Annotated in this window: 218 protein-coding genes, 1 tRNA gene and 4 pseudogenes (2 of these 223 cut by a window edge); 113 read left to right on the plus strand and 110 right to left on the minus strand. The window is 43.0% G+C overall.

The genetic code is table 11. The annotated features are described in order from the left end of the window. A protein-coding gene (locus NEJAP_RS09745) for a DUF4197 domain-containing protein (RefSeq protein WP_201347062.1) crosses the window boundary here: on the minus strand, positions 1-380 show its start. It extends 382 nt beyond the left edge of the window; only the first 380 of its 762 coding nucleotides appear in the window; the start codon lies at positions 378-380; its stop codon lies beyond the left edge, outside the window. Between the two features lie 239 nt (positions 381-619). Here NEJAP_RS09745 and NEJAP_RS09750 point away from each other — a divergent pair, with 239 nt between their 5' ends. Beyond that, positions 620-1,600 carry a TAXI family TRAP transporter solute-binding subunit gene (locus NEJAP_RS09750; protein ID WP_201347063.1) on the plus strand — a complete coding sequence of 327 codons (981 nt, stop codon included), beginning with the start codon at positions 620-622 and terminating at the stop codon, positions 1,598-1,600. On the opposite strand, the gene NEJAP_RS09755 is transcribed toward NEJAP_RS09750, so the two are convergent. After that, complete coding sequence (locus NEJAP_RS09755; RefSeq protein ID WP_201347064.1) at positions 1,551-3,188, minus strand: ATP-binding protein; 1,638 nt, start codon at positions 3,186-3,188, stop codon at positions 1,551-1,553. The genes NEJAP_RS09750 and NEJAP_RS09755 overlap by 50 nt on opposite strands. 321 nt (positions 3,189-3,509) lie before the next feature. Between NEJAP_RS09755 and NEJAP_RS09760 the strand changes: the two genes are divergently transcribed. The 3 genes from NEJAP_RS09760 (at position 3,510) to NEJAP_RS09770 (ending at position 7,116) form a co-directional block, all read left to right on the plus strand. Beyond that, a complete protein-coding gene (locus NEJAP_RS09760; RefSeq protein ID WP_201347065.1) occupies positions 3,510-5,687 on the plus strand; it encodes an adenosylcobalamin-dependent ribonucleoside-diphosphate reductase in 2,178 nt (725 codons plus the stop codon). Between the two features lie 122 nt (positions 5,688-5,809). Continuing rightward, complete coding sequence (locus NEJAP_RS09765; protein ID WP_201347066.1) at positions 5,810-6,580, plus strand: NrdJb; 771 nt, start codon at positions 5,810-5,812, stop codon at positions 6,578-6,580. A gap of 113 nt (positions 6,581-6,693) precedes the next feature. Then, positions 6,694-7,116 (plus strand): group II truncated hemoglobin, encoded by a 423-nt coding sequence (locus NEJAP_RS09770; RefSeq protein WP_201347067.1) that lies wholly within the window; start codon positions 6,694-6,696, stop codon positions 7,114-7,116. Between the two features lie 106 nt (positions 7,117-7,222). On the opposite strand, the gene NEJAP_RS09775 is transcribed toward NEJAP_RS09770, so the two are convergent. Next, positions 7,223-8,116: a LysR family transcriptional regulator gene (locus NEJAP_RS09775; protein ID WP_201347068.1), complete on the minus strand. Its 894-nt coding sequence runs from the start codon at positions 8,114-8,116 to the stop codon at positions 7,223-7,225. A 95-nt stretch (positions 8,117-8,211) separates the two neighbouring features. Here NEJAP_RS09775 and NEJAP_RS09780 point away from each other — a divergent pair, with 95 nt between their 5' ends. Together NEJAP_RS09780 and NEJAP_RS09785 are read left to right on the plus strand one after the other, a co-directional pair. Then, the gene (locus tag NEJAP_RS09780) at positions 8,212-8,931 is read left to right on the plus strand and encodes an NAD(P)-dependent oxidoreductase (RefSeq protein WP_201347069.1); all 720 of its coding nucleotides are present in this window, start codon (positions 8,212-8,214) and stop codon (positions 8,929-8,931) included. 32 nt (positions 8,932-8,963) lie between these two features. Then, positions 8,964-9,320, plus strand: coding sequence for a VOC family protein (locus NEJAP_RS09785; protein ID WP_201347070.1), 357 nt, complete (start codon positions 8,964-8,966; stop codon positions 9,318-9,320). Between the two features lie 75 nt (positions 9,321-9,395). Here the strand turns inward: NEJAP_RS09785 and NEJAP_RS09790 are convergent, their stop codons facing one another. Then, positions 9,396-10,277, minus strand: a complete 882-nt coding sequence (locus NEJAP_RS09790; protein WP_201347071.1) for a LysR family transcriptional regulator — start codon at positions 10,275-10,277, stop codon at positions 9,396-9,398. 147 nt (positions 10,278-10,424) lie between these two features. Here NEJAP_RS09790 and NEJAP_RS09795 point away from each other — a divergent pair, with 147 nt between their 5' ends. The 6 genes from NEJAP_RS09795 to NEJAP_RS09820 all read left to right on the plus strand — a co-directional run bounded on the left by NEJAP_RS09795 (position 10,425) and on the right by NEJAP_RS09820 (position 15,014). After that, a complete protein-coding gene (locus NEJAP_RS09795) occupies positions 10,425-10,751 on the plus strand; it encodes a monooxygenase (RefSeq protein WP_236590886.1) in 327 nt (108 codons plus the stop codon). A gap of 36 nt (positions 10,752-10,787) precedes the next feature. Then, the gene (locus NEJAP_RS09800) at positions 10,788-11,159 is read left to right on the plus strand and encodes a hypothetical protein (protein WP_201347073.1); all 372 of its coding nucleotides are present in this window, start codon (positions 10,788-10,790) and stop codon (positions 11,157-11,159) included. Between the two features lie 127 nt (positions 11,160-11,286). Next, the gene (locus NEJAP_RS09805) at positions 11,287-11,577 is read left to right on the plus strand and encodes a hypothetical protein (protein ID WP_201347074.1); all 291 of its coding nucleotides are present in this window, start codon (positions 11,287-11,289) and stop codon (positions 11,575-11,577) included. Between the two features lie 228 nt (positions 11,578-11,805). Then, the gene (locus tag NEJAP_RS09810; RefSeq protein ID WP_201347075.1) at positions 11,806-14,055 is read left to right on the plus strand and encodes a peptidase U32 family protein; all 2,250 of its coding nucleotides are present in this window, start codon (positions 11,806-11,808) and stop codon (positions 14,053-14,055) included. Between the two features lie 7 nt (positions 14,056-14,062). Continuing rightward, on the plus strand, positions 14,063-14,746 hold the full coding sequence (locus NEJAP_RS09815) for a glutathione S-transferase (protein WP_201347076.1): 684 nt from the start codon (positions 14,063-14,065) through the stop codon (positions 14,744-14,746). 1 nt (position 14,747) lies between these two features. Continuing rightward, positions 14,748-15,014: a hypothetical protein gene (locus NEJAP_RS09820; RefSeq protein WP_201347077.1), complete on the plus strand. Its 267-nt coding sequence runs from the start codon at positions 14,748-14,750 to the stop codon at positions 15,012-15,014. A gap of 126 nt (positions 15,015-15,140) precedes the next feature. On the opposite strand, the gene NEJAP_RS09825 is transcribed toward NEJAP_RS09820, so the two are convergent. Beyond that, positions 15,141-16,070: an NADP-dependent oxidoreductase gene (locus NEJAP_RS09825; protein WP_201347078.1), complete on the minus strand. Its 930-nt coding sequence runs from the start codon at positions 16,068-16,070 to the stop codon at positions 15,141-15,143. A gap of 144 nt (positions 16,071-16,214) precedes the next feature. On the opposite strand from NEJAP_RS09825, the gene NEJAP_RS09830 reads away from it, so the two are divergent. Next, the gene (locus NEJAP_RS09830; protein WP_201347079.1) at positions 16,215-17,135 is read left to right on the plus strand and encodes a LysR family transcriptional regulator; all 921 of its coding nucleotides are present in this window, start codon (positions 16,215-16,217) and stop codon (positions 17,133-17,135) included. Positions 17,136-17,227: 92 nt separating this feature from the next. Here NEJAP_RS09830 and NEJAP_RS09835 read toward each other — a convergent pair whose 3' ends face one another. Continuing rightward, complete coding sequence (locus NEJAP_RS09835; RefSeq protein WP_201347080.1) at positions 17,228-17,722, minus strand: MarR family winged helix-turn-helix transcriptional regulator; 495 nt, start codon at positions 17,720-17,722, stop codon at positions 17,228-17,230. Between the two features lie 216 nt (positions 17,723-17,938). Here NEJAP_RS09835 and ectA point away from each other — a divergent pair, with 216 nt between their 5' ends. The 5 genes from ectA (at position 17,939) to NEJAP_RS09860 (ending at position 22,268) form a co-directional block, all read left to right on the plus strand. Then, positions 17,939-18,433 (plus strand): diaminobutyrate acetyltransferase, encoded by a 495-nt coding sequence (gene ectA, locus NEJAP_RS09840; RefSeq protein ID WP_201347081.1) that lies wholly within the window; start codon positions 17,939-17,941, stop codon positions 18,431-18,433. 58 nt (positions 18,434-18,491) lie between these two features. Beyond that, positions 18,492-19,799, plus strand: a complete 1,308-nt coding sequence (ectB, locus tag NEJAP_RS09845) for a diaminobutyrate--2-oxoglutarate transaminase (RefSeq protein WP_201347082.1) — start codon at positions 18,492-18,494, stop codon at positions 19,797-19,799. 47 nt (positions 19,800-19,846) lie between these two features. Further along, positions 19,847-20,251 (plus strand): ectoine synthase, encoded by a 405-nt coding sequence (locus NEJAP_RS09850; protein ID WP_201347083.1) that lies wholly within the window; start codon positions 19,847-19,849, stop codon positions 20,249-20,251. 74 nt (positions 20,252-20,325) lie between these two features. Next, positions 20,326-21,165, plus strand: coding sequence for an ectoine hydroxylase (gene thpD, locus NEJAP_RS09855; protein WP_236591138.1), 840 nt, complete (start codon positions 20,326-20,328; stop codon positions 21,163-21,165). Positions 21,166-21,500: 335 nt separating this feature from the next. Next, positions 21,501-22,268, plus strand: a complete 768-nt coding sequence (locus NEJAP_RS09860) for a hypothetical protein (protein WP_201347084.1) — start codon at positions 21,501-21,503, stop codon at positions 22,266-22,268. A gap of 198 nt (positions 22,269-22,466) precedes the next feature. Here NEJAP_RS09860 and fghA read toward each other — a convergent pair whose 3' ends face one another. Together fghA and NEJAP_RS09870 are read right to left on the minus strand one after the other, a co-directional pair. Then, positions 22,467-23,309, minus strand: a complete 843-nt coding sequence (gene fghA, locus NEJAP_RS09865) for an S-formylglutathione hydrolase (protein WP_329610898.1) — start codon at positions 23,307-23,309, stop codon at positions 22,467-22,469. A gap of 64 nt (positions 23,310-23,373) precedes the next feature. Then, on the minus strand, positions 23,374-24,492 hold the full coding sequence (locus NEJAP_RS09870; RefSeq protein WP_236591139.1) for an S-(hydroxymethyl)glutathione dehydrogenase/class III alcohol dehydrogenase: 1,119 nt from the start codon (positions 24,490-24,492) through the stop codon (positions 23,374-23,376). Between the two features lie 123 nt (positions 24,493-24,615). On the opposite strand from NEJAP_RS09870, the gene NEJAP_RS09875 reads away from it, so the two are divergent. From NEJAP_RS09875 to NEJAP_RS09910, 8 genes are all read left to right on the plus strand, one after another. Then, a complete protein-coding gene (locus NEJAP_RS09875) occupies positions 24,616-25,485 on the plus strand; it encodes a LysR substrate-binding domain-containing protein (protein WP_201347085.1) in 870 nt (289 codons plus the stop codon). A 73-nt stretch (positions 25,486-25,558) separates the two neighbouring features. Continuing rightward, positions 25,559-25,909: a hypothetical protein gene (locus NEJAP_RS09880; protein WP_201347086.1), complete on the plus strand. Its 351-nt coding sequence runs from the start codon at positions 25,559-25,561 to the stop codon at positions 25,907-25,909. Next, positions 25,910-26,272 (plus strand): MmcQ/YjbR family DNA-binding protein, encoded by a 363-nt coding sequence (locus NEJAP_RS09885; RefSeq protein ID WP_201347087.1) that lies wholly within the window; start codon positions 25,910-25,912, stop codon positions 26,270-26,272. It begins immediately after the preceding gene. Beyond that, positions 26,269-26,871 (plus strand): transglutaminase-like domain-containing protein, encoded by a 603-nt coding sequence (locus NEJAP_RS09890; RefSeq protein ID WP_201347088.1) that lies wholly within the window; start codon positions 26,269-26,271, stop codon positions 26,869-26,871. Before NEJAP_RS09885 ends, NEJAP_RS09890 begins: the two co-directional genes overlap by 4 nt. Before the next feature lie 502 nt (positions 26,872-27,373). Next, positions 27,374-28,357, plus strand: a complete 984-nt coding sequence (locus NEJAP_RS09895) for a TAXI family TRAP transporter solute-binding subunit (RefSeq protein ID WP_201347089.1) — start codon at positions 27,374-27,376, stop codon at positions 28,355-28,357. Positions 28,358-28,432: 75 nt separating this feature from the next. After that, a complete protein-coding gene (locus NEJAP_RS09900) occupies positions 28,433-31,057 on the plus strand; it encodes a TRAP transporter permease (protein WP_201347090.1) in 2,625 nt (874 codons plus the stop codon). Between the two features lie 66 nt (positions 31,058-31,123). Further along, positions 31,124-31,555, plus strand: coding sequence for a universal stress protein (locus tag NEJAP_RS09905; protein WP_201347091.1), 432 nt, complete (start codon positions 31,124-31,126; stop codon positions 31,553-31,555). An 81-nt stretch (positions 31,556-31,636) separates the two neighbouring features. Continuing rightward, entirely contained in the window at positions 31,637-36,445 is a 4,809-nt protein-coding gene (locus NEJAP_RS09910) for an NAD-glutamate dehydrogenase (protein ID WP_201347092.1), read from the plus strand. A gap of 108 nt (positions 36,446-36,553) precedes the next feature. On the opposite strand, the gene NEJAP_RS09915 is transcribed toward NEJAP_RS09910, so the two are convergent. Then, positions 36,554-37,519, minus strand: a complete 966-nt coding sequence (locus NEJAP_RS09915; protein ID WP_201347093.1) for a LysR family transcriptional regulator — start codon at positions 37,517-37,519, stop codon at positions 36,554-36,556. A 144-nt stretch (positions 37,520-37,663) separates the two neighbouring features. Between NEJAP_RS09915 and NEJAP_RS09920 the strand changes: the two genes are divergently transcribed. After that, entirely contained in the window at positions 37,664-38,536 is an 873-nt protein-coding gene (locus tag NEJAP_RS09920; RefSeq protein WP_201347094.1) for an enoyl-CoA hydratase/isomerase family protein, read from the plus strand. Between the two features lie 141 nt (positions 38,537-38,677). Continuing rightward, on the plus strand, positions 38,678-39,136 hold the full coding sequence (locus tag NEJAP_RS09925; protein WP_201347095.1) for a hypothetical protein: 459 nt from the start codon (positions 38,678-38,680) through the stop codon (positions 39,134-39,136). A 29-nt stretch (positions 39,137-39,165) separates the two neighbouring features. Here NEJAP_RS09925 and NEJAP_RS09930 read toward each other — a convergent pair whose 3' ends face one another. Further along, the gene (locus NEJAP_RS09930) at positions 39,166-40,215 is read right to left on the minus strand and encodes a response regulator (RefSeq protein ID WP_201347096.1); all 1,050 of its coding nucleotides are present in this window, start codon (positions 40,213-40,215) and stop codon (positions 39,166-39,168) included. A 53-nt stretch (positions 40,216-40,268) separates the two neighbouring features. Next, positions 40,269-43,421, minus strand: a complete 3,153-nt coding sequence (locus NEJAP_RS09935; RefSeq protein WP_201347097.1) for an AraC family transcriptional regulator — start codon at positions 43,419-43,421, stop codon at positions 40,269-40,271. 87 nt (positions 43,422-43,508) lie between these two features. Between NEJAP_RS09935 and NEJAP_RS09940 the strand changes: the two genes are divergently transcribed. From NEJAP_RS09940 to NEJAP_RS09950, 3 genes are all read left to right on the plus strand, one after another. Continuing rightward, positions 43,509-44,312 carry a substrate-binding periplasmic protein gene (locus tag NEJAP_RS09940; RefSeq protein WP_201347098.1) on the plus strand — a complete coding sequence of 268 codons (804 nt, stop codon included), beginning with the start codon at positions 43,509-43,511 and terminating at the stop codon, positions 44,310-44,312. Positions 44,313-44,422: 110 nt separating this feature from the next. Next, positions 44,423-44,611: a (2Fe-2S)-binding protein gene (locus NEJAP_RS09945; protein ID WP_201347099.1), complete on the plus strand. Its 189-nt coding sequence runs from the start codon at positions 44,423-44,425 to the stop codon at positions 44,609-44,611. A 104-nt stretch (positions 44,612-44,715) separates the two neighbouring features. After that, on the plus strand, positions 44,716-46,014 hold the full coding sequence (locus tag NEJAP_RS09950) for a tyrosine-type recombinase/integrase (RefSeq protein WP_201347100.1): 1,299 nt from the start codon (positions 44,716-44,718) through the stop codon (positions 46,012-46,014). 293 nt (positions 46,015-46,307) lie between these two features. Here NEJAP_RS09950 and NEJAP_RS19545 read toward each other — a convergent pair whose 3' ends face one another. Then, the gene (locus tag NEJAP_RS19545; RefSeq protein WP_201347101.1) at positions 46,308-46,586 is read right to left on the minus strand and encodes a winged helix-turn-helix domain-containing protein; all 279 of its coding nucleotides are present in this window, start codon (positions 46,584-46,586) and stop codon (positions 46,308-46,310) included. Positions 46,587-46,682: 96 nt separating this feature from the next. On the opposite strand from NEJAP_RS19545, the gene NEJAP_RS09960 reads away from it, so the two are divergent. The 6 genes from NEJAP_RS09960 to NEJAP_RS09985 are packed head-to-tail and all read left to right on the plus strand — an operon-like array spanning position 46,683 to position 49,309. After that, positions 46,683-47,276: a hypothetical protein gene (locus tag NEJAP_RS09960; protein ID WP_201347102.1), complete on the plus strand. Its 594-nt coding sequence runs from the start codon at positions 46,683-46,685 to the stop codon at positions 47,274-47,276. Positions 47,277-47,294: 18 nt separating this feature from the next. After that, the gene (locus NEJAP_RS09965; RefSeq protein ID WP_201347103.1) at positions 47,295-47,627 is read left to right on the plus strand and encodes a hypothetical protein; all 333 of its coding nucleotides are present in this window, start codon (positions 47,295-47,297) and stop codon (positions 47,625-47,627) included. Then, positions 47,617-48,297, plus strand: coding sequence for a hypothetical protein (locus NEJAP_RS09970; RefSeq protein ID WP_201347104.1), 681 nt, complete (start codon positions 47,617-47,619; stop codon positions 48,295-48,297). The genes NEJAP_RS09965 and NEJAP_RS09970 overlap by 11 nt, the downstream gene beginning before the upstream one ends. A gap of 60 nt (positions 48,298-48,357) precedes the next feature. After that, positions 48,358-48,627, plus strand: a complete 270-nt coding sequence (locus NEJAP_RS09975) for a hypothetical protein (protein ID WP_201347105.1) — start codon at positions 48,358-48,360, stop codon at positions 48,625-48,627. 41 nt (positions 48,628-48,668) lie between these two features. Further along, positions 48,669-49,154 (plus strand): glycine-rich domain-containing protein, encoded by a 486-nt coding sequence (locus tag NEJAP_RS09980; protein WP_201347106.1) that lies wholly within the window; start codon positions 48,669-48,671, stop codon positions 49,152-49,154. A gap of 14 nt (positions 49,155-49,168) precedes the next feature. Further along, positions 49,169-49,309, plus strand: coding sequence for an alpha-amylase (locus NEJAP_RS09985; protein WP_236590887.1), 141 nt, complete (start codon positions 49,169-49,171; stop codon positions 49,307-49,309). Positions 49,310-49,857: 548 nt separating this feature from the next. On the opposite strand, the gene NEJAP_RS09990 is transcribed toward NEJAP_RS09985, so the two are convergent. From NEJAP_RS09990 to NEJAP_RS10020, 7 genes are all read right to left on the minus strand, one after another. Further along, positions 49,858-50,991, minus strand: coding sequence for an NYN domain-containing protein (locus NEJAP_RS09990; protein WP_201347108.1), 1,134 nt, complete (start codon positions 50,989-50,991; stop codon positions 49,858-49,860). Between the two features lie 52 nt (positions 50,992-51,043). Continuing rightward, on the minus strand, positions 51,044-54,316 hold the full coding sequence (locus tag NEJAP_RS09995) for a type I restriction endonuclease subunit R (RefSeq protein WP_201347109.1): 3,273 nt from the start codon (positions 54,314-54,316) through the stop codon (positions 51,044-51,046). A gap of 19 nt (positions 54,317-54,335) precedes the next feature. Beyond that, the gene (locus tag NEJAP_RS10000; protein WP_201347110.1) at positions 54,336-55,211 is read right to left on the minus strand and encodes a DUF4145 domain-containing protein; all 876 of its coding nucleotides are present in this window, start codon (positions 55,209-55,211) and stop codon (positions 54,336-54,338) included. A gap of 8 nt (positions 55,212-55,219) precedes the next feature. Next, entirely contained in the window at positions 55,220-56,167 is a 948-nt protein-coding gene (locus tag NEJAP_RS10005) for a DUF5655 domain-containing protein (RefSeq protein WP_201347111.1), read from the minus strand. Beyond that, the gene (locus NEJAP_RS10010) at positions 56,164-57,525 is read right to left on the minus strand and encodes a restriction endonuclease subunit S (RefSeq protein ID WP_201347112.1); all 1,362 of its coding nucleotides are present in this window, start codon (positions 57,523-57,525) and stop codon (positions 56,164-56,166) included. Before NEJAP_RS10010 ends, NEJAP_RS10005 begins: the two co-directional genes overlap by 4 nt. A 115-nt stretch (positions 57,526-57,640) precedes the next feature. Further along, positions 57,641-60,016, minus strand: coding sequence for a type I restriction-modification system subunit M (locus NEJAP_RS10015; RefSeq protein WP_201347113.1), 2,376 nt, complete (start codon positions 60,014-60,016; stop codon positions 57,641-57,643). Positions 60,017-60,330: 314 nt separating this feature from the next. Next, entirely contained in the window at positions 60,331-61,272 is a 942-nt protein-coding gene (locus NEJAP_RS10020) for an MBL fold metallo-hydrolase (RefSeq protein WP_201347114.1), read from the minus strand. Between the two features lie 467 nt (positions 61,273-61,739). Between NEJAP_RS10020 and rnr the strand changes: the two genes are divergently transcribed. Next, positions 61,740-64,010 (plus strand): ribonuclease R, encoded by a 2,271-nt coding sequence (gene rnr, locus NEJAP_RS10025; RefSeq protein ID WP_201347115.1) that lies wholly within the window; start codon positions 61,740-61,742, stop codon positions 64,008-64,010. 71 nt (positions 64,011-64,081) lie between these two features. Here the strand turns inward: rnr and NEJAP_RS10030 are convergent, their stop codons facing one another. Next, entirely contained in the window at positions 64,082-66,748 is a 2,667-nt protein-coding gene (locus NEJAP_RS10030; RefSeq protein WP_201347116.1) for a UvrD-helicase domain-containing protein, read from the minus strand. Positions 66,749-67,197: 449 nt separating this feature from the next. Here NEJAP_RS10030 and NEJAP_RS10035 point away from each other — a divergent pair, with 449 nt between their 5' ends. Continuing rightward, positions 67,198-68,532, plus strand: a complete 1,335-nt coding sequence (locus NEJAP_RS10035; RefSeq protein ID WP_201347117.1) for a dihydroorotase — start codon at positions 67,198-67,200, stop codon at positions 68,530-68,532. 13 nt (positions 68,533-68,545) lie between these two features. Here NEJAP_RS10035 and NEJAP_RS10040 read toward each other — a convergent pair whose 3' ends face one another. Genes NEJAP_RS10040 through NEJAP_RS10050 form a run of 3 tightly spaced genes read right to left on the minus strand, consistent with a single transcriptional unit; the run spans position 68,546 to position 72,245 of the window. Continuing rightward, complete coding sequence (locus NEJAP_RS10040) at positions 68,546-68,797, minus strand: hypothetical protein (RefSeq protein ID WP_201347118.1); 252 nt, start codon at positions 68,795-68,797, stop codon at positions 68,546-68,548. Beyond that, positions 68,787-70,616: a Na/Pi cotransporter family protein gene (locus tag NEJAP_RS10045; RefSeq protein ID WP_236590888.1), complete on the minus strand. Its 1,830-nt coding sequence runs from the start codon at positions 70,614-70,616 to the stop codon at positions 68,787-68,789. The genes NEJAP_RS10040 and NEJAP_RS10045 overlap by 11 nt, the downstream gene beginning before the upstream one ends. 60 nt (positions 70,617-70,676) lie before the next feature. Beyond that, positions 70,677-72,245, minus strand: coding sequence for an inorganic phosphate transporter (locus NEJAP_RS10050; protein WP_201347119.1), 1,569 nt, complete (start codon positions 72,243-72,245; stop codon positions 70,677-70,679). A 316-nt stretch (positions 72,246-72,561) separates the two neighbouring features. Between NEJAP_RS10050 and NEJAP_RS10055 the strand changes: the two genes are divergently transcribed. Further along, a complete protein-coding gene (locus NEJAP_RS10055; RefSeq protein WP_201347120.1) occupies positions 72,562-72,810 on the plus strand; it encodes a hypothetical protein in 249 nt (82 codons plus the stop codon). 77 nt (positions 72,811-72,887) lie between these two features. Here NEJAP_RS10055 and NEJAP_RS10060 read toward each other — a convergent pair whose 3' ends face one another. After that, complete coding sequence (locus NEJAP_RS10060; protein ID WP_201347121.1) at positions 72,888-73,283, minus strand: DUF1761 domain-containing protein; 396 nt, start codon at positions 73,281-73,283, stop codon at positions 72,888-72,890. A 277-nt stretch (positions 73,284-73,560) separates the two neighbouring features. Between NEJAP_RS10060 and NEJAP_RS10065 the strand changes: the two genes are divergently transcribed. From NEJAP_RS10065 to NEJAP_RS10085, 5 genes are all read left to right on the plus strand, one after another. Next, a complete protein-coding gene (locus NEJAP_RS10065) occupies positions 73,561-73,908 on the plus strand; it encodes a DUF2750 domain-containing protein (protein WP_201347122.1) in 348 nt (115 codons plus the stop codon). Positions 73,909-74,185: 277 nt separating this feature from the next. Continuing rightward, complete coding sequence (locus NEJAP_RS10070; protein ID WP_201347123.1) at positions 74,186-74,743, plus strand: hypothetical protein; 558 nt, start codon at positions 74,186-74,188, stop codon at positions 74,741-74,743. 438 nt (positions 74,744-75,181) lie between these two features. Continuing rightward, entirely contained in the window at positions 75,182-75,604 is a 423-nt protein-coding gene (gene hpaR / locus NEJAP_RS10075) for a homoprotocatechuate degradation operon regulator HpaR (RefSeq protein WP_201347124.1), read from the plus strand. A 255-nt stretch (positions 75,605-75,859) separates the two neighbouring features. Further along, complete coding sequence (hpaD, locus tag NEJAP_RS10080) at positions 75,860-76,711, plus strand: 3,4-dihydroxyphenylacetate 2,3-dioxygenase (RefSeq protein ID WP_201347125.1); 852 nt, start codon at positions 75,860-75,862, stop codon at positions 76,709-76,711. Positions 76,712-76,753: 42 nt separating this feature from the next. After that, positions 76,754-77,956, plus strand: coding sequence for a multidrug effflux MFS transporter (locus tag NEJAP_RS10085; RefSeq protein WP_201347126.1), 1,203 nt, complete (start codon positions 76,754-76,756; stop codon positions 77,954-77,956). Between the two features lie 10 nt (positions 77,957-77,966). Here the strand turns inward: NEJAP_RS10085 and NEJAP_RS10090 are convergent, their stop codons facing one another. Beyond that, the gene (locus NEJAP_RS10090; protein WP_201347127.1) at positions 77,967-78,872 is read right to left on the minus strand and encodes a LysR family transcriptional regulator; all 906 of its coding nucleotides are present in this window, start codon (positions 78,870-78,872) and stop codon (positions 77,967-77,969) included. Positions 78,873-78,982: 110 nt separating this feature from the next. Between NEJAP_RS10090 and NEJAP_RS10095 the strand changes: the two genes are divergently transcribed. After that, positions 78,983-79,825, plus strand: coding sequence for a pirin family protein (locus tag NEJAP_RS10095; protein ID WP_201347128.1), 843 nt, complete (start codon positions 78,983-78,985; stop codon positions 79,823-79,825). 53 nt (positions 79,826-79,878) lie between these two features. Next, positions 79,879-80,472, plus strand: a complete 594-nt coding sequence (locus NEJAP_RS10100; RefSeq protein WP_201347129.1) for an isochorismatase family protein — start codon at positions 79,879-79,881, stop codon at positions 80,470-80,472. Between the two features lie 228 nt (positions 80,473-80,700). On the opposite strand, the gene NEJAP_RS10105 is transcribed toward NEJAP_RS10100, so the two are convergent. Then, the gene (locus tag NEJAP_RS10105) at positions 80,701-81,294 is read right to left on the minus strand and encodes a hypothetical protein (protein WP_201347130.1); all 594 of its coding nucleotides are present in this window, start codon (positions 81,292-81,294) and stop codon (positions 80,701-80,703) included. A 549-nt stretch (positions 81,295-81,843) separates the two neighbouring features. On the opposite strand from NEJAP_RS10105, the gene NEJAP_RS10110 reads away from it, so the two are divergent. Beyond that, a complete protein-coding gene (locus tag NEJAP_RS10110; protein ID WP_236590889.1) occupies positions 81,844-82,179 on the plus strand; it encodes a hypothetical protein in 336 nt (111 codons plus the stop codon). 78 nt (positions 82,180-82,257) lie between these two features. Here the strand turns inward: NEJAP_RS10110 and NEJAP_RS10115 are convergent, their stop codons facing one another. From NEJAP_RS10115 to NEJAP_RS10130, 4 genes are all read right to left on the minus strand, one after another. After that, positions 82,258-82,428, minus strand: coding sequence for a hypothetical protein (locus tag NEJAP_RS10115; RefSeq protein WP_201347132.1), 171 nt, complete (start codon positions 82,426-82,428; stop codon positions 82,258-82,260). Positions 82,429-82,512: 84 nt separating this feature from the next. Continuing rightward, on the minus strand, positions 82,513-83,079 hold the full coding sequence (gene tehB / locus NEJAP_RS10120; RefSeq protein ID WP_201347133.1) for a tellurite resistance methyltransferase TehB: 567 nt from the start codon (positions 83,077-83,079) through the stop codon (positions 82,513-82,515). 49 nt (positions 83,080-83,128) lie between these two features. Continuing rightward, on the minus strand, positions 83,129-83,518 hold the full coding sequence (locus NEJAP_RS10125; protein WP_201347134.1) for a 5-carboxymethyl-2-hydroxymuconate Delta-isomerase: 390 nt from the start codon (positions 83,516-83,518) through the stop codon (positions 83,129-83,131). A gap of 110 nt (positions 83,519-83,628) precedes the next feature. After that, on the minus strand, positions 83,629-85,092 hold the full coding sequence (locus NEJAP_RS10130; protein ID WP_201347135.1) for an NAD-dependent succinate-semialdehyde dehydrogenase: 1,464 nt from the start codon (positions 85,090-85,092) through the stop codon (positions 83,629-83,631). Between the two features lie 624 nt (positions 85,093-85,716). On the opposite strand from NEJAP_RS10130, the gene NEJAP_RS10135 reads away from it, so the two are divergent. The 5 genes from NEJAP_RS10135 to NEJAP_RS10155 are packed head-to-tail and all read left to right on the plus strand — an operon-like array spanning position 85,717 to position 90,319. Next, positions 85,717-86,718: a ComEC/Rec2 family competence protein gene (locus NEJAP_RS10135; protein WP_201347136.1), complete on the plus strand. Its 1,002-nt coding sequence runs from the start codon at positions 85,717-85,719 to the stop codon at positions 86,716-86,718. Next, positions 86,715-87,482: a hypothetical protein gene (locus NEJAP_RS10140; protein WP_201347137.1), complete on the plus strand. Its 768-nt coding sequence runs from the start codon at positions 86,715-86,717 to the stop codon at positions 87,480-87,482. Before NEJAP_RS10135 ends, NEJAP_RS10140 begins: the two co-directional genes overlap by 4 nt. An 8-nt stretch (positions 87,483-87,490) precedes the next feature. After that, positions 87,491-87,829 (plus strand): hypothetical protein, encoded by a 339-nt coding sequence (locus NEJAP_RS10145; protein ID WP_201347138.1) that lies wholly within the window; start codon positions 87,491-87,493, stop codon positions 87,827-87,829. Then, entirely contained in the window at positions 87,826-88,260 is a 435-nt protein-coding gene (locus tag NEJAP_RS10150) for a hypothetical protein (RefSeq protein ID WP_201347139.1), read from the plus strand. Before NEJAP_RS10145 ends, NEJAP_RS10150 begins: the two co-directional genes overlap by 4 nt. A gap of 4 nt (positions 88,261-88,264) precedes the next feature. Further along, positions 88,265-90,319 carry an AAA family ATPase gene (locus tag NEJAP_RS10155; RefSeq protein WP_201347140.1) on the plus strand — a complete coding sequence of 685 codons (2,055 nt, stop codon included), beginning with the start codon at positions 88,265-88,267 and terminating at the stop codon, positions 90,317-90,319. A gap of 432 nt (positions 90,320-90,751) precedes the next feature. Here NEJAP_RS10155 and hpaE read toward each other — a convergent pair whose 3' ends face one another. The 12 genes from hpaE to NEJAP_RS10215 form a co-directional block, all read right to left on the minus strand. Beyond that, positions 90,752-92,275: a 5-carboxymethyl-2-hydroxymuconate semialdehyde dehydrogenase gene (hpaE, locus tag NEJAP_RS10160; protein WP_201347141.1), complete on the minus strand. Its 1,524-nt coding sequence runs from the start codon at positions 92,273-92,275 to the stop codon at positions 90,752-90,754. A 20-nt stretch (positions 92,276-92,295) separates the two neighbouring features. Further along, complete coding sequence (locus NEJAP_RS10165; protein ID WP_201347142.1) at positions 92,296-93,099, minus strand: fumarylacetoacetate hydrolase family protein; 804 nt, start codon at positions 93,097-93,099, stop codon at positions 92,296-92,298. Positions 93,100-93,111: 12 nt separating this feature from the next. Next, positions 93,112-93,777, minus strand: a complete 666-nt coding sequence (locus NEJAP_RS10170) for a fumarylacetoacetate hydrolase family protein (protein WP_201347143.1) — start codon at positions 93,775-93,777, stop codon at positions 93,112-93,114. Between the two features lie 37 nt (positions 93,778-93,814). Then, on the minus strand, positions 93,815-94,621 hold the full coding sequence (gene hpaI, locus NEJAP_RS10175) for a 4-hydroxy-2-oxoheptanedioate aldolase (RefSeq protein ID WP_201347144.1): 807 nt from the start codon (positions 94,619-94,621) through the stop codon (positions 93,815-93,817). A gap of 44 nt (positions 94,622-94,665) precedes the next feature. Further along, the gene (hpaH, locus tag NEJAP_RS10180) at positions 94,666-95,469 is read right to left on the minus strand and encodes a 2-oxo-hept-4-ene-1,7-dioate hydratase (protein WP_201347145.1); all 804 of its coding nucleotides are present in this window, start codon (positions 95,467-95,469) and stop codon (positions 94,666-94,668) included. A 367-nt stretch (positions 95,470-95,836) separates the two neighbouring features. Beyond that, entirely contained in the window at positions 95,837-97,117 is a 1,281-nt protein-coding gene (locus tag NEJAP_RS10185; RefSeq protein WP_201347146.1) for a response regulator, read from the minus strand. Between the two features lie 219 nt (positions 97,118-97,336). Further along, positions 97,337-97,948 carry a glutathione S-transferase family protein gene (locus tag NEJAP_RS10190; RefSeq protein WP_201347147.1) on the minus strand — a complete coding sequence of 204 codons (612 nt, stop codon included), beginning with the start codon at positions 97,946-97,948 and terminating at the stop codon, positions 97,337-97,339. A gap of 18 nt (positions 97,949-97,966) precedes the next feature. Then, positions 97,967-98,248: a hypothetical protein gene (locus tag NEJAP_RS10195; protein WP_201347148.1), complete on the minus strand. Its 282-nt coding sequence runs from the start codon at positions 98,246-98,248 to the stop codon at positions 97,967-97,969. Further along, on the minus strand, positions 98,245-98,910 hold the full coding sequence (locus tag NEJAP_RS10200) for a response regulator transcription factor (protein WP_201347149.1): 666 nt from the start codon (positions 98,908-98,910) through the stop codon (positions 98,245-98,247). The genes NEJAP_RS10195 and NEJAP_RS10200 overlap by 4 nt, the downstream gene beginning before the upstream one ends. A 77-nt stretch (positions 98,911-98,987) precedes the next feature. Continuing rightward, positions 98,988-99,434 carry a hypothetical protein gene (locus NEJAP_RS10205; RefSeq protein WP_028468980.1) on the minus strand — a complete coding sequence of 149 codons (447 nt, stop codon included), beginning with the start codon at positions 99,432-99,434 and terminating at the stop codon, positions 98,988-98,990. A gap of 53 nt (positions 99,435-99,487) precedes the next feature. Continuing rightward, the gene (locus tag NEJAP_RS10210) at positions 99,488-100,309 is read right to left on the minus strand and encodes a DNA-binding protein (RefSeq protein WP_201347150.1); all 822 of its coding nucleotides are present in this window, start codon (positions 100,307-100,309) and stop codon (positions 99,488-99,490) included. 80 nt (positions 100,310-100,389) lie between these two features. Then, positions 100,390-101,013 carry a 3'-5' exonuclease gene (locus NEJAP_RS10215; RefSeq protein WP_201347151.1) on the minus strand — a complete coding sequence of 208 codons (624 nt, stop codon included), beginning with the start codon at positions 101,011-101,013 and terminating at the stop codon, positions 100,390-100,392. A 163-nt stretch (positions 101,014-101,176) separates the two neighbouring features. On the opposite strand from NEJAP_RS10215, the gene gap reads away from it, so the two are divergent. Further along, positions 101,177-102,181, plus strand: a complete 1,005-nt coding sequence (gene gap / locus NEJAP_RS10220) for a type I glyceraldehyde-3-phosphate dehydrogenase (RefSeq protein ID WP_201347152.1) — start codon at positions 101,177-101,179, stop codon at positions 102,179-102,181. A gap of 20 nt (positions 102,182-102,201) precedes the next feature. Here gap and NEJAP_RS10225 read toward each other — a convergent pair whose 3' ends face one another. Genes NEJAP_RS10225 through NEJAP_RS10235 form a run of 3 tightly spaced genes read right to left on the minus strand, consistent with a single transcriptional unit; the run spans position 102,202 to position 107,339 of the window. After that, positions 102,202-105,276 carry an AAA family ATPase gene (locus tag NEJAP_RS10225; protein WP_201347153.1) on the minus strand — a complete coding sequence of 1,025 codons (3,075 nt, stop codon included), beginning with the start codon at positions 105,274-105,276 and terminating at the stop codon, positions 102,202-102,204. A gap of 3 nt (positions 105,277-105,279) precedes the next feature. Further along, positions 105,280-106,431, minus strand: coding sequence for an exonuclease SbcCD subunit D (locus NEJAP_RS10230; RefSeq protein WP_201347154.1), 1,152 nt, complete (start codon positions 106,429-106,431; stop codon positions 105,280-105,282). A 44-nt stretch (positions 106,432-106,475) separates the two neighbouring features. Next, positions 106,476-107,339 (minus strand): hypothetical protein, encoded by an 864-nt coding sequence (locus NEJAP_RS10235; RefSeq protein ID WP_201347155.1) that lies wholly within the window; start codon positions 107,337-107,339, stop codon positions 106,476-106,478. A gap of 172 nt (positions 107,340-107,511) precedes the next feature. Here NEJAP_RS10235 and NEJAP_RS10240 point away from each other — a divergent pair, with 172 nt between their 5' ends. Beyond that, on the plus strand, positions 107,512-108,363 hold the full coding sequence (locus NEJAP_RS10240; RefSeq protein WP_201347156.1) for an SDR family oxidoreductase: 852 nt from the start codon (positions 107,512-107,514) through the stop codon (positions 108,361-108,363). Between the two features lie 189 nt (positions 108,364-108,552). Here NEJAP_RS10240 and NEJAP_RS10245 read toward each other — a convergent pair whose 3' ends face one another. Beyond that, positions 108,553-109,245 carry a DUF3047 domain-containing protein gene (locus NEJAP_RS10245; protein WP_201347157.1) on the minus strand — a complete coding sequence of 231 codons (693 nt, stop codon included), beginning with the start codon at positions 109,243-109,245 and terminating at the stop codon, positions 108,553-108,555. 17 nt (positions 109,246-109,262) lie between these two features. Beyond that, positions 109,263-110,000, minus strand: a complete 738-nt coding sequence (locus NEJAP_RS10250) for a spermidine synthase (RefSeq protein WP_201347158.1) — start codon at positions 109,998-110,000, stop codon at positions 109,263-109,265. Positions 110,001-110,282: 282 nt separating this feature from the next. On the opposite strand from NEJAP_RS10250, the gene NEJAP_RS10255 reads away from it, so the two are divergent. Next, complete coding sequence (locus NEJAP_RS10255) at positions 110,283-110,720, plus strand: DUF3010 family protein (RefSeq protein WP_201347159.1); 438 nt, start codon at positions 110,283-110,285, stop codon at positions 110,718-110,720. 86 nt (positions 110,721-110,806) lie between these two features. On the opposite strand, the gene fahA is transcribed toward NEJAP_RS10255, so the two are convergent. Both fahA and NEJAP_RS10265 read right to left on the minus strand, forming a co-directional pair. Further along, a complete protein-coding gene (fahA, locus tag NEJAP_RS10260; protein WP_201347160.1) occupies positions 110,807-112,129 on the minus strand; it encodes a fumarylacetoacetase in 1,323 nt (440 codons plus the stop codon). A 100-nt stretch (positions 112,130-112,229) separates the two neighbouring features. Beyond that, positions 112,230-112,772 (minus strand): VOC family protein, encoded by a 543-nt coding sequence (locus NEJAP_RS10265; RefSeq protein WP_201347161.1) that lies wholly within the window; start codon positions 112,770-112,772, stop codon positions 112,230-112,232. Between the two features lie 208 nt (positions 112,773-112,980). Between NEJAP_RS10265 and NEJAP_RS10270 the strand changes: the two genes are divergently transcribed. Both NEJAP_RS10270 and NEJAP_RS10275 read left to right on the plus strand, forming a co-directional pair. Next, entirely contained in the window at positions 112,981-113,460 is a 480-nt protein-coding gene (locus tag NEJAP_RS10270) for a MarR family winged helix-turn-helix transcriptional regulator (protein ID WP_201347162.1), read from the plus strand. Between the two features lie 96 nt (positions 113,461-113,556). Beyond that, positions 113,557-113,925: a hypothetical protein gene (locus tag NEJAP_RS10275; RefSeq protein WP_201347163.1), complete on the plus strand. Its 369-nt coding sequence runs from the start codon at positions 113,557-113,559 to the stop codon at positions 113,923-113,925. A gap of 76 nt (positions 113,926-114,001) precedes the next feature. Here NEJAP_RS10275 and NEJAP_RS10280 read toward each other — a convergent pair whose 3' ends face one another. Further along, positions 114,002-114,925: a DMT family transporter gene (locus tag NEJAP_RS10280; RefSeq protein ID WP_201347164.1), complete on the minus strand. Its 924-nt coding sequence runs from the start codon at positions 114,923-114,925 to the stop codon at positions 114,002-114,004. A gap of 134 nt (positions 114,926-115,059) precedes the next feature. Between NEJAP_RS10280 and NEJAP_RS10285 the strand changes: the two genes are divergently transcribed. After that, positions 115,060-115,515, plus strand: coding sequence for an Lrp/AsnC family transcriptional regulator (locus tag NEJAP_RS10285; RefSeq protein WP_201347165.1), 456 nt, complete (start codon positions 115,060-115,062; stop codon positions 115,513-115,515). Here NEJAP_RS10285 and NEJAP_RS10290 read toward each other — a convergent pair. Then, positions 115,512-117,200 (minus strand): GGDEF domain-containing protein, encoded by a 1,689-nt coding sequence (locus tag NEJAP_RS10290; RefSeq protein WP_201347166.1) that lies wholly within the window; start codon positions 117,198-117,200, stop codon positions 115,512-115,514. The genes NEJAP_RS10285 and NEJAP_RS10290 overlap by 4 nt on opposite strands. Before the next feature lie 155 nt (positions 117,201-117,355). Between NEJAP_RS10290 and NEJAP_RS10295 the strand changes: the two genes are divergently transcribed. The 3 genes from NEJAP_RS10295 (at position 117,356) to umuC (ending at position 119,559) form a co-directional block, all read left to right on the plus strand. Further along, positions 117,356-117,637, plus strand: a complete 282-nt coding sequence (locus tag NEJAP_RS10295) for an HlyU family transcriptional regulator (protein WP_201347167.1) — start codon at positions 117,356-117,358, stop codon at positions 117,635-117,637. 215 nt (positions 117,638-117,852) lie between these two features. Continuing rightward, complete coding sequence (umuD, locus tag NEJAP_RS10300; protein ID WP_201347168.1) at positions 117,853-118,284, plus strand: translesion error-prone DNA polymerase V autoproteolytic subunit; 432 nt, start codon at positions 117,853-117,855, stop codon at positions 118,282-118,284. A gap of 3 nt (positions 118,285-118,287) precedes the next feature. Further along, positions 118,288-119,559 (plus strand): translesion error-prone DNA polymerase V subunit UmuC, encoded by a 1,272-nt coding sequence (gene umuC / locus NEJAP_RS10305; RefSeq protein ID WP_201347169.1) that lies wholly within the window; start codon positions 118,288-118,290, stop codon positions 119,557-119,559. A 27-nt stretch (positions 119,560-119,586) separates the two neighbouring features. Here umuC and NEJAP_RS10310 read toward each other — a convergent pair whose 3' ends face one another. Beyond that, positions 119,587-121,059, minus strand: a complete 1,473-nt coding sequence (locus NEJAP_RS10310; RefSeq protein WP_201347170.1) for a two-component system sensor histidine kinase NtrB — start codon at positions 121,057-121,059, stop codon at positions 119,587-119,589. 329 nt (positions 121,060-121,388) lie between these two features. Between NEJAP_RS10310 and NEJAP_RS10315 the strand changes: the two genes are divergently transcribed. Next, positions 121,389-123,104 carry a proline--tRNA ligase gene (locus NEJAP_RS10315; RefSeq protein ID WP_201347171.1) on the plus strand — a complete coding sequence of 572 codons (1,716 nt, stop codon included), beginning with the start codon at positions 121,389-121,391 and terminating at the stop codon, positions 123,102-123,104. Positions 123,105-123,179: 75 nt separating this feature from the next. On the opposite strand, the gene NEJAP_RS10320 is transcribed toward NEJAP_RS10315, so the two are convergent. Next, on the minus strand, positions 123,180-123,473 hold the full coding sequence (locus NEJAP_RS10320) for an acylphosphatase (RefSeq protein WP_201347172.1): 294 nt from the start codon (positions 123,471-123,473) through the stop codon (positions 123,180-123,182). Positions 123,474-123,505: 32 nt separating this feature from the next. Beyond that, positions 123,506-124,774 carry a virulence factor BrkB family protein gene (locus NEJAP_RS10325; RefSeq protein WP_201347173.1) on the minus strand — a complete coding sequence of 423 codons (1,269 nt, stop codon included), beginning with the start codon at positions 124,772-124,774 and terminating at the stop codon, positions 123,506-123,508. A gap of 120 nt (positions 124,775-124,894) precedes the next feature. Between NEJAP_RS10325 and arsC the strand changes: the two genes are divergently transcribed. The 9 genes from arsC (at position 124,895) to phaC (ending at position 133,175) form a co-directional block, all read left to right on the plus strand. Continuing rightward, entirely contained in the window at positions 124,895-125,245 is a 351-nt protein-coding gene (gene arsC / locus NEJAP_RS10330) for an arsenate reductase (glutaredoxin) (protein ID WP_201347174.1), read from the plus strand. After that, complete coding sequence (wrbA, locus tag NEJAP_RS10335; RefSeq protein WP_201347175.1) at positions 125,246-125,854, plus strand: NAD(P)H:quinone oxidoreductase; 609 nt, start codon at positions 125,246-125,248, stop codon at positions 125,852-125,854. Positions 125,855-125,868: 14 nt separating this feature from the next. Then, positions 125,869-126,264: a DUF2069 domain-containing protein gene (locus NEJAP_RS10340; RefSeq protein WP_201347176.1), complete on the plus strand. Its 396-nt coding sequence runs from the start codon at positions 125,869-125,871 to the stop codon at positions 126,262-126,264. Between the two features lies 1 nt (position 126,265). Beyond that, a complete protein-coding gene (locus tag NEJAP_RS10345; RefSeq protein ID WP_201347177.1) occupies positions 126,266-127,942 on the plus strand; it encodes a SufS family cysteine desulfurase in 1,677 nt (558 codons plus the stop codon). Between the two features lie 186 nt (positions 127,943-128,128). Then, positions 128,129-129,052, plus strand: coding sequence for a LysR family transcriptional regulator (locus tag NEJAP_RS10350; RefSeq protein ID WP_201347178.1), 924 nt, complete (start codon positions 128,129-128,131; stop codon positions 129,050-129,052). A gap of 113 nt (positions 129,053-129,165) precedes the next feature. Beyond that, complete coding sequence (locus NEJAP_RS10355; protein ID WP_201347179.1) at positions 129,166-129,888, plus strand: PEP-CTERM sorting domain-containing protein; 723 nt, start codon at positions 129,166-129,168, stop codon at positions 129,886-129,888. A 289-nt stretch (positions 129,889-130,177) separates the two neighbouring features. After that, entirely contained in the window at positions 130,178-131,038 is an 861-nt protein-coding gene (locus tag NEJAP_RS10360) for a LysR family transcriptional regulator (protein WP_201347180.1), read from the plus strand. A gap of 72 nt (positions 131,039-131,110) precedes the next feature. Then, positions 131,111-132,118 (plus strand): poly(R)-hydroxyalkanoic acid synthase subunit PhaE, encoded by a 1,008-nt coding sequence (locus NEJAP_RS10365; protein WP_201347181.1) that lies wholly within the window; start codon positions 131,111-131,113, stop codon positions 132,116-132,118. Beyond that, the gene (gene phaC / locus NEJAP_RS10370) at positions 132,105-133,175 is read left to right on the plus strand and encodes a class III poly(R)-hydroxyalkanoic acid synthase subunit PhaC (RefSeq protein WP_201347182.1); all 1,071 of its coding nucleotides are present in this window, start codon (positions 132,105-132,107) and stop codon (positions 133,173-133,175) included. Before NEJAP_RS10365 ends, phaC begins: the two co-directional genes overlap by 14 nt. Positions 133,176-133,219: 44 nt before the next feature. Here the strand turns inward: phaC and phaR are convergent, their stop codons facing one another. The 11 genes and pseudogenes from phaR to NEJAP_RS19555 form a co-directional block, all read right to left on the minus strand. Then, complete coding sequence (gene phaR / locus NEJAP_RS10375) at positions 133,220-133,714, minus strand: polyhydroxyalkanoate synthesis repressor PhaR (protein WP_201347183.1); 495 nt, start codon at positions 133,712-133,714, stop codon at positions 133,220-133,222. A 47-nt stretch (positions 133,715-133,761) separates the two neighbouring features. Then, complete coding sequence (locus tag NEJAP_RS10380; protein WP_201347184.1) at positions 133,762-134,016, minus strand: DUF6489 family protein; 255 nt, start codon at positions 134,014-134,016, stop codon at positions 133,762-133,764. Between the two features lie 82 nt (positions 134,017-134,098). Beyond that, entirely contained in the window at positions 134,099-135,274 is a 1,176-nt protein-coding gene (locus NEJAP_RS10385; RefSeq protein ID WP_268927810.1) for an MFS transporter, read from the minus strand. Further along, positions 135,271-137,604, minus strand: a complete 2,334-nt coding sequence (locus NEJAP_RS10390) for a putative bifunctional diguanylate cyclase/phosphodiesterase (protein ID WP_201347185.1) — start codon at positions 137,602-137,604, stop codon at positions 135,271-135,273. The genes NEJAP_RS10385 and NEJAP_RS10390 overlap by 4 nt, the downstream gene beginning before the upstream one ends. Beyond that, positions 137,573-138,607, minus strand: a complete 1,035-nt coding sequence (locus NEJAP_RS10395; RefSeq protein WP_201347186.1) for a polyamine ABC transporter substrate-binding protein — start codon at positions 138,605-138,607, stop codon at positions 137,573-137,575. Before NEJAP_RS10395 ends, NEJAP_RS10390 begins: the two co-directional genes overlap by 32 nt. A gap of 140 nt (positions 138,608-138,747) precedes the next feature. Then, positions 138,748-140,022, minus strand: a complete 1,275-nt coding sequence (serS, locus tag NEJAP_RS10400; protein ID WP_201347187.1) for a serine--tRNA ligase — start codon at positions 140,020-140,022, stop codon at positions 138,748-138,750. Between the two features lie 20 nt (positions 140,023-140,042). Continuing rightward, on the minus strand, positions 140,043-140,414 hold the full coding sequence (gene crcB, locus NEJAP_RS10405; RefSeq protein WP_201347188.1) for a fluoride efflux transporter CrcB: 372 nt from the start codon (positions 140,412-140,414) through the stop codon (positions 140,043-140,045). A 3-nt stretch (positions 140,415-140,417) separates the two neighbouring features. Continuing rightward, a complete protein-coding gene (locus NEJAP_RS10410; RefSeq protein WP_201347189.1) occupies positions 140,418-141,767 on the minus strand; it encodes a replication-associated recombination protein A in 1,350 nt (449 codons plus the stop codon). Beyond that, the gene (lolA, locus tag NEJAP_RS10415) at positions 141,767-142,408 is read right to left on the minus strand and encodes an outer membrane lipoprotein chaperone LolA (RefSeq protein WP_201347190.1); all 642 of its coding nucleotides are present in this window, start codon (positions 142,406-142,408) and stop codon (positions 141,767-141,769) included. Before lolA ends, NEJAP_RS10410 begins: the two co-directional genes overlap by 1 nt. Before the next feature lie 34 nt (positions 142,409-142,442). Further along, positions 142,443-143,933, minus strand: a pseudogene (locus NEJAP_RS19550) (DNA translocase FtsK); the annotation flags it as partial. 615 nt (positions 143,934-144,548) lie between these two features. Beyond that, positions 144,549-145,112 (minus strand): annotated as a pseudogene (locus tag NEJAP_RS19555) (DNA translocase FtsK 4TM domain-containing protein); the annotation flags it as partial. A gap of 202 nt (positions 145,113-145,314) precedes the next feature. On the opposite strand from NEJAP_RS19555, the gene NEJAP_RS10425 reads away from it, so the two are divergent. From NEJAP_RS10425 to infA, 5 genes are all read left to right on the plus strand, one after another. Then, positions 145,315-146,160 carry a CZB domain-containing protein gene (locus tag NEJAP_RS10425; protein WP_201347191.1) on the plus strand — a complete coding sequence of 282 codons (846 nt, stop codon included), beginning with the start codon at positions 145,315-145,317 and terminating at the stop codon, positions 146,158-146,160. Between the two features lie 59 nt (positions 146,161-146,219). Next, positions 146,220-147,176 carry a thioredoxin-disulfide reductase gene (trxB, locus tag NEJAP_RS10430; RefSeq protein WP_201347192.1) on the plus strand — a complete coding sequence of 319 codons (957 nt, stop codon included), beginning with the start codon at positions 146,220-146,222 and terminating at the stop codon, positions 147,174-147,176. A gap of 73 nt (positions 147,177-147,249) precedes the next feature. After that, entirely contained in the window at positions 147,250-147,963 is a 714-nt protein-coding gene (gene aat, locus NEJAP_RS10435) for a leucyl/phenylalanyl-tRNA--protein transferase (RefSeq protein ID WP_201347193.1), read from the plus strand. Further along, complete coding sequence (locus tag NEJAP_RS10440) at positions 147,963-148,676, plus strand: arginyltransferase (protein WP_201347194.1); 714 nt, start codon at positions 147,963-147,965, stop codon at positions 148,674-148,676. Before aat ends, NEJAP_RS10440 begins: the two co-directional genes overlap by 1 nt. A 108-nt stretch (positions 148,677-148,784) precedes the next feature. Beyond that, positions 148,785-149,003 carry a translation initiation factor IF-1 gene (infA, locus tag NEJAP_RS10445; protein ID WP_028468938.1) on the plus strand — a complete coding sequence of 73 codons (219 nt, stop codon included), beginning with the start codon at positions 148,785-148,787 and terminating at the stop codon, positions 149,001-149,003. A gap of 61 nt (positions 149,004-149,064) precedes the next feature. Here the strand turns inward: infA and clpA are convergent, their stop codons facing one another. Next, positions 149,065-151,320: an ATP-dependent Clp protease ATP-binding subunit ClpA gene (gene clpA / locus NEJAP_RS10450; RefSeq protein ID WP_201347195.1), complete on the minus strand. Its 2,256-nt coding sequence runs from the start codon at positions 151,318-151,320 to the stop codon at positions 149,065-149,067. A gap of 13 nt (positions 151,321-151,333) precedes the next feature. Continuing rightward, a complete protein-coding gene (gene clpS / locus NEJAP_RS10455) occupies positions 151,334-151,702 on the minus strand; it encodes an ATP-dependent Clp protease adapter ClpS (RefSeq protein WP_201347196.1) in 369 nt (122 codons plus the stop codon). A 223-nt stretch (positions 151,703-151,925) separates the two neighbouring features. On the opposite strand from clpS, the gene NEJAP_RS10460 reads away from it, so the two are divergent. Beyond that, positions 151,926-152,174, plus strand: coding sequence for a cold shock domain-containing protein (locus tag NEJAP_RS10460; RefSeq protein WP_201347197.1), 249 nt, complete (start codon positions 151,926-151,928; stop codon positions 152,172-152,174). 67 nt (positions 152,175-152,241) lie between these two features. Here the strand turns inward: NEJAP_RS10460 and icd are convergent, their stop codons facing one another. Continuing rightward, positions 152,242-153,498, minus strand: a complete 1,257-nt coding sequence (icd, locus tag NEJAP_RS10465) for an NADP-dependent isocitrate dehydrogenase (protein ID WP_201347198.1) — start codon at positions 153,496-153,498, stop codon at positions 152,242-152,244. A 122-nt stretch (positions 153,499-153,620) separates the two neighbouring features. Here icd and NEJAP_RS10470 point away from each other — a divergent pair, with 122 nt between their 5' ends. The 4 genes from NEJAP_RS10470 (at position 153,621) to hppD (ending at position 156,652) form a co-directional block, all read left to right on the plus strand. Further along, positions 153,621-154,262 carry an rRNA large subunit pseudouridine synthase E gene (locus NEJAP_RS10470; RefSeq protein WP_201347199.1) on the plus strand — a complete coding sequence of 214 codons (642 nt, stop codon included), beginning with the start codon at positions 153,621-153,623 and terminating at the stop codon, positions 154,260-154,262. A gap of 168 nt (positions 154,263-154,430) precedes the next feature. Further along, positions 154,431-154,553 carry a LysR family transcriptional regulator gene (locus tag NEJAP_RS10475; RefSeq protein WP_201347200.1) on the plus strand — a complete coding sequence of 41 codons (123 nt, stop codon included), beginning with the start codon at positions 154,431-154,433 and terminating at the stop codon, positions 154,551-154,553. Positions 154,554-154,753: 200 nt separating this feature from the next. Continuing rightward, on the plus strand, positions 154,754-155,323 hold the full coding sequence (locus NEJAP_RS10480) for a substrate-binding domain-containing protein (RefSeq protein ID WP_201347201.1): 570 nt from the start codon (positions 154,754-154,756) through the stop codon (positions 155,321-155,323). A 288-nt stretch (positions 155,324-155,611) separates the two neighbouring features. Then, on the plus strand, positions 155,612-156,652 hold the full coding sequence (gene hppD, locus NEJAP_RS10485; RefSeq protein WP_201347202.1) for a 4-hydroxyphenylpyruvate dioxygenase: 1,041 nt from the start codon (positions 155,612-155,614) through the stop codon (positions 156,650-156,652). A 92-nt stretch (positions 156,653-156,744) separates the two neighbouring features. Here hppD and NEJAP_RS10490 read toward each other — a convergent pair whose 3' ends face one another. The 5 genes from NEJAP_RS10490 to moaE all read right to left on the minus strand — a co-directional run bounded on the left by NEJAP_RS10490 (position 156,745) and on the right by moaE (position 160,985). Then, on the minus strand, positions 156,745-157,632 hold the full coding sequence (locus tag NEJAP_RS10490; RefSeq protein WP_201347203.1) for a DMT family transporter: 888 nt from the start codon (positions 157,630-157,632) through the stop codon (positions 156,745-156,747). A gap of 67 nt (positions 157,633-157,699) precedes the next feature. Further along, complete coding sequence (locus tag NEJAP_RS10495) at positions 157,700-158,017, minus strand: DUF4144 family protein (protein WP_201347204.1); 318 nt, start codon at positions 158,015-158,017, stop codon at positions 157,700-157,702. A gap of 145 nt (positions 158,018-158,162) precedes the next feature. Further along, positions 158,163-158,843, minus strand: a complete 681-nt coding sequence (locus NEJAP_RS10500) for a DUF1826 domain-containing protein (RefSeq protein ID WP_201347205.1) — start codon at positions 158,841-158,843, stop codon at positions 158,163-158,165. 186 nt (positions 158,844-159,029) lie between these two features. Next, a complete protein-coding gene (gene moaA, locus NEJAP_RS10505) occupies positions 159,030-160,025 on the minus strand; it encodes a GTP 3',8-cyclase MoaA (RefSeq protein WP_201347206.1) in 996 nt (331 codons plus the stop codon). 495 nt (positions 160,026-160,520) lie between these two features. Further along, positions 160,521-160,985, minus strand: a complete 465-nt coding sequence (moaE, locus tag NEJAP_RS10510; protein WP_201347207.1) for a molybdopterin synthase catalytic subunit MoaE — start codon at positions 160,983-160,985, stop codon at positions 160,521-160,523. A 106-nt stretch (positions 160,986-161,091) separates the two neighbouring features. On the opposite strand from moaE, the gene NEJAP_RS10515 reads away from it, so the two are divergent. The 5 genes from NEJAP_RS10515 (at position 161,092) to NEJAP_RS10535 (ending at position 165,892) form a co-directional block, all read left to right on the plus strand. Further along, positions 161,092-161,535 (plus strand): NUDIX hydrolase, encoded by a 444-nt coding sequence (locus tag NEJAP_RS10515; protein ID WP_201347208.1) that lies wholly within the window; start codon positions 161,092-161,094, stop codon positions 161,533-161,535. Between the two features lie 33 nt (positions 161,536-161,568). Beyond that, a complete protein-coding gene (gene mnmA / locus NEJAP_RS10520; protein WP_201347209.1) occupies positions 161,569-162,675 on the plus strand; it encodes a tRNA 2-thiouridine(34) synthase MnmA in 1,107 nt (368 codons plus the stop codon). Positions 162,676-162,681: 6 nt separating this feature from the next. Continuing rightward, the gene (hflD, locus tag NEJAP_RS10525; protein WP_201347210.1) at positions 162,682-163,347 is read left to right on the plus strand and encodes a high frequency lysogenization protein HflD; all 666 of its coding nucleotides are present in this window, start codon (positions 162,682-162,684) and stop codon (positions 163,345-163,347) included. A 90-nt stretch (positions 163,348-163,437) separates the two neighbouring features. Beyond that, positions 163,438-164,802, plus strand: coding sequence for an adenylosuccinate lyase (gene purB, locus NEJAP_RS10530; protein WP_201347211.1), 1,365 nt, complete (start codon positions 163,438-163,440; stop codon positions 164,800-164,802). A 286-nt stretch (positions 164,803-165,088) separates the two neighbouring features. Further along, the gene (locus tag NEJAP_RS10535) at positions 165,089-165,892 is read left to right on the plus strand and encodes a 2OG-Fe(II) oxygenase family protein (protein ID WP_201347212.1); all 804 of its coding nucleotides are present in this window, start codon (positions 165,089-165,091) and stop codon (positions 165,890-165,892) included. Positions 165,893-165,926: 34 nt separating this feature from the next. On the opposite strand, the gene NEJAP_RS10540 is transcribed toward NEJAP_RS10535, so the two are convergent. Beyond that, positions 165,927-166,259, minus strand: a complete 333-nt coding sequence (locus NEJAP_RS10540) for a YnfA family protein (RefSeq protein WP_201347213.1) — start codon at positions 166,257-166,259, stop codon at positions 165,927-165,929. Between the two features lie 24 nt (positions 166,260-166,283). After that, positions 166,284-166,595: a DUF6172 family protein gene (locus NEJAP_RS10545; protein WP_201347214.1), complete on the minus strand. Its 312-nt coding sequence runs from the start codon at positions 166,593-166,595 to the stop codon at positions 166,284-166,286. A gap of 514 nt (positions 166,596-167,109) precedes the next feature. Here NEJAP_RS10545 and NEJAP_RS10550 point away from each other — a divergent pair. The 4 genes from NEJAP_RS10550 to NEJAP_RS10565 are packed head-to-tail and all read left to right on the plus strand — an operon-like array spanning position 167,110 to position 170,166. Beyond that, entirely contained in the window at positions 167,110-167,946 is an 837-nt protein-coding gene (locus NEJAP_RS10550) for an alpha/beta fold hydrolase (protein ID WP_201347215.1), read from the plus strand. Between the two features lie 51 nt (positions 167,947-167,997). Continuing rightward, positions 167,998-168,750, plus strand: coding sequence for a tRNA (cytosine(32)/uridine(32)-2'-O)-methyltransferase TrmJ (gene trmJ, locus NEJAP_RS10555; protein WP_201347216.1), 753 nt, complete (start codon positions 167,998-168,000; stop codon positions 168,748-168,750). 4 nt (positions 168,751-168,754) lie between these two features. Next, positions 168,755-169,006 (plus strand): hypothetical protein, encoded by a 252-nt coding sequence (locus tag NEJAP_RS10560; protein ID WP_028468873.1) that lies wholly within the window; start codon positions 168,755-168,757, stop codon positions 169,004-169,006. Beyond that, positions 169,003-170,166: a cupin domain-containing protein gene (locus tag NEJAP_RS10565; protein WP_201347217.1), complete on the plus strand. Its 1,164-nt coding sequence runs from the start codon at positions 169,003-169,005 to the stop codon at positions 170,164-170,166. The genes NEJAP_RS10560 and NEJAP_RS10565 overlap by 4 nt, the downstream gene beginning before the upstream one ends. Positions 170,167-170,193: 27 nt before the next feature. On the opposite strand, the gene NEJAP_RS10570 is transcribed toward NEJAP_RS10565, so the two are convergent. Next, positions 170,194-171,138 (minus strand): LysR family transcriptional regulator, encoded by a 945-nt coding sequence (locus NEJAP_RS10570; RefSeq protein ID WP_201347218.1) that lies wholly within the window; start codon positions 171,136-171,138, stop codon positions 170,194-170,196. Between the two features lie 165 nt (positions 171,139-171,303). Between NEJAP_RS10570 and NEJAP_RS10575 the strand changes: the two genes are divergently transcribed. The 3 genes from NEJAP_RS10575 (at position 171,304) to NEJAP_RS10585 (ending at position 174,704) form a co-directional block, all read left to right on the plus strand. Continuing rightward, a complete protein-coding gene (locus tag NEJAP_RS10575) occupies positions 171,304-172,902 on the plus strand; it encodes an isocitrate lyase (protein ID WP_201347219.1) in 1,599 nt (532 codons plus the stop codon). A gap of 224 nt (positions 172,903-173,126) precedes the next feature. Continuing rightward, complete coding sequence (locus NEJAP_RS10580; RefSeq protein WP_201347220.1) at positions 173,127-173,690, plus strand: hypothetical protein; 564 nt, start codon at positions 173,127-173,129, stop codon at positions 173,688-173,690. A gap of 321 nt (positions 173,691-174,011) precedes the next feature. Further along, positions 174,012-174,704 carry a hypothetical protein gene (locus tag NEJAP_RS10585; protein ID WP_201347221.1) on the plus strand — a complete coding sequence of 231 codons (693 nt, stop codon included), beginning with the start codon at positions 174,012-174,014 and terminating at the stop codon, positions 174,702-174,704. Between the two features lie 88 nt (positions 174,705-174,792). Here the strand turns inward: NEJAP_RS10585 and NEJAP_RS10590 are convergent, their stop codons facing one another. Further along, positions 174,793-175,662 (minus strand): AraC family transcriptional regulator, encoded by an 870-nt coding sequence (locus tag NEJAP_RS10590; RefSeq protein ID WP_201347222.1) that lies wholly within the window; start codon positions 175,660-175,662, stop codon positions 174,793-174,795. A gap of 371 nt (positions 175,663-176,033) precedes the next feature. On the opposite strand from NEJAP_RS10590, the gene NEJAP_RS10595 reads away from it, so the two are divergent. Both NEJAP_RS10595 and NEJAP_RS10600 read left to right on the plus strand, forming a co-directional pair. Further along, positions 176,034-177,659 carry a methyl-accepting chemotaxis protein gene (locus NEJAP_RS10595; RefSeq protein ID WP_201347223.1) on the plus strand — a complete coding sequence of 542 codons (1,626 nt, stop codon included), beginning with the start codon at positions 176,034-176,036 and terminating at the stop codon, positions 177,657-177,659. 254 nt (positions 177,660-177,913) lie between these two features. Further along, a complete protein-coding gene (locus tag NEJAP_RS10600; protein ID WP_201347224.1) occupies positions 177,914-178,153 on the plus strand; it encodes a hypothetical protein in 240 nt (79 codons plus the stop codon). 118 nt (positions 178,154-178,271) lie between these two features. Here the strand turns inward: NEJAP_RS10600 and NEJAP_RS10605 are convergent, their stop codons facing one another. The 5 genes from NEJAP_RS10605 to NEJAP_RS10625 all read right to left on the minus strand — a co-directional run bounded on the left by NEJAP_RS10605 (position 178,272) and on the right by NEJAP_RS10625 (position 180,765). Then, positions 178,272-178,730, minus strand: coding sequence for a DMT family transporter (locus NEJAP_RS10605; protein ID WP_201347225.1), 459 nt, complete (start codon positions 178,728-178,730; stop codon positions 178,272-178,274). Positions 178,731-178,822: 92 nt separating this feature from the next. Then, positions 178,823-179,029, minus strand: a complete 207-nt coding sequence (locus NEJAP_RS10610) for a tautomerase family protein (RefSeq protein WP_201347226.1) — start codon at positions 179,027-179,029, stop codon at positions 178,823-178,825. Positions 179,030-179,056: 27 nt separating this feature from the next. Next, complete coding sequence (locus NEJAP_RS10615) at positions 179,057-179,713, minus strand: DsbA family oxidoreductase (protein ID WP_201347227.1); 657 nt, start codon at positions 179,711-179,713, stop codon at positions 179,057-179,059. Continuing rightward, positions 179,713-180,105 carry a nuclear transport factor 2 family protein gene (locus tag NEJAP_RS10620; RefSeq protein ID WP_201347228.1) on the minus strand — a complete coding sequence of 131 codons (393 nt, stop codon included), beginning with the start codon at positions 180,103-180,105 and terminating at the stop codon, positions 179,713-179,715. The genes NEJAP_RS10615 and NEJAP_RS10620 overlap by 1 nt, the downstream gene beginning before the upstream one ends. A gap of 51 nt (positions 180,106-180,156) precedes the next feature. After that, positions 180,157-180,765, minus strand: coding sequence for a glutathione S-transferase family protein (locus NEJAP_RS10625; protein WP_201347229.1), 609 nt, complete (start codon positions 180,763-180,765; stop codon positions 180,157-180,159). Between the two features lie 186 nt (positions 180,766-180,951). Here NEJAP_RS10625 and NEJAP_RS10630 point away from each other — a divergent pair, with 186 nt between their 5' ends. Then, complete coding sequence (locus NEJAP_RS10630; protein ID WP_201347230.1) at positions 180,952-181,827, plus strand: LysR family transcriptional regulator; 876 nt, start codon at positions 180,952-180,954, stop codon at positions 181,825-181,827. 193 nt (positions 181,828-182,020) lie between these two features. Then, on the plus strand, positions 182,021-182,944 hold the full coding sequence (locus tag NEJAP_RS10635) for a DMT family transporter (RefSeq protein WP_201347231.1): 924 nt from the start codon (positions 182,021-182,023) through the stop codon (positions 182,942-182,944). 113 nt (positions 182,945-183,057) lie between these two features. Here NEJAP_RS10635 and NEJAP_RS10640 read toward each other — a convergent pair whose 3' ends face one another. The 4 genes from NEJAP_RS10640 to NEJAP_RS10655 form a co-directional block, all read right to left on the minus strand. Next, entirely contained in the window at positions 183,058-183,444 is a 387-nt protein-coding gene (locus tag NEJAP_RS10640) for a 3D domain-containing protein (RefSeq protein WP_236590893.1), read from the minus strand. A 27-nt stretch (positions 183,445-183,471) separates the two neighbouring features. Next, positions 183,472-184,893 (minus strand): hypothetical protein, encoded by a 1,422-nt coding sequence (locus NEJAP_RS10645; protein WP_201347232.1) that lies wholly within the window; start codon positions 184,891-184,893, stop codon positions 183,472-183,474. A 92-nt stretch (positions 184,894-184,985) separates the two neighbouring features. Next, a complete protein-coding gene (locus NEJAP_RS10650) occupies positions 184,986-185,150 on the minus strand; it encodes a hypothetical protein (protein WP_201347233.1) in 165 nt (54 codons plus the stop codon). A gap of 1,549 nt (positions 185,151-186,699) precedes the next feature. Then, on the minus strand, positions 186,700-187,191 hold the full coding sequence (locus NEJAP_RS10655) for a hypothetical protein (protein WP_201347234.1): 492 nt from the start codon (positions 187,189-187,191) through the stop codon (positions 186,700-186,702). 156 nt (positions 187,192-187,347) lie between these two features. Between NEJAP_RS10655 and NEJAP_RS10660 the strand changes: the two genes are divergently transcribed. Beyond that, positions 187,348-188,181: an enoyl-CoA hydratase-related protein gene (locus NEJAP_RS10660; protein WP_201347235.1), complete on the plus strand. Its 834-nt coding sequence runs from the start codon at positions 187,348-187,350 to the stop codon at positions 188,179-188,181. A gap of 89 nt (positions 188,182-188,270) precedes the next feature. On the opposite strand, the gene xdp1 is transcribed toward NEJAP_RS10660, so the two are convergent. The 5 genes and pseudogenes from xdp1 to NEJAP_RS10685 all read right to left on the minus strand — a co-directional run bounded on the left by xdp1 (position 188,271) and on the right by NEJAP_RS10685 (position 196,138). Further along, the gene (xdp1, locus tag NEJAP_RS10665) at positions 188,271-189,098 is read right to left on the minus strand and encodes an exosortase-dependent surface protein XDP1 (protein ID WP_201347236.1); all 828 of its coding nucleotides are present in this window, start codon (positions 189,096-189,098) and stop codon (positions 188,271-188,273) included. 159 nt (positions 189,099-189,257) lie between these two features. Further along, positions 189,258-192,065, minus strand: coding sequence for an XrtA/PEP-CTERM system TPR-repeat protein PrsT (gene prsT / locus NEJAP_RS10670; RefSeq protein WP_201347237.1), 2,808 nt, complete (start codon positions 192,063-192,065; stop codon positions 189,258-189,260). 196 nt (positions 192,066-192,261) lie between these two features. Further along, positions 192,262-193,041, minus strand: coding sequence for a sulfite exporter TauE/SafE family protein (locus tag NEJAP_RS10675; protein ID WP_201347238.1), 780 nt, complete (start codon positions 193,039-193,041; stop codon positions 192,262-192,264). A 59-nt stretch (positions 193,042-193,100) separates the two neighbouring features. Continuing rightward, positions 193,101-195,433 (minus strand): annotated as a pseudogene (ppsA, locus tag NEJAP_RS10680) (phosphoenolpyruvate synthase). 138 nt (positions 195,434-195,571) lie between these two features. Beyond that, positions 195,572-196,138, minus strand: a complete 567-nt coding sequence (locus tag NEJAP_RS10685; RefSeq protein ID WP_201347239.1) for a tRNA-uridine aminocarboxypropyltransferase — start codon at positions 196,136-196,138, stop codon at positions 195,572-195,574. 186 nt (positions 196,139-196,324) lie between these two features. Here NEJAP_RS10685 and NEJAP_RS10690 point away from each other — a divergent pair, with 186 nt between their 5' ends. The 5 genes from NEJAP_RS10690 to NEJAP_RS10710 all read left to right on the plus strand — a co-directional run bounded on the left by NEJAP_RS10690 (position 196,325) and on the right by NEJAP_RS10710 (position 202,374). Beyond that, positions 196,325-197,146 (plus strand): pyruvate, water dikinase regulatory protein, encoded by an 822-nt coding sequence (locus NEJAP_RS10690; protein ID WP_201347240.1) that lies wholly within the window; start codon positions 196,325-196,327, stop codon positions 197,144-197,146. A 62-nt stretch (positions 197,147-197,208) separates the two neighbouring features. Beyond that, positions 197,209-197,961, plus strand: a complete 753-nt coding sequence (locus NEJAP_RS10695) for a TetR/AcrR family transcriptional regulator (RefSeq protein ID WP_201347241.1) — start codon at positions 197,209-197,211, stop codon at positions 197,959-197,961. Between the two features lie 67 nt (positions 197,962-198,028). Further along, positions 198,029-200,374 carry an efflux RND transporter permease subunit gene (locus tag NEJAP_RS10700; RefSeq protein ID WP_201347242.1) on the plus strand — a complete coding sequence of 782 codons (2,346 nt, stop codon included), beginning with the start codon at positions 198,029-198,031 and terminating at the stop codon, positions 200,372-200,374. Further along, on the plus strand, positions 200,349-201,146 hold the full coding sequence (locus tag NEJAP_RS10705) for an outer membrane lipoprotein-sorting protein (RefSeq protein WP_201347243.1): 798 nt from the start codon (positions 200,349-200,351) through the stop codon (positions 201,144-201,146). The genes NEJAP_RS10700 and NEJAP_RS10705 overlap by 26 nt, the downstream gene beginning before the upstream one ends. A 1-nt stretch (position 201,147) precedes the next feature. Beyond that, positions 201,148-202,374 (plus strand): hypothetical protein, encoded by a 1,227-nt coding sequence (locus NEJAP_RS10710; protein ID WP_201347244.1) that lies wholly within the window; start codon positions 201,148-201,150, stop codon positions 202,372-202,374. Positions 202,375-202,428: 54 nt separating this feature from the next. Here the strand turns inward: NEJAP_RS10710 and NEJAP_RS10715 are convergent, their stop codons facing one another. The 7 genes from NEJAP_RS10715 to gcvA form a co-directional block, all read right to left on the minus strand. Then, the gene (locus NEJAP_RS10715; protein WP_201347245.1) at positions 202,429-202,962 is read right to left on the minus strand and encodes a cupin domain-containing protein; all 534 of its coding nucleotides are present in this window, start codon (positions 202,960-202,962) and stop codon (positions 202,429-202,431) included. A gap of 113 nt (positions 202,963-203,075) precedes the next feature. Next, a complete protein-coding gene (gene gabT, locus NEJAP_RS10720) occupies positions 203,076-204,347 on the minus strand; it encodes a 4-aminobutyrate--2-oxoglutarate transaminase (protein ID WP_201347246.1) in 1,272 nt (423 codons plus the stop codon). A gap of 14 nt (positions 204,348-204,361) precedes the next feature. Next, the gene (locus NEJAP_RS10725) at positions 204,362-205,822 is read right to left on the minus strand and encodes an NAD-dependent succinate-semialdehyde dehydrogenase (RefSeq protein ID WP_201347247.1); all 1,461 of its coding nucleotides are present in this window, start codon (positions 205,820-205,822) and stop codon (positions 204,362-204,364) included. Between the two features lie 3 nt (positions 205,823-205,825). Next, positions 205,826-207,043, minus strand: coding sequence for a CaiB/BaiF CoA transferase family protein (locus NEJAP_RS10730; protein WP_201347248.1), 1,218 nt, complete (start codon positions 207,041-207,043; stop codon positions 205,826-205,828). Further along, positions 207,043-208,218: an acyl-CoA dehydrogenase gene (locus NEJAP_RS10735; RefSeq protein WP_201347249.1), complete on the minus strand. Its 1,176-nt coding sequence runs from the start codon at positions 208,216-208,218 to the stop codon at positions 207,043-207,045. Before NEJAP_RS10735 ends, NEJAP_RS10730 begins: the two co-directional genes overlap by 1 nt. 416 nt (positions 208,219-208,634) lie before the next feature. Continuing rightward, positions 208,635-209,333 carry an aspartate/glutamate racemase family protein gene (locus tag NEJAP_RS10740; RefSeq protein ID WP_201347250.1) on the minus strand — a complete coding sequence of 233 codons (699 nt, stop codon included), beginning with the start codon at positions 209,331-209,333 and terminating at the stop codon, positions 208,635-208,637. 49 nt (positions 209,334-209,382) lie between these two features. Next, positions 209,383-210,282 carry a transcriptional regulator GcvA gene (gcvA, locus tag NEJAP_RS10745; RefSeq protein ID WP_329610899.1) on the minus strand — a complete coding sequence of 300 codons (900 nt, stop codon included), beginning with the start codon at positions 210,280-210,282 and terminating at the stop codon, positions 209,383-209,385. 116 nt (positions 210,283-210,398) lie between these two features. On the opposite strand from gcvA, the gene NEJAP_RS10750 reads away from it, so the two are divergent. Together NEJAP_RS10750 and NEJAP_RS10755 are read left to right on the plus strand one after the other, a co-directional pair. Then, complete coding sequence (locus tag NEJAP_RS10750) at positions 210,399-210,587, plus strand: RSP_7527 family protein (RefSeq protein ID WP_201347251.1); 189 nt, start codon at positions 210,399-210,401, stop codon at positions 210,585-210,587. 121 nt (positions 210,588-210,708) lie between these two features. Next, positions 210,709-211,830, plus strand: a complete 1,122-nt coding sequence (locus NEJAP_RS10755; RefSeq protein ID WP_201347252.1) for a beta-ketoacyl-ACP synthase III — start codon at positions 210,709-210,711, stop codon at positions 211,828-211,830. A gap of 58 nt (positions 211,831-211,888) precedes the next feature. On the opposite strand, the gene NEJAP_RS10760 is transcribed toward NEJAP_RS10755, so the two are convergent. The 5 genes from NEJAP_RS10760 to nfuA form a co-directional block, all read right to left on the minus strand. Next, positions 211,889-213,772 carry a SurA N-terminal domain-containing protein gene (locus NEJAP_RS10760; protein ID WP_201347253.1) on the minus strand — a complete coding sequence of 628 codons (1,884 nt, stop codon included), beginning with the start codon at positions 213,770-213,772 and terminating at the stop codon, positions 211,889-211,891. Between the two features lie 65 nt (positions 213,773-213,837). After that, a tRNA-Asp gene (locus NEJAP_RS10765) sits at positions 213,838-213,914 on the minus strand. A 34-nt stretch (positions 213,915-213,948) separates the two neighbouring features. Beyond that, the gene (locus NEJAP_RS10770) at positions 213,949-214,224 is read right to left on the minus strand and encodes an HU family DNA-binding protein (RefSeq protein WP_028468835.1); all 276 of its coding nucleotides are present in this window, start codon (positions 214,222-214,224) and stop codon (positions 213,949-213,951) included. Between the two features lie 133 nt (positions 214,225-214,357). Continuing rightward, positions 214,358-216,781, minus strand: coding sequence for an endopeptidase La (lon, locus tag NEJAP_RS10775; RefSeq protein ID WP_201347254.1), 2,424 nt, complete (start codon positions 216,779-216,781; stop codon positions 214,358-214,360). A gap of 252 nt (positions 216,782-217,033) precedes the next feature. After that, positions 217,034-217,627, minus strand: a complete 594-nt coding sequence (gene nfuA, locus NEJAP_RS10780) for a Fe-S biogenesis protein NfuA (protein WP_201347255.1) — start codon at positions 217,625-217,627, stop codon at positions 217,034-217,036. A gap of 217 nt (positions 217,628-217,844) precedes the next feature. Here nfuA and NEJAP_RS10785 point away from each other — a divergent pair, with 217 nt between their 5' ends. Beyond that, complete coding sequence (locus NEJAP_RS10785) at positions 217,845-219,014, plus strand: cation:proton antiporter (RefSeq protein WP_201347256.1); 1,170 nt, start codon at positions 217,845-217,847, stop codon at positions 219,012-219,014. Positions 219,015-219,049: 35 nt separating this feature from the next. Here the strand turns inward: NEJAP_RS10785 and NEJAP_RS10790 are convergent, their stop codons facing one another. Continuing rightward, complete coding sequence (locus NEJAP_RS10790) at positions 219,050-220,033, minus strand: glycosyl transferase family protein (RefSeq protein WP_236590894.1); 984 nt, start codon at positions 220,031-220,033, stop codon at positions 219,050-219,052. 117 nt (positions 220,034-220,150) lie between these two features. On the opposite strand from NEJAP_RS10790, the gene rlmD reads away from it, so the two are divergent. After that, positions 220,151-221,545: a 23S rRNA (uracil(1939)-C(5))-methyltransferase RlmD gene (rlmD, locus tag NEJAP_RS10795; protein WP_201347257.1), complete on the plus strand. Its 1,395-nt coding sequence runs from the start codon at positions 220,151-220,153 to the stop codon at positions 221,543-221,545. Beyond that, positions 221,542-222,165, plus strand: a complete 624-nt coding sequence (locus tag NEJAP_RS10800; RefSeq protein WP_201347258.1) for an RluA family pseudouridine synthase — start codon at positions 221,542-221,544, stop codon at positions 222,163-222,165. The genes rlmD and NEJAP_RS10800 overlap by 4 nt, the downstream gene beginning before the upstream one ends. 17 nt (positions 222,166-222,182) lie before the next feature. Here the strand turns inward: NEJAP_RS10800 and NEJAP_RS10805 are convergent, their stop codons facing one another. From NEJAP_RS10805 to dapA, 3 genes are all read right to left on the minus strand, one after another. Next, entirely contained in the window at positions 222,183-223,130 is a 948-nt protein-coding gene (locus NEJAP_RS10805; RefSeq protein WP_201347259.1) for a 2-hydroxyacid dehydrogenase, read from the minus strand. Positions 223,131-223,221: 91 nt separating this feature from the next. Then, positions 223,222-224,604 carry an outer membrane protein assembly factor BamC gene (gene bamC, locus NEJAP_RS10810; RefSeq protein ID WP_201347260.1) on the minus strand — a complete coding sequence of 461 codons (1,383 nt, stop codon included), beginning with the start codon at positions 224,602-224,604 and terminating at the stop codon, positions 223,222-223,224. Between the two features lie 10 nt (positions 224,605-224,614). Next, positions 224,615-225,493, minus strand: a complete 879-nt coding sequence (dapA, locus tag NEJAP_RS10815) for a 4-hydroxy-tetrahydrodipicolinate synthase (RefSeq protein WP_201350578.1) — start codon at positions 225,491-225,493, stop codon at positions 224,615-224,617. A gap of 154 nt (positions 225,494-225,647) precedes the next feature. Here dapA and NEJAP_RS10820 point away from each other — a divergent pair, with 154 nt between their 5' ends. Next, positions 225,648-226,115, plus strand: a complete 468-nt coding sequence (locus tag NEJAP_RS10820; RefSeq protein WP_201347261.1) for a peroxiredoxin — start codon at positions 225,648-225,650, stop codon at positions 226,113-226,115. 68 nt (positions 226,116-226,183) lie between these two features. Here NEJAP_RS10820 and NEJAP_RS10825 read toward each other — a convergent pair. After that, a pseudogene (locus NEJAP_RS10825) lies at positions 226,184-227,262 on the minus strand (AI-2E family transporter). Positions 227,263-227,288: 26 nt separating this feature from the next. Next, complete coding sequence (locus NEJAP_RS10830) at positions 227,289-227,609, minus strand: sulfurtransferase TusA family protein (RefSeq protein WP_329610900.1); 321 nt, start codon at positions 227,607-227,609, stop codon at positions 227,289-227,291. A 37-nt stretch (positions 227,610-227,646) separates the two neighbouring features. Between NEJAP_RS10830 and NEJAP_RS10835 the strand changes: the two genes are divergently transcribed. From NEJAP_RS10835 to NEJAP_RS10845, 3 genes are all read left to right on the plus strand, one after another. Beyond that, a complete protein-coding gene (locus NEJAP_RS10835; protein WP_201347262.1) occupies positions 227,647-229,080 on the plus strand; it encodes a M48 family metalloprotease in 1,434 nt (477 codons plus the stop codon). Positions 229,081-229,190: 110 nt separating this feature from the next. Further along, positions 229,191-229,607, plus strand: a complete 417-nt coding sequence (locus NEJAP_RS10840) for a hemerythrin family protein (RefSeq protein WP_201347263.1) — start codon at positions 229,191-229,193, stop codon at positions 229,605-229,607. A 160-nt stretch (positions 229,608-229,767) separates the two neighbouring features. Then, positions 229,768-230,187, plus strand: coding sequence for a bacteriohemerythrin (locus NEJAP_RS10845; protein ID WP_201347264.1), 420 nt, complete (start codon positions 229,768-229,770; stop codon positions 230,185-230,187). Between the two features lie 25 nt (positions 230,188-230,212). Here the strand turns inward: NEJAP_RS10845 and NEJAP_RS10850 are convergent, their stop codons facing one another. Beyond that, positions 230,213-230,686, minus strand: partial view of a TetR/AcrR family transcriptional regulator gene (locus NEJAP_RS10850; RefSeq protein WP_201347265.1) — the 3' portion only. The gene runs 69 nt beyond the window's last position; only the last 474 of its 543 coding nucleotides appear in the window; the start codon falls outside the window, past its right edge; it ends in the stop codon at positions 230,213-230,215.

A 230,686-nucleotide genomic window follows, 5' to 3' on the forward strand; every position in this document is an offset into this window, starting at 1 on the left:
GCACGTTCAGCAGCACGGTTAATAGATTGCTCAAATTGATCGACTTGTTCACTCATACCAAATTTGCGCAATGGTCCTGCTAATTGATCTAGACCTACAGGCATAGGCACGCGGATTTGCGGATCATTAAGAAATCCGCCTTCGGCAGAAATAAGCTTGATAGCACGCTCGCTACCTATAACCAAGGCTTCTCTTAAGCCATTAATAAGCGTCTCGGATGATAATGATGCGCTACTAACCCCTGAATTACTTGTTGCGGGTTGTTTAATTAACTCACCCCCTGTTTTTTTCACACTTTCAACTAAATCGCTCCAGCCGGCATGGCTGCTAGTTGCGATGGCTGCACTAAGCAGTAGGGTAGTCATTGTTAACTTACGCATGATGAAAGCCTCCATCCTTGTCTATAGATAGCGCTAGTGTAACGGATTATCACTAATCAGTTGCCACAAATTTATGAGAAATTTCACCAATAATCATTCTGTAACAACCACTTCCACCGTAAAATAGCTTATTCTGATATACAGTAAGTAATAAGTAGCTCAATTATGCTTTGAATACTACTAAAGTATTGTGCCTGCTACATTCTTAGATCATAAAACATCAACTCTTGAGAACAATAATGATACATCGGTTGCAGTATATTAAGCGTTGTTTATTACTCTGTTTTATTCTGGGTATTGCACCTGCATATGCTGAAAACCAGGTCATCACACTCGGCACGGGAGGAGTGACAGGCCTCTATTATCCAACAGGTGGTGCGTTGTGCAGACTCATCAACCAAACCCGTCAAACGCATGGCATCCGTTGTGCCGTTCGCAGTACATTAGGCTCTGTTACCAACCTTATTCAAGTAGCAAATCATGAGTTGGATATGGGGATTGCAGAGGCAGGGCAACTGTATAACGCTTATAAAAGCTCTTCTTCCCAGTCTAAAATACCTTTACGGTTACTCACTAGCTTATATCCTGAATACATATCGATACTGGTGAGGTCGGATGCCGGCATTCAGAACTTCGAAGATCTTAAAAATAAACGTATCAATATTGGCAAGCTGGGTACTAGCCAACGTTACACCATTGAGTTGTTAATGAAGGCTCATGGTTTGCAGCTTAGTGACTTTAAAGAGGTCACTGAATTAGCGCCTGCTGAACAAGCGACTGCGCTATGTGACAACCGCATCGATGCAACTCTCTATGTAGTGGGGCATCCTAGTGGTACGATCAAAGAAGCACTGAGAGACTGCCAAAGCCAATTAATTGGTTTATCAAAACAAGACAGAAATACACTCATACAACAAAATCCACACTATAGAGAAATGAGTGTTTCAGGCAATATTTATTCAGAAAATGCCCCTGATGTACTGACAGTGGGTGTTAACGCAACTTTATTTTCTCGTGCCGATCTACCTGACGATGTCGCCTATGCTGTTGTTAAATCATTATTTGAGCAGTTTGAAAATTTTAAAAAACTCCACCCTGCTTTTCGTTTACTCAAGCCAGAAAAAATGATGGCGCCTTCAACAATGCCTCTACCACTTCACCCAGGTGCTGCTAAGTATTTTCGGGAAGTACAGCCACTATCGCAGGCCCAGTTAGAGTAATGGGTGTATCAGAAAGAGGCTTTTGTACTAGCACCATAGGCAACTCCAAACGAAAGTGTGCACCTGATGTATCGGATAAGCAGGAAATATGCCCTTGCAGTAATTGACTGACCAAATTAAACGCGATATGCATACCTAAGCCACTACAGCCTTCATTACGTTTTGTGGTCATGAACGGCTCAAATACCTTGTATTGCCAGTCTTTAGGAATACCCACACCATTATCACGATAATCAATAATCAGGTTATCTTCATCGGCCTTAACATCAATCGTAATAACGCCACCAGGGCGATCTTCAAAGCCATGAATCAATGAATTCAGAATCATGTTAGTGAGCACCTGATAGTAACAACCCGGGTAGCTATCAATCATGAGGTGTTTAGGGCCAGTAATAGCAATATCGGGTTTACACTGTTTAAGGCGTGGATTGAGCGATAATAGAACTTCATCAAGATATTGGATCAAATCAAAGCGGCGGCACTGCTCACTTGATTGGTCTACAGAAACTAGCTTAAAGGCATTAATCAACTGCGCTGCACGCTCTAAATTTTGGCAGATTAAACGGCTACTCTCAACGGCAGTGTTGGCTAAAGGATCATTGGGTGAGTGTTGTTGGTATAAATGAGCTTGATCGGCGAGAAAAGAAGCAGCAGTAAAGCCAATGCCGATAGGCGTATTAATCTCATGGGCAACACCGGCAACCAAGCCCCCTAATGCTGCCAGCTTTTCAGACTCAACCAACTGTTGCTGTGTTGAGCGTAACGTTGCTAGTGTGTCATGCAATTCTTGGTTTCGCTCTTCGAGCTCTTTGGTACGGTCAACCACACGCTGTTCTAGCTCTGTATTGAGCTTGGCCAGCGAGCGCTCGGCATCTTCTCGCTTACTCATATCATGCAGCATAGAGCGGCGCATGCTGTTCATCGCATCAACAACCTGACTTAACTCGTCACCCTGATGCTTGCTATTGCGTTTAAGGTCGAGTGGTGTACCTAGATGCTCTAATTTAAGTCGGCGCGCGTAAGCTGCCATGCTACCTAAATGTTGAGTTATGAGCCGATGAAATAAGGTAAGGATAAAAATCGAGACAAGAAAGGTCTTAATTCCCTGTGATGCTAATATAACGAGTACTTTATCTGCCAAACGACGATAAACCTCATCAAGGCTAAGAATTAGGGTCAGTTCACCAACGGAGATAGCCCCTCTGTCTGCATCATGATGCTCAAGCGCATAGCGACGCTCGACAATAGCGCCAGTTGTTGGCTTACTTCCCGCCACATAAAAATCATTAAAAGAGGAGTTGATCTCTAAATAGCGTACATCGGGCAGCTGTAGCAACCCATCCAGCTGTACTTGGATTTGTGCAGGGCTAATTTCCCACAAGCTATTTGCAAGACTATTTCTTGAGCTGGCTTCGATCTGCAATAAACGCTCATCAATGGCAGATAACTCGTAACGGTAGTCTAGCCACAGCTGTGTACCCGTAGCAATTAACGTAATAGCAGAGCTGTATAACAAGATAGCCGCAAGTAAGCGCATCCCAAGTGGTTTTTGGTGGCGGAGCTGACGGAAGCGTTGCAGCAGTCGCATAGTAATAAATCTTTAAAGACGAATGATCTGCTTATCATAACCGCACAAACGCCAGACGAAACCCTATTCATTCACTTTGTATAGATGATAGCAGTTAGAAACATGACATTTACTTTCCTCATTGACCCGCAGGAACACGAATAATTTCGTCGTGACATTGTTGAAATCATGCTTTCTAGATGAATTGGCTTTTCTTCCTTGATACAAATCAAATACTACATATAGTGTTTTTAATAATATATATATCAATATATAGTTATTTATGTGCACCTATCATCTGCTCTTGTCTATATAGGTGCTTTTATATCAGAGGAAAAACGCATGGCCGCATCGTTAGAAAACACCGTATTCAAAAGCCTGCTAAGTAGCTCAGCACCATCGACAACAGAAATACCTTTGCAAGATACATCGCTTGATATTTGGGATACGAAATATTGTTTAAAATCGAAGCAGGGTGAAATGCTCGACAACTGTATTGATGATTCTTTTACTCGTGTTGCAAAAGCTTTGGCAGCGGTAGAAGCCGATGATAAAAGCCAATCACATTGGTACAAGGAGTTTTTATGGGCATTACGCCATGGTGCTGTTCCTGCTGGTAGGGTGATGTCTAACGCGGGAGCGCAACAACACAAACCTGCCACTTCAACAATCAACTGCACCGTATCAGGAACTATCTACGATTCTATGGATGACATCCTAGGTAAGAACCATGAAGCAGGGCTCACGTTAAAAGCAGGTTGTGGAATTGGTTATGAGTTCTCTACCTTGCGACCTAAAGATGCCTTTGTCTCAGGCGCCGGAGCATACACGTCTGGGCCTTTATCCTTTATGGATATATTTGATCGTATGTGTTTTACCGTATCCTCAGCAGGTGGCCGTCGCGGTGCGCAGATGGCCACTTTTGATGTAGGACACCCTGATGTGCTCGAATTTATTAAAGCTAAACGCGAAGATGCGCGCTTACGACAGTTCAACCTATCATTACTCATTAGCGACCCATTTATGCATGCCGTCAATGCCGATAATGACTGGCCATTAGCGTTTCCAATAACAGAGAAAGAACAACAGCGAGACAACATCAACCTTAATGATACACAGACGGTTTTGTGGCGAGAGTGGCCGATTCAACAAGGTTATATCACGAATAGCGAAGGGTTGGTGGCCTGTAAAATTAGTAAAACAGTAAGAGCAACACATCTATGGAACGCCATTATGAGTTCCACATACGACTTTGCTGAACCCGGTTTTATTCTAATCGATAAGGTCAATGAGCAAAATAATAATTGGTTTTGTGAAAATATCCGCGCAACTAATCCATGTGGAGAACAGCCATTACCACCTTACGGTAGTTGTTTGCTCGGCTCCATTAACCTTACCAAGTTCGTGATAGATCCATTTACCAACCAGGCTCGCTTTGATTGGGACAGTTTTAAAAGTACGGTTACCATTTTTACCCGTATGTTAGATAACGTGGTAGAAATCAATGGGCTACCGTTAGCAGAGCAACGCCATGAAATTAATCATAAGCGCCGCCATGGTATGGGCTATCTTGGGCTCGGTTCTACTATTACCATGCTTAAAATGCAGTACGGTGATGCAGCATCCGTAACCTTTACCGAACAAGTGACCAAAGAATTAGCCATTACGGGCTGGCGTGCAGGCCTTGATTTGGCAAAAGAGAAGGGCGCAGCGCCCATTATGGAAGAGCAGTTCGAAATAACTGGCGAAATGTTACGCAAACGCCCCGAGATGCTCGATGATGGTTATAAAGCAGGAGATTTAGTTGCAGGTAAAGTACTTCACGCCCGTTATAGCCGCTATATGCAAAAGATAGCTAAAAGTGAACCTGAGCTAGTTAAGCAATTAGCAGAGCATGGCTGCCGATTTACCCATCATAGCTCCATAGCACCAACAGGAACCATTGCACTATCAATAGGCAACAACGCCAGTAATGGCATTGAGCCGAGCTTTGCGCATCACTACTCACGCAATATCATTCGCCAAGGGAAAAAATCTAAAGAGAAAGTCGATGTGTTCTCTTATGAGCTTCTCGCGTATCGCCATCTGATTAATGCAGAGGCCATGCCTTACAGCGATAACACAGAGCAACAGCTTCCCGACTATTTCATCTGTGCTGATGATATTCATCCAAAGCAACATGTCGATATACAAGCGGCCGCCCAAAAATGGATAGACTCCTCTATCTCTAAAACCGCCAATGTACCCACCGATTATCCTTATGATGAGTTCAAAGATATTTACCTTTATGCGTATGAGCAGGGTCTAAAAGGTTGTACTACTTTTCGTTTTAATCCTGAGGCTTTCCAAGGTGTACTGGTAAAAGAGCAAGACCTAGAAAACACCCTGTACGAGTTTACGCTGGCAGATGGCAGCACCGTAGAATTAAAAGGGAATGATGAGGTTGAATACGATGGTGAGGTACACACAGCGGCTAATCTATTTGATGCACTAAAAGAAGGTTACTACGGTAAATTTTAAATACATTTTATATATCAAATACTTAAGACAATAAATTAATCCGAAAACTTTACGTTTACACATAAATAACAGTGACTACTTTACGCAAAAATGCCAAAACAAGCAGCCAAAAGGACAGCGAAATGCCATCCATAGAACAAAAAAGAGTTATTAAAATTGACCAAGCTATCGTTAGTTATAAAGTCATTACCGCACAAGACACAGCCGAGGCTGCTATAAAAGCAGTAGAACATAATCAAGAGAAGAGGGCTGAGCCGTGCCTAGAAACCGTACATGAGAACCTAAGCCGCCCAGACTTTCTTATGGGCTCAACCTATAAAATAAAAACGCCAATGTCGGAACATGCGCTGTACATCACAATAAACGATATCGTTCTCAATCAAGATACGCCACACGAGCAGCGTCATCCGTACGAAATATTCATCAACTCCAAGAATATGGATCACTTTATGTGGGTAGTGGCGCTTACACGGGTAATTTCAGCTGTCTTTCGTAAAGGTGGTGATGTCACCTTTATGGTTGAGGAGCTAAAAGCAGTGTTCGACCCTAAAGGTGGTTATTTCAAAAAAGGCGGTAAATTTATGCCCTCATTAGTCGCGGAGATTGGTGAATCAATTGAGAATCACTTAAAAATGATCGGCTTAATTAAAAATCAATCAATAGACTCACACCAACAAAAAATTCTTGATGAAAAGCGTGCAGAGTTTGACCGAAGGAGTGCTACACAGAAAGAACTCGTTAGTAGTAATCCTGTAAATAATAGTGCAGTGAATGATGATAACGGCGGTTTTCCTGCTAACGCTCAGCTGTGTAACAAGTGCCACACAAAAGCCGCTATATTAATGGATGGTTGTTATACCTGCCTGAGTTGTGGTGACAGTAAGTGCTCTTAAATACTCCTTATTTTTGCCTGTTTGCTTATCCAATCAGTAGCGTTGTGTACTGCTGGTGGATATTATGCACCAGCAGAAATTAACTCAGATATTGATAAACCACGGTAATATTTATGAATACGAACAGTAATGAATACGGAGTAAACGATAACTCATATAAAGCGGCAGGTGAGCTACCGGGCCTAACTCAGTTGGTTGATGACTTTTACGATAATATGAGCGAATTTCCAGAATCTAAAACCATTCGCGATATGCATCCAAGTGACTTAACCGAATCCAGAACAAAACTGGCTTACTTTTTATCAGGTTGGCTCGGTGGTCCAAGGCTCTACTCACAACATTTTGGCGGCATGAGTATTCCTGCATCACATAAACATCTACCCGTTGGTGAAGCAGAAAGCGAAGCATGGCTTCACTGCATGCAAAAAGCCATAGACGTACAGCCTTATGAAGAGCCATTTAAAGTGTATTTGATCACGCAGCTACGTGTGCCTGCTGAGCGAATCAAGACAGTATGTGCGAGAAATATTGAATAAAATAATCAGTGACTAGGTTGACGGGGCCTCATTTGGGAGGGGCGCTGGGTAGAGTACAGTAGGCCTGATCAAATCCTATAATTCTGCTTATTTTTATTCTCAGGCTCTATAGTCGACTAAACTCATCGGCTATAAAGTCAAACACTCTGCGAACCCTAAGGCTGGTTCTTAACTCTTGATGGCATACTAACCAAATGGGTAGCCGTATTACCGGCCCCATATGTTCAAATGCACGAATTAAACGTGGGTCTTTATCCCCCAAGTGCTCAGGAAAAAAAATAAGCCCCATTCCTTCTTTGCAAAGCTCAAGTTGTAATAGCTGGAATGAAGTGATGAGCTTGAAATTCTGTTTAGAGAGTTGCCACCCCTGTTGATTGAGCATGTCCAATACTGTGTTGCTTCGATCAAAACCAATAATTTGAATATCGCTAAGCTCAGAAAAGTGGGTGATTTGTGGTAACTGCGCTAAGTAACCCTTTGTCCCATAGAGCCAGCCCACTTCGTCACCGAGTTTTTTTGCGATCAAATCATTTTGCTTCGGGCGAAAATTACGAATAGCAATGTCTGCCTCACGCCGTTTGAGGTCGCTGGCGGCATTGGTCACAATCACCTCTATATCAATACCCGGCTCTTCTCGTCGTAATTTAGCGATGATCTTTGGTAGTCGAAATGTAGCATCTAATTCACCGGCAGAAACAATCACAGATCCTTCAATTTGTTGTGATTGCCCTGTAGCTGATAGTGAAAACTGCAAGGCTGCATCGCGCATTAAACGGGCATGCTCTAACAGTTCCATTCCGCTATCAGTTAAGACGAGCCGTTGCCCAACCCGCTCAAATAACGTTATGCCGAGAGCTGCTTCAAGCGCCGATACTTGGCGACTCAATGTAGGTTGTGTTAAACCTAACGCCTTTGCAGCAGCAGATAAGGTGCCTTCTTCAGCCGTCACCAGAAATGTACGGGTATGATTCCAATCGAAGTTTACAGAGCTCCAGTTCATACGAAAACGCATACCTATTATTCAAAACCTGCAATATATCTTCTATTTTCGTATAGGTATAGTTGCGAATAATGAATAAATGTACGGAGAACAGTATGACTACTCTCGTTGTTGGAGCCAGTGGGGCAACTGGTCGCTTACTGGTCGAGCAGTTATTAGCCCAAGGGCAACAGGTTAAAATTATTGTCCGTTGTGTTGGTGATTTTCCAGATACCTTAAAACAAAATGACAACCTAACGATGACTGAATACAGTCTATTAGATATGACCGATACAGAACTATTGCAGCAAGTAGCAGGGTGTAGCGCCGTTGTTTCGTGCTTGGGTCACAACTTAACTTTTAAAGGAATATTTGCTCACCCAAGGCGCTTAGTGACTGAGGCAGTTCAACGTTTATGCAGTGCCATTGAAAACACCAAGCCAGTTGCTCCCGTAAAATTTATCTTAATGAACACTACCGGCAACCAAAATAAGCATGCGGGTGAAAAGGTAACGCTTGGGCAATCCATTATCGTTGGCTTGATAAGGTTTTTGCTGCCCCCGCACGCCGACAACGAGCTAGCAGCAGAGTATTTGCAACTAAGCTTTAATACTAGCCACAAGATGATTGAGTGGGTTGCTGTTCGCCCCGACAGCCTCATTAACCAAGAGTCAGTCACAGAATATAAAGCTTATGCATCTCCCATTCGTAGCGCTATTTTTGATGCAGGTAAAACAAGCCGAATCAACGTTGCTCACTTCATGTCGGAGTTGGTCACTAATGGCACCACATGGAGCAAATGGAAGCACCAAATGCCGGTTATTTACAATATTTAAATATATTCATGCAAGCATACGGAAACAAAAATATGAAAATGAATTACGTCGTCTTTGGCACTAATAATATGGAACAAGCTGTTCAGTTTTACGATGCTTTATTTGAAGGAAGTGAAATCAATAAAGTACATGCACAAGGGCGTATGACGTTATGGGCAGGACACGATTTTATGTTTGCTGTTGCAGAGCCGTTTGATGGTGAAGAAGCAACCTTTGGAAACGGCATAATGGTTGGGTTCAACCTTGGCTCATCATCCGAGGTGGAACGCTTATACAACAAAGCGCTAGAAATGGGCGGTATCGATGAAGGCAAACCAGGCATACGCTCCGCTAGGTTTTCTGCTTATATAAGAGACTTGGATAAAAACAAAATATGCTTGTTCGAGTAACAGTGGATCTCATATCTAAGAGATGTAAGTGTGTTTGATAAATGTAAGCGAATAACGTGTAATGCGACGAACAAGTTACCTCTCATTAACTGAAGCCAATAATAGCTCGTATAGGCGCTTAGCCGCAGGTCCAGTTTTTGCATTTTTAGGTAACGTTACATGTAGTGGAACTTGATAGTAGCTTGCGTGCTCAACATTAAGAATGAGCATTTCAGGATCATTATGACTTTCAATAACGTGCTTTGGTAAACGACAGTAACCCAGCCCTTGCTTGGCCGCTTGCCAAGCATGGTCAAAATTATCTACAGTTATCCGTTGATTTGATTTTAGCCAACCCACATCTAAGCTGTCTGACTCCCCTAAATCTCTCACTACAATTTGTCTATTCATAGCCAGGTCAGCCAAACAAGGCTCTGGATTGCTCGCTAATGGGTGAGTACTAACCGCCACAGGCAACATAATAACCATACCAAAGGCTTCGCAAGGGTGATCAGTAATCGGAACGTTAATAATCGAAATATCAGCGCTTTCTTCTACTACCATGCGCGTTGTTTTTGAGAGTGAAGTCTCAACAATTTGAATAGATGTCGTGTTGTTTTGCGCAAGGAATGTAGCCAAAGGCTCGTATAGCCACTTTCTGTCACACAAATGATCAACAGCGACAATCAGTTCTGACTCAAACCCTTGGGATAACTGGTTACTGATCTCTTCTAGTGCTTTAGCTTGTTCGATCATCGACTGCGCTCTGCGCAATAACGACTTCCCATCATGAGTCAGCACGGCTCGACGCCCTTCAACTCTTACAAGAGCAACATCAAGCTGATCCTCTAGTTTTTTTACCGCATAAATCAACGTGGTATGGCTCTTACTCATCTGCGCTGCCGCTGCTTGAATACTCCCCGCTTTATCTATTTCAAATAAAGTTAACCATTGCTCTAACGTTGTTTTAAGCTTCATGTGTCTAATTTACTCACACTAATTCACTAAATTATGAACTTTTATGTTTAATTTATCTAGATATTATATTGCTTATACCCAAGAGGAAAGGCAAAGCATACGACTTACTTATTAACTCTTGAATAAACGAAATAGTTGGAGAAGATGATGAGCATATTATTGCAAGTAGATTTTGATTACTCAGGCCCATTTGGCGAAGAAATGGCAGGAATGCTAACTAGCTTAGCAGAATCAATTAACCATGAGCCGGGCATGATTTGGAAAATTTGGACTGAAAGCGAACAGGATAAGTTAGGCGGTGGTATCTATCTTTTTGAAGATAAGGCGTCTGCTAATGCTTATTTAGCCATGCATACCGCACGTTTAAAAGAGATGGGAATAGCAGAGGTCAGAGGGAAAGTCTTTGATGTGAATAGTTCTTTATCCATAATTAATCAAGGGCCGATTGAGAAACTCTCTATTGATAAACCTTAGTCACTTAATAACTAATCAGGATGTAGGAGAAAGACGATGAATAATAGAATATTTCTAACCATACATAGTGCAATTTATGTTGTATTTGCTTTAGCCCTGTTTTTTATGCCGCAAACGGTATGGCCAATGTACGGTGTTGAGTTGAATGACAAGTATGCTTTTTTCTTATCACAACATACCAGTATTTTTCTTGGTGGGATTGGGGTAATAAGTTATCAACTAAGAGATATAGAAGTAGGGCAATTAGCTAAAAAATTATTCTTTGCTCTACTTATCTCAAATATAGTAGGCGTTGTTATTACGTTGTATGCAGGCATAACAGGCATCTTCACTGGCTTTGGTTGGAGCGACCCCGCATTTTTTACTTTGCTTTCAGTTATGAGTTATTTGCAGCTCAAGAAGCAGTAGGTAAATGGTGTGTTACTTATACGAACCCCAATAGGTGAATGATAAAGTTGTCGGTAGGTAGCACATAGTAAATTCTGTAAACTACTGTTATTACTTAATCAAAGCGTGTCATAACTAGGTTTATAAGATGGAAATCGCAATAGATATTCAACACAAATTGACGTTAGATTTTGGATCAGAAATGCCTTTTGCTAAAGATGAAGTTGAAGCTTTATACGCCGCTACAAACTGGCGCATTAGTGACAAAATGATTCGCTCTATTATTTACCTAGCAAAAGGCGATATCACATCACTAAAGAACACGATACAGCGTACAAGACAAGATTATAAAGACGTACTGTGGCAAGCAGAGTACGACCGTGGAGACGAGCAACTAAGAGATTTCAATAAAACTTTTGATGAGTTAGGGCTTCTATAGGTTTAGGTTTTTTAGGTGTAGATAGAGAAAACAAAATAGTTTAAACAATAAAATAATGACTAAATCAAGTTGATGAGATAGCACCACTTATCAACTCTGCTTAACCACACTAAAAACATGACATTTCGTATAAATGGGTTATCAATAGCATTACTGATTCGTTCCCGTTAAAATTCCGCGTTAAACCCGCCTGTACGTAAGTATCTAGATTAAAGTGAGTTCGCAACAATGAGTAGAAAGATTGAATTATTAGCACCCGGTGGGGATGTTGAAGCCATTAAAGCCGCTGTTATTGCTGGCGCCAATGCCGTTTATTGCGGTTTAGATACCTTCAACGCCCGGAACCGTGCCACCAATCTCTCTTTTGAAGACTTAACCGGCATCTTACGTTTAGCACACAAATACGATTGCGAAGTGTTTTTGACCTTAAACGTCGTCATCCTTGAACACGAAATCCCTGGGATGATCAAGCTGCTTAATAAGCTGGTGAATTCCGGTATCGATGGCATCATTGTTCAGGATTTAGGTGTTTTTAACCTCGTTAAGAAACACTTTCCAACACTTGATATCCACGCATCAACGCAGGTAACGACGCATAACGAAGGCCAAATTCTATTCTTAGCAAAGATTGGTGCATCACGCGTTAACTTATCACGCGAGCTAAACCTACCTGAAATCAAATCACTCACGGCGCTAGCACATGAGCACGATGTACTGACAGAAGTGTTCGTACATGGCTCCTTATGTATTGCCTTTTCTGGACAGTGTTATTCCAGCTCGGTAAGCGTAGGTAACTCAGGCAATCGGGGACGTTGTAGCCAGGCGTGTCGTGATGAATATGAGATAACCGCTGCGGGTAATCGTTTCCCATTAAACCTGAAAGATAATTCGGCCTATTTTGATTTACCAGAGTTAGTCGATGCCCAAGTAGATTCATTGAAAATAGAAGGCCGTATCAAAGGCGCTCATTATGTTTATACCGTCGTTGATACGTGGCGTAAGCAAATTAATGAATTTGTTGATACAGGCAAGTTGTTAGCTGATGACTCTAACTTACATCGTGTATTTAACCGCGACTTCACGAACTCATTCTTAAAGGGGAATCTCACTAAGGATATGTTTATCGACAATCCTCGTGATTACAGTGTTCATCATGCGGTTGAAAAAAGTAATGCTATTTCTGTGGTGCAGGTCCAAGAAGCAAGAGAAGAGCTATATGCTCAGAGAAATGATCTTGGGGTAGAGCTTGCCGATAAAATTAAATACCTTAGCATTGCGAAGCAACCTTTGGCACTAGCTTTTTCTGGCAAGTTGGATGAGCCTTTATGCTTAACCATGACCGTTGGCGATAACGATAAGGTCTATACGCTACAAACCACATCATCACTTAGCCCAGCAACAAAGCTAACTATCGACCAAGCAGCTTTAGAAAAGCGCTTTAAAAACTTCGCGATTAGTGATTATACGGTTGAGTCTTTTGATTGTGATGGATTAGGCGAAGCGCTTAGTTTGCCGTTTAAAGAATTAACTGAACTTAAAAACCAAGCTGCGTTATTACTTAATAATTCAGTGAAAATTATTCCGCAGGTTGAAGTAGCACCATTAGAGAAGCACAAAAAAGCACCCGGCAAGCCGACTATGTCGATCTTAATTGCTGATGAAAAAGACCTACACCTGTGTGACTTAACGACTGCTGATGTGTATTTCAAGTTACCAGAAAGCTGGAAAAAAGACTGCAATAAACATATCGATATTTTTAAGCGCAACCCGCAGCTGATTCCGTGGTTCCCTGCAGTGTTAATCGGTAAAGATTACGACGAATCGGTAAGGCTGCTTGAAGAAATTCGCCCGGCGCGTATCGTTAGTAACAATACAGGCGTGGCGTACAAAGCATTTGAGATGGACATCGAGTGGATTGCGGGGCCATTTTTGAATACGACTAACTCCTACGCATTATTAACATTTAAAGAAGAGTTAAACTGCGCGGGAGCATTTATCTCGAATGAAATTAACCGCATGCAAATTAAGAATATTGCGCGTCCGGATAACTTCAAAATGCTCTACAGTATTTATCACCCAATCCTGATGATGACCAGCCGCCAGTGTTTCTTCCAGCAAACCGTGGGCTGTAAAAAACCTAGTATCGAAGATGGCTGTATGCTCAAGTGCGAAAAAGCCACCACCATTACTAATGTAAAAGGCGTGTCTTTCGCTATTGATAAACAGAAGGGCGGCTATCCAAGCATCTACAACGATGAGCAGTTCTTGAACTTCGATGTTGTAAATGATCTGGCTGATCTATTTGATGAGTTCTTTATTGATCTCACCAACATTGGTGCTGGCTCAAAAGCGGAACAAGACAAAGCGCAATTGGTAACGCACTTTGAAAACTTCTTAAAAGGTGATGAGCTAGCCCAGCAACAGTTAAGTAATATGATTACTGTATCGACCAACGCACAATACAGCCAAGGCTTATAAAATAACTATGACACTGCCAATTTTGTACTCATTGCAAAACTGCCCGTATGCGATGCGTGCAAGATTGGCGATATTATTATCCCAGCAGTCTGTTAGGCTACGGCCTATCGTCATGAAGAACAAACCTGAGGAGATGCTAGCAGCCTCACCTAAAGGCACGGTGCCTGTTTTAGTATTCGAAAATAACAAAGAAAATCTAAAATTAAGCTATAATAATCAAAGCATTATAGATGAAAGCTTAGACATTATGTTATGGGCACTTAATAGTAATGACCCACATGATTTACTCTATTCTCAGCATGAATCAGCACTGCCTGAAATGCTAAAAATCATTGAAGAAAACGACAAAAAATTTAAACCAAACTTAGAGCTATACAAGCACGCCAAACGTTTTCACGAAGATACTCAAGAGCAGTACCGCTTAGCATGCGAGCCTTTTGTTCAGACGCTAGAGCTGCGCTTAAGCCGCCATGAATTTTTAATGGGAGATACTCTAAGCTTGCTTGATTATGCGTTACTTCCCTTTGTTCGGCAGTTTTCCAAAGTGAATCGGCAACTCTATTTGCAAGGCCCTTATACGCATTTACAGCGCTGGCTTAACAGTCATCTACAAAGTAGGCTATATGCACAAGCCATGTTCAAGCATCCGCTATGGTTAGATAATCACGAAGAGTCTTTATTTGGCGGATGACATGTTTATGTCAGCACAAGCGGGGCCTAACTTTGGCTTTATACATCTATTTATCCCACAAAATACAAACACCCCATTACTCGGTATGTTATTACTAGGTGGAGTGTTTATGGCATTAACGTTATTGGTCTTTATTGGGTATGGATTGCTAGCAAATAAAGTCAGTCGATATGTTGTTAGTTCACCTAAAGCTATGAAGTATATCCAACGCACTTTTTCAGCCAGTTTTGCCATGCTGGGTACTAAGCTGGCATTTTCAGAACATTAAACAGATGCTTGTATAGAAAGTGGTTACGCTTCTAGCTCGCAATTATTAACTAATAAGAGAAAGAGCAAGCTAAAGAGCGCCACTCTTTCTGGCGTGGGAAATTGTTATATATAAATCAGTAGCCTTTTATTCCATGTTTATAATAATTTTACCGACGGCTCGATTACTCTCGCTTTTGAGTACTGCGTCGTTTGCCTGAGCCAAAGGGTAAACTGAGTCAATTTTCACTATGATTTTTTTGTTATCAATCAATTCGCGAATCTCCTCTAAATGGCTGCTATTAGGGTGGACCCACATACGGCTGAAGTTCACACCAGACGCCTCAGCAACACTGGTATCAATATCATCTAGTGTTGATACTACGTAACCTCCTTTTTTAGTGATCTGTAGCGATCGCGCCACTACATCATTGCCATTGGCTGTGACAAAAACCACATCAATATTTTTTACAACATCATCAAACTCTACGCTTTTGTAGTCGATAACCTCATCAGCACCTAAGCTCTTAACATATTCCTCATTTTTAGCTGAAGCAGTAGTGATTACATGAGCCCCAATGGATTTGGCAATTTGAATCGCAAAACCACCCACACCACCAGAGCCACCTAAAATCAGAACGCTTTGGTCTTTTTTGAGCTGCCCAGCCATAAGCCCTTGCAGTGCTGTCAGCGCTGCCAACGGCACACCAGCGCTTTCAGTCATACTTAACGCCGTTGGTTTTATAGCTACCAAGTTGGCATCAACAGCCAAAAACTCAGCATATGTACCTTGTTGAGCAATAGGAGAAAAGACAAACACTTCGTCACCTACCTTTAGATGATCAACATCGTCACCTACATGAGCAATTATGCCGGCAGCATCCCAACCTAAAATCAATGGAAGAGTATGAGTATTTGAGTCAGCTAGCGTGCCGTTACGAACATGGAAATCAACTGGATTAACACCTGCTGCACTTACTTTGATTAGTACTTGGGTAGATAAGTAGGCAGGAGTCGGAAGGTCGCCTAGCGTAATTTTTGAATCGCTACCGTATTGAGTAATAAATGCTGCTTTCATGGTGTTTATCTCTTAATGAGTCATTTGATGTTGAGATAAAGTTTCACAGAAGCTATTCATTCTTTATAATTTATAGTTAATATAGCACTCATTGATTTTTGTGATGATTTAGATAATTTTAAAAAGAGTGAACGGGGAGCAGTTATGTCTAAAGCCGATTTAAACTTAATTGTGATGTTTGATGCGATCATGACTGAGCAGTCTGTTACTGCAGCCGCTGAGCGTTTATCTATGACTCAGCCTTCGGTGTCGAATGCTATCGCTAGAATGCGCCATTATTGGAAAGACCCGCTCTTTGTTAAGCACGGCCGTGGAGTACGTCCTACCCCTTATGCAGAAAAACTGTGGCAACAGGTATCACCACCACTCGCTGAAATCCAGTACGCCATTACTCCCGCTAATTTTGTTCCTCTTTATGCGAAACGGCAATTTAGAATTGCATTAACGGACGGTATGACAGGCATATTATGGCTTCCTCTACGCAAGCATATCGAAAAACATGCTCCTGGTATCGATATACATGCAGTGCCCTATAAAGCGGATGGAGAGCAGCTCTTGCTCGATGCGGATGTAGACTTAGTATTAGATTACTACCCAGGCTCAAACCCTTTGATTCATAGTAAGTGGATACTTGATAACCACTTTGTTTGTTTAATGCGTCCTGGGCATGAGTTAGCTAGCTCTGCGTTAACGCTCGGGCGATTTATTAGCCACGACCATCTATTTGTATCCTTATCGGGGGATGCAAAAGGTATCGTTGACTCTGAGTTAGAGAAACAAGGTTTGCAGCGGCGTATAGCGATGACCGTTAACAGTTTCTCTGGTGCTGTAGAAATAATACGTGGGTCAAATTTGATTACTGTTTTGCCTTACCCTGTTGTTGCAAATGCAGCCATAAGGGGAGAGGTCATTGTAAAGCCTGTACCGCTAGCAATCCCACCAGCGTCTATATCCATAGCGTGGCACACTCGTAACGATCGAGACGTCGGACTAGAATGGCTAAGGGGCATATTGAGTGAGCTAATATCAGAACTGAGCATTAGTTATGGAGAAGCCAATAGTTAGTCTTCTCCAAAGAATAATAGTATTTTAATATGTCAGCTTTCAATGATTAGCATAAATAATCATATATTTTTACTGCAAATTCAATGAGTTATTTAGACTTCTAAATCTTCATTCTGCTCACGATCGAGCTGGCCAATATCCAATACGGGTGCCGCATTTAAGTGCTGCGCATTTAGCATGAAAGCGACTCGTTCAAGGCTAGCCACGACCATTGATTGCTCCCAGTCTTGGATGTCATCAAAGTGCCGTAAAAAGATATCCTGCTGTGTTGTTGGAGCCCCTTTCATTAAGTCAGCGCCTTCATCGGTAAGACTAACCCACACTTTTCGTTTATCGTTAGTACCGCGCTCACGCGCGATTAATTCCTTTTTTTCAAGACGGTCCAAAATACTTGTGACCGTGGCCTGAGTGAGCACTATCTCTTTAGCAAGTTCTCCTGAGGTGAGTTGGCCACTTTCACGCAATGTTTGCATTACCATAAGTTGCGGTGGGGTAAGCCCTGTTCTGCTACTGATTTCTTTTACCTGCATGTCGGTTGAGCGAATGATCTGGCGTAGCAGTACGAGTGCTTTTTGGCTGTTTTCCATCAATTTCTCAGTGCTTATATTTGTTGGGTAATTCTACGTATACCTTTGTCTTTTATCTATTGTTTAATAGTATTTGTTTGCATTACAAATTAAATAACATGCCTCTTTGCTCAAAATATAACCGCATTCAGGGTTGTATAGCGCGTTTTAGTATGTACATAATATATAAGTAATTCGTAACACTAAATATATCAAATACTAAATATTCGGAATTCAATGGATTTTTCAGGCGTAACTTTACGCAAACCTACTGCTGAAGATGGCACTTCTGTTCATCAATTAATTACTCGCACACCCGAATTGGATAGCAACTCATGCTATTGCAACCTCCTGCAGTGTAGCCATTTCTCAGAGACTTCCATTATTGCTGAAAGCAATGAAGAAACACTTGGGTTTATCAGTGGCTACATTAAGCCGCAGTCTCCAGAGACTCTTTTTATTTGGCAGGTCGCTGTAAGCTCTAAAGCCCGTGGCAATGGGGTTGGTGGAAAAATGCTGCGAAGCTTATTGGAGCGAGAAGAAAACGTGTCAATCACTCATATTGAAACAACAATTACTGAAAGCAATGACGCATCCTGGGCGCTATTTAGCAGCTTAGCTGAGCACTTTAGCGCTCCTGTTGAGCGTTCCGTTATGTTCGACCGAGCTATGCACTTCAACGACGAACATGACTCTGAGCTTCTCGCTCGTATCGGGCCTCTATCGCGTTAATACTTAGCCTTTCTAACGAAATTACACTTATTATCAACCAATTATCAAGAGCACTATTATGAAAATTTTTGAAGAGATTGAATCTGAGGTTCAATCCTATGCCCGTTCGTTTCCTCGCATCTTTAACAAAGCCCAAGGCGAATTCCTTTACGACGAAGACGGCACCCAATATTTAGATTTTCTAGCAGGTGCTGGCACACTAAACTACGGCCATAACAATCCGATATTTAAAGAAAAACTACTGGACTACATCCATAGCGACGGCATCACCCACGGACTTGATTTGCATACCAAAGCAAAAGGCGAGTTTATGGAGGCGTTCAACGAAAAAATTCTTAAGCCTCGTGATCTCAATTATGTGATGCAATTCACGGGTCCTACGGGCACCAATGCGGTTGAAGCGGCCTTAAAATTGGCTCGCAACATTACTGGACGTGAAAATGTAATCAGTTTCACTAACGGATTCCATGGTGTCAGCATGGGAGCGCTAGCGGCTACCGGCAACTCACACCACCGAGGCGCTGCCGGTGTAAGCCTAAGTGGCGTCAGCCGTATGCCCTATGACGGCTATCTAGGTGATGATATTGATACCACCGTCTACCTAGATAAAGTATTGAGTGATTCCAGCAGCGGTATTGACCTTCCAGCAGCTGTCATTGTAGAAACTGTTCAGGGTGAGGGTGGTATCAATGCAGCCGATCTTGAGTGGCTCAAAAGCCTTGACCAAGTATGCAAGAAGCACAAAGTACTGCTAATAGTCGATGACATCCAAGCAGGTTGTGGCCGCACAGGTACTTACTTTAGTTTTGAGCAAGCCGGAATCAAACCAGATATTGTTACGCTGTCTAAATCCTTAGGCGGCTACGGATTACCATTTGCAGTTGTCTTGTTTAAGCCTGAATTAGATCTATGGAAACCCGGTGAGCATAACGGCACTTTTCGTGGTAATAACTTTGCTTTTGTGACAGCAAAAGCCGCAATTGATCACTACTGGTCTGATGATACGTTTGCCAAAGAAGTCCAAACCAAAGGGCGCTATGTAGCTGATCGCTTGGCAGCAATCATTAACAAATACGGTAACGACAATTTCAGTACTCGCGGCCGCGGTATGTTCCAGGGGATTAACTGTGTTAACGGTGAGCTTGCTGGAAAAATCACTAAAAAAGCCTTCCAAAAAGGAATGATGATCGAAACCAGCGGTGCAGACGACCAGGTTGTTAAGCTGCTTTGTCCTCTAACTATTGAAATGAAAAACCTAGTTAAAGGCATTGATATTCTTGAAGAAGCTATTCAAGAAGTGTGCGCTAAAGAAGACTCAATTCCGGAACAGAAGAAGTACTTTGACCCGGTAGATATTGCTAGCTAATCAAGTCACTAGCAGAGATGGAATAGAATAATTTAAAAGGAAAAAAAATGATCGTACGCGACTTAATATCGGCAGAGCAGAGTAATCGTAGAATTGTATCCCCAGACGGTAACTGGGAGAGCACTCGAATGCTGCTCAAAGATGACAATATGGGTTTCTCCTTTCATATCACCACTATTTATAAGGGTGCCGATTTTCAGATGCATTATCAAAATCACCTGGAATCTGTGTACTGCATATCGGGTGAAGGCGAGGTAGAAACCTTGGCTGATGGAAAGAAGTATCCAATTAAGCGGGGTACGCTCTACATACTTGATAAGCATGACAAGCATATTCTGCGTGCTTTTGAAGAGATGAAGATGGCCTGTGTATTTAACCCTCCACTCAGTGGTAAAGAGGTCCATAACGCAGAGGGCGCATACGAATTAGAAGCCGAGGCAATATCAGCTTAAGTGGAGTATTTGTATGAGAAGTCTAGAGAAAACGGCTGATATTTATCCTTCTCGTCAGGGGGGGCGCTCAATTTATTGAGCGCCAAGACCCAACCGTTTATGCCTCGCAAGGTAAAGAAGCCCCGATTCCTGAGCAGCAGATTACACATTATGCTGAGAAGGGTTTCATGCTATTGGAAGGCGTGTTTTCAGAATCTGAAGTACTAGCATTTCAACAGGAATTAGAGCGGTTACGTGGCAGTACAGCCACGGTAGCACCCGGAGAAACGATCACCGAACCAGAAAGCGGTGATGTACGCTCAATTTTTCGTATACATGAAAGCAGCCCAATTTTTAAAGCCTTGGCAGCAGATAAGCGCCTGGCTGATCTAGCGCGCTATATCCTCAATGATGAGGTTTATATTCACCAGTCCAGACTGAACTATAAACCAGGCTTTCGGGGCAAAGAGTTCTATTGGCATTCTGACTTTGAGACTTGGCATGTAGAGGATGGAATGCCTCGAATGCGAGCGCTTAGTATGTCGATTACTCTAACTGAGAACTTTGAATATAACGGCCCATTAATGTTGATCCCAGGCTCTCATCTACAGTATGCCGCTTGCGAAGGGGAGACGCCGGATAACCATTATGAAGCATCTCTCAAGAAGCAAGAGTATGGCGTGCCTTCAGATACGCAACTAGAAGATATGGTTAATAAGGGCGGTATTGTGTCGGCCAAGTGTAAACCAGGCAGCGTCATTATATTTGATTGCAATACTATGCACGGATCCAACGGCAACATCTCACCTGAACCACGCTCAAACGTATTTTTTGTCTATAACGCTGTCAGCAACCAGGTGGCTTCACCTTTTTGTGAGCAGCCACCAAGGCCGGAATACATCTGTAGCCGTGAGCATATAAAACCTCTGCCTTGAATGCATAACTAAATAGGATAATCGGAGCATTGAATCGGCTCCGATACATTCCATTTACAATTAGACTCTCATGCTGCGCCATCATCTAGATTACTTATAAAACATCTTATAGTTATGCTATTGATATTTACTCGCTGTTAACATTTAATAAGCGCAATTAATTGCTATGGATGGCGATTTCTTTTCAGGTATTTCGCCTCATTAGTTACTCCATTCTAAGTACTCCACTTCAAGCTGCCCGCTCAGTATGTAGTGACTACCAATTGATCCTTAAACACAACTAAAACCATGCGGATAATTCTCGTACGGTTTATTTAAGTCGGTCTATAAATATTATGAATGATTTTATTAAGCGCTTTAAATGTCGGAACGTAATTCTATTAGCCTTGCTATCGAGTTTAGCTGGCTGCGCCACACCTCCAACTATTGATGCAACTAAGTTAATAAACGCAAAAAGCGTAGCCCTTGTTAATATTCCACCTATGAGAACTCTAGCCCTAGTAGGCAATTCTTTACCATCACCTGAAGGTCTTTATGCTCCTTTTTTTGATTTACCAAAACGGCCAGCCTCACCCTTAACAAGCAGCGATATGAAAGCCACTATCGATTCAGTAACTGCTAGCCAAGTAGCTATAAGCCAAACCGCTACTGATGCCGCCGCAGCTGGAGCGGTCGCAAGTATTGCGGGTGCACTGCTACAACAACAAGCAGAAAAAACACAAAAGAGAGCTACAAACTTTCATGAAATATTGTCCGAAGCAAACCCTGAATTAAACTTCAGTCGAGATTTTATAGAAGGTATTAAAACTTCATTAGAGAGCAAAGGATTGAATGTTATTATCATTAACGATCAGCTAAATGATGTTCCTAAACTGCGCTGGCCAACCTTAACATCAGGCGGGCCAAATCATATAAATGTTACTGATAAAAATTTAGAAACTGTTGATGCGGACCTTCTTATTCAGGTTATCCCAGTCGCTTTTTACAGAGCACCCGGGCCGCTTAACGCCTTTAATAGACTTGTTGAGGCTACTGTCATTATTTATAATGGTAAAACTATGGAGCCTTACGGTGTTCAAAGGTTCGGATCTGCAGATGGATAGTTTTTTTCTTACCACCGATATGACAGTTTGGTAGAGGATATAGCAGTGAGCGGTCCTGCGCTTCATGACGGATTAATGGCTATCATTCCAGAAATCACTGCTGCGATAACAAGTAAGTAGCAACATTTATATGCCTCTATAACCAAAAACTAGTCAGCACTCTCTGACCTAATAGCTCCTGAGTGCTGACTAAAAAACTTACATCGCTTTCAAATACTCATTATGAAAGCGTAAATGCTCTTCAATAAAACTAGCGATAAAGTAGTAGCTGTGGTCATAGCCTTCATGGTGGCGAAGCTGTAACGGGTAGCCACTTACTTGGCTTGCAGCTATCAAAGCTTCAGGCTTTAGCTGTGTAGCTAAAAAATCATCAGCTTCGCCCTGATCAACCAACGCTGGCAATAACTGTGTTGCTGATTTCATCAGTTCACTAGCATCGTGCTGGCGCCATGTCTCTTTGTCCTTCCCTAGGTAAGCAGAGAATGCTTTCTCACCCCACGGGCAGTTCATCGGATTGTTGATTGGACTAAATGCAGAGACAGAGCTATATCGCTCTGGGTTGCGCATAGCGATAGTTAGTGCGCCGTGTCCCCCCATAGAGTGCCCGGAGATGGCTCGCTGCGAAGTCACCGGGAAAGTCTTTTCAATAAGAGCCGGAAGCTCTGATACGACGTAGTCGTACATTTGGTAGTGGCTCTTCCACGGCTCTTGTGTGGCATTAACATAAAAGCCAGCACCTTTGCCTAGATCGTAGCTATCCTCATCTGCAACATCGTCACCACGAGGGCTAGTATCCGGCGCAACAATGGCAATACCCAGTTCAGCAGCAATACGCTGAGCATTGGCTTTTTGCATAAAGTTTTCATCACTACAGGTGAGACCAGATAACCAATACAACACAGGCACCTTGGCACCCGTTAGGGTTTGAGGCGGCAAGTAAATAGCAAAGCGCATCTGGCAATTCAAGCTTGTTGAGTGGTGGCTATACTGCTTGTTCCAGCCACCAAAGCTTTTATTGCGACTAAGATTTTCTATTGTCATACAGGACTCCGTACGGCCTTTTTATAGGGTTATCCCTTTACAAAAGGCCGCCGCATTAGCTCAGTTATTTATCGAAGTGAATTACAGTACGAATACTTTTACCTTCATGCATCAGATCAAAAGCTTCATTAATACCTTCCAAGCCCATCGTATGAGTGATGAAATGATCCAGTTTGAACTCACCTTTCAAATAACGCTCAACGTATTCAGGTAATTCTGTACGGCCCTTAACACCGCCAAAGGCGGTACCACGCCAGACTCGCCCAGTGACCAACTGGAAAGGGCGAGTAGAAATCTCTTGGCCTGCACCAGCCACACCAATAATGACAGACTCTCCCCAGCCTTTATGGCAGCACTCTAAAGCTGAGCGCATGACATCAACATTACCAATACATTCGAATGAGTAATCAACGCCGCCATCCGTAAGGTCGACGATCACTTCTTGAATAGGTTTGTCATAATCTTTTGGGTTAATGCAATCAGTAGCCCCGAGCTGACGTGCTAAATCGAATTTGCTTTCATTAATATCAACAGCAATGATGCGGCTGGCTTTTGCCATGGTTGCACCGATAACTGCAGATAAACCGATGCCACCAATACCAAAGATGGCAACCGTTGCGCCTTCCTCAACCTTAGCAGTATTCATTACCGCGCCCATGCCCGTCGTTACACCGCAGCCCAACAAGCACACTTCTTCTAGCGGTGCTGTTTTATTGACTTTAGCTAACGATATTTCTGGCAGCACTGTGTACTCAGAAAAAGTAGAGCAGCCCATATAATGGTATATAGGCTGTCCATTTATAGAGAAGCGTGTCGTACCGTCAGGCATCAAACCTTTACCCTGTGTTTCACGAATCTGTTGGCAAAGGTTTGTTTTACCTGATTTACAGAATTTACATTCACCGCACTCTGGCGTGTAAAGAGGGATAACATGATCACCGACAGCAACACTGGTCACACCTTCGCCAATTGATTCAACAATACCACCACCTTCGTGACCCAAAATGGCAGGGAAAATACCTTCTGGGTCTTCACCGGAAAGGGTAAAGGCATCGGTATGGCAGACACCAGATGCAAGTATACGTACGCGTACTTCACCCTTTTGAGGAGGCATAACATCGACTTCCTCAATAGAAAGAGGCTGGCCTGCAGCCCAAGCAACTGCCGCTTTTGATTTAATAATATTTCCGCTCATGACTTACTCTCTTATCTGGTTGTCTTTTAAAAACTGATAAGTAGATTCTAGTTGTTTCCTAATAAATGATAATCTATTGTTTTATCAAATCACTTTTACGAGCTGGTAATAATGTTTAATTGGGAAGGTGTATCAGAGTTTGTTGCTGTAGCCGAAAAAGAGAGCTTCACTGCTGCGGCTAAACAACTTGGAATCTCGACAGCTCAGGTAAGCCGACAGGTGAGTGCTCTAGAAAGCAGATTAGCCACCAAGCTGTTTTACCGGACAACCCGCAAGGTTGCGGTAACAGAAGCAGGGGAGATCTATTACCAACACTGTCGCCAAGTATTAGACGGATTAGAAAACGCTGAACGAGCCTTAAGTAATTTACAAAGCGCCCCGCGAGGTAAATTAAGAATTACTGCACCAACCACCTACGGCGAGAGCAAAATAGCACCCTTGATTAATGATTTTGTGAGCCAGTATTCTGATCTTGCTGTTCATTGTACGTTTACCAATCAAAAAGTTGACCTGATTGAAAGCGGCTTTGACTTGGCAATACGTCTAGGGAAGCTTGAAGACTCTAGCATGATGGCAAAACGACTCTCATCGCGTCGCTTATATGTGTGCGCATCACATGATTACCTTTCTACTCATGGCGAGCCTCATCTCATATCAGAGTTAGAACATCATAACTGCTTACAAGGCACTCTGGAGTACTGGCGTTTTCAGGATAATCGACAAGAGCGAAACGTTAAAATACATGGGCGGCTTAATTACAACAGCGGTGTTGCTCTATTGGATGCCGCTTTAAAAGGTTTAGGTATTGTTCAATTACCTGATTACTACGTGCAAGAGCATATTCAAACGGGTGAATTAATAGCGCTGTTAACAAACCACCAGCCATCAGACGAAGGGGTTTGGGCGCTGTACCCACATAACAGACACCTTTCTCCCAAGGTAAGGGTCTTGGTAGATTATTTGCATGAGCACCTAGATTGATAAATTGGTAGGACTTATTAGTATTCCCTATCATAATTGACTGACTATTTACTATTACCGGAAAACGTTAGAAATGAATGCAGGAATAGAAGAAAAAAAGAAATATCTACTTCACTGGATGTACGACTTCATCGAAGATGACGATGAGCCAGCATATTTAAAGAAAGATGTTGATGAGTGTGATGAAATTCTAACTGCTTTTATTAATACGGTTGATAGCAGCGAGCAAAAATCAGATTTTTCGTGGATATCCACTCAAGTAGAGCGACTAGTAAAAACACTTAATATGATTAATGAAAAACACGAGAAGCAACTACTTGAAGCGCATCAGCAAGAAGACTTTTGCGCATTAGTCAGCTTGGTGATTCAACACGCGGGGCACGACTACGAAGACGACATAACAGAACAGTGGCGCGAGTGGTAGGTGAACACTGCTCAGTTAAAAAGCTACTGCCAATCTTTTGCGGGTGCAACTGAGCAAGAAGGCAAGCACCCCTCCAACATTTTGTCCTTCTCGGTTGGGCAAAAGAAGTACGCCTATTTTAAAACAAGTGAGCCTGAAATATGGCGCTTCAGTGTTAGAGTGACACCCGAAAGATTTCTTGAACTCACTGACCAAGCGGGCATAAAGCCCGCCAGATACATGCACCGTTTTCACTGGGTTACTATCATCAATGCACAAACAATGGATGAAGAATACCTGAAACAACTGGTGTTATGGTCTTATCAAAAAGCAATGAGTGGCTTGCCTAAAAAAATACAAAATCAATGGACTGAAAGCGAATGAATAGATATTTAGAACCCAGCGAATATATTGACTGGCTAGCACCTGAGATTATTGCCAAAGCTAGCCATTTAGCAGAAGGGCTTAGTCATCCAGAGGCAATTACCAGAGCATGTTTTGAGTTTGTTAGGGATGAAATCAAACACAGCTGGGATTATAAAATGGATCCCGTGACCTGCAAGGCCTCTGATGTTCTTACACACGAAACAGGCTATTGCTATGCCAAGAGTCATTTGCTGGCAGCCTTGCTACGTGCTAATAAGATTCCCGCAGGTTTGTGCTACCAGCGCTTGACCATTACTAATGATAAATCACCCTTTTGTTTGCACGGCCTTAATGCCGTGTATCTTGAGAAATTCGGCTGGTACCGTCTTGATGCAAGAGGCAACAAAGAAGGTGTATCTGCACAGTTTTGTCCACCAATAGAAAAGCTCGCGTATCCCATTATTACTCAAGGTGAAGCTGACCTGCCTGAAATATGGGCCCAGCCTCATCCTGCTATTATTAAAGCGCTCTCATTAAAAAGCTATCAAGAAGTAGCAGACAACCTGCCGGATATAGAGACATTACCTACAGACAAGTCACGCAAGAGCATATGCTGACTCTTTATTTGTAGCGCAGCGGGTGCTTTTACCTTCCTGCCTCATTAACTCTTTTTTATTTATGAATTTATCTTTATCAACATGGTGGGATTGGTAGTGGTTCACTTTATTTGGGGCATTCGGGCAATCCTAGCAAGAGATTACACTTAACCAGGCAGCGTATTTTCTTCCAAAGGAAAGGGCACTCATGAACATAAGTGTTAGCGCGTTTGTGAACAATGGTCGCTAACAATGCTTTTACAGAGTGTAAACGCTTGAAACAGCATTAATTACGGGCCAGCAATGCACTAAATAGCGAATATGGCACGCTAGGAGGTTTAATTGGCATGGAAGGGGGTCTTCTAGTCACCTTGTTTCTCGTATGTTGTACTAACTTCCTCAACGTAGGAAACAGGGGTCATGCTGTTAGGCATTTGCTGTACAGCGTTTAGTCCGTATTTCGTACGACTCAGATGACTTCACGCAACTCCCTTATGGGAACATAACGATAAGAAGGATTACCATGTCTCTTAAAAGTAAACTTGCTACTACGCTTCTGTCCTCAGCTGTAGGCCTCTCCGCTTCTTTTGGCGCCGTGGCTGCAGAACAAACCTACGTAACTATCGGTACCGGTGGTCAGACAGGGGTTTATTACGTTGTTGGTCAGTCTATCTGTCGTCTGGTTAACCGTGGAACTGATGAGCACGGCATTAAATGTACTGCACCATCTACTGGCGGCTCTGTTGCTAACATTAATGCTATCCGTCAGGGTCAGCAGGACATGGGAATGGCGCAGTCTGACTGGCAGAACTATGCACTAAAAGGCACAACTCATAAATCATTTGAAGAGCAGGGCGCATTTAAAGATCTACGTGCACTATTCGCGGTTCATAACGAGCCTTTCACCGTTGTAGCTCGTGCAGATGCTGGTGTTGAATCTTTCGATGACCTCGTAGGTAAGCGTGTTAACCTGCAAAACCCAGGTTCTGGTACTCGCGGTACAATGGAAGTTCTGATGGATAAAAAAGGCTGGACGCGTGATTCGTTCAAGCTAGCAGCAGAACTAAAAGCATCAGAGCAGGCTCAGGCACTTTGTGATAACAAAATTGATGTCATGATTTACTCGGTTGGTCACCCATCGGGCGCAATCAAAGAAGCAACGACATCTTGTGACGCTAAAGTGATACCTGTAACTGGCGCTATTATCGACAAGCTTATTTCAGAAAATGCTTACTATGCCCCTGCAACGATTAAAGGCGGCATGTATAAAGGGTCTGAAGCTGACGTACTAACTTTCGGTAATGCTGCCACTATGGTGACATCTGCTAAGGTTGATGCTGATACTGTTTACCTTGTTGTTAAGTCTGTATTTGATAACTTTGCACGCTTTAAAAAGCTACACCCGGCTTTTGCTAACCTAAACCCTAAAGATATGATCGCTAACGGTCTGTCTGCTCCTTTGCATGAAGGTGCGGTTCGTTACTACAAAGAAAAAGGCTGGATGTAATTTATCACTAGCCATATGAAGAGGTGCTTAGCACCTCTTTTTTCTTATTCCTGATTCCAATTCTGGGAGCTGAATATGACGAACTTGAACAGTAAGCAAACTGAACTCAATGAAAAAGAACTGCAGGACATGGTCGCCGCCAGTGATACCGGCGCACGTATTCCGCACGGCTGGCAAGGTAAGCTACTTTTAGGTACCGCATTATTTTGGTCACTTTTTCAGCTATGGATAGCATCTCCACTACCTTTTTATGACTGGCCTATCATTGGCAGTTTTGGCATCTTTAACGACACCGAAGTCCGCGCTATACATTTGGGCTTCGCGATGTTTCTTGCATTTACGGCTTATCCAGCCTTAGCCAACTCTCCACACCATCGTGTACCCATTAACGACATGCTACTCAGCGTTATTGCTGCTTTTTGCGCCTCCTATATTTTCCTATTTTATGAGCAGTTGGTTAGCCGTCCAGGCCTTCCTAACACCCAAGACTTAGTCGTCTCTATTGCTGGTCTATTACTCTTGCTGGAAGCGGCACGCAGAACACTTGGTCCACCCTTAATGATTGTGGCTATTGTGTTTTTAACGTATTCGTTGGCTGGCCCTTATATGCCGGATATCATTGCCCACAAAGGCGTTACACTTAAAGAGCTTGTTAATCACCAGTGGCTAACAACTGAAGGCGTTTTTGGTATTGCGCTTGGGGTGTCATCTGGTTTTGTATTCCTGTTTGTTTTATTTGGTGCCTTGCTCGATAAAGCTGGTGCAGGTAACTACTTCATCCAAGTTGCGTTCTCCCTACTAGGACATATGCGCGGTGGCCCTGCAAAAGCAGCCGTTGTTGCATCAGGCCTTACCGGTCTTATCTCAGGATCATCTATTGCTAACGTAGTCACTACGGGTACATTCACCATTCCAATGATGAAACGTGTTGGCTTTTCATCTGAAAAAGCTGGTGCCGTAGAAGTAGCCTCTTCAGTCAACGGGCAAATTATGCCACCTGTCATGGGCGCCGCCGCGTTCTTAATGGTGGAGTATGTGGGCATCTCTTATGTTCAAGTCATTACGCATGCGTTTTTACCTGCCCTGATCTCTTATATTGCACTTGTTTACATTGTGCATCTTGAAGCACTTAAGCTTGATATGCAGGGCTTACCGCGTCGTGGCGCTATCAAACCTTGGCATCTTCGTATTATCGGACTGCTTACTGGCTTTATCGTGACAGCGGTTATTGCAGCAGTAGTCTATTACGGCATTGGTTGGATTAAACCGACCTTTGGTGCATCTGCTGGCTGGGTTATTGCCGCATTACTCACCGTTGTTTACCTTTACCTCGTACGTTTTGCCTCTTCTGTGCCTGACCTTCAACTGGATGACCCTCAGTCACCGATGATTCAGCTTCCTGAGGTGGGCCCTACGGTAAAATCTGGGCTGCATTTCTTGCTGCCAGTGGTTGTACTCGTGTGGTGCTTGATGATTGAGCGTTTATCGCCAGGACTGTCTGCATTTTGGGCAACGGTATTGATGGTGGTGATCTTAGTGACACAACGCCCACTCATGGCGTTTTTCCGCCAGAAGGACAATGTAGGCACTCAATTACGCAAAGGTGCTAACGAGCTAGTTGACGGTCTTATTGTCGGTGCACGTAACATGATAGGCATCGGTATTGCGACAGCGACTGCCGGTATTATTGTCGGTGCTGTATCGCAAACCGGTGTTGGTTCTGTGCTGGCGGATCTGGTTGAGATTCTCTCGATGGGTAACTTGTTACTCATGCTCATGCTAACAGCCGTACTGAGTCTAATACTGGGTATGGGATTACCAACCACTGCTAACTATATTGTTGTGTCATCATTATTAGCCCCAGTGGTTGTCTCATTAGGACAAGACTCTGGTTTAATCGTCCCATTGATCGCCGTTCACCTGTTTGTGTTTTACTTCGGCATTATGGCTGATGTTACACCTCCTGTTGGCTTAGCATCGTTTGCGGCCGCCGCTGTATCGGGTGGTGATCCTATCCGTACCGGCTTTGTAGCATTTAACTACAGCTTACGTACTGCCGTTCTGCCTTTCTTATTCATTTTCAACACAGATCTATTGTTGATCGATGTCACTTGGCTGCAGGGTATACAAACCTTCATTGTTGCTACCATTGCAATACTGATCTTTACCGCCGCGACGCAAGGTTTCTTTATTGTGCGCAACCGCTGGTATGAATCAGCTCTATTGATCTTGGTTGCTTTCTCGCTGTTTCGTCCGGGTTTTTGGATGGACCAAATGGTGCCGCCTCATCAACAAATTGCGCCGGCTGAGTTGGTGCAAGCCGCCGGTTCAATTGAGTCAGGTACGCCATTACGCCTCTGGGTTGATGGTGAAGATGATGTAGGTAACCAACGATCCTTTATGGCACGCGTATCACTAGGTGAGGGTGATGATGGTGCAGCTCGTTTGGATTCAGCCGGTTTAGCTCTAATAAGTAGTAAAGGTAAAACAGTGATTGATTATGTTGGCTATGACAGCCCAGCAGAAAAAGCAGGGCTGGTTTTTGATCAGGTGATTACTGGAGTAGAAATACCACAGTCACAACCTGCTAAACAGTGGATTTATATACCCGCACTCGTTTTATTTGCACTGATTGTTTTAATGCAGCGTCGCCGTAAAAAACCTACAGCTGAAAACGCCACCCCTGTGCATGCTAACTAAAATTGTAAACACAGAAGTGCCCTCGCTGCAGCAGCGAGGGTCTCTGTCTTGTAAGAGGTATGAGCGATGTTTAAAAAAGTACTCGTCCCCATTGATTTAAATGAACCGGCTTTTGCTGATCAAGCGCTAAAATTGGCGTTACGTGAAGTGCAAGAGGAGGGATCAGAATTACACATGATTACTGTTGTTCCTGGGTTCACTAATGCATTTGTTGCATCTTACTTTAGTGAGAAAGATCACAAGAAAGCAGTAAAAGAAGTAGCGCGTAAGCTACAAGAATATGCACATAAAGTGGTGCCTTCTGAAATACAGCCTACACTACGTGTATATGAAGGTTCGCCGGCAGAAATAATTGTTCATTATATCTCTTCAAAAGAGATTAATTTGGTTATTATGCCCGCTCACCATCGCTCTAAAATTGATGAATTTTTACTGGGTTCAGTATCTGCACGAGTAGCTGAGCGCGCTAAATGTTCTGTATTGTTATTGAAAGATTAATCATGAGCTCTGTGGCAACTACCGTAGGCGTTGCCACAGAGCTAAACCAATCATCCTAACTGGGTTAAAAAATAAATAAACATGTCTGAACTAGCATCCAACAATAATCCTTTGCTGGCTCCACTGATCGACCTCCTGAACTCAAAATTACCTGCTGATAGCATTGATGCTGTTAGTAATTTTGCACAACAATATTATCAAGCGACGACAAAAGAAGAGCTTAGTGAGCGCTCGCTAGATAACTTATACGGTGCAACATTATCTTGTTGGCAGTTCTTACAAAGTTTTAACGCTGAGCAACCGAAAGTACACGTTCACAACCCTGATTTAGAACAACATGGTTGGCGAGCTCAGCACACTGTTATTGAGATTCTACAGTCAGACATGCCGTTCCTTGTCGATTCAGTTCGCATGGAACTTAACCGTCGCGGCCTGGTGATCCACACCATCCATAACGAAATTATTTTCACTCAGCGTGACGGCGATAAGTTAGTAAAATTAAGCAACTCCACAGATAAAACAGCCCATGCTGAAGCATTAATTTATCTTGAAGTAGACCGCACCAGCGATGCCACAGAACTCAAAGCAATCCTCGCTTCGTTGCAACAGGTGCTTGACCAAGTGCATATCGTTGTAGATGACTTCCCTAAAATGCAAACACGTGCTCACGCTTTACTCGATGAGCTATCTTCGCAGAAGGGTGACCAAGAAGAGGATGCTAAAGCGTTTCTAAAATGGATGCTTAATGATCGCTTCACCTTTTTGGGCTATGACGAAATAAGCATTGCAAACGGTACGGTAAGCTGCATTCCAGACAGTGAGCTGGGCATATTGAAAATCAAGCAATCAGGCGAGCCCAATGAGCGAGCTTTTGATGAACTGCGAGCAGCAGAGCAAGCGTTCTTACTAGAACCAAGCATCATCATGTTTGCAAAAGATGCACATTATTCACGTGTGCACCGTCCAGCGTATATGGACCGCGTTATTATTAAACGTTTTGATGAACAAGGTAACGTAATCGGGAAATGCCGTTTCTTTGGCCTTTACACGTCACCTGTTTACTCAGAGTCGATCGCCATTATTCCTGTCATGCATCGCAAAGCTAAAAACGTGCTTAAGCGTTCAGGTTTTGATCGTCGTAGTCATAATGGCAAAGAGTTAATGCAGATCATGAACGATCTTCCGCGTGATGAGTTGATACTCTCAAGTGAAGAAGAGCTTCTTGCGTTATCGATGGGTGTCTTTAGCTTGCATGATCGACGCCGTATTCGCTTACTGTATCGCCAAGATCGTTGTAACCAATTTGCTACATTTTTATACTACGTACCACGTGATATTTTTAATACCGCACTTCGAGTGCAGGTGCAGGAAATCCTTTCTAAAGCCTGCGTATCAAGCGAGGCTGAATTCACCACAACTTTTAGTGAATCCATCCTTGCAAGAGTGCAGTTCGTACTACGCCTAGATCCAGATAAGCCCGTTGAAGTTAACCTAGCTGAGCTTGAAACTGAGATTATTAATGTCTCTCGTGACTGGGGAGACGAACTGCACACAGCACTAATGGATTCTTGCGGTGAAGAGCAGGGTAACTATTTACAAAATAGTTACCGTAACGCTTTTAACAGCGCTTATCGCGAGCACTTCAAAGTGACTAGCGCGGTGTTTGATATCCAGCGTATCGAAGAGCTTAACGAGAGCACGCCTGTCACGATGAGCTTTTATCGTGTACTAGAGCAAAGCCAAGATATTCTGCGCTTTAAACTGTTTAATGCAGGGCAGCCTTTAATACTTTCCGATGTCATTCCTGTACTAGAAAACCTCGGCATGCAGGTCGTAGGCGAGCATCCTTATGCAGTACAAAGAAGTGATGGGGATGTTTTTTGGATCCATGATTTCACCCTCATTTATCAAGGCTCAGAGACCGTCGTACTGGATGAAGTAAAAGATGTTTTTCACAATGCTTTTGCTAACATATGGAGCGGTAACGCAGAGAATGACGAGTTCAACCACCTCGTCATTGGCGCTAACCTTAGCTGGCGTGAAGTATCTATGCTGCGTGCTTATGCGCGTTATAGCAAACAGATACGCTTTGCTTTTTCACAGCCTTATATTGCGGGCACATTAGCACGCCACATTCAGGTCACTAAATTGCTCGTTGCACTCTTTAGAGCAAGATTAGAGCCTGGCCGCCAAGGCAGCGCTAAAGTAAGTGCTTTAGCTGATCGTATTGAAAGCAGCATTATAGATGCACTCGACAAAGTAGCTAATATCAATGAAGACCAGATTCTACGTCGCTTCCTTGAACTAATAAAAGCGACACTTCGTACTAGCTACTTTAAGCAAGATGAAAAGGGTGAATTTAAAGACTACTTTGCCTTTAAACTTAACCCGCATGCCATTAATGACATGCCACTACCACGCCCAATGTTCGAAGTTTTCGTCTACTCGGCAAGAGTTGAAGGTGTGCACTTGCGTGGTGGAAAAGTTGCCCGCGGAGGTTTACGTTGGTCTGATCGTTTAGAGGATTATCGTACCGAAGTACTTGGGCTCGTTAAAGCGCAGCAAGTTAAAAACTCCGTCATTGTACCTGTGGGTGCTAAGGGCGGGTTTGTTGCTAAGAAACTACCCACCAACGGTGACCGTGAAGCATGGATGGCCGAAGGTATTGCTAGCTACCAGATCTTTATCAGCGCCTTACTGGATATTACTGACAATCTAGTAGGCGGCGCCGTTGTTCCTCCTATTGATGTGGTGCGTCACGATGAAGATGACCCGTACTTTGTAGTCGCTGCCGATAAAGGCACAGCAACTTTTTCTGATATTGCCAATGAAATTGCAGAAGAACGTGGCTTTTGGTTGGGAGATGCCTTTGCTTCAGGCGGCTCACAAGGTTACGACCACAAAGGCATGGGCATTACCGCACGTGGTGCATGGGAATCAGTCAAGCTGCACTTTCGTGAGCTCGGACTAGATACGCAAACTGAAGAGTTTAGTGTTGTTGCAGTTGGTGATATGGCAGGAGATGTTTTTGGTAATGGTATGCTGTTATCTGAGACGATCCAGCTTTGTGCAGCCTTCAACCATTTACATATCTTTATCGATCCAACGCCTGATGCAGCCAGCAGCTTTATTGAAAGAGAGCGGCTCTTTGCGTTACCTCGTTCAAGCTGGGAAGACTATAACGCCGATCTCATTTCAAACGGTGGCGGGCTATTCTCTCGTTCATCTAAATGGATTGATATCACACCACAAATGAAAACCCGTTTTGATATCAGCGAAGACCGCTTATCTCCTAATGATTTGTTAACTGCGTTACTAAAAGCACCTGTTGATCTAATTTGGAACGGCGGTATAGGCACCTATGTTAAAGCAACCCATGAAACGCATGCTGAAGTGGGCGACAAAGCCAATGACAGCTTACGTATTAATGGTAACCAACTACGTTGCAAAGTATTGGGCGAAGGCGGAAATCTTGGATTTACACAGCTAGGGCGTATCGAGTTCTGCTTGCATGGCGGTAAATCAAATACTGACTTTATCGACAATGCCGGTGGTGTAGATTGTTCTGACCATGAAGTGAATATCAAAATTCTATTAAATGAAGTCGTCGCTAATGGTGATTTGACTGTTAAGCAGCGTAACGCCTTACTACGCGAAATGACTGACGAAGTGGGTATTCTGGTATTAAAGAACAACTACAAACAAGCACAAGCCATTAGTGTTGCGCATGCTCATGCACGCCGCTCTATGGATGAATACATATTACTTATCAACCGTTTAGAGTCAGAAGGCAAACTAGATCGTGAGCTTGAATTTATCCCATCAGATGAAGTGTTACAAGCACGTAAAGCATCAGGAGAAGGTTTAACACGTCCGGAGCTTTCTGTACTAATCTCATACACTAAGGGTGAGCTAAAAGAGAAGCTCAATGTTTCTTCTATTACTCAAGATGAGTACTTAAGCCGTGCAATTTTAACGGCGTTCCCGCAACGCTTAGTGAACGACTTTGGCCAAGAAATTGAAGATCACCGCCTACGTGGCGAAATTATCGCCACACAAGTAGCCAACAATATGGTCAACAGTATGGGGATTACCTTTACTGAGCGCCTTTGCCAGATCAGTGGTGCGAGCTTAGCTGATGTCGCAGCAGCCTTTGTTATCGCTCGCGATGTATTTGGTATTGATCAGCTGTGGGAAGAAATTGAAGCACTCGATAACCAAGTGTCTTCTGCTTTACAGCAGCAAATGATGGGTGACCTAATACGCTTGATTCGTCGTGCTACTTATTGGTTCTTGCGTCACCAACGACCAAAAATTGATGTAAGTGCAGCCGTATCTCAATTCCGTCCTGGTAGTTTACAGATTAGTAAGCAGTTATCTGACTTATTAAAAGGAGAACCACGAGCACGCTGGCAGCAAAAACATGACGACCTTGTTACTGCCGGTGTTCCATCTTCGTTAGCTGCGGTTGTTGCAGGGGCTGGTAATCTCTACTCATTGCTTAGTATTATTCAAGCGACTGAGCAAACAGGGCAGTCGCTGGAGCGTGTCGCTCAGATCCACTTTGCTTTGGGTGATAACCTAGAACTGCATTGGTTTGATCACCAGATCAAAGAGATCGACACAAATAGCCATTGGGAATCTATGTCCCGTGACGGCTTCCGTGAAGACTTAACAAACCATCAGCAAGCGATTACCGTTAACGTATTGCAAAGTGGTACAGATGAAGAAGAGGGTGATGCTCTGGTCAAACAGTGGTTACAGAACCGCCATCAGCTAATGCAGCGCTGGCAGCATTTGCTAAGCGAAATCCGTAGCTCATCACAACCCAACTCAGCAATCTTCGCTGTTGCTATTCGTGAGCTACAAGAACTAGCGCAAGCACGCTAAGCTTCACTCAAGGTATAACGACAGCAGTGTAATACTGCTGTCGTTTTCTTCCATACCTTATCTTGTGCAATAAAATTCAGCCAATATTTCCTAAAGAAAGCACAAGCCTTATTGATCGCTACGCTTACTTTTATAACCATACATATTATCGAACCCAGGAATTTGATTCTCCCAAATAGGAGGAGAGCTTCCGATAACTTCTTTTAAAGTATCAATAAAATATTTCGTTTTTATTGGAGGGCTTCGATGAGGGTAAACGGCATAAAAAGAACCGTAATCCTTTAAATTAAGATGTGTCATAATTGGAATAAGCTTTCTTTCCAATATTTGATTTTCAATCATTTGTGCCGTTGTTAAAGTGAGCATGTTCCCTGATAATGCGCTGCTTATTAACATTTCCACTTCATTTACTTTGTATGCAGCATTTAGCTGTATAAAAGCTTCAATGCCTTCCGTATTTAAGTATTTCACTTTATCGATGATTAGCCCTGGTGATGAATATACTACTGCCGGCAAATTTTCTAACTCCTCAACAGATTGAGGCTTGCCATATTTTTCAAGAAAACGCGGGGCAGCCACAATAAGTAGTCGGTTTCGAGCAATTTTTTGGGCTACTAAATTAGAGTTATCAGGTTCACCTATACGAAACCCAATGTCATACCCCTCTCCAACCATGTCGACTAGCCTGTCTTCTAACAATAACTCCACTTCAACTTCGGGATACTTTTTCTGAAACCGCAGTACAGCCTGTTGAACATACTGTCTGCCAAAAAGGGTGGAACTTGATATTTTTAACTTTCCTACTGGATCAACATGATAGTGCTGAGCAAGCCTCGTTGTATTGTTCAACAGGGTTCGTAGGCTTTTCGCCTGAATAATCATTTCAGATCCCGCTGCGGTCAACGATAGCGAACGTGTGGTTCTATTCAAAAGGCGAACCCCAAGCTCATTTTCAAGCTTTCCAATTTGCTTGGAGATAACGGAACGATTGATATTTCTATGTTCCGACACCTTAGCAAACGAACCTAACTCAATTACTTCTAGTAATAATAGTAACCGACTAGCTAAATCCATGCCCACCTCATTGTTGCTTTTTTAGCACCAGTTTAATTGTTTTTTGTCTGTTTTTTAACAACTGATGTAAATCTATAGTGCTCATAGTATTCAAAAGGCATCAATTACAAACTAACACTTACCTATGATCATGAGGATAATACTATGAATAAACTAACTATTACCAAAAGCGCCGGTGTAGCCACAGTTGTGATCAAAAATCCTCCCATAAATATCTTAACCATTGATTTAATAAACGAAATAAATGCATTTGTGCTTTCATTAAAAGATGATCGAGATACCAAAGCGATTGTTTTTAAGTCTTTTCATGACTCTTTTTTCATCGCTCATTTAGATCTCAAAATTATTAACGGTAGCCAAGGAGGTCAAGCAGCGTCAATTGAGTTCAGCCATATGATCACAAATATTAAAGCCATGAAACAAATTTCTATAGCCGTTGTTGATGGGGTAGCGCGCGGCGGTGGAAATGAGTTTTTGATGGCTTGTGATTTAGCCTACGGAACTGAAAACTCAGCTTTTGCCCAGCCAGAATTATTTATTAATATTCCAACAGGAGGGCAAGGTGCGGTTCAATTTGCTCGCCGCATGGGTAAAGGTAAGGCGCTACAAGCCTTATTAACGGGCGCAGATTTTACTCCTCAACAAGCTGAAGCTCTAAACATTATCACTCAGTTTGTACCTAAAATAGACATGAATGCATTTATCGAGCAGCTACTATCAACCGTTTCTGCTTGGGAGGTTCGAGATATCATGATGTACAAAGAGATCATTGCAACCTCTATCAAAGACGAAGATGCAGGAGCAGAGCTTGAGTTACGTTATTTTCTTGAACGTGCAAAAGAAGAAAAAACACAGGCGATCATTGCAACGTTCTTAAAACATGGAGGGCAAACTGAACGGGAAGCTAAAGACATTCAGGGGATTTTTGTTGATACAGCAGCAGAACTATCCTCAAAAAATCAGCAATTAACTAATCATGGCAGCAGGGAGGTAGCACTGCACGCTGCCTTTATTTAACATTACATACAGCATATAAAACTAAAGAGTATTTAACGCCTTACACTATTGTAATATTAACGCTAATGAGTATGATTATCATTTATATAATGATATATCCTAAATCACAGTAACGTTAATAGAATATATAAAGAGGCTTTTATGCAGTTTATTTGCCCTAAACATCGAAGCCAGTACGCCAGTGCTACTGAAAACGAACTCATTAATTACTGCTTCCACTGGATGCAAGAGTCAGAAAAACATTACAAAAATAGAGAATGGGCAAAAGTGCTACCCTATGTTGGCAGTGCCTACGATATAGCTAACATGCTAATGGAGAGAGGAAGTCACAACCGGCTACCATCATCGTTAATGATGATATCCGCTATGTACCTATCCAATGTTTTTCATCACATGGGGCGGGAAAAAGATGCTGATATGGTATTAATACTTGCCTATAAACACTTAGCAAAAAACAAACTGGCAAAGCAGATTAAAACTGATAAAGCACTCGATTATGCTAAGCAACTTATGGATGAGCCATCTCACAGGCATATACTGCAAAGCCAGCTGAACATGGAGATGCATCAGCGCTCCTATGATAGCCAGCTATTACATTAATAGCGTTTTTTTGCATACAAAACAGACGCTTAATAAGGGATGGTGCAATGAATAGCGCCGCTCTCATCTCTTTCTAAAAGGTCACCTTGTAGCTCATCACATAAACGCTGTAAGTGCTGCAGCAGCAGGTTGGACCATTGTGTCGCGGCAAAAACAGCTAAGCCGTTACCCTGTTCAATACTCAGTAAAATATGCCCAGCTTGCTTTGCTCGTTTCAGCGTTATTTTTAAATCATTGCCATCGGCTGAAAGAACTGCCAACTCAACAGCACTCACCAAAAGTTGCTTAAGACGAACAGCGTCTGATTTTATTTGGCTAGGCACACCAACTTCTGAGTCACTACTCACTCGATAATCAAGCAGCCAACCCTCACGGCGGCTTTGTGGCAAGAATATCTGCAGCACTTGATTAAGCAAATCAACCGGCTCAAAAAACTCTGGTTGAAAAGGGCGCTTTTGTTGATCAAGTAAGTTAATACTATTATTCAGCCGTTGATGCTGCGCATGTAGATTAGCCGTAATATCCTGTGCAACAGGGTTAAGATCAAACTGCTGTAAACGTTGGCTATGTTTGAGAATAGGTAGCATTTGTTTTTGAAGCTGCTCTGCGGCAACTTGACCACTCGACACCCCGGCGTCATTGATGTCCACCGCTTGTACCCTAGCACTCTTAATATCTCTGAATGAGCGCAGCCCAACTACAACAGATGTTAGCAAGCGAGAAGCCGATAGTTCTGCTTTACTGAGGTAATCATTAATATCGTATTTGACAATGACCTGTGCTTCGGGAGCGTAGCCCGGGTGGCCTGTACGCAAGATAATCCGAATATCACGATTATTAAGCTCATTACGAATATGCTCAACTAGCTGCAAACCTTCACTGTCAGTTTCCATCACAACATCCAGCAACGCCAATGCAATATCCGGATGCTGATTAAGAAGATCACGAGCCTGGGCGCCACTCATCGCGCTGATTAATTCAATAGGGCGTTGCTCAAACTCGTAACCACGAAACACCATGCGGGTAATACCGTGAATACCTTCTTCGTCATCTACAACCAGAACTTTCCATGGAACCATAATCGATTAATCGCTATTTATTTATAAGTATGAGGGCTGCTGCAATATCTGCTCTATATTGCCAGTAAAGCGTGAGTCTGTCTTAGTTGTTTTACTTTTTCGACCGCTCCCCAGCGCTGATATAAGTAACAGGCTTCATTTAGACAAAAGCGGGCCAGCCGTGTTTGCTCTTGTGCATATAAGTAGTCTGCATAACGCTCATAACAAAATGCTTTATGATAACCAAACTCCTGTACTTCTGTTGCTTTAATAGCTTGCTCAAACAAAACAGCAGGAGCCTCCGTTTTGCTATTTTTATCTGAGGGAGACTGCCTAGCAAGACGCGCTATTTCTGCTTGAAGTAATAGCCATTGTCCTTTGAAATTATCAGGGCAACGCCGCGCCCAAAGCTCAACCCTAGATTCAATCTGTTCAATTTCAACTCGTCGTCTACGACCCATAGTATGTTGTTGCTGCGACTGTATTAAGCGCATCATTGCCGTACAAAAGAGCGCCTCTGTTACACAAAAATACCCTGCAAGCTCATTCTCTAACAAGGCTTCCCAGGTATATAAATCAGGCCATACTGATTGTCGATCTAATAATAAAGCACCAATAATTGTGCTTGCTGCCTGCCATCCGTGTTTGTATTTTACGGTAACGGGGAATGGCTTTTCAGAACACAATTGCTCTAGTAATAACTGCGTAGATTCACCTAAATATGTCGCTTTAAATGCCTGCCCCTGGCTAACCATTGCATTGTGACTTTCTTGGCAAATTAAGAGCTGGGAGTTCAATGGCATTGCTGAAAAAAATAATAATTGATGACGCAGTAAGCGACAGTCGCTCTGTATTAGCCATTGGCTATGTGTGGTTGCCAGCTCATCAACACCCTGCAGTTGCGAAATAGCCGTTTCTAAAGGTATAAACCAATGCAGTACTTGGCTGCTATGTAATAACACCGCACTCAGTGAAGCGTTTTTTTGATCAACTTTCTCGGTGTCTTCAAGGCTTATATGACCATATTGATTAGCTAGTTGCATACCTTGAGCTGAGAAAATTTGCGCCAATGCATAATCAGCACAAAACCAACTGGCTACCCAAGCATAACTAACAAAAGCAAATGCCGTGAAAGGGCTGCGACCATATTTAATGCTGAGCAAAGTCATACGGCTAATGGCACAAGCAGCCAGCAACGGCTCACTTTGCTGTCGTGCTAACAGGCTGATCTGTTCTAATAGTTGCAGCCTTAATAATTGTTGTTGATCATATATGTCAGGCATGCTCGCCATAAATACTGCATCAAAGCGCTCACTGATCTCTTGTAATTGAGTTAATAACAAAGACAATTGCTGCACTTCATCAGCCGGAAGTGTTTCCTCAAGTAGCGACATGGTATTTAGCAAGTGCACTAATGACTCTGTATGTAAGCCATTGTGCTGGTATATTTGAGCCTGCATCAAAGCAGCATTTATTGTTTCTTCGAGGTTTATGTTCACAGAAAGTTCTTGTAAGGCTTTTTGAGCGCTTTCAACTTCTCCACCTAACAAAAGTAACCGAGTACGCTGTAAAAACAACTGTGTATTATCGGCGCTTTCTTCATCTGGCAAAAAATGCTGTGCATGCTGCAAAAAACCATCTGCGTCCAAGTAATTTTGTTGAGCTTCGGCAAGTGAAGCTGCCTTAATATTTAATGCAACTAGGTTGCTCGGTATGGCATTACTTCCCATATCGACTTTTATTGCTAAGCGAGACCCTTGGTTAAGGTGAAACAAAGCAGGTGATATCTGCTCGAATAAATAAGGCAGAGATAACGTATTAAGCATCGCCTGACCAATGCACAAATGACGTTTAGCTTGGTATTGCTCTGTCATACGGTTATAAAGCACAGTACGAATATCAGCATGTGAAAAAGCGAAACCCGCTTTATCCTCTAACTCAGCTTCTTTACTCAGAGGAGGTATTGCTACAGAGTGAATAATCCCTAATTGCTCTGCTCTCCATAGGTGTATTGCTACACGTGCTACCGGGTTATTTGTTGCCTCTCCTAACTCAACCAGATCAAACTTATCACCGAGTAAAGCAGCATATTCTAGAAGCTCCACACTAAAATCATTCAGCGCGGTAATACGGTGTTGGATCTCATCATGAATATCGTCAGATTCAAGCCATGTAGTATTAGTAGGTTTAGGCGCAGAGGCCGAGACCGGATTAGAGAAAATAACAGGGTTTATTTGCTGACGGTACGCACTAGGAGAAACACCCATCCATCGCTTGAATGCTTTTTGAAATGCCGATTGATTAGAAAAACCAAGTTGAAACGCAACCTCACCAAAACTGAGTTGCCCACGCTGTATGAGCTGCAAACTAACTTCACGGCGAGTGTGGTCATAAACATCTTGAAAGCTAGTCCCTAAAACACCCAACTTTCGCTGAAGTGTACGCAAGCTAAGACCCACACTAGTAGCGACTTGATCACGGCGAACAGTACCGCCGCCTTCGTGAAGCTGCTGGCGTATTAGATGACGGGTTTGTGCAATTAACGCACTTTGTTGGTTGGATTTACAAAGCAAAGAGTCCGCAAATTCACGATGTAATTGATGCATCTCTTCATTGGCATCTAGACAGTTATGTGCAAGATAATGACTAGGTAACAATATTTGATTAGAAGCTGAATCAAACTCCACTTCGGCCGCAAAAAAACGCTGATAATCTTGAGGGGTTTCTGGCTTTGCAAACGTAAAATGAACAAAGCTTACCGGTATCTGTTGACCCGTTAATGAGCGAGGCCAATTCACTAAACAGGCGAGAAAGTACTCTATGGGTTGCAACTCAGGGGAGTTCATATCAATGGTAAGCAATGTTCCTTCGAGCGTTTGCTCCATGTGTAACACAGCGCCCTCAAACAAAAGAGGAAAGTAATCCACGAGTGTTTGATACGCCTTCTCTAAAGTCGGCGCGGTAGACATAAGAAAACCGATAGAACCAAGTAAACGCGGCTGAGTAGCCTCGCCTAGGGTAAGAGCAATCAACGGGTTATTAGATGTTTTCGCTAGCACTTGTAAAACATCATTAAAGTGACGAGCAGGAAAACGAGATCCTGGCTTGGTAAACTCTTCGGCCGAGAGATGCGCGTAACTAAAAACCTGTAACGGCTCTATTCGATAGTGCTGAGCCAACTGTAATACAGGCTCCAAGAGCTTTGCAGAAGCCGTTATAACCGACATATAAATGATACTGGCATGAAAAGAGTCTTTTAATTAGACAGAGTAAGATATTATTGCTTCAAGATTAACATAGAGTTTTTAATAAATATGTCCTTACGCGCCATTATAAGCATAATAAGTGATTTAGTAATAACGAGCCAACGACAGCGCTATAAGCAGTTGCACAGGGCAGTAGTCAGCTTATGTTTGTTGATTATTGGTAATGTAAGCATTGCAGATACATTGCGTGTGGGTGTACCTACACCCGGACAAATTCCATTTTTTTGGCTAGATGAAGCAGGGCAGTATCAAGGGATTTACCCAGATACACTACGCTTGATAGCTAAAGATTTGGGTCTGACGTTATCATTTGAGCCATTATCGCAAGCACGCTTAAGAAGGCATTTTGAAATAGGCGAGATTGATATCGAAATGGGTGTTTCCGCTAACGTCGACGACAGACGAGAACTTAAAAAAGTTTCACTGTTTACTCGTCCTTTTAGCGTTGTTAATGAGGTGATCATCTACAGGCCTGAGCTTTCATTCCCTGTGTTTATTCTTAAAGACCTGGCAGGGCAGCGGGTAGCAACCGTACGGGGCAATACCGTGCCTGATAACCTAATACGTGAAGACTTCACCAATGAATGGCAAATAGCCCAACGAGTACACCGTGGCTGGAATAACATTGGTTTAATGAAAGAAGCAGTCGCTCTGTATTATCAGCGCGAGGAAAATCTAGATTATGAAACATCGCTGCCTTACGCCAGTAACCCTGTGTCTTTTCGCATAAATACTCGCATTAAAGATAAGCTGCCGGATATGAATTCAAGCATTAATCGATTAGATGAGCAGGGAATCTTAGAGCAACTGGTTTGTAAGTATCTTTGCGGGCCCACGATTAATACACAATGACGATGCAATGTAAGCATCATTAGCTTCATGAATAGTTGCATCAAATTCACTGCAGTTAATATAAAATACTTATAAGATACATTTTTTAACTAGATGTAGTCGGAAGTAGAATGAACAGCGACCGTAAAAAGGCAGACCCAACATTGGTATGTACTTGTAATGATTTATATATAAACGACATTCAAGAATCTATTGATGACGGAGAAATAGAGTATCGTGAGATCTTTGCCGTTCATGGTTTACAACCACGCTGTGGTGAATGTGTTGATCACGTCGACGAAATACTAAATGGCAAATAAACAACCTAATATCGTTACATGATGCCGATAATGCTATTTATCGGCATTCGCATATAAGGTATTGTTTTTGCTATACTAGTTGAAATTATATCAATGTGAAATCAATGCAAAATCTACCACCTGCGTTACCTCTGTTTGACTCCATTATCCATCTCGAAGATGGAAATCCTACTGTTAATCAATTCATTGCAAACATCACAATGCACCGGGTTAACGATGCCGCATTAATATACGAACACACAGTAGATTGGCTGCTAGAACAACGACATAGCGAGAATAACTACAAAACGTATCGAAGCGAATTAACCACGTTTCTATATTGGAGCTTTATAGAGGAAGGCGTATCTATCTCCGATATAACCAGACGTGTACTGTTGCGTTATACAGACTATTGCATAAATCCACCACAGCACCTGATTGCCTATCGAAATGTAGCGCAATTTGTAGTGGATAAAGAGTTAGAAGAACGCGTACCCAACCCTCATTGGCGCCCGTTTTTAGGCAAAAAAAAGGAGGGCATTGAGCAACCTTATAAAATTACAGACAAAGCACTAAAAACTAAATTAGCCATCCTTTCGTCGTTCTTTAGCTACCTTATTAATGAGGAATATACTGAACGTAACCCAGCAATGATGCTGATGAAAAATGGACGATTTAAGTCAAACTCTCAAAACTTAGTGATGAATGAAGATGACGAAGAAGTTCGCTCATTTACCCAGTTACAGTGGTCTTATGTCATATCAACATCCCTGAAACTAGCTAAATCTGAGCCTGAAACACACGAACGCACACTGTTTTTGATGAGTTTAATGTACAGCTGTTATCTACGTATTTCAGAAGCGGCTGCACGTCCAGGGTTTTCACCAATGATGGGCCAATTTAGACGTGACACAAAAACATCAGTATGGGGATTCCATATTCCACGTAGTAAAGGCGGCAAAAAAAGAACCGTTGCCGTATCTAGTCAGCTGCTTAAAGCGCTACAGAGATATCGATGCTTTCTTGGTTTGAGTCCGCTACCAGCGCCTAATGAAAACACGCCGCTATTTATTCGACACCGCGCAGCAGGACGTGGCCGTGACGTTGGTTTATTAAATGCCAACTTGGGTATTCGCCAGCTACGCGAACAGATAAGTTTAGTTTTTGATCTTGCCGCTAATGCAGCACACAAAGAAGGCTTTGAACAAGACGCCGTCGAAATGCGGCAAATGACACCACACAGCATTCGTCATACCGGAATATCACACGATATAAATATAAATAACAGGCCACTGTCACATGTCCAAGCAGATGCTGGCCATGACAGTATCAACACCACATCACAATATCTACACACCACGCGAGTAGAACGACACGAATCTGCAGCTAAAAAACCGATCGATCATTTAGCAGACACGTACTAATTTAGGTGCCGTACGTGCTGCTCGGTGATACTTGGCCCGCACAAAACAAATCTTGGCGACTCTCCGTACGAAAGCATTTTTCCTCGAATCTATAGTGAAGGGCAAAGAAGCTATTTATTTAATTCCTCATTTATAAGTAAGTACTAACAGCATTTAATAGCACCAATTAACGGCCTCCTTTCTTATATATATAACTTCGCATAATGTATATTATGTTAAATTGAATATTATTGGATTCTATAGAGCCCTTCGTTATGTTGTTAATAGAACTTAAGCGTGAGATCCGTGATACTTCAGGGGCGCTCAATATATTTTAGTTTCGTGCAGAGAGCTTCGAAGAATACTTTTTCGTGGGTAAAGTGACGCTGCGTGCAACGTGTATCCAAAAAATCCTTCGCCTTCTCAGTGAGTTTATAAACACCTCTGCGCGGTCTTTCTGTTAGACCGCTATTCGTCAGATAACTGAGCGCCCAGCTAATTCGATCAAGAAATACAGTACCATTACCTGAATCATATTCTTTAGAAATAGTAGTTTTATCAACACAGTCCACATTGATCTTATAAGCATACATACCAATTTTTTTGCAAAAAAGCCCCGTAATTCAAATGATAAGCTATAATTTTTTGCTCGCTTAGATAAGTATCTGAAATTGATATGGAACACCAGAATGGACTCAACAAAAGAGGCAGCACCCTCTCCTCATGCGTGCTCCCTAGCATGCTCTTTAGACTGGGGAGTCAGTAGTATCATCAATACCTTTATACAATCCTTCATCAGGACTGGTTTAACGCTAATTGGCTTAGCAATGCTTATTTTTTCTATTGTAGATAGATATGAGTATGGTGAAGGCTTTGCAGATTTATCCAGATTTGAACTCATATATTCGGTTATGGTTTTCCTACTGATTATGCGGGTTAAAGCCGTTATTAAAAAAAGTACAGTTCCTTGGTGGAAAGCGATTTTTTTACCTCTAATTTTAATAGGTCAGTTCACTGCAATCCTGCTTCTAATTATTGGCTTTTTCGCGTTTGCGGACCTTATAAACAAAACTGACATAATTATGAATGCCCTTTTGTTCGAGGAAACACTCATTGAATTAGTGATGTATGCGACGGTTATATTAGGCCTCTACTGTGGTGTACCACGATTCAGAACCCTGATCCCTGAAGAAGCCAGAAGAGCCAGCCCTGATGAAATGAATAGCACGGATGAACCACGCTCTTCTGATCCGGAAACCTCAGCGGACCAACCCGCCACTTAACACTGTAAGGACACAGTTATGAAGAAATTTAACGCTTGCTGCTCATTGATGCTTATATTGATGTTATCAGTTCCTGTTGCAGCATCAGAGTTATCAATCACTGACAGTTGTGCAGAACTCGTAAATATTTACAAATCACATAAAGAGCAGCGATTCCTAGCCGCTCAGACGACCTCATTATCTGAAGGCCTTCGGGCTGGATATTGTTTAGGCGTATTAGAACAATATTCTAAAAACCATTATCGGTGCCGTAGCAATTGGTTTAAACGCGCAAAGTTTATAGCTCAGCAACAAGGGCTTGATAGCTATTTTAGTGAACAAGAGTTGTTGGAGAAGTCCTGTGAACGATGAAAGACTTCTTCAAATACCTGAAGCTATAAAAAAATTGTTCGGCATTGATCTTGCGCACTATAAGCCATTCAAAGATCTTGTGTATCCCCTTGTCCGCAGCGGATTTATTCAGCATAAGAGAAAGCCAATCCCGTATTCAGTATCAGACCGAAATCACATCTGGATTGCAGAAGGAGAGCTTATAAAACTGCACAATGCTATTTTGATTCAGGGAGTTTTTACTGATACCAAGACAGTTAAGTCGTTCTTTGAAGAGAAAGCGAAACGGGTGGAGAAAGCCAAAACAATACGTTATCTATTACAAGATCGTCAATCTGCGACGGGTATCGGTCTTATCTCTTATGAACTTCAAGAGTTTTTCAAGATTCTTGAATCTGATGAAGACCTCACTTCCAAAAATTTACCTAATCCTTTCATTGAATTACCACAGCTATCCCTTTCAGGTGTGACAAGTTTAATGCAGGCTTTACTGGCCCAAAGCGCAGTCATATCCGATGATGATAGTATGCTTCTACTATATTTAGATGGGCAATTAGAGGCTGCCTGGGGAAAAGCACAGCATCTTGAATCAGCCCACCCTATCCTACTTAAACACAAAGAACTGATAAATCAGGAATACCTGCGCGCAACTGAATTCGATCAGCTGCTTGATGATTTAATCATGGAATAAAAATGTTGTGAGTGCAGTGCACTCGCCGAAACTGGTTCTGAAACTTAGGAGGAACCAGTTATGACTACCGTAAAATATCTTCTCAAATACACTCGCTTAATCATACCAAAATGCCAACAGTCTCGTGCTTTGGGTATCGAACGTTCTCTTTATGAAGGCGCACCATATACATCTATTGGTGGGCAACGTGTCCATAGTCAACCAGAACTCATCCGTTTCAGGCTAGGCACTCACTGGCGCTTGTTGTTTCTATATACAAAAGAAGGCTTTGAAGCTTATCGCTTGATCACCCGTCAAAGCTTTGATGTAGAGCTTCGGCGAAGGCGTTAATTAACGCATTTCATTTGGTAAATAAATAAAAGGAAAACATTATGCTTACATCAATAAGTATTCAGAATCATTCTGATACATTGCATCCGTTGGTCGCTAGCTTAGACTTTTCTCGCCTAAAGCATAAATATACAGCTTCAACAGAAGCTGAGATGACTGCTGTCGAATGGGACCACGCCCAACGTGAATACCAGCGCTTTCTTACATTAAAAACACTCCACCCTCAAGAAGTGCTGGTTCCAACAAAGGAGGTAGATACCATTTGGCATGCCCATATCTTGGATACTCGCTCTTACCGTCATGACTGCGAACGTTTGTTTGGCCGTTTCATTGATCACTATCCGTATTTTGGAATATATGGTGATGATGACTACACCAACTTACAGAATGCATTTGAGCGCACCTGCGAGTTATATGAAAAACATTTTGGTCCAATTCCAGAGCAATCTAATGCTACACGCTGTACTGATCATGCGTGTCATGTGGTAAGTACTTGTGCATGTCGTGTTTCTGGTGCTTGCAATTAATAAGGAGATATATGATGACTAAGAAAATCCGTCCAGCTGATAACTCTAGCAATATTCAAAACTCTAATAAAGGAACACCTGGTACGAATCATCAACATGATCAAAACCAAGGTAATCGCGGTAAACAGAAAAACCCTAACCACCGCCCAAGCTAACTATTGTTAGATAATCAAATGGGCCCATTGCAGGCCCATTTTTTGGAAATCCGTCATCTAGACGTAATCTTCCTACTTACCCAACGGTTTTTATTTTGTTATAAATATATATAACCCTTTGATAAATAAAGTGTTTATAAAAAGATCTCACAACATAGTGGAATATCAGAGGAAAGTCTCATCACAAACTTGTAACCACAATGGTTCTTTCAGCTAAACCCAAATTAGTATTTATCCTGGTTATTAACGGCCATATCTATTGCAACCACTGTTCTCTATTCATGGCGTTAAGTAGTTTTGATATCAATACTTTTAGACAGGCTTTGTTGTATCGTCTGTTTCGTGCGGAGAGCTTCGAAGAATTATTTTTCGTGGGTAAAGTGACGCTGCGTGCAATGTACGTGCATGCTAATTTTGTGTAGATATCAGTCTAAATTATTAGCACTAATTAGAGATCAATAAAATAATATGTATTATGTATCGCTTTAATTGTATTTTTAATACAGATAAACCGATACATAAGCTTCTTAGTAATAAAGCCTTATTATCTAGCTTTTGGGATACAGTAATGGCTGTAGCTGTTTTGAATCAAACGCCACATGTTCTTTTCCGCATGCCGACTGAACTCTCACTATCATCGCCTTGTTTATTTCACTCAGGTAGTTAGCTTTGCCTACGTATTTCCAGTATTTCTCATCCTCCTTGTCAGCTGTCACATCAAATAATTTTGCTTTGAATAAGACTGTTAGTCCTTTCTTTATATCGTTGGCCGTTGTTCCAATCATTAGCTTGCTCTTATGCTTAACAGAAACAAGTTGAAACAAATTTTCCTTTAAGTCAGAAACCTCTATTGGTTGTGTGTTGAGCAATGCATCATGAATGTTAATGATTAAACTACGAGGTACAAAAGGCCAATTCATTGTCCGTAATAGTTGTCTATAGGTTTCTGTATTGGCAGGCTGGAGATCTGAAAGGCTACCCTGCTTCACTGCTTTTCTTTTAAGCTGCCCAAGCCAATGTGTCTTGCCTTTCTCTTGAAACATTTCAACGGATTGAATATCACGAATGAAAGCAGAGAAATTTGTATAACCCCAATTGCGTTCATCAAAGGCGTTATCCATAGAGATAAGTTGATTCTTTAACGTACTTAGCCCCATTGGGTCACCATACTCATTGAGCATGGTTTCAACCATTGCCACTGCTTCACTCAGTTCGTATTGCGCTTCTTGCTCCTCTGCTACATCGGTATAGATATAACGTGTACAGGAGGACTTAACACACTCACTTAATGGCGATCGCGGGCCAACACCGATCACCTCTTTGCCCATTTCGCGCAACCGCCGAAACAAGGGTGAAAAGTCAGAATCCCCAGTGGCTAATACAATATGTTCAATATCGGTTGCGCGGATAGCGCTTTCCAGTACATCCATAGTGAGTTGGATATCTGCAGAGTTTTTACCACTAACAGGGTGAAAGCTATGAACAAGATCGAACCCCAAGCGGTTCAGTGGAGCCTGTAGGTTTGATATGTGGTTGTTACTCCACACGCCATAGGCTTTACGTGTAACGATCCGACCTGAGGTACTGCCCAAATCCGTGACTAGCTTCTCCAGTCCGTCTTCTTTTACCCATTTAGTGAGGTTTTCGACATCTACAAATATTGCTATTTTTGACTTTTCCATACGTCCCTGTCCTGCTTCCATAACTGTATTTATCTAATCCCACGATGGTTATTTATGACTTATTAATCAACATATCAAACACTACCCGTGCAAAGCCTTGGGCTACTTGCGGGCTACTGAGATATTGCATCATCTGGTTTTGATGTGCATCGGAGCTACCCATAACCGCATCATCAACGGCCTGAGGGAAATCGCCCAAAAAGGCTTGTTCAGGTGTATTGTTACTTAGCTGGTGCATCACCCTTTCATTCTCCCCTACTTTATCCGCTACCGTTTGTAGGTAATGCAGCATGTCGCCATCGGTTAGTTCGTCTGTGATAAACAGATCATTCAGGCGTCGCAGGATGATGGAGAGGTATTCTTCTTGCTTATCCTTGGCCTTAGCTGATCCAACATCATTGCTCGGGTCTAAACCGTATTCACCGGCATCATCATTTAGCTTTAGATCCTGTTCACGAATCTTGGATAAACGGTAATGGCTTAACGTCACATTGCCCAGATCTATCTCGTCTTCTTCGGATATTTTCTCGCGCAGCATAGGGCGTAAGTGTCGTGCAAACAACGCCAGTTTTTCCAGCTCCTTGTCATCATAATCAACGATCTGGGACATAAACTCATAGAAACGCACAAAGCTGCCGAGATCCTTTTTAAAGATCTCTAATGCATCTTTTTCCTGCTTACATTCCTTAAAACTGTTCTCTGCATTGGCAATCAACACCGCATCATCGGTGGTCTTGCTGCGTTCGAACATCTCTTTTGCCGTGTTGTAAGCATCGATAGCTAATAGGTAACGCTTTTGCCACCGCTCTACGGCGGGTTTACAAATATTGCTGATAGCTGCACTGCTTTTGTTCTTAATAAAAAATGCAGTACAGAACTGCTCTACTTCATGAGAATAAAAAATACTCTGCGCTTTTAGCTTTTCAGACAGGTCGTAAACGAGGTTTGGGTCAGATACGTCTGTTAGTTCGGCGGTCTGATAGTAAGGTTGAAACGCTTCTAATATCTCTGCTGGATCATTGAAGAAATCCAGCACAAACGTACCGGATACGGCTTTGCCCGGATAAGTACGATTCAAGCGAGAGAGCGTTTGCACACACTCCACGCCACCTAATTTTTTATCGACATACATGGCGCAGAGTTTTGGTTGATCAAACCCTGTTTGGAATTTATTGGCGACCAACATCACTTGATAATCATCTGAATCGAATGCTTTACGCAAATCCCGTTTCTTCAAGTCGGGATTCATATTTGATTCGGTGAATTTTTCACCTAATAACGCTTGAGCATTTGGATCTTTATCTGAGAACTCTACTTCGCCCGAAAACGCGACCATCGCTCGGATATTTTTGTATTTATTCTCGGCTACATATTTATCAAACGCCAGCTTATAACGCACCGCTTCTTTACGGGAGCTGGTCACGACCATCGCTTTGGCTTGGCCGCCGAGCAAGCCCTTAACATTGGCTTTGAAATGCTCAATGATCACCTGCACCTTTTGCGCGATATTGTAATCGTGCAGGCGCACCCACTGATTCAGCTTAATTTTGGCCTTTTTACTGTCGACTTCTTCATCGTTTTGCCGCGCTTTTTCTGCCAGCTGGTACGCTACTTTATAGCTGATGTATTTTTTAAGCACATCAAGAATAAAGCCTTCCTCAATCGCTTGGCGCATGCTGTAAACATGGTAGGCTTCGGGCTTGTTGTCATCTGAGGGGGGTAATGTTGGGTCTGGCAGGCGACCAAACAACTCTAATGTTTTGGCTTTTGGCGTAGCCGTAAACGCAAAGTAACTGAGGTTTTTTGAATCTTTACGCGCGGCAACGGTCGCATCCAAAAAATCTTCGGAGGTGAGTTCTTCAAGCTCATTTTTGCTATCCACCATCAGCACTTCTTTAAGTTGGCGTGCTGTAGAACCCGACTGGGACGAATGCGCTTCATCGGCAATCACCGCATAGTTTCGTTCTTTAAGACTCACGCTGTTTTCAATCGCTTTAAGCACAAAGGGAAACGTCTGAATCGTCACAATAATAATCGGTTGCGAGTTCTCTAATGCTGCCGCCAGCTTATCTGATTTAGAACCCCCGCCTTCTTTGTTATTGATGCGCCCTACCACGCCGTCGGCATGTTCAAATTGGTAGATGGTTTCTTGAAGTTGATCGTCCAGTACGGTGCGGTCGGTAACGACAATCACCGAGTGGAAGCGCTTGTTGCCGTTACCGTCATAAAGCGATGATAACTGATGTGCCGTCCAGGCGATGGAGTTGGATTTGCCGGAGCCTGCGCTGTGCTGAATCAGGTACTTGTGCCCTGGGCCATTGTCGCGGGCATCGGCCACCAGTTTATTAACCACATCCCATTGGTGATAACGCGGGAAGATTAAGGTTTCTTTCTTGTACTTTTTACCCTGCCAGTCCTCTTTATCCTCTATTTGAAGATGCGCAAAACGTGCCAGAATATTCAGCAGATTATCGGGGGTTAGTACCTCGTTCCAGAGATAACCGGTCGCGTATTCATTGGGATCGGCAGGTACATCATTACCTTTGCCGCCTTCTGCTGTACCTTTGTTAAACGGCAGAAAATAGGTATCATCACCCGCTAATTGTGTTGCCATATAGACTTCATACTGGCTCACGGCAAAGTGCACAATCGCCCCGCGCTTAAAGGTGAGCAGCGGTTCGGCTTTGTTGGTGGCTGGGTCTTTGGGGAGGCGTGTTTCTTTATACTGTTTAATAGCATTGTTAACGGCTTGCTTAAATTCCGATTTCAATTCCAGTGTTGCGATGGGTAAACCATTAACGAACAGCACCAGATCAATACGCCATGCTTTGGCTTTTTTACCGGTTTCTTCCAAATGCTCTTGGGTGGCATAAGGGCTATAAACTAGTTCAGGAACAACACACAATCTATTGTTTTGATAGCGTTTTAATGTATCAGGATTTAGATCGTGTTCGGGTTTGAATTGGCATAGAGTAAAGCGTGTGCCGCGATCACGCAGATCATTACGTAACACGCCAAGTGTGCCAAAAGTACGCATTTCTCGGTTGCTGGCGGTTGTGCCATTGGCGTGACCGCCTGAGCTGCCCGCGCCTTTATCGAGCTGATTAGCGACGCGTTCCAGAAAATGCCGCTCTGGGTCTTGCGGATACAGCGTGCAGTATTTTTGCCACTGCGCCTCTTGGGTATCTTTCACAAACCCCAGCAGATCTTCTTCATACAACGCCAGTTTACGATTGTAACCAGCAGGTGAGCCAAGCTGCCAACCCTGAGCAACCATCTGTTGAATGATATCGTTCTGAAAATGAAGCTCTTTTGCACTGCTCATGTGTTTATGCATTCCTTCGCTACAGTTTTAAATTATTGTTTTCAAGCTGTGGTTTCGTTTTATTAAATTTCGAAGTTATTTGCTTAAAGTCTGGCAGTGTTGCTTGATACCTAGCCCTTCTATCGTAAAGTTCCAATACATATTCGAACACTGTATAGGCTTGCAACAGATCCTGCTCATCAACACCATCGGAATGAGTACCCTCATTTCCAACAAGCTTTAACGCTCCGAGATATTCAACTTCTTCGGAGCTGATCGATTTAAGAGAGTTAATTTGGCGTTGTAAATTACTCCCCTCAGCCCCTTCTACCTTACAAAACCCTTCGATTGCTCGTCTTAATTTGGAAGCCGCAGAAGGTGGATCAAAATGAAAGTGCTTAAACGAGTCAAAAAGTTCGCTTTTAATATTACTTGGTACATTTGGAGATACATCCATCATCGGGATCGTTGGAGTAAAATATTCAAACTTAACCTGGGTAGGTTTCTGCTCTTCATTGACAGCTTTACGCTGGTGAATTTTTGCTAAACCTATACCAGAAATCCCTCCTTTGCATTGCTTGCACTCAAAGAAACTAATACATTGGCCGACTGTTCTAATGTCCTCTTTTAACTCTTCACTAATAGCACAAGCACCAAAAATAATTCCCAACAGGGGATGCTCATCAAAAGCAGCTATAACTGACACTCCTTTTATTGCAATGCGATCTGCCTGTACCTTTTTTTGATCTTCGTAGTGTCGACTCGCCATTTCTTTATACTTGTCGGGTAAAGGTCTAGTTTCAAGCGATGCTAGATCAAGCGCAACCTCTCCGCTTTTGCAATAAGGGCATGGTAGGCTTGGGTATTTAGTTGCGTCAATAAAACTGCTGATTGATGTCCATATATCAGTATTCATATTTTTAACTAACTCGATAGATAACTTTTTTTAATCAATAGTTTAGCTGTTTCAAAATCAACCACACTTTTGATAATGATTTCTAAATCTCCCGTTCCCCAGTGCCCTTTATCCCGTACATCACTAATAAACCCAGCTTTCAACTCTACTGAGTCAGGATCTAGTTTCAGGTAAAGTCTTAAAGACGGATCTCGAACGGGAGCCCAAACCTGTACGCTAACAAAGTTCTTAATCCTCTTGAAAGCAGTATAGAATTTTAGTTCTTTGCGTTGAACTTCATCTCCCAGGCTCAGTGCGTAATCACAAATTTCGTTGTATAGACCTATCAATTGAGGAGATGCTTGATTGAACCGATCTTGATGTGTATCGGTTCGAGTGGAGGCTTTTCCCGTGAGCTGGCTATTTGTTGCAATGATTTCTTGTTTTTCTTTTGAAGTAGAAATATTTGAGACTGACTGCGCATTTACCAGTTCCAATAACAGCAAATCATCGCCAAAGTACTTATAACGCATCAGTTCTATATTGCGGTTGATCTGTTGTACGGCGTGTTCGTCATAACGGTTAAAATCAGCAGCGATACAGATCAATCGTGTACCGCTCCATTCAATCGATTCGGTTACCTCCTTATCCAGCTTTTTCATCACTAACAGCTGGAACTCCGCTTGATGATCGTGCAGCCAGTCGAGATAAAACAACCCTTGGTTGATTACGTTCTCGTTGCTGTTGCGTTTGTACTCGATAATCACGGGGCAGTTATTCTCATCTAAACCCAAAGAATCGATACGCCCCTTATGAGTTTTACCCGTGCTGTATTCGCTGGCAAGAAAACGCACACCCAGAAAAGTTTCTAGCTGGCTCTCGATAAGGTTTTGCAGGTCTTTTTCAAGCAATGCGCTGCTGCCTGCTAGTTCGCTGATCTCGCCTGCGCCAATTGAAAAGAGTTTGATATCGCTCATGCCGTAGCTTCCATGCTGGTGTTTGATGATTCTATTTGGAATCCTCGAACGTCTATTTTACCTGTGACAGCGGCGGAGATTAGAGCTGTGCGGCGCTCTTTCATTAATCCAATTGCGGCCTCAGCATTGCTAATTAATGACTTATATTTACCTGACACTGTCGCTACATATTTTAAAATTGCATTTTGTTCTGTGACTGGCGGCACAGGAAGTCGGACTCGCCCTAATGTTTCAGTATTAAGGTTATCCATGGTTGAACCTTTAGACTCAAGAGACAGCTCCGATATAACGCCGTCGGATGTAATTAATAGATAGGAGTATTTTGGAATTAATCGAGCATTGAGTTTTGCTTTTAAACTACCAGTGCCGCAAAGCCAGTCTTCTTCATTTTTGGTTACAATAGCGCATCGCCCTAGCTCACCCCTTCTGGCAAATATAATTTCACCTTGTGATAACTTATGTCGTTTTAGTCTTTCATGAGTTTCATTATCAACAGTCACCCTTTGATCAGGGATAATTTTGCCGTCAATCATATGTGCTGGATTTATCAGAGGAATGCCATCTACCACGTAATCTTCAGCGTGTAGCTGACTTCCAAAAGGCCCCGTTTGCATTTCTAGGGTATTAAACTTCAATTGAGCAACCACCCAATGCTCAGGAACTTCTCCCAGCCACTCAACACCCGAATCTTTTATCGGTGCATCGGGGTTTAGTCCTTTGGTGACGGCATGGCTGATGACTGCCTGACGCTTTTCTTTGAGTAGTTTGATCAATTGTTGCTGCTTTTCGATTAGGGTATCGATTTTAGCGGTTTCGTGGTCGAGGAAGTTGACGATTTGCTGCAACTGCCTATTTTCCGTACATCCGATTTTTATTCCGCCTACTGTGTCGGTATTAAGATTCAATTGCGTGCCAAACTTCCCCAAGCCTTTGTATGCTTGTTCACCAGCAAACACATAAAATAAAAATTTGCTTGGGATTTTCAATTCAGGAAAATACACAAAACCATCGTGAATACATGCCTTTATGCGCGTAATACATGGTTTACCTACACTCCCTGCGATACTAAGAAAAAGTGATCCCGGCTCTAGCTTTACACTTAAGGAGCTGCCGAGCGCTGATAATCGTTGAGGTGCTTTTGTTAGATAAACATCAGAAGCTGTAACATCAGCAATTCTAGTCCATGCATATTCGCCGGAATCATCAAAATACTTAGTATCATCGATTGGTCGAGGTGACGCCCCTCGGCGAACTGTACTCAGGTGCTTTATCTGTATTACATCCCAATTTTTAGGAACCATTCCCAACCACTCCTCTCCCGAATCTTTATATTCAGAATAAGCTTGATATTTGCTCATAAACCCTCCCCCTCATGGCGAGGATTTTTTTGTAAGCAAACGGCGTGTCTGCGGCATAGCGGGCTATGTGACTGAGCGAGCACAACCGAAACGCACTGATCGCGGAAAAAGGCTGTCATGAGTGAACCTCCCGTAACAAGCCCATTATCTCCGCGCTAACCTTATCCAAATCTGCATCAATTTCTGCTAGGTCACGCGGTGGTTGGTATACGTAAAAATGGCGGTTAAACGGGATCTCGTAACCGACAATACCGATCTCGTCATCTTGCGCATCGCGTTTGTTGGCATCTATCCACGCATCGGGTACGTGGGGTGCGACTTCTTTGTGAAAGTACGCTTCGATGCTTTCTGTTGTAGGCCGTGTTGGGTCTAGCGGTACGTTTTCGTTGTCGCGTAGGTCGCCATCGGCTTTGTATTCTACATACTTGCCGTTGAGCGGATAGATGCCGTATTGCGATTCACCTTTTGTTGTGGAGGTGCGGCGGATTACGCGTTCTGCTGCTGAGTTTTTCCAGCTAATGGCATCTAAGAGCTGCTTTTTCTCTTTGGTATCCAGCGCCACGTCTGTTTGTTTAATGGCGAGTTTTAGCTCTACTTCAAACAGATTAAAGTCATCGCAAGGGTTATCAATAATGCTGTTGCCGCCCATTAATGCTGCTAGCCCGCCCTGTAACACGTAGGCTTTATGGCGCAGATTGCGCTGGGTAATCCAGAGCTTGCTGTCGAGCAGGTCTTTAATCTGTTTCTCTTTTAGCTCGCTAACGTTGGCTTTGATGTAAGCGCGTACTTCAGTGGCGACGTTGCTCAGATCACCGTAGTTCTCATTCTTGTTATCGTGGCTCCACTGCTGGCCATATTGCTCATAAGCCCATTTCATCACGGCATTAAACGGTTTGGGTGCGAAGCGTAGTTCGTCTAGGCGTTCATTATTTAGCTGAATCGACAGGCGTAACGGGCGCTCGATGGTGATACGTCGATAGCCAAAATCGGTGGTGTCAAAAATCTTGCTGGCAAAGGTTTTAGTAGCAACCGCTTTTGGCTCCGCTGCTTGGCGTCCACGGCTGCTTTTGGCATCCGCCGGTTTATCCAGCGTGAGGGTGTCCACCGCTTCAAACTGACCAAAACAGCGGGTAATGGTGGCGATATCCTCTTCCGACATAAGATTACGCTTAGAGCCCAGCGACTTGCGCATTTTACCGCACAAGTCAGCGCCGTTAATCAGCTGTACTTTACCCTTACGCTCGGCGGTTTTCTTGTTGGACAGAATCCATACATAGGTGGCAATGCCGGTGTTGTAGAACATGTCATTAGGCAGCGCGACGATCGCTTCGAGTAGGTCGGCTTCCAGAATATAGCGGCGGATCTCGCTCTCGCCGCTGCCTGCGCCTCCGGTAAACAGTGGTGAGCCATTGAGGATAATGCCGATGCGGCCACCGCCTTCCTGAACGCCTTCGGCATTGAAAGACGTACTAATTGAAGTGTCACGTAGCTTGCTCATCAGATGCATCAAAAACAGTAACGAGCCATCCGATACACGCGGTAAACCTGGGCCAAAGCGGCCATCGTACCCCTTGAGGGTGTTTTCATCTTTAATCTCTTGCTCTACTTTTTTCCAATCCACACCAAACGGGGGGTTAGAGAGCATATAGTCGAACTTATCGGCGTAGAGCTGATCATTAGAGAGTGTATTACCCAGCTTAATGCGCGATACATCCTGCCCCTTGATCAGCATATCGGCTTTACAAATGGCGTAAGATTCGGGGTTTAACTCCTGACCAAATGCACGCATCACGGCATTGGGGTTTAGCTCGTGCACGTACTCCATACCACTGGAGAGAAACCCGCCTGTTCCTGCCGTTGGGTCGTAAATAGTGCGAATGATGCCATCTTTGGTGAGAGCGTCATCATCTTCCATAAAGACCAGCGAGGTGGTTAAACGTACGATATCGCGTGGGGTAAAGTGTTCTCCGGCTGTTTCGTTGGAGCTTTCAGCAAAGCGGCGGATCAGTTCTTCAAACACCAGCCCCATCTCATGATTTGAGATCGCTTCAGGGCTGAGGTCTGTATTGGCAAATTTCTGAACCACTTTATAAAGCAAGTTGGCATCGCTTAATAACCCAACAAACTCGTCAAACTTAAAGTGCTCAAAAATCTCACGAGCATCGTTAGAGAAACACTGGACGTAATTTTCGAGATTATCTTTAATACCCGATTCACCCAGCGTAGAAAGCGACATAAGCGAGGTGTTGTAAAAGTTTTGCTCGGTTGCGCGTAACACTAACTTCTCTGCTGCCTCTTCAGGCAAGTTCATTGCTTTAATCTTGTCGTTGGCATCCAGAACGGCTTGCTTGTCTGCTTCTAATACGCACTCAAGACGGCGCAACAACGTAAAAGGCAGGATCACTCGGCCATACTGGCTTTGCTTAAAATCACCGCGAAGAAGATCAGCTACCGACCAGATAAATGCAGCCGTTTGAGAGAAGTTGTCCATTGATGCGTATGCCTTAATGCTGATACGCAGGGGAGTAACCAGATGAAGCGTCCCCTGCTTCAATTTTGTTTGAAAATCAGTGTACTACAGCTCTTACACTCGGAGTAGATGATAGGGTTGAGAAAGGACAATATGTGGGATTCAAATCGATGATTATTTCTGAAAATACATATAGGCAATCACTGTTGCATCCAAGACTACAAAAATTATCGCTACAGTGATTATTAGACCTATTTTCCCCTTTAATTTCATCACTACTCCGTACTATTTTCCACGAAAGATTAACGATCTTATTAGTCGTAACCAAAACTGCATTATTCCCACTCCATCTCTTCGAATACATGCTGTGCGTTTCGGTTTTTTATCTCTTCATACACTTTTAAGTAGCTGAATTGGGATTGGTCGATGGCGCTGGCTGAACTAATGTCTTCATCTTCTTGCAGCAGTTTGCCCACTTCGCTTCGCAGGAACGTAAGGTAGTTATAGGTATCTTGAGTCGCTATGGCTAACGTAGTTGGATGGCCATGCCCCGGCACTATCACCTCTGGCTGCAATGCTGCAATTTTTTCAAACGCTTTAATCCATTCATAATGATGAGATTGCGAGCCAATGCCCAGCATGCGCTCCACATAAACAACATCACCACTAAAAAGTACTTTTTGCTTGGGCAGCCAAACGAGGGTTTCCCCTCCTGTATGGGCAGGCCCTACTGGGATTATTTGCAGCGTGATGCCTGAGATTTCTAATGTTGTGCTATCCGAGAGCGCTTTTTGAGCGGCTTGAGGTTCTGTGCCTAGCCAGTTTTGGCCCGTTAGCCTTGCTGTGTTGTTGGCCTGCAATGATCCACGCTGTTGCTGATCTGCTTGAGTCATTGTAGAGGTGATAGTCACAGCACCTTTATCTGTAAAATAGCGGTTACCAAACCAGCGGTGATCTTGTCCACCGGTATTGATGATATGAGTGATAGGCTTGGGCGTTATTGTGTGAATTACTCTCTCTAATGCTTTAGCGCCCTCAAGGGTTCCGCCACTATCAATCAAGATTACTCCCTCGTCTGAAACGATAAAACCAAACGTCGCATTATTAGCTAGATTTTGTTCGGAGCGTTGTTCTAGCGGGCCAATAATCGAGTAGATGTTGGGTGCTATTAACTCAACGTCTAAGCTACTAGCCCTTGCCATGGATACATACAAACTTAATATAGAGGCCACTAATATGTACGCGCCTTTCAACATAAAGTACTGGCTTTTTCTCATAGGAACTCCTTATAGGTCAGTTTGTAAAAACTACGAGAGAGTATTACATGAGCGCAAACTAATATTCCAGCAGCATGAGCAGAGACCACGTAAATGAGCATAGCAATAACAAAGCGTATGCTCTCCTTCGTGACAAGCTCCAAGTAACTCTATATAGTGATGGGTAGCTTAGAAAAAGCGTATTTTAACCCCTTGTTATCGTTGTATTACTCGTTAGTATCCTCGTTTCACCGTTTTAAATTCCTGTCTCTTTTTTCGCTAACCTGGTCATTAATGATCAAAACCGTATTCTTACAGTGATTTGCTACTACCTTTGGTAGCCCCCCTTCTGAATACTAACCAATTTTTTCACTCACTAAGTGAGTGATAACCGCCGGTGTATTGCCCCGTTATTACTGCGCTCTATCTAGATTAAAGGTCGAGTCACTGTACGAAAGAATACAAGGCTGTCTTTATTTGAGAGATATATGAGCAAAGATTCACAAAAGGCTATTAATGCCGCCGATTATGAAAAATACAGTAGTCCCATCCCTAGCCGAGAATACATTATGGGGCTACTCGATGAACCAGGAAAAACCTTGGATCGAGATCAACTCGGCCAACTATTACAGCTTGTCAGCAGTGATGATAAAGAAGCACTAAGACGGCGCCTTCGAGCGATGGAGCGTGACGGACAATTAACTTTTGACCGTAAAAAGGGTTACAGCTTACTACGCGAAGACGACTTTATTGAAGGGTTAGTTATCGGCCATCCCGACGGTTTTGGATTTCTGGCACAGGAAGGTGCGGGTAACGATATTTTCTTGCATGATAGCCAGATGCTTAAAGTGTTTAACGGTGACAAGGTTCGCATCGTTATGAGCGGAGTTAATCAGCGTGGCCGCCAGCAAGGCCAGATTGTTGGCATTATTGAGAAGAATACCTCACATGTCGTTGGTCGTTTGATCCACGAAGAAGGTGATTATTTTCTACAGCCTGAAAACAGCCGCATTCGTAATGAGATCGATATTGCAGCTGATCAGCTAAACGGTGCCAAAGCAGGCCAATACGTCAATGTAGAGATCACTGAATATCCGTGTAATCGCTTTAACGCTGAAGGGAAAGTTGTTGAAATCCTTGGAGATTCAATGGCACCTGGTATGGAAATTGATGTAGCTATTCGTAGCCATGATATTCCTCATAAGTGGCCGAAAACGGTATTAGATGAAGCCGCGGCGATGCCTGATGAGGTTAAAGACGCCGATAAGCTTCATCGGTCTGACCTAAGACACTTACCTTTTGTCACTATTGACGGTGAAGATGCTCGGGATTTTGACGACGCTGTCTACTGTGAAAAAAGAAAATCCGGTGGCTGGCGTTTATATGTCGCTATCGCCGATGTTTCGCATTACGTTGTACCCGGTAGCGCACTGGATCAGGAAGCAGAAGAACGTGGCACTTCGGTCTACTTCCCAGGTCACGTGGTACCAATGCTGCCAGAAGTACTGTCTAATGGTTTGTGTTCGCTCAACCCCCATGTGGATCGACTGGTCATGGTCTGTGAAATGGCGATTAGTCGTGCAGGAAAAATATCCGCCTATAAATTTTCTGAAGGGTTTATCAACTCACATGCCCGCCTGACCTATAACCAAGTTGGCGCTTTATTAGCCTCTCCTGAAAAGGGATTGGGTAAGCAGGTTGCTAAGAATCATCATGCTGTCGTGCCACATATCCATGCCCTGCACCAATTGTATGCGGCGTTAAGAACGGCCCGCACCAAGCGCGGATCGATTGATTTTGAAAAACAAGAAGTGCAGTTCAAATTCACAAAAGGCAGAAAAATTGATCAGATAGTGCCGGTTATCCGTAATGATGCGCATAAGATGATCGAAGAGTTTATGCTCTGTGCTAACGTGGCTACCGCTCAATTTTTAGAAAAGTTAAACTTGCCAGCACTCTATCGTGTGCATGAAGGTCCTGGTGAAAAGAAGCTCACAAATTTGCGTGAATTTCTCAGTGAGAGAGGCCTTAATCTGGCGGGTGGCGATAAGCCGACACCCGCGCATTATGACCTTCTACTACGCAGCATTAACGAGCGTAATGATGCTCAGATTATCCGCATGATGATGCTTCGCTCACTTAGCCAAGCGGAGTATAGCGCCGATAACCAAGGGCACTTTGGCCTTGCTTATTCTGCTTATGCTCACTTTACCTCACCGATTCGCCGCTACCCTGACTTGTTAGTTCACCGTGCAATCCGTTCGGTCATCCGTCGTAGTGAGAGTGGCAGTAAACTACACCGAGTACTTAAAAAGTTTACCGGCATGGGCTCTGATCCGGTACACAGGATTAAAAATGCTACTCCTCTTGAGGAAGGCAAGAGCTACCCGTACGATCTGGATAAAATGAAGACAATGGCGGATCATTGCTCGCGTGTATCCCGCCGAGCCGACAAAGCAGGCTGGGATGTAGAAGCTTGGCTTAAATGCGAATATATGCAGGATCATGTGGGTGATACTTTCAGCGGCGTAATAAGCAGTGTCACTAACTTCGGCTTGTTTATTGAGCTTGACGACACACTGATTGAAGGTTTAGTACATGTCACTGCTCTAAACAATGATTATTACCAATTTGATGCGGCACAACAACGTTTAGTCGGTGAACGAACCCGAACCAGTTTTGGTATCGGTGATACTATTACTATTCGTGTTGTGCGGGTCGATATGGATCAACGCAAAATTGAATTCGAACTGGCCTAGATACCCTGCTGAGCTAAGCACTGCTTCAGCTCAGCAAATCTTATGTGACCGGATAAGAGTGGGCGGTTAGTTTAGCTAATCGCCTTTTCTTTATGGCTACACAGTGGATAGTTCGTGCAGCCAAAGAAAGCCCCGTACGGCCCTTTCCTTTGTACGAGTGTTCCTGTTTTGCAAGATGGGCATTCATGCTCTGGCGCTGTTAGTTGGGACTCTTCACTATTGAATTCATTAAGTTCAATAGCGTAATTATCGGTTAACAACTCTTTTACAAAATCCGATGTTTTGTTCATGTCTGTTAGTAGATAGCATCGATGCTTGGCACGCGTCATGGCTACATAAAACAATCGCCTTTCTTCAGCATCAGGAAAAGGCTCTGCAGCTGGCAATAAAACCTCTAAAAGCGGATCGGTCAGCTTTCTCGAAGGAAATCCATTCTTAGTGTTATCTAACCCCAAGATGACAACGTAATCAGCTTCTTTACCCTTGGATGCATGGAAGGAATGCTGTTCAATATCAAGCGTTGGCACTGAACGTGTTAGCTGTGCCAGTTGTTTGGGTTCTAACAACCTGAAGTGGTATCTTGCCAGCAGGTAAACACAAGCGCCCTGCTTTGCTATGCCTGCAATCTTCTTGAGTATTTCTAACGTGGCTTTGAATATGTCGTTATCTGAGAGCGATTTCATAACCAGTGAAACAGCAGGCTCTTGCACAACGCTATGTGTTGTAATCTGCTTCTTAACTTGAGATGTATTTCGCATCACAAATTGTGAAGCCACATCATTAATGCTGTTGTTAAACCGGAAGGTTTTATCGAGCGATGTTATTTGTGCAGGGCCAAACAATGACTCAAAGCCTGTGGTGAGGCTGACATCACTGCCCGTGAAACGATAAATTGCCTGCCAATCATCACCTACACAAAACACGGATGTATTCTTTTTAGAGTCTCTTAATGCCTTGATCAATCGCGCGCGGGGTTTGGAAATATCCTGGAACTCATCAACCAGAATATAAGACCATGGCGAGGTAAACGACCCATCTTCAATATATCCAATGGCCTTTGCGATCATATCCTCAAAATCAATTTCCTTATTCGATTTCAATAAAGCTTCGTAACGCTCAATAATGGGCCTAAGCAAATCCATTGCCGCTTTTAGCTGGCCCGTGCTTTCTACGTGATCCGCTAAGCGCTCTAACTCACCGGGTATATAACAATTAGCGCGATAACGCCTTAAAAGACTCGATAACAGCAGGGAAAACTTACTAATAGCGCCAAATTCACGCAATGTATGTAAAACCGAATCCGCCGGCAAAGGCTCAAACAAAACCCCTAGACTCACTAATTTTGATTCCAGATTGGATAACAAGCAACCTTCACGTTGTTCGTAGTGGTATGTTTCAACGAGTTGTGTCGTGTGTTTACTATGCAGCTGTCGTTTCCACTGAATGCCCACGTTATAGCGCGCTGCATCGATATAGGGTGCTGTGTTTCCCTCTCTATCTACACCAAAGTGCTCAATATAGATACCGAACTCGGTAAGATAAAAATCAGGCTGGTACTGCTTGTAATCAGGCGTTCTGGTATTGCTTTCAAGGTACGATAGCTCGTATTTATACTCAATTCCCATAGCGAACAACCAGTTCGCAATAAGGCACTCTTCAAAGCTCTTAACGGCTTCGCCTTTTAGTGTTCTTATTTCATTCGTGCGGATATATTCGAAGTACTCTCCCTGCGTTTTAAAATCAAAAGGGTTAGCTTCTGGAAAAAGGTGCTTTTCAAAATACTTCAAGGTGGCTTCTTTGTAGGACTGGATCTCAAGCAAGTCTGAAAACCATTGGTCTACGTGGTTATTCAGAAGCTTTTCATCACTCGCCAATGGCGAAATAGACGGTTTTTCACCTTCCACACTAGAGATAACCATTTGGCCTAATACATGAAATGTCCATGCACTTACGGAGGTATTTCCCAGTTTTTCAGTGACTCGGTCACGCATCTCTAGAGCAGCTTTTTTACCAAAAGCGAGCATTAATATTTCTTGCCCAACGGCCTGCTTGCTTTCTAATAAGTAGGCCACTCTGCCGATCATAGTGCTGGTTTTACCTGTCCCAGCACCGGCTAAAACAAGGTTATTATCATCATCGATAATACAGGCTTCGCGCTGCTTTTCTGTTAATGGATTAGATTCAATAGAGTCAAAAAGTCTTTGATAACATTGTTTTTGTTCAGAAATATATCGCGTGCGTATTCCGCCAATCGTTGATGCATCGAACTCGGCCAAACATTTAAGTTTGGAGAATGTATCTTTGGTAGCAATGGATAGGTTTATATCATCAGAAGGCAAGGGTATCGTTACTAATGCCTTGCTGATGAAGTCACTAATAGCCTTACAGTGGCTACTTCTTAGATAACCTTTTTTTTGTAGATAAGCCGATATTTTGACGAGCGCTTTTTCAGCAGATACACAGTGATGGCTGTAATATTTTTCTGTAAATAAGCTCGTAAAAGATGATGCGCTACTTTTATAAAGCCATCCAATTGAGACAGTCTTTCCTGCCGACTCAAAGACAACTTTATCAAAAATAATGCCTGGGGTGTGTTTTGCAAGACGACTAACACCCTTCCAAGCCAATTCTGTAGGCTTTTGATCAATGCTAACCAGCACAAGACCTGAATCGTCTAAATGTACTTCTTCAAATCGATTACCAAAATACCTTCCTAAAAAATGGGGCTTATAAGACATTTTTTTTAACACTGATCAACGCCCATAACGTGTATTAACAAGGCAATACTTACCGCAACAATAACCATATTTTCTATTAACAAATAGCGAGAGACTCTTTGGCGTATTTTCCGTTTATTTTTAGAAAATGTAAATCGAGCATGCTGATTAAGTGACTCAAGAGAAATTCAGACTTTACGCTTATAAATGTTATGTTATAACATATATTAATTATGATTTTATCGAGCCCTTTCTCATGACGAAACTAGCTGTCAAAGTGCTCCCAGGATTTCTTGGCGCAGTAAGGCATATTCACAATTACACCGCTAAACGTTTATAGCGCCGTTAATGATGCTCTGCGTGCCTGCGAAGAAACAAAAGCACTAAGCAAGGACATTACCCAATTTAACTGATTAGTTTTCATCCAGAAAATAAGTAACATATTCTGCAGCCGGAGATTGCATTTAGCCATGTCAGCAACACTTATAAAAAATGCCCTCGTCGTGAACGAAGGCCAGATCACAGAAACTGATTTGCTTATAGTGGGTGATAAAATTGAAAAGATAGCCACCGATATACCCGCACGACAAACCGACCGTATCATTGAAGCCAACGGCTGTTACCTGCTTCCCGGCATGATTGATGACCAAGTCCATTTCCGCGAGCCTGGTTTAACCAATAAAGGCACTATTGCGAGTGAGTCTCGCGCAGCTGTAGCAGGAGGAATTACTAGTTATATGGAAATGCCAAACGTCAATCCAGCTACGACTAATATTGAAGCACTCACTAAAAAATATGCCATTGCCGCTGAAAGATCTCATGCTAACTATGCGTTTTATTTGGGGGCAACCGAAGATAATATTGAGCAAATAAAACGACTCGATCCTAAAATACACTGTGGCGTTAAAGTATTTATGGGGGCATCTACCGGTGATTTATTGGTTGAAGCACCTCAAGCACTCGATGCTATTTTCCGCGAATCACCAGTACTCATCGTTACTCATTGCGAAAGTAGCCCTGTAATCCGTGAAAATAGAGAAGCACTCCTTCACTCAAAAGCCGTGCTGAGTATTGAAGACCACCCTAAACTTCGTGATGTCCATGCTTGTTATGCATCCTCTTCATACGCCGTGGACTTGGCGAAGAAATACCAAAGCCAATTGCACGTATTGCACATCACAACAGAAAAAGAACTGAGTTTGTTTGAGGCTGGTCCGATTAAGAATAAGCACATTACCGCCGAAGCCTGTGTTCACCACTTATGGTTTAATGACCGTGACTACGCGTCTTTAGGAAACCTAATTAAGTGCAATCCATCGATAAAGAGCAAGAATGATCGTGATGCATTAATTCATGCGCTACACACCAACCAAATTGACATTGTTGCAACAGACCATGCGCCACATACCTTGGCAGAAAAAATGGTTGATTATGAGCGGGCCCCCGCTGGGCTGCCACTTGTACAACACGCACTATTAAGCTTATTAGAACATGTAAAGCATGGTCGCCTCAGCTTAACGCAGGTCGTCGAGAAAACCGCACATAATCCAGCACTTCGATATGCTATCGCTGAACGAGGGTTTGTTCGTGAGGATTATTATGCAGATTTAGTTCTTGTTGACAGCCAATCATTCACAGCGGTTACGCACGAGAACAGCTTATACCATTGTGCTTGGTCGCCTTTCTCTGGAATTGAGTTTTCTTCAAAAATTAAATCGACTTGGGTGAATGGTCGACAAGTGTTTTGCAGCGATAATTCTGCTACAGATAAACCTTTAGCAATGCCACTCGCATTTGCTCGCTAGCTGTAAAGTCTGTTTACATTTCACTCTTAAGCTCTTTGAGTAATTTTAAGCCTTTTTTACGCTGGGCTTTAATTACTCTTAGCTTCTCTTCTAGTATTTTTTTGAGTTTTTTATTTTCCTCATTCTTAACTTTCTCTTTTAACGTATTTTGTTTTGTCTTAAGTTTTTTCATAAGACGCTTTAGGGAGTCATACCTTGTGATTTGTTCTCGCCTTTCAGTATTGGCGAAATCTTTTATTGCTTTGAATAGATCATTAGTGCTCATTAGACTTTCCCTCGATATATTCATCTACAACTTCTTTAATTTCTGCCTCATCAAGAGCGATGCTATTTTCTGCTTCCTCATCACTCTCATCACAAGAGATAAACAGTATTCCTCCCATATGTATAAGGTTACGACAGATATCCTGATAATAGGTGCTATCATTCATCAAAGAGATTGCCATAGGGGCGCTAATGCGATCCTCACGGATCAGACGATCCAGCCGGCCCGTTTTAATAATATCTTTCTCATTGATCTCTACTTTAAGCTGATCAAGTGACAAAATTGTGGCTGATTCATCCTCACCAGCTCTTATTATTTCCAGTTCTTGCAACACGCGGCATATTTGTATTCGCATGTTGTTATATTCCTGACGAATATCTGAGTTCTCAGAAACCGTATACACGTTCAGGTTTTTTTGTAGATGCTTGATACCTTTAATGGTCTCAACAAGCTCCAAACCCACTGTCCTAAGCAGCAATAGCCTTTCCAAGTAACCTGCCGTCCCCATTGAGCGCTGAGACTGACTGACAAACACAACGATGTCTGCATAAATAGACTTGATGCGCCTCTCATACACATCATCAATGTCCTGCTGAAAATTTATTTTACTAGAATGGTTCACAATAGCGTCGATGTCACAGTCCGGCACGAGCACGTTTTTGCTCAAGCTTAACCCCCGAATAATGGTATCAACCGACAGGTCATATAGACGAACCGTCTCTTTTCTAACCGCCTCTATAGCGGCGGCAGGGATCTCTGCTGATGCAGAAGATAGATAGAGCGTTTTCTCGACCTGAGCATCTTGAGTTGGCATTACACGCACAAGAAAAGAAACTAATTTCCCAGTAAATGGCACCATAAGAAGAACACCGGTCACATTAAAAATGGTGTGAAATAGGGCTAGTTTAAGTGTGTGATCATCATCGGCTATACCAAGCATAGCGGATACCGTATCGACCAACGCGATAACCGGGCTCATCGCCAACATAAAGACAACACCTGCCGTCACCTTAAAGAGGACATCTGTCAACGCGAGTCGTTTGCCGTCAGTATTAGAGGTGAGCGATCCTAAAACAGCAGTAATGGTAGTGCCGACATTCGCCCCAATGACTAAAGCAAGAGCATTACCGTAAGTTACCTGATGAACTGATAGTGCAGTAATCACTAGCACTAATGTGGCATGACTAGACTGCATGATAATTGTCGCAACAATACCTATTAGCGTAAAGACAAGCACTCCAGCAAAACCTTCCATGGCATAATCAGTCAGGCTAATATGATTCTGGAAGGCCTCAAAGCCCTCTTTCATATAGTGAATACCGAGGAAAAGAAAACCAAGCCCGGCTAAGATGTAACCAAAGCCTTTCATAAATTTTGATTTTTGGAAGATAAAAATGACACCAAATACCAACATAGGCATGGCATAAGCTGAAATTTTTACCTTCAAACCAAAGCCGGCAATCAGCCAAGCACCGGTGGTGCTACCCACATTAGCACCAAAGATAATACCCATACCCTCAACCAGCCCAATAAGACCTGCACTGAGAAAAGAGATAGTAATAACTGACACCAATGAGCTGGACTGCATCACGGTTGCTGCGGTAAAGCCAAATGTCAGGCTTTTCCACATTTTGTTGGTGCTTTTACGTAAGGTCCTTTCGAGAGTGCCTCCGGCGAAAGCATTGAAGCCCTGCTCAAGTGCCAACATCCCAAATAGAAAAATAGCGACACCTGCAGTAATGACCTTAAAGTCAGGACTTATCCAAAACCCATAAGTTAATAACAAAAAAATAGTTGGTAAAAATATTTTTTTAATCATACAAACCTATCAAGTAAATTACTGCGTATCAATTTACCTCTATCGCATTTATAAAGCTGACTACGGCAGCATCATACCTCTGATAGTAAAGTAAATTATGGCCGCCATCACACCAGAGGCGGGTACCGTAATGACCCAAGCAGCGGCAATTTTTAGCAATGCTGAGCGCTTAACCAGCTCAGTTTTATAGACTTTACGCAGCTCTTTTCGTTCTTTTTTGGATAAATGCTCTTTATTCGAGCTTTTCTTAAGCTGCTGTAACATCTCCCCTTTTGTCTTAATAGATGCTTGTCCAAACTCTGCTAAATAGGCTTCTACTTCTATAGGGTTATCATTTTCATGGTGGTGCATAATTTCTATGGTCATTTCAGTATAGCTGGCTTTCAAAAACTCCCGTAAAAAACCGACACCAAAAACACCGCCTACAGCGATATGCGTAGAACTAACAGGTAAGCCAAGTTGCGAGGCAATAATCACCGTAATAGCTGCTGCCATCGCAATGCAAAAAGCACGCATCTTATCCAGCTCAGTAATTTCACTTCCCACAGTACGAATGAGTTTTGGCCCATAAAGCGCTAATCCGATAGCAATACCCACAGCACCAATCAACATAACCCACAGAGGAATAGACGCTTTGGTTGCAAGACCACCACTCAACACAGCATCATTGATTGCCGCCAATGGGCCTACTGCGTTGGCAACATCATTTCCACCATGAGCAAAACTAAGGAGCGCCGCTGCAAAGATTAATGGCACCGTAAACAAGCTGTTAATACTCTCTTTATCATTCTTAAGTTGCTCTGCAGCACGGTGAATTATTGGGCGCACAATGACATAAACAATTGCAGCTACCGCTGCACCTATCAATAAAGCGGTTACTAGATCGACCTTCCAGATCTTTTTAAACCCTTTCATCATTAAGTAAGTACTAAATGCCCAAGCCATAAAGAGAACTAACAATGGCACCATGCGCTTAGCTGATGAAATCATATCGTCTTGATAGGTAATCGTGCGCTTAATTAATAAGAGAAATGATGCTGCAATTATGCCGCCAAAAACAGGGGATATAACCCAGCTTGCCGCAATGTTGCCCAACTGTGGCCAATTGGCAATCTCCCATCCACCAGCAGCAATCCCAGCCCCCAATATACCTCCGACGATAGAGTGGGTAGTTGAAACAGGAGCTCCTGCAATGGTTGCTAAGTTCAACCAAATAGCTCCGGCCAACAATGCGGCCATCATTAACCAGATAAATGTTTGGCTGCTGGGTATAAGAGAAGGATCAATTATCCCTTTCTTAATAGTGCTCACCACATCACCACCAGCAATTAAAGCACCACTGGCTTCAAATATAATCGCTATTAAAATGGCACCGGTCATCGTTAATGCTTTTGAGCCTACAGCAGGCCCTACATTGTTCGCCACATCATTGGCGCCAATATTCATTGCCATATATCCGCCAATCATAGCGGCAACCACGAGCATTACATGGTCTGTACTATCCATTCCTACCCGGCTTGTATACAGCATGATGCCCACAATAAAAAGCAACGCCGTCCCACTTCGAAAAAGCTCTTTACGCCCATGGCCAGAGGCGGCTTCTAAATCATGAAGATTGTTAATATCCATAAAACCATTACCTGTTTAAAAGTTACTATTACGACAAATCAATAGTGCCTGATCGACCCAAATCGTATCGATTCAAACACGTTGAATATTCATATTGACGTTGCTTTTTGGGCATAATCGGAAAGGTAACGGCATTCAGAATTTCTATCAATGACTTGTGTCGTTTTTTTGTCATTATTATGTAACATAAAACGTATTAGCAATGATCGGATTGCTAGCAGCAATTTTCACTACCCCCATTCAGCACTAAACTTACTTGAGCAACTTCCGTGGTATGATCAAGGCTCACTCCTCCCTACTTGGCAGCAACATCCTCATGAAGAAAAAAAGCGTCCTACAAAAAATCTCTCTGGTTGCTGGTATTATCAGTGAATTACTCTGTGTACTCTGCCTTGTCATGCTTGTTATTAAGGCGCAAGAGTTAGGTATGGAAGATGTTATTTCTGCCAGCTATATGGCATCTGCTTTTTTCTTTTTCACCACAGGTTTTGTATTAATTATTATCGCTAAAGCGAATGTACCAAGCTTTAGTTTTGATACTCACTCAGACAATAAAGACCACTAGTATATTCAATATTTCCTTGCTTGCAGGTCATTGTGTTTAGTTCTGGCTTGCTCTTCTTTTTTAGTCTTTTATAAGAATTAAACAAGATACATAACCAAAGACATAAGAAACACGCTTACAACCCTATAGCCCGACTGGATAATAAGAAGTTTATTTCCCCAACCGCAAAACAGGTTGTCTGATAGTAATGCGGGAAATATAACCAAGCATCCCAAAATAGCCCCAATACTGACAGCGCTTGAAATATCAGAAATAGTAAGCAGAGAGAACAACAATGAAACACCAACAGCAGTCAGGAAGCTTGAAATAATACTGCCAACTAATGGAACAGTTTGCTTACCTAATGTTTCCGGTGTTTTACCAATGCACTTCATCCATGCCCCACCAAATGCGATAGGTGAATACCATAAAGCCCCCAGCAGCATACCTATAACAGTTGCAGCGATAACTCCTAACAGATTGATATCAAACATACTTCTCCCCTACTCTAAAGATACGTTGAAAAGCATAAAACCAACAAAGACTATACTCCATGGAGATAATGCTGTGTTGTCTATTTCTTGTTCTGCTATATCGTCAATCTCTGGATGCTTTGACGCCAATTCTGAATAGAGCCTGCACCGACAGAAAATCACCCATTCAACCGCTAAATTATCTGTTTGTAATTGACACCCTCTGTACAAGCCGACACTATGCGCACCTAATAACAGTTTACGCCTTTACGCGTAACGATTTTTATAACGGTGCCCTATGAGCGAGCAAGATAACGAAGCAAATTATCAGAAATTTCTGCAACAAATTTGCAGTCAACAGGAGATCTGGATTCTGACCGACGATCATGGTTGCGTTATGCTGAACACAGACGATGAAGATTGCGTTCCAGTTTGGGCGAATGAAGCTGATGCCAGCAACTGGGCCAATGGCGAATGGCAAACGTGTGAAGCACAAGCTATCACGTTAAAAACGTGGCAACATCGCTGGACACCAGGCCTTGTAGAAGATGAATTCAGTGTGGTGATTGCTCCTCAAGAAGATCAGCTAGGTTTTGTCATACACCCAGAAGATTTGGATTTGGATATCCGTAAAACAAAAAATTGATCGGCCCCTCTATTCAGCATTTTTCGTATAGTTTCTATATATAAAAGCGAGCAGAAACACCCTGTGAACCTACTGCGATTACAGGGTTACACCATCCTGGCCTGCTAACCAAATGGCACGCCGTATTAATCTGACCATTTCTTACCCAACTACCCCCTTGCTCGAGCAACACAGGCCATATTACTCAGCAATATACTGCAATCTTTATGACATGATTCTGTCATATTCTGCCGTTAAGGTGCTGTGATTACGATGAAATAATGCTTGTGAGGCAAAAATGAAAAAGCAGTTAGCAGGAATAATAACGGCCGCAGCACTACTAAGCTTGTATGGTTGCCAATCGACTAGCGTGAAAGATAACGTTGCTACAATTCCAGATATGAACAACCAAGACCTTTATGAAGTGTCTCATGAAGGCCGTTACTATGTTTTTGATGACTTTAAGGTCTATCAAGAGTTCCTAACTGTAGGTGAAACATCGTACCGTAAAGTACTGATTGGCGGTGGCCCAAACGGTCAGACGTTAGTGTATGGACTACGCGGCGTTGATAAGAAAAAACTCAGCGGCGTAGCAGCAGAAGAGATGTTTAAAGGCTCATTACAAGCCGCTGACCCATTTTACGGTGAAATTCGTGCTGATGATGGCCGCTTATATGTTTTCGATAGCTTAGACGATATGAAAGCCATGCGTATGGTAGGTGAAGCGCCATACCGTTATACCGATATCGGTACAGGTCCCGACAAGCAAACCGTCGTTTATGTACTTAACAAACAAAATAAAAAATATAAGCCTGAAGCGCTAATGATGAAATTCAAGCAGCACTACAACTTATAACAAGACTACTCTAAAGCTCCCCCGTCATTTAAATTATTAGAAGTGACGGGGAGCTTACGTTACTACTCACTCTTGATACCCCTTATCATCATGGCTAACTCTCTTTTCTAGAATTGAGCCGCTTCCTAGTAACAACTCTTTGAGATAACGATTAAGTGATATATTTTAAATACATAACACTTTAATAAAGAATGATAAGTAATTGATTTTATTATTTAAAAATCAAAAATCATAATTTGCCATCCAATTTATCTCTGTTACACACTTTAAGACGCACTTTCATCTTTAGCTGGTGCCCCGAACTGATTTACCAAAAAACGTCATACCTAACGCCAACGCAAGAAAACCAATTTTTAAGATTACAGCAATCACATGAAGCACTTGCAGAAGAACTCTTTAACCGTAACAATTAGCTATTCTTAATTGAGAAGACTAATAATGCGTAAGTTTGAAGACTCTATCCCGTTACAATTGCTCAAAGCTCGCGAAGCATCCATGCAGTTTTTCCGTCCGCTATTACAGAAAAACAACCTAACCGAGCAGCAATGGCGTGTTCTTCGAGCACTGAAGGCTAACGACGAGCTTGAATCAAAACAACTCGCTGACCTTTGTTGCATTCTTAGCCCAAGTTTAACCGGTATCATTAAGCGGCTTGAGCAACAAGGTTTCATCGAGAGGCGCAAATCAGCGGAAGACCAGCGCCGTACACTTATAAAATTAACAGAGCAGGCTTTACAACTGTTCGAACAAATTAGCCCAGAAGTCGACGCACACTATCAATTATTTGCTGAGCGTTTTGGAGAAGACAAACTGGAGCAGCTTTCAAAGCTGTTACAAGAACTCGCCTCAATCAAGCCCTAATAATGCTTACTTTTACAAACCTGTATATCCACCGGGTTTGTAAAGTAACGCCTTAGCACCTCGCCCATATTACATTTCATATTCAATCAGCACGTTTGATTTTCACCTTCCCTATTGACAATAGATAATATGTTAACTAATCTCTCCATATACTTAATATATTAACTAATAATATTAGTCATCCATAAAACCACTAGGTGTAAAGCACACCATCAGATGGCATATACTGATAACAATACTAAGTGAGGTAACACAATGGGCGAAATTGTACTGGCAGCGAAAATAACTCACGTGCCAACGATGCTGTTATCGGAGCAACCCGGACGCTTGGAAGGCTGTCGCAAGCAAGCCATTGATGGGCATAAAGAGATTGCCCGTCGTGCCCGAGAAGCCGGTGCCGATACAATCGTGGTTATAGACACCCACTGGCTTGTGAACAACGGTTACCATATCAATTCTAATAGCCGTTTTAAAGGCAATTACACCAGCCACGAGTTCCCTCACTTTATTCAGAACATGGAGTACGACTACCAAGGAAACCCTGAACTTGGCGATTTAATAGCAAAAAAAGCAACAGATAAAGGCGTTTACACCCTCTCCCATCAAGTTGATTCGCTTACACTTGAATATGGCACCTTAGTGCCTATGTATTATATGAACGAGGAAGCTGATCTAAAAGTCGTCTCTATTTCTGGCTGGTGTAGCGTCCATAGTCTTGAGTCATCACGTATCCTTGGCGAAGCCATTCGTGAAGCGATTGAAGCCAGTGATAGTAAAGTCATGGTACTGGCTTCAGGCTCATTATCGCACCGGATTTGGGCTAATGACGATTACGAAGCAAACAACGGCACCTTTACTATCTCCAAAGAATTTAACCGCCAGGTAGACCTTCGCGTTTTAGATCTTTGGCAACAAGGTGATACCGCTACCTTCTTAAAGATGCTGCCTGACTATGCAAACCTTTGCTCTGGTGAAGGCGGTATGCACGATACAGCCATGCTATTTGGCGCACTGGGTTGGGATGAGTATCAAGGTAAGGGTGAGATCATTGGTGAATACTTCCCGAGCTCAGGCACAGGACAAGTAAACGTTGTTTTCAGCCTTTAATATTAAGAGGCCTTGCGCGAGCCTCATAAGAAAACTTAAGTAATGAAACCAATCGTTAAGAATACAGCGACTGCTGCAACACCGGTTTCATTACTCGCTGGCATGGCGATCGCAAGCCCTGTTGCACTCAATATATTTGCTCCTGTCATGCCGGAGCTGGCTGTTACATTTAACACCAGCACTTTCACTATCCAGCTAGGCTTTACCCTTTACCTTTTCACACTCGCTATTGGCCAGCTCATCAGTGGCCCTTTGGCTGATCGTTATGGCCGCAGGCCGGTACTGCTATGGGGGTTTATCCTGCATATCGCGGGGTGTTTACTCGGTATTATGGCTGCTGAAGCCTGGCAACTATTACTAGCACGCGTATTGCAAGCCGCCGGAGGCTGTACGGGTATGCTACTGGCACGCAGTATTGTTTTGGACCAACACGGAAAAGATCAAGCCGCAGGTATGCTCGGTTATATCACCTTGGGGATCGCTAGCGCACAAGCAATAGCCCCCACTATGGGGGGTTATCTTAGCCTACTTGCAGGTTGGCAAAGCGTGTTCTGGCTTTCGATGGCTCTGGGGTCAATCATATGGCTGGGAGCACTGCTGTACCTGCCTGAGTCAGATAAAATCGACCAGAATAGCAAAGGTTTCCTGGATAGCTTCAAACGCTACAACTGTGTTTTGTCTTCACCCGGTTACCTCTGGTACGCCCTATCCTGCACCATGATAGCGTGTGGTTTTTTTATCTTTATTACCAGCGCCCCCTTTGTTGTAGCTAAGCATATGCAAGGCAGCCCAGTAGATTATGGAAACTGGTTTATACTGGTCGCTGGTGGCTTCTGGTTAGGTAGCCTGACGGCAGGAAAAGTGTCCGCAAAAGCCGGCACCAACCGAATGATAAAACTGGGAAATTATATTTCGGGTGCTGGCAGCCTGCTAATGCTGGGGCTGTTCATAGTAGACTCACCCAGCTACTTGAGCTTATTCCTACCGATGGCCCTGTTCACTTTTGGCAGAGGCTTAAGTCAACCGAATGCCCAAGCCAGTGCCATATCCGCTACCAGCGGAGCCAAAGCTACTGCTACCGGCATGCTCGGCTTTCTTCAACTGTTGATTGGCTCACTCATGGCTCAGCTAACACCGCTACTCATGAAGATGGGACTGGTTGTACTGCCTCTTGTTCTATTGAGCATGGTTCTACTGGCAGCCTACTGCTATTACCGAGGTGTTAAGGCCTGTACTGCCTGCTAGCGTATGACCATTATTTTACTTCCCAAGGGGGATTGGGAGTCGTTGATTCAATCACATGATCGATAAAGGTTCTGACATTTCGGGCTAAGTATTTGTGAGAAGGATAAATAATATAAATGCTTTGCTTAGGGGGCGAGTAGTCGGCTAAGACCTGAATTAATTTCCCTTCTATTAATGACTCAAGAACCAATGGATGAGGCACTTGGGCAACCCCCATACCGTTATGAGCGGCTTCAACGACTAATTGCATATTATCAGCGGCATAGCGTCCTTTAACGGGAACCGACATTTCTCCTTCTTCAGTCATAAAACGCCAATGTTGATTTTTTAAGCCCCTTCCCATGATGACACAATCATGCTGACTCAAGTCATCAGGAAGAATTGGCGTGCCAGATTTTTCGAGATAATCAGGGCTAGCACAAAATATGCTCTGCTTAGGGCCAATGCGACGGGCAATAAGGCTAGAGTCCTTAAGGTCGCCGCTACGAAACGCAATATCTATGCGCTCCTCTATAAGATCTACATAGCGGTCTGTTACTTCCAATTCTATTTGAACATCTGGGTAGCGCCGTAGAAAGTCATTAATCCAGGGTTGCAAATAGTTCACGGCAAAATCCGTTGGCGAGGTAATCCTTAACAGGCCCGTTGGCATCGATCTGGACTCACTCGCCAGCGTAGTGGCTTCTTCAATACTTGCTAGGCTCTGCTGGCAACTTTCAAAATACTGCTGGCCAATGTCGGTCAAATGCAGTTTTCGCGTGGATCTTTGCAGTAGCCTCACGCCAAGTGCATCTTCAAGCTTTTGTACTTTTCGGCTCACCGTCGTTGAAGGCATGTTCAGTTGCTTGCTAGCGCCGACAAAACTTCCCGCCTCGACAACTTTTATAAAGACATAAACCTCATTGAAATCAACCATTCACCAACCACTCACAATTATGGGATAGATAAAACCAACTATACCATCTAATCAGGTAATCAAATATGAAATACCATGGTCCCATCGTTAGTACTTAGGAGGATCAACACATGAGCCGCTCAATAATAGAAATCAGAAACGGTCATCAGCATGGCCCTATTACCAGCTTTATTAACCAGAAGAATGTTCAGCAACTTAACCCTTTTGTGCTGTGGGATCACTTTCAGACAGAAGGTCTGAAAGGCACCACAGGGTTTGGCTTTCATGGGCACTCAGGGGTAGCCACTATTTCTTACCCCGTAATCGGCGACATCGTCCACGAAGATACCGATGGCAACCAAGGCAAGCTAGAAGCCGGCGGCGTGCAGTTAATGGCGTCTGGTGCCGGTGTTTTACATAAAGAAACTGTTTATCCCAACAAAGGTGTAACCGACGCTTTCCAACTGTGGACTCTATTACCTCAGGATGAGGTCGAGATGGGTCCGGTGTCCTATTCACTCGCACAGAAAAAGCTGGCTCCTGTTGTTACGACGCCTGTTAGCAAGACGAAGATCCTGATAGGACAGCATTCTGGTGCTGTTAGCCCTGCTAAACACAGTGTCGATATTACCTATCTTGAGGTCGAGATTACGCCCAATGGCACATGGCAGCATGCAGTAAAAAAGGGCCAGACCAGCGGTTTTATTTATGTTCGCTCAGGCGAAATATCCCTCAATAATAGTTTGCTTCAAGCAACCCATCTAGGAGTGCTCAACCCATCAGACGCTGATCTTAGCCTAACCGCGGGTGACTCAGGTGCCGTCATTATGGTTGCTTTAGGGCAGCCCCTTGAGCAACCCATTATCAGCTCAGGCTCATCAATGCATTCCAGCCAGGAACGCCTAAACGTAGGCGCTCATAACATTCATCGTTTAACCCAAGCGCTTGATGCAACACCCAAAAGAGCAATTTAAGTCTGAAAAAGCCTAAAAATGGCTGAGTACTTAATCAACTATCGAGGTCTATTATGAAATCACCATTATTCACACCTGAAAATTCCGCCATGTTATTAGTCGACCATCAGGAAGGCACTATGGGCTGGGTCGGATCTGCAAGCCTGAAAGAGATTAAAATGAATACGATTGCGCTAGCACGTGCTGCTGATGCGGTCGGTATGCCATTAATTCTAACCTCCAGTATGGAAGATCAAGCACAAGGCCCTCTGTTTGAGGAGCTGCAACTGGCAGTGCCAGACGCTTACGCGAATCGTGTATTGCGAGGAGGCGTTGTCGACTCAATGAAAGATGAAGGATTTGCCAAAGCAGTCGCAGATACCGAACGTAAAAATTTGATTATCGCCGGTATTACTACCGATGTTTGCGTGGTGTATCCCGCCATCACTGCCGTATCAGAGGGCTACAATGTACAGGTTGTCGTTGATGGTTCAGGCTCACCAACTCAGATCGCCGATGAGACAGCGTTGCGCCGTATGGAAAGCAATGGCGTAACATTAACAACAACTAACCAGTTGATAGCAGAGCTTGCTCAAGACTGGAGTAGTGAAAACGGCCAAAAACTGATGCAGGTATTATTTGAAGAAATTTTGTCGAAACAACACTAATCGTTGTTCAGTATGAAATAACTCCCAAGCACTTTTTCAGTTACGTACATTTGAAAAGGTGTTTGGCCAAGCTCCAGGAAACTTGGCTTTATACGATATACCGTTAAATGTCTCTATAAAGGCATCATAAATCCCTTCTTGTACCAATAGGCTTAGCACACTGCTTTATCAGCAGCTTGCCGACATTGAGCCAGCGAAAGACTATAGCTGATACGAAGGCGCTGGATTTTAGAGCGTGATTTTTTGTTGTTGTGCCTTAATCTGTTTTTCTATCGCCATTACTGTAGGAATCAATTTCTCTTTTTTAATTTTATCAAAAACTTTATCCATCATCCTACTTATGCCATTTTTCCGGTCTTCAACAGGATCATGATAAAGAGATAATGCCGTTTCAACTTCCTCTGTAAACTCAAAAGCTTCAACAATATTGTTCCCTGAAACAATTCTTACTTTGAGAGTATGGTTCTCTGTCAGTACTGCAGGGATAAGTAAAAGGGTTGAAGCAGAAACCATCGTTTTAGCAAAACCTTTCCCCGTATTTATCTCTGGTTGCTCCCATGAATACTTTACTTGGACTGTAACTGGCCACCTTCTAAAACTTGTTTCTACATCCGAAAAAAGACCGGATTGCTCAAAGCTATCGTAAATATGTTCAACAACATTAGCTTCGTGCATAGCTACATATCTACCGGCATCAACATCTAAATTAATAGCAATGTATTTATCTTTTTGATCAACCAAATAGTTCTTTGTAACAGCTTTGGGACTTGCGCAACCAGATACAAAAATGGCCACTAAAAGAGTTAAAATTAGCTTTTTCATCATACGCCTTATGTTGATGTTGTTTACTCATGTATTGATTTTTACCAACCACTAAAGACTACCCAATACACACTATAAGTCTGTAGAGGCTATACCAAGCGGGTGGCGGACTGCATATGCGGCTTACACACAGACTACTTAGAATGCACGGCTTTAAAGATCATTTATAATGCTGGCTGCATCTGTCATTTTCCTCCTTTGAAAATAAGCATGCGCGTTTTGATGATATTAGCTTGCGCAGTATCTTATCTGCACTTTTCCTTATTGAGTGATAATGCATAACTTTCTTCTCAAATACCAGAGCAAACCTCTCGCAGAAGAGAAACCATAAGCACAAAATACGCACGCCATTAACGAAAGTGAAAACAGAGGGTAGGAATGCCCATAAAATCGCTCCTACTTATAGGCAAGAAGGCTAACCCCCGTTGACTAAAAGCAGGCTTGTTATCTATTTAAAGCGGCGCAGCGCAGGTATCGTACTAAACAGGAGTGCTAGCTTTAGCTAGCAAACGTAATGAAGCAACAAGGGTCAGCGTAATGAGACATAACATGAAACCTATTAACGCTTTGCTGGCTGTGCTTATTGCCGCTCTCGTTCTTGTGGGTTGTGACAGTACAGAAGAGCCTAAGCAAGTGTCTTTGGCGATGCTAACAGAAAGTGCTGCTAGTTTTGATAACAGCCAAATCATCACCCGAGGCATAGTTCGCAGCTTCGAGGCACCTTTACACTACTGGATAGAGGACGAAGATTTAAACCGTGTCGAGATTTTCCCTCAAGAGAGAGTGGCTTTGTTTTTGGGCGAAATGGTATTAATTGAAGGCCACTTCCGCTTCTCGGCGACTGAAGGTCGGCGGCTAACACTGACCAAGATCACGCGGGAGTAAAAAATGGCTTAACCCAAATAAGCCACCCATTGAGAATTGGATTGGCCTGCGAACCGTTTGAAAAATTTCCGACAAAACCTAATACTGAGACACTAACACCGCTAGGGCCTGAACCGTCAGCAAAGAGTAGAGTAGGTCTTCGATACAATCATCATCTTCAGGGAATACGGCCACACCAATACTGGCCGAGGTAACCAGTAACTTCCCCACCACTTCTATAGGCTGGTGTAAGCAGGTAGTAGGGCTCACTTTTTTGGAAGGCTTCTCTAGTCACTGTTCGTCTAATGATATAAGAGAATTAGGAGCAAAAAGGCCGATTAGCCCGTTATTTTCTTATTCAGTCTTTTGTGCCAATAGGGTCGCAAACTGTAGTTTCGCACCATTGTGCATAGTGCCCACATCTTCATTGTACTTAATAAGCTCCCACCCTGTATAAGCCTCCCGCAGTTGCTCCGTTTGTAGAGTAAAAGGGAAAGGCACTGGGCATGGGTGTTCTTCTGTGCTCATCGCGCACACAATCAGGTTATAGCCGCCGGTATCTGTATGCTGTTGCATATCGGCAATAACTGCATCCACACGAGATGGGTCGACAAACATTAAGGTGACAGTACAGGCAATAAAACCATAGTCTTTATCAAGGCTAGCACTGTTAATGTCATACACCTGTGCCTTAATATTATTTATACCCTCTTGGGTGATAATGCTTTGCAGCATATCAATGGCGCCAGGGTTGTTATCTATGGCGGTAGTATTGAACCCGAGCTGACTTAGGTATATAGCATTGCGCCCATTCGAGCAGCCCATATCCAAGGTATCACAGGGCTCAATAATTTTACTCGCATCGACTACTTCACTATGGGCAGGATTTAAGCCGTAACGGCTATTTAGATCAGCTATCATGGTAACCACTTTGATTTTGGAATAAGGGGTAATATCTTACTACTGCACGTTATTTCTTGTCCGCTAGTTTCTTATGAATGTTGTTCATCCGATAATTACGCTCTGGGTGTAGCTCGATCATTTCAAAACCGATACTCATCCAGCATTTATCAAATACTGGTTTAAGGTACGCGGTAAAGGTTTCAAACACCTTATCAGATGCGGCCTTAAGCACTTCAGGCTCACGCCCTGCTCCCACTTTTGCTGTTAAATGAACAAAGGTATTTTCTGGGTCACCTTCACCAATACGAAAATGCTCACAACGAACAGCCCGTGTCCGTATACCCCCGATTGGGAATACACCGGTAGATATGGCTGTTTCATTCAGCTTTTCGAATAACCCCGGAATGTCCAAATCATCATCAAGATTAGCTGAGTATTCCATAATAAAATGCGGCATTGTGTCTCCTGCGCACCTAAAAACAGGTGCCAATTATCATCGTATAAAATAAAAAAAACGTACCATTACCTATAGTAGGCAACTGCACGCTTGATAACGAAATAATACGCTTAACGGTTTAAACCACCGATACAGATATATTTTGTCTCAAGGTAGTCATCCAGCCCGTACTTAGAACCCTCACGCCCCTGCCCAGACTCTTTCACGCCGCCGAACGGAATCGCTTCTGAGCTAATGGCTGTTTCGTTCACGCCCACCATACCGTAGTCGATACTTTCTGATACACGCCAGATACGCCCCATGTTTTCAGTATAAACATAGGCGGCCAGACCAAATTCAGTATCATTGGCCATACGGATGGCGTCTTCTTCAGAGGAGAATTTAAACACAGGCGCTACCGGGCCAAATATCTCTTCACGGAACACCCGCATTTGATCATTTACATTGGTCAGAATAGTCGGCTGATAAAAACATGCCCCTTGCGTACCCGGCTGGCCGCCGATAACAACATGAGCACCCTCTTCTACCGCTTGCTGCACTTTGGCATGTATATCATTAGCCGCTTTTTCTGTGATCACAGGCCCGTGTGTTGTCTCGCTATCAACACCGTTACCAATTCGGAAATGGCTAACCGCTGCTGTAAATTTCTCTACAAAGGCATCATAAATCCCTTCTTGTACCAACAAGCGGTTAGCACAGATGCAGGTTTGGCCTGAGTTGCGATATTTAGCAGCCAACGCACCCGCTACCGCTAAATCCAAGTCAGCATCATCAAAGATGATAACCGGCGCATTGCCACCTAATTCCATAGAGGTACGCTTCACGGTGTCTGCACACTGCTTCATCAACAGCTTACCGACAGGCGTTGAGCCCGTAAAAGTGACTTTTTTAACCGTCTTGTTAGAGGTCATCTCCCCACCGATAGCTGGTGCATCCAACCCAGGAAGAACATTCAGCAAGCCTGCGGGCAACCCAGCACGCTTAGCCAACTCAGCCAGTGCCAGCGCAGATAGCGGGGTTTCGGCAGCGGGTTTTAGTACCATAGCGCAACCCACGGCTAGTGCGGGTGCGGCTTTGCGGGTGATCATCGCATTAGGGAAGTTCCACGGCGTAATTGCTGCGACAACTCCGATAGGTTGCTTAATAACAACACCACGACGGTCTGATGGTGACGGGATGATATCGCCATATACGCGCTTACCCTCTTCTGCAAACCACTTTAAATAGGATGCTCCGTAGGCTATTTCTCCACGGGATTCAGCCAGTGTTTTGCCCTGCTCAGCTGTCATTATGATTGCTAGGTCTTCCGTGTTAGCCAGAATCAAGTGATGCCACTCTTCCAACACCTCGCTACGTTGCTTTGGCGCTAACGCCTGCCAACCGGCTAATGCTTTATCTGCCGCGTCTATTGCACGCGTTGTTTCAACAGCACCCACACTCACTACATCGGCTAGTTTCTCACCCGTGGCCGGATTGGTTACAGCAAAAGTCTCGCCCTTATCACCGTTTACCCACTCGCCATTAATAAAAGCCTGTGCTTTTAACAAAGAGGAATCTTTTAGTTCAAATGTCATAGCAATCTCTTCTAACGTTATGGGCAATACCGACCCTGTGAAAGTTATGAGATATACAGTAATTCAATTTACTTAATAAGTTAAGTAGTTTTTGAATTGGACTGATTGAAGATCGCTTTTTGGCACCTCAACAAGCTGTGCTACAAGCTCGATTTTATGAGCGTTTATACCATCTGTTTTCACTTGCTCTGATTACGTACGTGTTTACCACTAATTGCTTGTCTTTTTAGCACGGCTTGCACTGGTATTTTAGAAGGAAGTTGTGCACTATCAGATAGATAAGGAAGAGCGCAGGTAAGATACTGCACAAACTAAGATCATCAAAACGCACACGCTTATTTTCAACGGAGGAAAATGACAGATGCAGTCAAAAAATCTTTATTTATCAATCCCCTCCACAGGTATCCACTTTAAGCATTTTGCCCGTAAATGCTCAGTGCATCACTGTAAGGTATGTTTGGCCGGTAACGATACACTAAGTATCGTCAGTAGAATGAATAATCTACAGCGGTAGTTCCAAAATGGAGAAGGCTACATGACAACGAAGAAAACAAAGGAATGCATTACGTGTAGTCTTGTTCTTAATTGTGAATTCTTTTCATATGATAATAGTAGATTGCTTTCATGATGAAAATTACAAACATACAGGCTAATTGTGGCGATAGCTTCTTAATTGAGGATACAGATGACCCAAGAAAACTGTTGTTGGATTGTGGATTCAAGTTCACCTATCAATATAAAATCAAGCAGCTAACATCGAGTGTTGATTATCTAATTCTGACTCACTCAGATGAAGACCACATTCATGGAGCGATTCCTCTAATTGAAGAAACGCCCCACAAATTTACGGTTGGAAAAGTGTACGTCAATGTACCAAGCTCGTATGAGGTTGGAGCAGAGGGTGGAAACATTTCCATTCATCAAGCAATTACACTTGAAAACCTACTTAACAAAAAAGAGATATCTTACCAAGGTCTTCTGGCAGGTATGACAGTAAATATATCCGAAAATATTAGCTTAGAGATTATTTCGCCATCCAAAGAAGATTTAGAATACTTTATTAACAAATACAAGGAAGTTAAGGAGTCATCTAGTCCAGATCCAATATCAAAAACCAGTATTATCATTCCGCTTGAGGAGCTAGCAGGAAATAAAGATGCGTATAAGTCCAAGAAGTCTGACTTTACCAATGCCGCATCAATAGCATTCATACTCAAGTACAAAGACAGAAACCTTCTATTTCTAGGAGATGCACACCCTACAGTTGTTACTGATTATCTAGAAGCCAGAGGTTTCTCAGAAAGCAAAAGATATGCCTTTGATTACATCAAGCTTTCACATCATGGCAGCGTTACAAGTATATCTGAAAAGTTTATTTCAATGATTAGTTGCTCTAACTATATAGTGAGTACTAATGGTGGTAAAGCTCGAAGTATGCACCCTAGTAGAGAAACCTTAGCAAAATTGGCATTGAATGTTGAACGAAACGGCGGCAACGATATTAATTTTTTCTTCAATTATCCCGTTGAAGAAATCACTGCTAGAAATGGCCTATTAATTAGCTCAGAAGAAATGAATAAGCACAAAATAAAACTAATTGAACAAAGTAGCTTCTATATAAAATGAATGAATTAGACGTACTCCCAAAAACCTGCGTACAGATCTACAAGTCTGAAATATATCATGGATCAGGAGTATTGGTTGAAGCTGGTGGCGTATTTTATGTATTCAGTGCAGCTCATGTTATTAGCCAAGATATTAGCAAACCTTTAACGCTTGAAGGTTTCTATGGTGTATCAGAGAAATATGGAAAAATAGAATTTGATATATTGGTAGGGAAACACAATGCGAATCAGGTAAACGATATTGCTGTTATAGCCATTAATCAGAAACAGAAGTTTCCAAACTTCCCCCCCGTAAGGTTTTGTGAAGATATTAGCTTTCCTGAAAACTCATATGTTTTCAGGGGAACGCAAAAATCTATAGCCTTAAAAGCTCATACAGTAGCTCCATGCTATCTGGATACTTCTACCTGTGATGAGGGCCTGTTCTGCCTAAAAGTTCCTCTCGATGCCTACGCAGATATGAAAGGTAATGTAGGAGCAGATGTGATGGGCGGATATTCAGGAAGCGGAGTATTCATAAAAGGAACTGATAACATTTATTTGGTCGGTATAGCTCAAAATATAGATAAAGACGACTTCATTGGCGTAAATTGTCGTTCTATTAAAGCTATTAAAGATTCATTTCTACCTAGCATGGAGATCTCAGAGTTTCATGGGGGGAACGCTCAATTGAAACTGAACATTGCTGAGATTAAAAGAAACGTTACTCAAGGAATGATAGATGAAAGAAAAAAGCCAATGAGTATGGGGATGTTGAGAATCTAACTCGAAAGATGGATTCATTCATAGAAGATTGGACACCTGAAGACTTAGATGGATTTATAAGCGACATATTAGTATGGGAAGATATTGAACATTCTAAAATAAGAAACCACAGCTCATATCGTGACCTTATTGAAAATGCTAAAGCGATATGGGCATCAGGAAACAAAAAGTACCAAGTGAGCAGTATTCAGCAAGGTAACGTGCGTTTCCATAAAATTTTAGATGAGCTTACTCAATTACTAAAGGAAGAGCTAGATGGCACCTCAATTAAATCGAGCAGTTCAGTTATCGCTGCAGGAGAGGTCGCTCGACTATTAGCAAATTGCACTTTGGATCTTAAGAAATGAGTATAGAAATTCAGCTAAAGCCCCAATTCCTCGATAGTGCTCCTGATAATAGCACGCTAACACATCTAGCGATTATATGTGGCGCTTTAAAACACTGCCTTGGAAACGCCAAGACTATGTCCTTTATAAAGTTAGCTTACATATTTGATAAGGCCATAAATCTAGAAGCTAATGCGTTCGCCTCTAAGATAACGTTATCTCCTTGGAATATTGATAACGACTTTAAAAAGTCGCTCATAATGGCAGAATCCATTGGATTTATAGAGCTACTAACTGATAAATCTAAAGAAATTAGAATATCTCTCATCGACAAGGGTGAAATATACCTTAGTTCAGTTGAGACCCATCAGGCGTTTGTGAACTATTTAGAGTATTTGAAGGAAAGTAAGATTCCTGAAAATAGATTCGATAATCCGATTATTAGAAGTTAAAAAAATGCACATCAATTCAGTATCAGCGACGATTCTTGCAGGAACAGACGATGGGCTAAAACCCTTTGGCTTTGAGTATGACTTTAAGCCAGGTTTAAACATCCTGACTGGTGATAATTCCAGTGGTAAATCTACCATTCTTAGCTGTATGTATTATTGCCTAGGAATGGAGCAGTTAATGGGGAGTAAGGGGATTAATGCCCTAAGTCCAGCCTTACATCAAGTACTTAATTTTGACGACTATCCGTGTAATGTCTACGAATCCAGCTGCTCTCTTAGCTTCACTGCAAATAATGGCAGTAAATATACACTAACACGCCAAATTACTTCTTCTGATGTAACCACAATTAATGAAATACTGATATTCGATGGCACCACAACTACACCTAAGTTTGTCCACTCTGCAAGAGATCATGGTGATCAAGGGTTTTATCAATGGCTTGCAGAGGTTAATGGTTTGGAAATTTTTAATGTCGAATCTTTTAACGGTGAATCGACCAAACCTTTATATATGCAGAATGTATTTTCACTAGCTTTTATTGAGCAGACAAAAGGTTGGTCAGACATTTTCTCAATGATGCCTAGTTTTGGTATTAAAGATCCTAAACAAAAGGTTGTAGAGTATTCATTGGGACTTAAATCTCTCGAATTAAACATGAAACTTGATCAAATTAAAGCCAATAAAAACCAGATAAAAGGTGAATGGAAGCGAATTGATAATGACTTAAACTATCGTGCTCAAGCAACTCAACTCTACTTGTCTATTTTCGATAAGAATAAGCCAATTACAGATAAAAGGATCGAAGGCATATATGCTGCTGAGCTTAACAAAGAAGAAAAAGAAGTCAAAACTAACCAGCTAGCTGAAATTATTCAAAAAGAGATTGATGCCTCCAACAAACGTATTGCACTAACAGATACTCCTAAAGAAGCCTCTAAAGATTTAATTAACACTAGGGAAAAAATAAAAGAGTCTCTATCCACATTTATATCTGAAAGGAATGATGCATCGGAGCTATACGAAGAGGAAAAGGTAAAATTAGCTAGTTTCAAAAGCTCATTGTCTTCTACGATAAACGATGTTCAGGGCTTTCAGGATGTAAAGAAGTTATCTATTAGTCGGAATTGGGTAAGCTTATCAACTGCCAAGTGTCCTGTTTGTGAAAACAGCGTTGAGAATAAAAAGGATGCTGAACTCTCTGAAGAAACCATTGAAAAAAGTATTGCTTTTCTTAAGTCACAAAAATCAACTTATGAAAAATATATTGGAGCGTCGGAGTCTGTTCTTGAGCGATATGTATCGGCTCTTGCTTATTATGACAAAAATATCGCATTAAAACGGATACAGCTCGATAGTATTCATAAAGATTTAAATTCCCCTAGTTCACAATCAATTCGAGGTGAACTTGAGATACAGACAGAATTAAAATACCGACTTAATGATATCAACCAGTTTAATTCTTACCTCGAATCAACGAAGAGCAGGATGAAAAAATTAAGTTCTCAGTATTTCATTCTAGACAAAGAAGAAAAAAGACTTAAAGGCTTAGTTTCTAGTGATGAAGAAACAATTCTTAAGTTCAAAAGATATTTTATTTCGCTTTTAGATTCCTTCGGCTATAAAAGTAATGGTGTTAAAAATATAACTATTAAGGACAATCCTCCACACAGGCTCATGCCAATTGTCTTTATGGAGGGGCAAGAACCACAATATATCCGATATGTTTCTTCTGCCAGTGATTTTGTAAGGTCAATTTGGTCTTACTATCTTTGTCTGTTAGAGATGGGAGACTCACATCCGGGCTTCCTATTAATGGATGAACCTGGGCAGCATCAGATGCGAGTAGATAGTATGAAAGAGTTATTGTCACATAGCTCTAAACTTGGGAAGCAAGTAATTCTTGCGATATCACAAGATAGAGATTATGACAAAAAAGACGTTAATATATCTACATTAATCGAGGGTATTGATTCTAATAAGATTCACATGCATCACATCGATGACAAAACTTATTGTATATCCCCTACTGAGATTGCCACTAACGATGAAAGGCTGTAGGTCTTTCGTAATGCAGGAAAGTAGGAAAGTAGGAAAGTAGGTCAAGGGTCTGTTTATTGACCAGGGCGTAGCCCAGCGGACTGACGGATCAAAAATATGCTGGCACACAGGACTGGAGAGTTGTGGGCTCTAATCTTAGCCCCCACAACACCCTGTACCCTTTGCACACCGGCGTTTCACTGTTTTACCCAAGCATCGCGTAGTGCATAACCCCTGAGACTTTAAATAAGCATTGGATAATGCTTGATTAATCCTCAGAGTTTTAGCGCTGCGCCATGGGGCTTTGCTGGTGATTCCACACGCGACTGCCGCCTGTACGTAAACACCCAATCGAATCAAGCTTCCAAAAACAAAAACCACAGCAGGTTTATAGATACCCGCTGTGGTTATAAAGCTATCATACGATAGCGATTCAGAACTCAGTAACCAGCCTTAGCGACCAAGCACAGGAACGCTGTGCAGATCATGTGCGATGCACACATTTTTGGTTTCCATGTAAAAGTCAAAGCTCCAATCGCCACCATCACGACCAATACCCGACATTTTCACACCACCAAACGGTGATGGCAGGTTACGGTTGTTTTCGGAATTAACCCACAACATACCCGCTTCGACTTTATCAGCCATACGCATTGCGCAGCCTGTATTGCTTGTCCAAATGTAACCCGCAAGGCCATAGATAGTGTCATTTGCTAAGGCAATGGCTTGCTCTTCCGTATCAAACTCAATCGCCGTTAGCACAGGGCCAAAAATCTCTTCTTGCGCAATACGCATGCTATTTTTGGCTTCTACAAACAAGGTTGGCGTCACATAGTTACCTGGGCCCATCTCATCGCGTAAAGACTTACCACCGACAGCAACCGTTGCTCCATCTTGTTTTGCGATATCAAAGTAGCTTGTTACTTTGTCGTAATGGCCGGTATGTACTAGAGGGCCGACTTCCGTTGCTGGGTCTAGTGAGTGGCCTACTTTTAGGTTGGCAACGCGTGCTTTAAGCGCCGTTAAGAACTTGTCTTTAATGCCACTTTGCACCAACAAACGGCTTGAGCTGGTGCAGCGCTGGCCGTTTAGGCTGTAAATCATGAAGACAACAGCATCTAGCGCACGGTCAAAATCTGCATCATCAAATACGATAACGGGGTTTTTACCCCCCAGCTCAAGATGTAAGCGCTTGAGCGTATTAGCCGTTTGTGCTTGGATTTTCTTACCTGTGGCAGAATCACCTACCAACGCCACTGCTTTAATGGCTGGGTGTTCTGTTAGTGCTTTACCTACCACGGTGCCAAAACCATTAACCATGTTCCACACACCTTTTGGCAAGCCTGCCGCTTCTGCACACTCAGCCAAAATAGAGGCTGTTAACGGGCTAAGCTCTGCTGGCTTATGTACCACGGTGCAGCCTGCGGCAAGCGCTGGTGCAATCTTCCATGTCGATAACATGAAGGGTGTGTTCCACGGTGTAATAACCGCCACAGGGCCAATGGGGTTACGCACGGTGTAGTTAGTGTGTTGGTCTTGATGAAGCGATAAACCATTACGCGCTTCTGGTGCTTTATCAGCAAAAAAGCGAAAGTTAGCAGCACCGCGTATAGCCGCTTGGCGCATAAAGCGTATGGGCTGGCCGCAATCCATAGACTCAACCATGGCAATCTCTTCTGCACGTTTTTCCAGCTCATCACCTAATTTGTGCAAGATTTTCTTACGCGCAGCACCCGGCATAGCAGCCCACTCTGCTGCTGCCGCTTCTGCCGCTTCACATGCCGCGTTTACATCGGCTGCACTGCCTTGCACCACTTTACCTAAAAAACTCTGGTCTGTTGGTGTAGTGTTATCAAACGTGTTGCTCTCACTCCCTAACGTCCATTCACCGTTGATGTAATGGCCCAGCGTATTCTCTTTAAAACGAGTTAAGTAGCCTTCAGCTTTAGCGATGTTTTGTTGCAGTTGTTCGCTCATCTCTTCTCTCCTAACTCGTTTTAGTAGTTGTCGCCGTAAAACTCTTGCTCTGAAACAATGTATGTTTCTAGTGCACCAATTTTTTCAATTTCACAAACCACTTTGTCGCCGGGTTGCATATCTTTTAGGCCTTCTGGAGTACCCGTTGCTATCATGTCGCCCGGTTTTAGGGTCATGATCTTGCTGAGGTATTCAACGAGGAATGGCACATCAAAAATAATATCCGCCGTGGTGCCATCCTGAGTAAGCTCGCCATTCACATGGGTCGTTACTCTCAGGTTAGAGATATCACCTACATCCTCTTTATCAATGACCCATGGGCCAATTGGTAACAAGGAGTCACGGCTTTTTACACGTAGGTTAGGACGGTAGTAATTCTCTAGGTAATCTCGGATCGCAAAGTCGTTACATACGGTATAACCGGCGATGTAATCCATCGCCTCTTCACGCGAGATGTTTTTACCTTCTTTGCCGATTACAGCGACCAGTTCGCACTCATAGTGCTGGAATTTAATATTATCGGGACGATAAACATTCTGTTTATGCCCTGTCAGTGTATTAACGCCTTTAAGGAACACTAGCGGCTCTTTTGGTGGCTCAAATGCTAGCTCGCGAGCGTGATCAGCATAGTTAAGCCCTAGCGCAAAAATAGTGCCCGGCTCTTTAATGGGGCTTAACCAGATTACATCTGATTCGTTAATCAACTGGCCATCCGTTTTTAATGTGAGCTGACCTGTTGTTGCAAAAGAATCTTCTACTGTTACATCTAGTTCTTGGCCGTTAAGTGGCCCGGCACCGGTAAATAATACGCGTGCGTGTTTCATTGTTCTTTCCCCTTAAGCTCGGCCAGCGACGTTGTTCAATTCGATGACACCTGCAATAGCAGAGCTGACTTTGTCGCCTTGTTTGATTGGCGCACGCTGGCCCGGAAAACCTACAGCGATCACATCGCCGGGCTGCAACGTCATGATGTAAGAGATCGTAGAGATAAGCTCTGCCACACTGCGCACCATATTAGACACAGGCATTTCGCTTACTGTCTGGCCATTAACTTGGGTGACAACAGTCAGGGTTTGTGGGTCTGCCACATCGGAAGCAGGTACAACAACAGAGCCGATCGGTGCACTGCCATCAAGACACTTACCCTTTATATCGGGGCGGTAGTACGTCAGCTCAGGCAGAGAGAAATCATGAACAAGAGAGTAACCGCCTACATAGCTAAGCGCTTCTTCTTGGCTTACTCGGCAACATTCTTTACCAAAAACAACCGCCAGCGATGCACCTACCACCATGCTTTCAGCGGCCTGCCCTTCGCTCATGGCCCACTCAACAGTCGCGCCTTCAGTGCTCCAGGTGTTGTGCGGTTTAAAGTAAAGCACTGGCTGAGTGGGCGCACTTTTATAAGGCGCTTCATTAAATTCAGCTTGCATCGCTTCGAACTGGCTTGCATCGTTCAGCGCAACACACACCAACTTACCTTTAACGATTGGATTGTTTGTCATGATTTAAAACCTATAAAAATAATCTGTAAAAATATCGTTAGTAACCGCTAGACTGGTTTGAGTCTGCTTTATTAGCGCCCGACTTAACGCTTTCAGCTAACTGCTTAGCAGCATTACCTAGCAATAGAGTGTCTACTCCAATGCCCACAAATTTAGCGCCCTTCTCAACATAGTGATGCGCTTTGGCTGGATTGATACACAACAGACCACCCGCCTTGCCCGCATCCTTGATAATCTGTAAACCATTCTCAATAGCGGCAACCACTTCTGGGTGATCGGGGTTGCCGATGTGCCCCATAGAAGCCGATAGATCAGAAGGCCCGATAAAAACAGCATCAACTCCATCGACCGCAACAATCTCTTTCAAGTTTTTCATCGCAGTGACGGTTTCTACCTGCACAATAAGGCAAATCTCATCATTAGCTTTTTGAAGGTAACCGGGAACACGGTTCCAGTTAGCTGCCCGCGCTAAAGAACTGCCTAAACCACGGATCCCTTGTGGCGGATATTTCACGGCTTTGACCAACTCTTTGGCTTGTTCGGCGGTATCACACATCGGAATAAGTAACGTCTGCGCACCGATATCCAACAAGCGTTTTAGCAAGGCAGTGCGGCCCTCTTCTGGGCGAACAATGGCAGGCACACCATAAGGCGCGATCGCTTGAAGATGACGCATGATGGAGTCCAGCTCAAAAGGGGCATGCTCACTGTCGATCAGCAACCAATCAAAGCCAGAACCGGCCACTATCTCTGCGCATGATGCATCGGGCAGCCCCAACCATAGGCCCCACTGCGTTTCATCGCCCTGTAATGCTTTCTTAAATTTGTTTACGGGAAGTTCCATCACGTTCATCTCTATCTATGTTGGCCAATCAGTACACTGTTTGCTTAAACGAACTTCACTGAGATACCGCCCAATGGGCCGTAATCTGCATGAATCGTATCTCCCGCTTTTACTGGGATCGGGCGCGTAAATGAGCCTGCCAATACAACCTGACCAGGCTCTAGCGCTACACCGTGCGGTGCAAAACGCTTACATACCCAACAGATACCATTCGCAGGGTGGCCCAATACGCCCGCCGCAATACCTGTCTCTTCAATCTGGCCGTTCAAATACAATAAAGCGCCCGCCCAACGCAGATCAATATCCATCGGTTTTACCGGGCGTCCGCCAAGGATAATCCCGGCATTAGCTGCATTGTCAGAGATGGTGTCCAGTACTTTGCGGGTGTAACCCGTATCAGGGTCCGTACGGTGGCAACGCGCTGCAATTAACTCGATAGCAGGAACCACGTAATCAGTGGCATTGAGTACATCAAAAATCGTGACATTATCGCCTTCTAAGCGGTCTTTTAAGACAAAGGCGAGTTCTACTTCGATACGTGGATCTAAAAAGTCAGATGCTTTGATCTGCGCGCCATCGTCAAAGAACATATCATCAAGCAGTACGCCGTAATCAGGCTGGTCGATATTAACGGCCATTTGCATAGCACGTGATGTCAGGCCAATCTTATAGCCTTTAATAGAGGCGCCTTCAGCGATCTTACGATCCACCCATGCTTTTTGAATTTTGTAAGAGTCATCCATTGTCATATCTGGATACTCTAGTGTGAGCGCGGGGATCTGCTTGCGTTGCTTCTCTGCGTCATAAAGACGATCTGCTGCAGTTTGAATCTGTTGGGGAGTTAACATGGCAGCCCTTCCATCATTGCAAAGCTTGAGTGATTGAAGCTTTGTTCTTTTGTTGGTGTCTGTACTTGGCCTACGTTCAGCAGCAAATACATAAGATATTAAGCAATATACTTAATATATTAAGTAACATCCAGTTGTATTTTAATTCAAGTGATAGATTTTCGACTAGGCGCAGGATTAAACGAATATTTAAGCTAACTTAGGGGGCTTTCGTAAAAGAAATATAAAGCAGGAATATGCCTCAAGAGTTTCAGTTTTGATCATCACTGACAGAGCGCTGTATAACGCAGATTAAATGGAATCTATAGGTAGAACAGGGCCTAGATTATGAGATAACCTCTGCCCTATCGTACTGAATATTTTATGTTTAGTTAGTTGAAACATAAATGGAAAATGCTTCATTTAAGTTAAATTCCATTTCCCGAATACGCTCAATTGCCGTCTGATCTAAGGCTTGTTCTACACTTAATAAGAGAATCCCAGATTCACTAATTAAATCCCGGCTGAGCTTCATACCTAATTTCAGGTCAGCACTTTGAATACAGCTATCTGATATAGACTCACCTTTTTTTGCTAATAGCTGAATCAGTTTTTGCAATGTTGCTACAATATCTTGATTGTAACGCTCCGGCGCTTTTGTCTGCAGGTAAGCAATCGCTTCATCGGTACTGTATTGTCGTTCATCATATAGCCCAGTCGTTAATTCTACGTAGTCATTCATTACGCATATAATTTGAGCACTCATATCAATTTGATCTGCAGATATGCCGTTAGGGTAACCGCTTCCATCTAAATACTCTTTGTATTGCAGAATCACTTTCCCCGATGCATACAGCGGTTTAACCATCATACAAGCCGCTTGTGCTAATAAAGGATGCCTTTGGAACTCGCGCTGCTGTGCAGGCGCCATTTGTAAATAAGGTACTTTAAGCAACTCATCGGTGAAACTGAGTTTCCCTATATTTCTTAATTGCCAAGCATAATAAAGTTGCTTTAAATCCGCGCCTTCAATGCCTGAGTACTTAGCAATACCCACCAGCAATTGGTTAAGCTGTAAGTTAAGACTTGAAACCTTAACGCCCATGCGGCGGGCCGTTAATGTAGAAAACATTCGAACAACTGAACGATAACTCCCTTTAAGTTGATCGTTGGTAAGCTTTAGCTGTTGAGTACGCTCCTGCACTTTCGCTTCAAGAGATTCGTTAAGCTTTGCAAGCTCAGCATTCTTTTGAGCCGTTTCTGCTTGCAAACGTTTATTTTCAAACTTCATCGCAGTTAGCTCAAAGCTATCGCTTACCACCTTTTTTACTTGATCATCATCCCATGGCTTGAGCATGAAGCGACTAATTTTACCTTTATTAATCGCATCAATTGTCGATTGAGTATCTGAATAACCAGACATCACAACTCTTTCAATTTCTGGGTGGTTTTCAGATACCTTCGCTAGAAAACATCCACCTTCCATCTCTGGCATACGCATATCGCTAATAACAATATCAACGGGTTGTTGCTTAAGCATTTCTAATGCTTCAATAGGCGAGGTTGTTGAGCGCACCGTGCAACGCAACGGTCTTAGTAAGCGTTTCAGTGCATTTAATACCGCTTGTTCATCATCAACGAGAAGCACACTATTGTCTTTATACTCCATTTTCACCTCTCTTTATTAGCCTATCCGATAAACTCAATATATAAATACAGTCATGAAACGACCGAGTTCAATGCAATCGATTTAGTTTAAAGATCAGTTTAGTTCAGCCGTAGCGTTTATGCGTAATATAAGAGGCGCAATAGCAAAAGAGAAAAATAGCGGGCACATAAAAAAACCCGATATAAATATCAGGTTTATTTAAGAAATAGAGAGGCCAGTTTATTTACACAAAGCCTTATAGCGCTGTAAGCCATCACGCTTAGCTATACGAGCGCGCCACTGATTAATGTTGTTATATGCACTCAAGTCAAACTTGATATCATCACAAATGCCCACAACGAACGATACATTTAGGTCGGCCAGCGTAAACCTGTCTGCCACTAAAAAGTCATTGCCTTGTAACTCAGCATCTAAGCTTGCTAGCATCACAGGGATTTTTTCGAATGCTTTAGCAATCACATCGGCATTGCGGTGTGGTTCTGGTACAAATACCAACTGAATAAAAGCATCAATCATGGGCACCTGTAAATCGGCTACAGACCAAACGCTCCACTGGCTCACTAAACCACGCTCTTGTGCCGTTGTGCCTAGTAGCTCAGGTTTATATGCATCGGCAATGTAGTTATTAATGGCCAGTGATTCCCAAATAGTAAAGTCGCCATCTTGAAGTGCCGGTACTTTACCGTTGCGATTAATCTTCAAAAACTCTTCAGACTTATGCTCACCCGCTTTAAAGTCGATAGTTTTTGTTTCGTAAGATACGCCAGACTCTTCGAGGCACCAGAAACAACGCCCTGCGCTAGATTTTGGACTACCATAAATTGTTATCATCACTTGTTCCTGTCGGTGTTAATTTAGCCGATATTTTACGGGGCTAATCAAGTAGTTACCTACTAAAAATGGATGTACGCTAATAAGCTGATCAGTCACATCAGACTGTACAATAAAGGCAATATCACTGATATCGCGCTCAGTCTTGGCAAGGACTTCATAAGCTAGCCCTTTACGTAAGATCAACTTACCCTCTTCATAATAATCTGCATCTAAAACAATTTGGTCACCTTCAAGAAGGCTGTACCAAAAGAACTCAGAATCAACAAGTGGGTTAACATCTTCTTCTTTGATAATCACGGTAGAACTACGCCATGTCGTATTGCGAGATGCACAATTTCTGAATTATTACCTAGCGATAGCTTGCGCATAATATTAGCTCGGTGTGCATGGACCGTTTTATGACTCAAGAATATAGACTCAGCAATCTGTGTTGCTGTCTGTCCCTCTGCTAACAAGGTAAAAATTTCAAACTCTCGCTTGGTAAGTAATTTAACCGGGCTAACCTCTTCATCATCACCATCATTAATGATCGCTTTGATGCTTTCAGAGAAATGCGTTCCACCTAAGTACACATCCAAAACAGCCTGAACCAGCTCTTCGGGTGCGCAGCGCTTTGTTAAGTAACCTTTTACACCGACCTTCACCAAGCTTTTAGGATAAGGGTTCGATTCCCATACAGTCAGCACGATTACTTTTGCTAAAGCATCATGTGCAATGATTCTTTGGATTGCTTCAATGCCACCTTGGGCACCGGATGCATCCTGAGAGTCGGCATCACTCGGCATAGAGAGATCCATAATAACGACATCAGGAGAGGTCTTCTTATAGGTATTAAAGGCTTCTTCGCTATTATTAGCCTGGGCTACAATTTCAATTTGTGGATGAGAATCAAGTAGCTGCTTAAAGCCCGCACGCACAATATCATGATCATCAACGAGTAGTACTTTTGCTGTTTTCATAACGCCTATTTACATGTACTGATTGATTGTTGATAGAAAATTAATATCGATATAGGGGGAACCCAGTATAGCACTGCTTAAATTTTCATCAATTCTGAATTTGAGTCTGCACCGGTATATGCTTCACTACTATCTATATCTAAAGCATAAACTGATGCCTGATTTGGATCTTTACAACCCGCTGGATAAGCGACCAATTCATCGCTGTATCCAACCAATTTAACACCTTCTTGCTGGCAATGACGTAATACTTTCTCTAACGCTTTTATCACAGCAAGCTGACGGTCATTAAATTCTCCCGCCCCTAGCTCACTTCTGCGCTTACCCGTTACTTGGCGAATAACATAACCATCATCTCCAAGTAACTGAATACTGACACCTGTAATCTTCTCTTTAACCAATAACAACTTTGCTTGTGCAAACACTTCCTCAGATAAACAATTAACCGCGTCGCCCTCAGAACATGACAAAAGAGCCGCTCTAATAGTTTCGTTATCCGCTTCTAACTGTAAATCAGTATCCATGCGTTTTCCTGGAAGTATTTATCCGACAAGATTCGTATATAAGAAATTGATTATTAAGACATACTTTTTGCCAGAGATAGCTCATGTTTGCAATCAGTTAGTGCTTTTAGTGCATCATCATAACGTGCATCTTGCTGAGCTACGACTAGTTCCAAACGATGTTGTTGCTGCATTGCGGCCCTTTCTTTACTCAACAATTGATCCTTAAGATAAGCACACTCTTCTTCTTTACTCTTAAGAGATGATTCTAGGCTCTTGATTTTTATAATATTAACTTTCAGTTCAACTTTTGCATCAAGTAATAAATCACTGCTATCCAAAGACGCTGTAGGCACGAGAGAGGCACTATCACGTTGAATTATTTTTAACTGTTTATTTTCTCGTTTAATCTCATCCCGTTCAGATGTGGCTCGAATCAATAGAGTCTCAGACGCTAACAATTTTTGCTGCGCGTCCCTACACTGCTCATTAAGGGAATCACTTTGAGCACGTAAGGTCATATTTTGCTGCTGTAGCTGATCAACCGTCGCTCTTAACTGTTCTAGCTGCTCTAGGTTCTCAGCTTTACGACTGAGCAGTATATCGGCCACCTCATCTCTCTCATTTTTAAAAGAGTGATGCGCATAAGCTAGCGCTTGATCCCATAACTTATTTGCTGCACTAATAACGGGCTCTGGCAGCTCTGGATGCTGATCTTTTCGATTAATTCTGTCAGATAAGGTCGACCACCACGTATTTAATGCAGAATTGATGGTTGTAATACTGCCGCTGCCAATACGGTCTCGTACATTTTGTTGTGTCGGACGCGTACCTTCTTGTAACAGAAGATCAGCTGCGGCAAAAACTTTTTCTCGGGTATCTGACTTTTTTGGCATAAATAATACACAATTCGTATTGTTTGATACGTATCATATCTGTATCAACTGTGTTTTTCACGCCCAAAAAGCACTTTTCACTATAAATCAGTGATAGGCAATACTGACGCAGGCTTATTCAATGTACTGAGCAGCTTAAGCGCTGTGTAGGCATCATTTGCGGCATATAAAAGCTGATTATCCTTTAGCTCGCGCGCGGACCAATTCGACATAGTTACCGATTTAGATTTTTGAAACTTACGGTTAAACACGATAGCCACGGCTGCCTTCACGCCTAACTCTTTACGATAACCTTGCTGCCTAAAGACTCGATCCATATCCAAAATAGCCCGAGGCGCTATACCCAGCTTACGACGCAAATGGCTTTTGTCTGACTTCAACCCAAAACCTACTTTTATCACTTTAGTAGACTCCATTAATTCAGTTACATGCCGATGACTCTCAACTTTATGCAATTGAAATATATAGGCCGTCTCTAAGGTGGTGAACTGGACAATATGTGGCCCCAGAGAAGCCTCCCCTTTTTGGAACGTTGGCCGCGATTCCGTGTCAAACCCTATAAATTGACAGCGAGCGAGATCGCTAGCGGCAGCAGCAAATTCCTCTTTCGTATGAGGTACTATGATCTGCGCTAACGACAGCCCGACAAAAGGCTCTAAAAGTGCCATTTCAGATTTTGTTGGTGCCTCTATTTCATTTGCCATTTAGCTGTCTCAAAATGATTCTGACTTATGATAATGGGTTTATACAAACAACCATAGTAACTGATTAATACTAGAGGACTTATTCTTTTTAACTTCCTATTTACGCCTCTTTTAAAACTAGCCTATGCTTTAAACAATGTTCACATATTTAAGGAGTATTGATATGACTATTCGAATAGCAATTAACGGCTATGGACGTATCGGCAGAAATATCATGCGTGCCTTATATGAAGGCCACCATAAGGAGCACTTATCCATCGTTGCTATTAATGACTTAGGCGATGCCGATGCAAGCGCTCTTTTAACTGAGTACGACTCTGTACATGGACATTTTGAGCACACCGTTTCCGTTTCAGAAAACAAAATGCTTATCGATAATGATGAAATTAAAATATTAAAAGAAAGCGACCCACATAACTTAAATTGGGGGGACCTGGATATTGATATCGTTTTCGAGTGCACAGGGCGCTTTACCGCCCGAGAAAATGCCGCCATACACTTAAAACAAGGTGCTAAAAAAGTACTCATTTCGGCACCCGGAAAAGATGCCGACGCCACCATTGTTTACGGTGTAAACCATGAAATCTTAACCGCAGAGCACCTCATAGTATCCAACGCTTCTTGTACAACAAACTGCTTAGCACCGATGGCACACGTGCTTAATCAGCATATTGGTATCAAACAAGGAATCATGACCACGATCCACTCTTACACTAATGACCAGCATCTTTCTGACGTTTACAGCAACGATATTTATCGCGCCAGAGCAGCAGCATTATCCATGATTCCGACACGCACCGGGGCCGCCGAAGCCGTCAGTTTGGTATTGCCTGAACTCAAAGGGAAGCTATCGGGCTTAGCGGTACGCGTCCCTACGGCTAATGTCTCTCTAATTGATCTTAGTTTTACTCCGAACAATAAAACCAGTCTGGAAGAGATCAATAACCTGATGCACGATGCCAGCCAAGGACAACTGCAAGGCATCCTTGCTTACAATAAGCTCCCCTTGGTATCGGTAGACTTTAACCACAATCCCGCATCATCTATTTTTGATAGCACCCAAACCATCGTCAGTGATGGACTCATCAAGGTGTTTGCTTGGTACGATAACGAATGGGGGTTCTCAAACCGCATGCTAGATACCGCACGCGCTATGAGTCTCGTTTAACTTGTCCTAACGGGCATCAGCTACCCAGCATCACGCCAAACAATTTTGCTGCCTAACTCTGATGCCTTAATATCAATACGCGCAGGTATTTGTTCTTTAAGCTCTGCTACGTGGGAAATGATACCGATCATCCGGCCACTTTGTTGTAAGTCAGTCAGTGTACGAATGGCCAAATCCAATGACTCAGGATCAAGACTACCAAAGCCTTCATCAATAAAGAGTGTGTCTAAACGGATACCACCTGCATAAGCCTGCACTACATCAGATAAGCCCAGTGCCAATGCTAATGCGGCCATAAAGCTCTCGCCACCAGAAAGCGTTGCGACTGCACGCACTCTCCCACTGTAAGCATCCTCGACCTCCAGATCCAACCCCGATGCCTTATTACCTTTAGCACGCTCCTCTTTACGGAGCAGCCGATAACGCCCCTTGCTCATGAGTGCCAAACGGTGGCTCGCTTCAATCAGTACATCATCCAGCAGCACGCTTAACACAAAGCGCTGCAAACTTACCTTGTTGCCGGTCTGTCCGTTAGCCACATCACTCAAGGTGCCGACTACCGCATACTGCGCTTCAAGTGCAGAACCTTCTTTATTTAATGTCGCTATGCGCTGCTGTGTATTTTGCAGAAGCGTTAGCTGGTCGTGCACCAAACGCCACTGCTGCTCAGCTGCATACAGTGCCTCCTCTGCAGAAGCAATTTTATCTAAATACGGCTGTAAATCAGGACGGGCGGACTCCCCCAATGCCTGCTGCTGGCTTTGCAGTGCACCTAAGTTGTGTTGCAGCGCTTTTTTATATCCATCAATACGCTGCACAAGACTGTCTTTTATTGCAGCATCAAGAAGTGACTCCTTGAACTCTTTTACACCTTCAAATGCACTGCCCAATAAGCTTGCTTGCCATTGAGTTTTGGCTGCATCAAGCGTTTGCTGGCTTTGCCCTACATTCTCTTGAAGAACGCCTAACGCAGCAGCCGCAGAATCATGTTGCTCTTTTGCTGTGTCATAACGCGTTTGTAAGCGGTTCAACTGCTGCTCACAGCTATTCATGGTACCTTGTTGCTGCGTGATGGCAGCCTCTAGCACACCCAGTGAGCGGTATGCTTCTGGGAGTTCTTGTTCTGCTATTTGGTAGGCTTTTAGCTCTTGCGCCATAAGCTGGCTGGCAGCGTTCCAAGCGCTCTGCGTCTCGTCCATTGAGCTTGATAACGGCAGCTGCGATTTTTTAAGCTCATTCAATGCTTGCTCGGATTTTCTCAATATACCTTGCTGATTTTGTAAATTGTCCAATCGCTTTTTAAGCGCAGAAAAGTGCGACTGCATCTCTTGTAACGATGAGTGCGATGCGTCACCTAGCGCTTGATGTAGGTCTTTATCGATATCAGAAATCTCTTGAGACAAGCGGGATATTTCTGTTTTGATTGAGCGATAATTTTCTCGCTCTGTATTGAGTAAATCACTCGCTTCCTGATACTGCTTTCTTACCTGCTCTACCATAGCTTGAGTAGGTGGTGGAACGTCTGAGTGTGCTGGTGAAGGATGGTCCATGCTACCGCAAACAGGACAAGACGCTCCATCATCCAATGTCATCGCCAGAATAGCCGCTTGTGCTAAATGCCAATCTCGCTCGATAGTGTTCGCCGCTTTTTCCTTCTCATCGGCTGCTGCTTTTAATGCTGCGCCTTTTTGCCCCGAAGTAAGAAGGCTTGTTTCAAGCGTATTATTTTGGCGTTGTAGTTGATCAATTTTCTTCTTTTTCTCTAACTGCTGCGAGTAACTTTGCAGCGTCAGCGAAAGCCCATCAGATTCTTGTACAGACAGCCTTAATTGCGCAATGGATTGCTCTGTTTCGTCAATACTCTTTTGATTAGCAGCATGTAGCTGCTTCGAAAGCGCCAGTGCCGCCTCTGTTTTTGACGAAGCATTTACCGCAACAGCATGGTTATCTTTTAAGCTTTGTAGCTTCTGAACCCGAGATTGAAAACCCAATAAAACCTGTAGCTGTGCTTTATGAGCATCCAACTGCTGCCTCAACGCAGGTAACTGTGCATGCTCAATGGATATTGCCTGCAAAGACTGCTCAAACAGCTTGAGCTTTTCTGTTTCTGTTTTTAAGCGTTCGGTATGCTGTACATGTATTGCTGTTGAAGATTCAAAACGCTCAAAATCAGGCACAATATGTTGTGCCTCGCTATGACGCTGCAATTGAATAGACTGTTGATCAATCGCATCTTTCTGCTGTGCCAACACTTGCTGCTCAGCCATCAAATTATCTAACTGTGTAAAACGCGAAATTAACTCGACTGCTTGATCTTGTTCACGTAGCGCTTTTACCCGTTCTTCAAGCTGGTGATCATAAACCTGTTTTAGTTTTTGTGTATCATCTGAAGCATGCTGAAGCTTTTCAGTGAGTGTTTCAAGACTCTCTAATCCGGCTTGCCCCAACAGCGCAATTTTTTGCTTATTGAGCGAATCAACTTCACGTCGCACTTCTGCTGAGCGGTTTTTTAATTCATCTTCCAGACGTTTGTAAATTTGCGTCTGAAACAACTGACTAAAAATATGCTCTCTATCTTTTGAATCCGCCGTTAATAACTGGCGAAACTTACCTTGTGGCAATACCATCACCTGGCGAAACTGATCGGCATTCATGCCGAGTAACTGCTCAACTTCGCGGGTAGCTTCCGTTACTTTATTGCTGACAATCAACTTTTCTGGTGAGCCATCATCTGCCAATAACCAAAGCTGGGCTTCGCCAGACTGCTGAGTAAAGCCATCTCCTCTCGCTTTTGGGCGTGCCTGTTCCGGAATGCGACGGATTCGATAACATTTACCGGTTAACTCAAAGGTAAATGTTACTTCCGTTAGCAGGCTTGGCTGCGCGAGATCTGAGCGCATCTGCACACCTTCGCGCTCATCACCTGTAGTTTTTCCATACAAAGCAAAGCAGATTGCATCGAGTAAGGTGGTTTTTCCTGATCCTGTTGGGCCATTGATCAAAAAAAGCGGCTTATCGCCTAAGCGCGAAAAATCAATATTTTCTTCTGCCGCGAAGGGGCCAAAAGCACACATCTGTAACGTTAATGGATGCATCTGTTACAACACCTTTTGCAGTAGATCTTTATCATGTAGATCGGTGAGTGTTTGCGACACATAAGTTTGCTGCTCTTTAGTCAGCGGCTCTCCATTGACCTGCTCAAAAAAATCACTAAACATAGAGAACTCACCTTTTTTAAGCTGATCACGACGGGCGCTTTGCTGCGGATTAGCCGCCATCAGGCCGGGGCGCTCAATATGCAGTACGTTAGGGTACACATCGCGTAATTTTCCCATCACATCTAGTATCGCTTGTTTATCCGTTAAGCGTATTTGCAAATAATCATCATTTTTAGGGTCATCTTTGGCTTGCGAAAGAATCTCACTTAACTCACCGGTAATGGTGCGCATGTCTCTAATGGGCTGCAAAGGAATTTGTATGACCTCATCAACACCCTGACTACCCATATCAACGAGGGTTACCGACTTTATTTGCTTCTCTTCAGAAAAAGAATATTTAAGGATAGAACCTGAGTAACGAATGGTATCGGCACCTTTATATTGGCGGCCATGCAAATGCCCTAACGCGACATAATCAAACGATGCGAAATGCTTATAAGAAACTCGCTCAGCCCCACCTATCGACAATGGGCGTTCTGATTCAGACTCTTCACCACCATCAATAAAGCAATGGCTCAACAACACAGTGCGAGTATTGGTAGGAATACTCGACTGTAAAGAAGCCACAACCTGTGCCATCGCCTCATCATGCGTACTCGCTTCCACCCCAAGCACATGCCTTACTGAAACAGGATCAGCATAGGGAACCCCAAAAAAAGCAACATCACCATATTTGTCTTGCAGCGTAACGGGGTGAGACATTTGCTCAAGATCCGCCAATATATGCACCCCAGTTTGCGCCAACTGAGAAGAAGCGAAACTCAAACGCGCCGCACCATCATGATTACCACTAATCATAATGACCGGAATTTTTAATTGATTAACTCGATCCAATACATCATCTAGCAAAGCAACCGCTTGTGATGGAGGAACAGAACGGTCATATATATCGCCCGCGACCAGCAATACATCCACTTGTTGTTGCTCGGCAATATCTACTATTTGGTTCAGTACGTGGCGCTGATCGTCAAGCAGAGAAACATTATGAAACTGTCGCCCAATATGCCAATCCGATGTATGCAGTATTTTCACAAGTCATCTCTTTAATATTCTGTTTTTAAAAGAGTTAATATATTTTAATTTGTGCATTCACTGTTAAACAAACGAGAGAACAACTCAAAGTCTTGCATATTAATAGTTTGCGGCGGTTTAACAAAATCAGCGACGAGAGCATCAAAACACTGCTGATAAGGATCCAGTGCTACACGTGTATTCTCTTTAATGAAATGCACCCAGGCGAAACTTTCTTTATCGTTTATTAAATCATAAGTTTTAGTGACCGTGCCGATACATGTGGTTGGTCTATCGTCTAGCTTGCTCTTTGGCTTAAGGCTTAAACTTTGGATAGTCGCACCCTTACTGACCTTTTGTGTAGTCGCTAAATCGAGTGCAGAACCGAGCGTATCTAGTGCCATTAACGTTGCAGGATTGACGTTTATATCCACCTCTAAAATAGCTTCTGAAACTAACCGTGCCGACTGTATGCCACCATTACAACGATCACCACTTTCACCAATACTGGTAATAAAATCACGCGTACCTGCACCTATATGCGGCAAACGCCCAATGACATAAACAGAAGCATCCGTACCTTTTTGATCTTGCCTATCATGTACCAGCAACAGCTCCATTGCTTTATCTAGCGTACCTACGGGCTGGTAAACCACATAACCTTGAGACTGGCCCAACTCATCGACTGGACGTCTTGCATAATAGCCACCATCTGGCGTTTGCTTAACGGTGATGTCTTTATACTTTTCTGAGCATGCATCCATGTCAAACGCACCACCCTCTTCTTCCTGAGCTTTCAGGCCACTCAAACACAATGGATGAAAAATCGGAACAGACTCAGGCCCTTCATATGATGCACCCGCTTGAACTGATGCTGCAAAAGGTAAAGAAAAGACCAACGAGGCTAAAGCCAGGGATGTAAAACGCATTAATGCTCCAGTAATCAGCGGCTAAGATGGAGGTATGCTGCTCCTTAAAACAACATGCAAGCATACCGTACGCTAGGATAGCAAAAACGAGATAAATAATATGCGTTTACAAGGTACTTCGCACACACCGTTATGCTAATGTTGATGGCTTTGTAATATAACGGTTTTTTCTGTGAACAAGTCTATTTTTATTACAGGTTGCTCCACGGGTATTGGCTTAGACGTTGCTTTGGGTTTAAAAGCCCGTGGATACCAGGTTTTTGCTTCTGCGCGTAAGCCTTCCGACGTTCTCCGTTTAAAAGAACTAGGCCTTCAGGCCTGCCAGCTCGACCTTGATGACAGCGAATCAATTCAGCAAGGCGTTGAGTGGCTATTAGAACAAACCGACAACTCGCTGTATGCTTTGTTTAATAATGGAGCGTACGGGCAACCCGGCGCAGTAGAGGACCTATCCCGAGAAGTGCTTCGCCAACAGTTTGAAACTAACCTGTTTGGCTGGTTAGAACTCACCAACCTGCTGATCCCTGTTATGCGACGCCAAGGCCATGGCCGTATCATTCAAAATAGCTCTGTATTAGGGCTCATCACCATGAAGTATCGTGGTGCATACAATGCCAGTAAGTTCGCACTAGAAGGTCTCACCGATACATTAAGACAAGAGCTGCATGGTTCCGGCATACATGTGTCACTGATTGAGCCTGGGCCAATTACCAGTGATTTTAGAAAAAATGCCTACGCAAAATTTAAAGAGAACATCAACACACTAGGTAGTGCTCACCAAGCGACTTATGAAGTAGTCGAAAAACGCTTAGCAGCTCAACCTGACTCAAGAAAAAAGGATCCTTTCACACTAGGGCCAGAGGCAGTCTTAAAGAGAGTCATTCACGCACTCGAAGCCAAAAGACCAAAAGCACGCTATTACGTCACCTTTCCTACATACCTTTTTGCGTATTTAAGAAGGTTGTTATCAGCCAATATGTTAGATGTGGTGCTGCGCAAAGTATCTGAGGGAGAGAATAAATAAGCGATGATGAAGGTTTAACAGCCCAACTCACGGTTGGAAACGAATCTCTATTATGGAGACCACTCATACCTATAGAAAACAACGGGACTGTCTTCATCAAGGTGCGAGGTAAAGCCGTTCGAGAGTCGCCAGCTAAACTAGACGCCAGCTCATCAACCAACAGCCTCTTTATTTCAAAAAGCTTTATAACTACTCTTCCGTCAGTCGAATGTTCGAGTAGTAGCTCGTAGCAGAGCTCTTAGAATTATCAGTGTCTGTCATGATAGCAATGGCATCGATATAGCGGATCTCTTTACCAAAGAGTTTTTGCAGGTCTTCTTTTATATTGCGCTTCTCTGTTACCCAGCCATTACCGTCATCACTGCCTCTTACCGCAAGCATCATAGCACTGCCATTGGTAAACGGATTTGGCCACACATCATTGGTATGCGACTGTTTTGACCAAACATAGCTAATCGCTTTAGTGCTCAAAAATGTCCAACCATCCTGCACAACAATATAGATGCGTGCTGCAAAGTCATCGCCCGCTTTTACTTTTTCATCGGCTACCGATGGAAATTTTTCGACACGCCATGACCAATTTAAAAACGGGGTTTTGTTAAGATCAATCTTCTTTTCGTAAAAAAGCCCCGACGCTGTTTGGCTACTTTTCGCTAGAATCACTTTTTGCTGGATCTTCTCGTCATAAACAATGCTGTAATCGGTATCCCCCGAAAAACTTTTATGCTTCCAGCCGATAATGTCCGTTGCTGGGTAACTAATATCCGCTGCATAAACCGGTGGTAAGGCAATAGCTACGGCTATGGCTAGCGCCCTGCAAGACAGCTTTTTTATAGATAGCTGCGTTACAAACCCAATATTTATAAGCGGATATTTAGTCATCACATAGCCTTTGCCATTTAAGCTTTTCGAGCCAGATACACTGTATTTGTCGAGTCTTCTTGCAAATACGGATTAGGAAAACTGACAACGTGAGATTCAGAAGATTCAAATATACGGTCAAGTAGCGCCATAAAATCTGCTGCGGGTGGCTCATCTGACCATAAACCAAAAATACCACCCGAAACAATTTTATCAGACAGATCACGCAACCCCTGCTCTGTGTAAAAAGCACTGTTACCTGGGTTGAGCCAATAACTAGGCGAATGGTCAATATCGAGCAATACAGCATCTACTTGCGGATGAGGCACGCCTTCAGGGTAAGCTAGACCGTCAAAATCTTTTGTTTTTGATGTAGCCACATCAAAAAAATCTGCATGTATTAACGTACACCGTGGATCTGTAGTTAACTCACTTCCTAAAGGTACCAAGCCACGCTGATGCCAGTCGATCACCGGTGCCATAACATCAACGACTTTGAGAGATCGCACACTGTCATACTCAAGGGCCGCTTTAGCGGTATAACCTAGCCCTAGACCACCAACCACCACATCTAGCTCCTTGCCTTCTAATGCTGCTAGGCAAATTTTAGAGAGCTGAATTTCTGCCTCCGTAAACAAGCTGGACATCAAAAATTCATCATCCAGTTTTATTTCATAGAGAATTTTATTATTGAGCCTTGGCTCGGACCGACGTCTCAGGCTAATCACACCCAGTGGAGTTTCCTGATAGCCCAGCTCTTCAAATACAACGCTCATAGATGTTATCCGATTAAAAACAGAAAAGTCCCATTATTCCCTGCCACGAGTAGCTCCGCAAGCAAAGGACAAAACCATTAGCACCTCCTACACGCAACCTATTTGTAAACCCTGATAAAAAAACAGGTGCATAAAACACAGCCCTGAAACCTTACTGAGACTTAATTTTGCAAATAAGCACTGAAAAGCATTAAAAATTCACTCATATATCGATACCACGCTTAGTGTTATGTAGAGCTTTAACGCTATAATGCGCATCGTCCAAATATGCGGGGGTTTGTCATGAGAGTCTGTGGTGTTGAGTTTAAAAATAATGAAGCTATTGTCTGTCTTTTATCATTATCTGACGGACTGTTTGATATCCCTGATTGCAGGACAAGTCGCATTACTTTACTAGATAGCAATGACCGTCAGAATTTGAAGGATTTTCAGTTTAGCTTCAATAAACTAATGACGGATTATAAGGTAGAAAAAGTAATCATTAATCAGGCGCCGATGAAAGGTAAATTTTCAGGTGGCGGGCTTGCATTTAAAATGGAAGCGACACTACAGCTCAGTGATGAGCTTGACGTTGTTATTATGACAGCGCCAGAGGTTAAAGAAGTATTGAAGCGAAACCCACTTGGCATTCCGTTTAAGGAAACCGGCTTAAAAGAGTTTCAGCAAGCTGCTTTTAATACAGCGTATGCTTATCAGCAACGAGAAATGTTCGCTTCATAGAGCACTAACACTGTTATTTCAGATACAAAAACGCCTCAAGAGAAAAGTTCACTTGAGGCGTTTTTCTTTAAACGCTTACGCGTTATTTAGATTTTTGCAGGCAAAACAGTACTTCTCACTTCACCAAAACCAATACGCGCTGCGCCTTCTTTCTGACACCATCCCTTAAGCACAACAGTATCGCCATCGTTTAGGAAAGTACGGCTTTCACCATTACCTAAATCGATAGACTCCTTACCGCCACGAGACAACTCAAGCAGTGAACCAGATTCTTCATAATCAGGGCCAGATTGTGTGCCGCTTCCCAAGAAGTCACCAGGTTTTAGATTACAACCATTCACAGTATGATGAGCAACCATCTGCGCAACCGTCCAATATGAATACGAGAAGTTAGATAAAGAAACTGATTTATCTTCTTGATTTTCAAGACGCATTTTTTCTGTCTGAATCAAGACTTCTAACTTAATATCAAACCCACCCTGCTCACGATTGGCATCAGACTCAAGATATGGCAGCGGTTGAGGATCAGCAGCATCGCGCGTCCAAGGCGTTCTATATGGCGCCATTGCTTCTAGTGTAACGATCCACGGAGAAACCGTTGATGCAAAGTTTTTCGCGAGGAACGGGCCTAGAGGCTGGTATTCCCATGCTTGGATGTCACGCGCAGACCAGTCATTGAACAGGCAAAAACCAAATACGTGGTCATCACTATCATCCAACTCAATCGCATCACCCATTTCATTACCTTGGCCGATATAAATACCTAGCTCAAGTTCATAGTCCAAACGCTTACACGGGCCTAGCGAAGGTACTTCAGCATCAGGGGCTTTCGTCTGACCTACTGGGCGGTGGAACGTTTGGCCAGAGACGCCTATTGAAGAAGAGCGCCCATGATAGCCAATCGGTACCCATTTGTAGTTTGGCAGTAATGGGTTGTCTGGACGAAACAATTTACCCACGCTGGTGGCATGGTGAACAGAGGTGTAAAAATCAGTGTAATCCCCAATCGTTGCGGGCAAGTCAAACTCGACATCAGACTGCGCAATTAAGCAGCTTTGTAATGCCTTATCCCCGCCTTCTCTTAGCGCACGCGATAGCGCTAAACGTAAAGCAGATGCATACGCTACACCCATACCCATAAAACTATTGAGTGTTGGTTGTGCACACGCTTTCGCTGCTGCTGCTGCTGCTTCACCAGAGAAAAGTTCATTTTCAGCAACGGCTTCCAGGTCAACAACCTGATCACCAATCGCTACACCGCCACGAAATGCTTCGTTTGAACCTGAACGACGAAAAACAGCAAATGGTAAGTTCTGAATAGGGAAGTCACTATTCGTTTGGTTCGCGCTATCGACCCAGCTTTTTAATGCAGGATCATGGGTTTCATTTAACTTGTTAACATTGCTCATAGTATTAATTCTCTACTCTTAATTCTATCTACCCAGAAACAACAAAAACGAAAGCCAATGACTGGCTTTCGTTTACAAATTCAAACACAAGATCATAGATTTATTTTGAAGAAAACTCTTCTTCATGCATCCAAGCAGCATGCTTAGGTGCTTTTTTAGTCCGCGACCATTCTTCCAACATTAGCGGCGCCACTTCTTTCAACTGTTTCATCTGCTCGTCGGTGCCTGTTAGACAGGTAAGCTCAAGACGATGACCATTTGGATCAAAGAAGTAGATAGACTTAATAATGCCGTGATTCGTTGGGCCTAATACATCAAGACCTTTGCCTTCTAGTTCCGCTTTGGCTTCCATCAAAGCTTCTTCGCTTTCTACGCGAAATGCAATGTGCTGAACCCACTCAGGCGTCATGCGATCACGGTCCATTTTTGGCTTAGTTGGCAACTCAAAGAACGCCAAAATATTTCCGTTACCAGCATCCATAAACAGGTGCATGTATGGGTCAGGCTCTTTTGTAGAAGGTACAAGATCTTCTGCAATGGCGACTAAAAACTCCATATTGAGCATATTCTGATAGAACTCAACCGTTTCTTTTGCATCGTTACAGCGGTAAGCGACGTGATGGATCTGTTCAAGTTTAATCATGGATATGCCCTCGGCTAACTATTGTTGTTGGTATGGAGACCATATTAGTAACATTCGTTACCAATGTCAAAAGACAAATGAAACTCGTAACCAATTGTTATTAATCAGTTTAAATTACATTTTATGATTGATTCCTATCAGGAAATTGTATTTTTACTCATTACACAATAAGATATAACTCTGTTTTATCCATTATTGTAGATAACGTATGACTTCCTCGAATACGGTTACAGAACCATCCAGCGCTTTACGACTCAGCGATTTTTTCCCCTACCGGCTCGCCATGCTCAACGCGTCAGTTAGCGAAGTTATTGCCCAGCTCTACTCAGGGCGCTTTAATCTAACGCCACAAGAGTGGCGGGTTGTTGCAGCATTAGGTGAAAAATCGCAGATGTCAGCCAAAGAAATTGCTCAATTTACTAGCATGGAAAAAATGCAGGTCAGTCGCGCCATCTCCAACCTTAAAAAAGCAGCACTCTTAACACAGAATGTCAGCAAGGAGGATCGGCGTTTCTCGAGTGTCTGCTTATCAGAGCAAGGCAAACAGACATATCTACAGATAGTGCCGCTTGTGACAGCCCGAGAAGGTTACTTATTATCAGCCTTGTCTGTCGATGAACAACAGCTTTTTAGCCAGTTCATAGATCGCATAGCTCAACAAGCCGAAACTCTCAAACAGCTTGGCTGACTTTTCGTGAAATTTCATAAAAGTTTAATATTATGGCGAGTGTTTTTTTGTGACAATGCGCTCGTATTTCAACATCCTGACTATGAGTCCTAACAGATGAAGATCAAGAAAAGTGATTTAACCACTGTCATTCAATGGATTGATGTACAGCTGAGCAAGGATGATAAATTTCCTTTCGACCAAGACACGTCTTCAAAAGCATCGAAAAAACACCTTAAAGCGCTTAAAGCATGGCGTAAATGCTCACGTAATATAAAAGAGGTAAGGGAGTGGTGTGATGAGTGGCTCGACAAGGAATATGCAAGCAAACTAACCACGTCTTTGGATAACACTAAAGCACATAAGGCTGATCATACTCTTAAGCTGACATTAGAAGCACATCATCTACTTATATCCCTAGCTGACAAAGAAGACCTATCACCTTCTCAGCTAATAGTAGCGCACTTCTCATCACACAATGATTAACGACTAAGCAGACTTAACCTTAGGTTTCTCTTTCTTGCAGGTTGATTACTCCCACACAACCAATCTGCAAGAAAACTCATACAAGATTACTTCTAAATCGAATTCCGCTTGCTAATAATACACCGCATGTAATAAAACCGAGCCCTACCCAAGCAACTAGCTGTATGGGCTCGCCTAGCAAATACAACCCACCTAGTACAGCCAAAACGGGTGTAAACGCACCGATTGCCGAGGTATTCTCTGCACCCAATTGGCGCACAGCAAAACCATAGCTAAAGCCGGTGATAAGGCCGACACAAAGCACCTGGACAACAATCTGATAAGCCGTTTGCTCTATCGGTGCCTGTAAAAAAGTAATCTCCCAAACACCTAGTAATACACCGACGAGTAGTATGCTAGATGATGAAACACAAAGCCATGCAGCGGCATCCCAAGGACGTAGCTTTGATAACTTTAAGCTCACCGTAAATACTGCCCACGATAAGCTAGCGCATAAGAAAAAGATATCTCCCCGCCAATGCTCTGAGCCTGTATTAATCATTGTCATTACGAGTATGGTCGCTATCCCTATAACAATAGAGGAGAGCCCTAAAGCACGCTGTTGTGTTAATTTTTCACGATAAAAAATAACGGCAGCAAAGGTAACAAACAGTGGAAATGTCCCTGTAATAAGTAAGCCGGCATCAGCGACGGGCGCATAACGCATCCCCAAAGATGATAAGTAAAAAAAGGGTAAGCCCGCGCCTAACATAATACCCAATAGGTAACGTTTTGGCGTTTGTCGAATACTCGGCAAGGCTTTAAAAAAGACGGGCAGTAAAACCAAGCCGGTTATACCAAAACGCAACACAGCTAAATCGACCGTGGAAAGCTGAGACTGACTGCCTACTCTCATAGAAATTAACCAGCTAGCCCAAATGAAAATTGTCACAATGGCAGCGATAATTCCAGCATGAGCGGGCGAAAGCCCTCCTAAACGTTTGAGTACTAATGCAGTCATGACAATCTCTTTTATATAAAGCGCTATTATCAATGCTTTATACGCCGCATGTCCTTGCTATTTACACCTTGAATTAATCAATAATTGGCATAAGATGCCAATTATGATCTAATTAAATAAAGATGATTTCAAAAATGGATAAATCAGATTATAAAATTGCCTCGTTACTGCAACAAGATGGGCGCCTCAGTAATGTTGAGCTATCAGATAAAATCGACTTATCACCCTCACCCTGCTTAAGGCGAGTAAAGAAGCTAGAAGAGGAAGGCGTCATTACGGGTTACTATGCGGCGTTGGATCGCCAGCTCGTAGGCCTCGGGATGACTATCTTTGTTGATGTTAGTCTCGATAATCATCGCGATGAGGCAAGCTTACAATTTGAGGACGCAATTTTATCGATGGAAAATGTAATTAGTTGTTTTGTCGTATCTGGTGCATCGGACTACCGCTTAGAGGTTGTTGTATCAGATCTACTAACTTACGAAGCATGGCTAAAAACATTACAACGCCTCCCTATCGTAAAAGATATACAAAGCAACTTTGCCATCCGTGCAGTGAAAACCACCGCACCTTTACCTCTTAAATATTAACGGCTACTTTTATCGGTGGTATGACTGAGCCTGATACAATCACGCCCTGCATCTTTCGCAGCATAAAGTAGATCATCACTGCGCTTGAATAGGTCATCTACAACGCGGTCTGAATCTAATATTTCTGTTACGCCAATACTGATGGTATAACGAATACTTAACCCATTATAGGCCACACTGTTATGACGATTGGCATATAAAATTCGCTCTGCCAAGCCAATAGTTTCGTCTAATGATGTATTGGGCAACAGCACGACAAACTCCTCTCCTCCATAACGGGCGAATAGATCCGTACTACGTAATAAGTTATCGGTAACACTCGCCAAAGAGCGCAACACTTCATCACCGGCTTGGTGACCGTACTTATCATTAACTTCTTTAAATAGATCAATATCCATAATCATTAAAGAAAATGGCTGATGGTACCTTCGCGCTCTAGCAAACTCTTTTTCTAAACTCTGCTGAAAAACATAGCGGTTACTAATACCTGTCAAACTATCGAGTTCAGCCTGCGTCTTGAGCGTTTTTTCAGCTAAGCGACGCTTACTTATCTCTCGCCTTAGCGCTGCGGTTAATGAAAACAGGTACCAGATAATACCAACAGCAACTAAAAATGGGATGATTAGTAACCGAATCCAGTACTTATATTCAATCCATAAATCTTCTGTTCCTGCCGGAACATAAAGAAAACTATCCAAGTTGTATTGATCAATTAAGCCTAACGATAGGTATATATCGGCAATTTTTTTCCAGCGCTCCCTGTTGATATAACCAATTTCTATCACATCAGAGTTCATAAGTTTTTTTATTTGCCCCGCTTCATACAGAAGAAAATCCTTGTCATAAGCGGCCCGACGAGTTTCATAATTTTGAATAATAATTTCTGCGACTTCTGCCGGATTGTCCATTGCATACTTCCAACCTCTCAAACTAGCCGCGCGAAATTTTTCTACTACCTCAGGCTGCTCATCCAGCATTTTTTGGCGTGTGAAAAGTAAATCCCCATAAAAGTCTATTCCATACGCTCTGGGTTCAATCAATACGGGAGTATGCCCGGCTTTCTTAACAAAATAGGGCTCATCTGTACTATAAGAAGGAATCAGCTGTGTATGACCCGACAGAAGGTCACCTAACTCCCATGTAGGGAAATGGTTATTGAGACTTGTCAGATCTACCCCCGCCACTTTCAGAGCAGCAATTGCTTCAGCATCCATCCGTTCATCACCGTCGTTAGGCAAGTTCAATGAGATAGGGCGATACTGACCGATATCTTCCAAGCGATCAAAATCATACTGATCAGTCGTTAAAAATATATAGGGTGAATGCTGCATAATATTTGCTAGCACAACAAAGGGTAGCCCTTGGCTATGATTGATCAATAAATCAGTACGCGTTGAGCCAAATTGAGCTCGGTTAAACAATACTTCTGCTTCTGGCACAACGGCGTGTCCAGCACTGTCATAGCCTCCATCTTTGATGGTAACGTCTAACCCGACTTCTTTGTAAAAGCCCTTTTCCTTGGCCGCATAATACCCAGCAAACTGGAATTGATGATTCCATTGCAGCTGAATAGCCACAGGAGTGAGTTTGGTTTGTGCTTGCACTGAGAACGCAAAAAGCAATAAAAAAACTGCAACAATGACAACAGCCCGACTATTGATTCGGGAACAGACAAATTGATGCATACCCACTACCCTTAATAGAATATGAACAAAACCCAATTATATACTTAAGCATAGCAGAGAGATGACACAGCTCTACTTTTTTCACTATGTAAGGTTTTCATTTCTGATAAAGTACTTAAAAGTAATTATATTCCGAGACTTTGACAGGAGCATTAATGGGTTTATTAACATCACTTTTGGGTATGTTTACTGCAAAAGATAACGACACCACCTCTTCAACGCCTTTTTCACAAGAGGAATATAAGGGTTACCTTCTTGTCGCTACGCCTGCTGCAGAAAATTCTCAGTTTCGTATTAACGGTTTAATTAGCAAAGGCGAGCGTGAGCACTCGTTTATTCGAGCCGATGTTCTACCGAGCCAAGAAATGTGTGCACAAGAAACATTTCGTAAAGCTAAGCTGATGATCGACCAACAGGGCGACAACCTTTTTAACTAATTCACTTAATTTATTACTATGAACGCAGCTAAGCCTGCTGCATGACAGGTCATCAAGCGTATTTGCTAATGCACTTACGCTAATGATTTTATGTACTTTTTTAAGCTCCTTACGCCCTCCTTTCTAATAAACACATCCCCCCAATACTTTTTATTTCTTCACATATTGTAATTTTGAATCTACTATACTGTATATAAATACAGTTATGGATTATTATGCTAACCACTTTATTAGGACGGTTCTCACAACAACAGAACCATGCCATCCCTCTTTTTCAAGATTCAGTCGCTGCTGGCTTCCCATCACCAGCACAAGATTACATTGAGAAAACACTGGATTTAAACGATCTATGCATCAAACATCCTGCTGCAACCTTCTTTGTACGCGCCGAAGGAAATTCTATGATCGATGCGGGTATCTTTTCAGGAGATATTCTTGTCGTAGACCGCTCTTTAACCGCCCGCTCTAGCGACATTGTCATTGCATGCATTCATGATGAATTTACCGTTAAACAGCTAATTATCAGCTCAACTTCAGTGCAGCTCAGGCCCATGAACAAAGCCTATTCAACGATCACTCTTCATGAAGGTAATGAGCTGGAAGTGTTCGGCGTTGTGACGACAGTCATCCACTCATTAAGGGGTTAAGTAATGACTCCTTGTTTTGCACTGGTCGACTGTAATAACTTTTATGCCAGCTGCGAGCGCCTCTTCAGACCTGATCTGCGAGGCCGGCCCATTGTGGTTTTGTCGAATAATGACGGCTGTATTGTAGCTCGCAGCGCTGAAGCCAAAGCATTAGGTATTCGCATGGCTGTTCCATTATTTGAGGTTCAGGAACAGTTACTTCATGAAAATGTGCAGGTATTTTCCTCTAACTATGCACTTTATGGCGACATTTCGGCCCGTGTCATGAATATTTTGCAGCAGATGGTAGCTGATATAGAAGTTTACTCCATTGATGAAGCCTTTTTAGATCTCAACAGTATCGATAGTGCATCGTCTCTGGAAGTATTTGGTATTCAAATAAAACAACGGATTCAAAGCTGGGTTGGCATCTCAGTATCCGTAGGGATAGCACCCACTAAAACGTTAGCAAAACTCGCCAACAATGCAGCCAAACGCTATCGAAAAACGGCAGGCGTAGTAGATCTTACCTCGCAACAAAGACAAGAAAAGCTCTTAAACATAACACCGGTTAAAGACGTCTGGGGGATTGGTTCACGCCTTGCGAAGCAACTAAACAACGTCGGCATAGACACTGCATTACAATTAGCTCGCAGCCAACCCGGCTGGATTCGACAGCAATTCTCTATCAGTGTTGAACGAACCGTTCGTGAATTGAACGGCTTATCATGCATAGATATGGAATCATCGCCCCCCGCCAAAAAACAGATTTTATGCAGCCGAACCTTTGGTGTGCGTGTCACTGATTACAAGGATATACATGCAGCACTATGCAAACATTGTGAACGAGCAGCGGAAAAACTACGAGAGCAAGGTAAGCAAGCACGTGCTGTTTCAATATTTATCAAAACCAGTCCTTTCAACCCAAACGCAAGCTATTATCGCGAGAGTGCCAGCTGCATTTTAGACACGCCCAGCCATGACACTCGTGACATCACTCAAGCAGCTATTCAGTTATTAAAAACGATATACAAAGAAGATCTTCTCTACATGAAAGCAGGGGTGATGCTCGCTGACTTCTATGAGTCCGGCACATTTCAAACAACACTTTGGGACAAACCTTCATCTTTTAGAAATTCGACCGCGCTCATGCAAGCTATCGATAAAATCAATAAGAGTGGTAAGGGGCACATTTGCTTTGCAGGACAACAACGTTCAAATGACTGGAAAATGAAGCAGGAGAAGCTATCCCCTGCTTACACAACACGATGGAGTGATATTCCGAGTATTCGCTAGTGTGCAAAAACTGGCTAACGCCCGGGTTCAGTGGTTAATAGGTAGCTGTATATGCACCGTTGAGCCAACATTAAGGTCTGACGTTACCGCCATATCACCTTGGTGTTGCTCAGTGACAATGTAATATGAGAAAGATAACCGCTCACCTGCATCAAAGTCAGCTTCGGGCGCCTTATTACTAAAGAAAGGTTCAAATAAATACATCTGCTCCTCATTGGTTAAACCCATGCCGTTATGCTGAATTTTAATCCAGAGACTGTCATAACATTCAGCCAAAATAATCTTAATGGTTGGCGTAAACTCTTCGGCTCGATGAGTCTTCTCCATTTTCATTTCTAGTGCATGGCATGCATGACGAAACAAACCTAAAAAGACTTGTTGAAGCTCAGTTATGTAGCAAGGTGTTAATGGCAAATTCTTCTCATAATTACGCTCAAGCGTTACCTTACTAAAGGGTAAATTAGCTGAGACCGAGATAACATCATTTGCTAAGCCAATTGCATTTTCCATTACATCTACAATATTTGCTAACTGCTTCTTATCATGACGACTACGCGCAAATGACAGTAAGTTATTGATAATAGTAGATACCTGCTCCCCTTTATCTGACATATCATGAAGGATCGTATTTAACTGCCTCGCTTGTTTATCATCAGCTGCCGCCTCAACATTCGCTGTATCGGCAAGCGTATGCTGGAAGCTTTTTAAGTCCATTAAGATAGCTTGCAACGGAACATTAATGTCATGTGCCATCGTTGAAGCTAGCTCTCCCATAAATGACATCTTATCGTTGTGGATCAGCATGTTTTCAGCAGACGTCTGCTTACTCACATCATCCACTAAAATAACAACGCCCTGCTCAGCCTGGCCCTGCAAGGGATAAATGGTAATATCATAATGAGCGACACTTCTCAGGCTTTGTTTAAAGTGAATTGGGGTATTCTTTTCGATCACTTGCTGAATCTGCTCTGGCGCTATAGATACCGTAGGATAAGCTTCCCATAAAGTTTTCCCTAGGGCTTGAGTTGCTGGGATCCCCGAAACCTTCTCGACCTGTTTATTCCATTGTGTCACGCGGCCCTCGTTATCCAACCCCACCAGCATTAATGGCATAGACGTTAAAATATCTTTGATATATGACTCAGAAGAACGCAACCGGTCGCTGGTAACCACATGCTGTGACACTTCATCTTCTAATAACTGATTGCTGTGTTTTAAAAGCTTATTAGATTCATCAAGCGTTGCGGTACGATCTTTTACCCTCAACTCCAGATCTTTTCGTATTTCAGTTAACTCAATGTTCGCTTTATAAGCACGGCGGCGGGCAAAATATAAGCCTACCGCTACAATAGAAAGTAAGATGATCAGCGTACCGCTGCTCCAGTTAGCCAAAATTTGCCAATTAGTTTTACCATTCGCATCTTTAAAGATACTGGTGATTCCTGCATGCACCCATGAAGATTGCATTACCAACAACACTAAAACCAAAATATTTTTCATAAAAACCCAATATAATCAAATAATTACAAAACACTACTAACAAATAAAATCATATTAAAACACTACTTTATCCGCTCAAGACTACCCGCATCATTGCGGATAAACAACTCAGTACAAATAAGGGCACCATGAACTCTTGTACTCGATATTTAAGCATAGCGAAAACGCTAACCGGCACCTGCAAATAACTAGAATTTCACATGAATCTTGATTTTGTCAGGATAATCGCTCAAAAATTCGCTATTAATGGCTCTCTGACTTGTCCCTAACGACACATATCCATAGAATAATGCGATTTTCAAGTGAACTCTGTAAAGGTCAATACTGCCATGCGCGCAAGCAAATTTCTTATCGCAACGCTCAAAGAGACTCCTTCTGACGCTGAAGTCATCAGCCATCAGCTGATGCTACGCGCAGGAATGGTTAGAAGGGAAGCATCAGGACTCTATTCTTGGCTACCTATGGGCTTACGTACGCTTCGCAAAGTTGAGCGTATTGTGAGAGAAGAGATGGATAATGCCGGTGCAATGGAAATACTTATGCCTGCGGTTCAACCAGCAGAGCTTTGGGAAGAATCGGGACGCTGGGAACAGTACGGCCCAGAGTTATTACGCTTAAACGACCGTCACGGCCGCTCTTTCTGTGTAGGCCCTACACATGAAGAAGTGATCACTGATATCGTGCGTAACGAGATCAGAAGCTATAAACAATTACCTGCTAATTTTTATCAGATTCAAACCAAATTTCGCGATGAAATTCGCCCTCGCTTTGGTGTAATGCGTTCTCGTGAGTTCATCATGAAAGATGCCTATTCTTTCCATTCTTCACGTGAGTCTTTGGAAGCAACCTACGAAGTGATGTATCAAGCCTATACCAATATCTTTACACGCTTGGGCCTTGATTTTCGTCCAGTGATTGCAGATAACGGCTCTATTGGCGGTAATGGCTCACATGAATTCCATGTACTAGCGTCCTCTGGTGAAGATGATATCGCTTTCTCTGATAGCAGTGATTACGCCGCTAACGTTGAAATGGCCGAAGCGCTTGCTCTCGGCGAAAGAGCAGCCCCAACAGCTGAAATGACACTCTTTGATACGCCTAATGCAAAAACTATCAATGAGCTAGTCGAGCAGTTTAACCTACCTATTGAAAAAACCGTTAAAACACTCGTTGTTGTCGCATCAGAAGAATGTGAAGCCGGTTTTGTAGCCTTATTGGTCCGTGGTGACCATGACTTGAATGAAATCAAGGCAGAAAAGCAGCCCGATGTAGCGGCACCGCTATGCTTTGCTACTGAAGAAGAAATTCTTAAAGTAATGGGTGCCGGTCCAGGATCACTCGGTCCATTGAACCTGACTATCCCATGCATTATTGATAGCAGCGTTGCCAACATGGCGAACTTTGCTGCTGGCGCCAACATTGAAGATAAACACTACGCTAATATCAACTGGGAACGTGATCTACCTACACCCACTATTGCAGACCTGCGCAATGTTCAAGAAGGTGACCCAAGCCCTTGCGGCCAAGGTACACTGCAGATTAAGCGCGGCATTGAAGTAGGGCATATTTTCCAATTAGGAACGAAGTACTCTGAAGCAATGAGTGCCACAGTCTTAAATGAAAATGGCAAAGCAACCGTATTGGAGATGGGCTGTTACGGCGTGGGAGTAACACGTGTAGTGGCTGCCGCAATCGAGCAAAACCATGATGACAATGGGATTATCTGGCCAGCAAGCCTTGCCCCATTCCAGATTGCTTTAGTTCCATTGAACTATGATAAGTCTGAAAAAGTTCGCAATGTTGCCGATGAAATATACACAGCGCTTCAAGCCACAGGCATTGAAGTATTACTAGACGATCGCAAAGAACGCCCTGGTGTGAAATTTGCCGATATGGAGCTAATGGGGCTACCTCACCGCTTGGTCATCTCTGAGCGCGGTATTGAAGCCGGTGCTTACGAATACAAAGGCCGTCGCGATAGTGAAAAACAAGATGTCTCAGCTGAAGGCATTGTTGAGTTCCTAATGCAAAAAATCACGGGCTAATACCTAGAGCAATATCAAAAAAGGCTGCCCCTTAATGTGAGCAGCCTTTTTTATGCGTTTGATTTACTTAAACCGTTAACATTCCCTTTCATCACCCCGCATCACAAAACCATTGAAGCTCTCATCATAGGGTAGTGACTCAGATATAACTTGCGCAACATTGGCAAGTGCAGGCCCTATTTGCAACCACGCCTCAACTTGGCGAACCGCATTACTTTCTCCACACAGCATGACTTGAACTCGCCCATCAGAAAGGTTTCTAACCCATCCCGTTAAGCCGTACGATAACGCCTCATCCATTGTAGACTTACGAAACCAAACACCTTGAACCTTGCCAGCAACAAAAGCACTAATACATATTTTTGCCACGACTCACTATCCTTATATTCTTAGCTATAAATCTACCGCTTAACAACTGACAAAGCCTCGTTTGTCGCATTACCCACGTCAGTTTTAGTATTGGCAAACAACCGTTCTAGCGTAATACCCAAATCACGTTCTTTCATTTTTTTAACATCATTTAGACAAGCATCTAAATTATTTTCCCAAGCAGTGCCATCATTACCTGTCAACAAAGGGTCCGGTATCGGCCAAGGCAAAAGGCGGCACAACTCATTTAGCGTTATAGTACTCAACCCACGTGATAGCAGATACTCACCTTGATCGGTACGCCGGATCAGGTTTTGTGACATCAGCATCTGAACATATTCATCCCAACTGGATTGATCTAAACCACTCACTTGCTGCAATAGCTGGCCATCACTCAATGCTTGTCCAACTTTCTGCCCTTCCCACAAGCGATGTAATACGCCAACAACCGTATGCAGATGCGACTTCTCTCGCACGCGATCTCTGGATTGATATACCGTCAATGCACGAGTCAGCTCGCACCCCATCAAAATAATAAACCAGGAAATAAAAATCCAAACGAGGAAAAGAGGGATCGCTGCAAACGCTCCGTATATCAATTCATATGAAGGGAATTGTGTCGCATAAAAAGCAAAGCCACGTTTAGCGCTTTCAAACAAAATAGCCACCACAACCGCCCCGATAAAAGCATTTTTAAGAGGAACTTTGCAGTTAGGTACTGCCGCATAAAGTAAGGTAAATGCGGCTGCAGACATAACAATCGGCAGCATCGTAAGTAATCTAGATTTTCCAACAAGATCTGTAGCATCAGATATGAAAGGTAGCGATGCAATATATGACGATACCAATATCCCCAAGCCTATAAGAATCGGACCGAGGCTTAAAATAGCCCAATACAACAAAAAACTAGACATACCTTTACGCTGATCTGAAACCCGCCAAATACGATTAAATGCCACCTCAATATTACGCATCATCATGATCGACGTCACAACAAGAAACCCAACACCTACCGCTGTTAATTTTTGCGCTTGATTCGTAAAGTCTTTAAGGTAATTTTGAATCTCCTCACCCGTGGTTGGCACAAAGTTAGAAAATACCCACCCCTGAACCTGCTCTCCCACCCCCTGAAAAGAAGGTATGGCGGCTAACATAGCAAATGACACTGTCATCAAAGGCACAACCGCAAATAACGTTGTGTATGTCAGCGCCGAGGCATTAATAACACCACCGTTGCCGAGAAATTGACGTAGTAAATAACGTAAAAAACGTACTGCTGGAAAATCCAGTAACCCACTCATTTAACGATTCCTTACAATAAAACTTTTATGATGAGCCTTTGTTGCGCCTTCTTAGACGTATACAATAACGGCTTTATCACTTTAATGGCTGTTTTATAACAGTTTGCACGGGAAATCAGAATGAGCCAAGTGACAATCTACCATAATCCTCGCTGTTCAAAATCACGCCAGACACTAGAGCTGATTAAAGAGCAAGGGATCGATCCAGATATCCGCGAATACCTGAAAGAAGCCCCTTCTGCGGCAGAGCTGAATCAAGTTCTCATCTCGCTTGGCATAAGTGCACGTGAATTATTACGTAAAAACGAGCAAGAATATAAAGATAACAACCTTAGTAACCCAGAACTTAGTGATGCACAGATCATTGAAGTGATGGTCGCTAATCCAAAACTGATTGAACGCCCTATTGTATTCAAAAACGGCCAAGCACGCATCGGACGCCCGCCAGAGTCTGTGCTGGAGATATTATAAGTGGCATCTCCTTATATTCTTGTGCTCTATTACAGCACCCATGGTGCAACACGACAGATGGCTCAACACATTGCGCGTGGTGTTGAAAGAGCGGGAATGGAAGCTCGCTTACGCACCGTGCCAGGCGTTTCGGCCGTGAGCGAAGCTATTGCACCGACCATTCCAGAAGAAGGTGCCCTGTATTGCACAGAAGAAGATTTAAGCCAATGTGCAGGATTAGCATTAGGTAGCCCAACTCGCTTTGGTAATATGGCGAGTGCATTAAAGTACTTTGTGGATTCTACCAGCGGTATTTGGATGTCAGGTGCGCTAATAGGCAAGCCGGCATCTGTTTTTAGTTCGACCTCCAGCCTACACGGGGGACAAGAAACAACGCTTGTGAGTATGATGTTCCCTTTGCTGCACCACGGGATGGTTATTACTGGCATCCCATATAGCCAGACAGAATTGCTAACAACACAGTCCGGCGGAACACCCTATGGTGCAACACATTTGGCTGGGCGTGACAATAAACGGGCTCTCGACCAAGACGAGATATCACTTTGCCAAGCGCAAGGTAAGCACCTCGCAACATTGGCAAAAAAACTTTCTGTCAATATAGACTCATAAGCACAGGACCTTTGATGGAAAACCTACGTAAAAAAGCACGCATCACACGCGTCATCACCATCGCCAGCTATGTGGGATTAATGCTGTTATTCACCCTCTGGTATATGGTGATTCATCCTTTAGAAACGGGAAAACCTTGGGTCATATGGGCGGTTCATGTATTGCCATTAGCCGGTTTTATCCCTGCTATCATATCGGGAAACCCGCGCAGCCATGCATGGCTTTGCTTTGTACTGCTGATCTATTTTATTGAAGCCGTTTTAGCAACAACAATGAGTCTAGAAACTCGTAGTTTTGGCATTGCCTATACGCTACTGGTTAGTACATTGTTTACTGCAGCCATGATGTATATTCGTTGGCAGAGCCGATACACTCGCTCATCTCGCGAGTCTGAGCCAGCACCTAAATAGCATGTTTGATCCTTCAAAAATCAGGCGCGATTTTCCTATATTATCAAGCAGAATCAATGGGCAACCATTGATTTACCTTGATAATGCAGCGACAACCCAAAAGCCACGCGCTGTTATTGATAACCTATCACGCTTTTATAAGTCCGCTAACAGTAATGTCCACAGAGGCTCACATACACTTTCAAACAGAGCAACAAGCGAATTTGAAGCCGCTCGTGAGCAAGTAGCAAGCGTAATTAACGCACCTTACACAGAAGAGGTTATTTGGACACGCGGGGCGACCGAAGCTGCCAATTTAATTGCACAATCCTACGCTGATTCAATATTGCTTCCTGACGATACTATTTTACTCTCTGTCATGGAGCACCACGCCAATATTGTGCCTTGGCAACAAGTCGCTCAAAAGAGGCATGCGCATGTTGCGGTGATACCTTTAACACCAGCAGGCGAACTAGATCTAGCAAAGTACCAACAACTACTGATTAAACATCGTCCTAAAATTGTTACTGTCACTCATGTATCTAATGCTCTAGGTGTTATAAACCCGGTAGAAAAAATCACAGAAATGGCCAAATCAGTCGGCGCGACTGTCGTTATAGATGGCGCACAAGCGATTGCACATGAGCTAGTTGATGTTCAAAGCATTGGGTGCGACTTCTACTTCTTTTCAGGGCATAAATGCTATGGCCCAACAGGTATTGGAGCACTTTGGGGGAAAAAAGCATTACTTGAACAGATGCCTCCTTGGCAATGCGGCGGCGAGATGATTGAGAAAGTCAGCTTTGCTGGTACTACTTTCAACCGCATCCCCTTTAAATTTGAAGCCGGCACTCCTCCCATTGCTGACGCAATAGCACTGGCAGAAGCGTTAAAATACCTAACTAACCTAGACCGCAACGCGGTGGCTGCGCATGAAAAAAATCTCAGAGAGCATGCTATCCAGCACTGCCAACACATTGATGGCATAACACTACTGGCAACAGAGCCTGATAATGTCGGTATTTTATCATTCATGGTTGAAGGTGTGCATAATCAGGACTTAGCAACGTTACTAGACCAGTCTGGAGTTGCTGTTCGAAGTGGACACCACTGCACTATGCCCCTTATGGAATATTTAGGCTGTAGCGGCACAGTGCGCGCCTCATTTGCTTTATATAACAGCCAAGCAGAAGTAATTCGTTTTGCCGAAGTGCTGCAAGACTGTATTACACAACTGAGAGATAAAACTGCAACCGATATCGCTAAACCCTCAGAAAATAGCCTTCTGTCTTATTGTGAAACAGAGAATCATCAACTTCTCGTTGAAAAACTAAACTCCGCAACGGGCTGGCAAGCTCGCTTTGATTTACTTCTGAGCACAGGGAAAAAGCTACCTATACTCCCTAGCCATTACAAAACTGATGAGCACCGCATCGCAGGCTGTGAATCGAATGTATGGCTTATTGCACAACAGCAAGCAGACCTGTCTTGGCAGTTTGCGATCGATTCAGATGCAAAATTAATGCGTGGTATTATTTATCTAATTATGTCTGCCGTTCAACACCAAACAAGCCAATCCATTCAAGCCCTGCAATCCGAAAAACTATTACAGTCATGCAAGTTAACTAGCTACTTAAGCCCTTCACGAACCAATGGCGTGCAAGCAATCATTAACCAGATAAAACATCTAGCCCAATAAATACTTTAACCGCATTGTTTATACTAAGCGTTCCAGCTCTTGATCTTTACGCAGCAATAACAGAAGATTCTGTATAGCGCTCTTAGCACTAATAACAATAAAAGAACTTAAAAAAGAACAACTAAGCCAGCTCTACTCTTTACCAAATACAGCACACTCATTCACTCTCAACAAAGCGATAGCACCATGAATCTTAACGATGTAAGCCTTTTTATTCGCATTGTTGAAACAGGAAGCTTTACCTCTGCTGCAGAAAGCCTAGGCATTCAAAAATCGACTATCAGCCGCCGTATCGCTCAACTTGAAGATGAGCTAGGCGTACGCCTATTACAAAGAACAACGCGTAAATTAAAACTCACGGGCGATGGCGAAGAGTTATTTGCTCGCTGTCAGCCTCTTATTAATGAACTAGATACCGCGAAAGACCATCTATCCGCCACCCAAAACAACCCTCGAGGACGCTTACGCATCACGATGCCATCAGAGCTGGGGGTTTTCATGATGAACGAGGTCGTTGGTACTTTCATGAAACGCTACCCTCAAATTATGCTTGAGGTAGAGCTGAGCACCCGGGTGATTGATCTGATCGAAGAAGGTATAGATTTAGCTATTCGTGTTGGCGAACTTGCAGATTCAAGTCTTATCGCTCGCCGTGTCGCTAGCGTTTCACGAGGCCTATACGCCTCGCCTGCCTACCTTGCCAAGCATGGCACACCCAAAACCCCTGATGACCTTCAAAACCATGAATGCTATGGAATATTAAAAGCCATCGAACACTGGGAGTTTGCCAATTGGGATGAAGCCGTCGAAGTGACGGGGCATTTAAAAGCAAATAGCATCAGCTTTATTCGCGAGCTGCTACTACAAGATATGGGCATTGCAAGGATGCCTCGAGTGTTCTGTTGTAACAACGTGCAACAAGGAAATCTTGTTGAAGTTCTAAGTGAGTACTCCCCCCCTCCCATCGAAGTTAACGCCCTCTACCCTAGCCGCAGGCACTTGAACCCTAAAGTCAGATTATTCATCGATCACATGATGGAGATGATTGGCGACCACCCTTGGGCTAGCGAGCAAATGGTCACCCCCATATCTAACCATAATCATGATTAAAAAAAGAAAAACAGCTAACTTCTAAATATAGACCACTTTGAAACATATGTATGATTAATCGCCATAGTTAATTATAATATCAATCATTATTAAATGGACTTTAGGTGATCACATTGAAAAATAAAATATTAGGTACTCTAAGCCTTTTATCTATTTTGGCAGTACAACCTGCTAATGCAGCCTTTATTACTGATATTTCAAGTTTAACAGGTGCCGTCAACCTGATAGATTTCAGTGAGTTTACCGGAAGCAACCAGCACCATAGAGTAAATGGCCCAATAAATATTGGTACACCGATCGGTGAAAACATTGAAGTTTCAACCGCGCAGGACCCTCTAGACCTCTGGTTAACAAATACAACTTGGGATCTTAGTAATAACCAAGAGTGGAACTCAGGTAGAAACGGATTTTTAGGCATATCTCAGCCTGATAACGTCAATGTTTTTCCTGTGAGAATAGATTTTAACTCAGGCAACATCTCTAGTTTTGGCTTTTTCATGAACTATTTCTCTAGAAGAGATGCCAACAATGGTGTTGTTAGTCTAAGCGCATTCGATTCTGGCTCAACATTATTGGAAGAGTTTGTAATTAACGGATCTGACAGCACCAGCATTAACACGCCTAGCAGCAATAATGACGGAGCATTCAGAGGGATCAAGCGAGACAATGCCGATATTGCTTATATTGAGCTACTCGGGTTCCACGCTGTCTTTGACGATCTGCAATTCACCCGTGCTGGAACTAGCTCTGTTCCAGAACCAGGCAGCATCTTATTGCTAATGCTTGGGCTTGCCGGTATTCGTGCATCAGCACGAAACAGCAAAAAAACGCACTAAATACTCTTTAGGGTAGCGCTTTTTACGGTATAGCTTCTAAGAAGCTATACCGAGACCGTCGTGTATTTTCTACACATTGCCTTCAACCACAATACTACTACCGGCATAACACACTCCCGCCTCCAGCACTTACAATCGATAGGCATGCCATGAAGTAAGTTAGCGTACTTACATACTTTTTCCATCCTCAACGCAGCATCATTAATCGCGCCAACCTGCACGTTAAAGGCTATACTTCATACCCTTCCCGTTCACGACTTTGTATTAGCGATGCGGCCCACAGGATTTTATGGATACCAACACACTATCAGCTTTTATTGCTGTTGCTGAAAGCCATTCTTTTTCACTGGCTGCGCAACAGCTTTTCATCACACAATCCGCTGTTAGCAAACGCATAGCCACATTGGAAGAGCAACTGAATCAAAAGCTATTTGATAGAATTGGTCGAAAAGTCACGCTGACAGAAGCAGGCCGTGAGCTCCTCCCCAAAGCAAAGACTATCGTCAATGCAATTAAAGATGCGGGGCGTGCTATGGGAAATTTGTCCGGTGTTGTAAAGGGCCCTTTATCACTTGCAGCAAGCCATCATATTAGCTTACATAGACTACCTCCCATCTTGCGCCGGTTTACCAAAGAGTACCCAGAAGTACAGTTAAGCTTACGCTTTGATGAATCTGAAATTGCCTACAATAGTGTGCTACATGGAGATCTTGAGTTAGCATTAATTACACTAGCCCCTAAGCCTGATCCAGCGATCCATTCAAAATCGATATGGGTGGACCAACTAAAGTATGTTGTCGCACAAGATCACCCCCTTGCTAGTCAAAAAACGGTGAGTCTTGAAGAACTCACTCACTACTCGGCTATACTTCCTGGCGCATCAACATTTACACAGCAGATTGTGGCTGAGCAATTTCAAAAGAAATCTCTTAACCTAAATGTTGCAATATCAACCAATTACCTTGATACGATCCGTATGATGGTGAGTATAGGGCTAGGCTGGAGTCTGTTACCAGAAACGATGATTGATAAGTCACTCACGGTACTAGAAACAGGTTCAGAGCCGATTAAGCGTCACCTAGGCTATATACATCATCGAGATAGAACACTCTCGAATGCAGCCAGCAAGCTAGTTGATATGCTATCTTAATCTTTATGGCTATTCATAATCTAAGTTAGCTCTATTACACTCCCTATATTAAGTATGATTTGAGGTAGACGCGTGCCTAGTGAGAAAAATGACCCCATGCAGGCGCTACTTGAACAGCAGCAAGCTCTTTTCAAACAGTGGATTGATGAGCAAACAACACGTGCGACTTGTGAAAACACTCCCCCTCCTCATGAGTCACGGGATTTAGCGCGTATCTCAGCAATCCTTGCAACACAAACGACTGAGTTTCTACGCTTTGGTAAAACAATACTTGAGCATACCGATAAAAACGCCTCAAACAGCAGTACATTGAAAGCCACTATTGAAGGCCCACTTAAACAGTTTCGGGATTTTGTGCAACAACAAACTGGAGAAGCCTTGCTCAAGCAGTGGGAACTACCTGAAAATATTGCAGCCCTATTTAGAACCCACAGCTTTAGTGATGACCTTTTATTTGAAAACCCCTATATTAGCGGACTGAAAAGCTTACTTAATACCCCTTCTGTCGGAACAACGCATGAGTTTCAGAAAAACACACGCGACGGGATTAAGCTTCTCCTTGAGTACCAAGACGCATTAGCAGAGTATATTGAGCAATATAGCCAAATAAACCTGCACGCCAGCAATTCACTCATGCAAGTACTCGCACAAGGCCAAAAGCGCGTAGAAACACTTGGAGAACTCCACAACCTTTGGGTAAATTGTTACGAAGCAGCATACTCAAAGTGCCTTTATACTCAACAATACCAGCGAAGTCATGGCAGAGTATCCAATGCACTTATGCATTTACGTAAATATGCACAAGATATGCGTGATATTCAGTTCGAGACAGCCGGGCTAGCCACGCGTCAAGGTTTAGATACAGTCCTACAGCGCCAGCATGCTTTACGCAAAGATATGCGCAAAATGCACAAAGCTCTCGCTGATATAAAAGAAGCGCAAAATCAAACATTAATCTCTGAGTTAAAAAGCACTGTCCAACAACTTTCTTCAGATATAAGTTACCTTAAACAAGAACTATCTGAGCTAAAATCCTCAACATTAATACCAACCCTGGCTGCTACTGATGAAAAATCTTAAACTTGATCCAAACAAGATCCAAGATGAGCTCATCGACTTAGAACAGAAATTACAAAGTAGCTATGAGACGTTAAAAGGGATATCACACATTGATGTTGCACAATCGCAAGCAGTAGAAATTTTTGCTCAGGATAAACTAAAACTTTTATATTTTTCAGGCAATAAGGCTGTAGAAACGCGTTGTAAAACACCATTATTGATCACATACGCGCTCGTGAATCGTTGGTATATGATTGACCTAGAACCTAAGAAATCATTATTGAAAACGCTCAATAGTCTTGGGCTAGATGTTTACGTCATTGATTGGGGTTACCCTGACCCTGCTGACCGCTTTAACGACCTTGATGATTATATTAACGAGTATATTAATAATTGCGTTGATCAAGTTTGCCTACATGCACAAGTGAAAAAAACCAACCTACTAGGCATCTGCCAGGGGGGGACTTTAAGCCTATGCTACACTGCCATTTATGGTGATAAAATCAGTAACCTCATCACCATGGTCACTCCAGTCGATTTTCAAACAGAAACAAATCTACTTAGCTTATTGGCACGCTCGGTTGATGTAGACCTCGCCGTTTCCACTTACGGTAATATCCCTGGCGAGATGCTCAATGATTCATATAATTCATTAATGCCAATGCGCTTAGGTATTCAAAAAAATCTAGGCATGCCTAATCACCTTCATGATGCGGAAAGCGCACTCAGCTTTCTACGCATGGAAAAGTGGATCTACGATAGCCCAGATCAAGCAGGGGAAGCATTTCGAGAGTTTATTAAGTGGTTTTTCCAAGAGAACCGTCTAATAAAAAACCAACTGAGTATTGGAGAATATCCCGTCAGGTTAGCTAACATTACCCAGCCTGTACTCAATATTTTCGGCTCTTACGATCATTTAGTACCGCCAGATGCGTCTATTGCACTAAGACAATATATTGGAAGCAAGGACTATCAAGAAGAGGAAGTAAAAGCGGGACATATAGGCGTGTTCGTTAGCGGGAAATCACAAGCCATAGTACCCAAGAAAATTAATGACTGGCTTTTAGAAAGAGATTAAGGAAAGCAAGAACATACCTCACCTCCCCTAACATTTTTATGTTTTTACTTATCAGAAGGCTTTTCTGAATCTTTCATACTACTTTCTGCTTCAGATGGTGCAACGCCACCTGGACCCTCGCCCGGTTTAAACATGTTCCATACTGCCATATTACGATCAGCAATGCTGTTCATCATAGTGAGAGGGTTTGCGACTCCCATCATGGTTTGCATCTGCTCTTTAATACGGTCTTGATGCTCAAGAAATGACGCGATACTTTGCTCTAAATACTGGCTCATCATTCCTTGCATGCTATCGCCATAAAAACGAATAAGCTGCTGTAGCACTTGATTTGTCAGCAGCGTTCCATGCCCGTCCCCTTCTTGCTCACTAATGATTTGAAGAAGAATATTTCGAGTCAGGTCATTGCCTGTTTTCGAATCGAGTACTTGAAATGCTTCGCTGCTTAAAACCAGTTCTTTGACATCTTCAAGTGTGACATAGCAGCTACGTGAAGTATCATAAAGGCGTCGATTGGTATATTTTCGAAGAATTCGCAACGTGTTCTCTCTCTCTTTTCTACAGCATCTCTAATGATGAGTAGTGATTAGCTTTTATTATTGTCGGATTTTCCATAACCCTGCATCATATTAAATATCAGCTTCTGCAGTGATTCCATCGAGCCAACACTATTAGTAATGTAAGGTTTGAGCAGTGTTAATGGATCGTAACCTTCTGCCCCGGCATCCATTTGCTCTCTGACTTTTGCGATCATTTCATCCTGAAGTGACCCAACATCCGGAAGCCCCATAACTTGACGCAACTCATTCGGCGTCATCTCAATATCTACTTTAAAATTCATGTCATAACCCTTTGTTATGCCGCAGAATAAAAGACTCTTATTCACTATATAGCGATACTTACCGCAGTGCAAAATATTAGCGTCAATTTTGCTGCACTTTTCCCGGATGAACCCATACATATGCCAACACGATAGCCACAAGAGAAACGGCAGCGGCCATACTAAAAGTCACCGCTGAACCATAACTACCCCAGAGCAAACCTGCAGCCACAGCTCCTGCGGTCCCTCCTACACCAAAACCAACACTAGAAAATAATGCCTGCCCACGCCCCTGCATAGCGTCGGGAAAGTAGTGATGCACTAGCGAAATACCAACTGCATGTAAGCTACCAAATGTTGCAGCATGGAGCAGCTGCGCAACAATAACCATAAAAATATTTTCTGGCCAAAAAGCCAATAATACCCATCTCAGCACACATAACATTAAGCTAACAAGCATGATAAGACGCAGCCCTAGGTGAATAATAAGGGTATGCATAACAACGAAGACGAGTATCTCTGCAACCACACCTAAAGACCACAATATGCCAATTTCAGTGCGCGTATACTCTAGCTTTTGCATCATCAAACTAAAGAAAGTGTAGTAAGGCCCGTGTGAAAATTGAATGAGCAATGTGATAATAAAAAAAGCAATGATGTGCGGTTTAAAAACCACATCGAGAAAGCTTGGGCCTTCTAACAGAGTGCTACCTTCAGGTTTCTTAGCCTCTGGAATCAATAGTGAATTCAGCCATATAAACATCATTAAAATAAGCAGTATGAAAGGAATCCAGCTTACCGACACCTTATCTAAGATATAACCCACTAATAAAACCGTGATAATAAAGCCTATTGAGCCCCATAAACGTACCCGGCTATACTTGGATTGTGCGGCACCAAGGTGGTTGAGTGTTACCACTTCAAATTGAGGCAATACAGCATTCCAAAAAAAACTATATCCCAGCATAACAAGCGCAACGCCAATAGCTGTGTCTTGCCAAAACATAGCTATAAAAACCACCCAAGTTAGCAACGCTCCTACGCGTATAATTCGCAATCTCTGCCCGGTTTTATCCGCTATCCATCCCCATAAAGAGGGTGCAAAAATACGCGACACGTGCAGTGTTGCCATCAATAAACCTATTGTCTTAGCATCAAAATCTAACGATTTAAGATATAAAGACCAATAGGGAATCATGGCTCCTAAAAGGGCAAAATAGAAAAAATAAAAACCTGAGAGTCGTATATATGGCAAAGTGCTAACCGGGGAAAGAATCAATATTGAGATAAGATTTTATTAAGGGACATTGGCTCAGCATAATACACCCCCTGTAAACGCCGGCAACCAGCCTGCTTAAGAACTGTTGCTTGCTCATCACTCTCAACACCCTTAGCTGTTACTTCAAAGCCTTGAGCTTTACAAAACTCGATAAGAGAAAGAGCTTTATCCCTACGCGCTTGGATAAACAAGCTTGCAACAAAAGTTTTATCCAACTTGACGACGTCAACTGGATATTCAATTAACTGCATAATTGACGTATATCCAGCACCAAAGTCTACTAGGGCAAGATTAAAACCAAGGTCTTTAAGCAAAAACAATAAGCCTATGTCATCTTTCATTTTATCCATATCAAATATTTCAGTAATTTCTATTTCAAAATACTGTGGGTTAATCTGATACTTCACTATCAACTTGGATATTGTTGCTATAAAAGATTTAGAAACCAATTGAACAGCAGAAACTTTAAAGCTAATTCGCAATGCCCCCCCAAAGTGCTTAATAATGGCTTTGGAGTCTCGAAAAACACGCTCAATCACCCAGGCATCAATTTTCTCATATTGACTACTCCCCTCTGCAATAGATAAAAACTCAGAAGGCAACACTGCACCCAATACAGGAGACTGCCAGCGAATTAGTGCTTCAACGCTGCAGATAGATTCAAACATATCGACATTAAAAGCGGGTATATATACAAGCTCTAACTCAGCCGTATCAAGGTGCTTCAGTTCGAGCTCAACAGCATATTTTCGGCGGGATTTTGCAGCTAATTCTTCAGAGTAAAAAGAGATACGATTTTTACCCGCTTTCTTTGCTTCATACATTGCAGCATCAGCATTATTTACTAGGTCTTCTTTGGTTAAAGCATCATCTGGAAAAACAGCTACGCCAATACTCAACGAAACAGGGAACGTACCTTCATCACACTCAAGACCATTATGGCAGATAGCGAGTATCCTATCTGCTAAACCACTCGCATGAAGCTCGTCACTCAAACCACAAATAACCACTGCAAACTCATCGCCCGCCAGCCTAGCTGAAGATGCATTGTCAATATCATAACGAGGAATAATTTGATCCGTTGCTCTAACGACTAAACTTAATCGCTCTGCAAATACTTTAAGCAGCAAATCTCCCATGGTATGCCCATAGGTATCGTTCACAAACTTAAAGTTATCAATATCTATATAAAAGAGCGCTGTTTTTGTACCACTAAATTCAGACCTTTTTATCATTTTTTCAACGGCATTATGAAACATACGCCGATTATATAACTTGGTAAGTGTGTCTTTTTCTGCCAATTCTTTAGTTAAACGATAAGACTGGTCAAGAGAGTCATACAAGTGACTAAATGTTCGGCTTAGCCCGCCTATCTCATCTTGTGAAACAGAAGCGACAAAACCACTTCCATCTTCAACATTCACACTCGATAGCTCTTTTTCAAGTTGATGGATAGGACCTGTAACGTAACGCTGAATCAGGTAGATAAGCGAAAAATAACTCAAAACAGCTATCAAAACAAAGCTAATAAAAAGGCTTAGTTTAAGCTTGTTAAACTTTTGCGCTAATAACGGCTCAGATACGCCTAGCGATAATGAGCCAAAAGCCACCGGGGCATGCACAACTAAAGACTCTTCAGCATGATGGGCACCAACATGCCCCTGCCCAAACCACTGATAAACAAGGCCTTTAGAAATTTGCTCCTTGATTTTTTTATCAAACAAGGTCGGACTCACCTCTACAACAATAGCGATAGATGAGCTCGTAGAAAAATTGATAGGTGCCTTGAAAGTATTTTGATCAATTATTCGAACAAATAACATATGAGACTCGCCTAAAGGACCATGCATATCGGCCCATTCTGCTTGCTTTGCTTCAAAAGCATCTCTAACCATTTCTACTTGATAACGGCTAATCTCAGAAAAAGGATCTAGGCTGTTTTCGTAATAGTATTCAACTTTTCCTTGGGGCCTGATAAGCGCCACTGAAAAGTAGTCGGATGAAAGCGTATTAAGCTCTTTGATAGAGTTTTCTAACCCCTTTTCAAGAGCCAGCGCTTTAAACAACTTGTCTTGACTAGAAAAATAGTTCTGCAGACTACTATTATATAATAGTGAATCAATAAAACTTTCAGCCACGTTTGTATACTTTTCAAACAGTGCCGTAAGCTCAGTGACTTGCAGATCGAGCGTGCGCTCCTCTAAATCAATAATCGATTGTTTTTGAGTGTTATATACACCGACAACAGCAACCAAGTAACCGATAATTAATACGGGCAAAATCAATAAACTTATACGTTTATTGAGCGTCACGATACTTCTTCGCTGCATTAATAATTCTATGGCGCAGAGTCATATTCGCATCAGAAATAATGCGGTAGCTATGACTATTATCGATAGCTTCTGTTGTAGGGTAGATATTAGTATCGCTCAAAACATCTTCTGGTAATTGTTTCAATGCGCGCTTATTAGGAGTGGCAAGACCTAGCCATTCACTATTCAAAGCAGCGTTCGACGGCTGATTAATAAACTCAACAAATTCAAGGGCTAACTCTTTCTTTGGAGACCACTTCATTATAGAAAAGCAGTCCATCCAAATCGCTGTACCCTCTTCAGGGTAAACAAACGCCCACGCTTCGCTCTGGCTCATTTCATTTAGTGAAAACTGATCTCCAGAATACCCAAGAGCCATATACATTTGCCCTTCTCTTTGCTTTGCATATGTCAGAGAGTACCCATAGCCTAACAACGAAGGCGCTTGGTTTTTCAAATGTATAAATGCTTCTTGAAGTTCATTTTTATCTTCAGTATTAATACTCTTCCCGTCAAGTAGCAGTGGAGCGACGAGAGTGTCTATAGCATCCTCAACCATCACCACGTGCCCTTGATACTCTTGCTTGGGATAAAGTAAGTGTCGCCATGAAGTCGGCGCAGGCACCACTTTTTCTTTATTGTAAATGATACCTAATGAGCCCCATAAATAAGGCAGCCCAAAATTCCCACAACTTTCTTTCCAATGAGGGTCGGTATCTATGAGAGACGGCACATTGCCAGGAGACAAAGCTAATAGCTTATTGTTCTTACCGAATAACTGCGCACTAATACTATCGAAAACAGCTAAATCAAAACCCTTTCCATTACCTGAACCTAGAACTTCATCACGGTCCTCATCACTATCATAAAAAACTAAGTTAACTTTATGTCCTGTCTTTTCTTCCCACTTATCAATCAATTCCTGCGAAATATAATCTTCCCAAATATAGACTTTAAGCTCATCAGAAAAAACAACAGAAGACCAAAAACACAATATGAATAGCGATAGAGTTTTTTTCATAATATATGCAATTATAAATAGGTGACGGTAAAGCTATTAAGGTAAATAGCGTATCAATTAAGCAATGCTGAATTAAGAATAGACTAAAAAATTGGAGTTTGACCAATAGCATCACTGCTATTGGTCAAAAAAACGAAGACTTAGAGCTCTGTAACACCGCCCATGTAAGGAAGAAGCGCATCTGGCACGATAATACGACCATCGGCTGTTTGGTAGTTCTCTAGAACAGCAACCAAGGTACGGCCTATTGCCAAACCTGAACCATTTAGCGTATGTAACAATTCAGGTTTACCTGTTTCAGGATTTCTCCAGCGAGCCTTCAAACGACGCGCTTGAAAATCAGTCATGTTCGATACTGAGGAAATTTCACGGAATTTATCCTGACCGGGCAACCAAACTTCTAAATCATATGTTTTAGCCGCACCAAAACCTAAATCACCACCACACAGAGCAACCACGCGATACGGTAAGTTAAGTTTTTGTAGAATGGCTTCTGCATGCTGCGTCATTGCCTCTAGAGTTTCCCAAGAGGTGGATGGCTCAACAATCTGCACCATTTCTACTTTTTCAAATTGGTGCTGACGAATCATACCGCGAGTATCTTTACCAGACGCTCCTGCTTCTGAGCGAAAACATGGCGTATGTGCCGTAAATTTAACGGGTAACTGAGTTGCATCGACAATTTCATCACGGACAATGTTAGTCACAGGTACTTCTGCTGTCGGTATCAAGTAAAACTGACGATCACCAAAAGGAACCTTGAATAAGTCTTCACCAAACTTAGGCAACTGCCCTGTTCCTTTAAGGCTATCTTCATTAACCATGTAAGGTACGTAAGCCTCAGTGTAACCATGCTCTTCAGTTTGTACATCTAGCATAAACTGAATCAATGCACGGTGCATACGTGCCATTTTACCCGTCATCAGCGCAAAGCGAGACCCCGTTATTTTGGCCGCTGTTTCAAAATCCAAACCTCCATTGCGCTCGCCTAGTGCGACATGATCTAACGGGTCAAAATCTAGCTCGCGTGGTGTACCCCAACGACGCACTTCAACATTATCATCTTCACTGTCGCCAGACGGAACAGACGCATCTGGCAAGTTAGGAACGCCTAGCAAAATATCATCTAAATCAGCGGCAATCTCGCCTAGTTTACGTTTGGCTTCGTCTAACTGATCACCTAACGTTTGAACCTCTGCTAACAGCGGTTGAATATCTTCACCCGATGCTTTCGCTTTACCGATCTGTTTAGAACGAGTATTACGCTCATTCTGTAAGTTTTCGCTCAGAATTTGTGCGTCACGACGCAACGCTTCCAACTCATTAAAACGAGCAACAGGAAATGCATATTTTTTCTTTGCAAGCTGTTCAGCAACAGCTTCAGGGTTCTCTCGAACAATTTTTGAATCTAACATGAGTTTTTAAACTACCTTATCTAAAACAGGCGGGTGATCCATATACCAGCTGACAGAGCAGCAATGCACATCAAAACACTTAATAATACATAAATTAATGCGGACATTATATGTCCTTCCTGCACCAGTGCCACTGTCTCTAAAGAGAAAGATGAAAAAGTTGTGAAGGCTCCCAAAAAACCAACCATCAACAACGGTCGTAATTCTGGAGACAATCGCGTTTTCTCCATAATAAGAACAAACAAAACACCCATGACAAGCGAACCCAATACATTACACGCCAACGTTCCTATAGGTAACTTATCGGCCTTATCATTGAGAACACCGGCTAACCAGAAACGACTAGCCGCCCCTAAAGCTCCACCGACAGCGACTGCTAGGATAGTTTGCATACCTTATCCTTTATCCTGATACCGTTTGATTGGGCTTTGCTCATCTAGCATCCCAAGCTGTTGAAGTTTAGCATTTATTTTCTGTTCAAGACCACGCTCACTTGGCTGGTAATAACGGCGAGACGCTATCTCTTGTGGAAGGTATTTCTCTCCCGCAGCATAGGCATTAGGCTCATTATGCGCATAGCGGTATTCCTCGCCGTAGCCGAGGTCTTTCATTAGCGAGGTAGGTGCATTACGTAAATGTACCGGCACTGGATAGTCAGGATCACTACGTATTTGTGCCCGACACTCGTTAAATGCCATATATACAGCATTACTTTTGGGCGCACTGGCACAATAAATTGCGGCTTGTGCAATCGCACGTTCACCTTCTGCAGGACCGACCCTCTCAAAGGCGTCCCATGCTGATAATGCCACCTGCATAGCACGCGGATCAGCATTACCTATATCTTCAGAGGCAATTGCAACCAATCTACGTGCGATATAGAGAGGATCGCATCCACCTTCTAGCATACGACAATACCAATATAAGGCACCATCAGGAGAAGAGCCACGTACCGACTTATGAAATGCGGAAATCATATCGTAAAAAATATCGCCTTGCTTGTCATAACGGCGCCCGCTACTTTGTAGCACCTCTTTTAAAACAGACTGCGATATTTTTTCAACACCTTTATCAGAAACAGCCAAATCCACGGCTATTTCAAGCAAGTTCAATGCACGCCGAGCATCACCATCAGCAGCACGAGCAAGTTGCTCTAAGACTCCTTCTTCAAATTTAAAAGCCCGCTCCCCCAAGCCTGTAGCTTTATCTGCTAAAGCATGCTGAATAACCTCTAAAGACTCATCATCAGTCAGGTTACGCAGCAAATAAACGCGCGCACGTGATAACAAGGCATTATTTAATTCAAACGAAGGGTTTTCGGTGGTTGCACCAATAAATAAAAAAGTGCCATCTTCAATATAAGGTAAGAAAGCGTCTTGCTGAGACTTGTTAAAGCGATGCACCTCATCCACAAATAAAATCGCTTTGCATTGCCGAGTAGCCCTAACCTGCTTTGCCTCTTCTACTGCAGCCCTGATCTCTTTAACACCGGATAAAACAGCTGAAAGTGTCATAAAATGAGCATCGCAGGTATGCGCAATAATTTTGGCCAGAGTAGTTTTACCCACGCCAGGCGGCCCCCAAAATATCATGGAGTGCAATGCGTTCTGCTCTATGGCTTGGCGAAGTGGTTTTCCTGCTGACAATAGATGAGATTGACCGACGTAACCCTCCAAGCTGTTAGGCCGCATTCTTGCCGCCAACGGCTGATAAGGAGGCGCTATATCATCAAACAGATCACTCATCAGGCCTCATCACTCACAATGACATCGGTACCTTTGGGAGGTGTAAACTTAAACAAAGCATCATCCATGGATTCGTTGATAACAGAATCACGTAATAAAATTGTTGTTTGCTGTCCCAGCACATCTTGCAACATCAGCTCAGACATAACACCACCAATAAAATACAAGCGGATTCGCTGAAAACTGCTTTGATCATCTTTTGGTAATAACTCAAATAGCTGCTCATTTTCTTGATTGATAGGCAAGAATATTTCAAATTTTTCAGCCAGTTCAACAACATTACCATTTAAAATAAGCGCGGCCCCATTGGTTTGCTTAGGGTCAACCGGCTTACGCGTTGCTTGCTCAAGATCCGGATCATAAATCCACATATACTCGCCATCACTCACAATAAGCTGAGGGAACGGGCTTTGCGTTTCCCAGCGAAACTGTCCGGGACGCGCCACTTTCATTGAGCCCTTAGAGACTTCCGCAGCATTACTCTGATCGCTACGAGTTACCTGCTCAAAGTTAGCACTAAAACGCTCATAGCCTTTTAGCACCTGCTTTAACGCCTCTGTCGGTGTTGATGCTTCTGCCAACGCTAGCATTGGCATAACCGCTAAAGAGAGAGTTGCACACAATTTATATAATCTATTCATTATTTACCCTATTAAACTATTTGGCTGACAACGATTAACCTCTTACCGGAGGTGGTGCCAATACTTCTCGCTGCCCATTGGATCCAGCCTCAGTAACAACCCCTGCCGCTTCCATTGTTTCTATCATGCGAGCCGCACGGTTATAACCAATTTTCATTTTACGCTGCACACTAGAGATAGATGCTTTGCGAGTTTCTGTAATAAAAGCGACTGCTTCGTCATATAGAGGGTCTTGCTCATCATCAAACAAACCGCCAGATGCAGCTCCGCCTTCCGATCCAGAATCGTTCAGCACCGCATCAATATACACAGGCGCGCCCACCTGCTTCCACGCCTCTACGACACGATGCACTTCATCATCACCAACAAAAGCACCGTGCACTCGGTTAGGAACACTGGTTCCGGCAGGCAGATACAACATATCGCCGTTACCCAGCAAGTTTTCAGCACCGGATTGGTCTAAAATTGTCCGCGAATCAATTTTCGAAGACACTTGGAATGCAATTCTTGTAGGCACGTTAGCCTTGATCAAACCCGTAATAACATCAACGGAAGGTCTTTGCGTTGCCAAAATCAGATGAATACCTGCCGCACGGGCTTTTTGAGCAATACGTGCAATAAGCTCTTCTACTTTTTTACCAACAATCATCATCATGTCAGCAAACTCATCAATGATGACAACAATATAAGGTAACGTTTCTAAAGCTGGCGCTGGCGTGCCAAATGGCTCGCCATGCTCTTCAGCATTCCAAAGCGGATCAAGCAATGGTTTACCTTGCTGCTCAGCAGCTTTAACTTTGTCATTGAAACCAGCAAGATTACGCACGCCCATTTTCGCCATTAAGCGATAACGGCGTTCCATCTCGCCTACGCACCAACGTAAGCCGCCTGCCGCTTCTTTCATATCAGTGATCACAGGTGTGAGCAGATGCGGAATACCTTCATAAATAGAAAGCTCCAACATTTTGGGGTCGACCATCATCAAACGTACTTCCTCTGGCGTTGCCTTAAACAACAGGCTCAGAATCATTGCGTTAACACCCACAGATTTACCTGATCCGGTGGTACCCGCAACCAATAAATGCGGCATTTTTGCAAGATTAGCCACCACAGGATTACCGGCTATATCATTACCCAGCCCGAGCGTTAACCGAGAAGAAGCCTCGTTATATGGCTTTGAGTTAAGTACTTCGCTCAAGCGCACCATTTGGCGACTTGCATTAGGAATCTCAATACCAACAACCGACTTCCCTGGAATAACTTCGACAACACGCACACTAGATATAGCCAAGGAGCGCGCCAAATCTTTGGCCAAATTGGTGATTTTACTCACCTTAACACCCGGTGCAGGCTGTATCTCAAAACGTGTAATAACAGGGCCGGGATTGACCTCTACCACCTCTGCAATAACGCCAAAATCCTTTAACTTACTTTCAAGTAAGCGTGACATATCTTCCAGCTCTTCTTCCGAATAACCGTGGTCCGTTTGCAGCTCAGGAGGGTCTAGTAAATCGAGTGAGGGTATTTTTCGTAACGAACGAACCGGCCGACGTTCTTTATTTTGAATATTATTATCTTGGTCATCACTTTGAATAGGCTGATGAGCTTCGGCCAATGGAACAATTTTAAGCTCTTTTTTAGGCTCTTTAACAGCAGAAGCTTGCATAACACTGGCATTCTGAGACTGCGCTTTTACCACTTCAGGAGGCATAGACAACTCATTAGCACTAGGTTCTGACATAACATCTCTGATAGGCAAAGAACCCTTAACAGTCTCTTGCCTAACATTATCCGGCTTAACAATATCCGTCACTAAAGGAGGGACTGCCTTTCTCTTATCTTCTCTTGGTAAGACCTGTGACGGTGCTTGCTCATTATGAACCGAAGCAGACTCTTCGTTCACTGCTTTTAATGATGGGCCCGATGATATTGAAAAATGCTCCTCATCCACACTGTTAAAATTGGGCTCAAAACGCTCTCTTATGCGCTCTTTTAATGATTTTGTTGTGCTGTTCTCTGCACTAGCTAAAGCGTTCTCTCTTTCTGAGACGCGTTCTTCAGCGTTATTGCCTTCACTGCTTGAACTCAACAATGCAGAGAGTCCACGATAAGTAGATAACACCCAAGCGCCTAAGCGGTTTTGGATGCTGTCCCACGAAAGCTCCATATAGAAAGTACAACCCATACCGGCAGCTGTTACTAACAAGACAGTACTACCGAGTAAACTAAACCAAGAAACCATCCAGTCGGACAGTGCTTGACCAACAATACCACCGCTCGTAAATGGGAAGCCTAATGATTGATTTGAAAGATGAATAGACGCCAAAGTACATAAAGAGGCCATCAATAAAAGAATGCCGAATGTACGCAACATAACAAAAGGAAGCCCATCTAAAAGCGACACCTCTTTGCGCACCATAAAGCGCACAGTAGGAACAAGGATAATCATGGGCAAAAGCCAAGCGGCTATTCCAAGAAAAGAAAACAGCAAGTCGGTCATCCAAGCCCCAAATATACCCGTCCAGTTACTCACGACAGGGTGGTAACCAAGGTGAGACCAACCAGGGTCTTTTGGATGATAACCAAGCATACCTAAAAGCATATAGGTACAACTCATGATAATTAAAAACAACACGCAAACTTTTACGACACGCGCTAGCAGCTCAGAAAAAGCATAGGGGCTTGTTGGGAGCTTATTTTTCACTCATATTCCTTTTAATCTTAAGTACTTACTACGAACATTTAAAAATAACACAATTCAACTAATGGTATCGAAGGCTCTTGATAGATACACACAGTTAACAATCTGTTAATAAATTAAACTCTCACTATTATCCCACCGATAACACGCTATAGTTATATTTGAAAATAAAAAATCCCATCAAATGCTATAAGAGGTTATAGACATGAGTTTAGCCAATCTGTTTCAAAATAACTCACGTGTATTGACCTTTACGATTGCTAATAGTCATTTTGGCATAGATGCCCGCAATATCCTCTCTTTTTCAGATGAATATAAACACATACAACTAGCCAGTCATGCCCAGCATCCTAGCTTTCTTGGCTATTTAGATTACCGAGATACGCTGATCAATGTTTATGATAGTGCGACCTTACTTAATAGAAAACGAAACTGGGATGATAAAAACCAATTAATTGCTGATATTGACACCTATAAGCAAGCACACATCGACTGGGTTCAGGCACTAGAACGAAGTATTACTTTCGATGAAAGCTTTACACTCGCAAGGGATCCGAAGATGTGTGCGTTTGGGCAATGGTTCTGTAGTTTTAAAACAGAAGATGCCGACCTGCTCACTGCACTTGAGAAGATTGATAAACCTCATCAGCTAATTCATCAGCTAGCTGACACTCTATTGGAGATGAAAAACAATGGAGACGCCGAACGCGCTATACGCTTACTGTCGATAGAGAAAGGAACAACACTTAAAAAGCTTGTGCGCTCATTAGAACAAATCTCCGGTATGCTTAAACGAGAAATGCACCCCGTCATCATCCACCTCACACTTGATGGCAAGACCCCCTCTTTCTCTTTAGCTCTAGATGAAGTCGATGACATAATTGACTACGAAATTGAGGATCTTGACACAGGAACAGCGCAAGCACTGAGTCACGAACCGCTAAAAGGTTACTTGAGACATAAGTCAGGTCAACGCTATATGATGCTGTGTGTCGAAAAATTATCGACTCAAATTAGAAAAATATCTTCTTTTGAGGATTGTATTTCTTAAGCGCTCCCCTCATCATATTTTCATAAAACACAGACACGTATAGTTTAAGGCAAGCATTCATGAGCGAAACTCAACATCACAAACTTCTCATCCTTGGTTCTGGCCCTGCTGGATACACCGCTGCAATCTATGCAGCACGCGCCAACCTTAACCCTGTTGTTATCACAGGAATGGAAGCTGGCGGCCAGCTCACCACAACAACCGATGTCGACAACTGGCCAGGAGATGTTCAAGGTGTTCAAGGCCCTGAACTTATGCAGCGTATGCAGCAACACGCGGAACGCTTCGATACCACTGTATTGTTCGATCACATACATACTGTTGATGTAGAAAACCGTCCATTCACTTTAACAGGTGATATGGGTGTTTATACCTGTGATTCTCTCATCATTTGTACAGGAGCATCAGCACAGTACTTAGGTCTTGAGTCTGAAGAAGCGTTTAAAGGCAAAGGTGTCAGTGCTTGCGCAACATGCGATGGTTTCTTCTATCGCGGACAAAAAGTGGCTGTTATCGGTGGCGGTAATACCGCAGTAGAAGAAGCACTTTACTTATCAAACATTGCTGATGAAGTAACACTTATTCATCGTCGCGACTCTCTTCGCTCAGAAAAGATTCTTCAGGACAAACTGTTTGATCGTGCTGAAAATGGCAATATCAATATCATCTGGAACCATCAACTTGACGAAGTGCTGGGCGATGATTCTGGCGTGACAGGTTTACGCTTGAGTAGTACAGATGGCACTTCTACTCAAGAGCTCGACTTAGCGGGCGTATTCATCGCTATCGGACACAAGCCTAACACCAGTATTTTTGAAGGCCAACTTGAGATGAACAATGGCTACCTTAAAATCCAATCCGGATTAGAAGGCAAAGCTACTCAGACTAGCGTAGAAGGCGTTTTTGCTGCCGGAGATGTATGTGACCACATCTACCGTCAAGCGATCACTTCTGCAGGCTTTGGCTGTATGGCAGCACTAGACGCCGAACGCTATTTAGATGACCTGGCTAAATAGATGCCTGTATAACCCAAAATAACACAACAGACCAAAGGTCTATTTTGCCTTTGGTCTTTTTTGAACATTTCACATGATTCCTTGGTTACACCCTACTAAATTAATCTTTCCTGATACGAGTTCAGCACTAGATGAGCCAGACGGCTTGCTTGCAGCCGGTGGCGATCTTTCTCCAAAGCGGTTGGTTGCTGCTTATAAACACGGTATTTTCCCGTGGTTCAGCCAAGACGACCCCATTCTTTGGTGGAGCCCAAACCCTCGATGCGTATTATTTCCTGAACAAATACATATCTCTCGTAGCATGCGTAAGCACCTCAAAAAGGGCCGCTATCGTGTTTCTTTTGATGAAGCATTTGCTGACGTCATACAAGCCTGCGCAAGCACCCGCCAAGAGTCTACAGGCACTTGGATATCGCCAGAGATACAAGAAGCCTACATCGAACTCCACCAACAAGGTGTTGCCCATTCTGTAGAAGTCTGGGACAACGAGCAATTAATTGGTGGTTTATACGGATTAGGAATAGGCAAACTCTTTTTTGGCGAGTCCATGTTCAGTTTTCAAGTGAATGCATCAAAAGTTGCCTTTATAGCACTATGCAAACAATTAAAAATCTGGGGGTATCCATTAATAGATTGCCAAGTTCATAATGATCATTTAGAAAGTTTAGGGGCTACTAATATTCCCCGCGATGAATTTATACATTACATTAGGCAATATATAGATACAGAAACGCACCACCCATGGAGCTTCAGTGAGCACAGCGCTACGCTAGGTATTGAAAGTTAATGACAGAGCTTAAAGAGTTACATTTTTTTGCAACACCAGAGCATAACTGTAGCTATATTGAAGGCTACAAGGCTAAAACGCTTTTCGTCGACCCGCATTCAAGTATCTCAGTCAATGCCTTTAGCCAGCTATCCAATCTTGGCTTCAGGCGCAGTGGCAAACATACCTACCGCCCTCATTGCGATAATTGCCAAGCCTGTATTTCTGTCAGAGTTCCTGTTGATCTGTTTCAACCGAATAAAACACAACGGCGTATTATTAATAAGAATAAAGACCTGGTTGTAAAAAAATCAACGCCCCACTACAGCGATGAATACTTCAAACTCTACTCTGATTACATAACATATCGCCACGCTGATGGTGACATGTTCCCCCCCAACAAAGAACAGTTCATAAACTTCTTAATTGAAGGCGAGCAACCATGTGATTTTTTAGAGTTTTACTTAGACGATAAGCTCATTGGGGTCGCGGTTACCGATCAACTCGTACAAGGATTGTCTGCCACATACACTTTTTTCACCCCAGACCCTGATTTACAAAAACGAAGTTTAGGATCTTACGCCATTCTTTGGCAAATAGAAGAATGCCGCCGACTAAACCTTGAATACCTATATATGGGCTATTGGGTACAGTCTTGTCGCAAAATGAAGTATAAAATCGCCTATCGTCCTTTAGAGTTTTTAATCGATGGCCAATGGATTCTCATCAGATAACAATAAAAGAGCCAATACTCTTTGATATCCTTAGATAATTCAGGCAGAATACTGCGCTCTGATAATAGGACATTGTTCGAAATCAGCCCTTTCACAGGTAGGTAACGAATGGCTAAAGAAGATAGCATTGAAATGGAAGGTACCGTGGTTGACACGCTACCAAACACCATGTTTCGCGTAGAGCTTGAGAATGGTCACGTAGTTACCGCTCATATCTCAGGCAAAATGCGTAAAAACTACATCCGTATTTTAACGGGTGACAAAGTAAAAGTTGAACTAACACCATACGATTTGACCAAAGGCCGCATCGTATATCGTGCCCGTTAGTACAATCGATCTGGCTTAACTTTATTGTTAAACCAGATCCGAAAGTTCCACAGTGGCAGCCCTAGGCTGCCACTGTTACATTTAGCACTATTTCATTCTGATCATCTACTGACACCTGCACTTCTCCACCCTCTTCTGCAAGATCACCAAATAGAATCATCTCAGCCAATGGCTTTTTAAGCTTCTCTTGAATCAAGCGCTTCATTGGGCGAGCACCCATTTTTTCATCGTAACCGTGCTCACCTAACCAAGTACGCGCATCATCATTAACATGCAAGACCACTTTTTTATCGTCTAACTGAGCCTGCAGTTCTGTTAGGAACTTATCAACTACGCCCATAATGATATCTGGCGACAACGCTTTAAACTGTATAACAGCATCAAGGCGATTACGGAACTCAGGCGAGAACAAGCGTTTAATCGCTTCCATACCATCTGTAGAGTGATCTTGATGAGAGAAACCAATTGAAGGACGACTCATTGCATCGGCACCAGCATTGGTTGTCATAACCAATATCACATTACGAAAATCAGCTTTACGACCATTGTTATCCGTCAATGTACCGTTATCCATCACCTGCAGAAGAATGTTGAATACTTCGGGGTGAGCTTTTTCAATTTCATCCAACAACAAAACACAGTGTGGTGACTTGGTTACGGCTTCTGTTAATAGACCACCTTGGTCATAACCAACGTACCCAGGAGGTGCGCCAATTAAGCGAGATACGGTATGACGCTCCATATACTCAGACATATCAAAGCGAATCAACTCAATCCCCAAAATACGTGCAAGCTGGGTTGTCACCTCTGTTTTACCAACACCTGTAGGGCCTGAGAACAAGAAATTTCCCACGGGCTTATGCGGATCATTCAAACCAGCACGCGACAAACGAATAGCCGAGGATAACGAAGAGATCGCTTCTTCTTGACCCAACACAACCATTTTCAAATTATTATCGAGCTTTTTAAGCTGCTCTTTATCCGATATTGAAACCGTTTTTGGCGGTATACGCGCTATTTTAGCAACGACGGATTCAACTTCATGCACATCAATAATCGGCGTACGGTCTTCTTCACTCAACAATCGCTGATAGGCACCCGCTTCATCGATAACATCAATAGCCTTATCAGGCATGTGCTTGTCATTAATATATCGATCAGCGAGCTCTGCAGCGGCGCGTAGTGCCTCGTCTGTATATTCTATATCGTGGTGCTGTTCAAACTTTTTACGCAGCCCACACAAGATCTCATATGTCTCCTGCACACTAGGCTCAAGCACATCAACTTTTTGAAAACGTCTAGCTAAGGCACGGTCTTTCTCAAAAATACTTCTAAATTCTTGGAAAGTTGTAGAACCAATACAGCGTAAGTCACCCGAGCTTAGTAAGGGTTTTAATAGATTAGAAGCATCCATTGAGCCGCCCGACGCTGCCCCCGCTCCAATGATCGTATGAATTTCATCTATAAAGAGAATCGCATTGTCTTTAACTTTGACTTCATTTAACAATGCTTTAAGGCGTTTTTCAAAATCACCTCGATATTTAGTACCCGCCAGCAATGCGCCCAGATCAAGCGAATAAACGACGCTACCGGTCATTACATCGGGAATCTGCTCTTCAACAATTAACTTAGCCAAGCCTTCTGCAACAGCCGTTTTACCAACGCCTGCCTCGCCCACTAATAATGGATTATTCTTGCGACGCCTAGAAAGAATCTGAATAACACGCTCAACCTCCGCACTACGCCCAATCAATGGATCTATTCGCCCTTCTCCAGCTTCCTGATTAAGATTAACGGCATACTTGCTCAGCGCGCTAGGCTCACTGTTCTTTGTTGCTTCATCAGACTCTAGCAAGCCCTCACCATCATGCTCATCCTGACTTACACGAGAAATACCATGTGAAAGATAGTTAACAACATCAATACGCTCGACGCCTTGCTGCTGCAAAACGAACACCGCGTGACTCTCTTGTTCACTAAAGATGGCAACAACGACATTTGCCCCCGTCACTTCGTTTTTGCCCGAAGACTGCACATGAAATACAGCACGCTGTAAAACACGCTGAAAGCCCAACGTAGGCTGAGTTTCCATCGCAGGGATGTTTTCGGGTAATAGCGGTGTTGTTTCTTCAATAAACAAACTCAACGCTGTTCGAATTGTATCGACATCAGCACCACAGGCCGCCAGCACTCTATGTGCATCTCTGTTATCGAGTAGAGCTAACAGCAGATGCTCAACCGTCATAAATTCATGGCGGCTTTCACGTGCACCTTTGAAAGCAGCACTTAATGTATCTTCAAGTTCACGATTTAACATAGCTATGTCTCCGCTAAACAGCCTCTACTTCAGATAACAAAGGATGCTTATTATCTTTAGAGTATTGATTCACTTGAGCCGCTTTAGTTTCAGCAACATCACGAGAAAAAGCACCACAAACACCTTTACCTTCATTATGAACAGCCAACATGACCTGTGTCGCTTGCTCTTGCGTCATGCTGAAAAAAATCATTAACACCTCAACAACAAACTCCATGGGGGTGTAATCGTCATTTAACAATAGCACACGATACATAGGTGGCTTTTTTAGCTTAGGCTTTGCTTCTTCTGTTGCCAAACTTCCGTCATCTGAAAAAGGCTCATCCCCTTGCTCTCCCTCTGATGCACCACGAATCACATTTCTATATCTTTCGGCCTTCATGAACAATCTCTAATAAAAAATGATGGATAAACTTAAGAACAATTAGCGTCATCGAGTCACAATGTTATACTTAATTTACACAGGAGTGGTAAATCTACTACCAGAAGTCCCTGCATTCATGAGTCGCGCCTCTCAATAAAATCATTGTAGCAGGTGTGAGCTTTGCAGTTCAGGCATACTCTCTGCTAGTAGTCCTGTAAATTAGTCAAAATTGGAGTTTGAAATGCAGACAGGGAAAGTAAAGTGGTTCAATAATGCCAAAGGCTTCGGATTTATCATCGCTGATGAAAATCCAGATGAAGATCTATTTGCCCACTATTCAGCTATACAAGTCGAAGGGTACAAAAGCCTTAAAGCCGGACAACCCGTCAGTTTCGAAACAACTCCTGGCCCCAAAGGCCTTCATGCCGTCAATATAACTCCATTGCCACAGCAACAGCCGGTAGAAGTAGAGGCCGAGGCACAAGTATAAATTGACACTACAAAAACCAGCTAAATCTAGCTGGTTTTTATCATCATCGTCAGTGACACTGTATTCTTTACATGCCTTGAATGATAGCCTCACCAAACTCAGAAGATGTCAGTAACGTTGCACCATCCATTAAGCGCTCAAAATCATAAGTAACAGTTTTCTCACCAATAGCAGCATTAACCCCTTTAAGAATTAAATCTGCCGCTTCAGTCCAGCCCATATGCCGCAGCATCATCTCTGCTGACAAAATTAAAGATCCTGGGTTTACCTTATCTTGCCCTGCATATTTTGGTGCTGTTCCATGCGTCGCTTCAAAAATAGCAATGCTATCTGATAAATTTGCCCCTGGTGCAATACCAATTCCACCTACTTCCGCTGCTAATGCATCAGACAAGTAATCCCCATTAAGGTTTAATGTAGCAATAACATCATACTCTGCCGGGCGCAGCAGTATTTGCTGCAACATGGCATCGGCAATAACATCTTTTACTACGATATCCTTACCTGTTTCTGGATGTTTAAAAACCATCCACGGACCACCATTTAATAACTCAGCACCAAACTCTTGAACCGCCAGCTCATAACCCCACTCTTTAAAAGCACCTTCGGTAAATTTCATGATATTACCTTTGTGTACCAGTGTTAACGACTCGCGATTATTATCAATACAATACTGTAATGCTTTACGCACTAAACGCTGCGTACCCTCTTTTGATACAGGTTTAACCCCTATACCACAGTTATCTTCAAAGCGAATTTGTGTGACGCCCATTTCCTCGGTTAGAAACTTAATAACTTTTTTAGCTTCTACAGACCCTGCTTTCCACTCGATTCCTGCATAGATATCTTCAGAGTTCTCCCTAAAAATAACCATATCTACATCGCCAGGCTGAACAACAGGACTAGGCACCCCTTTAAACCACATCACAGGCCGCTGGCAGACGTAAAGATCTAACTCTTGTCGCAACGCTACATTTAAGGAGCGAATACCACCGCCTACTGGCGTAGTCAAAGGCCCTTTAATACCCACAACAAATTCTTTAAATGCTTCCAACGTCTCTTCAGGCATCCATGTGTCTTGGTCATATAACTGCGTTGCTTTTTCACCTGCATACACCTCCATCCATGAGATTTCACGTTTTCCGCCATACGCTTTTTCGATAGCGGCGTTCACCACATGCATCATCGGCGGCGTGACATCTACACCTATTCCGTCACCAGTAATAAAGGGAATGATAGGATTAAGAGGCACATTCAGTGAATAGTCTGCATTAACGGTAATCTTCTCACCTTGAGCCGGTATTTGAATATTGCTGTATGTCATCGCTCTACTCCATTAATAGCTATTAAATAGATTCGTAGAAATATGTGTCAGCAGGCATAATTAACAAAAACATCCAAACAATTACGCCGCCCTACTTTACTCATACTACAGAAACAGGACCTATGTCTAATATCTTGATTATCAACAAGCCCTTTCAAGTACTCACTCAGTTCACTGATCAAGACGGCCGAAAAACATTAGCTGACTTCATCAAAAAGCCGGGGTTTTACGCAGCAGGAAGGCTTGATTACGACTCAGAAGGATTACTTATTCTGACAAATGACGGGACCCTACAACACACGCTTGCACACCCTAAATTCAAAATGGAAAAGACGTATTGGGCACAAGTAGAAGGCGATATTACTGATAGCGCCTTAGAGCAGCTACGTAACGGTGTAGAACTTAAAGACGGTAAAACACGACCAGCAAAAGCCAAGCTAATACCAGAACCCACTGTATGGAACAGAACCCCACCCATCCGCGACCGCAAAGAGATACCGACTAGCTGGATAGAATTAAAAATAACCGAAGGTAAAAATCGCCAAGTTAGACGTATGACAGCGGCCGTTGGCTTTCCTACATTACGCCTAATCCGCTACGCTATTGGTAACTGGTGCTTAGAAAATCTACAACCCGGAGAGTTTAGAGAAGAAACGGTTAACATAGCGCCTATGCCTAAAAGCCAGAAAACACCTTCAAGAAAAGCACACTCAACACAAAACCGCTCCTCGAAAACCAACGCACGAAAACCCCGCAATCGCTAATACGGCAGAGTATTAGTACATATAGATTTTTCGTGAAGTAATGCTACTAATAGCAAATAGTTTAAAAAGTATATCTACCTATTATCACCTCCATCGATTTAACTGATAGGGTAGTGCGAAAAATCACCGTCTAATATGATCAAATATTCAGCCATGAGGTAACGTTTTATGCGTCTTGATATCGAAGCTCTACGTGTTCTTGATGTCGTTATCCAAGAAGGCAGCTTTGCCAAAGCGGCCGCTAAACTGCATAAAGCTCAATCAGCAGTTAGCTACCAAATAAAAAACTAGAACAGCAGTTTGATGTTCCTATCTTCGACCGAAGCAGCTATCGAGCGGAGCTAACACCCCAAGGACGAGTATTATGGCAAGAGGGACGGCAACTTCTACAGCAAGCTATACGCATCGAAAATCTAGCTGATCACTACTCAAAGGGCTGGGAACCCACATTTGAGCTTGTCATCGATGGCGCTCTACCGTTGGAGCCTGTCATGCGGGCCATGAAAGCGCTGGCTGAGAAAGAGATCCCAACCAAAATCCAGATTAAGGTAGAAGCATTAGGTGGCGTTCAGATGCGTTTTGATCAGGATGAAGCCAATATGATGCTCGTTGTGGATTACACTCCCAGCCCCAAACTAAATGCCATCCCGTTACCAGAAGTGCCTATGATATTAGTCACATCAAAAGATCACTGCCTCGCCCAACAAAAGGAAGTCGATCTTAACCAGCTACTAAACTATGTCGAGCTGACTATTCATGACACCAGCGAACTTCCTACTAGCAAGCGGGACTCCCTTCAATTTGGCGGCGACAAAGTGTTTTACTTACACGGCTTTGATAGCAAAAAAACCTGCCTACTGATGGGCTTAGGTTATGGCTGGATGCCATTATCACTGATTGAAACAGAACTCGCCTGTGGCGAACTAGTAGAAGTGGATTACACAAACTCCCGCCATGCATTCACCCCTAAACTAGTCTATTCAGCAGAGCTACCACTAGGCAAGGCCGGCGAACTGATCTTGAACGAAGTCATTTCAGAATTTGAAGCCTTCTCCCATTAGAAACACCATGCCCTACAAGCACATCTAAAAACTGGCTTAGTGGCAACGAGCCCCCTGCCAAGCAAAAAAAGACGCCTTTCGCTATTACAGCAATGCAACAGCACCCAACAACATCAAATTAACTGATCATCTTTAGCAAAATATTATTCTTTTTTTATCATCATTCAAACGAAAATGATTTTAATCAAGTTTGTAGGCCGAGCCATCTCAGATGACTTCAAAGCTTATGAAGCATCGAGCCATAAGCCTCATTACTCACTAACACCAGAATAAAAAAGGAATAAACAAATGACCGATCAAAGCAATCCTCTAAGACTACAAGGCATTGAGTTTACCGAGTTTGCCAGCACCAACTCTAGCTTCATGCACGATGTCTTTATCGCATTTGGTTTTTCCAAGTTAAAGCAGCACAGCAGCAAAGACATCACCTACTACAACCAGAACGATATCCACTTTTTACTCAACAATGAAAAAGCCGGATTCTCAGCCGAGTTCGCTAAGAGTCATGGCCCTGCCATCTGCTCTATGGGTTGGCGCGTGGAAGATGCTGACTATGCTTTCAAAACAGCGATTCAACGTGGCGCTAAAGCCGCTGATGACGGCAATAAAGACCTGCCGTACCCTGCAATTTATGGCATTGGCAACAGCCTGATCTATTTTATTGATAAGTTCGGTGCAAAAGGCACTATCTATGAAACTGACTTTAACCATCTAGATCAGCCCGTCATAGTTGAAGATAAAGGATTTATGAATATCGACCACCTGACCAACAACGTTTATAAAGGCACCATGCATAAATGGGCAGACTTTTATAAGAACGTGTTTGGTTTTACCGAAGTACGCTACTTCGATATCAAAGGAGAGAAAACCGCATTGATCTCTTATGCGTTGCAGTCGCCCGATGGCAGCTTCTGCATTCCTATTAATGAAGGTAAAGACGATAACAACAACCAGATTGATGAATACTTGGACATGTATAACGGCCCAGGTGTACAGCATATCGCTTTTCGCTCTAACGACCTGCTAACCTCATTAGACAAGCTGGACCGTGATGTAATCGACACGCTAGATATCAGCGACGATTATTACGAAGAAGTCTTCAACCGAGTACCCGGTGTATCTGAAGACCCTGCCCGCGTTAAGCACCACCAAGTGCTTTTGGATGGCGATGAGTCAGGCTACCTGCTTCAAATTTTTACCAAGAACCTGTTCGGTCCGATCTTTATTGAGCTAATCCAACGCAAAAACAATAATGGCTTTGGCGAAGGTAACTTCCAAGCATTATTCGACTCAATTGAGCGTGATCAAGAACGTCGCGGTGTGATCTAAAAAGCCGACCAAGGATCGTGAACAGCTTTAGGGTCTCTTACTTATCAAACCCTTTGAATTAAGAGACCTTAAGCTGAATAGCCCGACCTAACTCAAGCAGCAACTCGCTTGCGCGTTAGCGCTATCCCTAAAATTATTAATAACAACGCCGCTAAGCTGTGCCACTCAATTACTTCGCCCAAAATAAGCGCGCCAGTAAAGTACGCCACTACAGGAATCACGTAATTAATGTTCGAAAGAAACGTAGGACCTGCCGTAGCGATAACTGCAAACAAAGTAATGGTAGCAAACGCAGTCGGTCCGATACCTAACCACAACACGGATAACGTAGCCTTTAAAGAGTAGCTTTGTTGCCACGGTAGATCTTGCCACAACCACAATGGCACTATAGCGATGCTGGAAACAATCATCACACCAGCCGCCGTTACAACAGGGTTATAGGAGGGTAATCGCCTCACCAAAATGGCATTTATCGCATAACTAAAAGTGGCGAGCAAAATCAATAGACCACTCAGTAAGTTGCTGTGAGCCCCTACTAACGACGGCCAAAGCACAATCGCCACACCAGTAATACCCAACACAAAACCGAGTATTTTAAAGCGATTGAGGCTTTCCCCTAACACAAAATAATGTGCCAAAATCATTGTCGCCAACGGCATAAATGCCATCAACAATCCCGCAATGCCCGAACTAACATCCTTCTGACCGGTGGAAATCAGAAGAAATGGCAACAGGTTACCCATAATACCCAGCAGCAAAAACACAGTCCAAGCCAACGGATCGCCAGGTAAACGAAAACCCTTGGCACACATAAAAATAGTTAGGATAATCGCTGCAATCAACACCCTAAGAGCGACGATACCCACAGGGCTAAAGCTATGCAGTGAGACAGCGGTAAACATAAATGACGTACCCCACAGCAGAATGAGTAGCAGCAGAGAAAGCCAGTCTTTAACAGTAGGTATGTAGTTGTGAGTCATGTTTTTGAGTCGCTAAGCATTATTACAGGGGGAATTTAAACGACAACCTATCACTTTTTTGATGCTTTTAAAGTTTAAATGCTTTTGTAATGAGCTGCGAAGCAGCGAATTTAGAAACCCAACACGCACCAATAAATGAAAAGCGCTCTTTGATCATTTCGAAGATTTCGTCTTTATCAAAACGCCGACCAGTAACCATAGGCTTGATACTATTCTCTACTCTTTCATCTAGGGCATATATCTCCCCTACAGAATCTATCAGTAAATCACCTTCTTCATACGAGAAGAAGTGAAGATCGACATCACACTCCCATTCTGATGCACTAGAAATGTATGTGAGTTCACTTCCACCTTCGTATTTAATGATCGCTGGCCATAAAACCAAAATGCTTCCTTATGATAAATAGCATATATATCACCTGCTCATAAATGCACTTTAAACTTGAACAGAAATGACACGATCGTTTCGCTAGATTTCAGAGCCCCATTAATAACTGTATTCGGATAAATATACACAGGTCTGTCGCTACTCAGGCAAAATCCATCGTAACAACAACGCGCTTCTCACCTGAGGTTAAGGCTGGAGATCGATGCACCGCACCCAACCCATCATTGCCATGCCAGCCATCGCCCTTTAACAGTACAACATCACCCTTGCTCGCTTGCTGAATACTAGCAGCATGAGGGTATAAACCCGACTCATCATCGCTTAGCCCCATGTTACCTGCACCGAGTTTACTACGATCCACACCGCAATTTCCGAGCCATTCCGTACCCTGCCCATAATAGGTGCTGACCAGACGACAACCCAATTTATCGGTATGAAAGCGAGGGCACATAGCACGATCTAACACTTGTAACCTGAGGCCAACTTCACCAAGGTCAAACAAGCAGCTATACATGTCCAATAACAAAGCCAGATCTTCTATAAATGCGGATTGTCCCACCAAATTTGGTAATAGTGATGTAAGCGACTGTGTTGGCGTCTGATTATTGAGGACTGAACGTAGATTAAAGTTTGGATTATTATCTACTAGTTTTTGACAGTAGCTGGTGACTTCGTCAGGCAACGACCGTTGCAAAATCACCAGATTTATCGGTTCTTCATAAATAGTTGTCAGCACTTCAGGGGAATCCCCTGTTATATGGTTATCCTCACTCTGGTGACTTTTCACATAAACATTACTTCCTACTAGCTCCGCAGCAGCCACACAATCACCTATTTCATAAAATAAAAAACATAATCGTTACACTATAACATAACAACTAATAGGGTCAGTAATGAAAAGAAAAGTGATGGATTCGACTATGCTAGAAGCCAAATGCTGTTAATGCTCTTGAGGTCGAAGACAATTCTTGATGCCTCATGCTATATGCACAAGGCAGCAACCAGACAATTACCCCCCCGTCATATTCATAAAACGGACTATTTGCACATCACCATCTGAGGTAAAACGGTGTTCTTCAGGTTTATGCGCAATAGCATTACGAATCGCCTCTTTTAAGCGTTCGGTATCTCCCGGGTAGCGGCGTAGAATTGCTTTTAAGTCGAGTGAGTGCTCATTACCCAAGCATAAGAGCAACAATCCTTCAGCCGTTACGCGTACACGGTTACAGTCGCCACAAAAGTTATTGCTGTGCGGGGATATAAAACCAATACGGCTATCGCTATCACCCATGCGCCAGTATTTGGCGGGGCCACCACTGTTCTCGGTCGTCGGCATCAGAGGGAATTCCTCTGTGATAAGTTCTTTTACTTGTTCACTGCTAAAATAGGTTTCTGCTCTGTCGTGCTCTGCAATCACACCTAATGGCATCTCTTCGATAAAGCTAAGATCTATCTGCTTATCTCTCGCAAACTTAACGAGATCAACGACTTCATCATCATTGCGGCCTTGCAGCACCACCGCATTCAGCTTAACGCCTTTAAAACCAACGCCACAAGCCGCGTCTATACCCGCGATCACCTGATGTAAATCACCGATACGTGTTAATGCTTTAAAGCGTGCCTCTTGCAAGCTATCCAAACTGATATTAATGCGTGTTAGCCCTGCATCTTTGAGCTGTTGCGCATAACGGGGCAGTTGCGATCCATTCGTGGTTAAACAAAAGTCTTTCAAACCCGGGAGTGCGCCAACGCCTTTAAACAGTTTAATAACATCTCTGCGCACCAATGGCTCACCACCGGTAAAGCGGATTTTACTAATGCCCAGTTCGGTAAACGCTTTCGCAATCGTGTGTATCTCTTCCAGTGACAACACCTGTTCACGTGGCAAGAAGGTCATGTTTTCACTCATGCAGTAGACACAACGAAAATCACAACGATCTGTTACCGACATCCGAAGATAGGTGATTTGTCGTCCAAATGAGTCTACCAATTGTTCACTTGCCATGCTTCACCTCTACACTAGGTCACTAAAAGGCTGGATCAACACACGATCACCCGCCTCAATCTGGCTATATTGTTCTTGTATCTCTATCAAGCAGTTTGCTTGACCATAAGGCTTGTTAGTCTAAAAACAACACGACACCCCATACGCTGCAATAAACCGATTAGTATCATAGATGCAGTTTTCTGGTAATGGCTGCCCTTAAGCGACAACTTCTTCAATAGCTAACTGAGCTACTTAAAAATGCCAAAATGATGATAACCCTGCCAAATGCTCGACTTACACTTGGAGGCAACACAAGTACAAACGTTTCGTTGATAGCTATGCGCATTTAACTAGCTAACTAGGTTCCTAAAATCAAATTAAGGACAATCGAGGCTCACCTATCTGCCCTTTTCTTCCTCCATACTTATGAGTATGGAGAAAGATTTTTGAGACAGCTTATAACTAAAAACTAACGATTGAATGTTTCTTATACCAGTGTCATTGCCGATTGCATTACCACTGGTTTGCCGCATCCAGGTCTGAAGACTTTTGCTCTACCCAAGCTTCGGATTGTGCGTTTATCTCTTTCTTCCAAAATGGCGCATCTTTCTTTAAATAATCCATGATGAACTGCGCGGCGGCAAAAGCATTAACGCGATGGCCGCTGGCAACGCCAACAAATACAATATTATCATTCAGGGACAGCCGCCCTATTCGATGGATAACAACAACATTTCCCAGCTGCCAACGCTGGCGAGCTTGCTCTACTATTTGTTCTAGTGCACGTTCTGTCATACCTGGGTAATGCTCAAGAAACATCTCTTGCATCTGGGTTTCAACATGTTCGCGTACTATGCCGGTAAATGTCACCACGGCACCACTACTGGCATCATTTGATTTAAGCCTATCGTAGAGCTCGCCTATCGAAAAATCTTCTGCTTGTACTTTGATTAAATTTTTAGCTGCTTGGTCTGACATCACAACACCTCGTTATCGTGAGAAAAATCATAACATTAATGCTATGGTGTGCGCCTTAGTTATACCGATAGTTATGCTGACAGTTACACCGATTTGGGAGAGTAAAATGAGTTGGACACCTCACGCTACCGTTGCCACGATTATTGAGAAAGACGGCCGCTTCTTAATGGTTGAAGAGTTCTCAGACGGATCACGTGTTTTTAACCAACCAGCAGGCCATGTCGAACAGGGTGAAACCTTTGAAGCCGCCGCTATTCGCGAAACCCTCGAAGAAACCGGACGCCATGTGCATCTTACTGGTTTATTAGGCTTGTATACCATCAAGGGTAAAACCAATGATGTGACATATCATCGGCTCTGTTATATCGCTGAAATCGTCTCACATGATGCCGACTACGTGCTAGACAGTGATATCATTAGCACTCACTGGTTTAGTCGTGATGAGCTATTGGCACAAAAAGAATCGCTACGCAGTGAGATGGTACTGGCTTGCATCGATGATTATCTGGATAATCGACGTTTTCCTTTAAATTTTGTTCGTCAGCTGTAGTCTGATGTTTTTGTTTTATGTGTTGAGTGAGTAATGAGTAATACAACCCCACAAAAAGTAATTGTCGGCATGTCCGGCGGCGTAGACTCTTCTGTTTCTGCTGTTCTACTGATCCAACAAGGCTATCAGGTAGAAGGGCTTTTCATGAAAAACTGGGAAGAGGATGATGGCTCTGAGTATTGCACGGCGATGGATGATCTTGCCGATGCACAAGCCGTGTGCGATAAACTCAATATCGTGCTGCACAAAGCCAACTTCGCTGCAGAATACTGGGATAATGTATTTGAATACTTTCTTGCTGAATACAAAGCAGGACGCACACCAAACCCAGATATTTTGTGTAACCGGGAGATCAAGTTTAAAGCCTTTTTAGAATATGCGATTGAGTTAGGTGCTGATTATATTGCTACCGGCCATTACGTGCGCCGTGGTGAACGTGACGGCCACACTAGCCTACTCAAAGGGCTTGATAACAACAAAGACCAAAGCTATTTCTTGCACCAAGTAGGCTCACAAGAGATTCAAAAGACGCTCTTCCCTGTGGGCGAACTAGAAAAACCAGAAGTACGCAAAATAGCTGAAGAACATGACCTCATTACACATAACAAAAAAGACAGCACCGGTATCTGCTTTATCGGCGAACGTCGCTTTAAAGACTTCTTACAACAGTACTTGCCTGCCCAACCCGGTAAAATCGAAACCGATACGGGTGATGTTATTGGTGAGCATACCGGCTTAATGTATTACACCATCGGCCAACGCCAAGGGTTACATATTGGTGGTTTGAAAAACTACCCAGAAGAGCCGTGGTTTGTAGCGGGTAAGGACCTAGAGCGTAATGTTTTAATCGCTGTTCAAGGCATACAAAACGACCTGCTATTTACCGACTGGCTCACCAGTAGTGATATTTTCTGGATCAATGGTACACCACCAAAAACGCCTTATCGTTGCAAAGCAAAGGTACGTTATCGCCAAGCTGATCAGGCCTGTACGCTTGAAAAACACGGCGACGGGACATATATCGTACATTTCGATGATGCACAACGCGCCGTAACGCCGGGGCAATCTGTCGTATTCTATGATAATGATATTTGTTTAGGTGGTGGCCCCATCGACTCAACGGGTAAAAAAGAGGCGTAATTTAAGATGTCCAGAGCGAATGATGAACAAACCGTCGCATTAGCTGCCATGTTTCAAGCAGCATCTCTCGTTGATCAAATTGCTAACCGCGGCATGGTTCCGCAAAATAGCCTTGAAACCAGTATTTATAGCTTGTTTGTAACCGACCCAAAAATTTCTGAAGATATTTTTGGTGGTATTCATGACTTGCCTTTCAACCTCAGCATGGGCTTAAAAGCACTTAATGATGTGGTCGAAAAGAAAAAGAGCACTAAAGATAACAACATTACTAATTATGTTCTTAGTATGATTATGCTGGAACAGAAGCTATCTAAAAACAAAGATATGCTTAATACCATGGGCTCACGAATAGAGAGCATTAAAGAAAAAGCACGCTATTTTAATCCTGAAGAAGAAAACCCTTTAGATAACCCATCGTCTTTTACCCATTCGAATGTGGTTGCCAATGTTGCAAGCTTGTACCAAGACACCATCAGCTCATTTAGCTTTCGCATTCAAGTGGCCGGTGATCCGCGCCACTTACAAAATGCTGAAAACGCAGCGCGTATCCGTGCCTTATTATTGGCAGGTATTCGCGCCGCTATGCTGTGGCGCCAAGTTGGCGGGAAACGCTGGCACTTGCTATTTTTCCGCTCTCGCTTGCGCCCTTCCCTGCGTAAAATCATGAAGTAGGCGTTCTAACCGGCTAATTACAGATTTTTTGTCTTTTATCCGCTATAATCGCGCCTCATTTTTAACCCTTTAGCTACAGCGAGACGATACATGGAGCTTTCTGCCCTCACTGCCGTATCTCCGGTAGATGGACGCTATGGCAGCAAAACTGCTGACCTGCGCCCTATCTTCAGTGAATTTGGACTTATTCGTAACCGTGTTCTGGTTGAGATCCGTTGGTTACAACAACTGGCTGCTCATCCTCAGATTCCTGAAGTCCCTACACTGAGTGAGACAGCAAATACCTTACTCAACAGCATTGTTGACGACTTTAATGAAGTTGACGCTGAGCGTGTTAAAGAGATCGAGCGTACGACCAACCACGATGTTAAAGCGGTTGAGTACTTGATCAAAGAAAAATTCAAAGATAACGCTGAACTGGCTGCTATCAACGAATTCGTACATTTTGCTTGCACCTCAGAAGACATCAACAACCTTTCACATGCGTTAATGCTGAAAGATGGTTTGAGCACTGTTTTACCGATGATGCAGCAAACTGCTGATGCAATCGCTAAAATGGGACGTGACTTTGCAAGCCAGCCTATGCTGTCTCGTACTCACGGCCAAACAGCTTCACCAACGACTGTTGGTAAAGAGATGGCTAACGTTGCTCACCGCTTACAGCGTCAAATCAAGCAACTCGGCCAAATTGAGTTTTTAGGCAAGATTAACGGGGCTGTAGGTAACTACAATGCTCACATATCAGCCTACCCAGATATCGATTGGGAAGAACATGCTCAAACCATGATCAACACACTTGGCTTGACGTGGAACCCGTACACGACTCAAATCGAGCCGCATGACTATATTGCTGAGCTATTTGATGCGGTGTGTCGCTTCAATACTATCCTGATCGATTTCGATCGTGATATTTGGGGCTATGTATCACAGGGTTACTTCAAGCAGCGCACTATCGCTGGCGAAGTGGGCTCATCAACTATGCCGCATAAAGTTAACCCTATCGACTTTGAAAACTCAGAAGGCAACTTGGGTATTGCTAACGCTATCATGCAACACTTGGCCGCTAAACTGCCAATCTCTCGCTGGCAGCGTGACCTAACTGATTCAACTGTATTGCGTAATATGGGTGTTGGTTTTGGTTACAGCATGATTGCTTATCAATCTACACTTAAAGGCATCAGCAAGCTGGAGCTAAACGCAGTGCGTTTAGACCTTGATCTTGAAAATGCTTGGGAAGTTCTTGCTGAGCCAATTCAAACAGTCATGCGTCGCTACGCTATCGAAGAGCCGTACGAAAAGCTTAAAGCGCTTACACGCGGCCAAGCAATGAACAAAGACACTATTCAGGCATTTATCGATACACTCGAGCTGCCAGAAGACGTTAAGGACTCACTCAAGCAGCTAACACCACATAACTATATCGGTAACGCTGTAGAGCAAGCTAAAAAGATTTAATAATTTTTTTGCTTACATACATGTGACATATGTACAAAACGGGGCCATGTTAATGCATGCGCCCCGTTTTTTATTTACGACATCTTATCCCTTTACCCGCATAACTCATTTGGTGCTTTAGCTAAATTAATAAAGCTCTTAAGCATCAGTTTGAAGATAATACCTAACAAAGGAAAATCGGCTCTAATCCATTGGTGCAAGCATAGTGCGCTTATTACAAAATGCAGGCATTATGCTTACAGGGATTTACACTGATTTGAGCAGATATTGGCAAGGAATACCCTCCATGAGCAGTCTAAAAGAGATAGTTAATACTAAGCAATACAACCTCAACGAGAACAGTTTTAGAGAATACTGTAAAAGCACACTTGATCAGCAAGGTGTATTAGTACTGGATAACTTCCTAAACCCAAGCGCCATCCAACAAATCATACAAGAAGGTGAAGCAAGCCAGCACCTAGCTTATTTCTGCCAACAGTCACATAGTGCCTACCTAACACCACCAGATGATAGCTTCCCTGCACAACACCCACAGAACCAACAAGTGATTTCAAGCAAAGGCTGTATTACTGACGACCAAATAGGACAAAACTCGCCACTGCGCTGCGTTTATGATGCAGAAGACTTTCGCCAGTTTCTTTGTTACGTGCTAGGCGAAGAGTCTTTATACGAATATGCAGACCCGCTCTCCTCTATTAACTTACATTATGCTCGCGCTAATGAAGAACTTGGCTGGCATTTTGATAACTCGTCATTTGCCATCACTTTGCTGGTGCAAAAACCTGAAGGAGGAGGAGCTTTTGAGTATGTTAAGGATGCTAGAAATTCAAGCCAAGGGGATATGAATTACCCGCTGGTAAAATCAATATTAGACGCAAAGACTCAAGGAACCACACTAACGATGGAGCCTGGTGCTCTTGTGTTATTTCGCGGCAGAGATTCTTTACATCGCGTGACACCAGTGAAAGGAGACACAACACGTATGCTTGTAGTGTTGGCTTACAACTCACAACCTGGCATCGCATTATCAAAGTTTGCCCAAGAAACCTTTTATGGCAGATCAGCAAAGCCAGCTGAACTCAATCACTGATTTTATGCTTAACCATTAAAGTAGCTATTTAATGTTAACTGTGGCGCGGGGCAAACATAATAATAGCCATACCAGCTAAAGCAACTATAGAGCCCACGACATCCCATGTTGTGGGCCTAATACCATCAACTAGCCACAGCCATACAATAGCAACAAAGATATAAACACCACCATAAGCGGCGTACACACGCCCTGCGGCCACAGGATGTAACGACAAGAGCCAAGCAAAAAACGCAAGACTAGCCGCTGCAGGCACCAGCAACCAAATACTTTTATCTTCTTTTAGCCAAAGATAAGGTAAGTAGCAACCGAGAATTTCTGCAACAGCCGTTAGTAAAAAGAGAAATAAGGTTTTTAATTCAAGCACTTTGTTTCTCTCGTAATAAGGACCTTACATATCCCAATCAGAATCAGAATCTTCGCTTCTTTCACGCGTAGCGGCTTTCGCTAGAATTTCCAAATAGAATGATTCTAATTGCAGCTTTTCTGCTTCATCAATGCACTTGTTGATTTCAGACAGGTGAATGACTCTTGCTTCCTGCTCTGTATTGCCATATTTGCAATCAAAGTCCCAATAATCAGCACCACTTGGTAACTGTTTATTTCTCTCTCTTCTTACGTACTTTTTTGCATCACTCTTAGCTGATTCGATCAAACGAGCGTATTTAATTTTTGGGTGCGACAGTACAAATGTTTTTTTCATGTTTATCCTAAAAATGGGTTGCCGAACCAGCAGCCCCGACATTACATAACGTTGCCGGCATTTTACGTTATTTTTACTTCAGTAGCGATTCACTAACCGATATTTAACATCTCTTATCTACCCATTGCAGCACTTCAAAGATCACAACAAACAATAGAACACACCTAACGCTTGTGTAGAGGAGTCGAATTAGTATTATTCACAAAATGGTCTATCTCTTTTCAACTAAAAGTAGTGTTCACCCGCTTTGTTGAAACAGAATAATGCGTAAGACTTACACCCTTTCTTCGCCCAATGACAGTCCGCACAGACCTTGATACGAAAGTTGTAACATTTCTCATCCGCTCAAATAGCCAAACCATCATTACTGAGACAAAACTCATCGGCATTAAATGACTCGATAAAAGCATTAAACTTGTGATTAATAGGAAAATATATCACTTTATTACAATAGCCAAGGCCACCTTCAGCAGGTAGGGTAGATATTCGTTTTTTCTCTACGGTTACAGGTAAAATGGAAACACTGCAAACTTCTGATAATACTAACATTCACTACATCTCCCTAGGTTCTGGAGATATTACTTTAGTATTTTTACATGGCTGGACTGCCAGTGTGCGTGAATGGTTGCCGTTTGCATCTGAACTGGCAGAAAATCATCGCGTTATCTGCTGGGATGCACGAGGTCATGGTGACCACCCTCATGACGAAAAAACCAATATGACACTCCCCCGCATGGCAGATGATCTGGACGAACTCCTCGAGCAACTCGACGTACATAATGCAATACTCATTGGTCACTCAATGGGCGCACTTACCGCTTGGGAGTACATTCGCCGTCATGGCCAAAGCCGTCTAAATGGCCTGTGTATTGTTGACCAGTCACCAAAGCTGGTAACTGACGAAGAATGGCAGCACGGTGTTTACGGATCGTTAAACGAAACAAAAAATAATCATTTAATAGAAAGGTTCAAGACAGACTTTGCAGAAGGTGTTTTAGAGCTTATTGCTTTTGGTAATAATCGTCGCTCTCGTGAAAACTACGATAATAATTCACGTGGTTTTCAGCACATGCGAGAGCATCTACAAAAATTACCCGCTCACCTCTTAACACAATGCTGGATCAGCATTACCCAGCAGGATTATCGCGAAGTACTTTCTAAAATCAACTGCCCTACTTTGCTCATCTATGGCGATGAAAGCCAGTTCTACAGCCGAGATTTACAAAAGTGGGTTACCAATACAATTTTAGACTCTGAGCTGCTGATATACCCTGAATCGGACCATTCGCCGCACCTTTGGCATAAAGAACGATTTATTTATGATCTGAATCGCTTTATTGACGCTTTGTGACAGCAGGTCTGTCCTCTATAATAGCGACCAAATTTTAATGGTTTGGCTTCTATGACTCCCAATACCCAGCTTAACAATGTGCGCATTGTACTGATTAATACATTTCACCCTGGCAATATTGGTGCGGCTGCACGCGCCATGAAAAACATGGGGCTTTCGCAGCTATGGCTAGTAGACCCGCGTGAATACCCCAGCGAAGAAGCAGACTCCAGAGCCGCAGGCGCTAAAGATGTTTTGGATAATGCAACAGTCGTCGGCACATTAAAAGAAGCTATCGCCGATTGCCAATTAGTCATCGGGACTAGCGCTCGCAACCGCACCTTTGACCTGCCCATTTTAGATGCCAGGAACTGTGCAGAAAAAATCACTTCAGAAGCGGTACAAGGTGAAGTAGCACTCGTTTTTGGTCGTGAAACTATGGGCTTATTGAACGAAGAACTGCAGTTGTGTAACTTCCATGTTTATATTCCGGCAAACCCAGAATACCCAGTTCTAAACGTCGCTCAGGCAATTCAACTATTGAGCTACGAAATCTGGATGGCAGCTCAGACGCCTATAAAAGAAAGATCAGAGTCTGAATACCCTCGCCAAAACGAGATGGAACTGTTCTATACCCATTTAGAAACGGTGATTAGAGCCACCAACTTTATTATCCCTCAGCACGAAGGACGCGCTATGACCAAACTAAAGCGCTACTTCAACCGGACACGCCCGGAAAAAGCTGAACTTGGCATGTTACGAGGTATCCTAGCTTCGGTTCAGGAAACCATTGAAAACCTATCGTCTACAGAAAAAAAGGATTAGCGTAATGCACACAGATCTAACGAACCTTCAAGAAGATGCACGTCGCTTACAAGCTGGCATCGAAGCCGTCGCTGCTGAAATGAGCGCTTATGAAACTAACTTGGGCGGCATACAAGCTTGCGCATTAAAAATCCAAAAGTGCGCAAAAGTGATCGGCAACAACCGTATTGCAGCTGTAGCAGCCAAAGATAAACGCAAAATTATGGATGAGCTTGAAGGCGCCGCAATCGAGCTAGTTGAGTTACTAAAAAGATGATTCCTAACTTCCCTCTAGGCGACATGTCAGTAGACACATTTTTACGTGACTATTGGCAAAAAAAACCTCTACTGATTCGTAATGCTTTTCCTGAGTTTGAGCCGCCCGTTAGCGCGGATGAACTTGCAGGACTGGCATGCGAAGAAGAAGTTGAATCACGGCTGGTTATTCAAAACGCCACGGGGGAACAATGGGAACTAGAAAATGGGCCATTCTCCGGTGAGCGCTTTGCTAACTTACAAGATAGCCATTGGACGTTGCTGGTCCAAGCAGTCGATCACTGGGCACCAGAAGCCAACGCACTACTAGAACAGTTTCGTTTTATTCCTAGCTGGCGCATTGATGACTTAATGGTTAGCTATGCCACCAAAGGTGGCGGCGTAGGCCCTCATTATGACAACTACGACGTCTTTCTCATCCAAGCATCTGGGCAACGACGCTGGGAAGTCGGCGGAATTTATGGTGAAGATTCACCACGTCGAGATGACACACCGGTAATGATTTTACCGGAATGGGACGCCGAACAAACCTACCTCCTAAACCCTGGAGATATGCTCTATATCCCGCCACGTATCGGGCATAACGGTACAGCAGAATCAGATGATTGCATGACCTATTCCGTTGGTTTTCGCGCACCATCACATGCTGATATATTAAGACAATTCACCGATTTTGTAGGCGAGCAGCTTAAAAGCGAAACGCGCTATAGCGATCCTGAGTTAACGCTACAAAAAAGCCCTGGACTGATTCGCCAATCAGATATGGAAAAAGTCAGGTCTATTATGACTGACTATTTGAATGAACCTGAGCTATTGGAGAACTGGTTCGGCCAATACATGACTGAACAAAAGTATGCGGATCAAGCAGGTACGCCCGAAGAGAACGAAAACTACTCAGTAGAAGAACTCACTGAGTATCTACACGATGGCGGATTGATATATCGTGCTGAAGGAAGCCGCTTTGCATACCGAGAAAGAACCGATGGGTCAGTGGTTCTGTTCGTTAATGGTGAGGCCTGTGACATCAGCCAAGAATCTGCAAGTTTTGCTCGCAACCTTTGCGACCTCCCCGCCATCAGCGCCGAACATGCTAATAATGCTGAAGCGCAGGAAGTACTCACTGAGTTATATAATATGGAAGCAGTCTATACAGAGGAATAACCTTACCAACAACAGCTAACTACATGATTATTTAAGTGTTACGACCCTCGCTGCTTCAATAATTAATCGCCGCAACCATTGATGTGCCTGATTGTGCTGTAATAATGGACTCCATGCCATTTTTAACTCAAAAGACGGAACATCAAAGGGGGGGGATTGTAGCACTAACCTTGGGTTATCTTTTTGTGCCATTGCTGCACGCGTTGGTATGGTTACAATCAGCTCTTTTTGTTCAGCCAATAAAGTGGCTGATTGGTAATGACGTGTAAAAACAGATATATGCCGCTTATGACCAATACGTAATAACGCCTCATCCACCCAGCCTAATCGAGTGGTATCTTTTGGCGTTATTCCCATCCCGGCTCCCATACCCGTTTTACTCACCCAAACATGGTTCGATTCAAGATAACTTTGTAACGTAAAATTTTGGGCCACAGGATTGTCGATACTAAACAGACAAGAAAAAGTATCGTGCCATAAGGTCACCTGATGAAAAGTTTGCGGCATACTATCAAAGCGGTTAATAACTAGGTCCACTTGCCCCTGCTCTACTTCCAAAAAGCTCATATCACTGGGTGTCAGAATATCCAAAATAACCCCCGGAGCTTGAACAGCTAACCCCTCCAAAACACGAGGTATTAATGTCGACTCACCATAATCACTGGTCATAATACGAAACACGCGGTCACTAGACGCTGCATCAAATTCAATACTCGGCTCAATCACCTTCTCTACACTGGCAAGTATCCCTCGTATTTCAGGCTGCATAGCCAATGCCCTTTCAGTAGGCATCATTCCATCACTGGTTCTCACCAATAACGGATCACCAAAGGCTTCTCGTAAACGTCGCAAACTGTTACTCATCGCCGGTTGCGTAATTCCCAGCAAGCTAGCGGAGCGCGTCACATTACGTTCGCGCAACAGCACGTCAAGATAAACCAACAAATTAAGGTCAATATGGTCAATATTCATCTTTATTACCTATATTTTCATGCTTAAATTAACCAAGATCAATATTCATACCATGAATGATAGAAATAACTGACATTTATTTCAATTATATTAAATCCTTCTATATAATTATTTCAAAGTTAACCAAGGCAGTTTGTGACTACCTAAAACTAAGCAGGACTAACCATGTCAAATTACACAAAAGATATCGATGCAGTTGCTACGCTTTGTGAAGCGAACGGCTCTTCTTGGAACACGATCAACCCTGAATCTGTTGCTCGTATGCGTGCTCAGAACAAATTCAAAACTGGTTTGGATATAGCTAAATACACTGCTGACTTAATGCGCTCTGACATGGCGGCGTTCGATGCTGACAAGACTAAGTACACTCAGTCTCTAGGTTGCTGGCACGGTTTCATTGGTCAACAGAAGATGATTTCTATTAAGAAACATTTCAACGGCCAAACTGATCGTCGTTACTTGTACCTATCTGGCTGGATGGTTGCAGCTCTTCGCTCTGACTTTGGTCCTCTACCTGACCAGTCTATGCATGAAAAAACAACTGTTGCTAGCTTGGTTGAAGAGCTGTACACATTCCTACGTCAAGCTGATGCACGTGAACTAGGCGGTTTATTCCGTGAACTAGATGCAGCTCGTGAAGCTGGCGATACTGCTGCACAAGCGACTATCCAAGACAAAATTGATAACCACGTAACTCACGTAGTGCCAATTATTGCTGATATCGATGCTGGTTTCGGTAACGCTGAAGCCACTTACATCATGGCTAAGCAGATGATCGAAGCAGGTGCTTGTGCACTACAGATCGAAAACCAAGTTGCTGATGAAAAGCAATGTGGTCACCAAGACGGTAAAGTAACTGTTCCTCATGCTGACTTCCATTCTAAGATTCGTGCATTGCGTTACGCTTTCCTTGAGCTAGGTATCGATAACGGTATTATCGTTTCACGTACTGATTCTGAAGGTGCTGGCTTAACTAAAGAAATCGCTGTTGTTAAAGAGCCTGGCGATCAAGGCGATCGTTATAACTCTTTCCTAGACGTTGAAGAGATCGACGTAGCTGACATGGCTGAAGGCGACGTATGCTTCAACCGTGACGGCAAGCTGGTTCGTCCTAAGCGTTTACCTTCTGGTTTGTACCAATTCCGTCAGGGTACTGGTGAAGAGCGTTGCGTATTTGACAGCATCGAAGCTATCAAAGCAGGTGCTGATCTACTTTGGATCGAAACTGCAACACCAAACGTTCAAGACATCGCTGACATGATGAATGAAGTACGTAAAGAGATTCCTGATGCGAAGCTGGTTTACAACAACTCACCTTCTTTCAACTGGACTCTTAACTTCCGTCAACAGGCGTTTGATGCAATGGTTGCTGCAGGTGAAGACGTTTCTGCTTACGATCGTGCTGCTCTAATGAGCGCTGAATACGACGAGACTGAACTGTCTGCACGTGCTGATGATAAGATCCGTACATTCCAGGCTGATACTGCTCGTGAAGCAAACATCTTCCACCACTTGATCACTCTACCGACTTACCACACTGCTGCATTGTCTACTGACAACTTGGCTAAAGAGTACTTCGGTGAAGCAGGTATGCTGGGTTATGTTGCTGGCGTACAGCGTAAAGAGATCCGTCAAGGTATTGCATGTGTTAAGCACCAAAACATGTCTGGTTCTGACATGGGCGACGACCACAAAGAATACTTTGCTGGTGAAAACGCTCTGAAAGCTGGCGGCGCGAAAAACACTTCTAACCAGTTCAACTAAGTTGAATTAGTTTTGAATGAAGTACTCTGGTAATTGCTTTTGCATTATCAGAGTACAGTCCATTGCTGGACATAAAAGCGACCCCTTAATAAGGCGTCGCTTTTTTTATGGGCAAGGCTGTTTCCAGTAAGATTGTTTCTAACTCTCTACGCAAGAACCAAATGAGTTTTTACGTTAGAATCCTAACCTGCTCCCTACCACAAACTGATTAAGTGATTTTGAATATGGCTAACATACCTGCTTTTCTTAAAGATGCAAAAGACTTGTTAACCGAGCAAGGGTTTACTACGAGCGATACTTGGTATCACGGCACTTCATCGGCACTAGTCGACTCAATCCAAGAGCAAGGTTTGATACGCTCTGGAGATAAAGCATTGAAGGATGCCGCCAAAAAAACCATGGCAACCATCGGGAACAACTACACAGAATCAATTGAGCCAGTATTTTTAACGCAAAGTAAAGAACTCGCTTTTTACTGGGCGGAGCAAGCCGTAAGAGACCGTAGTGTCCGTGTTGAAGGTGATGAGCACCCCGTCGTTTTTGCAGTGACACTCCCAGAAGCACAAAACGCCCAAGTAAAGCCTGATGTAGGCGCGGCTAGCTTATTACTCGTTAAAGAGGGTGAGAATTTCATGGCTTACCTAGCCGGTATTTATCAGGAGAATGGTTTCGGCGCACCGGAAATAGATCTGATGAAGGCAGATCGTATGGAATACCTAAGCACACTAGGCATGGCATATTTTAATGAAAACATTAGTGCTTCTTGCCTCAATGTAATAGCTGACTAACAGTATTTCAGAAGATAAATGACATACTGTTCAGAGCTAAAAAACAAAAAAGGCGCCTAGACGCACGCTATTACGCTTTCATGTTGCTAATCAGATAGCGTTAATTCTAAAAAGCCCCTACAACACATGATAAATCAACAGCATTGTAGGGGTTTTTGTGGGGCAAAAACCTCTTCAAGCAATGCAACCCAGGGCTACTAAAGACATCAACACTAACTGTTGTAATCGCCCTTCCTGCCTCAATTTCAATGTACCTGTCATAGACCTATCCAAAAGAACAGGTACACTATTGCCAACAGGATTCTTTATCATGGAAACGATATGAAAAAATTAATAATGTTGACATCTGTCTTCTTTCTAACCGCATGTAACAGTGCATCCTTGGCTGTTAAGCCGACTACTGATATCAATATGTCTAGCTTAAGCTATGAAGCTGACAGCCAGAAAATACAGATTTTTGATAACCGAGATAACCTTGAAAAGAAGCAAGGTTATGTATCTAAGTATTTCAAAGGCTATCGATTTGGGGATGCTCAACTGAATTTTGATCGAAGATTATTACTGGAGCAGTATCTAAATAAGAACTTGAGCACCACTGCAAATACAAAGATCTCTCTTGAAGAATTTACTCTCTATCATGTTGAGCCTGAAACAGTACTTGTTAGCACTAGGAAAGCAGGCGATCCTGATTTTGCATCAGGTGTTGAAATCGCTTTAGGCGGAGTCATTGGAGGCCTACTGGGCGAGGCTATTAGAGCAGGTGAATCGGAGTCCTATTCCAATGGGAATCCATATTTCTTGTGTACGATTAAAGTTAAAACACAAGGCAAAAAAGTTAGCATTCGATATTATCTGAATCAGAACTATATAAATGAGCTTAACCCTGAAAGCCCATTTTCTTCCGAGAAATATCGAGAAGGTTTAAAAGAAACGGTTGATGTTTGTTTATCAAGGACAGCTGAAAAACTTGCAAGCAGCTCACGCTTTAGTGGCTTTAGCATAGTTAGCAGGTAAAGTGTCAGCTGTCTCTAATGCTCAGATCGTTACAATGAAAAGCAAAAAAAGAGTGTCTCTAGCACTCTTTTTTATTAGCTGATTACATTCAAACCAATTTAAGAGGCAAATAAATATCAGTAATTAGCTCGCTCGGCGCCACTGCTCTAGGATCATTTACATACTCTTCAAATACAGGAGCATTTGCAGACTCTCTGCCTGAATTAGGTAACCACTCGCCAAATAGCCATTGATAAGCAGCATGCATATTTGCATAAGGGCCAACATACCTCAGCACCGCACACTCACAACGGTCTATCGTATGCTCAGTAACAGGGTCAGAATTCTCCACTTCATAGCCTTGCAAAGTAGCACATGCCGCCGAGCGCAGCTCCTCTTCTGGTGTAGCATCTGGGTCATCAAAGTAAATCCCAAACGACCGTGTTTGCTCAGAAACAAGCTGCTTCATACCTAACCAAGCAAACAGTTTTTCAAACGAGCCACCAATATCCATATAAGAACCTGTGTGCTCAATACCGACCAAATGTAATTCCTCAACCTCTTTTATTTCGACTTGTAACATTTCAGTACCTTTAATAGAGACAGACTCTCTATCTTTAGAAAGTTTAAATACTTGATGGTTTCCCTCTATGCGATAACGAGCAGGAGGCAAGCCGAGACTATCACTGAATGCTCGATTGAAAGACTGAACACTGCTATAACCAGAAGATTGAGCAATATCTTGTACGCTGTTTTGAGTATTGACCAACCACCCTGCCGCTTTGTGTAACCGTAACCTTTTTACTGTCCCAGCTAGCGTTTCTCCATACATCGCTTTATAGACTCGATGCCAGTGATAAGGCGATAAACAAGCAATGTCAGCCAATACATAAAGATCTAGCGGTTTATCCAAATTTTCATAGATATAGTCAATTACACGTTCAAAACGTTGATGATAAAACCGTTCTTCATTTGTCATAGTTGCATCTCTTTCAACGATATTAATGTGATAAAAGTAACTTTAGCACTTGGGCATTTAGCAAATCTTGCTGATTTTTCTGCAACACGTAGACAGAGCAGCATATGAAGTTCTTATAAACAGCCTATCTATCTGTATCTTTTTATTTACAAATTAATCATGGAGTCTTAGTTAGAAAATCTTTCCGTCTTATATTTAAGACAAAAACCCAATTGATACAATTGGATACAATTAAAAGCAGCATTTGAAAACATATTAAATAAAGCTTTGCTACACTTCTTCAAAACACACTGTAAATTAAAAATTACAATAAAATTATTGGTTACGTTATTACTCATATAGCAACAACTTTCAGCGTGGAGTCGACTTAAATGTTTGTACGCAAAATGACTGTTAAATCAAAGCTCATATTTATAATTTTGGTTTTTTCTTCTTTATGCATATCAATTAAAGCCTACGATTTATGGCAGCTAAAGCTAGGCCTCATTGCAGAAAGAAAATTACAATCAAGCAATGCCGTAGACATGGCATTCAATATTATTTCTCACTATCAGAAGCAACAACAAGAAGGCTTATTAAACCAAGATGAGGCTCAAAGCAGCGCCTTAGCGCTGGTAAAACAAATGCGCTATGACAATGATAATTATATGTGGGTTAACGACCTACAACCGCGCATGCTTATGCACCCCACTAACTCCAAGCTAGATGGAAAAGATCTATCTACCTTCACGGATAGTGATAAAAAGCCATTATTTATCGATATTGTCCGAGGCGCCAAACTGAACGGAGCCGGGTTTGAGTATTATATGTGGCCAAAGCCAGGTGAAAGTATTCCTGCCGAAAAACTTTCAAAATACACACTCTTTAAACCTTGGGGCTGGGTTATTGGTACTGGCGTTTATATTGATGACATCAACGAAACGTTTATGAGTAAACTATTTGAGTCTTTTGTTTTTATCATCCTGATCACTCCTCTTATTGCTTGGCTTACCATCTCTATCCTACGCTCAATAACGCACCCTCTTCTGAACATGAGTAATACAATGAAAGAAGTTGCCAAAGGCAACCTTTCAAAGCGCATTGATGCTTCTAGCCAAGATGAACTTGGGGACCTAGGCCGTATCATTAACGCTACGCTGGATATCCAGCAGGACCTCATTAAAGAAATGAGGCTCTCCAGTGACCAAATGCTCGATTCTGCAGAACAAATGGCGGCAACTGCCGAGCAAACATCTGCTGGCGTCATGCAACAAAGCGAAGAGACACAACTACTCGCTGCATCCATGAATAAAATGTCAGAAGCAGCTCAGCACGTTGCTGAGAACAGCCAACAAACTGCCAACATTACAATTAATGCCGAAGCCGCCGCACAAGATGGCAAAACGATCGTTCTTGAAACCATCAACTCTATTAACGGCCTTGCTGAACAGTTAGAAAATCAGGCTAGTAATATCATAAAGCTAGAAGAAGACATGAATAATGTTGAAAGCTTCTTATCCATCATTAGAGACATATCAGACCAAACCAACCTCCTTGCTCTAAATGCGGCTATTGAGGCTGCTCGCGCTGGCGAGCAAGGCAGAGGCTTTGCTGTTGTTGCCGATGAAGTTCGAGCACTTGCCAAACGAACTCAAGAATCTACCGATCAAATCAACACCTTAAACTCACAATTAAAACTAGCGTGTAAGAACGCTGTCAACATGATGTCCGAAAGCCATGAAGAGGCACAAAAGTGTATAAAAAGCGCCTCTAATGCTGGTCAGCACTTAATTAGCATTGTAGAAAACGTACAGGAAATTTTAGAGATGAATAACCTTGTGGCCTCTTCTGCCCAGCAACAAAACTCTGTTGCCAGCGAGATGAGTCATAACTTGAATAATATCTCTATTATTGCGGATCAAACACACGGAGGCGCACGATTAACCGCTGATAATAGCGAGCAACTTGCCAACCTATCACGCTCTCTGCAAAGCCAAGTAAAGCAATTTACAACCTAATAACTATCCGACTAATAAAAGGCGTTTTAGCAAAGCTATTACGCCTTTGCGTTGCTGAAAGTTATGCATAATAAAGAGCCATATCTATCACTTCATTTTGACTTTGGTTTATTGCGTGCGTATTTCATTGCTAGTTTGCTAGGTGCATCAAGATTAAAGTAACATTCGAACGAATGAGGAATGACCTAACACTTAAGGTGCGGGGCTGCGTTGATCTACACCCTAAACGCTAGGTAACTAAAGGAATAGCGATCATGCCAGGAGAAGTTGTTGGAGAGTTATTTTCTGGGATTTTCAAATTCATATTTAGAATCTTTATTGAAGTAATCGTCGAGATACTTATAAAAGCTTTAGGTTATTTGATTTATCGTCCATTCAATAAAGATGTTGATCCTGATGGTTTTAAAGTCATCATTGTAGGTTTGATTTTTTGGATAATAATTTTATTTTCTGCCTATGGACTTATGACATCTATGGCAATTGATAGCGCTTAGGTTCTGTGAGTAATTACAACTGCCCGCTTGATAAGCGTGAATTAAATCCGGTTATTATTACCATGTTACCTAACAAGAATTTAAAGCGGAGCTGCTAACAGCCCCTTAAATACGATAGCTATATATTTGTCGAGCGGCCAACAACCATAAACACCCCTGCTGCCATTAAAGCCAGTCCAATCAGTCGCTGGGAGTTTAGAGAGTACTGAAGAGCACCGACAAGCCCATAATGATCAATAAGGCTCATAGCCACCAGCTGGCCAAGCAATACAAATGAAACCGCATTAGAAATACCAAAATGAGGCGCGACACTCGTAATACTTAAAATATAAAACATGACAAAAAATCCGCCAAAGTACAAATACCATGGAATATTCGCTTTATTTAGCCCAGTAGATACCCCCTCTACAGTAAAAAGATACGTAACCGAAACCGCCAGTCCGACTAAAAATAATATTGTAGCAGCAAGTGCAGGGCTTTGAAGTTTAGCGCCTAATCCGCCATTTAGCGCTGCCATCAACGGAATTCCCAAACCTGCAACGAACATAATTGATGCGTAAAAAAAAGTACTATTCATAGTTATATCTTCATATATATTTAACGCTTATGGCAGAAGCGCAGCTTTTTCCTACTGAACTCCCCCGCGAAAGACACTATATAGGCAGCCCTCTATGTGTGAGCTAACTGGCGTAACGTGGTTACCTGATCGAAACCAATCCCCCAGTTGTCGGTATTCACCTCATCTATCACAACAAAAGTCGTTGCTGGATTTTTGTTAAGCACATCAACGAGTAGTTGAGTGGTACCTTGGATGAGTGCCTGCTTCTGTTCTTTAGTGACGTTTTCATCGGTTACTTTAATATTAACGTATGGCATAGTTTTCTTCTTTATTAGTGAGTTAGGTTAACTTGCAACACTAGGCTGATTATTTGTCGTCAGCCCTCTTATTACCTGCTCAAAATATTCAACCGAATTTGAGCCAGTGATCAGGTTGCTTCCATTGAAAATATAAGCAGGCACACCGGTTACTCCCTGCTGCAGAACACGTTGCTTCTTCAACTGCAGCTGTTGAGTTGTATCATCCGACATTAGCGCCAGCTCCCCCTCCTCTCGATCCAAACCTAGTTGCTCAGCAAAATCCAACAATACTTGCGTATTACTGATATCTAAGCCGCGTTTAAAATAAGCATCAATTAGCAGATTATTCATGGCCTGCTGTTTGTTATATCCTTCGCACCAATGTATCAATCGATGCGCTTTATTGCTGTTGTAATAATGGCTGCGCTTGGAAAAATCGATACAAACACCCGCTTGCTTAGCCACCGCTAGTAAATTTACGCGATAGTCACCCAGCGTTGATTGATTCCATTGGTAACGCCGAGAGAGGTGAGCGTCTATACTCTCGCCCTTTGCCCCCATGTCGGGGTTAAGCTCATGAGGTAAAAAATGAATTTCAGCGTCTACATCCAGATTACGCAGCGCCTGTTGCAGATTTGCATATCCGATGGGGCACCAAGAACACACGACATCATGAATCATTTCTATCTTTAATGTTTTCATCACAGCTCTTCTCGTAAATCTGTGTACATTTTATTGACGATTAACCAGTGCCCGTTCTCTTTAAGAAGGCCCAGAAAATCAACATAAAAGTGATCGAATAACGGGCATTCCAGTTTTACCATTGCTTGGTCTTTTATAATTTCAATCGACAATAACTTATAATCATAAGGCCGCCCTTGCTCGCTAGGCACTGGCCGGCTCGCAACCGCATCGAGCCACTGCTCAAGGCCACGCCGCAAACCCGGCGCTTTGAGATATGCATCCGGATGGAAAATAGCTCTTAATTTGGATACCTCGCCATGGTGCAAACCATCAAAATAGTCCCGTACAAGAGCCATCACTGATTCAAACTCATTCGAGCCAAAATCTCCGGTAAAATCAGCATTTTTCATGCAAGTTTGCCTCTTCGTAGATGATGTTGAGTGGATGCTCTTAATAAGCTTCTAAGCAGCTGATTGGCGCTGTTCGGCATCAATGGCACGCTTAAAGCTCGCCATTGCCTGCACTACATTCAGCATTTTCTTAGTGCTTTGTCCTAACGAGATCTTTACAGGAAAACTTGCCCCCCAGCGGGAATACACTGTCAACATGATATCCGCAGCGCAAGGTTGATCACCGCCAAGAAAGTCTTGCGTGGCAAGCTGTTGCTCTACAATTTCCCATAGACCGGTAATAGCTTGGGCGGCTGCATCAAAGGCTAATTGCTTGGTTTTTTCATCAGTTATGTGCTGTGCAATAAAAAATAAACGATTATAAGCGGGGTGCATGGTGGCATTGGCAAACATAATGTTTTGAATGGCTTGCTCACGACCTCTACCAGTGGCGGGCAGCATAGTGTTTTGATGTTTATTGAGCAGGTATAACATCACAGCCGCGCCCTCCAGAAGTGTTTTTCCGTTATCAACGAGTACCGGAACCATACCAGCAGGGTTGATAACGCTAAAATCACTCACTTGCTGTTTGTCGATAATCTCAACGGCTTGACCCAGTTCATGAATGACGACTTGTGTAGCCAAAGAACACGCGCCAGGAGAGTAATATAACGTGTACATAGTCTTTTCCTCATTATTGATAAATACTTGAGCTAAGTGTGTGCCGTTTGATAGATAACTAACGACGACATGGAAGAGTGTGGTCTTTTTGTTTGTCTTCATATATAGCTATAATGAGAACCAACTGTTTCTAATAAAGAAACACATTCAGATTATCTTTATTTTTTTCTTGGATAAAACTTTTCTATGGACAAACTGCGAGCGCTTCAACTATTTGTACGTTTAGCTGACTTAGGAAGCTTTACGCGAGTAGCCGAACAGACCAATACCTCCAAGTCCATGATCAGCAAGGAAATCAGCCGCCTTGAAGATGCACTGGGCGCTCGTTTGCTACATCGCTCAACACGTAATGTGCAGCTGACCCATGTGGGTGTCGGATATTTACAACGCGCAATAGAAATACTAGAAAAGCTAGATGAAGCAGACAATTTTGTTCAGGACCTTCAGCAAAGCCCCCGCGGAAAACTAAAGATCAATGCACCAATGGCACTGGGAATCACCGATCTATCTACTTTATTTGCAGACTTTATGCAGGCTTATCCAGAGATTGAGCTAGACATTCATTTAGGGGATGAAAGTGTTGACCTAGTTGAACAGGGTTTTGATTTAGGCTTTCGGGCATCCAGTCGACCAATCGATACGAACTACGTTGGCCGCCCTCTCACCAGCTTCAAGTATCGCGTCTGCGCAGGGCCTGAGTATTTAAATGAGCACCCCGCTATTCACTTACCACGGGACCTAAAAGATCATAACTGTTTTGTTTACAGTTACTTTCAAGGGAAGAATATTTGGCCTATCGAAGATGGTATCGCCATTAACGGGACATTACGGGTTAACAGCACGATTTTTATGATGGAAGCCATTAAACGTAACCAAGGAATTGGGTTTATTCCAGATTTTGTTTGCCGTGAGGCACTTGAAAAAGGAGAAATTGTTGAAGTATTAAAGAACGCAAAGAAGCCTAATCTGACGCTATACGCCCTGTACCCTGCACGGCACTTTGTTCCCTCAAAACTTGTCCAATGCGTAGAATTTCTTGAGCAGTGGTTTGCTAATAGATAGCTGACTTTACTCATGTTTTCCGGCGCTTTGTATATAACGGATGAGCGAGCGCGTTTTATTAATAATGCTCAACCAACGCCCTAAAACTGACTGAAATGTAGTAAATCAATCAGTGCGCAAGAATCAGATTGTTTGTATTTTGGAACCCCTCTAAGCTGACTCAAAACATATAAACATAAGAGCGGAACTCACTATGGCATCATCTATAAACACCTCAATGGGCATGCGTGAATGGGCAATGCTTATTGCATTGTCCGTACTGTGGGGCGGGTCGTTTTTCTTCGTCGGTGTTGCCGTTGCAGACATACCGACACTAACGATTGTAACGTTAAGAGTCGGGATAGCAGCCATCGCGTTATGGAGCATCGCATTGATCATAGGACAGCGCCCACCCAAAAGCATAGGTGTTTGGGCAGCCTTTTTAGGAATGGGGTTATTAAATAATGTTATTCCCTTTGTTCTTATCGTTTGGGGTCAAACTCAAATAGCATCTGGGTTAGCATCCATTCTTAACGCAACAACACCCTTATTTACCGTTATTGTTGCTGGAATGCTACTAACCGATGAGCGCGCCACACCCTTAAAGCTTGCAGGTGTGGCGATCGGTTTTACGGGTGTCGTTGTGATGATCGGGATGCCCGCTATAGGCGAAAGTGACAATACACTTGCACAATTATCCATCATGGCAGCTGCGCTATCTTACGCCTTTGCGGGTGTCTATGGACGCCGATTTAAGAAAATGGCCGTAAGCCCCATTGTAACGGCGGCAGGACAAGTAACAGCATCAGCGCTTGTATTAGCGCCTATTGCATTGATGATAGACGGGCCGCTCGATATAGCTGCACCAAGTGCAGAAACGTGGATGTCGATCGTTGCACTTGCAGTACTATCAACCGCCGTTGCTTACGTCATCTACTTCAAACTGCTGGAATCAGCGGGCGCAACGAACTTGCTTCTGGTCACCCTACTGGTTCCTGTCTCAGCTATTTTACTGGGGGCGCTGTACCTTAACGAAGTCTTGGGCATTGTTCACTTTGTGGGCATGGCACTGATTGCGCTAGGCTTATCTGCCATTGATGGACGACTTTGGAAACGCAGAGTGCCTGCAAAAACGTAGTTCTGGCAGCATCGATGTACTAATGAATGATGCTATAACCACAGTGTTAGTCTGCCCAACACCTGCTGCCAATGAAGCGCAGTAGAATTGACCGCCTGAGTGAGTGAACCTTGTTATGATGGTTCGCTCACCCAATGGATAATCACCTGCCTTTTACCCCACTCTTTAGCTTTTTTGATATCTTTACCCATATAAATATCTATTTTTCGCTTCCATCTTTTATTCATTTTATCAAGCACCTTATATTTTCCCTCCATCCCATCAATTGAAACCTCAACACCATGGGTGAGCCCCATCTTAATTAAGTCCCTTGAAACCGCGATTGATTTCATTCCAGGCTTTAGGGTGTCTCCCCACGCCGCAAGTGAAGGCGTGGAGTCTGTTTCTTGGGCACTTGATGTATAGGCGGTGGCGGTTACTTCTAAAGAATTAACCTTATCGGAACACCCAAATAATAAGGGGATTGTGGCCAAAAACATAAAGTAACTATATTTTCTCATTCTTTGCTCGCTGTCATTGTTAAAACCTCACCGAGTAATTGCCTTTGGTGTAGCCACAGACACTGGTGTTTCAGATGACAGAAAGTAAGAATCTAAGTTCGAGTTTAGTTTTGCGACCTGTAGATTCCAGCTGTTCGAGTGGAGGTTCACATAGTTGAGAAACACGCTCCCTTCATCAGCATACTCACGTATTGCTGCTACGTTAAAGTTATAACCTGTACCACGTGAATCAAAGGTCAAACCTGTATCTACCAAGTCACCAATGCCATCCCAAGTGGCGCCATCAAAACTAGGTACACGCCACAGTATAAGCCGACCTTGCTCTCCTGCGAGTGCATTTTTATCATGTATGATCATACCAATCACACTATCGCTTAGCTTAGTAACGGGAAAGTTTGCTTTAGGCGCTATATCCCACAAAGAAGTTACGCCATCTTTTGAAAGCATCGGTACATTCGTATTCAACTCCTCTCTGCTGATCGTGAGGTTACGTGCCTCCTCCTTCATATCCTCCGTATGAGCTATATGTAATTGGAACGATTTTTCGTAAAAAGCTGTTAAATAGTCCCCTACTAGTATGAGTTTTTGGTGTACATGGTATGGCCATTTACTGAATATCGTTAAATTAGAGGATTTATCTGTAATCGTAAAATCATTACCGATCAATATTGACGTGAGCTTATAGACCATCCCGTTATTAGCCTCAACGGCGTAGAACTCATGGCCATTAATCCATGCCCAACTTCTAGAGCCGAAGTAGTTCTTGGCATTCACGTGCATCCCCTGAGCACCATCAATAGCAGAGCTCTCACTATAGTCATGCAAATTGATCACAGGGATCTGAGATCTATTAGCCGCCCCATTCTCAATCAAGATCCGATAACCAAGATTAGCAGGATCAAAACGGTTACTAGACTGAGGAGCATAGCTCTTGTTTATTGGCAGAAACATGTGAGCTGTTGTCTTATAAGTGGAAATTAAAACATCCTGCCCCACGTTGTTCTGGATAACCTGCTCATCCAAGTGGTATGAGTGGCTGGGTGGGTTATACAGCCCTATAGTTTTATCAGTAGGGTTATCATTTCCTGCATCAGCATAGGATCTAAAAGCGTTGGTGCCTGCCTCAAAAACTGCCACTGGATAATCCGAGTTATCGCCCCATGTTTGAGCAGGACGAGGGCTCCATTCACTCACATCTTGAGCGGCTAGCGAAGCCAGTGATTGATTAAAATCAATAGCAAAGTAGCCGTTATCAGCTTTTGCTGCATTGTGTGAATCGGACCCGTACAACGCAATAAACTTCTGGGTATTAGGGCTGTAAGCAGAACCACTGTGAGCATCAACACCACCCGTACCGGGTGATTTGATATCGACCGTACGTGTATATGGGATTACCTCTGTGACTTGATTTACAGGTAACTCTGCTAACAACAGCGGCATAAAAGGCATTGTAAAGATCTCGTTTTAATTTTTGATGTAGCCACTCATAGCATCACTCAATTAGCGCATCTAAGGCACTAACCGTAATCGATACAACCGCCTCATTCAATACAAACGCTTACCCACCTCATCACTTTCAACCTTTGAGTAATCAGCAGTATTAAATTGCTGATACAAGAGACGGTTGTTTGATTCGGTAATTCTGATCGACGAAAAGCTTCACGGCGATATTCTTCAGAATAGGCGGAGTTACGATGCTTAGTCATGGCACACCTCCCAGCTAGATCAAAATCTAACTATATAGGTGTCTACTAAATATGGGTAACTCTGACCTATAACGCTTAAAGCAATTGCGCACATCGCGCGTAAAATTGCCTTTGCTTGTTAAATGTCTCATATAAACACCACCGCTGACACCAACCCAATAACCATACATATTGCTGTAGTCCACATATAAATATTGTGAGTTGTTGTTGATAGCAGCCTGTAGTGGCGCAAGAGAAAATGCCCGCACATTAATGCTGATAATCCAAACCACAGTAAAGATACGAAATAAGCTTCTGAACCATGGTAAATAACCGTAGAGCTTCTACCCCAAAAGACAGCTTCATCGTTTAATGCCAGATGAGCCGTATATATAGCTAGGGCTAACGGTACAATGATCCCAAGTATCATTGCTTCGGTTTGTTTATACCTGGGTATGCGATCCATGCTCATATGACATTTAACGCCTTTAGCACGGACCGTAGCAAGCTGGTGGCTTTTTTGGAAAAAAACAAGTGATAATTTGCGAAGGTCCAGCACAAAATGCGAACATGGCTAAACTTGTTAAATGCCTACTTGCCACTTCGCTTACCTTTAGAAATAAGTTTGTAAATTGGAACGCAAAATACAAATAGACTAATAAAACTGGCCACGAACCAAGATGTACCAACTGTAATTAAGTTACCCCAGTGAACAACACCCTCACAATGAAATTCACATTGAGTATTGTGCTTCCACGCAATAGAGATAAAAATCAGGCCTACTGCTAACGAAACGCATACTAAGATTGGCATAAGTACTTTCATATATCTACGGCCATTTAACGGTTTAAATAAAGGGCCGGAGCCTTGCGACGGTCCAAGCCTATAGGGCTGCCTCTGATTTTTTTTATTATGCCTATATGGCTAAGTACACGTAAATTGGGATGGAAAGCCATATGCCACCAATTGTGCTATTTCTTAGGAATGGACCATACGTTTCAGCCTTCGCATGGCCTATATAAAGCGAGGTTACGAAAACCAGGAATGCAACGAACAAGCACCAAAATAAACTCAAATAAAAACTACCGACCAATACAGAAAAAACCAACATACTCACAACTATAAAGTGCTTTATCCCGATGGATTGTGTATTTGGATTACTCATCGCCCCCCACACCAGAACCCAATAAAGCCCGACTGTGAATACAGAAAATAGCGCTAACTTCATAATTTGTACTTACGCATAACAGTTTATTCAAGAGCCTATGGCTTACTATCACTTGGGTTTCAAGTAAGAATTACATAAGCATTAATTTATTGTAATTCAAAGAGATAGGATGATTAAGACGGACGTGGTTTTTATAAAAAAGAGTCAATCCTTTGCTCAGTACATTCAATCCCTATTTTAGAATCATAGTTTGTTAGTTATAAAGATCAATAACTTCGCTGTTTATTTGTTTATTAAAAGGCAAAGAGGCTCGTTATTTAGGGCAATTGCTGATTAACCAGTAACTGCAAAGGGTTGAAATAAAACGGTTTGGCTTGGGCGGAGCTTCTCTAACCGCTCGTTTCATTTCCATGCGGTTATTATTAAATCTTTGCGTGTGCACTGTTTATTAATAACAGCGGCATCCGCCAGCTCCACTGCAATTTCAACAGGAACACTCTCAGCTCTTCGGGCCAGTGTTTTATTGTTGTTAGGAATTTCAATAATAAGCTTTCTATCGAGAATACGTGCATATATTGCTTTTTCATTAACCGCACTGATGTAAGCCTGTTGATCAACGGCCATATTATCGTCATCAATAGAGATCCAACCACGATAACAATCAACGCTTCTCGTTCCCTCTGTCACGCCTGCTGCTGAAGGTTCTTGAATTTCTGTGGGGTCAACACCCGCGAGAATGGATTGCTGTAGTTGTAGTGATGCGGACTTCTCAGCATCAGCTTCAATACCTGCCAAAAAAGCAATATCAAAGCCATGGTTATCTTGATTTAACACCCCAAAAATAGCGATAGCCGTTACTGACAGTATTGAAATACCTTTCATTGTATCGTTCATAACCAACGCCTTATTATTTTTATAATGATAATTATGTGTGAAATGACTCTACTTAACAATCAAACGATTGTTTGAGGCGACAAACAAAGATAAAGGAAATCCCTTAATTTTTAAACTCTATTCAAGTATTCTTACATAAAAAATAGAGGCCTTATTATGTCCAAACCAACTCCTCAGCTTTTAGATGCAACATTGCAACTCGAAAACCGTATCGCACTTCTTACGCTGAACCGTGATGATGTTCGCAATGCATTAACAGGAACCCACCTAATCGATGACATACTGAAAGCGATTCAGTGGGTCAATGAAAGTGCTGATGTCTCAGTACTCGTTATCACTGGCGCCGGTAAAGCATTCTCTGCAGGTGGTAATATAAAAGAGATGCTTGAGCGCGACGGCGAGCATTGTGATGGAGCCTTTAGCGGTAATGTTTATGAGGTGCAAGACAAATATAGACGCGGTATCCAAAAAATTCCGTTAGCTGTCTATAACTGTGAAGTACCAGTGATTGCTGCAATTAATGGCGCAGCGATTGGTGCTGGATTTGATCTGACTTGTATGTGTGACATGCGTATAGGGTCCACAGAGGCATTGCTAGGCGAGACTTTTGTTAACCTAGGCATCATCCCTGGAGATGGCGGAGCGTGGTTCTTACAACGACTTATCGGCTACCAAAAAGCAGCCGATATGACCTTTACTGGCCGGCTAGTCAAAGCTGATGAAGCAAAAACAATGGGCCTACTTCTGGATGTAGTTAACCCTGAAGAGCTAATGCCTAGTGCAATGAAGCTCGCTAAACAAATAGCAGCTAAACCTCCTCAAGCAACACGTTTAACTAAACGCTTAATGAAAGCCGCTCAACGCCAAGAACTCGCTGACTTCTTAGATTTATGCGCGGTATTTCAAGGCATGTGCCACAACACGGAAGATCATTTAGAAGCTGTTAGCGCCTTTGTTGAAAAGCGCCCGGGCCAGTACAAAGGCCAATAGCAGGCAGAGCCAGCCAGCTTAAAGCCCTAAATAGCAAAAACCGAAGCATAAATGCTTCGGTTTTTTAAACTTACACCAAATGCCTAAAGTCAAATTTTCTTGATTTTATCCAATATTGTCTTACGAGAAACCACCGCTAAACCCAACGCCATCATAAGCAAAGTACTTGGCTCTGGAACACTGTTGGTTGGTGGTGGAGAACTGATAGTACCGGTTATACCCGCTAGTTTGATACCATCCCAATTGCTATCAGTAATCATATCGCCAGAACCAGCCCCAACAGCAGACATGTAAGCACCAATAATCCAATAACTTGAGTAAACAGGTTCTAGATTGCTGTTAACTGACTCAGAACCTGTCCCTGGGTTTGAATGATGGCTGATAACGCTCCAGCCATTTGCAGCTAGTCCCGATAAGTTCACACCATTAATATGCTCTGCTGGCTGTGAGCCAGGGGTGCCACCTTGGTAAGCCATAACGGTCACATCAGAATCACCGCTATACCAGCCAATATCAAAAGCATCTAAGGAGAAGTCTTTATCACCAAAATCAAACATGACGAATTCATATTTTCCGCCATTATCTATTGCGTGACTATCTCCGCCTGAGTTGCCGTAACCACTACCATCAGCACCGTAACCATCTTGATCAATAACTAGCCCATACTGGTTGTGCGCCAACAGACTGTTAACATTCGTTATTTGGCTAGACCCTGATACAGGTGCAGACCAAGCAGACAACGTCGTAACAGCACCAGATCCACCACTCACGAACTCATAAGACCCCGACGTAGTGCTCGAGACCCTGTAATCGCCCGAATTTGTGGTTTTAAAGTTCCAGCTTACAGAAGCATTGGCGTTCAAACTACTGATTGCCAACGCCGCACACAATCCAATCATTAATTTTGTAAGGTTCATAACGCCACCTGCATAGTTACTGTTGTCTATTGGAGACATATTATTACTATAGGATTATTTAAACAAGAAAATTATTTAGATAAATATTTTTATTGACTAATATCAAGACTTTGCAAAATTAAAACATTCATTTTTGCTAACATTTCAAACAAAAATTTATTACTTGCTCATTTTCATCTGTTGTTTCAATAATACTGCTCTATCTTTCCCTTCAAACTCCTCAGCAAACAACAAAGCCCTATCTAGATATATTGCAGCCTCTTTATTTCTCTCCATAGCGTTAAGCGCGACCGATAAATGATAAAGAATTTCGGGGGAGTTAGACTCACGTGAGCTTGCCTCTCTGAGAAATTTCAAGCCTTCTTCTGCACTCCCAGACTCCACTAGCAACCAACCTAGCGTGTCTGCTATTTGTGGAACATTAGCAGCCTTTTCATAAGCACGTTTGGCATAACTCAGTGCTTCAGGCTGATCCATTTTGTAAAGCACATATGCCATATTATTTAACAACAAAGCATCTTCGGGAAAACTCTCTAGTAACTGCACCAGAGAAATCGCTGCCTGCTTATAGTCTTGAGAAGCTATTAAGTATTCAGAATGTGCTAGTTTGATACTTGAATCCTGGGGGTTGGATTGCAGCCATTGCGCTAAAACTCTACCGGACTCTATTTTTTTACCTTGGGCTTGTAACGCTTTATAACGACTACTTACCAAAGCACTAACAGGCTTAAGCTCAAGCCCCTGAAAATATTGGGTATCCGCTCTCTGATATTGCTCACGCGCCATAAAAACATCGCCTAGCAACTGAAACCCCACAGGATTATTTGGATACTTTTCCTGCAACTGCTGAGCGGCTCTTTCTGCATTTTCAAGCATACCCAACTTTGTGCTCAACTCTACTTGTAACACTTCAGCAGGATAGTAATCCGGCTGAGCTTGTAACACTTTTGTCAGCGAATAGCGTGCGTCTGAAACCTCATTAATACGCAATTGCAGTAGTGCAATTTTATATAAAGCTTTGGCATCATAACCTGCAATTTTAACCATCTTTTTAAAGGTAACTTGTGCTGCTTTGGGCTCGTTTTTTAATATTTGTATTTGCCCTAGCGCAGACAGTATCGACAAGTCTTCTGAATGATTTCGAACGCCTTTAATAGCCGCACTTTCAGCAAGTTCCAGCTCTCCTAACTCAGTATATAAACCGGCAAGGTAAAGAACAGGCTCTAATGAAAGCCCATCTAAAGCCGCGGCTTTCTCAGCCCACTTAAGAGACTCATTAGAGTTTCCTGCCGCAGATTCCAAGCGCGACATTTCAAGCATAACCTTGGTATTTTCAGGAAACTCAGCCATCAGCTCATCAGCTAAAACTCTAGCTTTTTGTAAATTTTTCTCGGCTATTTCTATCTTAACGAGGTTGAGTTTAGAAGCAGAAAAACTAGGATCTTGCTTTAGAGTAATCGCGAACTGCTCTCTAGCCTCCACCATTTCTCCTTTAGAGAAGAGAGCTATTCCAAGTAAATTTCTATATGTAAGATTATCAGGCGAGAACTCAACCAGCCAACGCGCCGAATCTTTGGCTTTAGCAAATAATTTTTGTTGAATATATGAAACCGTTAATAAGAAAGCTGTTTGTTGAGATGGCTGCTTAGAAAAGACCCTCTCAAGTGTTAACATTCCTCGGTCAACCTCACCAGACTTTAGCAAGCTCTTAGCAAGCTGAGTCTCAATATAGAGACTGTCACCTTTACTCACCGCCTCTTCCAGTAGATGAGTGGCCCTATCATGCCTCCCCGTCTGACTGTACGCTGCTGCAAGCATTGCCAGCAGGCCTGCGTCTGTTTCAGACAGTACACGAGCGTTATTTAGTAGTTTGATCGCTTTTTCTGGCTCGTCTTGCCCTAGCAAAACATCCGCTAAAAGCTTATGAGCGCCAACATCTGTAGGAATCTTTTTAAGATACATTTCAAGATAAGCGCGCACCGACTCCCATTGCTTTAATGCATGATGCGCTAACGCTGCAGCCATTAATAGTTGTGGGTCAGAAGCCACTTTAGCTTTAGGCAGTACAGCAACAACCTCAGTGCATTTCACATACTCTAAACGCGCTTCTTCGGCCTTACCAGACTTAGATAGCAACAATCCTCTAAAGTAAGCAGCACGCGGCTCGTATGGTGATTCGTTCTCTAAAAAAGTAAGGTCAACATCAGCTTCATCTAAGCGATCTAAATCAATTAATGCGCCAACTTTAGCGACCCTAGCATCAACATGATTAGGCTGTATAACGAGTGCTTTATCATAACTGCTTATCGCCGCCTCTAACTTACCTAATGCATGCACAACCGAAGCATGACTATTCCAAGAGCGTGCATCATTGGGCCAGTCCACTATTAGTTGCTGAGCGCTTTTTAGGGCTCCGTCATAAACGCCCTCCCTGATCAGCAAAATCACATTAGCTAAACGAGGCAACAACGCTTCACTATCGATATTAAGAGCAAAATCTATCGCATAACGTGCATCTTTTAATTGCCCTAAAAGAGTGTAAGCCTCAGCCCGATAACCTAAGAGATCAACCTGTATGCGCGAAGCTAAGCCATCAATAGGTAGGTCAGTAATAATTCGTTGATAATCACCTAATTGCAAATAAGCTTTTGCAAGATTCAACACAACCAATGATGAATCGGCACCAAATAAAAGTGCTTGGCGTAAAACATGCTCGGCGGCTTTGGCATCACCTTGCTGTAAATATATTTCGCCCGAGAGTACTAAAGAAGGCAGATGACGAGCATCGGCCTGCAATGCATTTTTTAGCTGTAATACAGCAGATGCCAGCTCATCTTGATAATACAGTTTGTTAGCATCCTCAAAGTAAGCAGCAACTTCATTAGCACTGCTATTCTCGGCTCCAACTGCTGAACTTAAACAACTGAGCGTGAGTATGACAACCCCTGCATTACTAACAAAACTCATTCATTTAGTCCTTCTCATAGGCTTAGCCATTATCTGGGTAGAGCAATGCTGAAGCATCACATCCATGCATATAATGTAGACACTGAGTCGCAACTTAACAAATAGATAAGCACCTTTGAGCACTTCTATTTAGCGAGATTTAACTTTTTTTACATATACAGCTAAGTCTATATTTTATCCGTTGCTGAACACTGGCCTAATTCCATGCTTTCCAAAGCCCCATTAAACTAATCACAATAAGGGCAGCACCTAGTAAACGGAAAAATACAGGTGTTTCTGCATTAACTATTTTTTCGTGAAAGTGCATACCTATTACATGCCCAAGCGCAGCACACGGAAGTAGCCATAAATGATGAATCAGCTGAAAATCAACACCCGCCCAAAGGAACGCCACACACTTGATCAATACCAAAATAAACCATAGAACAAACAGCGTATCTCTTAATTGGCGTTTAGCGACATGGGACGCGTAAACGGCCACAATCAAAGGCGCACCAATCAACGAAGTACCACTAATATACCCACCTAACATAAGAAAGCCTGCATCCAGCGTTTTACTATTGCTAGTAAACGGCTTGTTGAGCACGTACCCGACGGCATACACCATGACTATCGTAAATATAATGCTACTCATGAGTTCAGTTGGTAACGTCAATAAACCAAACACTCCAATCAGCTTTGGAATGATCATGACTTTTAACGAAGACTTTAAATATGTCCAATCAATACTGGATTGATGAGGCACTAAGTGATTATTTTTACGGCTTTTTTGGTGGCTAGTTATTGCTATAAAACTAGAAAACACTAATAAATGAACAGCTATAATTGGCAAGAACACCAGCGGGTCATTATGTACAAGTAACAGGAATGGGAGCGTCAATACGGCACCACCAAAGCCTAAACCTGAGCGAACAAACCCACTCCAAACAAATAAAAGACCAATAAAGATATACTGCCATATTTCAAGCTGGTTCATTATCTTCTCTAACGTAAAAAGGGGCCTAAGCCCCTTTGTTTGATAATATATAAGCGGGATTAATGCGAGCGGTTAGCCAAAAAGAACCACGTATCTAACACGGAATCTGGATTCAGTGAAACACTCGTAATACCTTGCTCCATCAACCACTTAGCCAAATCTGGATGATCGGATGGCCCCTGCCCACAGATTCCAATATATTTGCCCTTAGCTTTACAAGCATCAATGGCCATACTTAAAAGTTTTTTAACCGCATCATTACGCTCATCAAAAAGATGGGCGATAACACCTGAGTCCCTATCCAACCCTAATGTAAGCTGCGTCAGATCATTCGAGCCAATGGAAAAACCATCAAAGTACTCTAAAAACTCATCGGCTAATAAAGCGTTTGAAGGAATCTCACACATCATAATAAGACGCAATCCATTTTCACCGCGTCTTAGACCATGTTCCGCCAACAGCTCCACAACTTGCTTCGCTTCACCGACAGTGCGTACAAAAGGAATCATTATCTCAACATTTGTCAGGCGCATTTCATCACGCACCTTTTTCAAGGCTCGGCATTCAAGCTCAAAACAATCACGGAAAGAATCAGATATATATCGCGCAGCGCCTCTAAAACCAAGCATTGGGTTTTCTTCACTCGGCTCATATTGATCGCCGCCAATGAGGTGCCCATACTCATTAGATTTAAAATCAGACATCCTAACAATAACTTTTTTAGGATAAAAAGCAGCTCCTAGAGTTGCAATGCCTTCTACGAGCTTACTGACATAAAAGTCAATCGGATCATCATATCCAGCAATACGCCTTTGGATTACTTGTCGTACTTCATGCGGCTGCTCATCCATATTAAGCAATGCTTTGGGATGAACTCCAATCATACGATTAATAATAAATTCGAGCCGAGCAAGACCCACACCCGCATTTGGAAGCGACTGAAAATCAAATGCACGATCAGGATTGCCTACATTCATCATTATATCGAATGGTAATACAGGCATGGACTCAACACTGTTCGTTTGATGTTCAAAACTTAAACGGCCTTCATAGGCACGACCCGTATCACCCTCTGCGCACGATACAGTGACGACTTGTCCATCACGTAACCTGTCGGTCGCATCACCACAGCCAACAATAGCCGGGATACCTAACTCACGTGCAATAATCGCAGCATGACATGTACGCCCACCACGATTGGTAACAATACCCGCCGCTCGCTTCATAACGGGTTCCCAATCAGGATCCGTCATATCGGTAACGAGCACTTCACCAGGCTGCACTTTTGACATTTGCGAGATATCTGACACTAAACGGACAGGTCCAGAGCCAATACGATGGCCAATAGAACGCCCCTCAACTAGCACGTTACCTTTTCTTTTAACAAGTAGCGCTCGATGACGTTACCGTTATCTTTGCTACGTACTGTTTCAGGCCGTGCCTGAACCACGTATAGCTGTCCATCATCTCCATCTTTAGCCCATTCAATATCCATCGGCCTGTCATAGTGTTTTTCGATGGTGACGGCAATTTCGGCTAATGCATGGGTATCTTCATCATTAATACAAAAACGATTTCGGTCATTCATTTCGACGTTAACTGTCGCCACAGACTTAGCTGTAGAACCATCGCCTGCGTAGACCATTTTGATAGCTTTTGAGCCTAAGGTACGTCTTAAAATAGCGGGGATTTTTTGCTTTAACGTCGGCTTGTATACATAAAATTCATCTGGGTTAACCGCCCCCTGAACAATCGTCTCACCTAAGCCATAAGAGGCGGTAATAAAGACAACATGATTAAAACCAGACTCCGTATCCATGGAAAACATAACACCCGATGAACCCGTCTCACTACGCACCATACGCTGAACACCCGCAGATAAAGCAACATCGTGGTGTTCAAAGTTATGGTGTGTACGATAGGAAATAGCACGGTCATTATAAAGAGAAGCAAATACCTCTTTGATCGCTTGCTTAACCTGAGCAATCCCGCGAATATTTAAAAAGGTTTCTTGCTGGCCAGCAAAAGAGGCATCCGGCAGATCTTCAGCGGTTGCTGAGGAACGAACAGCAACCGCCATATCAGCATTCCCTGCACATAGCTCTACGTACGAGGATTCGATAGCGTTGTTTAGTTCGGGTTGTAATTCAGCATCAAAAATCCATTGACGGATTTCACTTCCAATAGAGGCAAGAGCAACAACATCATTGGTGTCTAACTGCTGTAAAGCGTTATTTATCTTGTCTTTTAAACCACTAAAAACTAAAAAGTCACGAAATGCGTCTGCTGTGGTTGCAAACCCTCCTGGGACGTTTACACCGACAGAACTTAGCTGACTTATCATCTCCCCTAGTGAAGCGTTTTTACCACCTACTATTTCAACATCGCCCATACCCGCCTGATCAAGGCGTAATACGTAATTATGCAAAGCTTTTATCTCCTGCTATTCGGCCGACACACTGTTTATCTGTATTATTGTTCAGCGCCACATCAGCACAGCATACGTTAATTTCAGAAAAAAATGAAAACCCTAACCTACGCTTAAATGATTCTGTTTAGGTGAATTTTTAACATGACCAATGAATGCATGAAAATCCGTTTCCAATTTATTTGCAAGAAGATTCTGCTTACTCATCCGCAATAAAGCTATCACACTTTCCGCCGTACATAGCCCCCCATCAACCTGGTTTCTACGTAATATAAACTTTGATTCACCGGCTGACTCCAACGAGACCCGTGGTAGCAATTTAAGATAAGGGCTTCGATTAAAAATTTTTCGAGACTCTTGCCAAGTACTATCTATCAATATGAATGTTGAGAGAAGAGCCACTTTCTGCTTATTCAATTGCAAAATTGGCTCAGGTTTCCCATCGAAACCAGCCGACTCATCTGTAAAACTATTTTCATTACTCGGCGTTTTTTCAGGGTACAGCAAGCCAATATTACCTTCTTTTATCCATTCAAGTAACGAGGCATCTGGACATGTTCTTTGCCATGTAATACGCGTTACGTTCAATCCATCAAGTGCTTCTACTAAGCGCCCTGTATTTGTCTTTTTGAACAGTTCTCGCTCATGTGTCAGTAAAATTATATGCATTAATATATGGACAACCTATTGTTTAACTAACAACAAAAAAACAGATTAATTACATGTAAGACATTACGTTCTACATTGCTAACTACAAACCAGCAAATAATATCATAATTGCCAACGGCACTATTTCTAGCTGTAGAGAAAAAACATATTTGCTATAGTGTCCGACCAATTCACACAGAGAATCTCATGAAACGTACTGTATTTTTTATTTCTGATGGAACAGGCATTACAGCAGAAGCATTAGGCGATAGCCTTCTTGCACAGTTTGAAGAGATCGAATTTGAAAAAATCACACTCCCTTATATCAACACTCATGAAAAAGCGCTTGAGGCTGTACAAAGCATTACAGCAGCCGGAGTCAACGACGGTCTAAGGCCTATTCTTATTGACACTATTGTTAATGATGAAATTCGCCAAATCTTGAATACCTGTGACACGCTGAAAATTGATATTTTCTCGACCTTTATCAAACCATTGGAACACGAGTTTGCTACAAAATCGTCGTATTCTGTCGGAAAATCACATGCAATTGTTGAATCTGACCGTTACAAAGATCGCATAAACTCGATCAACTTTGCTCTTGATAATGATGATGGCGCCAGAACTAAGCAATATAACGAAGCAGATATTATCTTATTAGGTGTATCTCGTTGCGGTAAAACACCTACCTGCCTTTATATGGCGCTACAGTTTGGTATCCGTGCTGCTAATTACCCGCTTACGGAAGATGATTTGGAAAACAATGGACTTCCAGCATGCTTAGAGCCTTATAAAGACAAACTTTACGGCTTAACAATTGATCCTTTTCAGCTAACCGCTATTCGCCATGAGCGCCGACCTAATAGCCGCTACTCATCTCTCAACCAATGCGATACTGAAATCAGATTTGTTGAAAGACTCTTTGCTTCCCAAAAAATCTCTTTTATCAACACAACGACTTTTTCGATCGAAGAAATTTCTACCCGAATCATGGCAGCTAAAGGACTACAACGTAGTCTTAATCATTAATTAATTTTACATTTATATTCATTTGAGCTATTTTTGACGAATCGTCACTAAAAGAATTATTTATGTCTCCACGTATACTCGATCACAAAGCCCAACTCGAAAGAGAGAACATCCTATTGGATTGCGCTCACGCGTTCATACAACGCGAAAGCATTGCAGCACTAACTATTGATAAGTTAGTAAAAGAGCTGCCTTTTTCAAAGGGCACTGTCTACAACCACTTCAACAGCAAAGAAGATCTTCTTCTTGGCCTATGCAACCGTGGCATGAGTATTCTGGCCGAGCTTTTTAGCCGGGCACATAAGTATGAGGGCCTTCCAAGAGAGCAAGGTCTCGCTATTCATTTTGCTTATATGCTTTATGCAAAACTTTACCCAACACTTTTTATGCTTGTGCTCACTGCAAAAACATCCAATATTACGGATAAAGCATCTGCATCAAGGCAAGAGGAGCACCTCCAGCTGGAAGGAAAACTCATTGGCCCTATTGTCTCTATTTTCCAAGACTCTCTAAACAGAGGTGAAATATCTCCTCCTGTTCCCATGACATTAGAGCAACTTTCTTTTGCCTGCTGGAGCCTTAGCTTTGGAACAAACGCGCTACTTTTACAGAATATTGAACGCTGCGGAACCCGCTCCAACCTAATCGTCGAACGTGAGCTAATCAACAACGTACATATTCTTTTTGATGGATTTCAATTTCATCCTCTGACCCATGAATTTGATTGGGCTACTACCATTAGTAAATTCAAGTCTATTACCTTTTTACAAGAAGTTAATATTCTGAAGGATAGAGGGAATATCCTCGCAATCTAACTATTAGCAACCCACCGGTGTTGCTATTTTATTAACGAGTGGCTGTTCGTCATAAACGGAGTGAATTATGAAAGAACGTGTCTTTGATGTTGCCATTAAGCACCCTATCTGGGTCTTGCTGGCCAGCATCATTCTAGTCGTAGCTGCAGCAGCAGGTGCTAAAAATCTAGTTTTCAAAAGTGATTACCGTGTGTTCTTCAGTGAGGAAAACCCACAACTAACCTCTTTTGAAAGCATGCAAAAAGTTTATAACAAAAGTGATAATGTAGCGTTTATTATCGCTCCAAAAGAAGGCTCCATCTTCACGCCAGAACGCCTTGCTGCCATTCACGAATTAACATTGCAGTCATGGCAAGTACCATACTCAACTCGCGTCGACTCCATCACTAACTTTCAGCACACTGTTGCGGAAGATGATGACCTTATCGTTGAGGATCTGGTGTTAGATCCAGAAACACTAGTACAGGCAGATATGCCAAGACTAAAGGAACTAGCCACCAACGACCCGTTAATGCGAAGCAAGTTAATATCACCTGAAGGACACGTTTCTGTTGTTAACATTACTATACAACTACCAGGCATAAACCCTGTCGCTGAGGTTCCTGAAGTTGTCAGCAAAATAAGAGATTTGGAAGCTCAATTCATTAAAGCAAACCCAGAGGTCGACCTATACCTATCGGGCATGGTTATGATGAATAACAGTTTTGCTGAAGCATCACAGAACGATTTTTCAACCCTTGTTCCACTCATGTTCCTTATAGTGATAGTCGCTATTATATTCCTGCTTCGCACATTTAGTGGCGCACTAGCAACTATCATTATTATTATCTTCACTATTTTAAGCACGATGGGCTTAGCTGGTTGGACAGGGTTCTATTTAACAGGGCCCTCTATCAGCACACCCACAGTTGTTATGACACTAGCCGTAGCTGACTGTGTACATATTTTAGCCAGTTTCTTTTACGAGCTTCGACAAGGAGAAGAAAAAAGTAAAGCCTTAAGAACCAGCTTACGTATCAATTTTAGTCCGGTATTCCTAACGAGCGCGACAACTGCGATAGGCTTCTTGAGCATGAACTTCTCTGACTCGCCACCGTTTCGTGATCTTGGAAACATGGTTGCAGCTGGCGTCATGATCGCCTTCGTTTTGTCAATTACACTTTTCCCTGCACTCTTAATGTTGTTACCTATTAAGGTAAAACCTCAAAAAGAAGAAAAAAGCGCCCTGATGGACAGATTATCTGCTTTTGTTATCGCAAAACGGAATATCTTGCTACCAAGCATGACAGTAATTATTCTCGCTATGGTGGTATTCGTACCCTTTAATAAGCTTAATGATGACTTTGTTAAATACTTTGACAAAACAGTTCCATTTCGCCAAGCAACTGATTTTATGCAGGATAATCTCTCGGGCTTGACCTCTATTGAGATCTCAGTCAACACAGGTGAGTCCAGCGGCATTAATGCGCCTGCTTACCTAAATACTCTAGAGAACTTTAGCCAATGGCTAAGAGCTCAACCAGAAACTGACCATGTCAGCACGCTGACGGATATTGTTAAGCGCTTGAATAAAAATATGCACGGCGATGACCCTGCATACTACAAACTCCCTGAAAACCGCGAATTAGCAGCGCAATACCTATTACTATATGAGATGTCGCTTCCCTACGGGTTGGACCTTAACAACCAATTGAACGTAGATAAATCTTCATCACGTATTGTTGGTACGTTTAAAAACCTAACGAGTAACGAGCAAGTTGAACTAGAAAAGCGGCTGTACAAATGGTTTGCAGACAACGCTTCTCAATATACGGTGCAAATTGCTAGTCCAACGCTTATGTTTGCTCATATTGGGCAACGTAATATTCAAAGCATGCTGATCGGTATCACCTTTGCATTGATATTAATTTCTTTCTTATTAGGCATTGCATTAAAATCTGTACGCTATGGACTCATAAGCTTACTGCCTAATTTAGCACCAGCAGCAATGGGTTTTGGTATTTGGTACTTTATTGATGGCCAAGTCGGTTTAGCATTATCCGTTGTTGCCGGTATGACATTGGGTATTGTTGTCGATGATACCGTGCATTTCCTAAGTAAGTACCGCCACGCCCGAATCGACAAAGGAAAAAATTCGGCTCAGGCAGTACAGTACGCCTTTGCCAGCGTAGGACGAGCACTATGGATTACCACTTTCGTTCTAGTCGCAGGGTTCTTGGTTCTTGCCCAATCAAGTTTCAAAATTAATGCTGATATGGGATTGCTCACGGCGATAACTATACTCATTGCACTGGTTGTGGATTTCTTATTCCTGCCACCTCTGTTAATGAAGCTCGACAGCAATACTAACGACCAGATTACTAATGAGAACACACAAGGAGAGACTGATGCATCTTCAACAAAAACCGCTTAGCTGGATTCTATCCGCTCTGATACTCGGATCAGCCTCTTATGCCACAGCTGAAACAGCGGAAGACAAAGGCTTGGCCATTGCCCAAAAAATCAAGCAAAGCGACATAGGCTGGAGCGATATGCAGGCCCAAATGACCATGGTATTACGCAATAGCCAAGGCCAAGAAAGCATTCGAGAAATTCGCTTAAAATCACTGGAACAAGAAACTGATGGTGATAAAAGCTTGAGCATTTTTGATAAGCCTCTGGATGTAAAAGGCACTGCTTTTCTGAGTTTTTCACACCCTGTCGGAGCCGATGATCAATGGCTTTACTTGCCTGCATTAAAGCGAGTGAAGCGTATAGCCTCAAGAAATAAATCGGGCCCTTTTATGGGATCAGAATTTGCTTACGAGGACCTCACTTCTTTTGAAATTGAAAAGTACACCTATAAATTTCTACGTGACGAACCTTGCGGCACTGAGCAATGCTCCGTTGTCGAACAGTACCCTGTCGATAAATACTCAGGTTATACTCGCCGTATAGCTTGGACAGACCAGTCTGAAAATCGCCTACATAAAGTTGAATTTTATGACAGAAAGGGTGCACCATTAAAAACACTCACCTATGATGGTTACAAACAATACCTAGGTAAGCATTGGCGTCCTGATCTAATGAAAATGGTTAATCATCAAACCAATAAAAATACAGACCTTATCTGGAGCGACTATCGCTTTAAGGAGGGTCTAAATGACGCAGACTTTAATAAAAACTCATTAAAACGGGCTCGTTAATATGTCTTTACTTCGAAGCTACAACTACCGACAAGGAATTAAATTAACCGGTATGGGACTCATACTGGCATTTACTTCTCAAGCTAATGCCAATATGGAATTTGAAGCTTCAGGTAAAGTAACCGCTGAGTTAAGACTGTTTCCTGAAAGCCCACAATTTTCTGAGCAATATCAGGATGTGAATTTTTCTGTAGCCGTTGAGCCTGATCTTTTCTGGCAATGGAACAATGGTTTAGACTCTTTGAGTTTCAAGCCGTTTTTACGCTTAGATCAACATGACAATGAAAGAACACATGCTGATATACGCGAGCTAAACTGGATACATCAAGGGAATGACTGGGAACTACGAACCGGAATACAAAAAGTATTTTGGGGTGTAACGGAGTTTCAGCATCTTGTTGATGTTATAAACCAAAGCGACAGCGTTGAAGATATTGATGGTGAAGATAAGCGAGGGCAACCTATGATTAACCTTTCTCTGGTCAAACATTGGGGGATTGTTGATTTATACGTGCTACCTGGTTTTCGGGAGCAAACCTACCCAGGAAAGAAGGGCCGCCTTCGCTCTGGCATGGTGATTGACACCGACCAAACCAGATATGAAGCAAGCAACAATGAGCTTCACACAGACTTAGCTGTGCGATGGAGCCACTCTGTGGGTGATTTCGACGTAGGTGCCCACTGGTTTCGGGGAACCAATAGAGACCCTATCTTACAAATGGGAACAAAAAACGGCGAAGCTGTTCTAGTGCCCTATTATGAGCAAATGAATCAATTTGGGTTTGACTTGCAAGCCACGATAGAGAGCTGGCTATGGAAAGCGGAAACCATCTGGCGCGATAGTAAATCAGATACCTATTGGGCAGCACAAGCTGGCTTTGAATATACCTTTTATGGCGTCCAAGAAAGCAACGCCGACTTAGGGGTGCTATTGGAGTATGGCTGGGATCAACGTGGAAAAGATGCAACAGCAGTTTTCCAAAATGATATCTCGATCGGGGCACGTTTAGCGCTTAATGACACTTCAAGCACAGAGTTATTAGCAGGAATGATTTACGACGTTGACTACGACAGCACCAGCTTTCAAATTGAAGCGAGCAGGCGACTAGGGGACAAATGGAAAGTCACTGTAGATGGCAGGTTCTTCTCAACAAATGATAATGCTGATCTACTTTCTTCAATGGACAAAGATGACCACATCCAAATAGGGCTTGAGCGTTATTTCTAATACAGTGGCATGTAAATACATAGCACCGTATTAGACATAACCTAGATTACTTATCTAGCTTGCTGGATTGGAGCTAATGATCTGACACTCTTCATTGGAAGTGTTTCTAAAACGATGAGGGATGGTGCTGCTAAAATAGTATCCATCTCCCTCTTCTAGGTTATAAACATCAAGCCCAACGGTCAGCTCAATAACACCTTTTAGAACAACACCACCCTCCTCTCCATCATGCTGCAACATGTCAGCTCCAGTATCAGCGCCGGGCGGGTAGTATTCACGCATTATATTAGTAGTACGCTCTTTTACTGTTGCCCCAATTAAAAGCAACTTAACCTTGTCAGTTCCCACATCTGGCTGCTCATCTGCACGAAAAACCACCTTTTCAGGCTCTGCTTCATCCGTAAAGAAATCACCAATAGAGATAGGAACACACGCTAGGATTTTTTTAAGAGAACTAACAGAAGGGCTTACTCCATTTTTTTCTATCATCGATATTGTGCTATTCGTAACACCAGCACGCTTCGCCAACTCACGCTGGGAAATCCCTTTAAGCTTACGTATCTGTTTTAATCTCTCACCAACATCCACACCAATACCCTGTATTAATTACGTTTATTGGATTATATCAAATATTTAGTCGGACAATAAAAAACTGACTACTGATTGCTAAAAACCAATAGTCAGTTATCTGCCTTATACGATTACAGCTCGCGTAAGCAGTTTTCCATAATATCCAATCCCTCTTCAATTAACGCATTAGAAGCTGTCAATGGAACGAGTACACGAATTGTATTTGCAAAAGTACCACAAGAAAGCAGTAACAGCCCATTCGCTGTAGCTTTAGCGACTAGCTGTTTTGCCAAGTCAGGGTTCGGATTACCTTGCTCGTCAAACAGCTCACATGCAATCATACCACCGGTTGCACGAACATGATCAATACACGTTAGCCCAGATTCTTTCATAGCCAAGAAGCGAGAAGTGATTAGCTGCCCTACTTCATTACTACGCTCAAGCAAACCTTCCTCTTCGATTACTTCGATAGTCGCTAATGCAGCGGCACATGCCATAGGGCTACCACCATAAGTACTACCGATACTGCCGGGACCTGGAACGTCCATTAGATCAGCACTACCTACTAAAGCAGACAGCGTCATACCACCTGCCAAGCTTTTTGCCATGCAGATGAAGTCAGGTGTCACACCAGAGTGTTCAATAGCAAACATTTTACCAGTTCGAGCAAAACCAGACTGAACTTCATCAACAATCATCAAGATGCCATGCTCATCACATAGAGCACGCAGAGATTGCATAAACTCTGTAGGCGCCTGATAAAAACCGCCTTCACCTTGAACAGGCTCAATAATAATCGCCGCTACGCGGCCAGGATCAACATCTGTTTTCAGCAAGTTTTTAACAGCATTAAGTGAATCTTCAGCTGAAACACCGTAATACGCATTAGGGTAAGGAGCATGGAAAACCTCAGCAGGGAAAGGACCAAACCCTTGCTTATAAGGTACAACCTTACCTGTCAGCGCCATACCCATCATCGTACGACCATGAAATGCACCGTTAAAAGCGATAACTGCCGAGCGACCTGTCGCTGCGCGCGCAACTTTAACTGCATTCTCAACAGCCTCAGCACCCGTGTTTAGCAACAATGTTTTCTTGGCATGGCTACCAGGTGTAATATCATTTAGCTTTTCAGCTAATGCAATGTACGGCTCGTAAGGCATTACATGAAAACAAGTATGCATTAGCTTATGTAGCTGAGATTCAACAGCCGCTACAACTTTTGGGTGTAAATGCCCAATATTCAATACACCAATACCGCCAGCAAAGTCGATATAACGCTTACCTTCAACATCCCAAACTTCAGCGTTGACTGCTTTTTCTGCATAAAACTGAGTGATATTCGCCGCACCACGAGCTACCGAGTTTTCACGGCGTGCTTGCATCTCTTTATTCGTTGTCATTCCAAACTTTCCCATTAATTAATGCCACCCAGCAAGGTGTATTTCATTTCTAGATATTCATCGATACCGTATCGTGAACCTTCACGACCGATGCCTGATTCTTTAACGCCACCAAAAGGAGCCACTTCGGTAGACAGCACACCTTCATTGACGGCAACCATTCCGTACTCAAGCCCTTCTGATACACGCCATACACGACTTAGGTCGTTTGCATAGAAGTAAGCTGCCAAGCCATATTCAGTATCATTGGCCATTGCGATGGCTTCTGCTTCGGTTTCAAAACGAAATACCGGTGCGATAGGGCCAAATATTTCTTCACGAGCAACACGCATTTCATTGGTCACATCAGCGATGATGGTTGGCTGATAAAAAGTGCCGCCCAACGTATGCTCTTGGCCACCACACACTAGACGTGCGCCTTTTTGAACCGCATCTTCCAACAACTCAGATACCTTGCCAATGGCTGCTTGATTAATCATTGGACCCTGATCAAAAGCGCCCTGCAAACCATGACCTACAGTCAACTCATTTACTGCTTTGTTGAACTTTTCTACAAACTCATCGTAAACACTGGACTGCACCAAAATACGGTTAGTACACACACAAGTTTGTCCAGCATTACGGAACTTCGAAATAACCGCTCCCTGAACTGCTTTATCTATGTTTGCATCATCAAAAATGATAAGTGGTGCATTACCACCCAGCTCAAGAGACATCTTCTTAACTGTGTCAGCACACTGTCTCATCAACTGTTTCCCAACACCTGTTGAGCCAGTAAATGATAGCTTACGCACGACAGGGCTATCTGTTAGAACACGCCCAATTACCGCAGGCTGTGCCGTAGTCACTACATTGATAACACCTTTAGGAATACCAGCGCGTTCAGCTAGCACCATCAAAGCGAGTGCTGATAAAGGTGTATCTTCCGCAGGCTTCAATACCATGGTACAACCAGCTGCGAGTGCTGGAGCACATTTACGAGTGATCATCGCGTTAGGGAAGTTCCAAGGCGTAACGGCTGCAACAACTCCGATAGGCTCTTTACTTACCATAATGCGTTTATCAGCAGCTTGTGCTGGAATTAAGTCACCATATACACGCTTACCTTCTTCTGCATACCACTCAACGAAGGAAGCACCATACAAAACTTCACCCGAGGCTTCACTCAGAGGCTTACCTTGTTCAGCTGTCATCAGCTGCGCTAGGTCATCTTTTGCTTCAACAATTAATTCAAACCAACGACGCAAGATAAGCGCACGCTCTTTCGCTGTTTTTGCTTTCCACAACGGAAAAGCTTTCTCTGCAGCAGCAATAGCTTGCTGAGTTTCTTGCACGCGCATATCCGGAACTTCAGCAATCTGCTGACCCGTTGCAGGGTCTAAAACAGGCATTGTCTGGCCACTTAATGCACTTTGCCATTCGCCATCTATGAAGGCTTGCGTTTTAAGTAAACTCGCGTCTTTTAGTGATAACATCTCTCAACCTCTTTGAATAACACCTTGATTACATAGACTTTCTATTTCTTCAGACGTCATATCTAGAATGGATTCTAGAATATGAACACTGTGCTCACCGAGCACAGGAGGCGCCTGATGATACGCGATCGGTGTCTCAGAAAATTTCACAGGATTTGCAACAGAAGGAACGTCACCCACATCACGATGAGCAAGAGACACCTGCATCTGGCGATGTTTAATTTGCGGCTCATCAAATACTTGTTCGATAGTATTAATAGGGCCACATGGAACGCCCACTTCTGTCAATTTCTCTAGCCACTGCTGCGTACTATTTGTTAACAGCAGAGGAAGTAATAGCGGAATCAAATCACTTCGATTTTCTACGCGCTTTTGGTTCGTACTAAAACCAATTTCTTTTGCCAAATCAGGGCACCCAGCAACTTCACAAAAGCGCTGAAATTGCTGATCATTGCCAACCGCCAAAATAATATGACCATCGGCTGTCGGAAATGCCTGATAAGGCACAATATTAGGGTGCGCATTTCCCAGCCGTCCAGGAGGTTTTCCTGCAGCAAGGAAATTCATTGCTTGGTTGGCCAACGTTGCTACTTGCACATCCAGCAATGCCAGATCAATATATTGACCGACGCCGGTTTCTTCACGGTGCAGCAGTGCGGCTTGCACCGCATTAGCCGCATACAGGCCTGTCATCACATCGACTAAAGCCACACCGACTTTCATTGGCATGCCATCGGGCTCGCCTGTCACACTCATCAAGCCGCCCATACCCTGAATCATAAAGTCGTATCCAGCGCGATGAGCATCAGGACCATCCTGACCAAACCCAGTAATTGAACAATAAACCAAGCGAGGGTTTAGCTCTTTTAATGAATCGTAATCAAGCCCATAACGCTTCAAGCCGCCCACTTTATAGTTCTCAAGTACGACATCCGAAACCTTAACCAGCTCGCGGATAATTGCCTGGCCTTCTGGACGAGCCATATCAACTGCAACTGACTGTTTGCCACGATTAGCTGAGTGAAAGTAAGCCGCATCAGACGTTTCAGACTCACTCCCTTTGATAAAAGGAGGGCCCCAGCCGCGGGTATCATCACCACTGCCAGGACGTTCAACTTTAATCACTTCAGCTCCGAAGTCCGCCAGCATTTGACCGGCCCAAGGGCCAGCCAAAATACGACTTAAATCCAGAACACGGATGTGAGACAGAGCCCCGCTCATCAGAAAAAGGCCTGTAAACCAGTCTGAGCACGACCGAGAATCAACGCATGAATATCATGCGTACCTTCATACGTATTAACCGCTTCTAGGTTCATCACATGACGAATCACGTGGAACTCATCAGCAATACCGTTTCCGCCATGCATATCACGTGATACACGAGCAATATCCAGCGCCTTACCACAGTTATTACGCTTCATCAGGGAAATTAGTTCTACTGGGCAGTTGCCAGCATCCATCATTTGCGCCATACGAAGACAACCCTGCAAACCAAGTGAAATCTCTGTTTGCATGTCTGCTAGTTTTTTCTGTACTAACTGAGTTTGTGCTAGTGGGCGGCCAAACTGCTTACGATCTAAAGTGTACTGACGTGCAGCCTGCCAACAGAACTCAGCAGCACCTAAAGCCCCCCAAGCGATACCAAAGCGCGCTTTATTCAAGCAACCGAATGGCCCAGATAAGCCAGAAACGTTAGGTAAAATATTTTCATCAGGAACGAAGACATCTTCCATGACTATCTCACCCGTGATAGAGGCGCGTAATGAGAACTTACCTTCGATTTTAGGTGCAGATAGACCCTTCATACCTTTTTCTAGTACGAAACCACGAATAACACCGTCTAGTTTTGCCCATACAACAAAAACGTGTGCAACAGGTGAATTAGTAATCCACATCTTGCTACCTTTAACGATGTAGCCACCGTCAACCTTCGTAGCACGAGTGCGCATTCCAGCAGGGTCAGAACCTGCATCAGGCTCTGTTAGACCAAAGCAACCAATCCATTCACCACTGGCAAGTTTTGGAAGATACTTTTGACGCTGCTCTTCACTGCCATATGCATAGATAGGATGCATTACAAGCGAAGACTGTACGCTCATCGCTGAACGGTAACCACTATCAACTCTTTCAACTTCACGAGCGACAAGACCATAACTCACATGGCTAGCACCGGCACAGCCATATTCTTCTGGTAGGGTGCTACCCAGCAAACCCAGCTCGCCCAGCTCTTTCATAATTTCAACATCGAATGTTTCATTACGGTTCGCCATTAATACGCGTGGCATTAGCTGCCCTTGCATATAATCACGCGCCGCATCACGAATCATTCGTTCTTCATCACTAATCTGCTGGTCTAACAGGAAAGGATCTTCCCAAACAAAAGCTGATTTACTCATGGTGATAGCCTCGTTATATTTTTGATAATAGCGCCGTGGTGTCTTTTTTTGACATCAGCTATTAAAACTATTGTTGGTTACTATCTGCAAATAGTGTTCATTATTTTTTACAAATGCAAGATATGTAATAGTTTTTTTTACATTAAAAAAATAAACGCGACTCTCAACAAATACAATCGACTTAAACTTATAGATTTAACTATATGATATTAAAGATTAATAAATAATTTAAACTTATAGGGAGAAGAATATTAACGCGATAGATTAAAAAGTTATTTTTATAGGTTTTGATATGAAATTTTAGTCTGCCGTGCAACCACATGTACGGAATACCGAACATTGGAAAGCATTTACTCTGCAAGTGCCACAAAGCTATAACAAGCAAACCAACAGAAAAAAGACAGCTTAAGAATGAGTCAAGTCATCCTCAAAGCGTAAGCAACGGCGGCTTGCGCATGTACCTTTGTTGTATCAAATAACGGCATAGCTGTATCGTCTTGTTTGATCAACAAACCAATTTCTGTACACCCAAGAATAACCGCCTCCGCTCCTTGAATGGCCATTTGATCAATAATTCTCAAATACTCATTTTTAGAACTTTCTAATACCTTGCCCATACAGAGCTCTTTGTAAATAACATTATGAATAATAGCTCGATCAGCATTGCTGGGAATAACAATATCCAAACCATAAACGTCAGTTAAGCGGCCTTTATAAAAATCTTGCTCCATCGTAAACTGAGTTCCCAACAACGCGACACGCGAAACACCTTCACAAACCAATGCCTGCGCTGTTGCATCTGCTATATGCAACAAAGGGATATCAATTTCTGCTTCAATAGCACAGGCCACCTTGTGCATAGTGTTTGTACAGATCAGCAGAAAATCAGCACCACCGGCTTGAACACTCAAAGCAGCCTTACTTAAAATACTTGCCGCACCTTGCCAGTCCCCTTGAGCCTGACATGCTTCTATCAACTGGAAATCAACACTACTTAAAATAATCTCTGCAGAGTGCAGCCCTCCTAACTCTTTTTTAATTCCTTTATTGATAAGCTGATAGTAGGTAACGGTACTCTCCCAACTCATCCCACCTAACAATCCAATTGTGCGCATATACTCCCCTTAATTTCACCTCAAACAGTAGGACCTGACCTATAAACGATCAAACACTACTCTTATGCATCTCTTCAATGACCCAATCCTTAAATGCGCGCATTCCGTAGGTTAAAGAGCGGTTTTTTTTATGCACAAGGTAGAAGGATTTATGCGTATTCAACATAATATCAAATGGCATTATTAACTTTCCGTCCTTTATCTCTCTTGATGTCAACGTACTGTCAGCTAACGCCACACCAAGCCCCTCTTGAGCCGCCGCAGTGGCCAGTTGACTGCTCGATAACTGTAACCCCCTACCAAACCCCAAGTACTCCACGCCTGCTAACTGCAGCCACTCCTGCCACTCATACAAGCGCTTACTGACCTGGATAAGAGTATGCTTTCGTAAATCTTCAGGTTTAGTTAGCGGCTTTTCGCTTTTAATCAACGCGGGACTACATACAGGTACTAACAGCACTTTTCTAAGAAAATGCACCTCAATATCATGCCAGTCACCATGCCCAAAATAGATCGCCATATCGGTATTCGATTTATTGAAATCGATGAGTCCTGTTGAAGCACTAATTTGCAACTCAACATCAGGAAACCTTTCCTGAAAGCGCTGCATCCTTGGCATCAACCACCGCGTCAAAAAGTTCGGAGCCACACTGATTGTTACTATATCGGTTTCTGGGCTAGCTGTTAGACGCTTGGTTGCCACTTCTATTTCATCCAAAGCATACTTAATAGACACCAAATACTGCTCACCCATAGGTGTCAATTCAACTTTTCTTTTATTTCTTCGAAATAATTCAAGGCCCAAGAACTGCTCAAGTGTTTTAATCTGATGGCTCACAGCCGATGCAGTCACAGAAAGCTCCTCAGCCGCTGCTACAAAGCTTTCATTACGGGCTGCTGCTTCAAAAATCCTCACTGAATTGAGTGGTGGTAAGCGTCTGATAAGCAATACCTCATTGATGAAAATATCTCATCATTTTGATGAAAATTGATCGTTTGTGCAAGCAGCACCTAGACCTTAGTATAAACGCATAAATCAACACCAACTAGTTAAGTGAGAAATCCATGAACAATGATACAGAACTACGTACAGACAAAGACGGCAACGTTGATACTGCTTACTATATAGATCAGGCACATCAACTACGCAGTGAATACTTAGGCGAACTCTACACTTCTGTTGCTCTAAAATTAAAAGCACTATTTCGCTTAGAGCTTCCAAAAATAACTGCCAACCGCCCTGCCCACCACTAAGCCATACGATTTTGGGGCCACTATGGCCCCGAGCTACCTTCTGACGCACACCCTCTTTATTCATAGAACTTTTCTTGTCTATACTATTGTTAATAGCCTCTATTTAACGAAGTAATAAGCCATGAAAAACCCTATCATTAGCGGTATTGGTCTCTGGACTCCCAAGAACAGCATAACAAATGAAGAGCTAGCAACAGCTTACAACGCTTGGGCTGAAGCATTTAACTCAAAACACTCCGATGAAATTGAAGCAGGTAGCATTAGCAAAAAACCGTTATCTACTGCCGAGTTTATAGAAAAAGCTTCTGGCATTAAAAGCCGATTCGCTTATTGTAAAGATGGTATTCTTGACACCTCTCGCATGCGCCCACGCCTCCCTGCTAGAGCCGACAGCGAGTTATCAGTACAAGCTGAGATAGCACTAGCCGCCGCACGAAAAGCCCTCATAGCAGCAAACAAATCAGCCGAGCAAATTGATGTTGTTATTGTCGCTTGCTCCTATACACAACGCGCTTACCCAGCCATCGCTATTGAAGTTCAACACGCACTTGGCATACAAGGCTTTGGCTTTGACATGCAAGTAGCCTGCTCTTCTGCCACATTTGGTTTACATAGAGCTTACGAAATGATCAAAGCAGGCACTGCAACAGGGGTGTTAATCATCAATCCAGAATTAACATCCCCACAAGTTAATTACTGTGATCGTGATAGCCATTTTATTTTTGGGGATGTCGCGGTAGCCACCGTTATTGAAGACTCTGCTACATGCCAATCTGAGCACAGCTACGAAATACTAAGCACCAAAGCAGCAACTCTATTCTCCAACAACATACGATCAAACTTTGGCTACACCGCCAGAGTCAGCGACACCGACCCTTTTGCATTAGATGCTCTATTCCACCAAAACGGACGCAAAGTATTTAAGGAGGTCTGCCCTATGGCCACTGAGCATATTTTACAACACATAGATCAGCACCATCTTGCAGTTAAAAATGTACAACGCTGGTGGCTACACCAAGCCAACATTAATATGAATCACTTAATTATTCGAAAACTGCTCGGCAGAAACGCCAACAAAAATGAGGCGCCTATTGTGCTTGATAAATATGCCAACACAGCATCAGCTGGGTCGCTTATTGCATTCCATCAACACCATAAAGACCTTAGCAGCGGTGATCACGGCCTAATTTGCTCTTTCGGTGCCGGTTACTCGATAGGCAGCCTTGTTATTAAAAAGAGATAAAAACCTTCACCCATAAAAAACGCACTAATAAGTGCGTTTTTTTGAATTTGCCAAAAAGCTATCTTTTTTCAATCTCAGCAGAGCTCTTTAACTGACTAACCAGCGCCTGATACTCTTGTTGTCCAAAGCGTGTCCCTAAGAAACCAGCCATCGATTTAACTTCTTCTTCCGACAAGGCCACCTCAGGTGTGTTAACGCTGGTTAATAGCACCACTGCTACACCACCATCATTTAAAACAGTCCTAGAAGCAACAGCTTTACCTTCAATAGGTTTCGCCAAAGAAAAAGCAAGGTTACGTACCTCTAACGGAATATCCGAAGTCGAACGCGACACGGCCGCTTTAGTTTCAGTATTAACGCCCGCAGCAACCGTGCTCAGAGGCTCGCCAGCATTAAGCTGCGCAACAGCACCTTTTGCTTTAGACTCAAGCAAATCGCTAGCTTTTTGCTGAACTAATTGCTGCTTCAACTGAGAAGAAACCTCCTCAAACGCTTGCTCTCTTGGCTCGAAATACGTTTTCACTCGCGCAACAACCGTGCGCTCTTTGTCTAACTCGATAAGAGGGCTGTTTACCTTCTCTTGAATTAACTCGTTACTAAATACCGCTGAAATCACTTTAGCATTTCGAGTAACGTCAGTAGTACCTCCAACCTTGTCAAAAGGCTCACTGGATACTATCGTTAGACCAAGCACCTCAGAAGGTTCAACCAAATCACCTGCTGAAAAAGTAATATCAGCCATCTGTTCTAAACGCTCAACATAAATAGCTTCAACTTTCTGATCCAAAATTTCCTCAGCAAGGTCATATTTTAGCTCAGCAAAACTTGATACTTCTTCTTTAGAAATACCGTTTACTTTGATCAGATGGTAACCAAACTCTGTTCGAACAGGTTCTGATACGTCATTAACTGATAATTCGTACATTGAACGCTCGAAAGGCTCAGAGAATACCCCCTTGCCATTTACGCCTAAACTACCACCAGAAGATGCAGAGCCAACATCATCGGACTCACTTTTAGCTAAAGACTCAAATGACTCTCCAGCTTTTATGCGCGCTTGTAGTGCCGCCACTTTAGCCAGTGCCTCCGCATCATCTTGCTCAGCAGTCACTTCAATTAAGATATGCGCAACATCACGCTCTTCTTCTGCCTGAAAAGATGCTAAATACTGATCATACTGCGCTTTTAGCTCATCATCAGAAACATCGACATCATCTCGCAGGTCATTTTTATTTAGCAGAATATATTCAACAGCCACTTGCTCTTGCGTCATTAACGATGAGCGCTCTGCTTCATATTCAGACTTAATATCATCTTCAGAAACATTAACCTGAGCCATTACACCCGCTAATGGCAACACAAAATAGCGAATGTCACGCGTTTGACGATCTAAAGCAACGATACGCTCAAGCTCTTGCGGAACAGCAAATGCTGATAACTGGTAAGCATTTCGCTCTTGCTCAATAACACGCTCTTTACGTAGCAGGTCCCTATACATTAGCGGGGTAAAACCAGCATTTCTTAGTGCCGCTTCAAACTGATTACGATTAAATTGACCATCTACCTGAAAATCAGCTGTATTAACAATCATCTGATCAATCATACGATCAGATACCATCAAATTCTTATCCTCTGCGGCTAAAAGCAGAGATTTTTGCTCAATTAGACTATCCAACACCATACTACTGATTAAACCATCATCAAGTAATGCCGGATCTGCATTTTCACCCATTTGGGATAACAACTGACGTCTTTGCAATTCTGTTGCCTGATACAGCTCTTGGCTAGTTATCTCTTCACCATTCACTGTCGCTGGCGCATCTGACTCAGAGGTCAAACTTACTAATGACTCCACTCCAAACAACGCAAAGGTAACAACAATTAAGCCAACGATGACTTTGGCAACAATACTCTGCGAATTATCTCTGATGGATTGCAGCATGATTCACCTAAAACAAACCCTAAAGTTAAAAAAAAAGCGCATTCGCCTGAATGCGCTTTTTATCGTGGCGGAACGGACGGGACTCGAACCCGCGACCCCCTGCGTGACAGGCAGGTATTCTAACCAGCTGAACTACCGCTCCACGTTTGGACTATGATTGTAACTCAATCAAATCCTTACTTGTTTACTGCGTCTTTTAGCGCTTTGCCTGGCTTAAAGTTTGGCAAAGTTGCAGCAGCAATCTCAATTGGGTTCCCTGTCTGCGGGTTACGACCAGTACGTGCCGCGCGCTCTTTTACAGAAAATGTACCAAAACCAACTAGTGCAACAGATTCACCCTTCTGCAATGCAGAAGTTACTGCTTCAAGCGCACCGTCTAATGCACGACCTGCAGCCGCCTTTGGAATATCAGCAGAAGCTGCAATAGCGTCGATCAGTTCAGACTTGTTCACGATGTTCCCCTTTATCGAGTCGTTTATTATTTATGTTCTGTAGTCCATGCTCAGCACAAATATCCCGCACTTTATACCAACTGGCAGAATTAGGTGTCAAGTGCTCAACCCCTGATTCTGCCTGTGTTTCGTATTAATGTGTATTTATTTGTTCTGCTGAGGCTTTAGCAGATTTTTTCTCTGCTGAAACCGCTTCGACAGGCTCGTCCTTCAGTGGTTTAGGCTGAAATTTAAGCGCAATGTCAAGCACTTCATCAATCCACTTTACCGGCTTAATATCTAAATCGGCTTTTATATTATCAGGTATTTCTTTCAGGTCACGTTGATTTTCGTCAGGAATGATAACAGTTTTTATTCCACCCCGGTGGGCTGCTAGCAATTTTTCCTTCAAACCACCAATTGGCATGACCTGACCACGCAAATTAATTTCGCCTGTCATCGCCACATCAGAACGAACCGGTATCTCAGTCAAAGCAGACACCAGTGCAGTACACATACCTATACCGGCACTTGGCCCATCCTTTGGCGTCGCTCCTTCTGGCACATGAATATGCACATCCTGCTTCTCATGGAAAGTTGAAGAGATGCCTAATGCTTTAGCACGGCTACGAACAACCGTAAGCGCAGCTGAAATAGACTCCTTCATCACATCACCCAGACAACCCGTTGTGATCTGACGGCCTTTACCCGGCATAACAGTCGCTTCAATGCTAAGCATATCACCACCTACCTGAGTCCACGCCAAGCCAGTCACATGGCCTACAAGATCTTCCTCTTCAGCCAATCCAAAGCTGTGCTTCTTAACACCGCTGAAGCGTTCCAGATTCTCATCAGTGACGACCAGCTGCTTATCAGCCTCACCCAAAGCAATTGTTTTAATAACTTTGCGACAGATTTTAGCAATCTCACGCTCTAAGCCACGCACACCAGCTTCACGAGTATAGTAGCGAATTAAGCTAATGATCGCTGAATCTTCAATTTTAGCTTCTTTTTCTTTTAAGCCATTTTGCTTTATCTGCTTTGGAACCAGATATTTAAGAGCAATATTTAATTTTTCGTCTTCAGTGTATCCAGGAATACGAATAAGCTCCATACGATCCAAAAGCGGACCGGGGATATTCATTGAGTTAGAAGTACACACAAACATTACATCAGACAAGTCGTAGTCCACTTCCATGTAATGGTCGTTAAAAGTTGAATTCTGCTCAGGATCAAGCACTTCTAACAATGCTGAAGCAGGGTCACCACGCTGATCCATACCCATTTTGTCAATTTCATCTAATAGGAAAAGTGGATTCTTGACACCAATTTTCGCCATTTTTTGAATAAGTTTACCTGGCATAGAGCCTATGTAGGTACGACGGTGACCACGAATTTCAGCTTCGTCACGAACCCCACCCAATGCCATGCGAACATATTTACGGTTTGTCGCACGAGCAATAGAACGCCCTAAAGATGTTTTACCAACACCTGGAGGACCAACCAAGCATAAAATAGGCCCCTTGAGCTTCTTCACTCGCTGTTGCACAGCAAGATACTCTAAAATCCTCTCTTTGACTTCCGTCAAACCGAAATGATCTTCATCAAGAATAAGCTCTGCACGCTTCATATCATGGCGCACTTTAGAGCGCTTAGACCATGGAATCTGCAACATCCAATCGATATAGCCACGCACGACTGTTGCTTCAGCAGACATCGAGGACATCATTTTTAGCTTATTGAACTCAGCAATTGTTTTGTCGTACGCCTCTTTTGGCATACCTGCGGCATCAATGCGGTTCTTTAACTCATCGATGTCACTAACACCGTTTTCATCCAAGTCACCGAGCTCTTTCTGAATGGCCTTCATTTGCTCATTCAAATAGTACTCGCGCTGGCTTTTTTCCATCTGCTTTTTTACACGCCCACGGATACGTTTTTCAACTTCAACCAAGTCGATTTCCGCTTCCATCAAAGACATCAGATGCTCTAAACGCTGACGGCTATCCAGCATTTCTAAAATGCTTTGCTTTTCATCTAGCTTCAGTGACATATGCGCAGCAATGGTATCGGACAAACGCCCGATATCATCAATATTTTGCAAAGACGCAAGCACTTCAGATGGGATTTTTTTATTGATTTGTATAAAGCGATCAAACTGCTCTAATGCAGTACGCTTATACACTTCACTTTCAGCTGGCGTAAGCGCCTCTACCGGAAGACTGCTGACCTGAGCTGTAAAATAATTATCTGAATCATCAAGCTCTAATATTCTAGCGCGATAATCACCTTCAACTAGAACCTTGACCGTGCCATCGGGTAATTTCAACATTTGTAAAACGCTAGCAACGGTGCCGATCTCATGTAAATCACCTGCAACAGGCTCATCATCAGATGCATTTTTTTGCGCGATCAGTAAAATTTCTTTATTAGATTCCATCGCGGCTTCGAGCGCTTCAATGGATTTTTCTCGGCCGACAAACAGTGGGATGACCATGTGCGGATACACAACCACATCACGTAACGGCAGTACGGGAAGCTCTACATTAATAATATCGGTAGCTTCAAACTGATCCATAATGGATATTGCCTCTCTGCAAGGCACCTCTTAAGTTTCAGGGTGCGATATAAAAAAAGACATAATGCCTACTAAATAGACTTTTCGATGCCTGAATTAGACTATGGGGGCTACATACAAGAAAACAACCTTTATCAATTGCTGCTCGCATTTTTTAATTAGGATGGCCTGCATATGAATTATTTATAGCAACACAATACATATTGGGCAATGCGCCAGACGTATTTAATAAAATACGCCTAGCCAATAGGACTACTTGTAATAAGAGTTTTCAGTCACGCTATGGTCAGTCACGTCACGCACACCAAGCAAACCAGGAAGGCGTTCAACTAAGGTTTTTTCTACACCATCTTTCAACGTCATATCAACAGCACTACAACCTTGACAACCACCGCCAAACTGCAGAATAGCGACGAAGCCATCAGTTTCTTCTACCAACTCTACCAATTTTACTTCACCACCATGGGAAGCCAAACCTGGGTTAATATCACTGTAAAGAATATAGTTAATCTGTTCACTCATTGGGCTATCTGAAGAAACCTTAGGCACCTTAGCATTGGGGGCTTTTATGGTCAGCTGGCCACCCATACGATCTTGAGAATAATCTACAAGCGCTTCTTCCAGATACGGCAAGCTATTACGCTCAAAGTAGAAGCGAATTTTGCTTAATTCCATTACTTCGTCATCTTCAACCAGCTCTTCTGGTCGACAATAAGCCAAGCATGTTTCCGCGTACGGCGTACCCGGCTGAGTTACGAACATCCTTACAGCGATGCCTTCTACATTTTGTTTAGATAATAAATCGGCCAGATAATCTTCTGCGCCTTCGGTAACCGTCATGTTCATTTTTTACACCTGAATACAAACATAAGTACAAATAATGCCATCAGGATACACTGAATATAATCCCGAGTAAATTGATCAGATATTGAGCAGAAAAGTATCGAACTAGCAACTTTAAATCCATTAAATTTAAATAAAAACAACTCTCTAATTATTCGTCGCTAAACAGACAATATCCGCTTCTGTTACACTGTGCAGATGCTTATACGGAGTCTGTTAAATGACTGAACATTCAGTAGTTTTTTCTTTCTTTCTAATTTTTACTGGCGCTGCCATTCTCGCCTCTGCTGCTCTATATACACGCCAACCCCTGCTTGTAGCCTATATTGTCCTAGGTGCTATTTTAGGACCTTACGGCTACAAACTAATCTCAGACACAGCATTACTCTCTGACATATCTCATGTTGGAATAATATTCTTATTGTTTTTATTAGGCCTAGATATGCAGCCTTCTCATCTGGTACAGATGATAAAAAAAGCCACTTGGGTCGCATTAGGTAGCTCCGTACTCTTTTTAGCAACAGGTTATGCCGCATCACAGCTATTTGGCTATACACAAACGGAATCATTGATTATTGGTGCCGCACTGATGTTTTCCAGCACCATTATAGGCATCAAACTATTACCCACTACCGTTTTACACCACCGTCATACAGGCGAATTAGTCGTAGGGTTACTCTTATTACAAGACGTTATTGCGATTCTAGTATTACTCTTTTTGTACAGCGGACAGAATGAAAACAGCGGCGCAATGGATCTTATAAAACCATTACTCGCGCTTCCATTGCTAGTGATCGGTGGCTTTGCTCTAGTTAAATATATTATTCTCAAGCTAATACAAAAATTTGACCGGTTTCACGAATACATATTCCTGCTCGCCATTGGCTGGTGCCTGGGGATGGCAGAAGGAGCACAATACATTGGATTATCAGCGGAGATGGGCGCTTTTGTGGCAGGAGTTACACTGGCGACCAGCCCTATCTCACAGTACATCGCAACCAACCTTAAACCATTACGCGATTTCTTTCTGATTCTCTTTTTCTTCTCGGTGGGCGCCAGCTTCAACCTTGGATTAGTTGGGCTCATTATTCTCCCATCGGTTGTATTGGCTTTACTCGTTGTTGGTTTAAAACCTGTTGTATTTCACTTGCTACTCAAAACCATTAAAGAAGATAACGCAATGTCTTGGGAGGTTGGCTTTCGATTAGGGCAAATTAGTGAGTTTTCACTCTTGATAGCTTACATTGCAACAAGCACAGCCTTGATAGGGCAAGAAGCATCCCATGTTATTCAGGCCACGGCTATTCTTACCTTTTTACTCTCTACCTATGTGGTTATCTTTAACTTTCCGTCACCTATTGCTGTCTCGGACAGGTTAAGGCGCGATTAGTATCGCACCTTAATCGACACTCAATTTCGGAATGATTAAAAACGTGAGCGGTCGCGTCGCTCCCACAACCCTTGAGCCAACACCAATGCATCAGCCTGTTGGCTTGCCTTATTCAGCAGTATTAAGAGGGAAGCTAGCGTTGTGATCACCGCGCCCTCTCCGTATTCATGTCTGCTTTCCCCACGCCAAAAAGCTAACAATAAAGCAGGATCCAACACTTCGTCTTTTACCAGACGTTTTTGATAAATCCTAGGCCACTGCTCATCTGACAGCTCTCCTTGCCTAACCCAGCGGATTTCACAGTCAGAATCAGGCTTTAGCTCCGCTTCCCCTCCATCACCACGAATAGTTAAACCCTGCTGCACGCCTAACAACAAGCTTGTTTCCTGATGCATAGGCGCATAAGCCGGATGAAATACACCATCTACAGTACAAAACGCACCTAAAGGATTAATCAATCGACATAATGTATGCACAGGAGAGCGCAGCCCTAGAATTGGACGCAGCTGAATGATATCACCTAAACGCGGCACCATTTCATTGATCGACATATAAGCAAACTGGTGCTTATTCAAATCAGAAGACACTTGATTCCAATCCTTGGCAGTGCTCAACCCAAAAAGCACTAGCATCTCTTCTACATATATCCGCCCTTGTGTATGCCCTTTAGCGCCATGCATAAAGACACGAGTATTATTCTCAGACAACACTAAAGCCGCCAGTAAATACCAAGGAAGCTGGCGTTTTTTGCCTGCATAAGTAGACCAATCAAGATCAACATCAAGCACCTCTGGAGCATGAGCATGCAAACGAGCTGCCTGAACAAAGCCTGCCAGCTCCTGAGGAGATTCCTCTTTAACACGCAACAACATTAAAAAAGCACCTAATTGTTCGGGCCGTACATCACCCGCCAATATCATACTCATTGCATCAAAAGCTTCCTGCTGCGTTAACGAACGGGAACCCTTTTTGCCTTTACCTAAAATGCGCACATAAGATGCGAACGGATGCTCAGCCACGATCACTGCTCCAAAAAATATTCAGGCGCCCACTATACAATATAAAGAAGTAAGAATGAGCCTGATGAGTTGATCCTCACTATGATAAAATGCGGCCAGTTTATTCTGGAAAGAAATATGAAAAGACAATCAATTCGTTTTGGCCGCCCTAACGCCAAAAGCAAACCGTTATCAGGCGAAGCTCTTTTGCTTCATATTGAATCACTCAGTCAAGAAGGCCGAGGGGTAGCTCGACACCAAGGCAAGACCATTTTTGTTGATGACGCCTTAAGTACTGAAGATGTTGAGGCAATCATCACCACTCAACATAAACGCTACGATGAAGCTAAACTCATCAAAATAGTTAAACCATCGACAGAGCGTACTGAACCGTTCTGTACACACTATGGCGAATGTGGCGGCTGCCAACTACAGCACTTAAAACACGATGCCCAGATCATTAGCAAGCAAGCCAATGTACTCAATCAGCTATCGCGCTTTGGAGAACAGACACCTCTCCTGATCGAAGAGCCTATTCGTTCAGCACCATGGAATTATCGTCGCTCAGCACGACTGGGACTTAATGTACGCTATAAAAGCGATGAAGCCATTGTTGGTTTTAGACGCAAGCAGAGTAACAAACTGCTACAAATATCCTCTTGTCCCGTTTTAGATCATCGCGGCGAATCCATTTTCACCGATCTCAAAATTGCACTTGATCAAATACCCAATAGCAAATCCTATACTCATGCTGAGCTGCTATTCGGTGATAATTCGCAATCGTTACTATTGCGATGCAAAGGCACGCCCAAACAAGCGGACAAAGAATCACTGATTGATTTTGCAAAGAGCAAACAGTTTAACCTTTATCTGAAAACAGACACTGAAACGCTAACACTGCTTGAGCTAGCCCCCAACCGCTACTCTCTTCTTGATGAGAACATTCAATTAGAGTTTCACCCCGGTGATTTTTTGCAGGTCAATGCTGATGTCAACCAACAGATGATTCGACAAGCCATTAACTGGCTTGAGCTCACAAAGGACGATGTCGTATTAGATCTTTTCTGCGGGCTAGGAAACTTTACGCTACCTATAGCTCAACACGTTAAAGCAATTATAGGCATTGAAGGCTCTAATGAAATGGTCATGCGTGCCACCAGTAACGCTGAACTAAATAAGATAGATAACGCGCAGTTTTTCCGTGCTGATTTATCCGCTGACAACAAACATCAGCAATGGCTTAAATCATCACCCAATAAGATCGTTCTTGACCCTCCTAGAACGGGTGCTTATGAAGTTATTAATCAATTACCAACACAAGCCACAGAGATACTCTATGTCTCTTGCGATCCATCAGCACTGGCGAGAGACAGCAAGTTATTATTAGAAAAAGGCTATCAATTAACACGCTTTAATGTGATGGATATGTTCCCACATACCAACCATGTAGAATCGATGGCGCTCTTCAGAAAAACGACATTGAGTAAAACAAAGGAAAAAGCCAAGAAAAGCAAAAGGGTATTCAAACGATGATTCCCGTTCTTTTTTCAGATGATCACCTCGTAATCATCAACAAGCCCCATGACCTTTTATCAGTACCTGGAAAAGGCCCCGACAAACAAGACTGCCTAGGGCGAAGAGTACAAGCAGAAGGCCACCCTACGGCTCGTATCGTGCATAGATTAGATTACGCCACATCCGGCTTAATGATGCTTGCCCTCACAGCAGAGTCCCTTGTTGAGCTAAGCCGCCTGTTTCAAACCCGGCAAGTATCGAAACGATACCACGCAATAATTAGCGGAACACCCACAGAAGATAACGGTATAATTGCAGAGCCATTACGTTGCGACTGGGAACGTCGTCCACTGCAAATGGTCGATCATGAAAAAGGAAAAAGTGCTTTAACTCGCTGGGAGGTTATTGAAAGAATGGAGAATAGTACACGTGTTCTCCTCTATCCAGAAACAGGACGCTCTCACCAGCTACGCGTACATATGCAGTGGCTGGGCCACCCCATTGCAGGTGACCGCTTTTATGCCGAGGGAGAGGCATTAGCACTTTCTGAGCGTTTATTACTGCACGCTGAAGAGCTATCTTTTATACATCCTTTTACGCAAGAGCCATTATCATTTACTGCTAAGGCTCCATTTTAAGCCTCATACAAGAGGCTTTATACCACTTTTCTCTCAGTCCCTTCACAACCAAAAGCAGCAATATTTTCAACAGTCTGGTCGATAATACGCTGTCGTGCCTCCTTACTACCCCAGGCGCTGTGGGGAGTTACTATCAGGTTAGGGATATTTGCAGATAGTAAAACATTCCCTTCTTTTGGCGGCTCGACTGTTAACACATCTGTAGCCGCACCCGCTAGCTCTCCACTTCGAAGCGCGTTAGCAAGCGCGGTTTCATTAACAACACCTCCGCGAGCAACATTGACTAGTACGGCTTCGTTTTTCATCAATGCTAAAGCCTCTGCATCAATAAGGTTATGTGTCTCATCAGTCAACGGACAGTGTATAGCCAAGACATCAACGATAGGCAACAACTCCTTAAGCTGAACCCGACCTACCCGGTCATCATCCAGTGAACGACTTGCCACCAGCACTTGCATACCAAAAGCTTCGGCTATTTTGGCGACACCTTGCCCTAAATGGCCATAACCAATAATACCTATTTTACGACCACTCAATTCACGTATAGGGTAATCCAAAAAACAAAACTGTGAAGCCTTCTGCCACTCTCCAGCGCGCACTGCACGATCATAGCTTAGCAAGTTAGTATGCAAAGCTAAAATCAATGAAAAGGTGTGCTGAACAACTGAAGGAATGCCATAAGCCTGACAATTATAAACGGCAACATTATTCTGCTTTGCTGCTTCTAGATCTACATTATTAGTGCCTGTTGCAACCACGCAAATCAGTGCTAGCTGTGGCGCACTTTCTATTATCACTTTGTTAAGCTGCACTTTATTAACGATAATGACATCAGCATCACATACTCTTTCAGCAGCCTCTTCAGGCACTGTACTTTTATACGTCACTAACGTCTCGAATACAGCCTCAAGACGAGCAAGATCCAGATCATCTAAGCTTTCAATATCAAGAAATACGGCTTTCATTTTACTCTCCAAAAACGCTAGACATAATAAAGGGGCACAAGGCCCCTTTATTATTCATATAATATACGACTTAACTCATGTTAAAGCGACACTAACTTACCGGCACATTATCTTTAATTAGCCAAAGGATCTCTTCAGCAATAATCGCAGGAGCAGCCAAGCCCTGATCATTACGCACCGTGACATAAACACCAGAGCGAGTACGATTCATCTTCAATTGGTATTTACCAACATGTTCGTAAGCATTAGTTTCTGCGTTAAATGCACCTTTCGTGTCATCACTACCAAATACATAAACAACTCGACCACCAATCCATATTTTATAACCTTTTTGGTTAGCTAGGTTATTAGGATCTGCTAATGCTTGAACTTCGCCTTCTTCCAAAACAGGTACATCTTTTGCCGCTTTAGCGCTATAAACTACATCTTTAGTTTCTTCCACACCCAGCGCAGAAGTTATCACGCTAGTATCTAGCTTAATTTCTTCACGGTCAGAAAATATCCATTCGAAAAAGCCCATATCTTTCTTACTTTCAACAGGCGTCGATGTTGTATATGTCATATAGAGCATACCAATACTTTGATTACGCGTGCCTATATCCATACTTGCGTTATCAACGGCTGCATTCAGCATATTCCAAGACAAATCAATTGGCGCATCAATTTTAAGTACCGGATTACCACGAGAATCGCGACCCAATAACGGACGAGATGCCTGCTTTTGTTGAAGCGCCAGCAGTGAACGCTCTTCCGGTTTAACTGTTGCCTTACTCATGTAACGCAACATTTCAAACATCATATCGGACTTATAACCAACATCTTGCGATGATGTTTCCCAGTCAATATCAGCGATTTGCTGTTTTTCAGGAAACTGAACATGCTTCATTTCAATCGAAGTACGCTCATAATTCTGTGGATCTGGACGTAAGCTAACCTGCAGCTTGTTACGAGATCCACCTGGGATATCTTGAAGCGTTAAATGCTTAACCCAACGATCCATAAAACTGAGCTCTGGGCCATTGATTAAAATCCAATCACTTTCAATCACACCTTGGCGAGCATCAGCACTGGCTATCTGAACACCGTTATACTTCATAAAATCCAGTGTTTTTTCCCAAACAGCGGCAATAGGCTCATCAACAACGATAATTTTTTGATCACCTACTTTTTTGAAGTTTACCGCATCACTACCTGTGTCAGCATAAAAGAACTCTGGACGCGGTACTTCAAACCCTGCCGTTCTCACTGAAGCCGTTTGACCAACGGTAGGAATCACAAACTGATCCTGAGTACGCTTCACTTGTATGTGAGTAGGTATCTCTAACTCTTTACTAACGGTTGCCTTCTCATACTCTTGGTTACGGTCTTTAAAGACACCATTTTCGCCATAAATTGGATTCTTACCAATAATGCTACAACCGCTGGTAGATACCAGCCCAACCAAAACTGCATATGAAAGCAACCGTGTATTCATCAGATATTCCTTACTTTGTAACGTTGCTATCAACGAGCGCTTGACGCACTACAGGATGAAACTCATCAGACAACACAGTCAGCGGTAGACGAATACCAAGGTCCATCAATCCCATCTCATACATGGCCCATTTAACGGGGATAGGGTTCGCTTCAACAAACAGCTGTGTGTGTAATGGCATCATACGCTGCTGCAATGCGCGAGCGTCTTCTGCTTTGCCTTCCAAACCAAGATGGCACATCTCAGCCATTTCAGCTGGAGCGACGTTCGCCGTCACAGAAATATTACCCTGCCCACCAGCGATGATCATCTCAATAGCTGTAGCATCGTCACCAGAATAAATAGCAAAGCCTTCTGGTGCTTTCTCAATAAGAAGGCGGGCACGCTCAATATCACCTGTCGCTTCTTTAATCCCTATAATATTAGAGATCTCAGCTAAGCGAAGAACTGTTGACGGCAACATATCACACGCCGTACGCCCCGGAACATTGTATAAGATCTGATCAATATCAACCGCTTCAGCAATCGCTTTGTAATGCTGATACAAGCCTTCTTGAGTCGGCTTATTGTAATAAGGCGTTACTAACAAACAAGCATCAGCACCTGCACCTTTGGCTTCACGTGTTAACTGAATAGCTTCAGCCGTTGAGTTTGCACCCGTACCTGCAATAACAGGAATGCGGCCATTAACGCGTTTAACAACACGTTTGATTACCGCACAGTGCTCTTCACAATTAAGTGTTGCAGATTCACCTGTTGTGCCAACTGCCACAATAGAATCTGTGCCGTTTTCCAAATGAAAATCCACAACCTTATCAAGACCAACCCAATCGATCTCTCCGCTGTCTTTCATTGGAGTCACTAGCGCCACAATGCTGCCGGTAATCATTTCACTCTCCGTTAACTTAGGTTTGGTATGTTGCATTTTTGTACACACATCCAAAACCTGATCTGATATCGTATAAGGCTCGATATTCTATACGAAATAAAGTACATAAGCGTAGTAGCCACGCCGCTTTTTTGTAAATACAGGTGAAAGAATAATGCCAAACATAGTTGTAGGACAATCAGTACCGGATTTCACAGCATCTGCGACAAGCAAAACTACCGTTTCTTTGTCTACATTACAGGGCAAAAATTTGGTGATTTATTTTTACCCTAAAGACAATACACCGGGTTGTACCACAGAAGGACAGAATTTCAGAGACTTTTATAATGAATTTCAAGATGCCAATACAGAAATCATAGGCGTCAGCCGCGACAGCATGCGCACTCATGAAAACTACAAGGCGAAACACAGCTTCCCTTTTGAACTAATCAGCGACCCTGAAGAAGCTTTGTGTAACCATTTTGATGTGATTAAGTTAAAAAAGCTGTATGGCAAAGAGTATATGGGAATTGAGCGCAGTACTTTTCTGATTGACGCAAAAGGAGTGCTGCATCAAGAGTGGCGCAAAGTAAAAGTAAAAGGACATGTCGACGAGGTTCTGGCGGTGGTAAAAAGCCTCTAGCTTTTACGCTTTTGATGTAATGCTCTAGTTATAAGGAGCATTACATCAAACTAAACAAGCTTAAATTGTTAAGCAGCGGCCTCTTCATGCGGCTCATCATCCAACGGACCTGGCCAAGCATTCAAAATAGCCTTTACTAACGTCGCTAGCGGAATCGCGAAAAACACACCCCAAAACCCCCACAGCGTACCAAATATCAAGACAGCAACAATAATCGATATAGGATGTAAATTTACGGCTTCTGAAAACAGTAGAGGAACTAATACATTGCCATCCAGCGCCTGAATGATTCCATAAGCAATCATTAGGTACATAAACTCACCACCCCAACCCCACTGGAAGAACGCGATCAAAGCCACAGGCAATGTTACCAAAGCAGCGCCAATATAAGGTATCAACACTGACAGCCCAACAATAATTCCTAATAGAGCCGCATAGTTAATACCCAGTGTTAGAAAAGTCACGTAGGTAACACTACCGACAATCAAAATCTCTATAACTTTACCGCGGATATAATTCGCAATTTGATCGTCCATTTCTTGCCAAACAGTTGTCATCATCTGGCGTTTTTTGGGCAAGAATGTAATCCACCAGCTCACCAACGAACGTCCGTCTTTGAGAAAGAAGAAAACTAAAATAGGCACTAAAACGAGGTAAACCAAGAGCGTCATCACCCCGGCTAAAGAGTTCAATGAGAAGGTGAACACCCATTGACCGGCATTAGATAACTCACTTGAAGCTAACTGCATAATATCTCGAACCTGCGACTCCGATACCCACTGAGGATACTCCTGCGGTAGTACCAACAATAATGCTTGTACCTCCTGTACCATTCCAGGAAGCTCCTGAAATAAATTTGATAACTGTTTCCAGGCCAAGGGAAATACAATTAAAGATAAAGCCAGTAAAAACTTAAAAAAGCAGTAAAAACAATCGCAACAGAAAGCAAGTGTGGCAGCTTCTTTTTAACGAGAGTATCCACTCCGCCCTGCATCAAAAACGCAATAATCAGCCCAGCAAACACAGGCGCTAACGGCTTACCTAAGGTGAGTATAATCAGTAAAAATGAACCCAGTAGCAGAAACAGAAACAGTGCCTCTTCATCAGAAAAGTACCGCTCTACCCATTTCGAGATAATTGCTCTCATAGTCGATCTATCCAGTCAAAATTAAGTTAGCCACGTCGAATCAAATAGGTATATTCGGATTCACCAATGAACGAGTTTAGCAATTCATGGTCTGATTGGTCGGTGAAGGCTTTAAAATCCCTGACCGACCCAACATCCGTAGCAATCACTTTAAGCACTTGCCCAACAGCAAGCTTATTTAATGCCTGTTTTGCTTTCAATAATGGCAAAGGACAATTTAATTCTCTAACGTCTAACGTTTGATCGATATCACTATCTTGCATATAAGGCCTATATTTCAATACATTACGACTAATTACTACCTTTAAGCAGGCATCGCTTATAGCAACGGGGTAAGATAATGACATGCTTCACACGCCCATGAAAGAGAACAGGAAGGACTGAATGCGCTTTATTAACACTTTTTTATGCGCGATTACTCTCTTAATCGCCCCACAGGCACAAGCAAATAACAATCTGCCTCTTATTGAAGATGCGACTTCCGGCATCATATCTCTCAATAATGAGCATAAAATTGGCCAAGCGTGGGCGAGAGTTTTACGCGGCAGCGCGCCCCTTCTTGACGACCCAATTACCTATTCTTATTTATACGACCTTTTATGGCAACTGACCGCACACAGCCAGTTACAAGATAGGCGCTTAGAGCTTATTGTTTTAGATAACCCAACACTTAATGCTTTTGCCGTTCCCGGCGGCGTTGTCGGTATCCATGGTGGGTTATTACTCTCTGCCGAAAAAGAGGACGAGCTATCTTCAGTTATTGCACATGAGCTGGCCCACTTAAGCCAACGACACTTTGCAGCACAGCTTGAAGAAACCCGCCGTAACCGCCCTTTCACCCTAGCCACCATGTTAGCCAGCATCCTTATTGCTGCTGCAGATACACAAGCAGGCGTAGCCGCCATCACTAGTTCAATAGCAGCGCAACAATCATCAAGGCTCGCTTTTAGTCGTCAGAATGAGAAAGAGGCTGACCGTATAGGTATGCAAAACCTAGCGGCGGCTGGTATTGACCCTCATGCAATGCCACGTATGTTTTCACGAATGCAACAAGCCCAACGTTTTCAGGGAGCACGCCCCCCCGAGTTCCTATTAACACATCCAGTAACAGAATCACGTATTGCTGACTCTTTAAACCGAGCCTCACAACTTCCTACAAGCCCAGCAGCAAAGCTATCACTTGATTTTGATATTGTTCGCACGCGACTCAGCGTTCATTTTGCAACGAATCCACAAAAAGCACTAAATCATTATCAAACGTCCGCGCAATCGTCGCAAACACCGCTAGCCCATTATGGATTAGCTGTGGCCGCTATTCGAATGAACCAGTTTAAGCAAGCGAAAGCCGCATTAGATAAGCTCCCTACCTCATGGAAGCAGCATTTATTTGTAAAATTAACCAATGCAGAACTACAACTCGCAGCCCAAGCATGGGTAACGGCCAGTAAACAACTGGAGGAGCTCGCTAGTCTTTTCCCAGGACACTATGCTGTTGATCAACTGCTAGCAAAAGCATATATGGGAGCAGCGCGCCCCAAAAAAGCTGTCACTGTTTTAAATAAACTAAAGAAAGATTATCCCACCGATATTAATGCCTGGTATTTATTATCCGAAGCCTTAGGACAAGCAGGCAACACCACCGCTGTACACCAAGCTAGAGTGGAATATTTTTTACTTACAGGGCAAATAGACAGAGCACTAAAACAAATTGTTTTTGCACGAAGAGAACCCCACCTCACATCATCTGATAAGGCGCGACTTCTACAATTAGAAATTGATACAAAGCAAGTCCGAGAAAACATGAAAATGGACTTTTAACTAAGCAGCCCACGTATCTTTGAGGCTAGACTAAAGAAACATACTGCTTACAGAGTTATTCAAGTAGCCTCAAGTGCAATAACAATAACAATAAGATAGTGGTGCCAAACATGAGTTATTTAACAAAACACGGTATCCCACACGTTGCTCTAGACTTCATCAATGATGATCATGAAGAAGCAGCTCGCCTCGTTTCAGAAATCAACCAAACTATTGCCAAAATACAAATAGACAGCAACCATAAAAATTTGATTCTGCCTTTACTGGAAACACTGCTTGCTCACAAAAGTGCGCACTTTGAAAAAGAAGAGTCTTCCATGAAAGAAGCTCAATTCCCTGCCATTTCACATCATAAGCAAGAACACGGCCGTCTACTTAACGAGTTGAAAGCTCTAATTGATCATTGGAACCATTATCAAGATATCCATTCACTAAAAACTTACATGAATGAAATATTTCCTTTATGGCTTAAAAAACACACGATTACGATGGATCATGCTACGGCAATTTTCATCACATCACGCTGATATCAATATTGTAATTCATCAGTACTAATGAAAGAGCTGCACCACTACAAGCGTTAATTATTTTCGTTTGATTAATATCAATCCCACCCAGCACTATGCATGGTAATTTCTTCGCATCTTCACACTCATTGATAAAGTCATTATTAAAAAGGAAAGCCCGATGCCGCTATTGGATTTATCCGCCGTTCCTCATGTCGCACTCAGCTTCATGAATGATGATCACGCGACAGCCACGGAGTTAGCTAACCAACTACATGCCGAGATAGCCTTAGCTCAAGATACTAATAATACAGCTAAGATTACAGAACTACTGACAGAACTTTATCAACATAATGTTGAACACTTTGCGCGCGAAGAGCTGCAGATGGTTGACGCCGCATTTCCACCCTATGACTGCCACAAAGGCGAGCATGAGCGTGTGCTTGCACAGATGCAAGACGTGCTAAGCACATGGCAAAAAGAACATGATTTATCACAACTAAGCCATTACTTAAGCGATGTTATGATTCCGTGGTTCATACAACATATCAATACAATGGACACCGTTACTGCGATGTTCATCAGCCGACAACAACGTTGATCAATAACGAGACAAGTAGCTATCACTAAATCACCCGGGATAACGCGGTTTCAATGACGTCCTGCGAAACCGCTTGCCCGCCTGATAGAGCAGGAATCAAGAGCGACTCTCTACAGATAGCAATAACAACGAGAGTACTATCACCCTCTTCTTTCTGCCTAAGTAATAATGCCTGGCAATCATCCTGCAGCACTTGATCAAAACGCGTACATAACTGATAAGTCACTTCATCAAGCTTATGCCGTTCTCCGTAACACATCCGATATACCGCAAGATACTCAGGCACGGTGGCTAGTTGGCGAAAAATCGCTATCAAGCGTCCAATCACTGACAAGCTATCATCACCAATAATGGCTTGTCGTTGTGACTGTACTTCTGATGATAGCTCCTCGAGTAATGCCTGCAATAGTGCCTGTTTCGTCGGGAAATTATTGTATACCGTGGGTTTTGAAACACTGGCAGTTTGCACAACCAAATCAATTGATGTGCCTTGATATCC

The organism is Neptunomonas japonica JAMM 1380, assembly GCF_016592555.1.
GTDB lineage: Bacteria > Pseudomonadota > Gammaproteobacteria > Pseudomonadales > Balneatricaceae > Neptunomonas > Neptunomonas japonica_A.

Coding starts and splice junctions, on each gene's coding strand:
- NEJAP_RS09750 (WP_201347063.1), top strand. CDS start 620: ATGATACATCGGTTGCAGTATATTAAGCGTTGTTTATTACTCTGTTTT.
- NEJAP_RS09755 (WP_201347064.1), bottom strand. CDS start 3,188: ATGCGACTGCTGCAACGCTTCCGTCAGCTCCGCCACCAAAAACCACTT.
- NEJAP_RS09760 (WP_201347065.1), top strand. CDS start 3,510: ATGGCCGCATCGTTAGAAAACACCGTATTCAAAAGCCTGCTAAGTAGC.
- NEJAP_RS09765 (WP_201347066.1), top strand. CDS start 5,810: ATGCCATCCATAGAACAAAAAAGAGTTATTAAAATTGACCAAGCTATC.
- NEJAP_RS09770 (WP_201347067.1), top strand. CDS start 6,694: ATGAATACGAACAGTAATGAATACGGAGTAAACGATAACTCATATAAA.
- NEJAP_RS09775 (WP_201347068.1), bottom strand. CDS start 8,116: ATGAACTGGAGCTCTGTAAACTTCGATTGGAATCATACCCGTACATTT.
- NEJAP_RS09780 (WP_201347069.1), top strand. CDS start 8,212: ATGACTACTCTCGTTGTTGGAGCCAGTGGGGCAACTGGTCGCTTACTG.
- NEJAP_RS09785 (WP_201347070.1), top strand. CDS start 8,964: ATGAAAATGAATTACGTCGTCTTTGGCACTAATAATATGGAACAAGCT.
- NEJAP_RS09790 (WP_201347071.1), bottom strand. CDS start 10,277: ATGAAGCTTAAAACAACGTTAGAGCAATGGTTAACTTTATTTGAAATA.
- NEJAP_RS09795 (WP_236590886.1), top strand. CDS start 10,425: ATGAGCATATTATTGCAAGTAGATTTTGATTACTCAGGCCCATTTGGC.
- NEJAP_RS09800 (WP_201347073.1), top strand. CDS start 10,788: ATGAATAATAGAATATTTCTAACCATACATAGTGCAATTTATGTTGTA.
- NEJAP_RS09805 (WP_201347074.1), top strand. CDS start 11,287: ATGGAAATCGCAATAGATATTCAACACAAATTGACGTTAGATTTTGGA.
- NEJAP_RS09810 (WP_201347075.1), top strand. CDS start 11,806: ATGAGTAGAAAGATTGAATTATTAGCACCCGGTGGGGATGTTGAAGCC.
- NEJAP_RS09815 (WP_201347076.1), top strand. CDS start 14,063: ATGACACTGCCAATTTTGTACTCATTGCAAAACTGCCCGTATGCGATG.
- NEJAP_RS09820 (WP_201347077.1), top strand. CDS start 14,748: ATGTTTATGTCAGCACAAGCGGGGCCTAACTTTGGCTTTATACATCTA.
- NEJAP_RS09825 (WP_201347078.1), bottom strand. CDS start 16,070: ATGAAAGCAGCATTTATTACTCAATACGGTAGCGATTCAAAAATTACG.
- NEJAP_RS09830 (WP_201347079.1), top strand. CDS start 16,215: ATGTCTAAAGCCGATTTAAACTTAATTGTGATGTTTGATGCGATCATG.
- NEJAP_RS09835 (WP_201347080.1), bottom strand. CDS start 17,722: ATGGAAAACAGCCAAAAAGCACTCGTACTGCTACGCCAGATCATTCGC.
- ectA (WP_201347081.1), top strand. CDS start 17,939: ATGGATTTTTCAGGCGTAACTTTACGCAAACCTACTGCTGAAGATGGC.
- ectB (WP_201347082.1), top strand. CDS start 18,492: ATGAAAATTTTTGAAGAGATTGAATCTGAGGTTCAATCCTATGCCCGT.
- NEJAP_RS09850 (WP_201347083.1), top strand. CDS start 19,847: ATGATCGTACGCGACTTAATATCGGCAGAGCAGAGTAATCGTAGAATT.
- NEJAP_RS09860 (WP_201347084.1), top strand. CDS start 21,501: ATGAATGATTTTATTAAGCGCTTTAAATGTCGGAACGTAATTCTATTA.
- fghA (WP_329610898.1), bottom strand. CDS start 23,309: ATGACAATAGAAAATCTTAGTCGCAATAAAAGCTTTGGTGGCTGGAAC.
- NEJAP_RS09875 (WP_201347085.1), top strand. CDS start 24,616: ATGTTTAATTGGGAAGGTGTATCAGAGTTTGTTGCTGTAGCCGAAAAA.
- NEJAP_RS09880 (WP_201347086.1), top strand. CDS start 25,559: ATGAATGCAGGAATAGAAGAAAAAAAGAAATATCTACTTCACTGGATG.
- NEJAP_RS09890 (WP_201347088.1), top strand. CDS start 26,269: ATGAATAGATATTTAGAACCCAGCGAATATATTGACTGGCTAGCACCT.
- NEJAP_RS09895 (WP_201347089.1), top strand. CDS start 27,374: ATGTCTCTTAAAAGTAAACTTGCTACTACGCTTCTGTCCTCAGCTGTA.
- NEJAP_RS09900 (WP_201347090.1), top strand. CDS start 28,433: ATGACGAACTTGAACAGTAAGCAAACTGAACTCAATGAAAAAGAACTG.
- NEJAP_RS09905 (WP_201347091.1), top strand. CDS start 31,124: ATGTTTAAAAAAGTACTCGTCCCCATTGATTTAAATGAACCGGCTTTT.
- NEJAP_RS09910 (WP_201347092.1), top strand. CDS start 31,637: ATGTCTGAACTAGCATCCAACAATAATCCTTTGCTGGCTCCACTGATC.
- NEJAP_RS09915 (WP_201347093.1), bottom strand. CDS start 37,519: ATGGATTTAGCTAGTCGGTTACTATTATTACTAGAAGTAATTGAGTTA.
- NEJAP_RS09920 (WP_201347094.1), top strand. CDS start 37,664: ATGAATAAACTAACTATTACCAAAAGCGCCGGTGTAGCCACAGTTGTG.
- NEJAP_RS09925 (WP_201347095.1), top strand. CDS start 38,678: ATGCAGTTTATTTGCCCTAAACATCGAAGCCAGTACGCCAGTGCTACT.
- NEJAP_RS09930 (WP_201347096.1), bottom strand. CDS start 40,215: ATGGTTCCATGGAAAGTTCTGGTTGTAGATGACGAAGAAGGTATTCAC.
- NEJAP_RS09935 (WP_201347097.1), bottom strand. CDS start 43,421: ATGTCGGTTATAACGGCTTCTGCAAAGCTCTTGGAGCCTGTATTACAG.
- NEJAP_RS09940 (WP_201347098.1), top strand. CDS start 43,509: ATGTCCTTACGCGCCATTATAAGCATAATAAGTGATTTAGTAATAACG.
- NEJAP_RS09945 (WP_201347099.1), top strand. CDS start 44,423: ATGAACAGCGACCGTAAAAAGGCAGACCCAACATTGGTATGTACTTGT.
- NEJAP_RS09950 (WP_201347100.1), top strand. CDS start 44,716: ATGCAAAATCTACCACCTGCGTTACCTCTGTTTGACTCCATTATCCAT.
- NEJAP_RS19545 (WP_201347101.1), bottom strand. CDS start 46,586: ATGTATGCTTATAAGATCAATGTGGACTGTGTTGATAAAACTACTATT.
- NEJAP_RS09960 (WP_201347102.1), top strand. CDS start 46,683: ATGGACTCAACAAAAGAGGCAGCACCCTCTCCTCATGCGTGCTCCCTA.
- NEJAP_RS09965 (WP_201347103.1), top strand. CDS start 47,295: ATGAAGAAATTTAACGCTTGCTGCTCATTGATGCTTATATTGATGTTA.
- NEJAP_RS09975 (WP_201347105.1), top strand. CDS start 48,358: ATGACTACCGTAAAATATCTTCTCAAATACACTCGCTTAATCATACCA.
- NEJAP_RS09980 (WP_201347106.1), top strand. CDS start 48,669: ATGCTTACATCAATAAGTATTCAGAATCATTCTGATACATTGCATCCG.
- NEJAP_RS09985 (WP_236590887.1), top strand. CDS start 49,169: ATGACTAAGAAAATCCGTCCAGCTGATAACTCTAGCAATATTCAAAAC.
- NEJAP_RS09990 (WP_201347108.1), bottom strand. CDS start 50,991: ATGGAAAAGTCAAAAATAGCAATATTTGTAGATGTCGAAAACCTCACT.
- NEJAP_RS09995 (WP_201347109.1), bottom strand. CDS start 54,316: ATGAGCAGTGCAAAAGAGCTTCATTTTCAGAACGATATCATTCAACAG.
- NEJAP_RS10000 (WP_201347110.1), bottom strand. CDS start 55,211: ATGAATACTGATATATGGACATCAATCAGCAGTTTTATTGACGCAACT.
- NEJAP_RS10005 (WP_201347111.1), bottom strand. CDS start 56,167: ATGAGCGATATCAAACTCTTTTCAATTGGCGCAGGCGAGATCAGCGAA.
- NEJAP_RS10010 (WP_201347112.1), bottom strand. CDS start 57,525: ATGAGCAAATATCAAGCTTATTCTGAATATAAAGATTCGGGAGAGGAG.
- NEJAP_RS10015 (WP_201347113.1), bottom strand. CDS start 60,016: ATGGACAACTTCTCTCAAACGGCTGCATTTATCTGGTCGGTAGCTGAT.
- NEJAP_RS10020 (WP_201347114.1), bottom strand. CDS start 61,272: ATGAGAAAAAGCCAGTACTTTATGTTGAAAGGCGCGTACATATTAGTG.
- rnr (WP_201347115.1), top strand. CDS start 61,740: ATGAGCAAAGATTCACAAAAGGCTATTAATGCCGCCGATTATGAAAAA.
- NEJAP_RS10030 (WP_201347116.1), bottom strand. CDS start 66,748: ATGTCTTATAAGCCCCATTTTTTAGGAAGGTATTTTGGTAATCGATTT.
- NEJAP_RS10035 (WP_201347117.1), top strand. CDS start 67,198: ATGTCAGCAACACTTATAAAAAATGCCCTCGTCGTGAACGAAGGCCAG.
- NEJAP_RS10040 (WP_201347118.1), bottom strand. CDS start 68,797: ATGAGCACTAATGATCTATTCAAAGCAATAAAAGATTTCGCCAATACT.
- NEJAP_RS10045 (WP_236590888.1), bottom strand. CDS start 70,616: ATGATTAAAAAAATATTTTTACCAACTATTTTTTTGTTATTAACTTAT.
- NEJAP_RS10050 (WP_201347119.1), bottom strand. CDS start 72,245: ATGGATATTAACAATCTTCATGATTTAGAAGCCGCCTCTGGCCATGGG.
- NEJAP_RS10055 (WP_201347120.1), top strand. CDS start 72,562: ATGAAGAAAAAAAGCGTCCTACAAAAAATCTCTCTGGTTGCTGGTATT.
- NEJAP_RS10060 (WP_201347121.1), bottom strand. CDS start 73,283: ATGTTTGATATCAATCTGTTAGGAGTTATCGCTGCAACTGTTATAGGT.
- NEJAP_RS10065 (WP_201347122.1), top strand. CDS start 73,561: ATGAGCGAGCAAGATAACGAAGCAAATTATCAGAAATTTCTGCAACAA.
- NEJAP_RS10070 (WP_201347123.1), top strand. CDS start 74,186: ATGAAAAAGCAGTTAGCAGGAATAATAACGGCCGCAGCACTACTAAGC.
- hpaR (WP_201347124.1), top strand. CDS start 75,182: ATGCGTAAGTTTGAAGACTCTATCCCGTTACAATTGCTCAAAGCTCGC.
- hpaD (WP_201347125.1), top strand. CDS start 75,860: ATGGGCGAAATTGTACTGGCAGCGAAAATAACTCACGTGCCAACGATG.
- NEJAP_RS10085 (WP_201347126.1), top strand. CDS start 76,754: ATGAAACCAATCGTTAAGAATACAGCGACTGCTGCAACACCGGTTTCA.
- NEJAP_RS10090 (WP_201347127.1), bottom strand. CDS start 78,872: ATGGTTGATTTCAATGAGGTTTATGTCTTTATAAAAGTTGTCGAGGCG.
- NEJAP_RS10095 (WP_201347128.1), top strand. CDS start 78,983: ATGAGCCGCTCAATAATAGAAATCAGAAACGGTCATCAGCATGGCCCT.
- NEJAP_RS10100 (WP_201347129.1), top strand. CDS start 79,879: ATGAAATCACCATTATTCACACCTGAAAATTCCGCCATGTTATTAGTC.
- NEJAP_RS10105 (WP_201347130.1), bottom strand. CDS start 81,294: ATGAAAAAGCTAATTTTAACTCTTTTAGTGGCCATTTTTGTATCTGGT.
- NEJAP_RS10110 (WP_236590889.1), top strand. CDS start 81,844: ATGAAACCTATTAACGCTTTGCTGGCTGTGCTTATTGCCGCTCTCGTT.
- tehB (WP_201347133.1), bottom strand. CDS start 83,079: ATGATAGCTGATCTAAATAGCCGTTACGGCTTAAATCCTGCCCATAGT.
- NEJAP_RS10125 (WP_201347134.1), bottom strand. CDS start 83,518: ATGCCGCATTTTATTATGGAATACTCAGCTAATCTTGATGATGATTTG.
- NEJAP_RS10130 (WP_201347135.1), bottom strand. CDS start 85,092: ATGACATTTGAACTAAAAGATTCCTCTTTGTTAAAAGCACAGGCTTTT.
- NEJAP_RS10135 (WP_201347136.1), top strand. CDS start 85,717: ATGATGAAAATTACAAACATACAGGCTAATTGTGGCGATAGCTTCTTA.
- NEJAP_RS10140 (WP_201347137.1), top strand. CDS start 86,715: ATGAATGAATTAGACGTACTCCCAAAAACCTGCGTACAGATCTACAAG.
- NEJAP_RS10145 (WP_201347138.1), top strand. CDS start 87,491: ATGGATTCATTCATAGAAGATTGGACACCTGAAGACTTAGATGGATTT.
- NEJAP_RS10150 (WP_201347139.1), top strand. CDS start 87,826: ATGAGTATAGAAATTCAGCTAAAGCCCCAATTCCTCGATAGTGCTCCT.
- NEJAP_RS10155 (WP_201347140.1), top strand. CDS start 88,265: ATGCACATCAATTCAGTATCAGCGACGATTCTTGCAGGAACAGACGAT.
- hpaE (WP_201347141.1), bottom strand. CDS start 92,275: ATGAGCGAACAACTGCAACAAAACATCGCTAAAGCTGAAGGCTACTTA.
- NEJAP_RS10165 (WP_201347142.1), bottom strand. CDS start 93,099: ATGAAACACGCACGCGTATTATTTACCGGTGCCGGGCCACTTAACGGC.
- NEJAP_RS10170 (WP_201347143.1), bottom strand. CDS start 93,777: ATGACAAACAATCCAATCGTTAAAGGTAAGTTGGTGTGTGTTGCGCTG.
- hpaI (WP_201347144.1), bottom strand. CDS start 94,621: ATGGAACTTCCCGTAAACAAATTTAAGAAAGCATTACAGGGCGATGAA.
- hpaH (WP_201347145.1), bottom strand. CDS start 95,469: ATGTTAACTCCCCAACAGATTCAAACTGCAGCAGATCGTCTTTATGAC.
- NEJAP_RS10185 (WP_201347146.1), bottom strand. CDS start 97,117: ATGGAGTATAAAGACAATAGTGTGCTTCTCGTTGATGATGAACAAGCG.
- NEJAP_RS10190 (WP_201347147.1), bottom strand. CDS start 97,948: ATGATAACAATTTATGGTAGTCCAAAATCTAGCGCAGGGCGTTGTTTC.
- NEJAP_RS10200 (WP_201347149.1), bottom strand. CDS start 98,910: ATGAAAACAGCAAAAGTACTACTCGTTGATGATCATGATATTGTGCGT.
- NEJAP_RS10205 (WP_028468980.1), bottom strand. CDS start 99,434: ATGGATACTGATTTACAGTTAGAAGCGGATAACGAAACTATTAGAGCG.
- NEJAP_RS10210 (WP_201347150.1), bottom strand. CDS start 100,309: ATGCCAAAAAAGTCAGATACCCGAGAAAAAGTTTTTGCCGCAGCTGAT.
- NEJAP_RS10215 (WP_201347151.1), bottom strand. CDS start 101,013: ATGGCAAATGAAATAGAGGCACCAACAAAATCTGAAATGGCACTTTTA.
- gap (WP_201347152.1), top strand. CDS start 101,177: ATGACTATTCGAATAGCAATTAACGGCTATGGACGTATCGGCAGAAAT.
- NEJAP_RS10225 (WP_201347153.1), bottom strand. CDS start 105,276: ATGCATCCATTAACGTTACAGATGTGTGCTTTTGGCCCCTTCGCGGCA.
- NEJAP_RS10235 (WP_201347155.1), bottom strand. CDS start 107,339: ATGCGTTTTACATCCCTGGCTTTAGCCTCGTTGGTCTTTTCTTTACCT.
- NEJAP_RS10245 (WP_201347157.1), bottom strand. CDS start 109,245: ATGACTAAATATCCGCTTATAAATATTGGGTTTGTAACGCAGCTATCT.
- NEJAP_RS10250 (WP_201347158.1), bottom strand. CDS start 110,000: ATGAGCGTTGTATTTGAAGAGCTGGGCTATCAGGAAACTCCACTGGGT.
- NEJAP_RS10255 (WP_201347159.1), top strand. CDS start 110,283: ATGAGAGTCTGTGGTGTTGAGTTTAAAAATAATGAAGCTATTGTCTGT.
- fahA (WP_201347160.1), bottom strand. CDS start 112,129: ATGAGCAATGTTAACAAGTTAAATGAAACCCATGATCCTGCATTAAAA.
- NEJAP_RS10265 (WP_201347161.1), bottom strand. CDS start 112,772: ATGATTAAACTTGAACAGATCCATCACGTCGCTTACCGCTGTAACGAT.
- NEJAP_RS10270 (WP_201347162.1), top strand. CDS start 112,981: ATGACTTCCTCGAATACGGTTACAGAACCATCCAGCGCTTTACGACTC.
- NEJAP_RS10275 (WP_201347163.1), top strand. CDS start 113,557: ATGAAGATCAAGAAAAGTGATTTAACCACTGTCATTCAATGGATTGAT.
- NEJAP_RS10280 (WP_201347164.1), bottom strand. CDS start 114,925: ATGACTGCATTAGTACTCAAACGTTTAGGAGGGCTTTCGCCCGCTCAT.
- NEJAP_RS10285 (WP_201347165.1), top strand. CDS start 115,060: ATGGATAAATCAGATTATAAAATTGCCTCGTTACTGCAACAAGATGGG.
- NEJAP_RS10290 (WP_201347166.1), bottom strand. CDS start 117,200: ATGCATCAATTTGTCTGTTCCCGAATCAATAGTCGGGCTGTTGTCATT.
- NEJAP_RS10295 (WP_201347167.1), top strand. CDS start 117,356: ATGGGTTTATTAACATCACTTTTGGGTATGTTTACTGCAAAAGATAAC.
- umuD (WP_201347168.1), top strand. CDS start 117,853: ATGCTAACCACTTTATTAGGACGGTTCTCACAACAACAGAACCATGCC.
- umuC (WP_201347169.1), top strand. CDS start 118,288: ATGACTCCTTGTTTTGCACTGGTCGACTGTAATAACTTTTATGCCAGC.
- NEJAP_RS10310 (WP_201347170.1), bottom strand. CDS start 121,059: ATGAAAAATATTTTGGTTTTAGTGTTGTTGGTAATGCAATCTTCATGG.
- NEJAP_RS10315 (WP_201347171.1), top strand. CDS start 121,389: ATGCGCGCAAGCAAATTTCTTATCGCAACGCTCAAAGAGACTCCTTCT.
- NEJAP_RS10325 (WP_201347173.1), bottom strand. CDS start 124,774: ATGAGTGGGTTACTGGATTTTCCAGCAGTACGTTTTTTACGTTATTTA.
- arsC (WP_201347174.1), top strand. CDS start 124,895: ATGAGCCAAGTGACAATCTACCATAATCCTCGCTGTTCAAAATCACGC.
- NEJAP_RS10340 (WP_201347176.1), top strand. CDS start 125,869: ATGGAAAACCTACGTAAAAAAGCACGCATCACACGCGTCATCACCATC.
- NEJAP_RS10345 (WP_201347177.1), top strand. CDS start 126,266: ATGTTTGATCCTTCAAAAATCAGGCGCGATTTTCCTATATTATCAAGC.
- NEJAP_RS10350 (WP_201347178.1), top strand. CDS start 128,129: ATGAATCTTAACGATGTAAGCCTTTTTATTCGCATTGTTGAAACAGGA.
- NEJAP_RS10360 (WP_201347180.1), top strand. CDS start 130,178: ATGGATACCAACACACTATCAGCTTTTATTGCTGTTGCTGAAAGCCAT.
- phaC (WP_201347182.1), top strand. CDS start 132,105: ATGAAAAATCTTAAACTTGATCCAAACAAGATCCAAGATGAGCTCATC.
- NEJAP_RS10380 (WP_201347184.1), bottom strand. CDS start 134,016: ATGAATTTTAAAGTAGATATTGAGATGACGCCGAATGAGTTGCGTCAA.
- NEJAP_RS10390 (WP_201347185.1), bottom strand. CDS start 137,604: ATGCAGCGAAGAAGTATCGTGACGCTCAATAAACGTATAAGTTTATTG.
- NEJAP_RS10395 (WP_201347186.1), bottom strand. CDS start 138,607: ATGAAAAAAACTCTATCGCTATTCATATTGTGTTTTTGGTCTTCTGTT.
- serS (WP_201347187.1), bottom strand. CDS start 140,022: ATGTTAGATTCAAAAATTGTTCGAGAGAACCCTGAAGCTGTTGCTGAA.
- crcB (WP_201347188.1), bottom strand. CDS start 140,414: ATGCAAACTATCCTAGCAGTCGCTGTCGGTGGAGCTTTAGGGGCGGCT.
- NEJAP_RS10410 (WP_201347189.1), bottom strand. CDS start 141,767: ATGAGTGATCTGTTTGATGATATAGCGCCTCCTTATCAGCCGTTGGCG.
- lolA (WP_201347190.1), bottom strand. CDS start 142,408: ATGAATAGATTATATAAATTGTGTGCAACTCTCTCTTTAGCGGTTATG.
- NEJAP_RS10425 (WP_201347191.1), top strand. CDS start 145,315: ATGAGTTTAGCCAATCTGTTTCAAAATAACTCACGTGTATTGACCTTT.
- trxB (WP_201347192.1), top strand. CDS start 146,220: ATGAGCGAAACTCAACATCACAAACTTCTCATCCTTGGTTCTGGCCCT.
- aat (WP_201347193.1), top strand. CDS start 147,250: ATGATTCCTTGGTTACACCCTACTAAATTAATCTTTCCTGATACGAGT.
- NEJAP_RS10440 (WP_201347194.1), top strand. CDS start 147,963: ATGACAGAGCTTAAAGAGTTACATTTTTTTGCAACACCAGAGCATAAC.
- infA (WP_028468938.1), top strand. CDS start 148,785: ATGGCTAAAGAAGATAGCATTGAAATGGAAGGTACCGTGGTTGACACG.
- clpA (WP_201347195.1), bottom strand. CDS start 151,320: ATGTTAAATCGTGAACTTGAAGATACATTAAGTGCTGCTTTCAAAGGT.
- clpS (WP_201347196.1), bottom strand. CDS start 151,702: ATGAAGGCCGAAAGATATAGAAATGTGATTCGTGGTGCATCAGAGGGA.
- NEJAP_RS10460 (WP_201347197.1), top strand. CDS start 151,926: ATGCAGACAGGGAAAGTAAAGTGGTTCAATAATGCCAAAGGCTTCGGA.
- icd (WP_201347198.1), bottom strand. CDS start 153,498: ATGACATACAGCAATATTCAAATACCGGCTCAAGGTGAGAAGATTACC.
- NEJAP_RS10470 (WP_201347199.1), top strand. CDS start 153,621: ATGTCTAATATCTTGATTATCAACAAGCCCTTTCAAGTACTCACTCAG.
- NEJAP_RS10475 (WP_201347200.1), top strand. CDS start 154,431: ATGCGTCTTGATATCGAAGCTCTACGTGTTCTTGATGTCGTTATCCAA.
- NEJAP_RS10480 (WP_201347201.1), top strand. CDS start 154,754: ATGCGGGCCATGAAAGCGCTGGCTGAGAAAGAGATCCCAACCAAAATC.
- hppD (WP_201347202.1), top strand. CDS start 155,612: ATGACCGATCAAAGCAATCCTCTAAGACTACAAGGCATTGAGTTTACC.
- NEJAP_RS10490 (WP_201347203.1), bottom strand. CDS start 157,632: ATGACTCACAACTACATACCTACTGTTAAAGACTGGCTTTCTCTGCTG.
- moaA (WP_201347206.1), bottom strand. CDS start 160,025: ATGGCAAGTGAACAATTGGTAGACTCATTTGGACGACAAATCACCTAT.
- moaE (WP_201347207.1), bottom strand. CDS start 160,985: ATGTCAGACCAAGCAGCTAAAAATTTAATCAAAGTACAAGCAGAAGAT.
- NEJAP_RS10515 (WP_201347208.1), top strand. CDS start 161,092: ATGAGTTGGACACCTCACGCTACCGTTGCCACGATTATTGAGAAAGAC.
- mnmA (WP_201347209.1), top strand. CDS start 161,569: ATGAGTAATACAACCCCACAAAAAGTAATTGTCGGCATGTCCGGCGGC.
- hflD (WP_201347210.1), top strand. CDS start 162,682: ATGTCCAGAGCGAATGATGAACAAACCGTCGCATTAGCTGCCATGTTT.
- purB (WP_201347211.1), top strand. CDS start 163,438: ATGGAGCTTTCTGCCCTCACTGCCGTATCTCCGGTAGATGGACGCTAT.
- NEJAP_RS10535 (WP_201347212.1), top strand. CDS start 165,089: ATGAGCAGTCTAAAAGAGATAGTTAATACTAAGCAATACAACCTCAAC.
- NEJAP_RS10545 (WP_201347214.1), bottom strand. CDS start 166,595: ATGAAAAAAACATTTGTACTGTCGCACCCAAAAATTAAATACGCTCGT.
- NEJAP_RS10550 (WP_201347215.1), top strand. CDS start 167,110: ATGGAAACACTGCAAACTTCTGATAATACTAACATTCACTACATCTCC.
- trmJ (WP_201347216.1), top strand. CDS start 167,998: ATGACTCCCAATACCCAGCTTAACAATGTGCGCATTGTACTGATTAAT.
- NEJAP_RS10560 (WP_028468873.1), top strand. CDS start 168,755: ATGCACACAGATCTAACGAACCTTCAAGAAGATGCACGTCGCTTACAA.
- NEJAP_RS10565 (WP_201347217.1), top strand. CDS start 169,003: ATGATTCCTAACTTCCCTCTAGGCGACATGTCAGTAGACACATTTTTA.
- NEJAP_RS10570 (WP_201347218.1), bottom strand. CDS start 171,138: ATGAATATTGACCATATTGACCTTAATTTGTTGGTTTATCTTGACGTG.
- NEJAP_RS10575 (WP_201347219.1), top strand. CDS start 171,304: ATGTCAAATTACACAAAAGATATCGATGCAGTTGCTACGCTTTGTGAA.
- NEJAP_RS10580 (WP_201347220.1), top strand. CDS start 173,127: ATGGCTAACATACCTGCTTTTCTTAAAGATGCAAAAGACTTGTTAACC.
- NEJAP_RS10585 (WP_201347221.1), top strand. CDS start 174,012: ATGAAAAAATTAATAATGTTGACATCTGTCTTCTTTCTAACCGCATGT.
- NEJAP_RS10590 (WP_201347222.1), bottom strand. CDS start 175,662: ATGACAAATGAAGAACGGTTTTATCATCAACGTTTTGAACGTGTAATT.
- NEJAP_RS10595 (WP_201347223.1), top strand. CDS start 176,034: ATGTTTGTACGCAAAATGACTGTTAAATCAAAGCTCATATTTATAATT.
- NEJAP_RS10600 (WP_201347224.1), top strand. CDS start 177,914: ATGCCAGGAGAAGTTGTTGGAGAGTTATTTTCTGGGATTTTCAAATTC.
- NEJAP_RS10605 (WP_201347225.1), bottom strand. CDS start 178,730: ATGAATAGTACTTTTTTTTACGCATCAATTATGTTCGTTGCAGGTTTG.
- NEJAP_RS10610 (WP_201347226.1), bottom strand. CDS start 179,029: ATGCCATACGTTAATATTAAAGTAACCGATGAAAACGTCACTAAAGAA.
- NEJAP_RS10615 (WP_201347227.1), bottom strand. CDS start 179,713: ATGAAAACATTAAAGATAGAAATGATTCATGATGTCGTGTGTTCTTGG.
- NEJAP_RS10620 (WP_201347228.1), bottom strand. CDS start 180,105: ATGAAAAATGCTGATTTTACCGGAGATTTTGGCTCGAATGAGTTTGAA.
- NEJAP_RS10625 (WP_201347229.1), bottom strand. CDS start 180,765: ATGTACACGTTATATTACTCTCCTGGCGCGTGTTCTTTGGCTACACAA.
- NEJAP_RS10630 (WP_201347230.1), top strand. CDS start 180,952: ATGGACAAACTGCGAGCGCTTCAACTATTTGTACGTTTAGCTGACTTA.
- NEJAP_RS10635 (WP_201347231.1), top strand. CDS start 182,021: ATGGCATCATCTATAAACACCTCAATGGGCATGCGTGAATGGGCAATG.
- NEJAP_RS10640 (WP_236590893.1), bottom strand. CDS start 183,444: ATGAGAAAATATAGTTACTTTATGTTTTTGGCCACAATCCCCTTATTA.
- NEJAP_RS10645 (WP_201347232.1), bottom strand. CDS start 184,893: ATGCCTTTTATGCCGCTGTTGTTAGCAGAGTTACCTGTAAATCAAGTC.
- NEJAP_RS10650 (WP_201347233.1), bottom strand. CDS start 185,150: ATGACTAAGCATCGTAACTCCGCCTATTCTGAAGAATATCGCCGTGAA.
- NEJAP_RS10655 (WP_201347234.1), bottom strand. CDS start 187,191: ATGAACGATACAATGAAAGGTATTTCAATACTGTCAGTAACGGCTATC.
- NEJAP_RS10660 (WP_201347235.1), top strand. CDS start 187,348: ATGTCCAAACCAACTCCTCAGCTTTTAGATGCAACATTGCAACTCGAA.
- xdp1 (WP_201347236.1), bottom strand. CDS start 189,098: ATGAACCTTACAAAATTAATGATTGGATTGTGTGCGGCGTTGGCAATC.
- prsT (WP_201347237.1), bottom strand. CDS start 192,065: ATGAGTTTTGTTAGTAATGCAGGGGTTGTCATACTCACGCTCAGTTGT.
- NEJAP_RS10675 (WP_201347238.1), bottom strand. CDS start 193,041: ATGAACCAGCTTGAAATATGGCAGTATATCTTTATTGGTCTTTTATTT.
- NEJAP_RS10685 (WP_201347239.1), bottom strand. CDS start 196,138: ATGCATATAATTTTACTGACACATGAGCGAGAACTGTTCAAAAAGACA.
- NEJAP_RS10690 (WP_201347240.1), top strand. CDS start 196,325: ATGAAACGTACTGTATTTTTTATTTCTGATGGAACAGGCATTACAGCA.
- NEJAP_RS10695 (WP_201347241.1), top strand. CDS start 197,209: ATGTCTCCACGTATACTCGATCACAAAGCCCAACTCGAAAGAGAGAAC.
- NEJAP_RS10700 (WP_201347242.1), top strand. CDS start 198,029: ATGAAAGAACGTGTCTTTGATGTTGCCATTAAGCACCCTATCTGGGTC.
- NEJAP_RS10705 (WP_201347243.1), top strand. CDS start 200,349: ATGCATCTTCAACAAAAACCGCTTAGCTGGATTCTATCCGCTCTGATA.
- NEJAP_RS10710 (WP_201347244.1), top strand. CDS start 201,148: ATGTCTTTACTTCGAAGCTACAACTACCGACAAGGAATTAAATTAACC.
- gabT (WP_201347246.1), bottom strand. CDS start 204,347: ATGACAACGAATAAAGAGATGCAAGCACGCCGTGAAAACTCGGTAGCT.
- NEJAP_RS10725 (WP_201347247.1), bottom strand. CDS start 205,822: ATGTTATCACTAAAAGACGCGAGTTTACTTAAAACGCAAGCCTTCATA.
- NEJAP_RS10730 (WP_201347248.1), bottom strand. CDS start 207,043: ATGAGCGGGGCTCTGTCTCACATCCGTGTTCTGGATTTAAGTCGTATT.
- NEJAP_RS10735 (WP_201347249.1), bottom strand. CDS start 208,218: ATGAGTAAATCAGCTTTTGTTTGGGAAGATCCTTTCCTGTTAGACCAG.
- NEJAP_RS10740 (WP_201347250.1), bottom strand. CDS start 209,333: ATGCGCACAATTGGATTGTTAGGTGGGATGAGTTGGGAGAGTACCGTT.
- NEJAP_RS10750 (WP_201347251.1), top strand. CDS start 210,399: ATGAACAATGATACAGAACTACGTACAGACAAAGACGGCAACGTTGAT.
- NEJAP_RS10755 (WP_201347252.1), top strand. CDS start 210,709: ATGAAAAACCCTATCATTAGCGGTATTGGTCTCTGGACTCCCAAGAAC.
- NEJAP_RS10760 (WP_201347253.1), bottom strand. CDS start 213,772: ATGCTGCAATCCATCAGAGATAATTCGCAGAGTATTGTTGCCAAAGTC.
- lon (WP_201347254.1), bottom strand. CDS start 216,781: ATGGATCAGTTTGAAGCTACCGATATTATTAATGTAGAGCTTCCCGTA.
- nfuA (WP_201347255.1), bottom strand. CDS start 217,627: ATGAACATGACGGTTACCGAAGGCGCAGAAGATTATCTGGCCGATTTA.
- NEJAP_RS10785 (WP_201347256.1), top strand. CDS start 217,845: ATGACTGAACATTCAGTAGTTTTTTCTTTCTTTCTAATTTTTACTGGC.
- rlmD (WP_201347257.1), top strand. CDS start 220,151: ATGAAAAGACAATCAATTCGTTTTGGCCGCCCTAACGCCAAAAGCAAA.
- NEJAP_RS10800 (WP_201347258.1), top strand. CDS start 221,542: ATGATTCCCGTTCTTTTTTCAGATGATCACCTCGTAATCATCAACAAG.
- NEJAP_RS10805 (WP_201347259.1), bottom strand. CDS start 223,130: ATGAAAGCCGTATTTCTTGATATTGAAAGCTTAGATGATCTGGATCTT.
- bamC (WP_201347260.1), bottom strand. CDS start 224,604: ATGAATACACGGTTGCTTTCATATGCAGTTTTGGTTGGGCTGGTATCT.
- dapA (WP_201350578.1), bottom strand. CDS start 225,493: ATGATTACCGGCAGCATTGTGGCGCTAGTGACTCCAATGAAAGACAGC.
- NEJAP_RS10820 (WP_201347261.1), top strand. CDS start 225,648: ATGCCAAACATAGTTGTAGGACAATCAGTACCGGATTTCACAGCATCT.
- NEJAP_RS10830 (WP_329610900.1), bottom strand. CDS start 227,609: ATGTCATTATCTTACCCCGTTGCTATAAGCGATGCCTGCTTAAAGGTA.
- NEJAP_RS10835 (WP_201347262.1), top strand. CDS start 227,647: ATGCGCTTTATTAACACTTTTTTATGCGCGATTACTCTCTTAATCGCC.
- NEJAP_RS10840 (WP_201347263.1), top strand. CDS start 229,191: ATGAGTTATTTAACAAAACACGGTATCCCACACGTTGCTCTAGACTTC.
- NEJAP_RS10845 (WP_201347264.1), top strand. CDS start 229,768: ATGCCGCTATTGGATTTATCCGCCGTTCCTCATGTCGCACTCAGCTTC.